This window comes from Ramlibacter sp. AN1133 (genome assembly GCF_037890035.1).
GTDB lineage: Bacteria > Pseudomonadota > Gammaproteobacteria > Burkholderiales > Burkholderiaceae_C > Ramlibacter.
Map to the genome: position 1 here is coordinate 1 of NZ_JBBKTQ010000001.1, position 226,464 is coordinate 226,464.

The 226,464-nt window shown below is 69.7% G+C and carries 196 protein-coding genes, 7 tRNA genes and 1 pseudogene; 91 read left to right on the forward strand and 113 right to left on the reverse strand.

Annotated elements, in window-relative coordinates:
* From WG923_RS00005 to WG923_RS00075, 15 genes are all read right to left on the reverse strand, one after another.
* Nucleotides 1-327, reverse strand: a 327-nt coding sequence (locus WG923_RS00005) for an aldehyde dehydrogenase family protein (protein WP_340348859.1), incomplete at its 3' end; no start/stop codon positions are given.
* An 11-nt stretch (nt 328-338) separates the two neighbouring features.
* Nucleotides 339-1,544 carry a glycosyl hydrolase gene (locus WG923_RS00010; RefSeq protein WP_340348860.1) on the reverse strand — a complete coding sequence of 402 codons (1,206 nt, stop codon included), beginning with the start codon at nt 1,542-1,544 and terminating at the stop codon, nt 339-341.
* Between the two features lie 16 nt (nt 1,545-1,560).
* Nucleotides 1,561-2,718, reverse strand: coding sequence for a fumarylacetoacetate hydrolase family protein (locus tag WG923_RS00015; protein ID WP_340348861.1), 1,158 nt, complete (start codon nt 2,716-2,718; stop codon nt 1,561-1,563).
* A gap of 90 nt (nt 2,719-2,808) precedes the next feature.
* Nucleotides 2,809-3,234, reverse strand: coding sequence for a MaoC family dehydratase (locus WG923_RS00020; RefSeq protein ID WP_340348862.1), 426 nt, complete (start codon nt 3,232-3,234; stop codon nt 2,809-2,811).
* Nucleotides 3,231-4,430 (reverse strand): CaiB/BaiF CoA transferase family protein, encoded by a 1,200-nt coding sequence (locus WG923_RS00025; protein ID WP_340348863.1) that lies wholly within the window; start codon nt 4,428-4,430, stop codon nt 3,231-3,233. The genes WG923_RS00020 and WG923_RS00025 overlap by 4 nt, the downstream gene beginning before the upstream one ends.
* 24 nt (nt 4,431-4,454) lie before the next feature.
* Nucleotides 4,455-5,603, reverse strand: a complete 1,149-nt coding sequence (locus WG923_RS00030) for an acyl-CoA dehydrogenase family protein (protein ID WP_340348864.1) — start codon at nt 5,601-5,603, stop codon at nt 4,455-4,457.
* A 2-nt stretch (nt 5,604-5,605) separates the two neighbouring features.
* Nucleotides 5,606-6,427, reverse strand: coding sequence for an enoyl-CoA hydratase/isomerase family protein (locus tag WG923_RS00035; protein WP_340348865.1), 822 nt, complete (start codon nt 6,425-6,427; stop codon nt 5,606-5,608).
* A gap of 3 nt (nt 6,428-6,430) precedes the next feature.
* Nucleotides 6,431-6,856 carry a MaoC family dehydratase gene (locus WG923_RS00040; RefSeq protein ID WP_340348866.1) on the reverse strand — a complete coding sequence of 142 codons (426 nt, stop codon included), beginning with the start codon at nt 6,854-6,856 and terminating at the stop codon, nt 6,431-6,433.
* 2 nt (nt 6,857-6,858) lie between these two features.
* Nucleotides 6,859-7,845 carry a TRAP transporter substrate-binding protein gene (locus WG923_RS00045; RefSeq protein ID WP_340348867.1) on the reverse strand — a complete coding sequence of 329 codons (987 nt, stop codon included), beginning with the start codon at nt 7,843-7,845 and terminating at the stop codon, nt 6,859-6,861.
* 121 nt (nt 7,846-7,966) lie between these two features.
* Nucleotides 7,967-9,238 carry a TRAP transporter large permease gene (locus WG923_RS00050; protein WP_340348868.1) on the reverse strand — a complete coding sequence of 424 codons (1,272 nt, stop codon included), beginning with the start codon at nt 9,236-9,238 and terminating at the stop codon, nt 7,967-7,969.
* A complete protein-coding gene (locus WG923_RS00055) occupies nt 9,235-9,885 on the reverse strand; it encodes a TRAP transporter small permease (protein ID WP_340348869.1) in 651 nt (216 codons plus the stop codon). Before WG923_RS00055 ends, WG923_RS00050 begins: the two co-directional genes overlap by 4 nt.
* Nucleotides 9,886-10,047: 162 nt before the next feature.
* Complete coding sequence (locus tag WG923_RS00060; protein WP_340348870.1) at nt 10,048-10,938, reverse strand: helix-turn-helix domain-containing protein; 891 nt, start codon at nt 10,936-10,938, stop codon at nt 10,048-10,050.
* 151 nt (nt 10,939-11,089) lie between these two features.
* A complete protein-coding gene (locus tag WG923_RS00065; RefSeq protein ID WP_340348871.1) occupies nt 11,090-12,250 on the reverse strand; it encodes an alpha/beta fold hydrolase in 1,161 nt (386 codons plus the stop codon).
* A gap of 86 nt (nt 12,251-12,336) precedes the next feature.
* A complete protein-coding gene (locus tag WG923_RS00070; RefSeq protein ID WP_340348872.1) occupies nt 12,337-13,722 on the reverse strand; it encodes an FAD-dependent oxidoreductase in 1,386 nt (461 codons plus the stop codon).
* Nucleotides 13,723-13,756: 34 nt separating this feature from the next.
* A complete protein-coding gene (locus WG923_RS00075) occupies nt 13,757-14,728 on the reverse strand; it encodes a Bug family tripartite tricarboxylate transporter substrate binding protein (protein WP_340348873.1) in 972 nt (323 codons plus the stop codon).
* A 104-nt stretch (nt 14,729-14,832) separates the two neighbouring features.
* Here WG923_RS00075 and WG923_RS00080 point away from each other — a divergent pair, with 104 nt between their 5' ends.
* Entirely contained in the window at nt 14,833-15,609 is a 777-nt protein-coding gene (locus WG923_RS00080; RefSeq protein WP_340348874.1) for a GntR family transcriptional regulator, read from the forward strand.
* 88 nt (nt 15,610-15,697) lie between these two features.
* Here the strand turns inward: WG923_RS00080 and WG923_RS00085 are convergent, their stop codons facing one another.
* Complete coding sequence (locus WG923_RS00085) at nt 15,698-16,354, reverse strand: TetR/AcrR family transcriptional regulator (protein WP_340348875.1); 657 nt, start codon at nt 16,352-16,354, stop codon at nt 15,698-15,700.
* A gap of 139 nt (nt 16,355-16,493) precedes the next feature.
* Here WG923_RS00085 and mddA point away from each other — a divergent pair, with 139 nt between their 5' ends.
* Nucleotides 16,494-17,267 carry a methanethiol S-methyltransferase gene (gene mddA / locus WG923_RS00090; RefSeq protein ID WP_340348876.1) on the forward strand — a complete coding sequence of 258 codons (774 nt, stop codon included), beginning with the start codon at nt 16,494-16,496 and terminating at the stop codon, nt 17,265-17,267.
* Nucleotides 17,268-17,358: 91 nt separating this feature from the next.
* Nucleotides 17,359-19,518 carry an alpha/beta hydrolase gene (locus WG923_RS00095; protein ID WP_340348877.1) on the forward strand — a complete coding sequence of 720 codons (2,160 nt, stop codon included), beginning with the start codon at nt 17,359-17,361 and terminating at the stop codon, nt 19,516-19,518.
* A gap of 315 nt (nt 19,519-19,833) precedes the next feature.
* Here the strand turns inward: WG923_RS00095 and WG923_RS00100 are convergent, their stop codons facing one another.
* From WG923_RS00100 to WG923_RS00115, 4 genes are all read right to left on the reverse strand, one after another.
* Nucleotides 19,834-21,066 (reverse strand): alpha/beta fold hydrolase, encoded by a 1,233-nt coding sequence (locus WG923_RS00100; RefSeq protein WP_340348878.1) that lies wholly within the window; start codon nt 21,064-21,066, stop codon nt 19,834-19,836.
* A gap of 167 nt (nt 21,067-21,233) precedes the next feature.
* A complete protein-coding gene (gene alr, locus WG923_RS00105) occupies nt 21,234-22,343 on the reverse strand; it encodes an alanine racemase (protein ID WP_340348879.1) in 1,110 nt (369 codons plus the stop codon).
* A gap of 11 nt (nt 22,344-22,354) precedes the next feature.
* Complete coding sequence (locus WG923_RS00110) at nt 22,355-23,743, reverse strand: alanine/glycine:cation symporter family protein (protein ID WP_445322877.1); 1,389 nt, start codon at nt 23,741-23,743, stop codon at nt 22,355-22,357.
* Between the two features lie 88 nt (nt 23,744-23,831).
* Nucleotides 23,832-25,163: a D-amino acid dehydrogenase gene (locus tag WG923_RS00115; protein WP_340348880.1), complete on the reverse strand. Its 1,332-nt coding sequence runs from the start codon at nt 25,161-25,163 to the stop codon at nt 23,832-23,834.
* A 244-nt stretch (nt 25,164-25,407) separates the two neighbouring features.
* Between WG923_RS00115 and WG923_RS00120 the strand changes: the two genes are divergently transcribed.
* Nucleotides 25,408-26,952: a sigma-54-dependent transcriptional regulator gene (locus WG923_RS00120; RefSeq protein WP_340348881.1), complete on the forward strand. Its 1,545-nt coding sequence runs from the start codon at nt 25,408-25,410 to the stop codon at nt 26,950-26,952.
* 337 nt (nt 26,953-27,289) lie between these two features.
* Here the strand turns inward: WG923_RS00120 and WG923_RS00125 are convergent, their stop codons facing one another.
* Both WG923_RS00125 and WG923_RS00130 read right to left on the reverse strand, forming a co-directional pair.
* Nucleotides 27,290-29,215, reverse strand: a complete 1,926-nt coding sequence (locus WG923_RS00125) for a hypothetical protein (protein ID WP_340348882.1) — start codon at nt 29,213-29,215, stop codon at nt 27,290-27,292.
* Nucleotides 29,216-29,481: 266 nt separating this feature from the next.
* Nucleotides 29,482-30,342 carry a DUF6494 family protein gene (locus WG923_RS00130; RefSeq protein WP_340348883.1) on the reverse strand — a complete coding sequence of 287 codons (861 nt, stop codon included), beginning with the start codon at nt 30,340-30,342 and terminating at the stop codon, nt 29,482-29,484.
* A 127-nt stretch (nt 30,343-30,469) separates the two neighbouring features.
* Here WG923_RS00130 and WG923_RS00135 point away from each other — a divergent pair, with 127 nt between their 5' ends.
* The 5 genes from WG923_RS00135 to WG923_RS00155 all read left to right on the forward strand — a co-directional run bounded on the left by WG923_RS00135 (nt 30,470) and on the right by WG923_RS00155 (nt 34,611).
* Nucleotides 30,470-30,667: a hypothetical protein gene (locus WG923_RS00135; protein WP_340348884.1), complete on the forward strand. Its 198-nt coding sequence runs from the start codon at nt 30,470-30,472 to the stop codon at nt 30,665-30,667.
* 629 nt (nt 30,668-31,296) lie between these two features.
* The gene (locus WG923_RS00140) at nt 31,297-31,929 is read left to right on the forward strand and encodes a ProQ/FINO family protein (protein ID WP_340348885.1); all 633 of its coding nucleotides are present in this window, start codon (nt 31,297-31,299) and stop codon (nt 31,927-31,929) included.
* A gap of 81 nt (nt 31,930-32,010) precedes the next feature.
* A complete protein-coding gene (locus WG923_RS00145; RefSeq protein WP_340348886.1) occupies nt 32,011-33,012 on the forward strand; it encodes an NADP-dependent oxidoreductase in 1,002 nt (333 codons plus the stop codon).
* A 70-nt stretch (nt 33,013-33,082) separates the two neighbouring features.
* Complete coding sequence (locus WG923_RS00150) at nt 33,083-34,159, forward strand: alkene reductase (protein WP_340349322.1); 1,077 nt, start codon at nt 33,083-33,085, stop codon at nt 34,157-34,159.
* 44 nt (nt 34,160-34,203) lie between these two features.
* Nucleotides 34,204-34,611, forward strand: coding sequence for a PaaI family thioesterase (locus tag WG923_RS00155; protein WP_340348887.1), 408 nt, complete (start codon nt 34,204-34,206; stop codon nt 34,609-34,611).
* Nucleotides 34,612-34,770: 159 nt separating this feature from the next.
* Here the strand turns inward: WG923_RS00155 and WG923_RS00160 are convergent, their stop codons facing one another.
* The 4 genes from WG923_RS00160 to WG923_RS00175 all read right to left on the reverse strand — a co-directional run bounded on the left by WG923_RS00160 (nt 34,771) and on the right by WG923_RS00175 (nt 36,925).
* Complete coding sequence (locus tag WG923_RS00160) at nt 34,771-35,181, reverse strand: VOC family protein (RefSeq protein WP_340348888.1); 411 nt, start codon at nt 35,179-35,181, stop codon at nt 34,771-34,773.
* A complete protein-coding gene (locus tag WG923_RS00165) occupies nt 35,178-35,600 on the reverse strand; it encodes a YciI family protein (protein ID WP_340348889.1) in 423 nt (140 codons plus the stop codon). Before WG923_RS00165 ends, WG923_RS00160 begins: the two co-directional genes overlap by 4 nt.
* 138 nt (nt 35,601-35,738) lie before the next feature.
* The gene (locus tag WG923_RS00170) at nt 35,739-36,218 is read right to left on the reverse strand and encodes a VOC family protein (RefSeq protein ID WP_340348890.1); all 480 of its coding nucleotides are present in this window, start codon (nt 36,216-36,218) and stop codon (nt 35,739-35,741) included.
* Between the two features lie 230 nt (nt 36,219-36,448).
* On the reverse strand, nt 36,449-36,925 hold the full coding sequence (locus tag WG923_RS00175; protein ID WP_340348891.1) for a helix-turn-helix domain-containing protein: 477 nt from the start codon (nt 36,923-36,925) through the stop codon (nt 36,449-36,451).
* Nucleotides 36,926-37,004: 79 nt separating this feature from the next.
* Here WG923_RS00175 and WG923_RS00180 point away from each other — a divergent pair, with 79 nt between their 5' ends.
* The 3 genes from WG923_RS00180 (at nt 37,005) to WG923_RS00190 (ending at nt 38,591) form a co-directional block, all read left to right on the forward strand.
* Nucleotides 37,005-37,502, forward strand: a complete 498-nt coding sequence (locus tag WG923_RS00180; RefSeq protein ID WP_340348892.1) for a DUF2938 family protein — start codon at nt 37,005-37,007, stop codon at nt 37,500-37,502.
* Between the two features lie 43 nt (nt 37,503-37,545).
* Nucleotides 37,546-38,130 (forward strand): flavodoxin family protein, encoded by a 585-nt coding sequence (locus tag WG923_RS00185; protein WP_340348893.1) that lies wholly within the window; start codon nt 37,546-37,548, stop codon nt 38,128-38,130.
* Nucleotides 38,131-38,225: 95 nt separating this feature from the next.
* Nucleotides 38,226-38,591, forward strand: coding sequence for a glutaredoxin domain-containing protein (locus WG923_RS00190; RefSeq protein ID WP_340348894.1), 366 nt, complete (start codon nt 38,226-38,228; stop codon nt 38,589-38,591).
* A 60-nt stretch (nt 38,592-38,651) separates the two neighbouring features.
* Here WG923_RS00190 and WG923_RS00195 read toward each other — a convergent pair whose 3' ends face one another.
* The 4 genes from WG923_RS00195 to WG923_RS00210 form a co-directional block, all read right to left on the reverse strand.
* Nucleotides 38,652-39,038: a septal ring lytic transglycosylase RlpA family protein gene (locus tag WG923_RS00195; protein ID WP_445322878.1), complete on the reverse strand. Its 387-nt coding sequence runs from the start codon at nt 39,036-39,038 to the stop codon at nt 38,652-38,654.
* Between the two features lie 41 nt (nt 39,039-39,079).
* Complete coding sequence (locus WG923_RS00200; protein ID WP_340348895.1) at nt 39,080-40,054, reverse strand: extracellular catalytic domain type 1 short-chain-length polyhydroxyalkanoate depolymerase; 975 nt, start codon at nt 40,052-40,054, stop codon at nt 39,080-39,082.
* A 35-nt stretch (nt 40,055-40,089) separates the two neighbouring features.
* Nucleotides 40,090-40,263, reverse strand: a complete 174-nt coding sequence (locus WG923_RS00205) for a hypothetical protein (RefSeq protein WP_340348896.1) — start codon at nt 40,261-40,263, stop codon at nt 40,090-40,092.
* A 145-nt stretch (nt 40,264-40,408) separates the two neighbouring features.
* Entirely contained in the window at nt 40,409-41,152 is a 744-nt protein-coding gene (locus WG923_RS00210; protein WP_340348897.1) for a glutathione peroxidase, read from the reverse strand.
* Between the two features lie 162 nt (nt 41,153-41,314).
* Here WG923_RS00210 and WG923_RS00215 point away from each other — a divergent pair, with 162 nt between their 5' ends.
* Nucleotides 41,315-42,568 (forward strand): D-alanyl-D-alanine carboxypeptidase family protein, encoded by a 1,254-nt coding sequence (locus tag WG923_RS00215; protein WP_340348898.1) that lies wholly within the window; start codon nt 41,315-41,317, stop codon nt 42,566-42,568.
* A 64-nt stretch (nt 42,569-42,632) separates the two neighbouring features.
* Here the strand turns inward: WG923_RS00215 and WG923_RS00220 are convergent, their stop codons facing one another.
* From WG923_RS00220 to WG923_RS00230, 3 genes are read right to left on the reverse strand one after another with little or no spacing between them, the layout of a single operon-like run.
* Nucleotides 42,633-43,838 (reverse strand): hypothetical protein, encoded by a 1,206-nt coding sequence (locus tag WG923_RS00220; protein ID WP_340348899.1) that lies wholly within the window; start codon nt 43,836-43,838, stop codon nt 42,633-42,635.
* Nucleotides 43,838-44,449, reverse strand: a complete 612-nt coding sequence (locus WG923_RS00225; RefSeq protein WP_340348900.1) for a hypothetical protein — start codon at nt 44,447-44,449, stop codon at nt 43,838-43,840. Before WG923_RS00225 ends, WG923_RS00220 begins: the two co-directional genes overlap by 1 nt.
* Entirely contained in the window at nt 44,446-45,270 is an 825-nt protein-coding gene (locus tag WG923_RS00230; protein WP_340348901.1) for a serine hydrolase, read from the reverse strand. Before WG923_RS00230 ends, WG923_RS00225 begins: the two co-directional genes overlap by 4 nt.
* A 305-nt stretch (nt 45,271-45,575) precedes the next feature.
* Between WG923_RS00230 and WG923_RS00235 the strand changes: the two genes are divergently transcribed.
* Nucleotides 45,576-46,355 carry a transglutaminase family protein gene (locus tag WG923_RS00235; RefSeq protein ID WP_340348902.1) on the forward strand — a complete coding sequence of 260 codons (780 nt, stop codon included), beginning with the start codon at nt 45,576-45,578 and terminating at the stop codon, nt 46,353-46,355.
* A gap of 44 nt (nt 46,356-46,399) precedes the next feature.
* Here the strand turns inward: WG923_RS00235 and WG923_RS00240 are convergent, their stop codons facing one another.
* Nucleotides 46,400-47,494 (reverse strand): cyclase family protein, encoded by a 1,095-nt coding sequence (locus WG923_RS00240; RefSeq protein ID WP_340348903.1) that lies wholly within the window; start codon nt 47,492-47,494, stop codon nt 46,400-46,402.
* Nucleotides 47,495-47,613: 119 nt separating this feature from the next.
* On the opposite strand from WG923_RS00240, the gene WG923_RS00245 reads away from it, so the two are divergent.
* Entirely contained in the window at nt 47,614-47,760 is a 147-nt protein-coding gene (locus WG923_RS00245) for a hypothetical protein (protein WP_340348904.1), read from the forward strand.
* Between the two features lie 54 nt (nt 47,761-47,814).
* Here WG923_RS00245 and WG923_RS00250 read toward each other — a convergent pair whose 3' ends face one another.
* The 7 genes from WG923_RS00250 to WG923_RS00280 all read right to left on the reverse strand — a co-directional run bounded on the left by WG923_RS00250 (nt 47,815) and on the right by WG923_RS00280 (nt 55,226).
* Nucleotides 47,815-49,212, reverse strand: a complete 1,398-nt coding sequence (locus tag WG923_RS00250) for a M20 family metallopeptidase (protein ID WP_340348905.1) — start codon at nt 49,210-49,212, stop codon at nt 47,815-47,817.
* Entirely contained in the window at nt 49,209-50,177 is a 969-nt protein-coding gene (locus tag WG923_RS00255) for an ABC transporter ATP-binding protein (RefSeq protein ID WP_340348906.1), read from the reverse strand. Before WG923_RS00255 ends, WG923_RS00250 begins: the two co-directional genes overlap by 4 nt.
* Nucleotides 50,174-51,169: an ABC transporter ATP-binding protein gene (locus WG923_RS00260; protein ID WP_340348907.1), complete on the reverse strand. Its 996-nt coding sequence runs from the start codon at nt 51,167-51,169 to the stop codon at nt 50,174-50,176. The genes WG923_RS00255 and WG923_RS00260 overlap by 4 nt, the downstream gene beginning before the upstream one ends.
* On the reverse strand, nt 51,156-52,061 hold the full coding sequence (locus WG923_RS00265; protein WP_340348908.1) for an ABC transporter permease: 906 nt from the start codon (nt 52,059-52,061) through the stop codon (nt 51,156-51,158). The genes WG923_RS00260 and WG923_RS00265 overlap by 14 nt, the downstream gene beginning before the upstream one ends.
* Entirely contained in the window at nt 52,061-52,978 is a 918-nt protein-coding gene (locus tag WG923_RS00270) for an ABC transporter permease (protein WP_340348909.1), read from the reverse strand. The genes WG923_RS00265 and WG923_RS00270 overlap by 1 nt, the downstream gene beginning before the upstream one ends.
* A 16-nt stretch (nt 52,979-52,994) precedes the next feature.
* Nucleotides 52,995-54,515 (reverse strand): ABC transporter substrate-binding protein, encoded by a 1,521-nt coding sequence (locus WG923_RS00275; RefSeq protein WP_340348910.1) that lies wholly within the window; start codon nt 54,513-54,515, stop codon nt 52,995-52,997.
* A gap of 78 nt (nt 54,516-54,593) precedes the next feature.
* Nucleotides 54,594-55,226 carry a class I SAM-dependent methyltransferase gene (locus WG923_RS00280; RefSeq protein ID WP_340348911.1) on the reverse strand — a complete coding sequence of 211 codons (633 nt, stop codon included), beginning with the start codon at nt 55,224-55,226 and terminating at the stop codon, nt 54,594-54,596.
* Nucleotides 55,227-55,259: 33 nt separating this feature from the next.
* On the opposite strand from WG923_RS00280, the gene WG923_RS00285 reads away from it, so the two are divergent.
* From WG923_RS00285 to WG923_RS00360, 16 genes are all read left to right on the forward strand, one after another.
* A complete protein-coding gene (locus tag WG923_RS00285; RefSeq protein WP_340348912.1) occupies nt 55,260-57,089 on the forward strand; it encodes an ABC transporter ATP-binding protein in 1,830 nt (609 codons plus the stop codon).
* A 657-nt stretch (nt 57,090-57,746) separates the two neighbouring features.
* On the forward strand, nt 57,747-63,545 hold the full coding sequence (locus WG923_RS00290; RefSeq protein ID WP_340348913.1) for a hypothetical protein: 5,799 nt from the start codon (nt 57,747-57,749) through the stop codon (nt 63,543-63,545).
* 105 nt (nt 63,546-63,650) lie between these two features.
* A complete protein-coding gene (locus WG923_RS00295) occupies nt 63,651-65,591 on the forward strand; it encodes a YncE family protein (RefSeq protein ID WP_340348914.1) in 1,941 nt (646 codons plus the stop codon).
* 3 nt (nt 65,592-65,594) lie between these two features.
* Nucleotides 65,595-66,212, forward strand: a complete 618-nt coding sequence (locus WG923_RS00300) for an SCO family protein (RefSeq protein ID WP_340348915.1) — start codon at nt 65,595-65,597, stop codon at nt 66,210-66,212.
* Between the two features lie 14 nt (nt 66,213-66,226).
* The gene (locus WG923_RS00305) at nt 66,227-66,874 is read left to right on the forward strand and encodes an SCO family protein (protein ID WP_340348916.1); all 648 of its coding nucleotides are present in this window, start codon (nt 66,227-66,229) and stop codon (nt 66,872-66,874) included.
* 15 nt (nt 66,875-66,889) lie between these two features.
* Complete coding sequence (locus tag WG923_RS00310; protein WP_340348917.1) at nt 66,890-68,491, forward strand: ABC transporter substrate-binding protein; 1,602 nt, start codon at nt 66,890-66,892, stop codon at nt 68,489-68,491.
* A 13-nt stretch (nt 68,492-68,504) separates the two neighbouring features.
* The gene (locus tag WG923_RS00315) at nt 68,505-69,467 is read left to right on the forward strand and encodes a peptidylprolyl isomerase (RefSeq protein ID WP_340348918.1); all 963 of its coding nucleotides are present in this window, start codon (nt 68,505-68,507) and stop codon (nt 69,465-69,467) included.
* A gap of 138 nt (nt 69,468-69,605) precedes the next feature.
* Nucleotides 69,606-71,321, forward strand: coding sequence for a GspE/PulE family protein (locus WG923_RS00320; RefSeq protein WP_340348919.1), 1,716 nt, complete (start codon nt 69,606-69,608; stop codon nt 71,319-71,321).
* Entirely contained in the window at nt 71,302-72,132 is an 831-nt protein-coding gene (locus tag WG923_RS00325; protein ID WP_340348920.1) for a hypothetical protein, read from the forward strand. Before WG923_RS00320 ends, WG923_RS00325 begins: the two co-directional genes overlap by 20 nt.
* Nucleotides 72,133-72,135: 3 nt before the next feature.
* Nucleotides 72,136-72,648, forward strand: a complete 513-nt coding sequence (locus WG923_RS00330) for a hypothetical protein (protein ID WP_340348921.1) — start codon at nt 72,136-72,138, stop codon at nt 72,646-72,648.
* A gap of 3 nt (nt 72,649-72,651) precedes the next feature.
* Nucleotides 72,652-73,203 (forward strand): hypothetical protein, encoded by a 552-nt coding sequence (locus tag WG923_RS00335; protein WP_340348922.1) that lies wholly within the window; start codon nt 72,652-72,654, stop codon nt 73,201-73,203.
* Entirely contained in the window at nt 73,200-73,727 is a 528-nt protein-coding gene (locus WG923_RS00340; RefSeq protein WP_340348923.1) for a hypothetical protein, read from the forward strand. Before WG923_RS00335 ends, WG923_RS00340 begins: the two co-directional genes overlap by 4 nt.
* 41 nt (nt 73,728-73,768) lie before the next feature.
* Nucleotides 73,769-76,060: a cohesin domain-containing protein gene (locus tag WG923_RS00345; RefSeq protein ID WP_340348924.1), complete on the forward strand. Its 2,292-nt coding sequence runs from the start codon at nt 73,769-73,771 to the stop codon at nt 76,058-76,060.
* Nucleotides 76,057-76,536 (forward strand): type II secretion system protein, encoded by a 480-nt coding sequence (locus WG923_RS00350; protein WP_340348925.1) that lies wholly within the window; start codon nt 76,057-76,059, stop codon nt 76,534-76,536. Before WG923_RS00345 ends, WG923_RS00350 begins: the two co-directional genes overlap by 4 nt.
* Nucleotides 76,537-76,539: 3 nt before the next feature.
* On the forward strand, nt 76,540-76,932 hold the full coding sequence (locus WG923_RS00355; RefSeq protein ID WP_340348926.1) for a type II secretion system protein: 393 nt from the start codon (nt 76,540-76,542) through the stop codon (nt 76,930-76,932).
* Nucleotides 76,926-77,420, forward strand: coding sequence for a type II secretion system protein (locus WG923_RS00360; protein WP_340348927.1), 495 nt, complete (start codon nt 76,926-76,928; stop codon nt 77,418-77,420). The genes WG923_RS00355 and WG923_RS00360 overlap by 7 nt, the downstream gene beginning before the upstream one ends.
* An 8-nt stretch (nt 77,421-77,428) precedes the next feature.
* Here the strand turns inward: WG923_RS00360 and WG923_RS00365 are convergent, their stop codons facing one another.
* Nucleotides 77,429-78,619 (reverse strand): type II secretion system F family protein, encoded by a 1,191-nt coding sequence (locus WG923_RS00365; protein ID WP_340348928.1) that lies wholly within the window; start codon nt 78,617-78,619, stop codon nt 77,429-77,431.
* A gap of 156 nt (nt 78,620-78,775) precedes the next feature.
* On the opposite strand from WG923_RS00365, the gene WG923_RS00370 reads away from it, so the two are divergent.
* Nucleotides 78,776-79,411, forward strand: a complete 636-nt coding sequence (locus WG923_RS00370; RefSeq protein ID WP_340348929.1) for a lytic transglycosylase domain-containing protein — start codon at nt 78,776-78,778, stop codon at nt 79,409-79,411.
* Nucleotides 79,412-79,579: 168 nt separating this feature from the next.
* Nucleotides 79,580-80,560 (forward strand): GlxA family transcriptional regulator, encoded by a 981-nt coding sequence (locus WG923_RS00375; protein ID WP_340348930.1) that lies wholly within the window; start codon nt 79,580-79,582, stop codon nt 80,558-80,560.
* Here the strand turns inward: WG923_RS00375 and WG923_RS00380 are convergent.
* Entirely contained in the window at nt 80,520-81,773 is a 1,254-nt protein-coding gene (locus WG923_RS00380) for a cytochrome-c peroxidase (RefSeq protein WP_340348931.1), read from the reverse strand. The two genes, WG923_RS00375 and WG923_RS00380, sit on opposite strands and share 41 nt — an antisense overlap.
* A gap of 10 nt (nt 81,774-81,783) precedes the next feature.
* Nucleotides 81,784-82,242 (reverse strand): FixH family protein, encoded by a 459-nt coding sequence (locus WG923_RS00385; RefSeq protein ID WP_340348932.1) that lies wholly within the window; start codon nt 82,240-82,242, stop codon nt 81,784-81,786.
* Between the two features lie 270 nt (nt 82,243-82,512).
* Here WG923_RS00385 and WG923_RS00390 point away from each other — a divergent pair, with 270 nt between their 5' ends.
* Entirely contained in the window at nt 82,513-83,091 is a 579-nt protein-coding gene (locus WG923_RS00390; RefSeq protein WP_340348933.1) for a MerR family DNA-binding protein, read from the forward strand.
* Between the two features lie 51 nt (nt 83,092-83,142).
* On the opposite strand, the gene WG923_RS00395 is transcribed toward WG923_RS00390, so the two are convergent.
* From WG923_RS00395 to WG923_RS00405, 3 genes are all read right to left on the reverse strand, one after another.
* Entirely contained in the window at nt 83,143-83,502 is a 360-nt protein-coding gene (locus tag WG923_RS00395; protein ID WP_340348934.1) for a DUF4148 domain-containing protein, read from the reverse strand.
* Nucleotides 83,503-83,639: 137 nt separating this feature from the next.
* A complete protein-coding gene (locus WG923_RS00400) occupies nt 83,640-84,992 on the reverse strand; it encodes a sensor histidine kinase (protein ID WP_340348935.1) in 1,353 nt (450 codons plus the stop codon).
* Nucleotides 84,989-85,672, reverse strand: a complete 684-nt coding sequence (locus WG923_RS00405; RefSeq protein ID WP_340348936.1) for a response regulator transcription factor — start codon at nt 85,670-85,672, stop codon at nt 84,989-84,991. The genes WG923_RS00400 and WG923_RS00405 overlap by 4 nt, the downstream gene beginning before the upstream one ends.
* 148 nt (nt 85,673-85,820) lie before the next feature.
* Between WG923_RS00405 and WG923_RS00410 the strand changes: the two genes are divergently transcribed.
* The 3 genes from WG923_RS00410 to WG923_RS00420 all read left to right on the forward strand — a co-directional run bounded on the left by WG923_RS00410 (nt 85,821) and on the right by WG923_RS00420 (nt 88,563).
* Nucleotides 85,821-86,417, forward strand: a complete 597-nt coding sequence (locus WG923_RS00410; RefSeq protein WP_340348937.1) for a TetR/AcrR family transcriptional regulator — start codon at nt 85,821-85,823, stop codon at nt 86,415-86,417.
* Between the two features lie 74 nt (nt 86,418-86,491).
* On the forward strand, nt 86,492-87,193 hold the full coding sequence (locus tag WG923_RS00415) for an SDR family oxidoreductase (RefSeq protein WP_340348938.1): 702 nt from the start codon (nt 86,492-86,494) through the stop codon (nt 87,191-87,193).
* Nucleotides 87,190-88,563 carry an MATE family efflux transporter gene (locus WG923_RS00420; RefSeq protein WP_340348939.1) on the forward strand — a complete coding sequence of 458 codons (1,374 nt, stop codon included), beginning with the start codon at nt 87,190-87,192 and terminating at the stop codon, nt 88,561-88,563. The genes WG923_RS00415 and WG923_RS00420 overlap by 4 nt, the downstream gene beginning before the upstream one ends.
* Nucleotides 88,564-88,585: 22 nt before the next feature.
* Here the strand turns inward: WG923_RS00420 and WG923_RS00425 are convergent, their stop codons facing one another.
* The 6 genes from WG923_RS00425 to badH all read right to left on the reverse strand — a co-directional run bounded on the left by WG923_RS00425 (nt 88,586) and on the right by badH (nt 93,886).
* On the reverse strand, nt 88,586-89,149 hold the full coding sequence (locus tag WG923_RS00425) for an acyltransferase (RefSeq protein ID WP_340348940.1): 564 nt from the start codon (nt 89,147-89,149) through the stop codon (nt 88,586-88,588).
* Between the two features lie 115 nt (nt 89,150-89,264).
* Nucleotides 89,265-89,417, reverse strand: coding sequence for a hypothetical protein (locus WG923_RS00430; protein WP_340348941.1), 153 nt, complete (start codon nt 89,415-89,417; stop codon nt 89,265-89,267).
* Between the two features lie 36 nt (nt 89,418-89,453).
* Nucleotides 89,454-91,097 (reverse strand): cyclohexanecarboxylate-CoA ligase, encoded by a 1,644-nt coding sequence (gene aliA / locus WG923_RS00435; protein WP_340348942.1) that lies wholly within the window; start codon nt 91,095-91,097, stop codon nt 89,454-89,456.
* A gap of 39 nt (nt 91,098-91,136) precedes the next feature.
* On the reverse strand, nt 91,137-92,288 hold the full coding sequence (gene aliB / locus WG923_RS00440) for a cyclohexanecarboxyl-CoA dehydrogenase (protein WP_340348943.1): 1,152 nt from the start codon (nt 92,286-92,288) through the stop codon (nt 91,137-91,139).
* A 12-nt stretch (nt 92,289-92,300) separates the two neighbouring features.
* Nucleotides 92,301-93,083, reverse strand: a complete 783-nt coding sequence (gene badI, locus WG923_RS00445; RefSeq protein ID WP_340348944.1) for a 2-ketocyclohexanecarboxyl-CoA hydrolase — start codon at nt 93,081-93,083, stop codon at nt 92,301-92,303.
* A 35-nt stretch (nt 93,084-93,118) separates the two neighbouring features.
* Nucleotides 93,119-93,886, reverse strand: coding sequence for a 2-hydroxycyclohexanecarboxyl-CoA dehydrogenase (gene badH, locus WG923_RS00450; protein ID WP_340349323.1), 768 nt, complete (start codon nt 93,884-93,886; stop codon nt 93,119-93,121).
* 131 nt (nt 93,887-94,017) lie between these two features.
* On the opposite strand from badH, the gene WG923_RS00455 reads away from it, so the two are divergent.
* Nucleotides 94,018-94,551: a MarR family winged helix-turn-helix transcriptional regulator gene (locus WG923_RS00455; protein WP_445322879.1), complete on the forward strand. Its 534-nt coding sequence runs from the start codon at nt 94,018-94,020 to the stop codon at nt 94,549-94,551.
* On the opposite strand, the gene WG923_RS00460 is transcribed toward WG923_RS00455, so the two are convergent.
* Nucleotides 94,548-95,516: a helix-turn-helix domain-containing protein gene (locus tag WG923_RS00460; RefSeq protein WP_340348946.1), complete on the reverse strand. Its 969-nt coding sequence runs from the start codon at nt 95,514-95,516 to the stop codon at nt 94,548-94,550. The genes WG923_RS00455 and WG923_RS00460 overlap by 4 nt on opposite strands.
* Before the next feature lie 117 nt (nt 95,517-95,633).
* Between WG923_RS00460 and WG923_RS00465 the strand changes: the two genes are divergently transcribed.
* Nucleotides 95,634-96,146, forward strand: a complete 513-nt coding sequence (locus tag WG923_RS00465; protein ID WP_340348947.1) for a cysteine hydrolase family protein — start codon at nt 95,634-95,636, stop codon at nt 96,144-96,146.
* A gap of 8 nt (nt 96,147-96,154) precedes the next feature.
* On the opposite strand, the gene WG923_RS00470 is transcribed toward WG923_RS00465, so the two are convergent.
* The 7 genes from WG923_RS00470 to WG923_RS00500 all read right to left on the reverse strand — a co-directional run bounded on the left by WG923_RS00470 (nt 96,155) and on the right by WG923_RS00500 (nt 103,694).
* The gene (locus tag WG923_RS00470) at nt 96,155-96,544 is read right to left on the reverse strand and encodes a RidA family protein (protein WP_340348948.1); all 390 of its coding nucleotides are present in this window, start codon (nt 96,542-96,544) and stop codon (nt 96,155-96,157) included.
* 11 nt (nt 96,545-96,555) lie between these two features.
* Nucleotides 96,556-97,692, reverse strand: a complete 1,137-nt coding sequence (locus WG923_RS00475) for a DSD1 family PLP-dependent enzyme (protein ID WP_340348949.1) — start codon at nt 97,690-97,692, stop codon at nt 96,556-96,558.
* Nucleotides 97,693-97,787: 95 nt separating this feature from the next.
* Nucleotides 97,788-98,186 carry a hypothetical protein gene (locus tag WG923_RS00480; protein ID WP_340348950.1) on the reverse strand — a complete coding sequence of 133 codons (399 nt, stop codon included), beginning with the start codon at nt 98,184-98,186 and terminating at the stop codon, nt 97,788-97,790.
* Between the two features lie 212 nt (nt 98,187-98,398).
* Nucleotides 98,399-102,241, reverse strand: coding sequence for a hypothetical protein (locus WG923_RS00485; RefSeq protein WP_340348951.1), 3,843 nt, complete (start codon nt 102,239-102,241; stop codon nt 98,399-98,401).
* A 131-nt stretch (nt 102,242-102,372) separates the two neighbouring features.
* Nucleotides 102,373-102,708 carry a YciI family protein gene (locus WG923_RS00490; RefSeq protein ID WP_340348952.1) on the reverse strand — a complete coding sequence of 112 codons (336 nt, stop codon included), beginning with the start codon at nt 102,706-102,708 and terminating at the stop codon, nt 102,373-102,375.
* An 87-nt stretch (nt 102,709-102,795) separates the two neighbouring features.
* Nucleotides 102,796-103,080 carry an HU family DNA-binding protein gene (locus WG923_RS00495; RefSeq protein WP_340348953.1) on the reverse strand — a complete coding sequence of 95 codons (285 nt, stop codon included), beginning with the start codon at nt 103,078-103,080 and terminating at the stop codon, nt 102,796-102,798.
* Between the two features lie 134 nt (nt 103,081-103,214).
* A complete protein-coding gene (locus WG923_RS00500) occupies nt 103,215-103,694 on the reverse strand; it encodes a VOC family protein (protein WP_340348954.1) in 480 nt (159 codons plus the stop codon).
* A 153-nt stretch (nt 103,695-103,847) separates the two neighbouring features.
* Here WG923_RS00500 and WG923_RS00505 point away from each other — a divergent pair, with 153 nt between their 5' ends.
* Nucleotides 103,848-104,654 carry an N-acyl homoserine lactonase family protein gene (locus tag WG923_RS00505; RefSeq protein WP_340348955.1) on the forward strand — a complete coding sequence of 269 codons (807 nt, stop codon included), beginning with the start codon at nt 103,848-103,850 and terminating at the stop codon, nt 104,652-104,654.
* Between the two features lie 43 nt (nt 104,655-104,697).
* Here WG923_RS00505 and WG923_RS00510 read toward each other — a convergent pair whose 3' ends face one another.
* From WG923_RS00510 to WG923_RS00535, 6 genes are read right to left on the reverse strand one after another with little or no spacing between them, the layout of a single operon-like run.
* Nucleotides 104,698-105,702 (reverse strand): transketolase family protein, encoded by a 1,005-nt coding sequence (locus WG923_RS00510; RefSeq protein WP_340348956.1) that lies wholly within the window; start codon nt 105,700-105,702, stop codon nt 104,698-104,700.
* Complete coding sequence (locus WG923_RS00515; protein ID WP_340348957.1) at nt 105,699-106,553, reverse strand: transketolase; 855 nt, start codon at nt 106,551-106,553, stop codon at nt 105,699-105,701. The genes WG923_RS00510 and WG923_RS00515 overlap by 4 nt, the downstream gene beginning before the upstream one ends.
* A 29-nt stretch (nt 106,554-106,582) precedes the next feature.
* Nucleotides 106,583-107,842: a TRAP transporter large permease gene (locus tag WG923_RS00520; protein WP_340348958.1), complete on the reverse strand. Its 1,260-nt coding sequence runs from the start codon at nt 107,840-107,842 to the stop codon at nt 106,583-106,585.
* Between the two features lie 12 nt (nt 107,843-107,854).
* Nucleotides 107,855-108,367: a TRAP transporter small permease gene (locus WG923_RS00525; protein ID WP_340348959.1), complete on the reverse strand. Its 513-nt coding sequence runs from the start codon at nt 108,365-108,367 to the stop codon at nt 107,855-107,857.
* 9 nt (nt 108,368-108,376) lie between these two features.
* On the reverse strand, nt 108,377-109,366 hold the full coding sequence (locus tag WG923_RS00530; RefSeq protein WP_340348960.1) for a TRAP transporter substrate-binding protein: 990 nt from the start codon (nt 109,364-109,366) through the stop codon (nt 108,377-108,379).
* Between the two features lie 33 nt (nt 109,367-109,399).
* Nucleotides 109,400-110,149, reverse strand: a complete 750-nt coding sequence (locus WG923_RS00535; RefSeq protein WP_340348961.1) for an SDR family NAD(P)-dependent oxidoreductase — start codon at nt 110,147-110,149, stop codon at nt 109,400-109,402.
* A gap of 137 nt (nt 110,150-110,286) precedes the next feature.
* On the opposite strand from WG923_RS00535, the gene WG923_RS00540 reads away from it, so the two are divergent.
* Both WG923_RS00540 and WG923_RS00545 read left to right on the forward strand, forming a co-directional pair.
* Nucleotides 110,287-111,174 carry a LysR substrate-binding domain-containing protein gene (locus WG923_RS00540; RefSeq protein WP_340348962.1) on the forward strand — a complete coding sequence of 296 codons (888 nt, stop codon included), beginning with the start codon at nt 110,287-110,289 and terminating at the stop codon, nt 111,172-111,174.
* Nucleotides 111,175-111,468: 294 nt separating this feature from the next.
* Entirely contained in the window at nt 111,469-111,927 is a 459-nt protein-coding gene (locus tag WG923_RS00545; RefSeq protein WP_340348963.1) for a hypothetical protein, read from the forward strand.
* On the opposite strand, the pseudogene WG923_RS00550 reads toward WG923_RS00545, so the two are convergent.
* A pseudogene (locus WG923_RS00550) lies at nt 111,921-114,208 on the reverse strand (ATP-dependent DNA helicase). The gene WG923_RS00545 and the pseudogene WG923_RS00550 sit on opposite strands and share 7 nt — an antisense overlap.
* Nucleotides 114,209-114,244: 36 nt before the next feature.
* Between WG923_RS00550 and WG923_RS00555 the strand changes: the two are divergent.
* Complete coding sequence (locus WG923_RS00555; protein ID WP_340348964.1) at nt 114,245-115,000, forward strand: spermidine synthase; 756 nt, start codon at nt 114,245-114,247, stop codon at nt 114,998-115,000.
* On the opposite strand, the gene WG923_RS00560 is transcribed toward WG923_RS00555, so the two are convergent.
* On the reverse strand, nt 114,987-115,298 hold the full coding sequence (locus WG923_RS00560; RefSeq protein ID WP_340348965.1) for a hypothetical protein: 312 nt from the start codon (nt 115,296-115,298) through the stop codon (nt 114,987-114,989). The genes WG923_RS00555 and WG923_RS00560 overlap by 14 nt on opposite strands.
* Nucleotides 115,299-115,429: 131 nt before the next feature.
* On the opposite strand from WG923_RS00560, the gene WG923_RS00565 reads away from it, so the two are divergent.
* A complete protein-coding gene (locus tag WG923_RS00565; protein WP_340348966.1) occupies nt 115,430-115,666 on the forward strand; it encodes a hypothetical protein in 237 nt (78 codons plus the stop codon).
* A gap of 18 nt (nt 115,667-115,684) precedes the next feature.
* Here the strand turns inward: WG923_RS00565 and WG923_RS00570 are convergent, their stop codons facing one another.
* From WG923_RS00570 to WG923_RS00610, 9 genes are all read right to left on the reverse strand, one after another.
* On the reverse strand, nt 115,685-116,509 hold the full coding sequence (locus tag WG923_RS00570) for a YhjD/YihY/BrkB family envelope integrity protein (RefSeq protein ID WP_340348967.1): 825 nt from the start codon (nt 116,507-116,509) through the stop codon (nt 115,685-115,687).
* A complete protein-coding gene (locus tag WG923_RS00575; RefSeq protein WP_340348968.1) occupies nt 116,506-120,450 on the reverse strand; it encodes a CHASE domain-containing hybrid sensor histidine kinase/response regulator in 3,945 nt (1,314 codons plus the stop codon). The genes WG923_RS00570 and WG923_RS00575 overlap by 4 nt, the downstream gene beginning before the upstream one ends.
* Nucleotides 120,451-120,579: 129 nt before the next feature.
* Nucleotides 120,580-121,359, reverse strand: a complete 780-nt coding sequence (locus WG923_RS00580) for an IclR family transcriptional regulator (protein WP_340348969.1) — start codon at nt 121,357-121,359, stop codon at nt 120,580-120,582.
* Between the two features lie 43 nt (nt 121,360-121,402).
* Entirely contained in the window at nt 121,403-122,614 is a 1,212-nt protein-coding gene (locus tag WG923_RS00585) for a class I SAM-dependent methyltransferase (RefSeq protein ID WP_340348970.1), read from the reverse strand.
* Nucleotides 122,611-124,752 (reverse strand): ABC transporter ATP-binding protein, encoded by a 2,142-nt coding sequence (locus tag WG923_RS00590; protein ID WP_340348971.1) that lies wholly within the window; start codon nt 124,750-124,752, stop codon nt 122,611-122,613. The genes WG923_RS00585 and WG923_RS00590 overlap by 4 nt, the downstream gene beginning before the upstream one ends.
* The gene (locus WG923_RS00595) at nt 124,749-127,451 is read right to left on the reverse strand and encodes an ATP-binding cassette domain-containing protein (RefSeq protein WP_340348972.1); all 2,703 of its coding nucleotides are present in this window, start codon (nt 127,449-127,451) and stop codon (nt 124,749-124,751) included. The genes WG923_RS00590 and WG923_RS00595 overlap by 4 nt, the downstream gene beginning before the upstream one ends.
* Complete coding sequence (locus WG923_RS00600; protein WP_340348973.1) at nt 127,448-128,647, reverse strand: HlyD family secretion protein; 1,200 nt, start codon at nt 128,645-128,647, stop codon at nt 127,448-127,450. The genes WG923_RS00595 and WG923_RS00600 overlap by 4 nt, the downstream gene beginning before the upstream one ends.
* 14 nt (nt 128,648-128,661) lie before the next feature.
* Complete coding sequence (locus tag WG923_RS00605) at nt 128,662-129,306, reverse strand: response regulator transcription factor (protein WP_340348974.1); 645 nt, start codon at nt 129,304-129,306, stop codon at nt 128,662-128,664.
* Complete coding sequence (locus tag WG923_RS00610; protein WP_340348975.1) at nt 129,299-130,696, reverse strand: sensor histidine kinase; 1,398 nt, start codon at nt 130,694-130,696, stop codon at nt 129,299-129,301. Before WG923_RS00610 ends, WG923_RS00605 begins: the two co-directional genes overlap by 8 nt.
* A gap of 167 nt (nt 130,697-130,863) precedes the next feature.
* Between WG923_RS00610 and WG923_RS00615 the strand changes: the two genes are divergently transcribed.
* From WG923_RS00615 to WG923_RS00680, 14 genes are all read left to right on the forward strand, one after another.
* Complete coding sequence (locus WG923_RS00615) at nt 130,864-132,777, forward strand: hypothetical protein (protein WP_340348976.1); 1,914 nt, start codon at nt 130,864-130,866, stop codon at nt 132,775-132,777.
* A 939-nt stretch (nt 132,778-133,716) separates the two neighbouring features.
* The gene (locus WG923_RS00620; RefSeq protein ID WP_340348977.1) at nt 133,717-135,123 is read left to right on the forward strand and encodes an efflux transporter outer membrane subunit; all 1,407 of its coding nucleotides are present in this window, start codon (nt 133,717-133,719) and stop codon (nt 135,121-135,123) included.
* A 112-nt stretch (nt 135,124-135,235) separates the two neighbouring features.
* The gene (locus WG923_RS00625; protein WP_340348978.1) at nt 135,236-135,601 is read left to right on the forward strand and encodes a response regulator; all 366 of its coding nucleotides are present in this window, start codon (nt 135,236-135,238) and stop codon (nt 135,599-135,601) included.
* A 390-nt stretch (nt 135,602-135,991) separates the two neighbouring features.
* Entirely contained in the window at nt 135,992-138,799 is a 2,808-nt protein-coding gene (locus tag WG923_RS00630) for a multicopper oxidase domain-containing protein (protein ID WP_340348979.1), read from the forward strand.
* Between the two features lie 111 nt (nt 138,800-138,910).
* Nucleotides 138,911-139,903: an SCO family protein gene (locus WG923_RS00635; protein ID WP_340348980.1), complete on the forward strand. Its 993-nt coding sequence runs from the start codon at nt 138,911-138,913 to the stop codon at nt 139,901-139,903.
* 117 nt (nt 139,904-140,020) lie between these two features.
* The gene (locus WG923_RS00640; RefSeq protein WP_445322884.1) at nt 140,021-141,616 is read left to right on the forward strand and encodes a GspE/PulE family protein; all 1,596 of its coding nucleotides are present in this window, start codon (nt 140,021-140,023) and stop codon (nt 141,614-141,616) included.
* A complete protein-coding gene (locus WG923_RS00645; protein WP_340348981.1) occupies nt 141,597-142,397 on the forward strand; it encodes a hypothetical protein in 801 nt (266 codons plus the stop codon). Before WG923_RS00640 ends, WG923_RS00645 begins: the two co-directional genes overlap by 20 nt.
* Before the next feature lies 1 nt (nt 142,398).
* Nucleotides 142,399-142,923 carry a hypothetical protein gene (locus tag WG923_RS00650; protein ID WP_340348982.1) on the forward strand — a complete coding sequence of 175 codons (525 nt, stop codon included), beginning with the start codon at nt 142,399-142,401 and terminating at the stop codon, nt 142,921-142,923.
* Nucleotides 142,910-143,458: a hypothetical protein gene (locus WG923_RS00655; protein WP_340348983.1), complete on the forward strand. Its 549-nt coding sequence runs from the start codon at nt 142,910-142,912 to the stop codon at nt 143,456-143,458. The genes WG923_RS00650 and WG923_RS00655 overlap by 14 nt, the downstream gene beginning before the upstream one ends.
* The gene (locus WG923_RS00660) at nt 143,459-144,067 is read left to right on the forward strand and encodes a hypothetical protein (protein WP_340348984.1); all 609 of its coding nucleotides are present in this window, start codon (nt 143,459-143,461) and stop codon (nt 144,065-144,067) included.
* Nucleotides 144,068-144,154: 87 nt separating this feature from the next.
* A complete protein-coding gene (locus tag WG923_RS00665; protein WP_340348985.1) occupies nt 144,155-146,530 on the forward strand; it encodes a secretin and TonB N-terminal domain-containing protein in 2,376 nt (791 codons plus the stop codon).
* Nucleotide 146,531: 1 nt separating this feature from the next.
* The gene (locus tag WG923_RS00670) at nt 146,532-147,008 is read left to right on the forward strand and encodes a type IV pilin protein (RefSeq protein ID WP_340348986.1); all 477 of its coding nucleotides are present in this window, start codon (nt 146,532-146,534) and stop codon (nt 147,006-147,008) included.
* Nucleotides 147,008-147,397: a type II secretion system protein gene (locus tag WG923_RS00675; protein ID WP_340348987.1), complete on the forward strand. Its 390-nt coding sequence runs from the start codon at nt 147,008-147,010 to the stop codon at nt 147,395-147,397. The genes WG923_RS00670 and WG923_RS00675 overlap by 1 nt, the downstream gene beginning before the upstream one ends.
* Nucleotides 147,384-148,097 (forward strand): type II secretion system protein, encoded by a 714-nt coding sequence (locus tag WG923_RS00680; RefSeq protein WP_340348988.1) that lies wholly within the window; start codon nt 147,384-147,386, stop codon nt 148,095-148,097. The genes WG923_RS00675 and WG923_RS00680 overlap by 14 nt, the downstream gene beginning before the upstream one ends.
* 459 nt (nt 148,098-148,556) lie before the next feature.
* Here WG923_RS00680 and WG923_RS00685 read toward each other — a convergent pair whose 3' ends face one another.
* From WG923_RS00685 to WG923_RS00700, 4 genes are all read right to left on the reverse strand, one after another.
* Complete coding sequence (locus WG923_RS00685) at nt 148,557-151,166, reverse strand: Ig-like domain-containing protein (protein WP_340348989.1); 2,610 nt, start codon at nt 151,164-151,166, stop codon at nt 148,557-148,559.
* A 282-nt stretch (nt 151,167-151,448) separates the two neighbouring features.
* Nucleotides 151,449-154,094: an Ig-like domain-containing protein gene (locus tag WG923_RS00690; RefSeq protein ID WP_340348990.1), complete on the reverse strand. Its 2,646-nt coding sequence runs from the start codon at nt 154,092-154,094 to the stop codon at nt 151,449-151,451.
* 94 nt (nt 154,095-154,188) lie between these two features.
* On the reverse strand, nt 154,189-154,917 hold the full coding sequence (locus WG923_RS00695; RefSeq protein ID WP_340348991.1) for an SCO family protein: 729 nt from the start codon (nt 154,915-154,917) through the stop codon (nt 154,189-154,191).
* A gap of 302 nt (nt 154,918-155,219) precedes the next feature.
* Nucleotides 155,220-155,864: a lytic transglycosylase domain-containing protein gene (locus WG923_RS00700; RefSeq protein ID WP_340348992.1), complete on the reverse strand. Its 645-nt coding sequence runs from the start codon at nt 155,862-155,864 to the stop codon at nt 155,220-155,222.
* A gap of 149 nt (nt 155,865-156,013) precedes the next feature.
* On the opposite strand from WG923_RS00700, the gene gspG reads away from it, so the two are divergent.
* Both gspG and WG923_RS00710 read left to right on the forward strand, forming a co-directional pair.
* On the forward strand, nt 156,014-156,448 hold the full coding sequence (gene gspG / locus WG923_RS00705) for a type II secretion system major pseudopilin GspG (RefSeq protein ID WP_340348993.1): 435 nt from the start codon (nt 156,014-156,016) through the stop codon (nt 156,446-156,448).
* Nucleotides 156,449-156,466: 18 nt separating this feature from the next.
* Nucleotides 156,467-157,663, forward strand: coding sequence for a type II secretion system F family protein (locus WG923_RS00710; RefSeq protein ID WP_340348994.1), 1,197 nt, complete (start codon nt 156,467-156,469; stop codon nt 157,661-157,663).
* Nucleotides 157,664-157,922: 259 nt separating this feature from the next.
* Here WG923_RS00710 and WG923_RS00715 read toward each other — a convergent pair whose 3' ends face one another.
* The 16 genes from WG923_RS00715 to folC all read right to left on the reverse strand — a co-directional run bounded on the left by WG923_RS00715 (nt 157,923) and on the right by folC (nt 170,800).
* A complete protein-coding gene (locus WG923_RS00715) occupies nt 157,923-159,392 on the reverse strand; it encodes a sigma-54-dependent transcriptional regulator (RefSeq protein ID WP_340348995.1) in 1,470 nt (489 codons plus the stop codon).
* An 11-nt stretch (nt 159,393-159,403) separates the two neighbouring features.
* Nucleotides 159,404-160,846, reverse strand: coding sequence for a sensor histidine kinase (locus WG923_RS00720; protein WP_340348996.1), 1,443 nt, complete (start codon nt 160,844-160,846; stop codon nt 159,404-159,406).
* Between the two features lie 390 nt (nt 160,847-161,236).
* Nucleotides 161,237-162,589, reverse strand: a complete 1,353-nt coding sequence (locus WG923_RS00725) for a DUF3443 domain-containing protein (RefSeq protein ID WP_340348997.1) — start codon at nt 162,587-162,589, stop codon at nt 161,237-161,239.
* The gene (locus tag WG923_RS00730; RefSeq protein WP_340348998.1) at nt 162,586-163,029 is read right to left on the reverse strand and encodes a DUF2844 domain-containing protein; all 444 of its coding nucleotides are present in this window, start codon (nt 163,027-163,029) and stop codon (nt 162,586-162,588) included. The genes WG923_RS00725 and WG923_RS00730 overlap by 4 nt, the downstream gene beginning before the upstream one ends.
* A 243-nt stretch (nt 163,030-163,272) precedes the next feature.
* Nucleotides 163,273-163,349 (reverse strand) — tRNA-Asp (locus tag WG923_RS00735).
* Nucleotides 163,350-163,396: 47 nt separating this feature from the next.
* Nucleotides 163,397-163,472 (reverse strand) — tRNA-Glu (locus tag WG923_RS00740).
* A gap of 26 nt (nt 163,473-163,498) precedes the next feature.
* Nucleotides 163,499-163,574 (reverse strand) — tRNA-Ala (locus WG923_RS00745).
* A 60-nt stretch (nt 163,575-163,634) separates the two neighbouring features.
* Nucleotides 163,635-163,711 (reverse strand) — tRNA-Asp (locus WG923_RS00750).
* Nucleotides 163,712-163,759: 48 nt separating this feature from the next.
* Nucleotides 163,760-163,835 (reverse strand) — tRNA-Glu (locus WG923_RS00755).
* A 64-nt stretch (nt 163,836-163,899) separates the two neighbouring features.
* Nucleotides 163,900-163,975, reverse strand: a tRNA-Ala gene (locus WG923_RS00760).
* A 35-nt stretch (nt 163,976-164,010) separates the two neighbouring features.
* Nucleotides 164,011-165,393, reverse strand: a complete 1,383-nt coding sequence (gene gltX / locus WG923_RS00765; protein ID WP_340348999.1) for a glutamate--tRNA ligase — start codon at nt 165,391-165,393, stop codon at nt 164,011-164,013.
* A 124-nt stretch (nt 165,394-165,517) separates the two neighbouring features.
* Entirely contained in the window at nt 165,518-166,729 is a 1,212-nt protein-coding gene (locus WG923_RS00770) for an O-succinylhomoserine sulfhydrylase (RefSeq protein WP_340349000.1), read from the reverse strand.
* A gap of 4 nt (nt 166,730-166,733) precedes the next feature.
* A complete protein-coding gene (purF, locus tag WG923_RS00775) occupies nt 166,734-168,242 on the reverse strand; it encodes an amidophosphoribosyltransferase (protein ID WP_340349001.1) in 1,509 nt (502 codons plus the stop codon).
* Between the two features lie 16 nt (nt 168,243-168,258).
* Entirely contained in the window at nt 168,259-168,747 is a 489-nt protein-coding gene (locus WG923_RS00780) for a CvpA family protein (protein ID WP_340349002.1), read from the reverse strand.
* On the reverse strand, nt 168,747-169,493 hold the full coding sequence (locus WG923_RS00785) for an SPOR domain-containing protein (protein WP_340349003.1): 747 nt from the start codon (nt 169,491-169,493) through the stop codon (nt 168,747-168,749). The genes WG923_RS00780 and WG923_RS00785 overlap by 1 nt, the downstream gene beginning before the upstream one ends.
* A gap of 14 nt (nt 169,494-169,507) precedes the next feature.
* Entirely contained in the window at nt 169,508-170,800 is a 1,293-nt protein-coding gene (gene folC / locus WG923_RS00790; RefSeq protein ID WP_340349004.1) for a bifunctional tetrahydrofolate synthase/dihydrofolate synthase, read from the reverse strand.
* Between the two features lie 40 nt (nt 170,801-170,840).
* On the opposite strand from folC, the gene WG923_RS00795 reads away from it, so the two are divergent.
* The 9 genes from WG923_RS00795 (at nt 170,841) to WG923_RS00835 (ending at nt 179,363) form a co-directional block, all read left to right on the forward strand.
* A complete protein-coding gene (locus WG923_RS00795) occupies nt 170,841-171,197 on the forward strand; it encodes an arsenate reductase (RefSeq protein ID WP_340349005.1) in 357 nt (118 codons plus the stop codon).
* Nucleotides 171,198-171,294: 97 nt separating this feature from the next.
* Complete coding sequence (locus WG923_RS00800) at nt 171,295-172,011, forward strand: glycine zipper 2TM domain-containing protein (RefSeq protein ID WP_340349006.1); 717 nt, start codon at nt 171,295-171,297, stop codon at nt 172,009-172,011.
* Between the two features lie 119 nt (nt 172,012-172,130).
* Complete coding sequence (gene ppnP, locus WG923_RS00805; protein ID WP_340349007.1) at nt 172,131-172,448, forward strand: pyrimidine/purine nucleoside phosphorylase; 318 nt, start codon at nt 172,131-172,133, stop codon at nt 172,446-172,448.
* Between the two features lie 68 nt (nt 172,449-172,516).
* On the forward strand, nt 172,517-173,848 hold the full coding sequence (gene argG / locus WG923_RS00810; RefSeq protein WP_340349008.1) for an argininosuccinate synthase: 1,332 nt from the start codon (nt 172,517-172,519) through the stop codon (nt 173,846-173,848).
* A 655-nt stretch (nt 173,849-174,503) separates the two neighbouring features.
* Nucleotides 174,504-176,567, forward strand: coding sequence for a multicopper oxidase family protein (locus tag WG923_RS00815; protein WP_340349009.1), 2,064 nt, complete (start codon nt 174,504-174,506; stop codon nt 176,565-176,567).
* 73 nt (nt 176,568-176,640) lie between these two features.
* Entirely contained in the window at nt 176,641-177,150 is a 510-nt protein-coding gene (locus tag WG923_RS00820) for a hypothetical protein (protein WP_340349010.1), read from the forward strand.
* 31 nt (nt 177,151-177,181) lie between these two features.
* Nucleotides 177,182-177,979: a substrate-binding domain-containing protein gene (locus WG923_RS00825; protein ID WP_340349011.1), complete on the forward strand. Its 798-nt coding sequence runs from the start codon at nt 177,182-177,184 to the stop codon at nt 177,977-177,979.
* Nucleotides 177,980-178,142: 163 nt separating this feature from the next.
* Entirely contained in the window at nt 178,143-178,724 is a 582-nt protein-coding gene (locus tag WG923_RS00830; protein WP_340349012.1) for a hypothetical protein, read from the forward strand.
* Between the two features lie 15 nt (nt 178,725-178,739).
* A complete protein-coding gene (locus tag WG923_RS00835; protein ID WP_340349013.1) occupies nt 178,740-179,363 on the forward strand; it encodes a DUF6151 family protein in 624 nt (207 codons plus the stop codon).
* Between the two features lie 54 nt (nt 179,364-179,417).
* On the opposite strand, the gene WG923_RS00840 is transcribed toward WG923_RS00835, so the two are convergent.
* Entirely contained in the window at nt 179,418-181,205 is a 1,788-nt protein-coding gene (locus WG923_RS00840; RefSeq protein WP_340349014.1) for a 4Fe-4S binding protein, read from the reverse strand.
* A gap of 292 nt (nt 181,206-181,497) precedes the next feature.
* On the opposite strand from WG923_RS00840, the gene WG923_RS00845 reads away from it, so the two are divergent.
* From WG923_RS00845 to WG923_RS00855, 3 genes are all read left to right on the forward strand, one after another.
* Entirely contained in the window at nt 181,498-182,580 is a 1,083-nt protein-coding gene (locus WG923_RS00845; RefSeq protein WP_340349015.1) for an alpha/beta hydrolase, read from the forward strand.
* Between the two features lie 80 nt (nt 182,581-182,660).
* Complete coding sequence (locus WG923_RS00850; RefSeq protein ID WP_340349016.1) at nt 182,661-183,023, forward strand: SPW repeat domain-containing protein; 363 nt, start codon at nt 182,661-182,663, stop codon at nt 183,021-183,023.
* Nucleotides 183,024-183,281: 258 nt separating this feature from the next.
* Entirely contained in the window at nt 183,282-183,644 is a 363-nt protein-coding gene (locus WG923_RS00855) for an SPW repeat protein (RefSeq protein WP_340349017.1), read from the forward strand.
* 88 nt (nt 183,645-183,732) lie between these two features.
* Here the strand turns inward: WG923_RS00855 and murB are convergent, their stop codons facing one another.
* The gene (gene murB, locus WG923_RS00860; protein WP_340349018.1) at nt 183,733-184,773 is read right to left on the reverse strand and encodes a UDP-N-acetylmuramate dehydrogenase; all 1,041 of its coding nucleotides are present in this window, start codon (nt 184,771-184,773) and stop codon (nt 183,733-183,735) included.
* A gap of 51 nt (nt 184,774-184,824) precedes the next feature.
* Between murB and WG923_RS00865 the strand changes: the two genes are divergently transcribed.
* From WG923_RS00865 to WG923_RS00885, 5 genes are all read left to right on the forward strand, one after another.
* The gene (locus WG923_RS00865; protein WP_340349019.1) at nt 184,825-185,310 is read left to right on the forward strand and encodes a YajQ family cyclic di-GMP-binding protein; all 486 of its coding nucleotides are present in this window, start codon (nt 184,825-184,827) and stop codon (nt 185,308-185,310) included.
* A 2-nt stretch (nt 185,311-185,312) separates the two neighbouring features.
* The gene (locus WG923_RS00870; protein WP_340349020.1) at nt 185,313-185,954 is read left to right on the forward strand and encodes a retropepsin-like aspartic protease family protein; all 642 of its coding nucleotides are present in this window, start codon (nt 185,313-185,315) and stop codon (nt 185,952-185,954) included.
* A gap of 13 nt (nt 185,955-185,967) precedes the next feature.
* Nucleotides 185,968-187,578 carry an MFS transporter gene (locus WG923_RS00875; RefSeq protein WP_340349021.1) on the forward strand — a complete coding sequence of 537 codons (1,611 nt, stop codon included), beginning with the start codon at nt 185,968-185,970 and terminating at the stop codon, nt 187,576-187,578.
* A gap of 215 nt (nt 187,579-187,793) precedes the next feature.
* Complete coding sequence (locus WG923_RS00880) at nt 187,794-188,549, forward strand: substrate-binding domain-containing protein (protein WP_340349022.1); 756 nt, start codon at nt 187,794-187,796, stop codon at nt 188,547-188,549.
* A gap of 29 nt (nt 188,550-188,578) precedes the next feature.
* Complete coding sequence (locus WG923_RS00885; protein ID WP_340349023.1) at nt 188,579-190,279, forward strand: methyl-accepting chemotaxis protein; 1,701 nt, start codon at nt 188,579-188,581, stop codon at nt 190,277-190,279.
* Nucleotides 190,280-190,300: 21 nt separating this feature from the next.
* Here WG923_RS00885 and plsY read toward each other — a convergent pair whose 3' ends face one another.
* The 4 genes from plsY to WG923_RS00905 all read right to left on the reverse strand — a co-directional run bounded on the left by plsY (nt 190,301) and on the right by WG923_RS00905 (nt 194,338).
* Complete coding sequence (plsY, locus tag WG923_RS00890; RefSeq protein WP_340349024.1) at nt 190,301-190,981, reverse strand: glycerol-3-phosphate 1-O-acyltransferase PlsY; 681 nt, start codon at nt 190,979-190,981, stop codon at nt 190,301-190,303.
* 46 nt (nt 190,982-191,027) lie between these two features.
* The gene (locus WG923_RS00895; protein ID WP_340349325.1) at nt 191,028-192,689 is read right to left on the reverse strand and encodes an L-lactate permease; all 1,662 of its coding nucleotides are present in this window, start codon (nt 192,687-192,689) and stop codon (nt 191,028-191,030) included.
* Between the two features lie 91 nt (nt 192,690-192,780).
* Nucleotides 192,781-193,275 (reverse strand): aminoacyl-tRNA deacylase, encoded by a 495-nt coding sequence (locus tag WG923_RS00900; RefSeq protein WP_340349025.1) that lies wholly within the window; start codon nt 193,273-193,275, stop codon nt 192,781-192,783.
* A 4-nt stretch (nt 193,276-193,279) separates the two neighbouring features.
* Entirely contained in the window at nt 193,280-194,338 is a 1,059-nt protein-coding gene (locus WG923_RS00905; protein WP_340349026.1) for an aldo/keto reductase, read from the reverse strand.
* A 50-nt stretch (nt 194,339-194,388) separates the two neighbouring features.
* Between WG923_RS00905 and WG923_RS00910 the strand changes: the two genes are divergently transcribed.
* Nucleotides 194,389-195,126 carry a DNA-formamidopyrimidine glycosylase family protein gene (locus tag WG923_RS00910; RefSeq protein WP_340349027.1) on the forward strand — a complete coding sequence of 246 codons (738 nt, stop codon included), beginning with the start codon at nt 194,389-194,391 and terminating at the stop codon, nt 195,124-195,126.
* Nucleotides 195,127-195,151: 25 nt separating this feature from the next.
* Here WG923_RS00910 and WG923_RS00915 read toward each other — a convergent pair whose 3' ends face one another.
* The 5 genes from WG923_RS00915 to WG923_RS00935 form a co-directional block, all read right to left on the reverse strand.
* Nucleotides 195,152-196,978 carry a multicopper oxidase family protein gene (locus WG923_RS00915; protein WP_340349028.1) on the reverse strand — a complete coding sequence of 609 codons (1,827 nt, stop codon included), beginning with the start codon at nt 196,976-196,978 and terminating at the stop codon, nt 195,152-195,154.
* Between the two features lie 240 nt (nt 196,979-197,218).
* The gene (locus WG923_RS00920; protein ID WP_340349029.1) at nt 197,219-198,838 is read right to left on the reverse strand and encodes a c-type cytochrome; all 1,620 of its coding nucleotides are present in this window, start codon (nt 198,836-198,838) and stop codon (nt 197,219-197,221) included.
* Between the two features lie 11 nt (nt 198,839-198,849).
* Nucleotides 198,850-199,476, reverse strand: a complete 627-nt coding sequence (locus tag WG923_RS00925; RefSeq protein WP_340349030.1) for an SCO family protein — start codon at nt 199,474-199,476, stop codon at nt 198,850-198,852.
* 71 nt (nt 199,477-199,547) lie between these two features.
* On the reverse strand, nt 199,548-201,374 hold the full coding sequence (locus WG923_RS00930; RefSeq protein WP_340349031.1) for a multicopper oxidase family protein: 1,827 nt from the start codon (nt 201,372-201,374) through the stop codon (nt 199,548-199,550).
* A 502-nt stretch (nt 201,375-201,876) separates the two neighbouring features.
* On the reverse strand, nt 201,877-203,391 hold the full coding sequence (locus tag WG923_RS00935) for a lysozyme inhibitor LprI family protein (RefSeq protein ID WP_340349032.1): 1,515 nt from the start codon (nt 203,389-203,391) through the stop codon (nt 201,877-201,879).
* A gap of 151 nt (nt 203,392-203,542) precedes the next feature.
* On the opposite strand from WG923_RS00935, the gene WG923_RS00940 reads away from it, so the two are divergent.
* Entirely contained in the window at nt 203,543-204,388 is an 846-nt protein-coding gene (locus WG923_RS00940) for a universal stress protein (protein ID WP_340349033.1), read from the forward strand.
* Here WG923_RS00940 and WG923_RS00945 read toward each other — a convergent pair.
* The gene (locus WG923_RS00945) at nt 204,385-206,214 is read right to left on the reverse strand and encodes an acyl-CoA synthetase (RefSeq protein ID WP_340349034.1); all 1,830 of its coding nucleotides are present in this window, start codon (nt 206,212-206,214) and stop codon (nt 204,385-204,387) included. The two genes, WG923_RS00940 and WG923_RS00945, sit on opposite strands and share 4 nt — an antisense overlap.
* A 26-nt stretch (nt 206,215-206,240) precedes the next feature.
* Here WG923_RS00945 and WG923_RS00950 point away from each other — a divergent pair, with 26 nt between their 5' ends.
* The 9 genes from WG923_RS00950 (at nt 206,241) to WG923_RS00990 (ending at nt 219,347) form a co-directional block, all read left to right on the forward strand.
* Complete coding sequence (locus WG923_RS00950) at nt 206,241-207,164, forward strand: alpha/beta fold hydrolase (RefSeq protein WP_340349035.1); 924 nt, start codon at nt 206,241-206,243, stop codon at nt 207,162-207,164.
* 220 nt (nt 207,165-207,384) lie between these two features.
* Nucleotides 207,385-208,230 carry a hypothetical protein gene (locus tag WG923_RS00955; RefSeq protein ID WP_340349036.1) on the forward strand — a complete coding sequence of 282 codons (846 nt, stop codon included), beginning with the start codon at nt 207,385-207,387 and terminating at the stop codon, nt 208,228-208,230.
* A 118-nt stretch (nt 208,231-208,348) separates the two neighbouring features.
* Nucleotides 208,349-211,825, forward strand: a complete 3,477-nt coding sequence (locus tag WG923_RS00960; protein WP_340349037.1) for a response regulator — start codon at nt 208,349-208,351, stop codon at nt 211,823-211,825.
* A complete protein-coding gene (locus tag WG923_RS00965; RefSeq protein WP_340349038.1) occupies nt 211,825-212,652 on the forward strand; it encodes a CheR family methyltransferase in 828 nt (275 codons plus the stop codon). Before WG923_RS00960 ends, WG923_RS00965 begins: the two co-directional genes overlap by 1 nt.
* The gene (locus WG923_RS00970) at nt 212,649-213,242 is read left to right on the forward strand and encodes a chemotaxis protein CheB (RefSeq protein WP_340349039.1); all 594 of its coding nucleotides are present in this window, start codon (nt 212,649-212,651) and stop codon (nt 213,240-213,242) included. The genes WG923_RS00965 and WG923_RS00970 overlap by 4 nt, the downstream gene beginning before the upstream one ends.
* Nucleotides 213,243-214,382, forward strand: coding sequence for a hybrid sensor histidine kinase/response regulator (locus tag WG923_RS00975; protein ID WP_340349040.1), 1,140 nt, complete (start codon nt 213,243-213,245; stop codon nt 214,380-214,382).
* 95 nt (nt 214,383-214,477) lie between these two features.
* Nucleotides 214,478-215,582, forward strand: a protein-coding gene (gene prfB / locus WG923_RS00980) for a peptide chain release factor 2 (protein WP_340349041.1) whose coding sequence is annotated in 2 segments (ribosomal slippage) — nt 214,478-214,558 and nt 214,560-215,582 — 1,104 coding nt in all. Because the reading frame shifts where the segments join, the coding sequence is not laid out codon by codon here.
* An 80-nt stretch (nt 215,583-215,662) separates the two neighbouring features.
* Nucleotides 215,663-218,305, forward strand: a complete 2,643-nt coding sequence (pepN, locus tag WG923_RS00985) for an aminopeptidase N (RefSeq protein WP_340349042.1) — start codon at nt 215,663-215,665, stop codon at nt 218,303-218,305.
* A 31-nt stretch (nt 218,306-218,336) separates the two neighbouring features.
* Nucleotides 218,337-219,347, forward strand: coding sequence for a class 1 fructose-bisphosphatase (locus WG923_RS00990; protein ID WP_340349043.1), 1,011 nt, complete (start codon nt 218,337-218,339; stop codon nt 219,345-219,347).
* A 137-nt stretch (nt 219,348-219,484) separates the two neighbouring features.
* Here the strand turns inward: WG923_RS00990 and WG923_RS00995 are convergent, their stop codons facing one another.
* A complete protein-coding gene (locus WG923_RS00995; protein ID WP_340349044.1) occupies nt 219,485-220,534 on the reverse strand; it encodes an ethylbenzene dehydrogenase-related protein in 1,050 nt (349 codons plus the stop codon).
* A gap of 180 nt (nt 220,535-220,714) precedes the next feature.
* On the opposite strand from WG923_RS00995, the gene WG923_RS01000 reads away from it, so the two are divergent.
* A tRNA-Thr gene (locus WG923_RS01000) sits at nt 220,715-220,790 on the forward strand.
* A gap of 48 nt (nt 220,791-220,838) precedes the next feature.
* Here WG923_RS01000 and WG923_RS01005 read toward each other — a convergent pair.
* The gene (locus tag WG923_RS01005; RefSeq protein WP_340349045.1) at nt 220,839-221,903 is read right to left on the reverse strand and encodes an FUSC family protein; all 1,065 of its coding nucleotides are present in this window, start codon (nt 221,901-221,903) and stop codon (nt 220,839-220,841) included.
* 93 nt (nt 221,904-221,996) lie between these two features.
* Here WG923_RS01005 and WG923_RS01010 point away from each other — a divergent pair, with 93 nt between their 5' ends.
* Together WG923_RS01010 and glgX are read left to right on the forward strand one after the other, a co-directional pair.
* Nucleotides 221,997-222,965: a Bug family tripartite tricarboxylate transporter substrate binding protein gene (locus WG923_RS01010; protein WP_340349046.1), complete on the forward strand. Its 969-nt coding sequence runs from the start codon at nt 221,997-221,999 to the stop codon at nt 222,963-222,965.
* 125 nt (nt 222,966-223,090) lie between these two features.
* On the forward strand, nt 223,091-225,235 hold the full coding sequence (glgX, locus tag WG923_RS01015) for a glycogen debranching protein GlgX (RefSeq protein ID WP_340349047.1): 2,145 nt from the start codon (nt 223,091-223,093) through the stop codon (nt 225,233-225,235).
* 10 nt (nt 225,236-225,245) lie between these two features.
* Here the strand turns inward: glgX and WG923_RS01020 are convergent, their stop codons facing one another.
* On the reverse strand, nt 225,246-226,445 hold the full coding sequence (locus WG923_RS01020; protein WP_340349048.1) for an amidohydrolase family protein: 1,200 nt from the start codon (nt 226,443-226,445) through the stop codon (nt 225,246-225,248).
* Nucleotides 226,446-226,464 lie beyond the last annotated feature (19 nt).

Below are 226,464 nucleotides of genomic sequence, written 5' to 3' on the forward strand. Positions count from 1 at the left end.
ATCGGCGGCGGCCATCGCCTCGCCCTTGGCTTCGGGCAGGGGCTTGCCTTGTTCCTGGGTCAGCAGCGGGGCGATCTCGCCGGCGCGCTCGCGCATGAAAGCGGCGGCCTTGCGCATGATGCCGCTGCGGGCGGCGGGGGTCATGTCCCGCCAGGTTTCGAAGCCCTTCTGGGCCGCCTCGAGCGCGCGGTCGAGGTCGGCTTTCCCGGCGTGGGCGACGCGCCCGATTTCCTTGCCGGTGGCCGGGTTGAAGACCGGCAGCGTACGGCCGTCGGCGGCATCCTGCCACTGGCCATCGATGAAGAGAAGGGTGTCCGGATAGCTCATGTCGCGCTCGCTCAGGCCAGGGCCGATGTCTCGGGACGCAGCCGCCCCGGTTGCACGACCCGGCACAGCGCCTCGGTGAAGAAGAAGTCGCCGAACATGGTGGCGCTGTCCACGCCTTCGCGGTGGGGACGCGAGTAGCACGAGTGCTTGAGGGCGCCACGGTGCGAGTCCTCGCTGGCGAAGGCCTCGCGGCACAGGTTCTCCAGCATCTCGCAGCCCACCGTGCTCCAGCGCCTGGCCGCCGATGCATCCGGGTGGATGCGGCCCAGTTCGATCAGTGCCGAGGCCACCACGGCGCCCGCCGCTGTGTCCAGGATCTTCGCGTCCTCGCCGGTGGCGTCGAAGTCGTAGGGCGGGATCTTGCGGCCGTCCAGCCGGCGGACGTAGTAGCCGGCCAGCTTCTCCGCCAGCTCCAGGTATTCGAGCTTGCCGGTTTCGCGGGCCGACACCACGTAGCCGTAGATGGCCCAGCCCTGACCGCGCGACCAGGCCGACTCGTCGGCGAAGCCCTGGAAGGTGTAGCCGCGCACCCGCTCGCCGGTGGCGATGTCGTACTCCACCGCGTGATAGGTGGAAAGGTCGGGACGGATGAAGCCCTTGGCCGTCATCTGCGCGTGCGCGTCGGCGGCGAGCGCGAAGCTGCCGTCGCCGCTGTGGCGCGAGGCCCAGTACAGCAGCGGCAGGTTGGCCATGGTGTCGATCGCCGAGCTGCAACGCGCCCGGGCGTCCGACATCGGACCCCAGGACGCAAGATAGCTGCCAGCCTGCGTGTTGACGATGCGGGCGCGCAGGCGCCCTGCGGCCTGCAGCGCGAGGTCCGCATACCAGCTGTCGCCGGTCACGTGGAAGGCCGGAATGGCGCTGCTGTCGAAGATGAAGCCGATGTCGTGGGTATTCGGGTCGCCGGCGCGCTGCGCCACCAGGTGCATGCGCTCGCGCATCCAGCCCAGGTACTTCCTGTCCTCGGTCTGCAGCCAGGACGCGCACAGCAGGCCCACCCAGAAGCCGCAGAACCAGTTGCCGTGGCTCCAGGCTTCGCCCCGGTAGCCGGCCGACAGCGACGCGGGCAGCGTGACCCAGCTGCCGTCCGGCGCGGTCAACTGCGGGAACTCCACGCCGATGGTGCGCTCGTCGTCCGCCACCTTCGCGGCCAGGCGGGTCAGGGTTTCGGCGAACAGGCGCCTTTGGTGCGCCGTCGCGGCGATGGGGTGGTTCATGCAGGTCTCCTGGTTGTCAGAGTGCGCGGGCGAGCAGGCCACGCGCGGCGAGGTTGGTGAACAGCGCGCGCAGCCCGAACTGCCACGGCGCGACGCGGTCGCTGGTGTCGACCACATTGCGCAGCCCGCCCAGGCGGGCGCTGCGGATGGTGACGAGGTCCCCCACGTGGTGGGTGAAGCCCAGGCCCGGCGCGCCGCGATCCTGCGTCGGCGCGAACAGCGTGCCCAGGAAAAGCATGAAGCCGTCCGGGTACTGGTGGTTGGCGTTGAGTGTCTGTGCCACCAGTTCCAGCGGGTCGCGGCTGATCTCGCGCATCGTGCTGGCTCCGTGCAGCACGAAGCCGTCCCGGCCCTCCACGAGAAGCTCGATATCCTCGCGCCGCAGGTCGTCCAGCGTGAAGGTGTCGTCGAACAGGCGGATGAAGGGGCCGATGGCGCAGGACGCCGTGTTGTCCTTGGCCTTGGACAGCAGCAGGGCGCTGCGGCCCTCGAAGTCGCGCAGGTTGACGTCATTGCCCAGCGCGGCACCCTGCACCTCGCCGCGGCTATTGACGGCCAGCACCACTTCCGGTTCCGGATTGTTCCACTCCGACTTGGGATGGATGCCGATCGCCGCGCCGGCGCCCACGGAGGACAGAACCGGCACCTTCGTGAACACCTCGGCGTCGGGACCGATGCCCACTTCCAGGTATTGCGACCACATGCCCTGCCGGATCAGCAGTGCCTTGAGCTCCTGCGCGCCGGGCGAGCCCGGCTTGATGGCGCGCAGGTCGCCACCGACCGCCTTTTCCACATCGGCGCGGATGCTCTCGGCGCGGCGCAGGTCGCCGCCGGCGCGCTCCTCGATCACCCGTTCCAGCAGGCTGCTGGCGAAGGTGACGCCGCTGGCCTTGACCACCTGCAGGTCGCAGGGCGCCAGCAGGCGCGGCAGGACTTCGGCCAGCGAACCGAGCCGCGGGCCCGTCATCGCCCGCACCGCCTGCGCGGGGGACGGCAGTTCCAGCAGCGAAGCCATCGTGGGAGCGTGCGCACTGATGTCCTGCACGCCGCTCTCGCGGATGACCACCACGGCGGGGCCGCCGACATCGTCGAGCCAGACGCGCCCGACGAGCGTGCCGGCGTAGCCGTCATGCGGCAGGACGTCTTCCGGCTTGAGGGAAAGGGGGAGCTTCATGGGGATTCTTCCGATTGGCGAGCCAGGTGCCGGTGAGCACCAGCAGGAACCCGGCGATGGAGGGCGGCGACGACGCGGCGATCGCGCCCCTCAGGCAAACTTCAGCTCCTTGAGCGCGGAGGCGCCGGCCAGTACCTTGTCGCCGTTCTGCTTCCTGACGATCGTGTCCAGGATCAGGATGCGCTTGGCCTCCTTCTTGCCGACCACGGTGACTTCCACGTTGAGCGTGTCGCCGATGAACACGGGTCCCAGGAACTTGAGTTCCTGGCCCACGTAGGCGAAGCCGGGGCCGGTGAGCTGGGTGTGCGTGGTGGACACCAGGGCACCGGTGAGAAGGCCGTGCACGACGCGCCGGCCGAAGGGGGTCTTCGTGGCGAACTCCTCGTCCATGTGCAGCGGGTTCAGGTCGCCCGAGAGGTGGCCGAAGGTGTCGACTTCGCTGGCGGTGATGGTGCGCTCCAGCTGCTGCTTGCGGCCGATTTCGACGTCGTCGAAGCTGAGGAAATGCGTGCTCATGCCTCCACCTCCGTCTTCGGCGCCAGGGCCACTCCCTCGGCCAGCAGCTGCTCGATGCGTGCCGCGCTGTAGCCGGCTTCGGCCAGCACCTCGCGGGTGTGCTCACCCAGCGCCGGCGGCATCCGGCGCAGCGCCGGCGCCTGGCCGTCGTAGCGCACCGGATGCGCCATCAGCCGTACGGGGCCGGCCTGGGGATGGTCGACGTGCATCACGACGCCGTTGTGCGCCACCTGCGGGTCCGTCTCGACCTGCGCGTAGTCGTTGACCGGGGCGTACCAGATGTCGTGCTGGTCGAACGCGCGCATGACGGCCTCGGTGGTGCGCGCCAGCAGGGCCTGCGCCACGAGCTGGTGTACGCGGTCGCGATTGCGCACCGGGTCCTTGGGATGGTTCAACGCGGCCAGCTCGCTCGAGTCGAACGCGCTGGCGAGCTTGTCGGTCGTGGTCAGCGAAACCGCGATCCAGCCGTCGGCGGTCTTGTAGACCCCGTAGGGTGCGGGGTGGAAGCGCGAACCCATCGCGGGGCTGCTGCGCTTCCACAGGGGGCCCTTGTTCAGGTAGTAGGTGAAGGGCTCGATCTGCAGGTCCAGCGCTGCGTTGAGCAGATTGCTTTCCACCATGCAGCCCTTGCCAGTGCGCTGGCGCCGCTGCAGTGCCGCCAGGACGCCGAAGGCGGCCAAGGCCGCGGCATGCTGGTCGACGATGGCGGAGCCGACCGGCGTCGGCGCCGTCTCGCCGTCGCCCGACAGCATGGCCATGCCGCTCATGGCCTGTAGCAGCAGGTCCTGGCCTGGACGCTTCTGGTAGGGGCCGGTGGAACCATAGCCCGTGCAGGAGCAGTACACCAGGCGCGGGTTGATCGTCCTCGCGTCCTCGTAGCCGAAGCCCAGCTTGGCCAGCACTCCGGGGCGATAGTTCTCGACCAGCACGTCGGCCTCCTCGATCAGGCGGCGGACCACCTCGCGCGCCTGCTCGTTGCGCAGGTCCAGCTGGATCGCGCGCTGGTTGCGATTTCCCAGCAGGAAGAAGATGGACACGCCCTCCTGGAAAGCATCGAAGCCGGCCCAGCCGCGCTCGAACGCGCCCTTGGGGGGTTCGATCTTGATGACGTCAGCGCCGACGTCGGCCAGCATCTGCACGGCCGACGGGCCCTGCAGGAAGTGGGTGAAACTCAGAACCTTGATGCCTTCGAGCATGTCGTTTTCCTTCCCTTGCATCGTTTATTGCGCGAGCAGTTCGCGCGAGATGATCATTCGCTGGATCTCGGAGGTGCCCTCCACGATCTCCAGCACCTTGGCGTCGCCGAAGGCGCGCGCCACCGGGTATTCGCTGATCACGCCGTAGCCGCCGTGAATCTGGATGGCCTGGTGGGCCGCTTCCATCGCGCGCTCGGTGGTGAACAGCTTGGCCATGGAGGCCTGCTGGTCGAACCGCACACCGGCATCCCGGGCCGCCGCCGCGTCGTACAGCATCAGCCGCGCGGCGTGCGCGTGGGTGGCCATGTCGGCAAGCTTGAACTGCAGCGACTGGAATTCGGTGAGGGCCTTGCCGAAGGCGGTGCGCTCCTTCATGTAGGCCCGCGAGCGGTCCAACGAACCCTGCAGGATTCCCAGGCCCAGCGCGCCGATCAGGATGCGGCCGGTGCTGATCTGGGTCAGGGTCTGGCGCAGGCCGTGGCCCCGCGTGCCCAGCAGGTTGCCCGCCGGGATCTTGCAGCGGTCGAAGTGCAGTTCGCAGGTACTGCTGGCGCGCCAGCCGATCTTGTTCAGCTTGCGGCCGGTGGTGAACCCGCGCGTGCCGGAAGGCACGATGAAGTTTGAGATCTCCTTGCGCCCGTCCTCGCGGGTGCCCGTCACCGCGGCGATCACCACCGGGCCGCTGACCTCGGTGCCGGAGTTGCTGATGAAGGTCTTGGCACCGTTGATGATCCAGTGCTCGCCGTCCAGCGTGGCCTTGGTCGCGATGTTGGCCGCGTCGGAGCCCGCGTTGGGCTCCGTCAATCCGATCGAGCCGATCTTGCGGCCCTCCAGGATGGGCCGCAGATACAGCTGCTTCTGCGCCTCGTCGCCGTAGGCGTTGAGCAGGCTGGCGACCGAGGAGTTGGCCATCAGCGAATTGGCCACGGCGCAGTCGACCCGGGCCAGCTCCTCCAGCACGATCACGAACGACAGCCAGGAGCCGCCGCCGCCGCCATAGGCCTCCGGATAGGGCAAGCCCGTGAAGCCGAGCTCGCCCGAGCGCTTCCAGATGTCGTAGGGGAAGGCCTCTTCCTCCCACAGGCGCTCGGATACCGGGGCGATCTCGTTTTCCGCGAACCGCCGCACGGCCTCGCGGATCATCGTGTGTTCTTCTGTCAGCCAGTGGGGCATCTTCATTTCTCCAGGAATTGCCGGAACCCCGCGGCGGCGTGCGGCGTCCCGAAGTTCAGTGCGTAACTCGCGGCCTCGAACTCGAGGCCGGCCGCCAGGGGCAGGTCGCTGGCGCGGTTCACGGCGCGCTTGGCCATCTCCACGGCGAAGGGGTGGTGGCGCGTGACAGCCTCGGCGAGCGCGCGGGTTTCGGCACGCAGGGCTGCGGGTTCGGCAACGCGCGCGATGAACCCGAAGTGGCGGCATTCCTCCACGCGGTAGTGGTGCCCCGTGAGGACCATCTCCTTCGCGCGGGCCAGGCCCATCTTCTTCACGGCGAGCTGCGTGCCGCCCCAGCCGGGCATCGTGTTGAGGGCGATCTCGGGGAAACCGAATTTCGCCGTGCTGGCAGCGACGATGAAGTCGCAGGCCAGTGCCAGCTCGAAACCGCCACCCAGGGCATAGCCGTTGACCATCGCGAGGGTCGGCTTGGCGAACTCGTGCAGCCGCTGCATGAGGCGGTGGCCCGCCACCATGTCGCGGTAGGCGGCCATGTTGTCCATGGCCGCGAGGGCGGCGACGTCATTGCCGGCCACGAAGGCCTTGCTGCCGGCGCCGGTGATCACCACCGCCGCAGTGGCGGCGTCGCAGGCCGCCGCGTCCAGCGCCGCGTCCAGTTCCGCCAGCAGGCCGGGCGCAAAGGCGTTGAGCTTGTCCGGCCGGTTGATGGTGAGCCAGCGGATGCGGCCTTCCTGCTCCTGCAGCAGGCGCGGGATGCCGGGCCCCCCCGGCGCGGAATCCAGCCTGCGCTCGCCGGGGGAGACCGATGGCAATGCGTCGCCCATGCCTCAAAGCACCTTCAGGTAGGTCTGGCCCGCGGCCACCACGGTGCCGGCCTGGTTGGTGACGGTGGCGTCGAACACGCAGGTGTTGCGCTCCTCGTCCTTCGAGGCCAGCACCAGCCTTGCCGTGACGGTGTCGCCGATGTACACCGGCCCCTTGAAGGTCACGTCGTAGCGGTACGACACGGCGCCCGGGTTGGGCGCCTTGCCGGCCATGTAGCCCATGCAGGTGGCGAGGAAGCCGACCGACAGGGCGCCCTGCGCGATGCGGCGCTCGAAGCGCGTCTTCTTGGCGTATTCCTCGTTCACGTGCACGCCGTAGAAGTCGCCCACGATGCCGGCAAAGCCATAGACATCGAAGTCGGTGACGGTCTTGGCGAACTCGGCCTCGTCGCCCACGGCGTAGAGGTCCATGTGGGGTCGCTTGGCCATGCTTACTTCACCGCCTTCTTGGCCGCCTGGACCTTGTCGAACAGGGCCTTGCCATCGGGAATCCCGGACAGCAGTTGCTCGTCCACCTTGGCGCTGGCCTGCTTCAGGTTGTCGACGTTGGATTCGACCACCTGCACGCCCGCCTTCTTCATGCTGGCGATCGAGTCGGCGTAGGACTTCTTGTAGTAGGCGCGGCTCTCGGCCAGGGCTTCGGTGGCAGAGTCCTGGACGATCTTGCGCTGGTCGGGCGTCAGCTTGTCCCAGGTCGTCTTGCTGGCGATCAGCAAGGCAGGCAGGTAGTGCACGCGCGTGATGTTGTAGAACTTCGAAACCTCGACGAACTTGTCCATCACGAACTGGTCGGGCGAGGTGTCGGCCCCGTCCACCACGCCCTGCTGCAGCGCCATGTAGACGTCGCCGTAGGCCATGGGAGTGGGCTGTGCACCGAAGGACTCGTACGCCTTCACGTAGCCCGGCGACTGCATCACGCGGATCTTCATGCCCTGCATGTCGGTGCCGCTCCTGATCGGCTTGGACGAGAACACGTTGCGCTCCATCACCGACAGGAAGCCCAGGCCGACCAGGTTGTACTTGGGCAGCATGGCCAGGAATTCCTTGCCGACGGAGCCGGACAGCACGTTGTTGGCCTGGTCGACGCCGTCGAACAGGTAGGGCATGTCGAACAGGCTGTAGGCCTTGATCGTGTTGGTCAGCGGCGCCTGCGCCGTGATGAACATGTCGAGCCCGCCGGTGCGCGCGGCCTGGATCATCTTGACCTCGCCGCCCAGCTGCGACTGCGGGAAGACATTGATCTTGATCTGGCCGTTGGATTTCTTGGCCGCGATCTCCGCCATTCGCACGGCGGCGATCTGGTAGTGGCTGTCGGGGGCGAGCGTGTGGCCCACGTTCAGGCTGACCGCCTGGGCGCAGGCCAGGGTGGAGGCGAGCATCGTGGTGGCGGCGAGGGCTCCTGCGAAGGCGTATTTCATGGTTGTCTCCTGTTTCGGGAAAGGGTTGGCTCGCTTTTCACGAGGGCCGGGAATGCGGCGGCTCGCCCGGCGCGTGCGAGGCCGCGCCGGCGTGATCGGTGATGCGTGTTGGCTGGTGCGGCTACCGGAACCAGGTGGTCAGGGCGGGGACGTAACTGATCACGAGCACGTCGATCGCCAGCACGGCCAGGAAGATCAGCAGGGGCCTGACCAGTTGCTCCAGCCGCAGCCTGGCGACCTGGCAGACGACGAACAGGTTGACGCCCACGGGCGGGGTCACCATGCCCACGGCCAGGTTAACGATCATCACGGTGCCGAAGTGCACCGGGTCGATACCGTACTTCATGGCAGCGGGGGCGAGGATGGGCGCCAGGATGATGATGGCGGCCAGCGTCTCCATGAACATGCCCGTGACGAACAACAGCAGGTTCACCATGAGCAGGAACACGATCGGGTTCTTCGAGATGCCGGTGACGAACTCGCCCACCATGTGCGGAACCTGGTTGACGGTGAGCATGTAGGCGAAGATCGCCGCAAAGCCCACGATCATCAGGATGATCGAGGAGGTGACGGCCGATCGCCCGAGCATCGGCACGACGTCGCGCCAGGTGATCTCCCGATACACGTAGATGCCGATGACCAGCCCGTAGACCACCGCCACGACGGAGGCTTCGGTCGCCGTGAACACGCCGCCGTAGATGCCGCCCAGGATCAGCACCGGCATCAGGATGGCCAGCGCCGCGCGCCGGAGGGCCGTGAACAGGTGACGCAGCCAGTCCCGGAAGCTGATGTCCGCCACCGCGTCGAAGCCGTTGATGCGGGCCAGCACGTAGACCGTGCCGATCAGCGAAGCGCCGATGAAGATGCCGGGCAGGATGCCCGCCAGGAACAGGTCCGCCACCGACACGTTGGCCGAAAGCGCATACACGATCATCGGAATGGACGGCGGGATGATCACGCCAAGCTCGCCCGAGGCGGCGGCGATGGCGCCGGCCAGGTTGCGGGGATAGCCCTTCTTCTCCATCGCGGGAATCAGCACGGAGCCGATGGCGGCCGTGGTGGCGGACGACGAGCCGGAGATGGTGGCGAAGAACATCGAGGTCAATACCACGCAGGCGCCGAGGCCGCCCTTGATCCAGCCCACCAGGGCGTTGGCCAGGTCGACCAGGCGCTGTGCGATGCCGCCACCCTGCATGAGGGTTCCGGCCAGAACGAAGAAGGGAATGGCCATCAGCCCGAACGAGTCGAGCGACTCGTACACGCTTTGCGCCATCATCACCAGTGGGGTGCCGGAGACGTGCAGGGCGATCGTGGACGACAGGCCCAGCGTGACCGCGATCGGGACGCTGAGCGCAAGAAGGGCCAGCAGTCCGGTGAAGAGGACGGCGCTCATGCCAGGCTCCCCGACTTCAGTTGCAGTGCCGCATCGGAGGTGGCGGCCGGCTGGCACCGCTGCGCCTGTGCGATCTGCTGCAGCGCGGCTTCGAGCTCGTCGTCTTCCGCGGCGTGGCGGATGTCCTTGCGCGACAACCGCGTCGCCAGCACCAGGGCCAGGGTGTTGAGCAGCATCAGCAGGCCGCCCACGACCATCGCCAGGTTGATGGCGACCATGGGGATCTCCAGCACCGGCGACGTCTGCGAGTTGCCGAACTCCACCCACTGCCAGCCGACGAAGCAAAGCAGTGCATAGAAGCAACCCGCCAACAGGAACGCGAGGTACTTGACGGCGCGGCCGAGCGGTGCAGGCAGCGCGTTGATGACGAACTCGACGCCGATCAGCTTGCCTTGGCGGCAGGCGATGCCGGCACCGATGAACACCGTCCAGATCATGAGGTAGCGCGACACTTCTTCGGTCCATGGCACCGACAGTCGTACGCCCAGGTGGGTGAACACGAACCGGGCCAGCACGCCGACGAACACCGACAGCACCATGGCAGCGAGCGCCACGCCGCACAGCCGCGTGAGCAGGCCGTTCACGCCGTCCATGATCCCGATGTAGCGAGAGATTGCGCCGCGCGGTGGCGCTTGCACTTTCTGCATCCGTTGTCTCCTGTAATGGACCGCATCGTAGGCAGCGGCCCTTCTGGAGCGTTAGGACGGTTCGGGCGAAAACTTGGACTTTTCTGCAGGCCCCGGGAAAACCCCCACCCCTCTTCCGGACTGCAGTCCGAGCGCGCAGGCGCTCGCGAAAACGCGCCTGCGCTACTCGGCCAGGCGCGCCAGGCTCTGGCGAAATTCGATCGGGGTGCGCCCGGTGTGCTTCTTGAAGCAGCGGCTGAAGTACGCGGGATCGTCGAAGCCCAGCTGCGCGCCGACCAGCGCCACCTGCGCGCCCGAATGGGCGAGCAGGCGCTTGGCCTCCAGGATCACTCGTTCCCGAATGATCTGCGCCGTCGTTGAGCCCGCACAGCGCCGCACCGCTTCGTTGAGCGCGCGCTCCGTCGTGCGCAGCAGCCCCGCATACTCCGCGGGGTTCTGCGTCCTGGCGAAGTTCTCCTCCAGCACCTGCTGGAAGCGGCGGAACAGCAGCCGGCTGCGATGCCCGGCATCGCTGCAGTTGGCCGGGACGGCCAGGCGGGAGGCCTTCACCAGCAGGACGAACAGGTACGAGCGGATCATGTCCTGCGCGCGAAAGGGCTCATCCTCGTATTCGTCGCGGATCGCCTCGAAGATGCCGCGGAAGTCGTCGGTGTCGGCTCCGCGCGTGTACAGGGCGTGGATCTCGTTCTCCGAGTCATAGATCGGGATCTGCCGCAGCATGTTCTTGTCCTGCAGCTGCAGGGCGAAGAACTCGGAGCTGAAGTTGATGGTGAAGCCCTCGGCTTCGGGCGAGAGCTGGAAGTCGTGGATCTGCCCCGGCGACATGAAGAACAGCGTGCCCGCGCGCACCTCGTACTTGATCTCGTCGATGATGTGGTGGCCGGTGCCGCGCTCGACCCACACGATGTGGAAGAAGTCGTGCCGGTGCGGATACGGCAGCGTCAGCATCAGGTTCTGCAACGGCGCGAAATGGAAGTCCACCGACTTGATGACAGAGCCGTAGTCGAAGTTCTCGATGCGGAAGATGGGAAGCTGGCAGCAAGCGGGCTGCATGGGGACCTCACGAAACGATCTGGCGCGCGGATGCTACAGCGGCGCGGGCCGCCCCCATCCAGGTATTCATTCTGGACCGCCGTCTGTAAACGGGCCCGGGCCGGGCTGCTCCTGTGGGCGCCCCGCCGCTCGCATCCGATGATGAGCTCGACTAACCGGCCACTTCAGCGAGGAATTGGGACAGGAGCAGGTTGACCGCATCGCCGCGTTCCTGCTGTACCCAATGGCCGGCGCCTTCGACGAAGTGCGTGCCGGCCATGCGCGTACAGACCTCGCGCGTCATGCGCTCCAGGGCACCCGGCGCCTGGTGCGCACCCCAGTCGCGCGCCCCGGACACGAACAGCGCCGGCACGTCGATGGTGCGGCCGGCAAACGCCTTGAGCTCGCCGGCAAAGCGCGCGTCCGTGCCGATGCGGTAGCCCTGCAGCCCGCCCTGGAACCCGGTGCGCCCGTATTCGGCTGCATAGACGTCCAGCTCGGGCTCCGTCAGCCATCGACAGGCGGCCACCTGCGCCGGGGTGGGCATCTCCGGCGCGACGGTCTGTGCCATGTCCCGATCGCGGTCCATCACATAGTAGGTCGGCATCTTCGCCAGTTCGCCCGCGGCCCACGAGCCCAGCGTGAACGGCTCGTTGCCCGGCCAGTCGCCGCTCTTGTAGTGGAAGTAGGCGCGCAGGAAATCGCGAACGCCTTGCGAACAATGCCACATGTCCTGGTTCGCCTCGCGCGTGGCGTAGTACCAGCGGTAATGCTTGCGCGGGCGCGGCAAGGCCGCGAGCGACTCCGGAATTCCGGACAGCGGCAGGGCGCCCTGGGCCGGCGCCCCGGCCGTGCCCGTGGGCAGCACCGGCGGGCCGGGGAAGGCCGCGCTCATCATGACGAGGGACCGGAACACATCGGGGCGCAGCAGCGCGCACCAGGCCGCCACCGGCGAGCCGTAGTCGTGCCCGATCACCGCCGCGACGCGCTCGTGGCCGAGCGCCTTCACCAGCCCCAGTGCGTCGGCGACGCGGTTGACGAACGTGTACGGCAACAGGTCGTCGTCGTAACGCACGTCGGCGCCGCCGCTGCGGCCGTAGCCGCGCAAGTCCGGCGCGACGACGTGGTAGCCCAGCGCGGCCAGGAACGGCAGCTGCTTGCGCCAGCTGTACGCCAGCTCCGGAAAGCCGTGCAGCAGCAGCACGCAAGGCCTGCCCGCCAGCTCGTGCCCCGCTTCCAGCACGTGCATGGTGCAGCCGTTGTTGTTGTCGACAAAGCGCGAGCGCACGCCGACCGGCAGCACGCGCGGGTCGTAGGGAACCTGCAATTCCATGTTGATCTCCTGTGGTGCCGGCCGGCCCCGCGGCGCGCGCATCGGCCAGGCGCCAAGAATACGCCCGGCCACTGGCGCGGCGGCGCTCACGAAGCGTGCACTTCCTCGGCGTGCAGCGGCATGCCCAACCCGCGCAGCGCGGCCTGCACCTTGCCCAGCGGCACGCGGCGCACCGGCACGCCCTCCTCCACCGCGATCGCGGCGGCCACGCCGGCCGCCTGGCCTGTCGCCATGCACGCCGGCATGTTGCGCGAGCGGGCGTGCGCTTCGTGGTCTGCGGAAATGCAGCGTCCGGCCACCAGCAGCTGCTCGACGCCGCGCGGCAGCAGGCAGCGGTACGGGATCTCGTACGGCGGCATGCTCTGGAAGTCGACGTCGCCGCCCTTGGGGTCGTGGATGTCCAGCGCCGAATTGTCCGCGGCGATGCTGTCCTCGAAGCGGGTCTCGCCGCGCGAATCGGGGCCGGTCAGCGTGTATTCGCCGGCAATGTGGCGGGTCTCGCGCACGCCGAGGATCGGCGAAACCTGGCCCAGGCGCGCCTGCTCGAAGCCGGGCACGCGCTCCTTGAGGAAGCGGCACACGCCCTCGATCTGGCGGTAGCACTCCAGGATCGCGTCGGTGAACTCCTTGGGCGAGAACACATTCACGCCCAGCACGCGCGTGGCGTTGACGTACATCTGGCCGTCGGCGGTCTTGAGCGTGATGTTCTCGCGCTGCAGCTTGACGCCGGTCTCGGCCTGGAACCGGCGCAGCATGCCATTGAAGCCGGTGAGCCACAGCCCGTACTCCAGCCCGGCTTCGTCGGCGGGGATCGCCCGCGCCGGCACGTCGTCGCAGGTGCGCGCCCAGTCGGCCAGCCGCTTGAGGTCGACGTTCTTCATGATGAAGTACATGGACACGGGCTGCATCTTCGCCTCGCGCTCGCCAGAGCCCATCACGAACGGCGCGCCGGCCTTGGCGGCCATGTCGGCGTCGGCGGAGCAGTCGATCAGCACCTTGGCGCCGACGAACTGGCGGCCGCTCTTGCTCTCGATGATCACGCCCGTGATCGCGCCGTTCTCGACGTGCGGCGCCGACACGAAGGTCTCGAACAGGATCTGCACGCCCGCCTCCACGCACAGGCGCGTCAGCAGCATCTTCATGATTTCGGGATCCGTCGGCGAGGCGATGTGCACGCCGCCGGTCTTGGTCGTGGCCATGTAGTCCTCGCCGGCGCCGCCCAGCGAGCGCGCCAGGTTCCAGATCTCCAGCGGGATGCCGCCGACCATCTCGCCCGAGGGCTTGGTGTTCAAGCCCAGCGTGAGGATGCCCCCGAGCGAGCCGAAGCGCTCGATGAGCACGACCTTGCGGCCGCGGCGCGCGGCGGCGATGGCCGCGATCGGCCCGGTGGTGCCGCCGCCGACCACGACGACGTCGGCTTCCATCAGCACCGGGATTTCCCGTGCCGCTTCCTGGATGATGGTTCTGTTCACTGCTTCTCCTGATTGACGGTTGCGATGGGGCACGTCAGTCGACGTGCGCGCCCGATTCCTTGACAGCCTTGGACCACTTGGCAATCTCGTTGCGGTTCCAGGCAGCAAACTGCTCGGGGGTGTTGCCGACCACCTCGGCACCCAGCGCGCCGAGCTTCTCCTTGACTTCCGGCATGCGCAGCACGGCCACGAGGTCGGTGTAGATCTTGTCGACCACCGCCTTGGGGGTGCCGGCCGGCACCAGCGCCCCGATCCACGACACGGCCTCGAAGCCGGGCAGGCCCGACTCCTCCATCGTGGGCACGTTCGGCAGCGAGGCCGCGCGGCGCGCGCTGGTGACGGCCAGCGGCTTGAGGCGCCCGGTCTTCACGTGGTTGGTCACGGCGACGATGTTGTCCCACATCAGCGAGATCTGGCCGCTGAAGAGGTCGTTGTAGGCCGCGGGCGTGCCCTTGTACGCAACGTGGACCAGGCCGGTGCCCGTCGCGGCCTTGAACATCTCGCCGGCCAGGTGGTTGGAGGTGCCGACGCCGCCGGAGCCGAAGTTGAGCGTGCCGGGATGGGCCTTGGCGTAGGCGATCAGCTCCTTGACGCTGTTCACCGGCAGCGCCGGATTGGCCACGAGCACCAGCGGCGTGGTGGCGACCAGGGTGATCGGCGTGAAGTCCTTCAGGTAGTCGTAGTTCAGCTTGGTGTACAGCGACGTGCTGATCGCGTTGGCCACCGTGCCGAAGAAGATGGTGTAGCCGTCGGCGGGCTCGCGCGCGGCGATTTCGCTGCCGAGGTTGCCCCCGGCGCCTGGCCGGTTTTCGATCACCACCGGCTGGCCCCAACGCTCCGAGAGCTTCTGGCCGACGGTGCGGGCGATCACGTCGGTGGCGCTGGCGGCCGGGAAGCCGAACAGGATCTTGACGGGCTTGGTGGGCCACGCCTCGGCTGCATGCGCGCTGGTGGTGGCAAGGGCGACGGCGGCCGCGAACGGAACGAGCAGGGATCTGACTGACACGGTGTCTCCTTCGATCTGTTGGTTCGGACAGGTGCGCCAATACTACAGTGCTCTATAGCACTGGTCAACACCGACCGGCACCGGGTACCATCTCTTCCGATCCGATGAATACACAAGTCAGCCTCACCCCTTCCGAATTGATGGACAAGTACGCGCCCCCGGGCATGCCCGGGGTTGCGAAGTACGCGCAGCTGCGCGAGACCCTCACGTCGGCCATCCGTGGCGGCCACTGGAAGCCCGGCAGCCAGCTGCCGGCGGAGCGCGAGCTGGCGCGGCTGACCGGCTTCAGCCTCGGCACCGTGCAGCGCGCGCTGCGCGAGCTGGCCGACCAGGGCCTGCTCGTGCGCACGCACGGCAGCGGCACCTACGTGGCCGAGGGTCGCGCGGCGATCGACGAGCCGATGTACCTGCGCTTCCTGGGCGGCGTCGGCGAGCCGGCGTTCCTGCCCCTGTACCCCAAGGTGCTCGCGCGCAAACGCATCGCCGAACGCGGCGCGTGGTCCGAGTGGCTACGCGGGGCCGGCGGCGAAGTCGTGCGCATTACCCGGCGCATCAGCGTCAACGGCGAGTTCCACCTGTTCAACCGCTTCTATTTCAGCGCCGCGCGCTTCCCGGGCATTGCGACGGCGCCGCTGTCGACCCTCGACGGCGCCAACCTCAAGCAGTTGCTTGCCGGTGAAGTCAACGTGCCGGTGACGAGTGTGCGACAGCGCGTCTCCTTCGTGAAATTCCCGGAGGACGCCGCGGCCGCCGCAGGCGTGAAGCCGGGCACGCGGGGCCTGCTGCTGGAAAGCGCGGCGATGGGCGGGCGCGAGCCACTCTACTTCCTGGAGTCGTTCATTCCGCCGAACGAGCGGCGCCTCGACGTCTCGGCGCCCTGAGCCGAGCCAGCGCCTTGGGTGCCGGAAGCAGGCGTGCGCAAGTGGAGCGAACCCGGGAGCACGACACCTCCGTCCACCACGCCGGTGCCTATGCAGGCGGCCTGCGCCTGGCTCGCCGCTTCGCGGCCGACTTGCGCTGCGCCTCCAGCCGCCGCAGCATGTCCTCCACCGCCTGCAGCGCGGCCAGGTGCGCCTCGTGCTTTCCGGTGCCGGCCAGCATCCCCAGCTCCGTTCCCAGCCAGAAGTTGCAGATCCAGGTGCTCACCACCTGGGGCGACACCGGCAGGTCCAGCTCGTAGTACGCAAAGGCATCGGCCACCGCCTTGCCGACCACGTCGAACCACGCGTTCATGCGCGGCGCGAACGCTTCGCGCAGGACGGGGTTGGACATGCTGGCCGCATGCAGCTCCATCAGCACGCGCACGAAGCCCGACGCCAGGTCGTTCTCGTAGAAGCGGCGTGCCTGCGCCCATTTGTCGGCGTAGCTGCCGGGGGAGGCATAGAGGCGCTCCTGCCGCGCCAGCAGGCGACGGTTGGCCTCGTCCAGCACGGAGATGACCAGCTGCTCCTTGGACTTGAAGTGGTAGTTGACCAGTGCGTGGTTGACGCCGGCGTCGCGCCCGATCTCTCGAATGCTGAGCGCGCCATAGCCCTCGCGCGCCAGGCGCTGGAACGCGGCCTCGAGGATGCGCGCCTTGGTTTCGTGCACCGGGGACCGGGGGTCGTGCTGCAGGCTGGCGGGCATGAGCCGATCTTAACCATTCGGACGAGGCGGAACCGCCGGGCTGGATCCTGGAGACTTCCGGTTTCCCTCGAGAATGCCACTCCTTGACAAGGCGCAAGCAAGCGAATAACTTGAACACTCGTTCAAACAAGGAGTCGCCATGATCCGGATCGCATTGCTGCTCTACAGCGTCGCCGCCTACGCCGTCTTCCTCGGCGTGTTCCTCTACCTGATCGCCTTCGTGGCCAACATCGCGGTACCGCGATCGATCGACGTCGGGCCCGCGGCCAGCCCCATGGTGGCGCTGGCGCTGAACCTGGCGCTGATCGGGCTGTTCGGGCTGCAGCACTCCGTGATGGCGCGGCCCGCGTTCAAGCGCTGGATCACGCGCTTCGTGCCGCCGGCCATCGAGCGCAGCACCTTTGTGCTGGCCGCGTCGCTGGTGCTGGTGCTGCTGTTCTGGGCGTGGCGCCCGCTGCCGGCCACCGTGTGGCGTGCGGAAGGCGCGCTGGCCACCGGCCAGCTGGCCGCCTGCGCGGTCGGCTGGGGCACGGTGCTGCTGTCCACCTTCCTCATCAACCACTTCGACCTGTTCGGCCTGCGCCAGGCCTGGCTGCACTTCCTGCAGCGGCCGCTGGCGCCGCTGGGCTTCCGCACCACGCTGCTGTACAAGCTGGTGCGCCACCCGATCATGCTGGGCTTCCTGATCGCCTTCTGGTTCACGCCGCACATGACGGCGGGGCACCTGCTCTTTGCGGCCGGCATGACCGTGTATATCCTGATCGGCGTGCGGCACGAGGAACGCGACCTGGTGCAGGCGCTGGGCCCCACCTATGCGGAGTACCGCCGCGAGACGCCGGCCTTCGTGCCCGGCCTGCCCGGGGCGCGCGACGACCTGCCGGCGGAGGGCATCACCCCGGGACATTCGAGCTGAATCTCGAGCGGGGCCGGTTGCATTCCGGCCCTGGTCGATCGCGTCTCGCCCCTGTAGGCGAACCCCAGTACCCCGTCACCGGAGGCCATCCATGACCGACGCCGCCCTGCCCCCGAAACTCGCGCTGCAAGCCGGCCCGCTGCCCGCCCCCGGCACGCTGCCGCATCCCTATCCCTACGAGACGGTCACGCCGCACCGCGAAGGCTACGTGGAACGCGACGGCGTGCGCTCCTGGTACGCGCAATACGGCGAACACGGCCCCTGGATTGCTTTCGCGCCGATCTTCCAGATCGCCAATGCGCACCTGCTGCGCGCGGTGGTGCCCTGGCTGTCGCAGCACTACCGCGTGCTGGTGATGGACCTGCGCGGCAGCGGCCGGTCCGACCGGCCGACGCAGCCGGACCAGTACACCTTCGACCACTACTTCGCCGACTTCGTGGCGGTGCTGGACCGGCTGCAGGTGAAGTGCGCTGGCGTGGTGGGCATCTCCGCCACCGCGATGACGGCGATCCGCCTCGCGCACACGCAGCCCGAGCGCGTGGCGCACCTGGTGCTGGTGGGTGGCTGGGTGGAGCGCAAGCTGGATCATCCGAAGATGGCTGCGGCGGTTCAGCAGAACCTGGCCAACATGCGCGCCGACTGGGCCGCGTACCTGGACGAGTTCTTCAGCATCTGCTTCGGCGAGCCGCACTCCACCAAGGCGTACGAGGACGCGGTGCGCAGCGGCTGGTCCACCGACGGCGACACCGTGGCCATGGCGCTGGCCGGCTGGATCGGCCACGACATGAGCGCGGCCTGCAAGGCATTGCGCTGCCCCACCCTGGTGATCCACGGCGACCAGGACGGCCGCGTGCCGTATGCCCAGGGCCAGAAGGCCGCCAGCCTGATCCCCGGCGCGCGCCTGGTGACGGTGGGCACGGGCGGCCACCTGATGCCGGCGCGCGACCCGGTCGCCTTCTGCCGCCTGCTGACGGACTTCATCGCCAAGCCCGCGGAACCGAAGACGTGGGTGCGAGCGATGGCCCGCCCGCGCAAGGCCCTGTTCGTGTCGAGTGCCATCGGCCTGGGCCACGTGCAGCGCGACCTGGCCATCGCGCGCGAACTGCGCAAGCTGCAGCCGGACCTGCAGGTGGACTGGTTCACCGTGCACCCGGCCTCCACCTACCTGCAGCGCGAGGGCGAGAGCGTGCATCCCGCCTGCCCGCGGCTGGCCAACGAAAGCAGCCACTTCGAGGCGCAGGCCGGCGAGCACGACCTGCAGGCCTTCTTCGCGCTACGCACGATGGACGAGGTGATGGCGCGCAACTTCCTGGTCTTCGACGATCTCCTGGACCACGAGCACTACGACATCGTGATCGGCGACGAGGCCTGGGAACTGGACTACCACTACCACGAGAATCCCGAGCGCAAGCGGCAGCCCTTCGTCTTCCTCACGGACTTCATCGGCTGCCTGCCCATGGAGGAGGCCAATGAGCGCGAGGCCTTCCTGTGTGCCGACCGCAACGCCGACGAGATCGCGCACGTGGAGCGCTACCCGTGGATTCGCGACCGCGCCATCTTCGTCGGCAATCCGGAGGACGTGCCGGAACTGCCGTTCGGCCCTGGCCTGCCGGTGATCCGCGACTGGGCGCAGCGCAACTTCGCCTTCACCGGCTACGCCCTGCCCTTCGGCCTCGAGGCGCTGGCCGACACCGAGGGTCTGCGCGCGCGGCACGGCTACAGAAAGGACGAGAAGCTGGTGATCGCCGCGGTGGGCGGCACCGCCGTGGGCGCGCCCCTGCTGCAGAAAATCGCGCAGGCCTTTCCCCTCATGAAGCGCCAGGTGCCGGAACTGCGCCTGGTGCTGGTGGCCGGCCCGCGCGTCGCGCCGGATGCATTTCCGCAACTCGATGGCCTGGAGGTGCGGCCGTACGTGCACAACCTCTTCGAGCACCTGGCCTGCAGCGATCTGGCGCTCGTGCAAGGCGGGCTGAGCACCTGCATGGAGCTGGTGGCGACGGGAAGGCGGTTCCTGAGTTTTCCGCTGGAGCGGCACTTCGAGCAATGCATCCACGTGCAGCACCGGCTGCGGAATTACTGTGCGGATTGCGCGGTGCAGTTCAGGGGGCTGACGGCGGCGGGGCTGGCCGACAAGGCGCTGCAGGCCATGGAGGCGCCGGTGCGGTATCGCGGGGTCGAAACGGATGGGGCGGAACGTGCGGCGAGAAGGATTCTGGAGGTGTTGGAAAACCGGCACTGGGCAGCGGCGTAAGCGCGGCACGGACGCGGCGCGTCGCGCTGACGGCGCTGTCGGTGGTGTGGGGGAACCCGATGTGCAAACGAATTGCCGGACGTCGCAGTGATCGGCGGCGGCGCGCTGCGCGCTCCCGAGGTGATCAAGGGCGAATCAGTGATCGTGTTTGGCGGAGGCGCATCCGCCTTCGACCTGCTCGACCTGTCCAATGAAGCACGCCTGCACTTCTTGCGTGATCACGGGATTGCGCTTTGGGATGGGTGCGCGACCGCGCACGGGCCCGGGAGCCTGGACACGAGCAGCCGTCGCCTGGCCTGGCCCTCGCCTGCGGCCTCACGCCCGGCCGCGAACCATGTCGAGCAGGCGCCCCACGATGCGCTCACCATCGGCTCGCAGCCCGTTGTGGGCGTACTCGTTGGTGATCCAGGCCCGCAGCCCACGAACGCCGCGGATCGTCTCCTCGGCGAACGATCGCTCCACGTAGACATCGTCGACGTACACGGTCGCTGCGACCGGGATCTCGTTGCGGGCGAGGCGGTCCGCGTCGTACAGGCGCGGCCAGGAATGCTCCGCCAGAATCTGCGCCGCCTCGCGGTGCGCACGCAACCCCGCGTACTCATCCCACATCCAGGGGAACACGTGCTCGGCACCGAGCAGCTCGCCGGTCACTGCCTCCTCGGGCGCGAGCCGCTGTGCCGACCAGCGCGTGGCACCGCCGTCGGCATAGGAGGACTCATGCAGCGTCGCGTAGATCGGGTTGCGCTCCCAGTTGGATGCCAACTGGGCGTCGACCATGAATGCCGCCGAGCCGAAGGGCAGTTCGAGCAGGTGGTGCAGCCGCTCGAACCCGGCGCTGTCGCCGAGCCACATCCCGGTCTGCCGAAATCGACGCGAGGTGAGCCGGTCACCATTGGGCAAGCGGACGTCTTCCTCGTCGAGCCGGCGCAGGATGGCCCGCAGACGATCGAGATCTCCCGGGTATCTGGCGTGATAGCGCTGATTCGCTTCGCGCACGCGCGCCCATGTCGCCGCATACACCTCGTCGACCGGGCGATTCGTGATCGGCGCGAGTCCGCCGGTCATCAGGACTTCCCGCAGACCCTCGGGCGCGAGCGACAGGTAGGTGAGAGAGGTGAATCCGCCAAAGCTCTGACCGAGCAGACTCCAGCGGCCGACACCGAGCTCTGCGCGGATCAGCTCGAGGTCGCGCACGATCGCGTCCGCGCGGAAATGCGTGAGGTACTCCGCTTGTTCCGCGGGCGCTGCCCCCGGGATGGCTGGCCCGACCGGCGTGGAGCGCCCTGTGCCGCGCTGATCCAGCAGCAGGACGCGGAAGTCCGTCAGGGCACGCGCCATCCACCCCGAGGGCGGGCTCGTCGGTCGGGCGGCCTCGAAGCCTGGGCCGCCCTGCAGGAACACGAGATAGGGGCGGTCCAGACCGTCGGGGGAAGAAAGCTCGCGCGTGAACACATTGATCGTGCCGCGCGACGGGTCACTGTGGACCATGGGCACGGAGTGCTCCCGCTCGATCACGACTGCCCCGGGAATTCGGTAGGTGGTGCTCATGGCTCGCATTAGAGCCGAACGCGTATCCGCAAATCGTTCAGTCGCAGGAGCCGTCGTCCGGGTGCCCGACATCCCCTTCGTGAAAGCAGCCATCCCTCCGACGCCGCGAGCTCGACTTGCGCCCGATCCTGCGGGAAGATCCATCTGCAGGAGCCGCGCGAGCGGCTTCAAGGCGCTGCGACATCCGCCAGATAGCGGCGCGCATAGCGGCTGCCCAGCGCCGTCAGGATTTCGTAGCCGATCGTTCCGGCCCGGGCCGCTACCGCATCCACGTCCTGCCGGTCGCCGATCAGGTCCACGAGGGCTCCCGGCACCAGCGCGCCTTCCGGCAGGGCGCTGGCGTCGAGCGTGATCGTGTCCATGGACACGCGCCCCACGAGCGGTAGCGCCACGTCGCCCACCCACGCCGCGGCGCTGCTCTCGCCGATGGCGCGCAACCAGCCGTCGGCATAGCCGACCGACACGGTGGCGATGCGCGCCGGCCGCTCGCAGCGCCAGGCATGGCCGTAACCGACCGGCGTCCCCGGCTCGATGCTGCGCATCTGCACCACCCTCCCCTGCAGCCGCACGACCGGCCGCATCGGGTTCGGCGCCGCGGCGATCGGCGCGATCCCGTAGAGGGCCGCACCCGGACGCACCAGGTCGAAGTGGTAGCCGCCGCCGAGGAAGATGCCGCAGGAGTTGGCGAAGCTCGCCGGCGCTGCGGGCAGGCAGCGCCGCGCCGCGATGAAGCGGCCGCGCTGCGCCTCGTTGGCCGGGTGCTCCGGCTGCTCCGCGCAGGCCAGATGGCTCATCACGCAGGCGACGCGGACCCCGCGCAGCGCGCCGGCGTCGCCGGCCAGCGCGCGCAGTTCGACCGGAGACAGTCCGAGCCGCGCCATGCCGGTGTCGACCTGCACGACGGCGGACAGTTCGCGGTCGTGCCGGTGCGCCAGCGCGCGCCAGGCGTCGACCTGCGCCCGGCTATTGAGCACCGGCACCAGGCCGTGGGCCACGAATTCGCCTTCGGCCCCCGGAGGCGGGCCGTGCAGCACGCAGACCGTCGCGTCCTGCGGCAGCCCCGGCCTGACTGCGATGCCCTCGTCCAGGTGGGCGACGAAGAAGCGCCTGCAGCCCTCCGCTGCCAGGGCCGGTGCGACCTGCGCCGCCCCGAGCCCATAGGCATCGGCCTTGACCACCGCCGCGCATTCGGCGCTGCCGACCCGCGCCTGCAGCATGCGCCAGTTGGCGCGGATCGCCTGCAGGTCGATGGTCAGCAGCGCGCCGGCGGCGTGCACGCTCCGCCCGCTCATCGGGCCGGCCGCGCAGCCTGCAGCGGGCTGACCCGCGGCGCGGCCTGGCGGTCGAAGTACTCCTGCGTGACACGCGCGACCACCGGCGACAGCAGCACGAGCGAGACCAGGTTGGGCAAGGCCATGAACGCGTTCAGCGTGTCGGCCACGAGCCAGACGAAGTCCAGGTGCGTCACGGCGCCGACCAGCACGAAGGCCGTCCAGAGCAGCCGGTACGGCTTCTCCACCGCGCTGCCTGCCAGGTAGCCCCAGCACTTCTCGCCGTAGTAGGCCCAGCCGAGGATCGTGGTGTAGGCGAAGACCACCAGCGCGATCGCCAGGAAGTACTGGCCGAAGCCGGGGAAGGCGGCGGCGAAGGCGCTGGAACTGAGGGCCGCGCCCTTCAGGCCGCTGGACCACGCGCCGGTGACGATCAGCACCAGGCCGGTCATCGTGCACACGACGATCGTGTCGATGAAGGTCCCCATCATGCCGATCAGCCCGGACTCCGCGGCATGGCGCGTGCGGCCCGCCGCCTGCGCGATGCCGGCGGTGCCGAGGCCCGCTTCGTTGGAGAAGATGCCGCGCGCCACACCGTAGCGCATCGCGAGCATCAGCGTCGCGCCGGCGAAGCCACCGGTGGCCGCGAGCGGGCTGAAGGCATGGTGCAGGATGAGGGCGAATGCCGCCGGGATGCGATCGGCATGCAGCACCAGCACCGCCAGCGCCGCGACCACATAGCCGACGCACATGAACGGCACGAGTTTCTCGGCCACCGCTCCGATGCGCTTGACCCCGCCCAGCAGCACGAAGCCCGTGAGCACCGTCATGACGATGCCGGAGGCCCACGGCGACACGCCGAAGCTGGTGTTCAGCACGTCGGCGATGCTGTTCGACTGCACCATGTTGCCGATGCCGAAGCCCGCCAGCCCGCCGAACACCGCGAAGGCGCCACCGAGCCAGCGCCAGCGCCGCCCGAGCCCGTTGCGGATCGCGTACATGGGCCCGCCGACCTGCTCGCCGCGGTCGTCGGTCTCGCGGTAGTGCACGGCGAGCAGCACCTCCGCGTACTTGGTCGCCATGCCGACCAGCGCGGTCATCCACATCCAGAACAGCGCCCCCGGGCCGCCGATGGCGATGGCGGTGGCCACGCCGGCGATGTTGCCGATGCCCACCGTGGCCGCGAGCGCCGTCATCAGCGCAGCGTAGGGGCTGATGTCGCCGCGCGCGCCGGCCTCGGGGCGGCGGCCGCGCCAGACCATGCGGAATCCGGTGCCGATGCGCAGCACCGGCATGAGCTTGAGCCGCAACTGCAGGAACACGCCGGTGCCGAGGATCAGCACCAGCATGGGCAGTCCCCAGACGAGGTCGTTGATCGCCGTGAGAATCGAGGTGAGGGTCTCCAAGTCTTGTCTCCTTTGTGGATGGAATGAAGCCCGCCCGCCCGCGCGGGCCGCGCGGGTCGGGAACGGGTGACGGGGAAATCGAGCGCGCTCAGCCGCCGCGCGCGAGGCGCGAACCGGCGGGCGTCGGCGTGGGGTGCGCCGCCTGCGGGCGGGCCGGCGCGCGACTGCGGGCGTAGCGCGCGACGGTGAGGCCCTCGAGGCTGATCTCGGGTTCGCGGCCGGAAACCAGGTCCGCGATCACGCGGCCGGTACCGGTCGCCATGGTCCACCCGAGCGTGCCGTGGCCGGTGGACAGCAGCAGGTTGTCGATGCCGCTGGCGCCGACGATGGGCGTGCCGTCCGGCGTCATGGGGCGCAGGCCGGTCCAGAACTCGGCGCGCGCGACGTCGCCGCCGCCCGGGAACAGGTCGGTCACGACGTGTTCGAGCGTGCGCCGGCGCGCGGGTGCGAGCGCCAGGTCGAATCCCGACAACTGCGCCGTGCCGCCAACGCGGATGCGGTCGCCCAGCCGCGTGACGGCCACCTTGTGCGTCTCGTCCATGATGGTCGACTCGGGGGCGCGCGCAGCGTCGGTGATCGGCACGGTGATCGAGTAGCCCTTGACGGGGTAGACGGGGATGTGCACGCCGAGCGGCGCCAGCAGCCGCGTCGAATAGCTCCCGAGGGCGACGACGTAGCAATCGGCCCGCAGCACGCCGCCGGCGGTGCGCACGCCGGTGATGCGGGCGCCGTTGCGCTCCAGGCCCCGGATGTCGACGCCGAAGCGGAAGTCGGCGCCCAGGCCCTGCGAGCGCCGCGCCAGTTCCTGCGTGAACTTCAAGCAGTCGCCGGTCTCGTCGCCGGGCAGGCGCAACGCGCCGACGAACTTCTCGCGCGTCGCGGCCAGGCCCGGCTCGACGCGCACGAAGCCATCGCGATCGAGCAGTTCGAAGTCCACGCCGTACTGCTTCAGGACCTCGATGTCCTTGGCGCTGGCATCGAGCTGCTTGGCGGTGCGAAAGAGCTGCAGCGTGCCCTGCGTGCGCTCGTCGTAGCGGATGCCGGTCTCGTCGCGCAGCGCGCGCAGGCAGTCGCGGCTGTATTCCGCCAGGCGCACCATGCGGCCCTTGTTGACGGCGTACGCGGCTTCGTTGCAGTTGGCCAGCATCGCCGCGCACCAGCGCCACAGCGCCGGGTCGAGCGACGGCCTGATCACCAGCGGCCCGTGCTTCATCAGCAACCACTTGATGGCCTTGAGCGGCACGCCCGGGCCCGCCCACGGCGCCGAATATCCCGGCGAGACCTCGCCCGCATTGGCGTAGCTGGCCTCCAGCGCGGGCGCCGGTTGCCGGTCCAGCACCGTCACGTCGTGGCCGTCCCGGGCCAGGTAATACGCCACCGATGTCCCGATCACACCGCTGCCCAGCACCATCACACGCATGTCGTTCTCCTTGTCCGAGGGGCGCGCGACCGCCGCGCGCGATGCAGGCTGGATCGCAATGGCCGTGCCACGCGCGCGCCGCAATGAAATCAAGGAGTTGCGAGCGCCTGCCCTGTCGGACCCTGTACGGGAATCGTGACGCCGGCCGGCGGCGGCGCCCGCGTTGCGCCGGAAACTCGTGCCGCGACAAGGACTTGCGTCACGCCGTCACGCTCGCAATACACTGTCTTCCAATCCGTACACCATGCGCATCGACGTCACCATCGCCGACCGGGTCGGCATCGCCCAGGAGATCCTCGCCAAGCTCGCCGGGCGCGCGCTCAACGTCTCCGCGGTGGAAGTCGAGCCGCCGCACGTGTACATCGAGGCGCCCGCGCTGGACACCTCGGGGCTCGGCGAGCTGCGCCGCGAGCTGCTGCAGATCGAAGGCGTTCTCTCGGTCGGCGAGGTGGGCATGCTGCCCGGCGCGCGCCGCCGCCTGTACCTGGACGCGCTGCTCGCCTCGCAGCAGGACCCGGTGCTCGCCGTGGACGCGCAGGGCGTGGTGGCGGTCGCGAATGCCGCCGCGGTGGCCATGAGCCGGATGCCGGAGCAGCAGCTGATCGGCATGCCGCTGAAGGCCCTGATCGGCGACGCGAAGCTGGTCGACGCGCTGATCGGGCAAGGTTATCGCCTGCCGGTGAACGAAGTGCAGATCGCCGGCGAGCCCTACCTGTTCGAGAGCGTCGCGCTGCACGAGGCGGGCGGCGATGTCGCCGGCGCGGTGCTGACGCTGCACGCGCCGCATCGCATCGGCGAACGCCTGAGCGCGCTGCAGAACTACAACGCCGGTGGCTTCGAGACGATCCTCGGCCGCTCGGAGCCGATCCGGCAGTTGAAGCAGCGGGCGTCGCGCATGGCGCAGGTCGACGCGCCGCTGCTGATTCGCGGCGAGACGGGCACCGGCAAGGAACTGATCGCGCATGCCTGCCATGCCGGCAGCCCGCGCCGGGCGCAGCCCTTCTTCGCGCTGAACTGCGCGGCGCTGCCGGAGAGCCTGGCCGAGAGCGAGCTGTTCGGGTACGCGCCGGGCGCGTTCACGGGCGCGCTGCGCGGGGGCAAGCCGGGCCTGCTGGAACTGGCGGACGGCGGCACGGTGTTCCTCGACGAAGTCGGCGAGATGTCGCCGTACCTGCAGGCCAAGCTGCTTCGGTTCCTCAACGACGGATCCTTCCGCCGCGTCGGCGGCGACCGCGAGCTCAAGGCCGACGTGCGCATCGTGAGCGCGACGCACCGCTCCCTCGAACGCATGGTGGAGGCCGGCTCATTCCGCCAGGACCTGCTGTTCCGCCTCGACGTGCTGCAGCTTCAGGTGCCGCCGCTGCGCGAACGCACCGAAGACATCGTGCCGCTGGCGGAAGTGTTCCTCGCCAGGGCTTGCGCCCAGACCGGCCGGCCCACGGCGCGACTGAGCAAGGCCGCCTGCGCCGCCCTGCTGGCGAACCCCTGGCCCGGCAACGTGCGCCAGTTGCAGAACGTGATCTTCCGGGCCGTGACCATGAGCGAGGCTGCCGTGCTCGACGTGGGCGACCTGGAACTCGCCGACGCCGCGGCGGGGCGGACGGCGCTGCGCGGCGACGAGATCGAGACGCTGGATGCCGCCGTCGCCGCCTGCGAGAAGGCGCTGCTCCAGCGGCTCTATCCGCAGTTTCCCTCCAGCCGCAAGCTCGCGGAGCGCCTCGGCGCCTCGCACAGCGCGATCGCCCTGCGGCTGCGCAAGTACGGGATCGGCCCGCGCGAAGCACCTTGACGTCATGGCTGCCAGTGGAGGTCGTGGCGGGGGCGCTGCGCGAGTGAGATGCGCATTCGCGCGCGAACCGTCAGCCGCCGCGCCGCTGGCCGGTGTCGATCACTTGCTCACGGTCCGCCTTCGTGAACGGCGGAATCTTCGATGCGGGAAGGATGTCGAGGACACGCTTCGGACCGGCGTCGCCCTCGCGCCACAGGACGACCGCCCCCGGCGCGCAAGGAAGAGAGTCCGGCCCGAACCGAGCGACAGCGGTGGGGAGCCGAGGCTGCACTTCGGCGGGCCCCCTTCGCTTCGCTCGGCCATCTCGGTGCAGCACCGAGCAGAGGCGTTCGCCGCCCTACTGCACGTTGGCCGTCACCGATGAATTGGCCTTGATCGTGAACGTGCAGCTCTTCGCCTTCTTGCCGCCGCTCGAGCAGCTGCCGGACCAGATCGCGTCGCGACCGTTGCTTGCGCTCAGCGTGATCACGGTGTTCGCCGCAAAACTGGCCGCGCTGAGCGTCCCGACCTTCGCAACGATTCCCGCCGGGCTCGATACCGCGCTCTCGCCACTGCGGCCCGTGGCCTGCACCGTCAGCGTCACGCCGGCGGGCGGCGGCGGCGACGCCGTCGTGGTGATGGTCAACAACCCCGCCTGGCTCACCCCGTTGTAGCTTCCGGTCACCGTCGCAGTGGTGGCAGCGCCCACCGGCGTGGTCGACACGCTGAAGGTCGCCGTCGTGGCGCCTTGCGGCACCGTCACGCTGGCGGGTACGGTGGCCGCCAGCGAGTTGTTGAGAAGGCTCACGAGTGCCCCACCCACCGGCGCTGCCGCGGTCAGCGTCACGATCCCGGTCGACGACGTGCCGCCCACCACGCTGGCCGGATTGAACAGGAGCGACGAGAGCACCGCGGATGAATTCATGGCGCCGGCGTCGTAGCGGGTCAGCGCGAGGACTCCCAGAGAACGGCTGGGATCGAATGCAGAGCCTGCGGCCAGGATCCTGCCGTCACCCTGTACCGCGAGCGCATACGCCTGGCTCTGGGACCCCAGGACGTTGGTGATCACCTTGCCTCCGTTGCCGAAGCCCAGGTCGACCGCGCCATTGCCGTTGAAACGTGCGAGCGAGAAGACGTCGAAGCCGGTCGACCCATCGACGCCCCAACTCACCGCGAGGATCTTCCCATCGGGCTGGAGAGCGGCTGCCAGGCGCCTTTGACGACTGAATGAAAAGGACAGGGTTGTCTTGCCGCCAGCGCCGAAGCTGGTATCCAGGCTGCCATCGGTGTTGTAACGGACCAGCCCGAAGACGTCGCTCCCGAATCCGGAAGGAAGCACCAGGCCCGCGACCACGAGCTTGCCGTCGCCCTGCAGGAGGAGCGACCAGCCAACGTCGTTCGCGCCGAAGAAGTCGGTCGTCACCTTGCCGCCGGTCCCGAAGCCCGCATCCAGGCTGCCATCGGCGTTGTAGCGGGCCATCGCAAATTGAACGTTGGCGCCGCCGGGGTCGGCCCAGCCGCTCGCCACGATCTTGCCGTCCGCTTGCACCGCAACCCCGGTAGCGCCGTTATCGAAGCCGAAGAAACCCGTGGTCACCTTGCCGCCTGTGCCGAAGCTGGCGTCGAGGGTGCCGTCGGCGTTGTACCGCGCCAGCGCGAACCGCCTGAAGGTCCCGTCGTGGGTGCGCCCCGCGACGACGATCCGGCCGTCGGCCTGGATCGCTACCGAGCTGGCAATATTTTCCGTGCCGAAGAAATCGGTGCTCACGACGCCGGCGGTGCCGAAGCCGCTGTCCAGGCTGCCGTCGGGGTTGTAGCGAACCAGCGTGAAACGGGTGTTGGCGTTCGCTGCGTTCACTTCGGCGGAGCCCGCTGCCACGATCTTGCCGTCGGGCTGCACGACGACGGCGTACGCGTAGTCCTGGCCGCCGCCGATGTCCTTGGTCACCTTGCCGACGCCGCCGAAGGTGGTGTCCAGGCTGCCGTTGATGTTGTAGCGGGCGAGCACGAAGTCGCTGCCACTGCTGGCGCCGTTTTGTGGAGCGCGGAAAGCGCTGCCCGCCGCGACGATCTTGCCGTTGGGCTGCACCGCAACCGCATACACGGTCGCGCCATCGCTGGCTTGCGTGAAGACCGGCGTCGTCACCTTGCCGACGCCGCCGAATGTGGGATCCAGGTCGCCGGGGGCAGCCCACGCACTGCCTGCACAAGCGAGAAAGAGGGCGCCAGTGCCCAGGAACGCCATGACAGCAGCTCGGTAGGCAGTGAGGATGGCGAGCGCCATGACCGTCACCCAGTATGCGACACCGGTGTTTGACAGGTGGGGAGATCTCATCGTGTGGGCTCCAAGGATTGCCCGCAAGGTGCGGGGGTTGTCTGAATGTGTGCGAGGCCTTCTGGAACCTGCTTGCGGCGGCGGGCGTCGGCCCCTCGGCTCGGACGCCGTCGTTGGTCCGGCGGTGACTTCGGCCATGACGGCTTCGTTCAACGCTCTGCCGGCCGTCGCAGGTGGTGCTCCCCCAGCGCGCATCACGCGCCCGATCAGCGCTTTCAGAATTCCGGAAAAGGTCGCGCTACGGGAGGCAATCTCCGCGTAGTTTTGCGTAGTGCTGTTTGCTCGCATGACGGCTTCGGGAGGCATCCTATGTCTCGCACAACATGCGAGACAGGCCCGATGGTGCTGAAGCCCCTGCCCCAATCGGTTGGAGTTGCGCGATCACGCGCTCGAGCGTTACAGAACGTGGAAAGTGCTTGCGATTGCTTCGTGAGCGCAACGTGGCGGGCCCGGGTCGCATGCGCTTTCGGTACCGGCTTTGCGGCCAGGTGCGACCCGGAGGCGCCACTGATTCGCCCCGATGCTTCATCCGTGTTCCCGTGATTTCGCGCGTGAAACGCGCTCGTCGCGTGACGTCTGCTTACGCGGGAACCAGAAGGACAACTCGTGTGGCCATCAGCAACGGACTCGGCAGGCGGCAGCAACACGTTTTCAGACGAGGAGGGTCGGCGCGCATTGCTACAGGTTCTTGGCGGCCACCCCCGGAGGCGGAGCCAAGACGCTTCACTCGCCCTCGGGGGCGAAGAGATGGCGATGCTGAGTGCGGCGGAAAGTACACAAACCCGGCTGAGCGCCACGGTGTGGATCGTGGCTGGCGCCGTGACGCCGATCTCACCGACATTCACACGGTCGGCCCTGTCAGTGCGTCGCAAGGCGCGCTCGGCACCGCGAGCCCCTCTGCGCCGCAAGCTGCCTCGGTGACCCGCGATCTCCAGCGTCATTCGAGCCGGGAAGGTTGCAGTGCCCGAGATCGCGGCCTCCTGCAGGGCTCGCGCAACGGAGTGCTCGATCTCGCGCTGCGAGCTAACGCCTGATTCGCACGCGGACTCATTGGAGCCACCGGCGGCTGTGTCCACATCGTCAAAGAGCGATCATGCTGCGGGCAGCATCGCGCGCGCGGTCGCCCGCCTCTTGTCGAGCGCTGCTCTGAGGGGAGTGGCGCACCGCGTATGCTTGTCACCCTGTCGGCTCCAATGGAATGCCATGCACGATCATCTCTGGCGAGACAACTGGATCGAGTTCAAGGCGCGTCTCATGGCGCAATGGGAACACCTCACCCACCAAGAGCTGGATGCCGCAGCGGATAAGCGCGAGCACGTTCTCAGGCACATCGAGCTTCGCGAGGGTGTGGATCGGCAGGAGGCGGAACGGCGCTTGCGGGAGGTCGAGACGAAGCCTTGAGAGCGCCTTGCACGCAACGTCGATCGCACTTCATCGACCACGGCCCTTTGGCTCATGCAGATGCGCTCTTCGTTGCCGTCTGCGGCGAGGTGTTCGATGTTCACTGGGTGATCGGTCGACCGAAGTAGTTCGGAGCGGCTGCAGGTCCGCTTGCTGCTCGTGCGGAACTTCCGCTTGCGGTCCGAAGCGGCCGCGACACGTCCCACTTTCGCGCGGAATCTGGTAGACGGAGAACTCCCTGCCGCCATGCACGCCCTGGAACGTGGCGATGGGTGAGGCAACGAAGCGCGCGACGTCCTGCTGCAGCCGCGGGTAGCGCACCATCGGCTCCTCGCTCGTATCGGCAGGGGATGATCCACACGAGCGCCATCGACAGCTGTGGTGCGCCGACAGGGTCGTCACCAAGGAAATGTGCTTGCGTTGGAACTTGCAGCCTAGGTGAGAGCGCACGGTGTTGCAGATCACCCGCACACTCCCGTCTCCTGCCCGGATATCGGCTGGCGCTCCTTCGTGCACCGCTATCCTGGGCACCCGAACCGGGAGGAGGCGATGATCGCCTGGGGCGCAGGGAGCAAAGCGACCGATCCCGGGGATCAAGTCCGCGGCGCCTGTCCATCAAGAACACGACCATGACCCAAGATTCGACCGTCACTTCCCGCGCCTCGCAGGGGCCCGGCGCCACCGGCAAGGCTCCCCGGCCGGTGCATCCCCTCCTGCACAAGCTGTTCGAGCTCTACCCGCGGCTGTTCGGGGCCCGGTTCCTTCCGCTGAAGATCGGCGTTTTCGAGGACCTGGTGGCGGCGCACCCGGAGGCCCTGCCCGCGGCGGAGCTCAAGCTGGCGCTGGGGCAGCACACGCGCTCGACGCGCTACATCGAGGCCGTGGCCTCCGGCCTGCCCCGCCACGACCTGCAGGGCCAGCCGGTGGAGCCCATGGCGCCGGAGCATGTGCATCACGCCATCCTGGAGTTGTACAAGCGCCGCAGCGGCAGGGCGCCGGAGCAGGCGCGCCAGCGCGCCGTTGCGCAGCTGGTGGCTGCGATCGAGGCGTCCGGCCTGAGCCGGCAAGACTATCGCGAGCGCTTCACCTCGCCCGACGACAACGTGCATTCGATGCTGGAAGACGCCCTCTCGATGGTGGCGCAACGTGGAGCGCGCCGCGAAGCGCTGCAGAACGCGTTCAAGGCCAGCGGCAAGACGGTTGCCGAGTTCGCCGAGATGTACGGGCTGGACCCGACGGAAGCGAAAAGGCTGCTGGCGTAAGCGGTCTCCGCGGCGCCTTCCTGCTTCCCCCATCCGCTTGCTCCAGAAACGTGGTGCCCAGCCGCAGCCAGGGAAAGAACCATGAAAGCCCATGTCCTCCACCGATACGGCAAGAAGCGTGCACTGCAATTGGCGGACATGCCGATTCCGGAACTGCGCGATGACGAGGTTCTGGTGCAGGTCCATGCAGCGGGGGTGAACCAGCTCGACGCCAGGCTCCGGGACGGGGAGTTCAAGCTGATCCTGCCCTATCCCCTGCCCCTCATCCTGGGCCACGACGTCGCCGGCAAGGTCGTCGAGGTCGGTGCGCGCGTGCGGCAGTTCAAGCCAGGCGACGAGGTCTATGCGCGAGCCGATGATTTCCGCATCGGGACGTTCGCTGAATTCGTCCCCGTCAGGCAAGCGTCCCTGGCACCCAAGCCCGCGGGCTTGACGATGGAAGAAGCCGCATCCGTTCCCCTCGTCGCGCTGACGGCATGGCAGGCACTCGTAGGCACCGCCAACCTGAAGAAGGGGCAGAAAGTCTTCATCCAGGCCGGCTCGGGTGGCGTGGGCACTTTCGCCATCCAGCTGGCCAGACACCTGGGTGCAACCGTCGCCACCACGACGAGCGCGGCCAATGTCGCACTGGTGAAGAGCCTGGGTGCAGACGTGGTCATCGACTACAGGACGCAGGACTTCGAAGAGGTCTTGAGCAACTATGACGTGGTCCTGAACAGCCAGGACGGCACGACGCTGGAAAAGTCCCTGCGGGTGCTCAAGAGGGGCGGAAAACTGATTTCGATCTCCGGCCCGCCGGACCCGGAATTCGGCCAGCAGATCGGTGCACCTGCGTTCGTCAGGCTGGTCATGCGGCTGCTGAGCGCGGGAATCAGGCGAAAGGCGAAGCGCCGCGGAGTCGCTTACTCGTTCCTCTTCATGAAGGCGAGCGGAAGCGAACTGCGCGAGATTGCGCGTCTCCTGGAGGCCGGCGTGATCCGTCCCGTGATCGATCGTGTCTTTCCCTTCGAGTCGACCAATGAAGCGCTTGCCTACGTCGAAGCAGGTCGAGCGAAGGGCAAGGTCGTCATCAAGCTCATGTGAGCCCGGTTTTCAAGTTGAACTCTCGCGCCATCTTCCGCTTGGCGGCGGTCACCCACACCCAAGGACCCTCATGCTTTTCGAACCTCTCGCCACGCCTTCCCTTCGACTCGCCAACCGTGCCGTCATGGCACCGATGACGCGCAGTCGTGCCGTCGATGCCAACACACCCAATGCCTTGATGGCCGACTACTACGGCCAGCGGGCCACGGCGGGCCTGATCATCACCGAGGGCACCTCGCCGTCGCCCAACGGCCTGGGCTACGCGCGCATCCCGGGGCTCTTCAACGATGCCCAGGTGCGAGGATGGAAGGGGGTCACCGATGCGGTGCACGCCAAGGGCGGCAAGATCTTCGTCCAGCTGATGCACACCGGCCGGGTGTCGCATGTCGCGAACCTGCCGCCCGGCGCGCAAGTGCTGGCGCCCACGGCCGATGCCTGCCCCGGCCAGATGTTCACCGACGCGCAGGGGATGCAGCCGCACAGCACGCCGCGAGCGATGACCGCGGCCGACATCGCGCATGCCATCGACGAGTTCGCCAATTCGGCGCGGCTGGCGCTGCAAGCGGGGTTCGACGGCGTCGAACTGCATGCCGCCAACGGCTACCTGATCGAGCAGTTCCTCAACGCCAATGTGAATCGGCGCACGGACGGCTACGGGGGCAACATCGAAGGCCGCAATCGATTCGCGCTGGAAGTCGCCCGCGCAACGGCCGCCGCCATCGGTGCGCATCGTGTCGGGATCCGGCTGTCGCCCCATGGCGTGTTCAATGGCACGGGCGGCTTCCCCGAGGTCGAGGCGCAGTACCTGGCGCTCACCCGCGAACTGTCGAAGCTCGGATTGCTGTACATCCACCTGCTGGACCACTCCGCGATGGGGGCGCCGCCGGTGCCTGCCGAATTGAAGGAGCGGCTTCGCGCTGCCTTCGATGGCTTGTTCATCCTGGCCGGGGGCTTCGATGGGGCCGCCGCCGAGAAAGCGCTCAGCGCAGGCCAGGCAGACCTCATCGCGTTCGCGCGCCCCTTCCTTGCCAATCCCGACCTGGTGCATCGGATGCGGATCGGCGCAGCGCTCAATCCCGTCGACATGGCGACGTTCTACACGCCGGGCCCCGAGGGCTACAACGACTATCCGGCTCTTGCCGCTTAGGGTTCGGACCCATGTCCCTGGAATCGGGAGAGGAGTGTCTTGGAATGACTGCAGACGATTTCAACCGTGCAGGCGTCGGCAAGCTGCCCGGCTACCTCGGAATTCACGTGTTGTCGGTCGACGGGCGCGAGCTGCGTGCAGAGCTGCCCGTTCGGCCGGAGCTGATGGCACCCAACGGGTATCTGCATGCAGGCAGCCTGGTCACCCTGGCCGATACCTGTTGCGGCTACGGCTGCCGCGCCAACCTTCCCGAACGCGCCAGCGGCTTCACGACCATCGAGCTGAAATCCAATCATCTCGGCACCACGGTCGACGGCACGATCGATTGCCTGGCGACTGCCGTGCATCTCGGGAAGACGACGCAGGTGTGGGACGCCTTGGTCACGCATCGTGAAACGGGCAGGACGCTCGCGCTCTTCCGCTGCACACAGATGGTCTTGTATCCCGGGTAGCGGTGAAGACGCGGGCGCGCGGTACGAGCTGCCGCCGGTGCGGGCACATCACCACGCGGAAAGCCGGTGATCGCGGGTGGCGCGCTGTCGTACGCCGCGTCCCATCGCCCGCCCGACCTGGCGCGGTCGAGTCGCGCCTTCCTGCATCTTCGCATCGCCTCACGCGTGGGCGGGCGTCGCCTCCGGATCCATCCAGAACGTGGCCCACAGGTGGCCGTCGGGGTCCGCGAGGTCCCGCGAGACCATGAAGCCGAAGTCCTCGGGCGGGTTCGCGTCGGCCTGCCCGCCGTGGGCCGCGGCCGCGCGCTGGATCGCATCGACGGCCTCGCGGCCGTCCATCGCCAGCGACAGCATCAGCCCGCTCGTGCCGGCCGGCGGGAAGGGCCGCTGCGTGAAGGTGCGCCACTTCGCGTGCGTGACCAGCATCAACTGGATAGCCTCGCTCCACGCCATGCAGGCGGACGCCTCGTCGCTCATTCGCGGGTTCCGCTCGAAGCCCAGGGCCTGGTAGAAGGCGGTCGAGGCCGCAAGGTCGGTGACGGGGAGGCTGATGAAGATCGTCCTGGTCATGGGGTCTCCTCCGGTTGTCCCGGAATGCGGGCTCTCCCCGGCGTCTCGTTGGTTTCGCGATAGGCGCTCGCCGGTTCGGCCTCGATCGGTCGGATCTCGAAAGCCAGGCCGCAGGCGAGGCAGGGGTTGTCCGCCACGATGCGAGCGGCCTCGTCCAGGCTGTCGGCCAGGACGAACCAGTAGCCGCCGACCACTTCCTTGGCTTCGGTGAACGGCCCGTCGGTGATCCCGGAGCGCGTGACCAGCCTGGCCGCCGTCGCCAGGCGCTGCCCGGGCTTGAACCGTCCTTGCGCGACCAGGCGCGCGTGCCAGGCATAGAACGCATCGATCGCCGCCTGGATCTCCTCGGGCGACTTGTCGGCGTCCCAGTGGCCGCGCGACAGCAGCAGGTATTCGTTGGTCGAAGAAGTCGTCGACATGGTGGCTCGTCCTCCTCGCCGCGGCTTACGCGGACTCCACGCTTCGATGTCCGGCCTCGGCGGCGCCGTCCGCCTGCACCTGCGCCCACCAGCGCTTGCGCGCGCCCTCTGCTTGGCAATCACGCTGCATGTTCCTCCTCAGCCCCTGCGGGCGGCCTCGATCGTGGCGATGTCGATCTTCCCCATCTGCATCATGGCGTCGAAGGCCCGCTTCGCCGCGGCACGGTCCGGGTCCGTGATGGCCGCCATGAGAACCCTGGGCGTGATCTGCCAGGACAGGCCCCACCTGTCCTTGCACCAGCCGCACTCGCTGGCCTGCCCGCCGTTGCCGACGATCGCATCCCACAGGCGGTCGGTTTCCGCCTGGTCCTCGGTCGCCACCTGGAACGAGAACGCCTCGCTGTGCTGGAACGCCGGCCCGCCGTTCAGCCCGAGGCAGGGAATGCCCATCACGGTGAATTCGACGGTGAGGACGTCGCCCTGCCTGCCGGATGGAAAGTCGCCCGGCGCGCGGTGCACCGCGCCGACCTGGCTGTCGGGAAAGGTCTTCGCATAGAACTGCGCAGCTTCGAGGGCGTCGCGGTTGTACCAGAGGCAGATCGTGTTCTTGCTGGCCACTTGCATTCTCCAGGGGATCGCGGGCTCGTCCATGGCCATGCCGGCGACCCGCATCGGCCTGCATGACGGCGGGCGGCACACCCGCCTCTCCATGACGACGAACCGGCCTTGGCGAAATCGACAGGGCATGGACCGGGGTTTTCCCGCGGGCGGCCTGCCCCATCATCGAGCTCAGCCACGGCTGCTTTCGGCGTAGGAGCCCGCGCTGACGCACGTCGAACGCGGCAGCCCTACCCGCGCTTGGGCCTCTGCGCGGATCTCGCCCGTGCCGCGACTGGCTTCCCGGTCGCGGCGACAGCGCGGGTCTTCGCCACGGGGGCCAGCTTCCCCGCGCCGGCAGCCCGCAGCAGGCGCTTGAACGTCGGGCATTCGGCGTGGTTCGCGGCGGGGCACACCGCCGCGTGGCGCAATCCGTTGCTCAACGCCTGCAGCCGCCTGATCGTCGCGTCGATCTCGTCGGCCTTGCCCGCCAGGGCGCGGCGGTCGATCCTGGCGCGCCCGTCGGCGCAGAACATGCCCTTGATCTCGTCGAGGGAGAAGCCGGCAGCCTGGCCGAGCGCGATCAGCGAAAGCTGGTCCAGGACGCCCTCGGCGAACGTCCTGCGCAGGCCCTCGCGTCCGGTCGACGCGATCAAACCCTTCTCTTCGTAGTAGCGCAGGGCCGAGGCGGGGACGCCGGACCGCCTGGCGACTTCGGAGATATCCATGAAAAAACTTCTTGACCTCAAGTCGACTTGAACTTGCATAGTGACATCCCCACCGCCCTTGCGTCAACCAGGAACGAACATGAACATCACCATCGAAGACGCCGCCCGGGTCGCGCTGATCGGCGTCGGCGCCACGGCAGCCATGGACCTCTGGCTCGCGCTGCTCCGCCTGCTCGGCGTGCCCACTCTCGACTTCGCCATGATCGGCCGCTGGGTCGGCCACTGGCGGCGCGGCGCCATCCTGCATGGCGCCATCGGCAAGGCCGCTCCGGTCAAGGGCGAGCTCGCCCTGGGCTGGCTGGTGCACTACGCCACCGGCGTCGCCTTCGCCGCGCTCCTCGTCGCCATCTTCGGCGTCGCGTGGACCCGCACTCCCACCCTGATGCCGGCCCTGGGCGTCGGGGTGGCGACGGTCGCCGCGCCCTGGCTCCTCATGCAGCCGGCCATGGGCGCGGGCATCGCCTCGTCGAAGACGGCAGCGCCTGCGAGGAACCGGGCGAGGAGCCTGGCCAATCACGCCGTCTTCGGGCTCGGCCTCTACCTGTCCGCCCTCCTCCTCGCCTGGATCTCGCGATGAGGAAGCCCCCACGAAATCCGCCACCCGCAAAAGGACCCGCAGAATGAACAAGCTCGCCGTCATCTATCACAGCGCCCACGGCAATACCCGGCGCATCGCGGAACTCGTCGCGCAAGGCGCGAGGACGGTGCCAGGCGTCCGGATCGACTTGCTCAGGTCGGAGGACCTGATCCCGGCGCCCGAGCGCCTGCTCGAGTTCGACGGGTTCGTCTTCGGATCGCCCACCTACCTGGGCGGCGTCTCCGGGCCCTTCAAGTCGTTCATGGACGCGACCGGGCGGCTGTGGAAGTCGCACGCACTCAAGGGCAGGCTTGCATCGGGCTTCACGGTGTCCGCGCTGCCCTCGGGCGACAAGCAGTCGACGCTGCTGTCGATGTTCGTCTTCGCCATGCAGCACGGCATGTTCTGGGTCGGCAACGCCATCCTCCCCGAGCAGCACGTCCCCGACGACGAGGCCGCCAACCGGCTGGGCTCCTGGTCCGGGCTGATGGCGCAGGCGGCGCACTCCGGACCTGCGGCGGGGGCCTTCGCCCCGGGCGACCTCAAGACGGCGCGCATGTTCGGCGCCAACATCGCAAGCGCGCTGTCGTGCCTGGCCTGCGCGAGGCAGGCGCAGGCAGCGGCATGATCCCGGGAAAGTTCGAGCCGGTTCGCCTCGCCCTGATCCCCTCGAACCGCTCGGGTGCGCGTGCTACCGTAGCAGTCCGTTCGCAAGGAGCCATCATGCCGCGCCCGATCCTCGAGGAAGCTCGCATCCACAGCGCCATCCGCACGAAGATCGCGGGCTGGAACCATGCGATCGTCGATGAAGTGAAGGCGGCAGTGGCGGCCAGCGACGTCGTGGTGGTCGGCATGAAGCAGAACCCGTTTCCCGCCAGGGCCTGCAAGGCCCTCCAGGCGATCGGGCAGCCCTTCAAGTACCTCGAGTACGGCAGCTACTTCGGCATGTGGCGACCGCGCAGCGCGTTGAAGATGTGGACGGGCTGGCCGACCTTCCCCATGGTGTTCGTCAAGGGCGTCCTGGTCGGCGGTGCGAGCGAGCTGCAGGCACTGATCGACAGCGGCGAATTGAAGGCCATGCTGGGCTGACGCGGATCGCACTCGACCCGCGCGCGGCCGAACAGTGCGCGGCCACGCGCCGCAGTCCGCTCAAGGTTCGACCAGAACCACCCGTGCTTCACCGGCCCTCAGGAAACCGAGTGCGGCGGCCGCCGCCTTGCTCAGGTCGATGATCCGGTCCCGCATGCGGAACGAACGGTCGTTGATGCGCACGACCACCTCCCGGCCGTTCGTCTCGTTGCGCACGCGCACGAGGGTGCCGAACGGGAGTGTGTCATGGGCCGCGGTGAGGTCGTTCATGTCGAAACGCTCCCCGCTCGAGGTACGCCGGCCGTGGAACCTGGGCCCGTACCAGGAGGCCTTGCCGCGCGCGAGTTCCGCATGCATGGCCTGCGCTGCTTCCAGCCCGCCCCTTGGCGCGCCATCGGCCTCCTGCGCTCCCGCGCGCGGCGCGAGGACCGCCATCGACAAGGCCACGGCCACCAGGCGGGCGGTGGGCCCCGCAACCCGCGGCGCCTTCAGGCGGCCTCCTCGAACTGTCTCTGCGCGAAACGCCACGCCATGCGCGACGCGTCCGGCCCCTGGCCGTCGCTGTACGCCTGGCCCGCGGCGCCCCCGCTCCAGGCGTGCCCCAGCGTCGCGACGTCGACCAGGGTCGCCGCCGTGCGGCCGCTGCGCCGGAAATCGGTGACTTCGGTGCCATAGCGGTTGCCGCGCTGCACCGTGCGTTGCGCGCCGCCCCGCGCGCCCGTGGCATCGGCCCAGACCTGCACCGCGGCTTGCGCGTTGCTCGGGGCGACCACCGTGTCCTCGCGGCCGTGGATCACCAGCAGTGGCGGCAATACCGTCCCCGTGGCCTCGGGACTCGCCGGCAGCGGCCGGGTGTTGCGCCCGCCGTGCATCGCGCTCACCGCGGACAGCGTGGAATGGGCAGTGCCCGGAGGGATGCCGGAATGCATGATCACCGCCTTGAAGCGTTGCGGCTGCCGGATGGCGAGCAATGCCGCCATGCTGGCGCCCGCGGACAACCCCGCGACCGCGATCCGGTCGCGGTCGGCCGAATACAGCACGCACACCTGGTCGATGGCGCTCATGATCGACGCCGCTTCGCGATAGGCGCGGCCCGACGCGGTGTCGAACCAGTTCCAGCAGCCTTGCGCATTCGCGGCGCGATCCTGCTCGGGATAGAGCACCAGGAAGCGTTCCCGCGCCGCGATGCGGTTCATGCGGGTGCTGGTGGCGAAGACGTTCGCGTGCTGCCGGCACCCGTGCAGCATCACCATCAGGGGCAGGCGCTCACCGAACCTGGCGTCCGGCGGCCGATACAGCCACCAGCGGCGCACGCCGCCGCCGCCCATGGCCATGCCGGAGAGCCATTGGCCGTCACCGGGCGGCGGCTCCCGCTGCTGCAATACCGGGGTGAGCAGGGTCCTGGCGGTGCGGCGGTTCGCGAAGAGGGCCGCGCCCGCGGCCGCAGCGATGCTGCCGCCCACGATCGTGGCCCAGGTGGGAGTCTTGGGGCGCCGCTTCAGCGTCGTGCCTTCTTGCGCGTGCGCGGTGCGGCCGACAGGGGTGCCCAGAAGTCCAGGAACTGCCGCATCGCATCGGCCTGCGCGCTGGCGACCTGTCGCTTCGCGGCGGCGGCCGCGGTGGCGCGGGCGGTTCCCGCGGTCTGGTTGGCCGCGCTGAGCCACATGCTCATGAATGGGTTCTTGCTGGTCCAGGGATTGCGCATGATGCCTTCACTTCGTAAGTCAACGGCAAGCATGGGCCCGGGAATGCTGCACCGCACCCCGGCACCGGCTCGATCGCCGGTGGCCGATATCCTACGTAGATCACCGGGTGTCTCAGCGCTGACGCTGCTTGACCCATTGTTCGACCGCGTCGCTGCCTCCGATCAGCTGGCCGTTGACGAACAACTGCGGCACCGTCGTCGCCTTGGCGATCGCGCCCAGCGCACGGGTGCGGATGCTGTGCGGCAGCGGCACGTCCGCGTAGGTCACGCCAGCCTCGTCCAGCAGCTTCTTGGCCTTGGCGCAGAACGCGCAGCCTTCGCGCGTGAGCAGCGCCACCTGGTCGGGCTCGCGGGCATCCTTGTTCACGTAGTGCAGCAGCGTGTCGGCGTCCGACACCTTGAACGGGTCGCCCGGTTCCTCGGGCTCGACGAACATCTTCTCGACGATGCCGTCGCGCACCAGCATCGAGTAGCGCCACGAGCGCTTGCCGAAGTTCAGGTCGCTCTTGTCGACGAGCATGCCCATCTGCTCGGTGAAGGCGCCGTTGCCATCCGGCAGCATGAAGATGTTGTCGCTCTCCTGGCTCTTCGCCCACTCCTCCATCACGAACGGGTCGTTCACGGCGATGCACACCACCTGGTCCACGCCGTTCTCCTTGAACGTCGGGGCCAGCTCGTTGAAGCGCGGCAGGTGGGTGCTGGAACAGGTGGGCGTGAAAGCGCCGGGCAGCGAGAACACCGCCACCGTGCGCCCCTTGAAGAGCGCCTCGGAGGTGATCTCCTTCCATTCGTTGTCCGCGCGGTAGCGGAACTTGACCTGGGGGACCGGCTTTCCTTCGCGGGTCGGCTGTGGCATGGCGTGGCTCTCTTGCTGGGAAGGATTCCCCATCTTGCGCCGGATGCGGCGACTCGTGTTGGCAGCCACCTGACGGCAGCCTGTGGCCGCTGAGCTGGACGCCGGGTCGCGGACGAGCGGCTCTTCCACGCTTGACCTGCGACCGAGGCTCGATCGGCCACAATGAACACCATGCAAACCAAGCGCTTTTCCCTCGCCCCCGTTGTCTTCGCCATCGCCGCGGGCGCCCTGATTTCCAGCTCGATGTCTGTCACGGCTGCACAGCACGCCGCCAGGTCCGCCACGCACAAGAAGCCCGCGGCCGCCGCACCTGCCCCGGCGCCAGTCGCTGGCGAGACCGCCGTTGCCGGCGGGGCGCCGGCGCTGGCGGCCAAGGCCTGGCTGCTGATGGACTTCGACTCCGGCCAGGTCCTCGCCTCGGCCAACCCCGACGAACCGCTGCCGCCGGCGTCACTGACCAAGATGATGACCAGCTTCCTGGTCGAACAGGCCCTTCGCTCGGGCAAGCTCAAGAAGGACGAGCTGGTCACGGTCAGCCAGAACGCCTGGTGCCGGGGTTCGAGCACCGAGTCGTGCATGTACCTGCCGCTGAACGGCCAGGCCACCGTGATCGACCTCCTGCGCGGCATCGTCATCCAGTCGGGCAACGACGCCTCCAAGGCGATCGCCGAGCACATGGCCGGCTCCGAGGAGGGCTTCGCCAAGCTCATGAACGCCGAAGCCCAGCGCCTCGGAATGACGCACACGCATTTCGTCAACGCCACGGGCCTGCCCGACCCGGCGCACAAGGCGTCCGCGCGCGACCTCGCCATCCTGGCGCGCGCGATCATCCGCGACAGCGCCGACTACTACCCGATCTACGCGGAACGCGAGTTCAAGTACAACGGCATCAAGCAGGGCAACCGCAACGCCCTGCTCTACACCGATCCGACGGTCGACGGCCTGAAGACCGGGCACACCGAGGACGCCGGCTACTGCCTGGTCACTTCGTCCAAGCGCAACGGCATGCGGCTCATCACGGTGATCCTCAACACCAACAGCGCGCAGGCGCGGGCCGACCAGACGCGCACGCTGCTCGGGTGGGGCTTCGGCAACTTCGAGAAGGCCACCCCCATCGAGCCGAATGCGGTGGTGGCGACCGCCAAGGTCAGTTTCGGCAAGGCCGACACCGTGGCCGCGGGCCTGGGCTCGCCCTGGTCGGTGACCGTGCCGCGCGGCCAGCAGGTGCAGACCTCGGTGCAGGTCAAGCCGGACCTGGAAGCGCCGGTGGCCAAGGGTGCCGTGATCGGCAAGGTGGTCGCGAGCTCGAACGGCAAGCCGGTGGGCGAAGCGCCGCTCGTCGCGCAGGCGGATGTGGAACGTGCGGGATTCATGCTGCGGGCATGGCAGCACGTGGCCAGGTTGTTCGGCAAGTGAGCGAGGCGGGGACGGCACACGGCGCCGCGCCCCATGTCCCCTGCGTGCCGGCAGCGAGCGCCCGCTACGGCCGCTCCCAGTCGTCCAGGCGCTGCATCAGGTCGTCGATCGCGATCACCTCGCGCCGGTTGTCCTCGCGGCGGAACACGATCGCCGACCAGCCGCTCATGCCGACCGGCTGCAGGCGTCGGCCGTCCATGCGCAGCGGTTGTCCCGAGATCGCGCGGATCACCACGCGCTCGTAGCGCGAGCGCGCCAGCCGCGCGGGCGGCGAGCGCTCGTCCCACGCGCACAGCTTGCCGACGTGCTCGTACTCCCCAGGCCGATCCTCGAGATCGAGCAGCGACGGACTGCGCCCGCGCATGACGGCGGCGATCAGCCGGAACGTGAAGGGGTCGGCCAGGCGGCGAATCGCGTGCCGGAAGTGGCGCACGGTGCGTCCCGCAATCGCCCGCAGGCTGAGTTCGCCATGCCGTTCGGTGGGCCACAGGTCGCTGTCGATGTCGCAGGTGAACGGGTTCGCCGGATAGCAGCTGAAGCGCGCCAGCCACCCCTTGCGCGAGGTGTGGGGCACGGGCTGGAAGCCGCCGATGACGGGAATCTCGTGCCTGGCGAGTTCGTCCAGCCCGTAACTCGGCCAGGTCATGACCTCGCGCACGATGCCGACGATCAAGGTCGCCGTCGCGATCATGAGCGCGGGGCTCGGCGTGAAATCGGAAGTGATCTCGATGCGGTCCTGGCGCGGCCGCACGCCCACGCCGGTGGAGCGCCGGTTGGTCGCCAGCAGCATCACCGGCGCGGGCAGGATGTACGTGAGCAGGAGCGCGAGCTGCTCGATGGTGCGCCCGTTCGCCGGTTCGCCCGGCGGCAGCTCGAACGAAACGTTGTAGTGCGCACTGAAGCCGACCAGCCGCGTCTCGCGGCCGTTGCGCCCGTCCCAGGCATCGAGCTCGCCGCGGATGAACTGGAGCGCCTCCCACAGTGAACGCCCCGCGCGCGCGGCGCAGCCGCGCTCGATCTCCACCACCGGCGTCGCGACTTCGATGACGCCCGTATCGAAATAGACCGCGCCCCCGGTCGGCAGGTGGTACGAAGTGCCCTGGCGATGCATCAGCTCGCCCCGGATGAAGTCGCGCGGGCTGCCGAACAAGGCCTCGGGCCGCGTCGGCTGGCCATCGAGCATGAGCGAGCACTCGGCCTCCAGCCCCATGGCCGCAAGGCGCAGGCGCTGCGGCGCGGCTGCTGGTTCCAGCTTCTTGCGGTCCGCCATCAGCCTGCCTCCCCGGCTTGGCTGCCGTCCGGTCCGTCCACCGGGTCGAACACCGTGTAGCCGATGTCGATGTGCAGGTGGTCGTCCGCCTCGCCGTCTTGCTGGCCGAAGGGGCGGATCCAGACGCCCGGGATGACCCGGCGCGCGATGGCCGCGTACTTCTCGATCTCTTCGCGGGTGTCGAGGGACGTGTCGCCGATGCGGTAGATGTTGGCCGCCGTGCCCCAGCAGTGACGCGAGGCATGCCGGCTCAGGGCGTGCCCGGGCGAGCGGTAGCCGCCGTTCGCGGCCACGTGCACATAGGTAGCGACCTCGAGGCGAAACAGCTCGAGCCCCGCCGCCAGCAGCACCAGCGCGCAGGGAACATAGCGTGGGAAGGAGCGCACCAGCGGCGCTTCGCGAACGTCCACGCCAATGAGTTCCGACAACCTGAAATGCGGCGTCAGCATCGTTTCCACCGCCTGGGCCCAGGAATCCACCCGCAGGAACGACGACGGCAGGACATGCGCGGCGCCCGAACGATCCTGCAGCGCCTGGCCGGGTCGCAGCACCTGCCGCACCTCGGCGGGCAGGCGATCGGCGTGCACGAAGGGCAGCGGGAGCGTGCTCATGCCGCGCCCCCCGTCATGTACTCGTACACGGCGCGCGAGATGCGCGCGATCGTCTCCTGCCGGCCGTTCACGTCCGGCGCCCACTCGGTGAGGATGACGACCACGTACGCATCGCGGCCGTTCAGGTACACGATGCCCGCATCGTGGGCGACGGTCGATATCTCGCCGGTCTTGTGGGCGACGCGCGCATCCTCCGGCAGGCCGGCGGGAATGCCGCTGCGAAAGCGCTGCTGGTGCAGGATGTCGAGCATCGCCTTCGACGCCTCGGGGGAGATGGCCTTGCCCTCCTCGATCAGGCGCAGGGCATTGCAGAGGCCGGCGGCGGTCACGCGGTTGTTGAGGCCGGCCTCCCAGGCCACCTCGTCCTCCACGCCGCGCTGCAGGTCGATGCCGCTCAGGTGCAGGCGCGTGAGGGAAGCGCGGGCGGCCTCGATCCCGACGAGGTCGAGCAGCAGGTTGGTGGCCAGGTTGCTGCTGGTGACGATCATGTGCTCGGCCAGCTCGTGCACGGTGAGCATGCGTCCGATCGCCGCGTGCACCTCCGCGTTCGCCTCGCGCCCTTCCTGCACGCGAAACGGCCGGCCGTCGACCACGCCGAGGAAGCGGTTGCGCACGTGCACGCGCGAGTACGGCTCGAAGCGGCGCTGCTCGATGGCCTCGTACACGGCCAGCAGCACCGGCACCTTGATCGTGCTGGCGGCATGGAACCAGCGGGCGGGGTTGATCGACCACGTGGTGTGGTGCTCGAAGTCGTAGACCGCCACGGCGATGGCGGACGCCCTGGCGTCTTCGCCGATCCTCAGGACGGTGTCGCGGAGCATTGCGTCGGTCATGCTTTCGGGAGCAGTTGTCGTTGCTGGCGCGGAGCTCGGCACGGGTCGTGGTCACCGCAGCCCCGCGGCGTCGCCCGCGGCGGGGTCCATGTCATTCTCTGCGGGGCACCGATCGAGCGTCCGACAGCCGACGCGCGGCAGCGGCAGGGAAAGGCCGCAAGACAGCGTCAGCCGCAGGCTCGCAAGGCGAGCTGGCGCGCGGACCTCGACGGCTGTAGGCAGGCGGCAAGCGCCTGCGCGCGGCGCGTTCCTACGGCCGAGGCTGCGCCGGCGGCTCATCATCCGTGCAGCCCATGAGACTGCGCACCTCCAACCGCATCGCCCTTCGCTGCGAAGACGCCTGCCCCGTCGTCGCGATGCTGCGCCCGCGCAGCGGTGCCTCGCAATGGGTGGTGGCCGAGCGGTACGCGATCGCGCCCTGGGTGCCGGCCACCGAGTACGTCGATGCCTTCGGCAACCTGTGCCAGCGCTTCACGCTGCCGGCCGGCGACAGCGTTCTGGACGTGGAGCACGAGGTGGAGGTGCCGGACCAGATCGACGTCGACCGCGGCGCGCCGCTGGTGCCGCCGGCGCAACTGCCGGACGAAGCCCTCCAGTACCTGCTGCAAAGCCGCTACTGCCCGTGCGACAAGATGTCGGAGCGCGCCAGGGAGATCGTGCAGGGCTGCCCGCCCGGCTACCCGCAGGCCGAACGCATCGCGGCATGGGTGCGCGAGAACATCGAGTACCGCTATGGCGTGAGCGAGGCGAGCACGTGTGCCATGGACACGCTGGAATGCCGGGCCGGCGTGTGCCGCGACTTCGCCCATGTGGGCATCGCGCTCAGCCGCAGCCTGATGATGCCGGCGCGCATCGTCGTGGGCTACCTGCACGAACTCGATCCGATGGACATGCACGCCTGGTACGAGGTGTTCCTCGGCGGCCGCTGGTACGCCTTCGACGCCACCCAGGAGCAGCCGCGCGGCGGCCGGGTCGTCGTGGCGCACGGCCGCGACGCGGCGGACGTGGCGTTCCTGTCCGAGTACGGCCCGCTGGAGGTGACGAAGATGGATGTGAGCGTCGCGCGCCTGTAGCGGCGACGGGCGTGCGGGTTCGCCCCGCCACGCCCGCGGCGATCTCACCTCTGGTTCGGCACGCCGATCGCCACCGGCCGGATCACGGCGCCGGCCGCGCCCTTGTCGCGCGAGGGCAGCACCATGGCGCACGAGGTCCACACCCTGTCGGCGGCCATGGCGGCGAGGTTCAGGTTCTCGAGGTGGTGGATGCCGTACACCGACAGCATGTAGTGATGGATCGAGAACGGCAGGCCCGGCTCGGTGCCCGCCGCGGGCGGCGCCTTGCCTTGCAGCATGCCGTCGGGCACCGGGTCGAGGAAAGGCACGTCCAGCCCGATCGCGACGATGCGCTTGCCGGCCAGCATCTTCGCCGCGTCCACCGACAGCCCCGGCGCCATCGCGTAGTACGGGCTGCTGGGGTCGGCCGGGTCCTTCCAGTTGTCGCTCCAGCCGGTGTAGATCCACACCATGTCGCCGGGCAGGATGCCGCGCCGGGCCAGGCCCTGGGCCTTGAGCATGGCTTCGATGTCGGCCGCCGTGACCAGCTGGCCGTCGCCCATCGCCCGGCCCTTGCCGATATGCGCCCTCGCGTCCAGCAGCACCGCGGTGGTGACCAGCGGCGGGATCTTCTCGATGCCCAGCTTGAGCAGCGGCGAGTCGGGCGTGGGCTTCACGTCCTGCTGCTTGTAGCCGCCGTAATAGCTGGCGTCGTCGGCCGAGAACGGGTTCTTCGGATCCCAGGGGCTCCGGATCGACGCGAAGTGGCCCAGTGCGTCGATCTGGGTGCCCTGCTGCTGCGGCTCGGCCCCGGCCTCGAACGCCTCGCTGTTGAAGGCATGCGCCGAGAAGGGCACGCCCGCGGTCGGCTTGGGCTTGCTCAGGGACGGCGGCGCGAACGGCGACTTCGGCATGGTGTTCGACCGTTCGAAGGACGCTTCGTAGGTGCGCGCACCGCGCTGCGACAGGTGCCAGCCGCAGCGCTGCGTGGTGGCCGCACCGAGCACGTTGGCCATGCCGCGCTCGTCGCCCGCCGGCCACGGTGGCGCCGGGACGCGGTTGGCCTGCGCCCTCAGGGCCGGCGGCTCGAAAGCCGAGGTCGCCATGGGCACACCGACAGCCAGCAGGACGCCGGCGACAAGGCTTGCACGCTGGAACATGGAGGGTCTCATCGCTGCTCTCCCGCTGCTGGGTCGGAGGCGGCATGGTAGCGCCACTCGCGGTGTCTTGCGAGAAGAGTACAGTCCCTGCGACCTTGCCCTTGCGAAAGGAAAGCAACGTGCGAACCCTCTCCACCGCACTCGCGATCTGGGCGCTCCTGCAGTTGACCGGCTGTTCCCAGCTGGCCACCACGGCCCGCAGCGGCCCGTGCGCCGTCGAAACGAGCATGGAATGCCAGGTCGACCGCTCGGCCAGGGTGCCCTAGGAATCTGCGCGGCAGAGAAACGGGCCGCACCGACCGCAGCGACCCAGCGCCGCTTCAGGCGTGCGCGGCCGGCGTATCGCCCGATCCGAGATCCCAGTACAGGCCGGTCATCACCTCCAGCCCTTCGCGCAGCAACTCGGGGGGCAGGTGCTCGTTGGGCGCGTGCTGCGAGCAGCCGGCGTAGGAATGCGGCACCCAGATCGTGCGCAGGCCCAGCACGTCGGTGAAAATGTCGTTCGGCAGCGACCCGCCGAGGTTCGGCAGGATCGCCGGCTTCTTGCCGCTGGTGCGCGCGATCGAAGCCACGGCCCACTGCACCCACGCATCCTCCGGATCGATGCGCGTGGCGTTGAAGAGCGTTTCGCGCGTGCTCGCGATCTGCACCATGCCGAAGCCGTGCCGGTCCAGGTGGGCGCGCAGCGCCGGCAGGATCTGCCCGGGATCGACACCGACCACGAAACGCAGCTGGCAGCGCGCCCAGGCGCGCGGCGGGATCGCGTTCACGGGCGTCTCGGGATTGCCGGTCTTGAACGCCAGCACCTCGAAGCTGCACCAGCCGAACACGCGCTCCGCAGGCGTGAGCCCCGGCTCGCCCCACCACGGCTCGATCTGCGGGCCGTCCGCGCCGCCGTCGACCTCGCAGTCCGCCAGCACGCGCCGCACCGAAGCCGGCAGCTCGCGCGGCACCCACTGCGGGATGCGGATCTGGCCGGTGGGCGAGCAGATGCTGGCGATCGCATGCGCGAGCTGGATCCCCGGGTTGGAGATCAGCCCGCCCCAGTTGCCGGAATGATGCCCGCCGGCGCGCGCCTCGATCGTCAGGTCGAAGTTCATGCTGCCGCGCGAGCCGAGGAACACGGTGGGCCGCTCCGCCCGCAGGCGCGGCCCGTCGGAAGCGATCAGCAGGTCGGCCTGCAGGGCCTCGCGCTGCTCCGAACACAGCTCGCGCAGGCCGGGCGATCCGGTCTCCTCGCCCATCTCCACCAGGAACTTGGCATTGAATCCGAGGCTGCCCCGGGTGGCGATCACGTGCCGCATCGCCTCCATGTTGATGCTGTGCTGGCCCTTGTTGTCGGCGATGCCGCGGCCGTACCAGCGGCCTTCGCGTTCCGTGAGCGCCCAGGGCGACAGGCCTTCGTGCCATTCGCGATCGAGGCCGCGGATCACGTCACCGTGGCCGTAGCCGAGCACGGTGGTCGCAGCGGGCGATTCGATCCTCTCGGCCAGCAGGAACGGCGCCTTGGCCTTCGCGTGTTCGAGGATGCGGCAGGAAAAGCCCATGGCCTCGAACGAGGGGCCGATCTCCTGTTCGAGGTACCGGCGCAGCTCCGCCCCGCGCTCGGGGTTCTGGCTCTCGGTGGGCACGGCGACGCGGCGCGCGAGCGTGGCGCGGAATTCGCCGGCATCGAAGCTCGTGCGGGCGCGGGCGATGGCGGCGTCGCGGGTCTTCATGGTGTCGTTTCCTGTGGCGAGAACAAGTGGCAGGCGACCTGCGCGGCGCCGGCGGGCACCAGCTGCGGCAGCGCGCGGTCGCAGCCGGCGAAGCGGCGCGGGCAGCGCGGATGGAAGGCGCAGCCCGGGGGCGGATTCAGCGGATCGGGGAACGCGAGACCCAGGCCGGTGTCGGGAATGCCCAGCGTGGTGTCGGGCGTGAGAACGGAGGCCAGCAGGGCTTGCGTGTACGGATGGCGCGGCTGCGCGAACAGCGTGCGCGTGTCTGCGAATTCGACCACCCGCCCGAGGTACATCACCGCCACGTGCGTGGCCATGTGCTCCACCACCGCGAGGTTGTGGCTGATGAAGACATAGGTGAGGCGGAAGTCGCGGCGCAGGTCCAGCAGCAGGTTGAGGATCTGCGCCTGCACCGAGACGTCGAGCGCCGAGGTCGGCTCGTCGCAGACGACGATCTCCGGCTTCATCACCAGCGCCCGCGCGATCGCCACCCGCTGGCGCTGCCCGCCCGAGAGCTGGCCCGGCGTCAGCTCGGCGTAGCGCGCGGGCAGGCCCACGCGCTCCAGCATCTCGAGCGCCTGCGACCTGCGTTGCGCCTTGGTGCCGATTGCGTGCACCTCCAGCGGGAAGGCGACGATGGAGACGACGGTGCGGCGGGGATTGAGCGAGGAATACGGATCCTGGAACACGGGCTGCACGCGCCGCGCCACCGCGCGCCGGTCCATCGCCGCGATGTCCTGGCCTTCCAGGAAGATGCTGCCCGCCGTCGGCGGCGTCAGCCCCAGCAGCATGCGCGCCAGCGTCGACTTGCCGCAGCCGGACTCGCCGACGATGCCGAGCACGCCGCCGCGTTCCACCGCGATGTCGATGCCGTTGACGGCATGCAGCAGGCGGCGCGCGCGGAACATGCCGGCGTTGACGCTGAAGCTGCGTTGCAGCCCCGTGGCACTGAGCAAGGCACTCATGCCGGCACCGCCTCGGGCTCGAGCACGCAGCGCCAGCGGCGCCCCTCGCCCGCGTCGCGCAGGTCGATCGCCTGCGTGCACGCGGCCTGCGCGTGGGGACAACGCTCGCGGAAGGCGCAGCCGCGCAGTTCCCCGACGAGCGAGGGCACCACGCCCGGGATGCTCCCGAGGCGGCTACCGGGCGCCGTGCGGCCCGGCACCGGGATGCAGGCGAGCAGCCCGCGCGTGTAGGGATGGCGTGGCTGCGCGAAGATCTCGGTGGCCGTTCCCTCTTCCACGACCTGGCCGGCGTACATCACGGCGACGCGGTCGGCGATCCGCGCGACGACGCCGAGATCGTGCGTGATCAGCACCATCGCGATGCCGAGTTCCTTCTGCAGGTCCGCCAGCAGCCGCAGGATCTGCGCCTGGATGGTCACGTCCAGCGCGGTGCTCGGCTCGTCGGCGATCAGCAGTTCGGGGGCGCACATCAGCGCCATGGCGATCATGACCCGCTGGCGCAGGCCGCCGGAGAGCTGGTGCGGGTACTGCCCCAGCCGCTCGCGCGCGGACGCGATGCCCACCTTGTGCAGCAATTCGACGGCGCGGTCGCGTGCTTCGGCACTGCTGGTGCCACGATGGTGCCGGTAATGTTCGACGAGCTGTTCGCCGATGGTGTACGCGGGGTTGAGCGCCGTCATCGGCTCCTGGAACACCATCGCCATGCGGTCGCCACGCAGCGCGTTGATGCGTTGCGCGCTCGCGCGGGCGAGGTCCTCGCCGAGGAAGTTCATGGTGCGCGAGCGGCGCACAGCGGCGCGCGGCAGCAGGCCCATGAGGGCCAGCGAGGTCATCGACTTGCCGCAGCCCGACTCGCCCACGATGCACAGCGTCTCGCCGCGGCGCACCTGGAAGGACACGTCGCGCACGGGGTGCACCACGCCGGAAGCGGTGCGGATCTCCACGTGCAGCCCCTGCACGTCGAGGACGACGGGGGCTTCAGCCGCGTTCATGGGGCATGAAGACCTGGTGCAGGCCGTCGCCGGCGAGGTTGATCGCGAAGATCAGCAGGGCCAGCGCGCTGCCCGGGATGGCGATCAGCCAGAACGAGAAGAACATGTAGGCCTTGGCTTCGGAGATCATCAGCCCCCACGAGGGCAGCGGTGGCTGCACCCCCAGGCCCAGGAAGGACAGCGAGGCTTCCAGCAGGATCGCGCTCGCCGCTTCCAGCGACGCCACCACGATCAGGTGCGGCAGCACGTTGGGCAGCACCTCGCTGGCGATGATGCGCGCCGTCGATGCACCGGCCGCCTGCGCGGCGGCGACGTACTCCAGCGAACGCACCTGCTGCGTCGCGCTGCGCATCACCACGGCGAAGCGGTCCCATTTCAGCAGCCCCAGCACGAGGATCACGACCCACAGCGAGCCGCCGACCAGGGCGACGGTCGCCAGCGCCACCAGGATCACCGGCATCGCCAGCCGCGTCGTCACGATGAAGGACACCAGCATGTCGGTGCGGCCGCCGAAATAGCCGGCGAGCAGGCCCATGGTGGTGCCGATCACGCCCGAGATCAGCGCCACGCTCACCCCGATCAGCAGCGAGATGCGCGCGCCGTAGATCAGGCGCGAGAGGTAGTCGCGCCCGAGCTGGTCGGTGCCCAGCGGATGCGTCCAGCTGCCCTGGGCGAACCAGACGGGCGAAACCGTGCGGTTGGCCAGATCCTGCACGTAGGGGTCGTAGGGCGCGAACAGCGGGGCGAAGATCGCGAGCACCACGATTGCCAGCAGCAGGCCGCCGCCGATCGCCAGTGCGCGGTTGGCGAGGATGCGGCGCAGCGCGGACGGCGGCGCCGGCGCGAGCGGCACCTCCGCCAGGGCTTCGAGGGCGGGAAGCCGTGCCGACATCAGGCCACCCGGATGCGCGGATCGAGCCACGCGTTGGCCACGTCGGCCGCGAGCGTCAGCACGACGTAGATCACCGACAGCAGCAGCACGATCACCTGCATCACCGGGAAGTCCTTGTTGCTGATGCTCTGGTACGCGAGGTAGCCGAGGCCGTCGAGCGCGAAGATGGTCTCGACCACCACGGAGCCCCCGAGCAGGAAGCCGAGCTGCACGGCCGCCAGCGCCACCACCGGCACGATCGCGTTGCGCAGCGCGTGCTTGAAGATCACGGTGGAGGGCGGCAGCCCCTTGGCGCGCGCGGTGCGGATGTAGTCCGCATCCAGCACCTCGATCATCCCGGCGCGGATCAGCCGCATGAAGGCCGGCGCCGCGTAGTAGCCCAGCGCCAGCGCGGGCATCACGAAGTGCTGCCAGGTGCCGCTGCCGGAGACCGGCAGGACGCGCCACGTGATCGAGAACAGCATGATCAGCAGCAGCGCGAAGAAGAAGTTGGGCAGTGCCTGCCCCAGCACCGCCACCGCCAGGCACAGGCGATCGATCCAGCTATGCCGCCAGATCGCCGCCAGCACGCCGAGCGGCACCGAGATCAGCAGCGCCACCGCGATCGCCGCGGCGCCGAGGATGACGGTGGTCCGCAGCTTCTCGGCCACCAGCGGCGCGACGTCGGTCTTGAAGTACACCGAGGTTCCCAGCTCGCCGCGCAGCAGCTTGGCGAGCCACTCGGCGTACTGCACCGGGATCGGCCGGTCGAAGCCGTAGGTCTTGCGCACCATCTCGATGTCGGCCGCGCGCGCGCCCTCGCCCGCCAGCGCCAGGGCGGGGTCGCCGGAGACGAACACCAGCAGGAAGGCGAGGAAGGACACCGTCAGCGCCACCAGCAGCGCGACGCCGAGGCGCCTGGCGATGTAGGGCAGCATCAGCCGTGGCCTTGCTTCACTTCCAGCTCATCTCCCAGAAGCGCGGCAACTCGTCGGCGTAGGGCCGGAAGTTCACTTCCTTCGTCGCCACGTAGTAGACCGGCAGCGACCACAGGGGCACCGAGTAGGCGTTCTCCGCGATCAGGTTCAGCGCCTTGCGGTAGTAGTCGGTGCGCGACTTGAGGTCCACCGTGTGGTCGCCCTTGTCCAGGAGTTCCTTCACCTGCGGGTTGCGCGTCACGTCGTCGGCGCCGCCGCCGTAGTAGACCGGCGTGGACGCGGAGGTGTCGTTCACCAGGTTGGAGCCCCAGGTCTGGTGCACGATCGCCGTCTTGTTGGCGCGCACCTGGTCGCGCATGGCGGCGTACTGCATGAAGTTCAGTTTCGCCTTGATGCCCACCGCCTGCAGGTAGTTGATGATCGCCTCGGTCTGGTTGCGCTCGCGGTAGGCATGGATGTCGAGCTCGAAGCCGTTCGGGTAGCCGGCCTCGGCCAGCAGCTTCTTCGCCAGCGCCGGGTCGTACTTGTAGACCGGCGCGCCCTCGTGCGTGCAGCCCACCTGCGACGGCGTGCAGATGGTGTAGAGGATCTCGCCGCCGCCGACGATGTTCTTCAGGATGGCCTCGCGGTCGATCGCGTGCGAGATGGCCTTGCGCACGCGCGGGTCCTTCAGTTGCGGGGCCGGCGCGCCCTCCTGCGTGTTCATCTGCAGGAACACGATGCGCATGGTGTTGCCGCTGACCACCTGCAGCTGCGGCACGGCCTGCAGCTTCTCGGCCTGGTCCTTCGGCACGTGCATGATCAGGTCGGCGCCGCCGGAGAGCACCTCCGCCATCTGCGTCTGGCGGTCGGGGATGATGCGGATGTGCACCTTGCCGATCTTCGGCAGCGGGCGCGGCGATTCCTTGAAGTAGCCGTCGAAGCGCTCCAGCGTGATCGACTTGCCGGGCGCATGCTCCACCACCTTGTAGGGCCCCGATCCCACCGGCTTGGCGTTCATGCCCTTGGGCCCGACCTCCTTGTAGTACCTGGCGGGATGGATCGGCAGCGTGGTGGCGAGGTAGTCCTTGGCCGCCGGGAACGGCTCCTTGCTGATCACGCGCACGCGGTAGCGGTCGATCTTCTCGACGCGCTGGATCCAGCGCACGTTCTCCTGCGTCACCGCCTTGTTGGCCGGATCGGCCGCGAAATTGAGCGTATAGACCACGGAGTCGGCGTCGAAGTCCTCGCCGTTGTGGAACTTGATGCCCTGGCGCAGCTCGAATTCGAGCGTGCGGTCGTCGACCTGCCTGAAGCTCTTCGCGAGCTGGCCCCGGTATTCGTGCGTGACGGGGTCGCGGTACAGCAGCGTGTCCCACACGGTCTGCCCGAGGATCACGCCGATCCGCACGTTGTTGAAGTAGGGGTCGACGTTCTCGGGCGCCTGGTCGTAGGCGAATTCCAGCGTGTCCGTCTTCTTGCCGGCCCAGGCGGGCGCGCTGGCGACGAGGGCCGCCGCGGCCAGGCTGGCAGCCGCGGATTTCAGAATACGGTTCATCTCTACTGCTCCTGCTTCCTCTCTACCGAAGCAAGGACGATACCGAAGGGGGTCGCTGCCCCGATTGCATGCTAACCCTTAGACGGTGAGGTATTCGAGGGCCCAGTAGTACTTCCATTGGCGCAGGCGCAGCTCGCGCGCCATGCCCCGCGTCGCCTCGCGCAACTCGCCCTCGGAGGGGAAGTTCTTCAGCACCTTGTGCTGCGACCCGTCGGAGAGGGTGCGCAGCTGCCAGGTGTCGCCCTGCGCGTCGCGCTCGCAGATCGGCGTGCTGTTGCCTTCCACGTAGAGGTTGTCGAGGAAGACGACGCGGGCGCCGGGCCGCAGCGCGCCGTGCAGTCCGGCCAGGAAGGCGCCAATGCGGCTCCTGGGCACGTGCGAATACCAGAAGCCGGCGAAGGCGGCGTCGAACTCCCGCGGGCCCGCGGGCAGCGCGTACGCATCGCCGGTGACGAACTCCACGTTGTCCCCCGGCACGCGCTGCCGCGCGATCTGCAGCGTCTGCGGCGCCGCATCGACCGCCAGCACGCGGGCGGCGACGGGCGCGATGAACTGCGTCCAGTAGCCGGTGCCGCACGCCACCTCCAGCACGTTGCGGCCCGTGAAGACCGTCGGCAGCCAGGCCTCGATCCCGCGCAGGTCGCCCTGGCGTTCGGGCTTCAGGTAGATGCGGTCGTATTCGGGCGCGCGCGCGGCGTAGTAGTCCTGCATGGGAGTCGCATCCTACGCCTGCAGAATCCGGGGATGGACCTGCTGAAGAAATACCTGAAGCCGCAGCGCCGGCTGGCGGCGCTGGCGCTCCTGCTGGCAGCCTGCAGCCAGGTGCTGGCGCTGGTGGACCCGATCATCTTCGGCTGGCTGGTCGACGGCTATGCCAACCAGCGCGACGTCAAGCCCGATGCCGAACTGGTGCGCGGTGCTCTGCGCCTGCTGGCGCTGGCCGTGGCCGTGGCCATCGCCTCGCGGGCATGCAAGGCGATGCAGGACTACGCCACCCGCCTGGTGGTGCAGCGCTTCGGCACCCGCATCTTCAACGACGGCCTGCGCCAGACGCTGCGCCTGCGCTACCAGGAGTTCGAGGACCAGAGCAGCGGCGAGACCCTGTCGCTGCTGCTGCGCGTGCGGCGCGATACCGAGCGTTTCATCAACGCCTTCATCAACGTGCTGTTCGCGTCGCTGGTGGGGCTGGGCTTTTTGCTCTGGTACGCGGTCACCCGGAGCTGGCTGCTGGTGCCGGTGTTCCTGGTCGGCCTGCTGGTGCTCGGCGGCCTGTCCGGTTTGCTGAGCCGGCAGATCCGCAGCCAGCAGCGCGCACTGAACCGCGAGACGACGCGCAATGCCGGCTTCATCACCGAGAGCCTGCGCAACGTGGCCCTGATCAAGAGCCTGGGCCTGACCTTCCGCGAGATCCGGCGGCTGGAGGCGCAGACGCAGGTGATCTTCGACCTCGAGATGGCCAAGGTGCGCCGGATCCGCTGGCTCACGTTCCTGCAGGGGTCCACCCTCAGCCTGCTGAAGCTGTCGGTGCTCTTCACCCTGCTGTGGCTGATCTTCCGCAACGTGCTGTCCACCGGCGAGCTGATCGCGATGCAGTTCATCTCGGTCGGCATCCTGGCGCCCTTGCAGGAGCTGGGCACCATCATCCTGGCCTGGCGCGAGGCGAGTTCCTCGATGGCGAACTTCGCCGAGCTGATGGCCAAGCCGATCGACCAGCGCCCGCGGGACGCGGTGCACGTGGGCCCGATCGAGTCGCTGCGCTTCGAGCACGTGGTGTTCCGCCACCGGGGCGCGCAGGAAAACGCGCTGGACGATGTCAGTTTCTCCGCGCGGCACGGCGACACCATCGCGTTCGTGGGGCCGTCCGGATCGGGCAAGTCCACGCTGGTCAAGCTGCTGCTCGGGCTGTACCGGCCGGCGTCGGGCGACGTCTACTTCAACGAGGTCAGCACCCGCAAGCTGCGCTACAACGAGGCGCGCCGCCAGGTCGGCTACGTGACGCAGGAGACCAGCCTGTTCGGCGGCACGGTGCGCGAGAACATGCTGTTCGTGCGCCCGGATGCGACGGACGCCCAGATCCTGGCCGCTCTGGAGCACGCCCAGTGCGCGGCGCTGCTGGAGCGCCTGCCGCAGGGGCTGGACACGGTGGTGGGCGAGGCGGGCACCAAGCTGTCGGGCGGCGAGCGCCAGCGGCTGTCGATCGCGCGGGCGCTGCTGCGCGAGCCGCGCCTGCTCGTGTTCGACGAGGCCACTTCCGCCCTGGACTCGCTGACCGAGCAGCAGGTGACCGAGACGGTGCGCCGGGTGTCCGGCGAGCGCACCCAGATCACGCTGCTGATCGCGCATCGCCTGTCGACCGTGCTGCACGCCGACGCGATCTACGTGCTGGAGATGGGCCGCGTGGTGGAGAGCGGCACCCACGCCGAACTGGTGGCGCTCAAGGGCCTGTACTACGCCATGTGGCGCCAGCAGATCGGCGAGCGCGCCGCCGCGCCGGCGGGCCGGGCCCGCATGCAGCAGGAGCGCGAGGATGCGGGCGCGGCGCTCGACCCGGCGGACTTCCTGCGCCCGCTGTAGGTCCGGCGCGCCGGGCTGAACGTCGAGCAGGACCGGGGGCCTGGGCAAGCGGGTGGACTCCCAGGCCCACGCGGCGGAACTCGCGCGCGCGCACCAGCGGCACGGCGAGGCGGAGCAGCAGCTCGAGCTGCTGCAGGCCCAGACCGAGCCCACTCCCTGTTCAACATACTGGAGCCTGCAAACGGCGGGCAGGACCATGGCGTGGCGGGTCCGTGCCCGCCTACGCACTTTCCCCGGGCGGATGACGGATTTCCGGGTCGGCCGTCGCGCGCGTACGCGCGCGCGGTGCTGCGCACCCCGGGTGCCGCTTTTCGACTCGCCGCCCCCTTAGAAAGCATGCCGCCTGCCACATCCGCCCATGATCCCGCGGCCGCGAAACTGTTGAACTAGTGACGTTTTGACACGTGTCATAGGTGATCTGGATCAAAGAAAAAGCGGACTTCCGTCACTACTTTAGGCCCCCTGCTTACTACTTTCCTCTCGACCGGCGATTAGGGCGTCGCCGGTTTGTAACGCGGTACCCCACTTCAGGAGGTGATCATGTGTCAACGGCATGAGGGAATGTTGCGTCTTTCCACCGGGGCCAGTCCACCGAAGTTGCGACGCTGGGCCCGTACCACTCATGCTCTTGCACTGACCGCACTGGGGGTGCTGGCGGTGGCGGCCGCGCCCGATGCGCAGGCTGCCATCACCTGCCAGCGGCAGGTGACCGCCAACCTCGTCGCCTTCGACAAGCCCCTGATGTACAACCGGCTGGGCGCCGGCAACGTCAACGGCATGATGTTCGCCCTCAAGCGGGACGTCATCAACACCAGCACCAAGTCGCCGCTGACCGTCAGCGGCGCCGCCACGCCAGGCCAGCTGGACCTGCGGCCCGACAAGCGACACCGCCCGCTGGTGCTGCGCGTGCGCGTCGGCGATTGCCTCACGGTGAACCTGCAGAACCTGCTGACGCCCGTGGCCAATCCGAACAACGTGCCGCTGACCGAACCTTCGGGGCAGCTGCACACCGTCTTCATCGACGAGCAGGTCCGGGGCCGCTTCGTCGGCTTCCATGCCTCGGGCATGGAACTCGTCGACAGCATCGCCGATGACGGCAGCCACACCGGCGCGAACCTAAGCAGCCTGGTCCCGCAGGGTGGCACCAAGAGCTATCGCGTGTTCGCCAGCAAGGAGGGCGTGTTCAACGTCACCAGCGGCGGCGCCGTGCTCGGCTCCGACGGCAACCAGGGCAATTCGTCCAACGGCCTGTTCGGCCAGGTGATCGTGGAGCCCACCGGCGCCAGGATCTACCGCGGCCAGGTGTTCGAGGAAGAGATGCGCCTGTCGGCCGACGTCAACAACAACGGCACCCTGAGCCCGACGGAGATGACCGCCGAAGGGCACCCCCGCATCCGCTACGAAGCGACCTATCCCGCCGTGAATCCATGGACGGTGGAAGGCAAGGCGGGCCTGCCGATCCTCAACATGATGAAGTGCGCCTCGGCAACGGCGTGCGAGATCGTGCATTCGGAAATCAACGCCGTGGTCGCCGGCCCGAATGCCGACGGCAGCTTCCCGCCCAGCACCTACCCGCTGGAGTCGGTCGGCAAGCGCAATCCCACGGTGCCCAACCGGCTGGAGCCGTTCCGCGACTTCGCCTCGGTGTTCCATGACGAAACCGCCAACGGCCAGGCGTTCCCGGGCTTCTACAAGGACGACCCGGTGTTCCGCTACGTGCTGGAGGGCGTCAAGGATGCCTTCATGATCAATTACGGATCCGGTGGCATCGGCTCCGAGATCATCGCCAACCGCCTGGGGGTCGGTCCCACCAGCGACTGCGCGGACTGCGCCTACGAGGAGTTCTTCCTGACCTCGCACGCGCTGAACGACCCGGCCCTGACGGTCGACATCCCGGCCAACGTCGGCCTGGAACACCTGCTGCCCGGCCAGGTGCCGCCAGCCGGAACCCAGGGACCGAAGGCGAACTACGTGATCGGCGCGGAAGACGCGGCCAACGTGCACCACAGCTACATCGGCGACTTCGTGAAGTTCCGCAACACGCACATCGGCAAGGAACAGCACGTCTTCCACCTGCACAACCACCAGTGGCTGTACAACCCCAACGACGACAACGCGAACTACCTGGACGCGCAAGGCATCGGCCCGGGGGCAGGCTATACGTACGAGATCAACTTCGGCGGCTCGGGCAACCGCAACAAGTCCGCCGGCGACGCGATCTTCCACTGCCACTTCTACCCGCACTTCGCACAGGGCATGTGGTACCACTGGCGCAACAACGACACGTTCAGCGCCGGCACGAGGCTGGCCGCTTCCGGCACCGGCTACCACACCACGATCTGGGCGACGGGCAACACCACGCCCGCGGTCGGCGCGCGCGCCTATCCGGATGGCGAGATCGTCGCGGGCACGCCGATCCCGGCGCTGGTGCCGCTGCCTGGCAAGGGCCTCCCGCCCATGCCCGGCCAGGTCACGGTGAAGACGAATCCGCTGTTCTCGACGTTCAACGGCAAGCCGCTGGGCTCGCTGGCCAACGTGATCGACCGCACGAAGAATCCCGGCTACCCGTTCTGGATTGCCGGCATCGAAGACACGATCGGCCATCGCCCGCCGACACCGCCGCTGGACATGCTGACCAAGGCCAAGGCGCAGGCGCTCAAGGACTCGGGCAATCCGCTGTGGTCGCAGCTGCAGCCGGCGCAAGCCGATGGATTCGACGGTGGCCTGCCGCGCCATTCCATGAAGGGTTACGCCGCGGGCGCCACCACGCTCACGGTCACCACCCGGCTGGACTTCTCCAAGGAGTTCGTGAAGGCCGTGCCGGTGTACTACCCCGAGGAAGGCACGGACCTCGAGCAGCTGGCGATGGCCTTCCACGCCGTTCGCAGCCGTCCGACCGTCAAGCTCGATTTCGCCGGTGTTCCCACGGCGTCCACCTTCACGACCAACGGCGGTGGCGGTCCGGTGGTGGGTGCGCCCTTCCACAACCCCTGCATCGACGACCAGGGGGCCGTGCTCAAACCGGGCGTGATCGGCGCGTTCTTCTCCGGCGAAACCCTCACCGGCATGAGCACGCGCGGCTCGAGCATCTTCAACTCGGACGCGCCGCGCATCTACAAGGGCACCAACCTGCAGTTCGACGCGGTGCTCAACAAGACCGGCTACCACAATCCGCAGCAGCGCATCGTCGCCCTGTGGCAGGACGTGGCACCGATCATCACCAAGCAGAAGCCGCCGGAGCCGCTGGTCTTCCGCGCCAACACCTTCGATTGCACGGTCTACCACCACAGCAACCTGGTGCCGGGCGTGTACGAGATCGACGACTACCAGCTGCGCACGCCGACCGACATCATCGGCCAGCACATCCACCTTCCCAAGTGGGACCTGACCACCACGGACGGCGCAGCCAACGGCTGGAACTACGAGGATGGCACGATGGCCGCCAGCGTGATCCGCGAGCGCATCCATGCGATCCGCAAGTTCAACGCCTGCGTCGGCGTCGACTCCGGCGACCCGCGCGACGGCACCGGCGCCTGCCCGGTGGCGAAGGACCACCCGTACTGGGGCAAGGTTGCCGGGCAACTCGGCGGCCGCTTCCCGGAAGAGTGGAAGGGCGCGCGCACGACGATGGAACGCTGGTTCACCGACCCGGTGGTCAACACCGAGGGCGTGGACCGCGGCCTGGGCATCGTGTTCACGCACGACCACTATGGTCCGTCGACGCACCAGCAGATCGGCCTCTATTCGACGCTGCTCGCCGAGCCCGCCGGCTCCCGCTGGGTGATGAACGAAACCGGCGCGCAACTGGGTTACGACCCGGTGACCGGCGCTCCGGCGCGGACCGACACCAACTCGGACGGCACGCAGTTCAGCGACGGCGGCCCGACCAGCTGGCAGGCAGCCATCCTGACGCCGACGACCGCGCCGGGCAGCAGCACCGTCAAGAGCGAGACGCTGACCCCGTTCCGCGAGTTCTACTTCGAGTTCAGCGACTTCCAGCACGCCTATGAAGCGGGCGTGTACATGGGCACCGGGCAGGACGGCCTGCCGCTGCCGGGAACAGGCCCTGGCCTGCCACCGGTGGTCGCGAACGTCGGCAACCCGCAGTTCGACGGCAACACGGCGAATGCGTTCCGCTTCGCCATCAATCCGCCGGCGCGCCAGCAGATCACCCCGGTCTTCCCGGACCTGGTGCTCGAAGTGGCGAACACCGCCAACAACCCGCTCAACAACTTCTGTCCGTCGCGACCCTGCCCGCAGGCGATCGACGTGCAGGACCCGGGCGTGCTGGTGGTGAACTACCGCATGGAGCCGGTCGCGCTGCGCGTGTTCGACCCGAACAAGATCGGGCCGGACGGCAAGCCGGGCATGCAGGCCGACGGCAAGCCGGGCGACCTCGCCTTCGCGCTGCAATCGCGCACCGACCGGGTCATTCCGCAACTCAACGTCATGCCGAACGCCAACACCGTGATCAACGGCACGCGCTTCCCGCCGCACATCAATGCAGCGGGATTCACCGGCGGCGACCCCTTCACGCCGATGATGCGCACCTACCAGGGCGACATCGTGCGGGTGAAGATCCAGGCCGGCGGCCACGAGGAGGAGCACAACGCCACCATCCACGGCGTCAAGTGGCTGCAGGGTGGCTCGGGCCACGGCACGTCGCCCAACTCCGGCTGGCGCAATGCGCAGGCGGCAGGCATCTCCGAGCAGTTCACGCTGAGAAGCCCGATCCTGCCGGTGGACGCCAACCGCGGCCCGCTGGCGGACTACGCCTACTCGATGGACTCCGGCAACGACGGCTGGTGGAGCGGCATGTGGGGCGTGATGCGCTCGTACGAGCAGCTGCGCGCAGACCTGTTCAAGCTGCCCGGCCCGAACACCGGACCGGTGGCCTTCGGCAACCAGCAGAACTTCAACGGGGTCTGCCCGAAGTCGGCGCCGATACGCGCGTACGACATCACGGCGGTGCTGGCCAACGTGGCGCTGACCAACCCGCTCGGCGCCACCGTCGCCCCCGCGGGGCCGGTGGGCACCATGCATGTCGGCGCACCCGTCAATCCGGCCGGCGGTACGCTGGTGTACAACCATCGCAACACCACGGTGACAGGCAACTTCGTCACCGACAACGGCGCGGTGGTCAACCTGACGCACCAGGGCCCGCTGCACGATCCGACCGCGATCGTGTACGTGCGCACTGCCGACCTCGTCGCAGGCAAGCTCAAGCCCGGCGTTCCGCTGGAGCCGGTGGTGATCCGTGCAGCGGCGGGCGATTGCCTGCAGGTCCAGCTGAACAACAACCTGCCCGCGCTGGTGCCCGACCTGGCCACCTACAGCACGCTGCAGGGCGTTGCCAAGCGCGACCGCCTCGGCGCCGCGGGTTCGACGAGGTTCGACAACAACCTGATCCGCGCGTCGAGTTATGTCGGCCTCCACCCGCAACTGGTGGCCGTCGACGTGACGCAGGATGACGGTCGCCTGGTGGGTGCCAACCCGGAACGCCGCCAGCTCGCGGTGCCCGGTGGCGGAACCTTCTACCGCTGGTACGTGGGTGACCTGAACGGCACGCCGCTCAATGGACAGGTGAACGTGACGGCCACGCCGATCGAATTCGGCGGCTTCAACGTGCAGCCTGCGGATGTCATGAAGCAGGGCGCGAAGTCCCTCGTCGGCACCATGGTGGTCCACCCGCAGGGCTCCACCTGGGTCGAGAACACGCTGGTGTTCGACCACCAGAACGGAGCCGGCACGCGGGCAACCCGCGCGCAGGCGACGGTCACGGCCGGGACCAGCACCTTCCGCGACTTCTCGCTGGTGCTGACGAAGGGCAACACCCATTACTACCGTGATGGGTCACCGGTGGAGCACATGAACGGCGAAGGCGTCGGCATCCCCGAGGACAGCCAGGAAGCCAGCGGCATGTCGCTGAACTACGGCATCGAACCCCTGTGGTTCCGCTTCGGCATCCTGCCGCAGGCGCCGTTCGGCCACTGCGCCGCGGGACAGACCGGGTGCTATGGCGACATCGCCAACCCCGAGCTGGCCTACAGCAACACGCTGCTCGGAGTGGGGGGCGACCCGGTGACGCCGGTGTTCCAGGCCAATCGCAACCAGCAGACGCGGATCCACATGACCAACCCGCACGGCACGACGCGGGGCTCCACCCTGGCCGTGCACGGGCATGTGTGGCAGCGTGATCCGTACATCTGCCCGGGCGAAGCCCGCAACACGTTGACGGGCGCCTGCCTGATGACGTCGGTCGGTTCCCGCGCGCTCGGCGTGAACCCGCAAGGGTTCGCCACCGCCGGCCAGGAAAGCTGGACGCCCTCCAGCCACTTCGACCTCTTCCTGCCCAGCGCAGGTGGCGGCAACGGCGTGATCGGCGACTACCTGATGCGAGACCAGGCCTCGTTCGGCAACGACAGCGGTGTCTGGGGAATCATGCGCGTCAAGTAGGAAGAAGCAGGAGAAGTACCCCGCCGGCGGCGCACGCCGCCGGCGGGGATCCCGCAAAAAAGCGGTCTGCCCGCAAAGGCACTGGAGTTCTCGATGTTGCAGGGAATGACTCTCTCGCTCGGCGCATTGGTTGCGCTTTTTCTTCGCCTGGCGGCCGCCGCGGATGCACCAGCGCCGGCGGATGCCGATGGCGACCACCGCCTCGCCCGCAACGGCGTGGTGGTGCAGTTCTCGGCCCAACCCGTGGAAAAGGCGGCCCGGGACCTGATGGAAGGCGACATGGCCGACGTGCGCTTCAGGATCAGCGACGAGGCGAGCGGCCAGCCGGTGCGCGGCCTGGTGCCGGGTGCCTGGATGGACATGGCGCAACACATCCAGGGCCAGGCGGGCAGCGACCAGAAGACGTGCAAGGACAAGGTCGCGCTCTATCTCAAGGGCGCCATCGGCATGCGGCCGATGCTGGACCTCAACAGCTACTTCGTCGTGTTGATGAACAACGACGCCAGCATTTCGGTGGTGGACCCGCTGGTGACCATGGCCGGCGTGACCAGCACCTTCGCCACCACGGCCTTGAAGCGGCCCGGGGCGGACTGGGCCCGGCATGACAACACGCGCCGGCTGTTCGTCACCATGCCCAAGGCGGGCGAGGTGGCGGTGATCGAAACGGACAACTTCAAGGTGACGGGCACCGTGGCGGCCGGCAAGGAGCCGATGCGCATCGTGCTGCAGCCCGACCAGCGTTACCTGTGGGTCGGCAACAATGCGACGGAGGGCAAGGACAGCGGCGTGACGGTGATCGATACCGCCAGCCTCAAGCCGGTCGGCTTCATCGCCACCGGCGCGGGCCATCACGAATTCGCGTTCACGGCGGACAGCAAGTACGCCTTCGTCACCAACCGCAACGACGGCACCGTGAGCGTGATCGACGTCGCCCGCCGCAGCAAGGTCAAGGACATCAGGACCGGGACCCTGCCCCTCTCGCTCGACTACTCTGCCCTGTCGCGCCGGCTCTACGTCGCCGACGGCAAGGAGGGGGTCGTCACCGTGATCGACACGGAGAAGCTGGCGGTGGCGACGCGCGTTGCCGCCAAGCCCGGACTGGGGCCGCTGAAGGTCACGCCGGACGGACGCTTCGCGCTGGCCGTCAACACGGCCGAAAACCGGGTGCACGTGCTGGATACGGCCAGCGACACGCTGGTGCAGGAGGTGCCGATCAAGGCCCAGCCCTACCAGCTCACGTACAGCAAGACCTTCGCGTTCGTGCGCGCGCTCGGTTCGGAGCGTGTCAGCATGATCAACCTGTCCACCCTGGGCAAGGGCAAGACCGCCACCGTGCAGAGCTTTGCCGCGGGCGAGACGGCCCCCAACCAGGCCGGCAACCTGGTGATCGCCGACTCGGTGGCGGCCGCCGCCAACGAGGGCACGGTGTTCGTGGTCAACCCGGCGGACGGCACGACCTACTACTACATGGAGGGCATGAATTCGCCCTCCAGCAATTACCGGGTCTACGGTTCGAGTCCGCGCGCCGTGACGGTGGTGGACCGCAGCCTGAAGGAAGTCGAACCCGGCGTGTACGCCGGACGCGTGCGCATGCCGGTGGCCGGAAAGTACGACGTCGCATTCATGCTGGACAGCCCCAAGCTGCTGCACTGCTTCGCGGTCCAGGCCAAGGCCAACCCGCTGGCCACCAGGACGCTCGATCCCCTGACGGTGGAATTCGACGAGCGCGCGCGCAAGGCGACTGCCGGCGGCCCGCTGGGGCTGCGCTTCAAGCTGATCGACCCCGCCACGCGGCTGGCGAAGACGGGCATCAAGGATGCGCGCGTCATGTATTTCCTGGCGCCGGGCCGCGGCCGCACCGAGGTGGCGGTCAAGGAAGTCGGCAACGGTGTGTACGAGGCCCAGGTGCAGCTCGAGCAGCCCGGGGCCTACTACGTGTACGTCGGCGTTCCTTCGATGGCGCTGGCTTACGGGAAGCTGCCGTTCTTCACCCTGATGGCGACGCCGCCGGCGACCGCGCGCAGCGTCGTGCCCGGGAAGGGTTGATCCATGCGCAGCGCACTCACCTCGATCACGGCGCTGGTCCTCACGACCGCGATGACCGGCGCCGGGGCCCACGACCATCATCCGCATGAAACGGCTGCGAAGGCACCGAGCACGGTGCGCATCAAGCTTCCCGATACCGTGCTGACCGACCAGCACGGCAGGACGGCCCGCTTCAAGTCGGACACCGTGGGCGACCGGCTGGTGCTGGTCACCTTCATCTACACGACCTGCACCACGGTGTGCCCGCCCCTGTCGGCGCTCTTCGCCGACCTGCAGCAGCGGCTCGGCGACCGCGTGGGCCGGGAGGTGGCCCTGGTTTCCGTCACGGTCGACCCGGTGCGCGACACCCCGCTGCGCCTGAAGGCGTACGCGGCGCAGTACCAGGCCGGGCCCGGCTGGAGTTTTCTCGGCGGCAGCAAGCAGGCGGTGGATGAAGTGTTGACCGCCCTCGGCGTGTACACGCCCAATTTCGCCGACCATCCTTCGGTGGTGCTGGTGGGCGATCCGCGCAGCGGCGAATGGACACGCTTCTTCGGCTTCCCCGGCTCGGACCAGATCATGGCCCGGGTCAGGCAGTTGCAGGCCGCACGCCAGGGTGCGCCGATCGCGACGGGCAACTAGGAAGGACGGAACCGATGCGAAAGATCCTGCTGCTGGCTGCCCTGGCCACGACGCTGCTGGCGCCAGGCGCCCTTGCGCATACCGAGCACGCGGGCGGCAAACCGGCCGCCGTGGAATCGCCCCTCCCGCAGCCTGCGCCGGCCGGCACGCGCGACCCCCGCGCCTACTTCACCGACGCCGACCTGACGACCCAGGACGCACGCAAGGTCCGGTTCTATTCCGACATGCTCAAGGGCAGGACGGTGGTGCTGAACGTGACGTACACGAATTGCACCGAGGCCTGCCCCCTGATCACCAAGCAGCTGCTGCAGGTGCGCGAGGAGCTGGGGAAAGCGTTCGGCAAGCAGGTGTTCTTCGTCACGCTCACCAGCGATCCGGCGCGCGACACGCCCCAGGCGCTCAAGGCGTTCGCGCAGAAGCAGGGCGCCGACCTGGCAGGCTGGTCCTTCCTCACCGGCCGCAAGAGCGACGTCGACGTGATCCTCAAGCGCCTGGGCGCCTGGTCGGAGAACGTCGAGGAGCATGCCACGGTGCTGTACATCATGGATGTCGATGCCAAGCGCATGCGCAGGATGCTGCCCAACCTGCCGCCCAAGGCGATCGCCGAGGCCGCGCGCATCATTGCCACCTCCGGCAGGACGCCGGCCCCGGGTGCGAACTGACCAAGGGGCCCCGCAGTGCGTGAAGCTGTCCATTCCCGCCTGCGCCGGGCCGCTGCCGTCGCCGCGCTCGCGGTGTCGGCCTGGGCGCAGCCGCTCCATGCCGGAGCGCCGCTGACACCGGAGCAGCAAGCCGGCCGCCTCCTGTACCTGGAAGGCGAGAGTGCCTTCGGCGACGCGTTCACCGGCCGGATCGGGATGGCGCAGCAGCAGTTGCCGGGGGCGGCGGTGCGCTGCGGCAATTGCCATGGTCCCGACGGGCGCGGGCGGCCCGAAGGAGGTGTTCGCCCGGGCAACATCACCTGGTCGGAACTCACCAAGTCCTGGGGCCATGAACATGACAACGGCCGCCGCCATCCGCCCTTCGACGAAGCCTCGCTGAAGCGCACGCTGGTCGAAGGCCTGGACCCCGCGGGCCACCCGCTCGATGCTTCCATGCCGCGCTACCGGATCAGCGGCCGCGACTGGAAGGCGCTGCTGGCGTACCTGAAGGTGCTGGAGTTCCAGCAGGACCCCGGCGTCGCCGGCGACACCCTGCGCCTGGGCACGCTGCTGCCTGCCACGGGACGCTTCGCGGGGCTGGGGCAGGCGGTCAAGGGCATCCTGCAGGCGCACCTGGACGAGGTCAATGCCAGCGGCGGCATCCATGGCCGCAAGCTGGAACTGGTCAGCGCCGAATACGCGAGCGAAGACCGTGAAGCTGCCACGCGTGCGTTGCGCAAGCTGGTGGCGCAGGGCGACGTGTTCGCCCTGCTCTCCCCGTTTGCGGCCGGCATCGAGGACGAGCTGGGCCGCCTTGCCAACGAGGCGAAGATCCCGGTCGTGGGCCCGCTGTCGCTGTTCGGCGACGACCCCCGCAGCAGCAACCAGCAGGTGTTCCACCTCCTCTCGGGCGTCGGGGAGCTGGCGGAGGTGCTGGCGCTGCACCTGGCGCGCGAGCCGAAGATGAGGACCCTGCCGGCCGTGCTGCTGCATGCGAACGGCGCGGCCGGCGCGGCGCTGGCGGATGCGGTGGAGCAGCGACTGAAAGGCCAGGGCTGGAGCAGGCTCGATCGCATCGGCTTTGCGCCCGGCGCATCGGACGCCGCGGCCCTGGCCGCAGCGCTCAAGGCGCGCGGCGCGGAAGCGGTGTTCCTGCTGGGCCCGGGCGCCGATGTCGCCGCCCTGGCAAGGCAACTGGCGGACGCCGGGCGCGTGCCGTTCCTCCTGCTGCCCGGCCCGCTGGCGCCCGGTGCGGTGCTGGACCTGCCAGCGGCATTCGAAGGCCGCATCCTGCTGGCCTACCCCACGGTCCCCTCCGACCAGAAGCCCGACGCCTTGCGCCATTACGCCGGCCTGTTCAAGGGGGGCGCACTCGCGCGCAACCACCAGACCAGCCAGGTGCCGGCCTACAGCAGCGCGGTGCTGCTGGTCGAGACGCTCAAGCAGGTGGGGCGCGACCTGACGCGCGAGAAGCTGGTGGCGGCCCTGGAGTCCGTGCACGGCTTCGAGCCCGGCCTGGTCCCCGCCGTGAGCTTCAACGCGAGCCGCCGCATCGGTGCGCTGGGCGGCTACGTCGTCGCCGTCGATCTCAAGGGCAGGAACTTCCGCCCGGTCGGTGGCTTCGTGGCCTTGCCGTGAACGGGAAATGACGATGCGAAGACTCCTCACCGCGTTGCCGATGCTGGCGCTCGCGCTGGCACTGGGCGTTGCGCAGGCGCAGGCGATCCTGGCGGCGCGGGTCAACGGCACCGGGATCCCGCAGGAGCAGGTGGAGCGCAGCTTCGAGGAGGAGCTCAGGCAGCGCAAGCTCAATCTCCTGCAGATCAGGAATCCCGAGCGGGTCAAGCAGATGAAGCGGGCCGTGCTGGACCGCCTGATCGAGCAGGAGCTGTTCTGGCAGCAGGCCCAGGTCGCCGGCATGGTGGCCAGCCCGCAGGAGGTCGAACAGGCGTTCCAGTCCACGCTGGCACAGTTCAAGAGCCAGGAGGCCTTCGAGCGGCGCCTCCTGGTGGAGGGCTACACGCCCGCGAGCTACCGGCTGCTGGTGAAGAAACAGGTGTCGGCCACCAAATATGCCAACAGCGTGGGGGCCAGGGAGTCGGCCGTCAGCGACCAGGAAGTGCACCAGTTCTACCTGGAGAACCCGGAGAAGTTCGGGCGTCCGCGCCAGGTGCGGGCGCGGGAGATCTTCATCAAGGTGCCGCCGGCCGCGAGCGACGCGCAACGCGCGGCCAGCCGCAGCCGCGCCGAGCAGTTGCTCCAGGCCGCCCGCGCCGGCGAAGACTTCGAGCAGTTGGCGCGCGTGCATTCCGAGGCGCCGACCAGGCAGTGGGGCGGCGCGATGGAGCCCTTCGCCAGGGGCCAGCTTGCCAAGCCGGTCGAAGACGCCGCGTTTGCCCTGGCGGCGGGCCAGGTGTCCGCGGTCGTGGGCACGCCCCAGGGATTCCACATCCTCAAGGTCGAAGGCATCGACGACGAAGTGATCGTGAGCGAGGAGCAGGCGCGCGCTCCGATACGGACTTACCTGGAGCAGCGCAAGGCCAATGCGGCCATCGAGAAGGAGGCGCAACGGCTGCGCGGCGCGGGCAAGGTCGAGATCCTCCTTCCCCTGTGAAGCGTACGGTGCGGCATGAAGGGTTCACGCTTGACTTTCGTCAAGCAGGCCTGCTACCTTGGGTCTACGCTTGCTCGCGGGTCGTGCCCCTGCGATTTCCTGTTTTCTCCCGTTGCTTGATGAGCGGAGGAAAGAAAGATGACAGACGTTCTGCTGGCAAGCGCAGTCGGTGCTTCGCCAGGCCCGCGCGCCCAGGTCATCGACTTGCAGGCGATCCGCGAGGCACGGCAGATGGCAGCGCGGTCCGGTCTCGGCGTCATGACCGAGCTCGAACGGCTGGCCGGCCTGGACCGGGCGGAATTCATCGCCCGCCTGGGCGAAGCCCTCGACTACCCCGTGCTCCAGGGCGACGTGTTCTTCGCCTCCGAAGCCCTGTTGGACCGGGTGCCGCTGACCGAAGCGTTGCAGCGCGGGGCGGTGGCCGTGCGCCTGCCCTCCGGCGAACAATGCGCCGTTTTCGCCGATCCCTTCGATCGCGATCGCAAGGCCTGGCTGGAGGAACGCATGCGCGGCCTGCCGGTGTGCCTGGCGCACGCGGCGGACCTGACGGCCTACCTCGGGCGGCTCGAAGAGCAGACGCGCGCCATCGACAGCGTGGGCGGCAATCTCTCCGGCGCGGCGACGGTCGAGCCTTCGGTCGAGAACCTGTCCCTCAGCAAGATCAGCGAGAGTTCCAGCGTGGTCGTGCGCCTGGTGAATTCGACGCTGTACGACGCCTATCGCATCCATGCGAGCGACGTGCACCTGGAGACGACGCCGGGCGGCATGGTCATCCGGCACCGGATCGATGGCGTGCTGGACGACGTCGGCGCGATCCAGGGCGTGGAACTGGCCGAGCAGGTGATCTCGCGCATCAAGGTGATGGCGGAACTGGACATCGCCGAACGCCGGGTGCCGCAGGACGGCCGCTTCAAGGTGGGGATCGGGGCACGGCAGATCGATTTCCGGGTGTCGATCATGCCCAGCATCTTCGGCGAGGACGCGGTGCTGCGCATCCTGGACAAGCAGGAACTCGCCGAGCAGCTGCAGGGCGTGCGCATCAACAACCTGGGCTTCGACGAGCCCACGGTGCGCACCTTGCGCAGGCTGTCGGACGAACCGCACGGCATGCTGCTGGTGACCGGCCCCACCGGCAGCGGCAAGACCACCACGCTGTACGCGATGATCACCGAGATCAACACGCGGCGCGAGAAGATCGTGACGATCGAGGACCCGGTGGAATACCAGCTGCCGGGCGTGCTGCAGATCCCCGTCAACGAGAGGAAGGGCCTGACCTTCAGCCGCGGACTGCGCTCCATCCTGCGCCACGACCCCGACAAGATCATGGTGGGCGAAATCCGCGATTCCGAAACCGCGCAGATCGCGGTGCAATCGGCGCTGACCGGCCACCTGGTCTACACCACGATCCACGCCAACAACGTGTTCGACGTCATCGGGCGCTTCCTGCAGCTGGGGGTGGATTCGTACAGCCTGGTCTCGGCGCTCAACGCCATCGTCGCGCAACGGCTGCTGCGGCTTTCCTGTCCGCACTGTGCCGGCGAGTTCACGCCCGATGCGGAACTGCTTGCCAAGTCGGGCCTGGCCAGGGAGGACGTCGCCCACTGGCACCTGGTGCGGTGCAGGGGCTGCGAGCACTGCCGCGGCACCGGCTATCGCGGCCGCACGGCGATCGCGGAGATCCTGATCCTCGACGACGAGATCCGCCAGCTCATCGCCGAACGCCAGCCGGTCACCCGCCTGAAGGAGGTGGCGCGCGCCAAGGGGACGCGCTACCTGCGGGAGTCCGCGCTGGATCTTGCACGGGAAGGGCGAACGACGCTGCAGGAGGTCAATCGTGTCACGTTTGTGGCCTGACAAGTCCTGCGCGGTCCTGTGCCCGGACCAGCTGCAGGTGATCCGGCCCGGCAGGGGCTGGCGCCGCAGCGCCGCCTCCAGCTTCGCCGAGACCTTCGCAGCCGACCGGGACGGCCCGCCGTGGCAGGCGGCCGTCGAGGCCTTCCAGCGCTACCTCGCCACGGCGGACACAGGCCCGGGAACGCTCGACGTCGTGTTGTCCAACCATTTCGTCCGCTACCTGCTGGTGCCCTGGAGCGCGCAGATCGCCAGTGCGGAGGAATTCCGCAACTGCGCGGCGGCGATGTTCGAGGAGATCCACGGCGAGGTGTCCGCGCAATGGGATGTGACCGTGTCCGCGGAACGCGCCGGCGCGCCGCGGCTCGCAGCGGCGGTCGACCGGTCGCTGCTCGCGGCCATCCGCACGGCGGTCGCGCCTACGCGCCTGCGCCTGGCGTCGGTCCAGCCTTACCTGATGGCGGCCTACAACCGGGTGGCCCGGGCGCACACCGGGAAGGACTTCGTCTTCATGGTGCTCGAGGCCGGCCGCGCGTGCATCCTGGCGGCGCAAGGCGGCAAGTGGTGCTATGTCAGCACGGCCGCCGCACCCGAGCCGGCGCCGGCGCTTTCGTCCCTGCTGGCGCGGGAGATGCAGTTGGCGGACCTGCAGGGCGAATCGGTGCCGCCGGTCTATGTGCATGCCCCGCACCGGCGTGGCCTCATCCTGCCGCCGGTCCACGGCGCGGCGCCGCGGGTGCTCGAAGCCAGGTCCCAAGCCGGCCTGGCGCCAACGCCCGGCGCCGCGTGCGCGCTGGCAGCCAGCCTGGCCTAGTCCATGCGTGCCCTGTCCCTCAATTTCGAACGCGAGGTGCCCAGCGCCAGGCTCGGCTACGCGCTGCTCGCGGTCGGCGCCGTGGTGATGGTCCTGGTGATCGTTGCGCAGGCGCTGATCTCCCAGGAGATGGAACGCCACGCCCTTGCGGCGCGTCCTGCCCAGGCGAAGCGCGAGGCATGGGTGCTGCCACGCGGCCTGACCTCGGAGGCCGATGCCATTGCCGGCGCCCGCGTGGTCGTGGGCCACCTGGCCGGCCCCGGAGAACGGGTGTTCGTCACGCTGGAGGCCATCGACGAACCGGACGTGGCGCTGCTGGCGCTCACACCCGACACCCGGAACCGCACCTTGCGCATCCTCGCGGAGGCGAGAGGCGTCGAGGCGATGCTTTCCTACCTGCGCGTCCTGGAGCAGAGCCGGGCCTTCACGCAAGTGGTGCTGGTCGAGCACGAGATCCAGGACAGCGATCCGCAACGCCCGCTGCGATTCAGCCTGGTGGCTGCGTGGAGTCCGTAGCGTATGGCCCTGACGCGCTTGCTCCTTTCCGAAACGCTGCAAAGGCTCGGGCGCCCGGGCGTGATCGGCATCGCCCTGCTTGCGTCCAGCCTGGGCCTGGCCGTGTCGACGGTGTTGCCTTCGTGGCAGGAACTCGCCCGGCTGCGGGCCAAGGCCGCCGCGACCCAGGAATACCTGCGGACGGCGGCCGCGCGCGCGCCCCGGGCCGATGAATCGCCGGCCGGCCAGTTGCGGGCGTTCTACGCGTTCTTCCCCCTGCACACCGAGGCCTCCGAGTCCCTGTCGCACATGTTCGCTGCCGCCAGGGAAAGCAGGCTGCAGCTGTCGCGCGGTGAATATGCGATCGTGACGGATCGCCAGACCGGCCTGGTGGTCTACCGCATGACGCTGCCGGTGCGCGGCGGCTATACGCAGATTCGCGAGTTCGTCGCGGCCTCGCTGAAGGCGGTGCCGGCGCTGGCCCTGGACGAAGTGACGTTCGAGCGGCCGAAGATTTCGGAGACGCAGGTGCAGGCGCGCGTGCGCCTCACGCTGTACCTGCGGGCTGCATCATGAACAAGAGCGCCCGGCTGCTGCTGCTTGCGGGCCTGTGCGGCGTCGGACTCGCGGCGCTGGATCAGTACGCCGCCAGCGAAGGCGACGAGAGCCGCAAGGACCGATCGAGTCACGCCGTGGCGGCCACGCCGGCCCTGCCCCCGGCTTCCGTGCGCACCGCGCTGCTGCGGGAGCTGGAGGCGATGAAGCTGGCGCGCGCGCAGCCGCCGGCGGCCGAACTGTTCGGCGCGAAATCCTGGCAGCCGCCGCCGCCGCCGCCACCACCACCACCGCCGCCCCCGCCACCGCCGCCCGCGCCCGCCATGCCGAGCGCCCCGCCCTTGCCCTTCGTCTTCATGGGCAGGATGTTCGATGTCGAACGGCCGGCGGTGTTCCTCGTCAAGGGCGAACGGGCTTACCTGGTCTCACCGGGCGACGTGATCGACGACACCTATCGGCTGGAGAAAGTGGAACCCGGCCAGTTGACGCTGCGCTACCTGCCGCTGGATGCGCTGCAGACGCTGGCCGTGGGAGAACACCAATGAACCGGAGAGCGGCCATGCGATGGCTTGGACGAAGCTGCCTGTTGGCGGGGGCACTCGTTCTCGTCGCCTGTGCCGGCCCGGTGCCGGACCGCGAGGGCCTGGCGCTGATCGTCGACGGACATTACGAGCAAGGCTTGAACAAGCTGGAGGAAGCGGCCCGGTCCGATCCCGGCAACCAGGAATTGCGGATGCGCCTGTTGACCAGCCGGGAGCGCATCGTGATGCAGATCCTGGCCGCGGCGGCCAGCGCGCGCGCGGCGGGCGACGTGGGCGAGGCCGAAGCCCAGTACCGCAGGGTGCTCGCCCTGTCCCCGGGCGATGCGCGGGCCACCGAGGGTTTGCGGCTGCTCGAAAAGCGCGACCTGCACGGCGAGATGGTGCGCCAGGCGCAGGCCGCGTTGAAGAACGGCGATGTGGAACAGGCGGAAAGCCAGGCGCAGAAGATCCTGGGGCTGAGTCCCAGGAACCCGGGCGCCCTGGAGGTCCTCGCGCAGGTGGAGCGCCTGCGCGCCATGGACAGCACGGTGCCGACGCAACTGAAGTCGCGGCTCACGAAACCGGTGAGCCTGGAGTTCCGCGACGCCAACCTCAAGATGGTGTTCGACGTCCTGTCCCGCATCAGCGGCATCAACTTCATCCTCGACAAGGACATCAAGAGCGACATCAAGGTCACGATCTACGTGCGCAACGTGGCCGTGGAAGACGCCATCGACCTGACGCTGGTGCAGAGCCAGCTCGAGAAGAAAGTGCTGTCCGACAACTCCGTCCTGATCTATCCGAACACGCCGCAGAAGATCCGCGACTACCAGGACCTGGTGGTGCGCGCCTTCTACCTGGTCAACAGCGAAGCCAAGCAGACCGCCGTCGTGCTCAAGAGCATCCTCAAGCTCAAGGACATGCACGTCGACGACCGCCTGAACATGATCCTCGTGCGCGACACGCCCGAGACCATCCGGCTGGCGGAGAAGGTGATCCGCCTGCAGGACCTGGCCGATCCCGAGGTGGTGCTGGAAATCGAGGTGCTGGAGATCAATCGCACGCGCGCGCTCGAACTCGGCGTGAACTGGCCCGACACCTTCACCTGGCTGGTGCCCGGCACCAACGCGATCACGGTCAACGACCTGCCGTTCCGACAGCACACCAGCGGCTCGCGCATCGGCGTCAACGCCACGATGCTGTTGAAACTGCGGTCGGACAGCAGCATCGCCAACACGATCTCGAATCCGCGGATCCGCATCAAGAACCGCGACAAGGCGAGGGTCCTGGTCGGGGACCGGGTGCCCGTCATCACGGCGACGGTCACGCCCGGCGCCACCAACCCGGTGACGACCGAGTCCATCTCCTACCTGGATGTCGGGCTGAAGCTGGAAGCCGAGCCCGTGGTCATGCTCGACGACGACGTGTCCATCAAGGTGACGCTGGAAGTCAGCACGCTGGGCGAATCGGTGGCCACCAATTCGGGCTCGCTGGCCTACCGGGTCGGCACGCGCACCATCAACACCTCGCTGCGCCTGAAGGATGGCGAGACCCAGGTCCTGATGGGACTGATCCGCGACGACGAGCGCAATACCGCCAGCGGCGTGCCGGGTCTCGCGGACATGCCGGTCGTGGGACGCCTGTTCTCCGTGCCCCGCAACGAACGCCAGAAGACCGAGATCGTTCTTTCCATCACGCCGCGCATCGTGCGCAACCTGGTGCGCCCCGATGCCCAGGAGATGGAATTCTGGTCCGGCACCGACGCCAGCATGAAGGCCCGGCGGCCGACCCTCAACAGCGGCTCGGCCCCGGGCAGCGCCGTCGCGCCACCGGCGCCCGCAACACCGCAAGCCCCGGCGCTGCCGCCGGTCGCCCGGGCACCGGAGAGTTCCGCTGCCCTCGCGCCGGCCCTGCAGGCACCGCCGCCGTCCGCCAGCGCGCCGCTGCAAATGAGTTGGCAGGCACCGCCGACGGCACGCGTGGGCGAGCAGTTCGTCGTGGGCGTGCAGGCGAATGCGCCTTCGCCCCTCGTCGGCGCCGCGATGTCGCTCCGCTTCGACCCGGCGGCGCTGGAAGTGGTGGCCGTGGAACAGGGAGACCTGCTCAAGCAGGCCAATGTCGAAAACCGCTTCAACCACACGGTCGACGCCATCGGGGGACGCCTGGCAGTCAATGTCGCGCGTCCCGGACCGGAGGGCGCGCAGGGGCAGGGGCGATTGTTCAACGTCACCTTCCGCGTCAAGGCCGCGGCGCCCCGGTCGCAGATCCTGTTGACCAGCATGTCGCCGCTGGGTCCGGGTGGAAGCCCGATCCCGTTCAGCGTGAGCGGTGCCTTGTCGATTGCGTTGCAGCCATGAAGCCCCGGGGTTCGCGCGGGTTCACGCTGGTCGAACTGATGGTCACGGTGGCCATCGTGGGGCTGCTGGCCGGCATCGCGCTGCCCCTGGCGGAACTGGCCGTGCGGCGGCAGAAGGAACAGGCCCTGCACTCCGCGCTGCGCGAGATCCGGGGCGCGATCGATGCGTACAAGCTGGCCGTCGACCAGGGCAGGATCCGCAGGAGCGCGGACCAGTCGGGTTATCCGGAGTCGCTCGACGTGCTGGTGGCGGGCGTGGAGGATGCGCGCAGCCCGGGGCGGGAAAAGATCTATTTCCTGCGCAAGCTGCCGCGGGATCCCCTGTCCCCGCAGGCCGATGGCCCCGCCGCCGACACCTGGGGCAAGCGAAGCTATGCCAGCCCGCCCGACGCGCCGCGCGAGGGCGCCGACGTCTTCGACGTGTATTCGCTCGCGCCCGGCGTCGGCCTGGACGGCGTCGCGTACAAGGACTGGTGAGCGATGGCGCCAGGCAAGAGGCCCAGGCCTGACACCGGCTTCACGCTGATCGAGCTGCTGCTCGTCATGAGCATCATCGCGCTGCTGCTCGCACTCGCGGTGCCGCGCTACCATCAAAGCATCACCCGGGCCAGGGAAGCGGTGCTCAAGGAAAACCTGACACTGATGCGGGATGCGCTGGACAAGCACTACGGCGACACCGGGAAGTACCCGCCCAGCATCGAAGCGCTGGTCGCCAGGAAGTACTTGCGCAAGGTGCCGGAAGATCCGGTCACGGAGAGCGCGAGCACCTGGGTCGTGATCCCGCCGGACAAGCCGGACAAGGGCGGCGTGTTCGACGTCAAGAGCGGCGCACCCGGCCACTCCCTGGCCGGCGATGCGTACAGCACATGGTAGGCGCCGCGCGGTCGACCCTGCGGGTGGGGCAGCAGCGCGGCTTCACCTACATCGCGATCCTTCTCGCGATCGCCCTGCATGGCGCCGTGATGGCGGCCGCGGGCTCGGTGTGGCACATCGCGCAGAAGCGCGAGCGCGAGCGCGAACTGCTGTTCGTCGGCGAGCAGTTCCGCAGCGCCATCCGCGCCTACGCCCAGAGCGGCCCCGGCACGCAGGGCCAGCTGCCCAGGACGCTGGACGACCTGCTGCTGGACCCGCGCCTTCCGGGCACCCGGCGGCACCTGCGCAAGATCTTCGTCGACCCCATCACCTGGAAGGCGGAATGGGGACTGGTGAAGACGCCCGACGGCAACGCGATTCTCGGCGTCTACAGCCTGTCGGAGGACACCCCGCTCAAGAAGGCGAATTTCGCGCCGGCCGACCGCGCGTTCGAGGGCGCCGCCAGTTACTCGGACTGGAAGTTCGTCTACAAGCCCAATGAACGGTGAGACAGGGCTTACTCGATGCTGCTGGCCAGCTCGAAGATCGGCAGGTACATCAGGACCACGATGATGCCGATGAGGACGCCGATCACCGTCATCAGGATCGGCTCGAAGGACTTGACGAACCAGTCCACCCAGCGCGCCATTTCCTCGTCGTAGAAATCCGCCGCCTGTTCCAGCATTTCCCCCAGCTGCCCGGAACGCTCGCCCGCGCGCAGCAGTTTCAGCGCCACGAGGGTCGTCAGGCCGCTTTCCTGCAGCGCTCGCGACAGCGGGAAACCCTCGCTGACGCGCGCCGACACCTGCTGCAGGCGTTCGCGCATGTCGCCCGTCAGCAGCCCTTGCACCATGTCCAGCGAGGCCAGGATCGGGATGCCGCCGCGCAAGGTCATGCCCAGGGAACGGTAGAAGCGTGCCAGCTGGTACAGGAACACGCGCTCGCGCAAGGCCGGAATGCGCGCCAGCAGGCGGCCCAGCCCGGCGCGCACGGCGGGCTGCCGGATGGACACGACGAACAGTGCGATGGCGGCGCCCGCACCTATCGCCAGCGTCGCCTGGTGTGCCGCCAGGAACTTGCCCCACAACAGCAGCAGTTGCGACAACCAGGGAAGCTTGTGGCCTATGCCTTCGTAGACCACGCTGAACTTCGGCACCACGTAACCCAGCAGGAACAGCATGACCGACGTCCCGACGGTCAGCAGCAGCACCGGGTAGATCGACGCGCTCGCGATCTTCTTCTTCACCTGGTCGATCTGGACGTGATAGGCGATGTAGCGGCGCAGGGTCTGTTCCAGCTCCCCCGTGCGCTCGCTGGAACGCACCAATGCGATGTACAGGTCGGGAAACGCGGTGGGAACCAGCGCCAGCGCCTGCGAAAACGACTGGCCCTCGTGCAGCGCGCGCGCCACCTGGTCCAGCACCTTCTTGTGCTGCGCCTGCTGCTCCTTGTCCGCCAGGCTTTCGAGGGTGTCGATCAGCGACAGGCCCGCGCGCAGCAAGGTCACCAGCTCCTGCGTGAACAGCAGCAGCGGGAAGGCCTGCTCGCGCCGGCGCGGTGCCGCGAACCAGTCCTGCTGCGGTGTGAGGGACAGGACATGCAGGCCTTGCGCGCGCGCCATCAGCGTCGCCTCGGCCTCGCTCGGTGCCTCCAGCGCCGCCTCGACGATGCCGCCGCCCTTGCGCCGTGCCTTGAGCTGGAATCGCATGGGGCGATGCTAGGCAGCACACGAGCGTTTGACTTGACGCACATCAGCGCCCCGCATCACAGTAGTGCTATCTGGAAAACCAGGAATCCCGTCGCAGCGGCGAAGGCCAATATGCCGCTGCCTGTCCCTGCATCCCCTGCTCCTGCCTTGATCGCCATGAGGACCGTTGCCTGCCCCGCAAGAGTCGCCCTGCCGGTGCTGGCCGGCGTCGCCGTCGGCCTGGGCTCGCTCGGTCTTCCATGCATCGCGCGGGCCGATATCTTCATGTACACGGATGCCAGCGGGACGCAGCACGTCACCAACATCCCGGGCGATGCCCGCTACCAGCTCGTGCTGAGCGAGGGCGGCACACGCACCGAGCCACCGGCGCCTGTCCTTGCCCCGGGGCGCGACGCGGGCCGTGAACGCTACGCGCAGCCGGTGGCCCACGCGGCCGCGGACACGGGGCTGCCGGAAGGCCTGCTCCACGCGGTCATCAAGGCCGAATCCAACTACGACGCCGATGCCGTGTCGCACAAGGGCGCCGTGGGGCTGATGCAGCTCATGCCGGAGACGGCCCGCCGCTTCGGCGTCGTCGATGCCCGCGATCCGGCCGCCAATGTGCTCGGTGGGGCGCGCTACCTCAAGACCCTTCTTGCGATGTTCGGCGCCGACCTGGCGCTGGCCCTGGCCGCCTACAACGCCGGCCCCGCCGCGGTGCTGCGCAGCGGGCGCGCGGTGCCGGCCTATGCCGAAACGCAGCGCTACGTCCCCCGCGTGCTGGAGCTTTACCGCCGCGAGGGCGGCCACTGAGCGCTCCGTCACGCCGGCTGCAGCGCAGCGTGCACGAGCAGATGTGACGTGCACGCGCCGGGGACGCCGCGCGCGGCCCCGGCTGCGCTTTTCGGCGGTTGACGCCAGGCGCGTCGGCGCATAGCGTTGCGGCAACCATGCCGCCATTCCGGCATTTCCTGCCAGACCGTGCCGCGCCGCATCTCGATCCTGATCTTTCCCGGCTTCCAGCTGCTCGACGCGGCGGGGCCCGTCTCCGCCTTCGAGGCGGCGGGCGGATACGAGCTGCGCGTGGTCGCGGCCGCGCCGGGCATCGTGCGCAGTTCCTCCGGCGTGGCCTGGCTGGCCGAAGGCTTGCCGCGCAACGCGGGCGAGACCCTCCTGGTCTCGGGCGGTGAAGGCGTCGATGCCGCCATGCAGGACCAGCGGCTGCTGCGTTTCCTGCGGCGCGCGGCGCAAACGCCGACCCGGCTGGCCAGCGTGTGCTCGGGCAGCCTGCTGCTCGCCGCCGCCGGACTCCTCGCCGGCCGCACCGCAACCACCCACTGGTCGCGCACGGCGCAATTCCGCCGGCAGTTCCCCGACGTGCGGCTGGACGCCGACCGCATCTTCATCGAGGACGCATCCATCTGGACCAGCGCGGGGATCACCGCGGGCATCGACCTGGCGCTCGCCATGATCGCGCGGGACCGGGGTGCCGACGCGGCGCGGGCGGTGGCCCGGGAACTGGTGGTGTACTACCGCCGCCCGGGCGGCCAGTCGCAGTTCTCGGCGCTGCTGGCCCTGCAGGGAGGCCAGGGCCGCTTCGACGGCGTGCTGGACCACGTGCGGCAACACCTTGGCGAGCGGCACTGCGTGGAGGAACTCGCGGCGCGCGCCTGCATGAGCCCGCGCCATTTCGCCCGCGCCTTCCATGCCGAGACCGGCATCACGCCGGCCAAGGCCGTCGAGCGCATCCGCGTGGAGGCCGCGCGCAGCGCGCTGGACGCCGGTGCTGCGTCGGTGCAGCGGGTGGCCGCGGACTGCGGCTTCGGAGACCCCGAGCGCATGCGGCGCAGCTTCGTGCGCCTGCTCGGGATGCCGCCTTCGGCGCTGCGCCGGATCGCGACGCGCGCCGAAGGCCAGGCCGTCACTGCGCCGGCGGCTGCAGCCAGCGCGCATCGGCACTGACGCCGCCGCCAAGGGTGCCGAGGAAGGCGGCGAGCTGGTCGAGTTCCCGGGCACTCAGGCCCAGCGGCGCGAGCTCGCTGTGTCCCCGCGGCGCCGCGGGCGCGCGGTTGTAGTGCTCCAGCACCTGCCTGAGGGTCGCGAACTGGCCGGCGTGCATGTACGGGCCGCGCCCGGCGACGTTGCGCAGCGACGGAACGCGGAACTGCCGCAGCTGGTGCGCTTCGCCGGCGGCCAGGAATCGCAGTTCCCCGCACTGCTCCGCCCTCGCATCGCTGAAGCGGCCGAGGCAGTTGAATTCGTCCTGCAGCACCGACTTCGCACCCGCGAGGCGGCCCTCGTCGGAGGGTGGTCCTGCGGCCGCGGGCACGCCGGTGTTGTGGAACTCGTGGTTCGTGAACAGCGGGCCGCTGTGGCACTGCACGCACTGCGCCTTGCCGATGAACAGCTTCAGGCCGGCGGCTTCGTCGCGCGTGAGCGCCTCGCGCATCGTCGTCGCGTCGCCGGCCAGCGCGGCCTGCACGTAGCGGTCGAACCGCGACGCGGCGGGCTCGATCCGGCGCTCATAGGCTGCGACCGCCTTGCCCAGGTTGGCGAACACGCCGCTGACGGCATCCCGCCGCTGCGGCGTCATGGCGTTCCACGCCGCCTTCGCGCTGGCGTCCTGCACCGGCCCGGCATGCGCGGGCAGGCCCGCGAGGTCCGGCAGCGGACCGAAGATCGCCTCGTACTCCGCCCGGTATTCCTTCGCCAGCAGGCGTGCGTATTGCGTGCGGTCGCCACCGTGCTCCACCGCGCTCTCGAGGGGACCCAGGGCCTGGGCCCATTGGCTGTCCTTGCGGCCGTCCCAGAACTGCCAGGGGCTGTGCGCGGTGCCGATGATGCTCATGGTGCGGCGGTCCGTCGTGCCCACGCCCTTGGCGAGCGGCGTGCCGTCCTGGAACAGCCGGTCCGGCAGGTGGCAGGTGGCGCAGGCCACCTGGCCGTTCGCGCTCAGCCGCTGGTCGAAGAAGAGGCGGTGGCCCAGTTCGGCGGCCCGCGCGTCGTCGGCGACGCGGTTGGAGGGATCCGCCGGCGGCGGCGGCAGGCTGGCGATCGACAGTTCCCGCAGCTGCGCGAGTTCGTCCTTGCTCCAGCCACCGGCGGAGGTCGCCGCGATGGCGACCCCCGCGAGCAGCGCCAGCAGCGTGGCCACGGTCCATCTGCAGATTCGCATGGCGTGGCTCCTACTTGTTCAGCTGCAGGTGGAAGCGCACGCGCTCGGTGCGTCCGTCGGCGGTGACGTCGAAGTCCATCACCCACCAGCCCCCCATCTGGAACTTGACGCCCTCGAGCAGGTAGTCGCCGTTGCCGAGATGGCGCGTGACGCGCGGGCGGGTGGGCAGGCCGTGGCCGTGTTGCGGCATGTCGCCGTCCACGGCGAACACGGCATCGGTGACGGGAGTGCCGTTGGCGCGCGCGACGTGCAGGGTCCAGGCGTGCAGGCGGCCGACGGGCACCGGGCCTTCGGTCCGGTAGGCCACGCGGAACGCACCCTGCGCGGACAGGCGTTCGGTCGCGTAGTCCGCCGCGTCCTGCGGCGGCCTGATGCGCGCGCCGGCACTGCAGCCGGCCGCCAGCAGGGCGAGCGAAACGAGGAAGAGACGGCGGCGGCGCTGCGCGCCTTGCATGGGGATCGGGTTCATGGGGCTCCTTGCGATGGGGCTGGTCGGCGTGACCAGGCCGCAAGGTTCAACCTTGCCGCGATGTCAAGGTCAAGGGCCGCCGCGCCGCGGACGAACGGCGGCGGGGCCGGGGGTTGACCCTCCCATGGTGGGAAGGTTCATAGTCGCGCAGACCTCGCGCCACGCTGTGCGGCATGGCAGGAAACGAGGCAACCGCGACATTGCCGCCATCCCGCTGCGGGCGCACAGTCCGCACCGGATGGTCCCCGAGGATCGCAGGAGCGGAACGCCATGAACACCATGAACGCCATGAACATCGGTGAAGCCGCCGCGGCGGCGGACGTCACGCCCAAGATGGTCCGCCACTACGAGTCGCTCGGCCTCATTCCGGCGGCCGAGCGCACGGAGGCCGGCTACCGCCTCTACACGGCGCGCGAGGTGGAGATGCTGCGCTTCGTCCGCCAGGCCCGCGCGCTGGGCTTTTCCATCGAACAGATCCAGTCGCTGATGGCCCTGTGGCGCGACGAGCACCGGCAGAGCCGTTCCGTCAAGGAACTGGCGCGCCGCCAGCTGGCGGACCTGGAGGAGCGGCAGCGCGAGCTCGATGCGATGCGCACCACCCTCGCTGCTCTCGTGGAGAACTGCGCCGGCGACGAGCGCTCCTGCTGCCCGATCCTCGAGCGGCTGTCCTCGCCGCCCGCGCCGGTGCCGGCCGCGAGCGCACGCAACGCGACGCGCTCGCTCAAGCAGGTCAAGCCCGGATCCTCGGTCGTGCAGCGCCGCCGGCAGGCCCCCGCGCGCAGTGCGCAGGACCTCCACGGCGGACACTCCGGGCTGATGGCGTGGAGCAGGTCCTTCACGCCTGCGTGATCGCGCGGCGATCACGGACGGGCACGCGCGTCACGCCTGCATTGGAGGCAGTTACCGGGCCAGCAGCATCTCACCCGCGAGCACCGGCGGGGCGGCGCGCCGGGCCTGCGCGGCGATCCACGCCGAGCCGCTGTCCTCGGCGTTCAGCGCGGCGACTTCGTCGCGGGCCTGCAGGTATTCGGCGGTGACGTCGGCGCGCGTGCGGCTGCTCTGGAAGCGGGCCAGCGGGTTGTAGCTGGTCGACCACGGGTTGACGCCCGAGGCCTTGTACTGCTGCAGCTGCGCCTGCACTTCGGCGCGCGTCAGCGAGCCGACGAAGGGATGCGCTTCGACGGTGATGTCGTCGGCGAAGGCGACGCTGGTGGAAGCGGCGGCGATGGCGAGGACGGAGGCGATCAGGTAGCGGTTCATGACGGTTCCTCTAGGGGTGAGTGATCAGGGGTTTCTCTTGCGGTCGGTGCTGGCGTCGTTTTCACTGCCTGCATCCACCGTGCACTCACTGTAGGAAACCGTCGTTAGCCGTGACTGAGCCTTCTCTTAGCCACGCGTTAGGCGAGCGCCTCGACACGCGCGACGAGGCCGCTGCGGTCCGCGCGATTGCGCAGCGTGAGCGCCAGGCCGCAACGCTGCGCCGCGGCCTGCGCGATGGCCAGGCCCAGGCCGCTGCCCTCCGCATTCGTGCCCGGCACCCGGAAGAAGCGGTCGAACACGCGGGGCAGCAGTTCCTGCGGGATGCCCGGGCCCGTGTCCACCACCTCCACCGCGACGCGCCCCTGCTCCTGCAGCAGGCGCACGTCCACCACGCCCCCGGTGGGCGTGTAGCGCAGCGCGTTCTCGATCAGGTTGTCCAGCAGGCTGCGCAGGTCGCCCGGCACGCAGTGCAGCGTCAGCGGGCCCGAGGCGGGCGCGGGGCCGACGAAGCCCAGGTCGATGTTGCGCTGGTCGGCCAGTCCGATCAGCGTGTTCATGCTCTCGCGCAGCTGCGCCTGCAGGTCCACGATGGCGGGACCGTCCGCGCCGGCCGCTTCCTGCCGCGACAGGCGCAGCAACTGCTCCACCAGCCGCTGCGCCCGCCGCACGCCGGCCTGCAGGTGGGCGTAGCGCCCCGCCGCGGCGTCGCACTGCACGTCCTGGCGCATGTTCTCCAGCTGCAGGGCGATGGCGGCGATCGGCGTGCGCAGTTCGTGCGCGGCGTCCTGCACGAAGCGCCGCTGCGTCGCGAACGCCTCGCCCAGTCGCCGCAGCAGGCTGTTGAAGGACAGCACCAGCGGCGCGATCTCCTGCGGCACGCCCTGCAGCGGCAGCTCGGAGATGTGGTGTTCGTCCTGCTGCGCCGCCTGGCGCGCGATGTCCCGCAGGGCATGCGACATCGCCCGGGCCAGGCACCACAGGATGAACAGCGACAGCGGCAACAGCAGCAGCACGGGAGCGAGCGCGGCTCCCGCGCGTTCGGCGGCGAGCGTGTCGCGAAAGCCCGCGCTTTGCAGCACCTGGACCCGCTCGCCGTGCGCGGCCGCCGCGGGCACGGTGTACACGCGCCAGCGCGCGCCGCCCTCGGCGACATCGTGGAAGCCCTCCTGCGGCAGCAGGCCGACCTTCACCTGCGCGGAGGACGAGGCGCGCAGGTGCCCGTCGGCCCCGTACACCTGCACCACGTAGGCGCCCCATTTCTGGATGCGCTCGGTGGTCTGCGGCATGGGCTGGACGCCCTGGTTGGCGGCGATCGCGCCGGCGAGCTGCTGCATCTGGTCGTCCATGAAGGCGCCGACCATCTGCGCATACGACCAGTAGGCCAGCGCCGCCGCCACCGAGCCGACCACGAGGAACAAAGGCACCAGCCACAGCAGCAGCGCGCGCCGCAGGGAACACATGCGGCCGGTGGGGAACACGCGCCATTTCATGCGCTGCTCCTCGCGTCCGCCGCGGGTGCGACGACGCGCCACCCGAGCCCACGCACGTTGCGGATCGCATCCGGCCCCAGCTTGCGCCGCATGCCGTGGATCAGGACGTCGACGGCGTTGCTGCTCACCTCTTCGCCCCAGCCGTAGATGCGGTTCTCGAGCTGTTCGCGCGACAGGATGGCGCCGGGCCGCTCCAGCAGTGCGTGCAGCAGGGCGAACTCGCGCGCGGAGAGCTGCGATCGCTCGCCTGCCACCAGCACCTCGCGGGTGGTCAGGTCCAGTTGCAGCCCGCCGTTGCCGATCAGGGAATGCGCGGCGCCATCGCGCCGCCGGATGACGGCGCGCATGCGGGCCACCAGCTCGCGCAGCTCGTACGGCTTGAGCAGGTAGTCGTCGGCGCCGAGGTCCAGGCCGTACACCCGGTCGTCCACGCCGTCGCGGGCGGTGAGCACGATCACCGGGGTGGTGTCGCCGCGGCCACGGGCCTGCCGCAGCACCTCCACGCCATCGCGCTTGGGCAGCCCCAGGTCCAGCAGGACGCAGGCATAGTCGCCGTCGTCCCAGGCGCTTTGCGCCAGCAGGCCGTCCTTCACCCAGTCGACCGACCAGCCTTGGGAAGACAGGGTTTCCCGCAGGCTGTGGCCGATCATCTCGTCGTCCTCGACCAGCAGCACACGCATGTTCACCACTCCTGCGCACACCCTAGCACTGCTGTCTTAGTCCTGCATTAGCCCAGCCCATCCGGGCCGCGCCGCTCATCGCCCTGTCTATATGATGGTCATCATATTGCGCTATGCTGGCGCTCCTTCGAACCGGATCCGCCTCCCCATGGACACCGCGCCCACCCGCAAGCAGCTCACGCACGACCGCATCGTCGACACCGCCGCGCGCGTGCTGCGCGAGACGGGCTTCCACGGCGTCGGCGTGGCCGACATCATGAAGCGCGCGGGCCTCACGCACGGCGGCTTCTACGCCCACTTCCCCTCGCGCGAGGTGCTGCTGGCCGAGGCCCTGGAACGCGCGGGGCAGGACAGCCGGCTGCGCCTGGAGCGCTCGATCGCCGCCCGCGAAGCCAAGGGCGCCAGCCGCTTGCGAGCGCTGCTGGAAAGCTACCTGTCCGAGGCGCACCTGAAGGCCGTCGACAGCGGCTGCCCGGTGGCAGCGCTCGCCTCGGAGATGCCGCGGCAGGGCGAAGCGGTGCGAGAGGCCGGGCAGGTCCGCGTCGAGTCCCTGCTCGCGGCCGTCGCTGCGGCACTGCCGCCCGGCCACCCCGAGGGCAGCGCCGGCATCGTCGCCGCCCAGATGGTCGGCGCGCTGCAGATCGCCCGCGCCCTGGGCGACAACGCCAGCGGCCGGCGCCAGCTCGCAGCTGCCCGGCAATTCCTGCTGGAGCAATTCGAATCCCCGCGGCCTGCGGGCCGCTGAACGCGCGCGCCCTCCGGCGCGCTTCCCCGCGACCGCAAATATGACGGTCGTCATATATGAACCAGGAGCCCCCAATGCAACTCGCCAATGCCGTCGTCCTGATCACCGGTGCCAATCGCGGCATCGGCCTGGCTTTCGCCCGCGAAGCCCTGCGCCGCGGCGCTCGCCGCGTGTATGCCGGCGCGCGCGACCCCGCGAGCGTTCAGCTCGCGGGCGTGCTGCCCATCCAGATCGACGTCACCGACCCCGAACAGGTCGCCCGCGCCGCGCGCGATTGCGGCGACGTGACCGTCCTGATCAACAACGCCGGCGTGGCGAATACCGGCGGCTTCCTCGAGGACCCGACGCTCGGTTCCACGCGCTGGCAGATGGAGACCAACTTCTTCGGCATCCTGCGCATGGCGCAATCGTTCGCGCCCGTGCTCGCGGCCAACGGTGGCGGCGCGATGCTGAACGTGCTGTCGATCGCCAGCTGGATCAACCGGCCCCTGCTGGGCGCGTACGGCGCCACCAAGTCGGCGGCCTGGGCCCTGACCAACGGGCTGCGCCACGAGCTGCATGCCCAGGGCACGCAGGTGACGGCATTGCACATGGGATTCGTCGACACCGATCTCACGCGCGGCATCGCCGCGCCGAAGTCGTCGGCGGAAGACGTCGTGCGCCTGGCGCTCGACGGGCTCGAAGCCGGCGCCACCGAGGTGCTGGCCGACGAGGCCACGCGCCAGGTGAAGCAATCCCTCTCCGGCGCGTCCGCCGCCTACCTGGTGGCCGCGTGAGCACGGCCGCCCTGCCCGTGTCGGCGGCCACGCAGAAGATGCTGCGCGGCCCGGTGCTCGGCACCTTGCTGGGCCTGGCGACGCCCAACGTGCTGGGGCTGTTCGCCAATACCGTGGTGATCGGCTTCGACGGCTACATCGTCGGCCGGCTGGGACCGGAGGCGCTGGCAGGCGTCGCCGTGGTGCTGCCGCTGGCGATGCTGATGCTGCAGATGTCCGCGGGCGGCCTCGGCGGCAGCACGACGGCCGCGGTGGCGCGGGCGCTGGGGGCGGGCGACGCGCCGCAGGCCACGCGGCTCGCGCAGCACGCGCTGCTGCTCGGGCTTGCGGCCTCGCTGCTGTTCACGCTGCTGGCCGCCAGCCCTGCTCTCTACGCCACGATGGGAGCGCGCGGGGGCGTGCTGGCGCAGGCCAGCAGCTACGCGGGCGTGCTGTTCACGGGCGCCGCGGCGGTCTGGTCGGTGAATGTGCTGGCCGGCGTCGCGCGCGGCACCGGCAACATGCTGCCCGCGGCGCTGGCCCTGGTGGCCACGACGGCGATGCACCTGATGCTGTGCCCGCTGCTGGTGTTCGGCGGTGGACCGGTGCCGGCGCTCGGCGTGGCGGGCGCTGCCGCCAGCACGGTGACGTGCAACGCGATCTCCGCGCTGGCGCTGCTCGCGTGGCTGTCACGCCCCGGTCGCCCGGTGCGCATCGTCGGTCCGCGCTGGCAGTTGCAGCGCTCCGCGTTCCGCCGCATCCTGGACGTGGCCCTGCCTTCCGCGGTGAACCCGGTCCTGAGCAACGGTTCCATCGCGCTGGCCACGGCCTACGTCGGCACCTTCGGCAGCCTGGCGGTGGCGGCGTACGGCATCGCGGCGCGGCTGGAATACATCCTCGTGCCGATCGCCTTCGGCTTCGGCAGCGCCCTCACGGCGATGGTCGCCACGAATCTCGGGGCGCGCCAGGCCGTGCGCGCCAAGCGCGTCACGTGGGCCGGCGCCGGGCTGGTGTGGGCGGTCACCGGGAGCATCGGCCTGGTCGCGGCGCTGTGGCCGCAGGCGTGGATGGCGCTGTTCACCGCCGACGCCGCGGTGCAGGCCACCGGCGGCGCGTACCTGCGCATCGTGGGCGGCTGCTACGGCTTCTTCGGGCTCGGTCTCGCGCTGTTCTTCGCCTCGCAGGGCGCCGGGCGCCTGCGCTGGGCGCTGGTGGCCAGTGCCGCGCGGCTGGTGGTCGTGGCGCTGGGCGGCTGGTTCGCGGTGCATGTCCTGGCCGGCCCGCCGGCGGCACTGTACGCAGTCGTCGCCGCCAGTCTCGCGGTGATGGGACTCACGCTGTGCGTGGCGACCTACCTGGCGGACTGGGATCCTGCCAACCGGTCGGCCTAGGCGCCCGCGAAGGCGCGCACGCCTACTTACGTCGCCGCCGGCCGGGCTCGACGCTCGCCAGCGGGTCCGCAGGCCGGCAGCTCGCCGCGCAGCGCCGCGCCAGTTCCTGGTACAGCAAGGTCCCCTGGTGCTTGCGCGCGACGTCCTCGTCGGTGAGCTGGCGCTTCACCTGCGCGGGCATGCCCGCGACCAGCGAGCGGGGCGGGACCTTCGTGCCTGCCGCGACGAAGGCGCAGGCGGCCACCATCGCCTGCTCGCCGATCTCCACGCCGTCCATGACGACTGCCTTGATCCCCACCATCGCGTCGCGGCGCACCACGCAGCCGTGCAGCACCGCCCCGTGCCCGATGTGCCCGTCCGCTTCCACCAGCACCTGCGCGCCGGGAAAGCTGTGGAGCACGCAGCCGTCCTGCACGTTCGCGCCGGCCTCCAGGACGACCTGGCCGAAGTCGCCGCGCAGCGACGCGCACGGGCCGACGTAGCAGCCGGGCCCGACGATCACGTCGCCGATCAGGACGGCCGTGGGATGCACGTAGGCGGTGGGATCGACCACCGGCACCACGCCCTCGAAGGAATAGCAGGCCATGGCCGTCAGTGCCGCGCCGCGCGGATCGCCTGCACCGCCTCGGGGTTGACCAGCGTGCTGAGGTCGCCCGGGTCCTCGCCGAGCAAGGCCGCGCGGATCACCCGGCGCATCAACTTCATGTTGCGCCGCCGCCGGCGGCGAAGCCCACCACCATGCGGATCGGGCGGGCGGGCCAGTTCGCCTGGGCGAAGGCGGACGGCGCGACGGCGAGGAGGCAGGCGGCGGCCGGTGCACCTGCAAGGCAGCGGCGCAGGGACAGGATCTTCATGGGGTGTCTCCAACTTGGAATGAATCGGGCGAACGCTCAGGACGCCGGGTTGCGAACCTGCTCGCGCAGCTTGAACTTCTGGATCTTTCCGCTGGGTGTCGTCGGCATCGCGTCGAGGACCACCAGCTTCTCGGGGATGTACTGGAGTGCCACCTTCTGGTCCTTGAGGTAGCTCACCATGTCGGCCATCTGCAGGCCCTGCCCCGGTTTCGGCACCACGACCGCGCAGGCCCGTTCGCCCAGGCGCTCGTCGGGATAGGCCACGATGGCCGCCATCGCGATCGCCGGATGGCGGTACAGCAGCGATTCGATCTCCACCACCGGGATGTTCTCGCCGCCGCGGATGATCACGTCCTTGCTGCGCCCCGTGATGCGGATGTAGCCCTGCGCGTCCATGCGCGCGAGGTCGCCGGTGTCGAACCAGCCCTCGGCGTCGGTGCCGTTCCACTGCGGCCGCTTGAGGTAGCCGCCGAAGTTGGAGCAGGAGCGCACCAGCAGCCGCCCCGGCTGGCCGGCCGGCACGGGATCGCCGGCTTCGTCCGCCACCTTCACCTCGACGCCGGGCAGCGGCAGGCCGTCGGTCGTGAAGGCGCGCTCGTCGTCGTCCTCCAGGCGGATCGTCGTCACGGCGCCGTTCTCCGTCATGCCCCAGGCGGAGACGATCTTGCTGCCCAGCACGCTGCGCGCCTGCTCCACCAGCGGCCCGGGAATGGGCGCGCCCGCGCACAGGAAGGTGCGCAGGGAGGGCACGGGCGTCTTGGCTTCGGCAACGGTGCGCGTGAGATCGCCGAGGAAGGGCGTGGACGCCATGGTGAAGGTGCAGCCTTCCGTGCGGATCACCTCGATCGCCCGCTTCGGCTCCCAGACGTCCATCAGGACCGCACCCGCGCGCAGCATCACGGGCATCATCAGGCCGTACATGAAGCCGGTCTGGTGCGCCATCGGGGAGGCCATCAGCACCACGTCGTCGGCGCCCAGCGCCAGGCGCTGCGCGTAGGGAACGATGTTGGCCATGAGCGTATTGGCGCTGTGCATCACGCCCTTGGGCTCGCCCGTCGTGCCCGAGGTGTAGATCAACTGCGTGATGTCGTCGGCGCCGGGCCGGCTGGCACGCAGGATCGCCGCGGCATCGGGAGCATCCTCCCAGGCGGGGCCGGACAGCAGCTGCTCGAAGCTGTTGGCGCCGCTTCCGTCGACGATCACGACGTGCTTCAGGTCCGGCAGCGAGGGCTGCAGTCCCTGCACCATCTGCTCGAAGTCGAAGCCGCGGAACTGGCGCGGCGCGATCAGGACCCTGGCCTCGCCGTGCCTGAGCATGAACCCCAGCTCGCGCTCGCGGAAGATGTGCATCAGCGGATTCATCACCGCGCCGATGCGCGAGCAGGCCAGATAGACCAGCGTGAACTGCCACCAGTTGGGCAGCTGGCAGGCCACCACGTCGTCCCGCCCCACACCCAGGCGCGCCAGGCCGACGGCGATGCGGTCCGCCATGCGCCCCAGCTCGCGGTAGGTCATGCGCGTGACCTCGCCGGAATCGGCGCGGTAGGCCGTCAGGGCGGTCTTGTCCGGGCACGCCGCGATGCAGGCATCGAGGTCGTCGTTGATGGTGCGGTCACGCCAGTGGCCCTGTTCGACCATGCGGGCGCGGCGGGGCGGAATGAGGACGGGGTCGAATCGCATTCGCTGGTCTCCTGGGGCGTCTTGGTGCGCTTCGGTTGTTCAGGCGGGAACGGCCTTGCGGCCGGCCCGGGTGCGGGCGACGATCGTCTTCATGATCTGCGCCGTGCCGTCGCCGAGCTGGAAGCCGAGCACGTCGCGCAGGCGCTGCTCCATCACGCCGCGGTCGTAGCCGCCGTGGCCGAAGGACAGCAGGCACTGGTGGACCACGTCGTAGGCGAGCTTGGGGCCCCACCACTTGCACATCGCCGCCTCGGCGGTGTGCGGCAGGCCCTTGTCCTTGAGCCACAGGGTCTGCAGGCACAGCAGGCGGGCGCCTTCGACCTGCGTGTCGAAGTCGGCCAGCGGATGCGAGACGCCCTGGAAGGCCGCCAGCGGCTTGCCGAAGGCCTCGCGCTGGGCGACGTACTCCCAGGTCTCCTCCAGCGCCACGCGAGCGACGGCCAGCACCTGCAGCCCGATCAGCGCGCGCGAGAAGTCGAAGCCCTGCATCACCTGCACGAAGCCCTTGTTCTCGTCGCCCAGGCGGTGGTCCACCGGAATCCGCACGTTTTCGAAGAACAGCGAGCCGCGGCCGATGGCGCGCTGGCCGTGGCAGTCGAAGCGGTTGCGGGTGAGGCCCGGCACGTCGGTGGGCACCAGCAGCGCGGTCACGCCGTGCGCGCCCGATTCCACCGTGCCCGTGCGGCCGAACACCACCACCGCATCGGCCTGGTCGGCGGCCGAGATCGAGGTCTTCTCGCCGTTGATCACGTAGTCGTCGCCGACGCGCTCCACGCGCAGCCGCAGGTTGGCCGCATCCGAGCCGCCGCGCGGCTCCGTCAGGGCGATGGCCAGCAGCGCCTTGCCCTGCGTGAGCTTGCGCAGCCAGGGCTTCGCCACCTCCGGCTGGCCGTGCTGCGCCAGGATCTGGCCGTTGAGCGATGCCAGCAGGTTGATGTAGGAGAGGCTCAGGTCCGCGCGGGCGATCTCCTCGTGCACGACGCCGGCGGCCAGGCAGCCCATGCCCTGCCCGCCGAATTCCTCCGGCAGCTCGGGCGCGATGAACCCCATCTCGCCCATTTCGTGCATCAACTGGCGGTCCAGCACGCGGGTGTGGTCGCGTTCCAGGAAACCCGGTGCCACGCGGCGGCTGGCGAAGCGGCGCGCATGCTCGCCCAGCGCCTGCAGGTCTTCGTCGAGGTAGGGATTCATCGCCCGGCTCCCTTACTTGGCGTACTTGCGGAACTCGGGCTTGCGCTTTTCCTTCAGGGCGTTCACGCCTTCGCGCGACTCCTCGGTGTCGTAGAACAGCTTGAGCGCGTACATGCCCATGCCGGCGATGCCGCTCTGGTGCGCGGTGTCCATGTTGAAGCTGCGCTTGGCGATCGCGATGGCGGTGGGGCTGCGTTCGCAGATCTCCTCGGCCCATTGCTGCACGGTCGCATCCAGTTCCGCGTGCGGCACGCAGACGTTCGCGAGGCCCATGGCCACGGCCTGCTCGCCCGTATAGCGGCGGTTCAGGTACCAGATCTCGCGCGCCTTCTTCTCGCCCACCACGCGGGCCAGGAAGGCGGTGCCGTAGCCCGGGTCCACCGAGCCCATCTTCGGGCCGACCTGGCCGAAGATCGCCTTGTCGGAGCAGATGGTCAGGTCGCAGATCGTGCACAGCACGTTGCCGCCGCCGATGGCGAAACCCTGCACGCGCGCGATCACCGGCTTGGGCACGTCGCGGATGGCGGTGTGCAGTTCCTCCATCGGCAGGCCGATGGTGCCGCGGCCGTCGTAGTTGCCGTCGTGCGCCGACTGGTCGCCGCCGGTGCAGAAGGCGCGGTCGCCGGCGCCGGCCAGCACGATGCAGCCCACATTCCTGTCGTAGCCCGCCTTGTTCAGCGCCTTGATGATCTCGTCGCAGGTCGTGCCGCGGAACGCGTTCATCTTCTCCGGGCGGTTGATCGTGATCCACGCCACGTTGTTGCGGACCTCGTACAGGATGTCTTCGAAGTTCATGTCGTCGTCTCCAGGAAAGGGGGAAGTGGCAGGCGTCAGCCGTTCATGGTCAGGCCGCCGGACACGCTGAGCACCTGGCCGGTGATGTAGCCGGCGTCGTCGCTGGCGAAGAACAGCACCGCGCCGGGCAGGTCGCCGGGCTGGCCGATGCGGCCGAGCGGAATCGAACGCGTGAAGGCCTCCATCAGCTTCTCGGGATTGCCCGCGCCTTCCTTGTATTCCGCGAACAGCGCGGTGTCGGTCGGGCCGGGGCAGACCACGTTGACGGTGATGCCCTGGCGGGCGTGCTCGCGCGCGATGGTCTTGGAGAAGGACACCAGCCCGCCCTTGCAGGCCGCGTAGACCGCCTCGCCCGACGAGCCGACGCGCGCGGCATCCGACGCGATGTTGACGATGCGGCCCTTCTTGCGGCTGGCCATGCCGGGCAGCACCGCGTGGTGCATGTGCAGCGCGCCAGTCAGGTTGATGGCGATCAGCTTGTCCCACTGCGCGGGCTCGGTCCTGGTGAAGGGCCTGAAGACATCCCAGCCGGCGTTGTTGACCAGCACGTCGATGGGGCCGAGGCGCGCCTCGCACTCGGCGACCGCGGCATCGACGCTGGCGCGGTCGGTGATGTCGCAGCGGAAGGCCTGGGCGCGCCCGCCCTCGTCGCGGATCGCGCCGGCGACCTTCTCGGCCGCGTCGGGGTCGAGGTCGAACACCGCGACCCGGGCGCCCTCGGCGGCGAAGCGCCGGCAGGTCGCGCCGCCGATTCCGCCGCCGCCGCCGGTGACGACCACGGTCCTGTCCTGGAAGCGTTGCATCATGATCCTTTCGATGGGTTGGGTCGCAGACCGCTTCCGCTGGTGGAGCGATCCGATATAGGTCAATATGTTGTCGTAAGTGTAGTTGCTCGCCCGCCCGGGTGCAAGTAAGATTTCGCTGCGGGAAAATCATGGTTAACCCTAGTCACAAGAGCACCAAAAGCAAGGCCGAGCCGGCAGACGCGAAGATGGAGCTGGCCAACCGGCTGTTCTTCCGCTTGTATCAATGTGCCAATATGTTGCATAAAACGGGCACGCGCGCCGTCGAGGCGGAGGGGCTCACCACGCAGCAGTGGGCGGTGCTCGGCGCCTTGTCGCGCGAGCAGGCCGCGGCCGGCATGAGCATGGGCGACCTGGCCAAGTACCTGATGGTCAGCCGGCAGAACCTGTCGGGCCTGATCGGCCGCATGGAGCGCGACGGCCACCTGGCGATCGCTCCGGACGGCCAGGACCGCCGCTCGCGCCTCGTCACGATGACGGACTCGGGCCGCCATCTCTGGCAGGTGCAGGCGCTGCCGAAGATCCGCGCCTACTACGGCGACATCCTGGGCGACTTCTCGGTGAACGACCTCGCGCACATGCTGCACTACCTGCTCAAGATGCTGGAGAACATGCAGCGCCTGGACCAGGCGTGGGTGGGCGCGGGCGAGGAGGACGGTTCCTAGGCGCGCGAAGGCTGCCGCACTGCGCGGAAACTGCGCCGCCACGCGAGCGGCGCGACGCCGAAAGCGCGGCGAAAGTGATGGCGCAGCGAGACGGTGGAGCCGAAGCCGGCCATCTCGCCGATGCGCTCGATCGGCTGGTCCGTCTCTTCCAGCAGGCGCTGCGACAACGCCAGCCGCTCCGACAGCAGCCACGACTGCACCGTGGTCCCCGTCAGCGCCTTGAAGTGACGGGTGAAAGTGCGCCGGCTCATCCTCGCTTCTGCCGCGAGGCTGTCCAGGCTGTGCGGCTCCCCGAGCCGCCTGCGCACGGAATCCATCAGGCGTGCCATGCGGGTGCCGCCCGCCGTCCGGGGCAGGGGCTGCTCGATGAACTGGGCCTGCCCGCCTTCGCGGTGGGGCGGGACGACCAGCCTGCGGGCGACGCGATTGGCCTCGGCCGCGCCGAGATGCTGGCGCACGAGATGCAGGCAGGCATCGAGTCCGGCCGCGGTGCCCGCGGAGGTCAGGACCCGGCCATCCTCCACGTACAGGACGTCGGCGTCGACCTGCACCGTCGGGAAACGCTGCGCCATGCCCGCGGCGTATTCCCAGTGCGTGGTCGCGCGCCGGCCATCCAGCAGGCCTGCCTGCGCGAGCACGTGCGCCCCGAGGCACAGGCCGACGATCCGCGCACCGCGTGCATGCGCCTCGCGCAGGGCCTTGAGCAGGCGCCCGGGCGCGGGCTCGTCGACGTCACGCCAGCTCGGGACGACGATCGCATCGGCTTTCCTCAGCACGGACAGGGGTGCGAGATCGGTCAGGCCGAAGCCCGCGCGGGTGCGCAGCGGCCCGGGCTCCGCCGCGCACACGACGACCTCGAACGCGCCGGAGTCGCCGAACACGACGCAGGGGACGGAGAGGTGGAAGGGATTGACGCGGTCGAACGCGACGACCGCGACGAGGAAGGGGACTGCGGGCGAGCGCATGGGGGACGGCGGAAGGTTGGCCCGATCTTATCGGTTTCCGTCTTCGGGCCAGTCGCCAGGATGGGAGACGGCGGGAACAATGCAGGCATCGCAACCGACCCACCCAAGGAGAACGCCATGGCCAGGCCCGGACTCGTCGTCATCGACGTGCAGAACGACTACTTCCCCGGCGGCGCCTACCCGCTCTGGAACCCCGAGCGGGCGCTGGCCGCGACGGAGCAGGCGATCCACGCCGCGCGCGCGAGGGGCCTGCCGGTCGTGTGCGTGCAGCACGTGGCCGGCGGACCGTCGCCGTTCTTCAACGCAGGCACGCATGGCGTGCAGATCCACGACCGCATCCGTGCAGCCGCGGGGGATGCACCGGTCGTCACCAAGGCCCATGCCGACGCCTTCCATGCCACCACCCTGCACGAAACGCTGCAAGGGCTGGGCGTCGACGAGCTCCTGGTCTGCGGCATGATGACCCAGAACTGCGTCACCCACACGGCCATCTCGCGCCGCGCCGACGACTACCGCAAGGTGACCGTTCTCGGCGATGCGTGCACCACCGTGAGCGAGATGCTGCACGCGATCGCGCTCAAGGCGCTGTCCACCCGCGTGGAGCTGGCCACGGTGGCCCAGGCGCTCTGAGCGCCGGATCAGCCGGCAGCCAGCGCGACCGCCTCGACTTCCACCTTGAGCCCGTGATGGAGCGCCCCGGTGGGCACGACCGCCCGGCTCGGACGGCTGGCTCCGGCCCACTGCGCATAGATGGCGTCGAACTCGGGCCAGTGCTCCAGCGTGTCGACGTAGACGCGCACCTGCACGAGCCGGTCGACGCCGCTGCCGCACGCCTGCAGGATGGCGGCCACGTTGGCAAGCACCTGCCGCGCCTGCTCGGCGAAGCTCGCATCGACGAGCCTCTTGCCGCTGGCGGTGATGGGCAGCTGGCCGGAGACGAACACGAAGCCGTTCGCCACCGTTGCATGCGAATAGTGGCCGCCCGGCGCGGCGTTTCCGCTGGGGTTGACGAATCTCACGGGGTCCATCGGCGCCCTCCTTACCAGCCGTAGAAGCGCGGCCAGGTTTCCACCTCGCCGCCGGGAACCATCGCGTGGTATTCGGGGAATTGCGCCGCCGTGGCACAGGCATGGTTCGGCAGGATGCGCAGGCGCGTGCCGACCGGAAAGCGCGCGGCGATCTCCCGGTCGACGCCTTCCGCCCGGCACAGGATGCCGTGCTCCTGGTTGGCACTGGCCAGGACGTAGCCGGCGATCGGCTCGCCGTCCTGCGTGCACGCCTGCCCGTAGCCGAAGTCGCGCTTCTGGCTGCCCGTGCCGCGGTCGCGGCTCATGGCCATCCAGCCCGCGTCCACGATGGCCCAGCCCTTTTCCTCCTGGTGGCCGATCACGGTGGTGAGCACCGACAGCGCGATGTCCTCCAGGCCGCACACCCCGACGTTGTGCATCACGAGGTCGAAGAACACATAGACCCCCGCGCGCACTTCCGTGACGCCCTCGAGGTGCTGCGCGGAGAGCGCCGTCGGCGTGGAGCCCACGCTCACCACGGGACAGGGCAGGCCTGCCTGCCGCAGCCGCTCGGCGGCGCGCACGGTGCCGCTGCGCTCCTGCTCCGCGACCCGGCGCAGGGCTGGCGGCTCGTCGCAGTCGTAGCTGGAGCCGGCATGCGCCATCACGCCGCCGAGGCGCATGCCGCCTTCGTGCAGCGCGCGCCCGACCGCCAGCAGCGCCTCCCCCTCGGGCGGAATGCCGGAGCGGTGGCCGTCCACGTCGATCTCGATCCAGGCCTCGAACGCTTCGCCATGCTCCCGGCCGAACTGCGCGATCGCCTGCGCGCCGGCCACGCTGTCGGTGATGACCTTCAGCTCGCAGCCGCGCCGGCGCAGCGCGAGCACCTGCGCGAGCTTGGACGGCACGATGCCCACCGCGTAAAGGATGTCCGTGATGCCGGCGGCGAAGAACTGCTCGGCCTCCTTCAGCGTGGACACCGTGATGCCCTGCGCACCCGCGGCAATCTGCGCCTGCACGACCGGCAGGCACTTGGAGGTCTTGACGTGGGGACGGAACTTCACGCCCAGCGCATCCATGCGGGCCTGCATGCGCTCGATGTTGTCCCGCATGCGCCGCGCGTCGACGAGGGCGGCGGGCGTGTCGAGGGCGGAGATGGCGTCGCTCATGGCTTGCTCCCGGGTGGCCTCATCTGTCCGTCATGGAAGCGCCCACCCCGGATGCGCCACCGCGGGCAGGGCCCCTGCGGGGCGCCCTGTCGATTCTATCGGCGTGCCTGCGATGCACCCCAACGATCGAGATTGCGTTTCGCGTATTCGACGGAGCCCATGCGATCGATTTCGTCGATGCCCATGGGCAGGGGGACGAAGCCGGACCAGCGAGGCACGTTCCCCGGCAGGACTTCTTCCCTGGTGCGATGGGTCAGGTAGTCCGCGAGGGAAGAGACCAGTTGCCGCGACTCGCAGGGAACGTGCGTGGGATAGCGGGCCAGCCCGCCGAAGATGTTCACCACCCTCGAGGCGTCGTCCAGGTAGGTCCTGGAGAACAGCAGGGAGGCCGAATTGAGCGTCTTGACCTGCACGCCCAGCGCCGTTTCCAGTTTCTCCTTCGGAGGCGGCGCCCGCTCGGGCGCGAGTTCGCAGGCAGGCTCCGCGAGGCCCATGAGTTCCCCCGTGATCTCGAACAGGTTCGCGCGCAGCGCGGTGCCGTCCCCCCGGGCAAGTCGTTCACGCCCGGATTGTCTCAGCGCCCGGAGGGCGTCGACTTCATCGGCCGCGCGATCAGGGGTTCGGGTTGCCGCTCATCTCCATCGGGCGCTGGTCCTGCAAGGAGTCGATGCCCATTCGTTCTCCTGGTCGAACGGGCTGACCTGGCTTACCTGGCTGGCTGGTTCGCGCCGGGCGCGGCCGAATCGGGCTGCGGCGCGGGCAGCCAGACCTCGACGACGCCTTTCGCCCCCACCAGCCCGCGCGCGAGCGGCCGCGCGACGATGCGTTCACCCTTTCGCGCGGGGGCCACACGTTCCAGTACGTCCTGCATGTGGGCCGCGCAACGCTGCTCGGCGTCGGTGTGGTAGATGGCGGTGGGCGCGGCCACGGGGCGCGGCGGCGTGCGGCCTTGCCGCTGCGCGGTGGCGACGACGTCCTCGATTCCGGGCACGCGCGCGCCTTCGGCGCGCAGCGCCGTCCTCCACGCCTCGGCTTCGCTGCGCTGCTCGGCGCCGTAGATCTGCAGGTAGACCAGCCTGTCGGAGCACGGGCCGGCGGCTTCGGGCACGGACGCCGGTGCGCGCACGGCCTTCGTTGCGCCAGTGGCGGCCGCCACCACGGCCGGCGCGGGCGCGGTTGCCAGCGGCGGGGCCGTGGCCGCGGTGGTGCCGGTCGTGGCAGGCGCCGGGGCCGGAGCCGGAGCCGGAGCCGGAGCCGGAGCCGGAGCCGGAGCCGGAGCCGGAGCCGGAGCCGGAGCCGTCGCCGGCGCCGTCGCCGGCGCAGTCGCCGCTGCGCTCACGGTCGCCTGCGGGAGCGTGCCCTCGCCCCTGGCCGCCTCCACGCGCCCGCGCGCCCACTGCGGATCGGTGTAGTCGACGGCCCAGTACACCGGCTGCCCGAGTCGCTCGCCGCCAGCCAGGCAGGCGCGGACCTTCGCGTCCTGCAGCAGGTTGCACGCCGGCGTCATCGCCGCATCGTCCCCGACTTCGGCACGACGCGCGCAGCGCGCCGCCACATCGAAGAACATGCCGGCGGTCTGCGTGTCCGCGGCGATCTCCCGGTCTCCGTCGCGGCAATAGCGACGCGCCAGCAGGGCGAACTTGGCCGTCAGCTCCGGCAGCGTGCCTTTCGCGTCACCCCCCGCGAGCCGCTCGTGCAGCACCGAGATGGCGCCGATTTCCGCCACGTAGGCGTCCTGCCGTGACCTGCGGGTTTCGGAGAACTTGTCCCAGATCTGGCTGCCAGTGGCCAGTGCCGCCGCCAGCGCGGTGAGGCTCAGGCCCGACTTCGCCAGGCTCGCCGCGCGCGGGAAACGGGCCGTGAAGGGCCGCTTGTCGCCGCCCTTGCCGGCATCTCCCCCCGCGGCGGCCGGCTCGCCCGGCTGCGACTCGGCGCGGACCACGCGCGACGCGAGCGCGCCAGCCAGCAGCTGCTGCAGCACGTCGCCGTCCACCTGCTGGCCCAGTTCGCGCCCGAGCCGGAAGTAGCTTTCCCACTGCGCCTCGCTGAAGAACTGGTCGGTGGTCGGCTCCTGCGGAAACGCCGGGTTGTCGCGCTTGAAGTTGATCAGGTCGAGCGGCAGGCTGCCGAACATGTTCGGCTTCACGTACAGCAGCCAGCCCGTGCTCGCGTCCGCGTACGTGATCCGCGCCGGGGCGATGCAGGTATCGCTGTCGGGATCGCCCAGCTGCTGGAGCGAGCCGAGGAAGCGCAGCGGGTCGGGCTCCGCCGGCGCTGCTTCGCCCTCCCCCATCGCGCGGGGCCGGATGTCCATGAACTCGATCTCGGCCTGCAGGTCGATGCGGGCCTTGCGCACCAGGTTCTCCAGGTCCTCGAACTCGTAGCGCGGGTCCGCGGCGGCATCGGCCACCACGATCAGCGGCACGCGTTCGCGCAGCAGCGTGTACGCCCCGGTATTCTCGAAGTGGCCGCCGTCGCTCAGGTACCAGAACGCATCATCGGTGCCGCCGAAGCGGGCGAAGGCCTCGCGCAGCAGCAGCTGGTACTTGAGCGGAGCGTACTTCGGCCCCGGCTTCTTCTCCCACCAGTAGCCGAGCCGCACGCCGGCCATGAACAGCAGCACGGCGAGGCCGCGCGAGGTCTGGCCGCCCAGGCCCGGCGCGAACGCGGCGCCCGAGATCGCCATCCACGCCGGCAGTTGCGCCGCGCCGAACGAGCTGTCGATGTCCCAGGGGTAGCCGTCCACCCGGTAGCGGCCGCCGGTCGTCACGGAGAGGTACTGGCCCTTGCGGTCCTGGTTGAACAGGCCGCCGAGGGGATCCCAGGTCTGGTTGACCGTGACGTTGAGGATGTGCACGGGACCGCCGCTGCGGTGCGGCGCGTACGCGTCGAGGGTGATGCCGTCGCCCGGGTCGACCTGGTAGACCGTGCGCCGGTTGGCGACTTCGGTCAGGTCCTGCACGCGCACGCGGGCGAGCGGGTCGCTGGCCCGCGCGGCTTCGGCCTTGCCCACGCGAAAGCGCTCGCCGTTGGCCGCGCCGAGGTAGCTGCGTGCGAGCCGCGCCCGGTAGAACATGTGCAGCGAGGAGAGATTGGCGAATTCCCGCTTCCCGGCCGTGACCACGATGTAGGCGAGCGGCAGCAGCAGCAGGATCGCCAGCACCCGCCGCGTGTCGCTCCACAGCAGGTCACCGACCGGAAAGGGCGCAAACAGGTTGATGACCGCCACCCGATACACGAGGGCGACCCAGAACACCGCGACCAGCAGGAACAGGAGCAGGCCGGCTCCCTCGGCGACCCGGAAGAGGATCCGCCCGCTCACCGCCGTCGCGGCGTTCTGCGTGGGCAGTTGCGCGGCGAGGCTGCGGGCCACGCCAAGGGCGATCGCCAGGACCACGGGCAGCACGTAGGTGTAGTGGCGCCGCTCGAACGCGACGAACCACGCCAGGCGGTCCACCAGTCCGAGCAACAGCAGGACCGCCACGCCGGCGACGCACCACGACAGCCATTTCGTCAGCACGTTGCGCTGCTCCGCAGAGCGGCCGGTATCGATGGTGGTGCGGGCGAAGGCGGCGAGGTAGTCGGTCCATGCGCCCTTGGCCGCCGGCGCGGGGTGTGGCTGGAGGTCGGGAGCCTCCTCCCGGCCGCCGGAGGCCTTCGGCCTGCGGCCGGCGGCGAGGGCGAGCAAGGGTGCAGGCGCGGCGAGCAGCGCCAGCAGGCAGGCCACGCCCGAGAACAGCCGCAGCGAGCCGTCGCGCTGCTCGCCCAGGAACTCCGGATGCGCCGCCACGAAGCCGGCCGCGCCGGCGAGCAGGAACAGCAACACGGCCACGAAGGCCTCGCGCCAGACCTGCCGCGGCTCCCGGCGGGCCGGGACCGACCAGTAGGCGGCCATCAGCGGCACGCAGGCGAGCAGCGGCACGACCGCCAGCAGCCACAGCGTGGAGAGCCCGGGGTGGAAGAGGAGTCCCAGTGTCGGCAGGCGCTCCGGGTGGTGGACGAACATGGTGTAGATCGCCTGCCACGCGAAGAGGTTGAACAAGCCGAGCGCGGCACCGAGCACCATGAGGAGCAGGCCGAGCTCCAAGTGCACCGCGAACATGTTGCGCAGGTAGGCGGTCAGCCCCGTCAGCAGGTCGCTGGTCCCGCGCGGCGTGAGGTAACGGCTGGTCGCGCGCAGCCACCACACGAACCACGTGTCGCCCATGTCGCCGAGGCGCTCCTCCACCTCGTGCGGGCCGGCCTGCGTCGCGGTGTACAACTTGCCCAGGGCTGCGCCGATGTACCCGCCGCCGGAGACGGTCGACAGCAGGTCGAAGCGATGGAACAGGCGCCTGCTCGCGAGGCCGCTTGCCAGGCCCAGGCAGAAGGTGGCGCTCCGGATGCCGCCGCCCGAGAAAGCCAGGCCCCAGGGAGCTTCTTCCGCGCGGCCGTCCTGTGCCGGCGGAGGCGGCCCGGCGCCGTCCGCGGGCCAGGCGGCGCGGCGTTCGCGCACCCAGGCGCGCAGTTGCGGATCGGCGTTCCACTCCCGTGCGGCGTCCTGCCTCATGGAGCCTCCCGTGTCGTGTCCGTGCGCCGGAGTTCTACAGAATGGCCTGGCGCTTGGCGCCGCCTCGGGAGAGTAGTAGATCGATGTCCACCGTCTCCGCGGTCAGCCGGGCCGATGCTCGCCGCGAGCGATCAGCCGGCCGGAATATCGAGGAACGGCCTGACCTCGATGTATCCCGCGGCGCGCGCGCAGGGTGTCTGGGCCACGAGCGCGATCACTTCCTCGATGGAGCCAGCCTCGATCACCGAGAAGCCCGCCAGCGGCAAGGCGTGCTGCGCGTACGGCTGCTGCGTCACGACCAGTTCGCGATTCCAGTTGCGCACCGTGCGGACCTCCGGGCGCACCGCGGCCATCAGGTTGCCACGTTCGCGGATCACGGCGTCCGCCGCGAGCACGTCCTCTTTCTCGGACTTGCTCAAGGCCTGCCAGCCCGCTTCGTCACCATAGGCCAGGCACAGGAATTTCATCGCATCCTCCGGCGGGCAGCGGTCGCGCTACTCCAGGCCGAGACGATCCTGAACGCGAGGGCGGTGCATCGACGGCCGCCCCCGTCGTCAGGCGGCCCTGGTCTTCATGGCCGCCTTCAGCGCCGCGCCGGGGACGAACTTCACGGTCGTGGAGGCGGCGATCGTGATGGCTGCGCCGGTCTGGGGATTGCGGCCCGAACGCTCGGCGCGTTCCGCCCTCTTGAAGCTCCCGAAGCCGGGAATCACCACCTCGCCGCCATTGGCGAGTTCCTGGGACACGATCTTGATGAGGGCGTCGAGGCTCCTGGACGCTGCGGCTTGGGACTGTTCAGTGGCGTCGGCCAGGGACTGCACGAGTTCGGACTTGTTCATCGTTGGGAGGGGAGACGGGAGCCAAGGAGGGCCGAGTGTAGGCCATTGAAGCAGCGGCGGGCGCCGCGCGTTGCTGCTGCGCTGGCGATCGTGGCCCAGCCTTGCCGATGGGCCCCCGGGCGCGGCCCGCGGCCTCAGCCCCTTCGCGCCGCCTCGATGGTGGCGATGTCGATCTTCGTCATCTCCATCATCGCCTGGAAGGCACGTTTGGCCGCCGCGCGATCGGGATCGGCGATCGCCTCCGTCAGCGCCCGTGGCGTGATCTGCCACGACAGGCCCCACCTGTCCTTGCACCAGCCGCACGCGCTTTCCTGGCCGCCGTTGCCGACGATCGCATTCCACAGGCGATCGGTTTCGGCCTGGTCCTCGGTCGCCACCTGGAACGAGAACGCCTCGGTATGCCTGAACACGGGCCCGCCGTTCAGGCCCAGGCAGGGGATGCCGATGACGGTGAACTCGACCGTCAAGACATCGCCCTCCTTGCCGGCGGGGTAGTCGCCCGGGGCGCGATGGACGGCCTGCACGGCGCTGTCGGGAAAGGTCTTCGCGTAGAACTGCGCGGCCTCGAGGGCGGTGCCGTCGTACCAGAGGCAGATGGTGTTCTTGCTGACCATGGGCGTTCTCCACTCGTCACGAGGACCGGAGGCTACCGACTTGCCTGTCCATTGTCATGGTCTGCAGTGCGGACGTGATCGCCGCGCTGTCGACACGGCAGGTTTCAGGCACACTCTCGCCCGATCCGCATTCCTCGTCCCCTGGAGACACCGATGCGACGGACGCTTCATGCACTCGTGATCGCCAGCGCCCTGGGCGCCCTTGCCGCGGCGGCGCAGCCAGCCGCCGAGTTGACCCTGACGCGGCTCGAATGCGGCAACGGCTTCAACGACCAGCGCCGCTTCAGCGACACCTTCGCGTACACCGAGCCGCGCGTGCCCTTCACGTTCAGCTGCTACCTGATCCGGCACGGCGACGACTACATGGTCTGGGACACGGGCTACCTGCCTGGTTCGAACCCGAACGCGCCGACCGTGACCCTGCTGGACCAGCTCGCGCAGCTGAAGGTGAGGCCCGAGCAGGTGAAGTTCGTCGGCATCAGCCATTTCCACGCCGACCACACCGGCCAGCTCGGCTCGCTGCCCAACGCCACGCTGCTGATCGGCGAGCGCGAGTGGGCCGCGCTCACAGCGCCCAAGCCCATGGCCGGCGCCAACGTCGCGGGCTTCACGCACTGGATCAGCGGCGGCGGCAAGCTCGAAACGCAGGCGGCGGACAAGGACGTCTTCGGCGACGGGACGGTCATCATCCTGCGCACGCCCGGCCACACCCCCGGCCACCAGGCCCTGCTGGTGCGCCTGAAGGAGAAAGGCCCCGTGCTCCTGAGCGGCGACGCGGCGCACTTCCACGAGAACTACCAGAACAACGGCGTGCCGAGCTTCAACTACGACCGCGCGGAGACGATCGCCTCGCTCGACCGCCTGAAGCAGATCGAGAAGAACCTGAAGGCGACCGTCATCATCCAGCACGACCCGCGCGACATCGGCAAGCTGCCGCCCTTCCCCGCCGCGGCGAGATAGGGCGAACCGCGAACGCACCGGCGCCGGTGCGTTCGCGCCCTCATCAGCCCAGCCAGCCCTTGATGCGCGCACCCAGCGCTTCGCGGCTGATGCCGTAGCGCTCGTGCAGCGTCGGCAGGGCGCCGGCGTCCAGGAAGGCATCCGGCAGGCCGGCCAACTGGAAGCCGGCCGGCTGCACGCGATGCCGCAGCAAGGCGCTGGCGACGCTCTCGCCCAGGCCGCCGACCACGGAGTGGTTCTCGGCCACCACCACCAGCCGATGGCGGTAGCGCACCGCCTCGATGATGGCCGCCTCGTCCAGCGGCTTGATCGTGGGGCAATGCAGCACCGCGACGCCGACCTTGTCCTGCGCCAGGTCCTGCGCCGCCTCCAGCGCGCGCATGGTCATGAAGCCGCTGGAGATCACGAGCACGTCCGCGCCGTCGCGCAGCAGCTTGGCCTTGCCCAGCTCGAAGCGGTAGTCGTATTCGTCCAGCACCAGCGGCACGTTGCCGCGCAGCAGGCGCATGTACACGGGGCCCTTGTGCGCGGCGATCTGCGGCACCGCCTGTTCGATGTCGAGGGCGTCGCAGGGATCCACGATCGTCATGCCGGGCACGCCGCGCATCATGGCGATGTCCTCGGTGGCCTGGTGGCTCGGACCGTAGCCGGTGGTCAGGCCCGGCAGGGCGCAGCAGATCTTCACGTCGAGGTTTTCCTCGGCGATCACCTGGTGGATGAAGTCGTAGGCGCGCCGCGTGCCGAACACCGCGTAGGTGGTGGCGAAGGGAACGAGTCCCTCCTTCGCCAGGCCACCCGCCGCGGCCATCAGCAGTTGCTCCGCCATCCCCATCTGGAAGAAGCGCCCGGGGTAGGCCTGCGCGAACAGGTGCAGGTCGGTGTACTTCGCCAGGTCCGCGGTCAGGCCCACGATCTCGGGCCGCGTGGCGGCGAGTTCGACCAGCGCCTTGCCGAACGGCGCGGCCTTCACGCGCTGCCCCTCGGCGGCGATGGAGGCGATCATCGCCGAGGTGGTCAGGCGGGGTTTCTTTTCGGCGACGGTGTTCATTGCAGGGCCTCCTCGGGCTGCGACTGGTCCAGGACTTCGATGGCTTGCTGCCACTCGGGCGGATCGACCCGGATGAAATGGTTCTTCTCGCGCTGCTCGAGGAAGGGCACGCCCTTGCCCATGAGCGTGTCGAACAGGATCACGCGCGGCTGGACCACCGTGGCGTTGCGGGCCGCGTCGAAGGCCCGCAGCACGGCGGCCAGGTCGTTGCCGTCGACGCGCTGCACGTGCCAGCCGAACGCGGCCCACTTGTCGGCCAGCGGCTCGAAGCCCAGGACCTTGCCCGAGGGGCCGTCGGCCTGCTGGTTGTTGATGTCCACCAGGCAGATCAGGTTGGCCAGGCCGTGGTGCGCGGCGCCCATGGCGGCCTCCCAGGTGGAGCCTTCGTCCAGTTCGCCGTCCGACATGGAGTTGTAGACGAACGCGGGGTTCTTCTTCTGCCGCAGGCCCAGCGCCATGCCGACCGCGATAGCCAGGCCGTGCCCCAGCGAGCCGCCAGAGATTTCCATGCCGGGCGTGTACGTGGCCATGCCGGACATGGGCAGGCGGCTGTCGTCGCTGCCGTAGGTCTCCAGTTCGCTCTCCGGCACGATGCCCGCTTCGATCAGCGCCGCGTAGAAGGCGATCGCGTAGTGGCCGTGCGAGAGCAGGAAGCGGTCGCGCCCTTCCCACTCGGGTTCGGCGGGCCGCAGGCGCAGCGCATGGCCGTAGGCGACCGCCAGCACGTCGGCGTAGCCGAGCGCCTGGCCGATGTAGCCCTGGCCCTGCACCTCGCCCATGCGCAGCGCGTAGCGGCGGATGCGGTACGCGCACTGCGCCAGCGCGGCGAGTGTCTCGGGGGATTCAGTCATGGGAGGTTCTCCTGAAGGGGAAAGGCGTGTCACTTGAGGATGCTGGCCGGCACGTACGAGACCAGCGCCAGCACCAGGAAGGCGACGGCGTAGAAGGGACCGAGCTCGCGCACCGTGTCGCCCACCCTGACCTTGGCCACGGCGCTGGTGATGAACAGCGTGGTGCCCACCGGCGGCGTGTACAGGCCGATCGCCAGGTTCACGGTCATCATGATTCCCAGCTGCGTGAGGTCCATGCCGATGGCGTTGGCGAGCGGCACGAAGACGGGCGTGAGCAGCAGGACGGCCGCGGGCAGGTCGATGAACATGCCGCACACCAGCATCAGGCCGTTCATCAGCAGGATCACGCTCCAGCCGGTGCTCAGGTGCGCCTGCGCCCATTGCACGACGCCGTCGGGCATGCGGTCGAAGGTGAGCAGCCAGCCGATCGCGGCCGAGGCCATGATCACCAGCAGGACGACGCCGGTGGCCAGTCCGGCCTCGGTCACCGCCGCATGCAGGCGCTTGAATCCCAGGTCGCGGTAGACCAGCGCGGACACGGCTCCCGCATAGAGCGCCGACAGCACGCTCACCTCGGTCGGCGTGGCGATGCCGAAGCGCAGGAAGATCACGATCAGCACCGGCAGCACGAGGGCCGGCGAGGCGTACAGCAACTGCGTGCGGAACACCGTCCAATCGAGCTTGCGCGTCTCGCGCGGGAAGTTGCGGCGCTTGCCGATCCACCAGCACACGCCCATGAAGCCGGCGCACATCACGAGGCCCGGCAGGATGCCGGCCACGAACAGCGAGGCCACCGAGGTGTTGCTGGAGAGCGCGAACAGGATCATCGGGATCGACGGCGGGATCAGGATGTCGATCGTGGCGGCCGCGGCGAGCGTGGCGGCGGAGAACGCCGGCGGGTAGCCCAGGCGCTTCTGCCAGGGGATCAGCAGCGAGCCGATCGCGGAGGCGTCGGCCACCGCCGAACCCGAGACGCCGCCGAAGATCGTGGAGGACAGCACCCCCACCTGCCCCGGGCCGCCGTGGAAGCGGCCGATCAGCGTCGACAGCACGCCGATCAGCGCTTCGCCCAGCCGGCCGCCCATCATCAGCGAGCCGGTGAGCATGAAGAAGGGAATCGCGATCAGCGGGAAGCTCTGGACCTGCGCCACCATCTGCTGCACCAGCAGGTCCAGCGGCACGCGGTCGGAGGTGGCCGCGGCGGTGAGCGCCGCGACCAGCAGCGCGTGGGCGATGGGGATCGCGGCCACGGCGCCGCCGAGGAAGACGAGGAGGATCAATGCGCTCATGGGACTCTCTCCTTACCAGTGCGGCACGGGGTCGTGCGCGACCAGCGTGGCTTCTTCGGCATTGCGCACGTGCCAGGCGCGCCAGGCGGACTGCAGGCCCAGCAGCGCGAGCAGCGCCATGCCGGCCATCACGCAGCCGTAGGTGACGGAGCCGGGCACCTGCAGGATGGGCGACTTCTCGTCGTGCACGATGGCCAGCATCCGCCACGTCGCGATGCTCAGCGTCGTGTACAGGCCGGCGACGACCAGCCAGCCGGCGGTGCCGACGGCGCGGCGCAGCGCCAGCGGCAGTTTCTCCACCAGGAAGGCGGTGGTGATGTGCGAGCCGTGCTGGGCCCCGAGCACCACGCCGGCCGTCACCAGCCAGGGGAACAGGAGTTCCGGCACTTCGTTGGCCCACTGCAGGCTGGCGCCCGTCGAATACCGCAGCACGGTGTTGGCGACCAGGATCACGAAGATCGCGGACGTGCTGATCCAGAGGACCGCCTGGCAGAGACCCACCACGGTCCGTTCGAGGAAGTTCATGGCGTTTCCTCAGTTGGGGCGCGCGGCGGCGAGCACCTTCTTGACGTACGGGCCGATCGGGCCCGCGATCCACTTCTCGTCCACCTTGGCCGTGGCGCGCGAGAACGCCGCCTTGTCGACGGTGGTCACCTGCACGCCCTTGGCCTTGAGGTCGGCGAGCAGCTTGTCGTCGGCGTCCTGCGAGAGCTTGCGCTGCAGCGCCGTCGCCTCGGTGGCGGCCGCCTGGATCGCCTTGCGGTCCGCGTCGGCCAGCCGGTCCCAGGTGCGCTTGCTCATGAGGAGGGGCGTCATCTGGAACATGTGGCTGGTCAGGGCCAGGTGCTTCTGCACTTCGTACAGCTTGCTGGCGTGGATGTTCACCAGCGGGTTCTCCTGCCCGTCCACCACGCCCTGCTGCAAGGCGACATAGAGCTCGGCGAACTTGATCTGCTGCGCCTCGGCGCCCAGCGCCTGCATGATGTCCACCAGCACGGCGTCGGGCGGGGTGCGCATCTTCAGGCCCTTCATGTCCTCCACCTTCGTGACTGCATGCTTGCTGTTGGTCATGTGGCGGATGCCGTTGTCCCAGTAGCCCAGGACGACCAGGCCCTTCTCCGCCGAGCGGTCCGCGAGCTCCTTGCCCAGCGGGCCGTCCAGCAGCTTGAAGGCCTGCGCCGGCGTGGAGAACAGGAAGGGCATGCCGTAGGCCGCGTACTCCGGCACGGCGGCGGCCACCGCGCCCTGCGAGTTGGCCGACAGGTCCAGCGCACCGGTGCGCAGCGCGGTGACCATCGCGGCATCGTCACCGAGCTGCGCGGAAGGCGCGACCTGCACCTCGACGCGGCCGGCGGTCTTCGCCTTCACCAGCTCGGCGAACTTGACCGAAGCCTCGTGGCGCGGATTGCCGGGCGCGGCGCCGTGCCCCAGCGTGAGCTTGACGGGTTGGGCCTGCGCGGCGAAGGGCAGCGCGGCGGCGGCGGCGAGCGCCAGAGCGGCGCGGGTAAAAGTGGATCGCTTCATGGATTTGTCTCCTCGGTCGGTCGGGGAACGGGTTCAGTGGATCAACATGCCGCCGTTCACGTCGAGCGTGATGCCGGTGCAGTACTGCGACAGTTCGCTGGCGAGGAACACGCATGCGCCGGCCACGTCGTCGGCGCGGCCCAGGCGCGCCAGCGGGATCGTCTCGGCGATCTCCGCCTTCTTCTGCGGCGTCAGCTTGCCCTGCGTGATGTCGGTCTCGATCAGGCCCGGGGTGATGCTGTTGACGCGGATGCCGTCGATGCCGAATTCGCGCGCCATCGCTTTCGCGAGCCCCAGCACGCCCGCCTTGGCGGCGGAGTAGTGCGGGCCGCCGAAGATGCCGCCGCCGCGCTGCGCGGACACGGAGGAGATGCAGACGATGGAGCCGCTGTGCGCCGCGCGCATCGCGGGCAGCACCGCCTGCGACATGTACAGCGTGCCGCGCAGGCTCACGTCGAGGATGCGGTCGTAGTCGGCACCCGTGATCTCCAGCGTCTTCACGGGCTGCGTGATGCCGGCGTTGTTCACCAGCACGTCGATGCGGCCGAACGCGCGCAGCACCGCGGCGGCGGCGGCTTCGCAACTGGCCTTGTCGGTCACGTCGGCCACGAGGCCGAGGTGGCCCGCACCGAGCTGTTCGGCGGCGCCGGCGGGCTCCGCGCGGGCGAGGTCGAGGATCGCGACCCGGGCGCCTTGCGCGGCCATGCAGCGCGCGGTGGCGAAGCCCAGGCCGTTCTTGCCGGCGCCGCCGGTGATGACGGCCACTTTGTCTTTGAGAAGCATTCGGGGATCTCCTGCGAGGGGGTTGGGTTCGGCGGAAGCGGGGGACGGGCGAATGTTCGGCGCCGGCTAGCCTGATGACAAGCGATAGTTCTTCACGCTAGGATGACGGTTCTTCATGTGACCTCGGGGTTCACCCTATGCCTGCCATCCCGCCCGTGGCCAACCTGCTCGCCTTCGAGGCCGTCGCGCGCCGGCGCAGCTTCGCCCTCGCCGCCGCGGAACTGCACCTCACCGCTTCCGCCATCAGCCACCAGGTCGCCCGCCTGGAATCGGACCTGGGCGTGCGCCTGTTCGAGCGCAGCGCGCACGGCGTGCGACTGAGCGCGGCGGGCGAGCAATACCTGGAGCGCGTCGGCGGCGCGCTGTCGGCCATCACGGCGGCCACCGAGGACCTGCGGCACGGCGTGGGCAACAGCCTGTACGTGCACTCCGCGCCCAGCCTGGCCAGCCTGTGGCTGATGCCGCGGCTGCGCGCCTTCGCCCAGGCCTATCCCGACATCTCGCTGAACCTGTCGGCCGCGCACACGCACAGCGATTTCGCGCTGGGGCAGGCGGACATCGACATCCGCTACGGCGTGCCGCAGTGGCCGGACCTCGAGGTCGAGCCCCTGTTCGAGGAGCGCATCGTCCCGGTCGCGAGCCCCGCCTTCATCCGCGAGCACCGGCTCAAGCGCCCGGAGCAGCTGCTGCAGCTACCGCTGATCCAGAGCAACGTGAGCGTGGTGCAGTGGCCCGACTGGTTCTCGGCGCATGCGGACCGGCGCGCGCCGGACCGCTACGCGGTGCGCTTCGATCGCGCGCAGATGGCGCTGGACGCCGCGACGCAGGGGCTGGGCGTCGCGCTGGAGAGCGCCACGATCGCGGGCCAGCACCTGGCCGACGGCAAGCTGCGCGCGGTGTTCGGGCTGGAAAAGGCGGTGAGGATCAAGGCGCACTTCGCGGTGTATCCGGCACGCCATGCCAGGCGCGCGCCGGTGGAGGCCTTCCTCGCGTGGCTGCACCGCGAGGCGGCCAGGACCCGGTGATCGGTCCGTGGGAGACCTTCGTGCGCAAGGCGGTGCAGGCGCTCGCTTTCCTGCCTGCGTTTCGCCTGTGTAAACGGGCCGGGAGTGCCATGGCCGGCAGCACCAAGGTGCCTACCTGCGCAGGGAATTCCCCGACACCATGCGCTTCAGGCGCCTGGACAGGGCGCACGTTCGCGGCACGGTGGCATGGGAGCCCGGCCCCTGGCGATCGCACCCGCGGCGATCGCAGGAGGTCCAGGACGCCGCCGGGCCGATGGCGAGGGGAGTCCGCAGGCTCTTTTTGGAGATGCGAGCATGACAACGAGGATGGCCACGGCCGCAATGTTCGCTGCGTTCCTGTGCACGGGATCGGCACTCGCGCAGGCCGTTGCGCGCGAGCCGGGCGACGCACTGCGCGCCCTGCGCGAATACCGCGGCACGACACAGCAGGCGCTGATCGCCTGCGGCAGCCCCTTCTCGCAGCGCCGCGCGGGTGCGCGAGGGGCCGACGCACTGCGTGACTACCGCACCTGCGTGTCCAAGGCGCGCGCCGAGGTTTCCCTCAAGCTCGATGCCGCCGTCCGCAGCCTCGAAGGCACGCCCTGCGTGACGGCCCTGCGCAGCTACAACATCGCCTTCGAGCAGGCGCTCACCGGCATCGAGCCGCAGCCCGCCGAAAACCCCTTTGCCTACGAGCAGCGCCAGGTCTTCCTGTTCCACGCCATGGCGCACGCGTGGGGCCGGTTCGAGATCGCCGAGTCGTTCGCCTACTGAGCTTTCGCCGGCGCGGCGCGGTCCGGCGCGATGCGCCACCACGCCGGCAGCAGCTCGCGCACCGCGGGCCGCGCGAAGCGGTCGTCGATCAGGTACACGATGCCCCGGTCCTCCGGCGTGCGGATCACCCGCCCCGCCGCCTGCACCACCTTCCGGATCCCGGGGTAGAGATAGGTGTAGTCGTAGCCGGCGCCGAACACCTGCTCCAGGCAAGCCTTGAGCTGCTCGTTCCTCGGGTTCACCTGCGGCAGTCCGAGCGTGGCGACGAAGGCGCCGACCAGCCTGTCGCCGCGCAGGTCGATGCCCTCGCCGAAGCTGCCGCCCAGGACCGCGAACCCGACCCCTGCCCCGCCCGGCGCGAAGCGCTCGAGGAAGGCCTTGCGCTCGTCCTCGCCCATGCCCCGGGCCTGCGCCCACGTCGGCACTGCGGGGTACAGGCGCTGGAACTCCGAGGCCACGAGTTCCAGGTACTCGAAGCTGCTGAAGAACGCCAGGTAGTTGCCGGCACGCGCGTCGAACTGGTCCGCGATGAGGCGCGCGATGGGCGCGGCGGACCGTTGCCGGTCGGCATAGCGCGTGGAGATCCGGTTCACCACGTGCACCTGCAGCTGGTCAGCGCTGAAGGGCGACTCGACATCGATCCACGCCGTGTCGCGGGCAGGCCCAGCATGTCCATGTAATAGCGCGGCGGGCTGAGCGTCGCGGAGAACAGGGTGGCCGAGCGCGCCGCCGCGAAGCGCTGCCGCAGGAAGGGCGCGGGGATCTGGTTCTGGATGCGCACGGTGGCTGCAGGCCTGCCTGCTGCCCCTGGCGCCTCGCTCCATTCCAGCACCGAGTGCGAGCCGAACGATTCGGCGAGGCGCTGGAACGCGAGGATCTCGAAGTAGGCCTGCTGCAAGGTGCCGTCCGCCGCCCCGGGCACCGCTTCGGCGAAGTGGGTCTCCAGGGCGTTCGCCGCCTGCTTGAGGGCCGCGACGAACGTGGCCGGTAGCGCATCCAGCGTTCCCGCGGGCGTCTTCGGCGCCTTGCGCAGCGTGTTCCAGCCCCGGTTCACCTTGTCCAGGGCCGGGCGGATCGTGGCCGGGGCCACCGAACGCACGGCGCGCAGCGAAGCCTGGCCCAGGCTGGCGGAGTACATCGCGCGGGCGCGCTCCACGAGGTTGTGCGCCTCGTCCGCCAGCACGCCGACGCGCCACTCGTTGGCCAGCGTGGCGCCGTGAAGCATGGCCGTGACGTCGAAGTAGTAGTTGTAGTCGCCGACGATCAGGTCGGCCCAGCGCGAGAGCTCCTGCGCGAGGAAGTACGGACAGACCTCGTGCGCGAGCGCCACGCTGCGCACGCCGGCAGCGTCCATGCAGCCCGACGCGAGGGCCGCGCGGCGCGCCGCCGGCAGGCGGTCGTGGAAACCCCTGGCCAGCGGGCACGAATCCCCGTGGCAGGCCTTGTCGCGGTGCTCGCACGCCTTGTCGCGCGCGGTCAGCTCCAGCACGCGCAAGCGCAACCCCGGCGCGCCCTGCGCGAGCTGCGCCGCGGCGTCGAGGGCCAGGCGCCGGCCGGTCGATTTCGCCGTGAGGTAGAAGACCTTGTCCAGGCGGTGCGGCGCCGCCGCCTTGAGCATCGAGAAGATGGTGCCCACCGTCTTGCCGATGCCGGTCGGGGCCTGCGCCATCACGCAGCGCCCGCTGGCCGCGCCCCGGTACACCGCTTGCGCGAGCTCGCGCTGTCCGGTGCGGAACGACGGGTGCGGGAAAGCCAGCGCCGCCAGCGAAGCGTCCCGGCCGGCGCGGTGCTCCAGCTCCTGCCGCGCCCAGGCCAGGAAGTCGCGGCAGCAGTCCTCGAAGAAGGATCGCAGCGCCTGCGCGGAGTGGGTCTCGACGAAGGTGGTTTCCTGCTGCTTCGCGATGTCGAAGTACACCAGGGCGACCTCGAGTCCGGCGAGCCCGCGCGCCTGGCAGAGGAGCCAGCCGTAGACCTTCGCCTGGGCCCAGTGCAGGTGGCGGTGGTTGGCCGGCTGCCGGCCCAGGTCGCCCCGATGGGTCTTGATCTCCTCCAGGCGATTGCGCACGGGGTCGTAGCCGTCGGCGCGGCCGCGCACCGCCAGGTGCTCGAACTCGCCGCGCAGGCTGATCTCGCTTTCGTACCCGGGGCCGCGGCGCCCGGCGACCAGCTGGTGCCCGGCCACGCCTTCCTGCGCGCTGGGCGTGGGGGTGAAGCGCAGGTCCAGGTCGCCGCGCCGGGCCGTGAACTCGCACAGGGCACGGACGGCGACGGAATACTGCATCCGGCGATGGTATTCGACTGCGTTAGGCTCGCAGCGATGGAGATCGTGATCACCGAGGCCGAAGGGTTGCGGCTGCTGCAATTCGGCACGCACTGGTGCCAGGGCGCCATGCGCATCGCCGCGCCGGACCGGCTCGAGCTCGAATATGCGGTGCGCATGTCGGCCTGGCTGCCGTTCCACGACCTGGAGGGCATCGCCGGCAAGCACCTCGCGACGCTGGGGCTCGGTGCCGGGTCCCTGACCCGCTTCGCGCATCGCGTGCTCGGCATGCAGGCGACCGCGGTGGAGATCGACGCGCGCGTGATCGCCGCCTGCCGCACGCATTTCATGCTGCCCCCCGACGGCGGCGGCCTGCGGGTGGTGCATGCCGACGCCGCCGCCTTCGTGGCGCAGCCGGCCAACGCCCGCAGCATCGACGTGCTGCAGGTGGACGCCTACGACGCCTCGGTGGAGCGGCCCGCCCTCGACACCGGCGCCTTCTACGCCCGATGCCGCAACTGCCTGCGCGAGGCAGGCACGGTGGCGGTGAACCTCGTCGGCCGCGAGCTGGACGTGCGGGCGAGCGTGGGGCGCCTGCGCGAAGGGCTGCAGCCGCGGGCGATCTGGCAGTTCCCGCCGACGCAGGCGGGCAACGTGGTCGTGATCGCGCACTGCGGCGAAGTGCCCGCCGAGGAGGTGCTGGCGGCGCGCGCGCGCGACGTCGAGCGGCGCTGGGGCCTGCCGGCGCCGTCCTGGCTGGCGATGGCCCGGCGCACGCCGGGGCACGCGCCGGGCGACGCTATTGCGCGCTGAACTTCTCGACGACGGTGTGGGCCTGCGCGAACTTCTCCGAGTCGCCCGGATCGTTGAAGAGCACCGCCAGCTCCCAGTCTTCTTCGTCGGGCGCGAAGCCCGCATCCGGCAGCGCGCGGTACTCCACGTGCCTGAGCAATTCGATCCAGGCAATGCCGGTGCAATGGGCGCGCAGCCACTCCTGCAGCACATTCGCCTGCGCCACCACCATCTCTTCGCTTCCGTAATCGACGTTGGCGGCGAACTTCTCGAGCAGGCCGTCCTGGGCGTCTGCCTTCACACGCATGAATTGCAGCATTGCGGGGTCTCCTCGGCCGAGGCTAGCACGCGACCGTGCGCTGGCGCGTAGACCTAGGGCAGCCCCCTACCCGGGGCGCAGGCCGCGTCCTACAAAGTAGCTCGGCTTGAGCCACTAGGTTTCACTCCGTCATGGAAGATACGGATGCTGTCGGTGCTTTGGGGCTGTCGGGCGAACACGCGCAAGTCATGCGCGACTGGCAGCGCCTGCACGGGATGCTCCTCGACGCCGAGAAGGAACTGGCGCAGACGTCCCGGCTGTATGCCGCGGGCCGCGCCAGCGCCGCGGAGCTCGAGGCCCTCTCCGGACAGGTGGTCGCCCTGCGCGAGCTCTCGCTGGCCGTCCTCGCCCGGCTTCGCAGCACCTGAGCCAGCGCGCGGGCGCCCTCAGGCGCCCGCGGCCTTGCGTCCCCTGGTCCTGCCACCCGGGGCCAGGCTCGCACTCACCACGGCGGCGGCCAGCGTGACCCACCACGAGTAATACACCCAGACCAGGAAGGCGAGCAGCGGCGCGAACGCGCCGTACACCGTGCGGTAGGTCGGCACGTGCGCCAGGTACAGCGCGAAGCCGCGCTTGCCCAGCTCGAAGGCGACGGCAGCGAGCACGCCGCCCGCGATCGCGTCGCGCCGCCGCACGGGCGCATGGGGCACGAACCGGTACAGGCAGGCGAAGGCGATGGCGCCCAGCACCACGGGGGCCGCCTGCAGCGCCTGCCGCACCCACGGCGGGCTCGTCGCCACCAGCGCCCCCGAGGCAGCCAGCAGCCAGGAGGTGGCCCAGAGGCTGGCGCCGATGGCCACCGGCCCGGCCAGCAGCAGCACGCCGCACAGCGCCAGGCGGCGCGGGATAGGACGCGGCTTCTTCACCTGCCAGATGCGATTGAGCGAGGCCTCCACGCTGAGGACCAGGGCCAGCGCCGAGACGACCAGGAACAGCGAACCCGCGAGCGTGAGCCCGCCCGCATTGACCGTGAACCGCCCGAGGTACTGCAGCACCGTGCGCGCGATGTCCGGCGGCAGCAACCCGCGCAGGAGGTGCTCGCGCACGCGTTCGCCCGCCGGCCGCAGCACGGGGATGCGCGTGAAGAGCGCGAAGCTCACCACCAGCAGGGGGACCAGCGAGAGCAGCGTGGTGAAGGTCAGGCCCCCCGCTCCCTGGGCGAGGCGCTCTTCCCGGCCACGCCGGAGCACGAGACCGACCAGGCGGGTCATCCCACCCGCTGCTGCAGCAGGGACCGCGTGCGCGTGAAGCGCATCTCGAGTTCCTCCACCAGGCCCGGCAGCACCGAGGTCTCGCCCCGGGCCACGCCGTGCTCGATGCGGTAGCAGACCTCCGCCACGCCCTTGGCGCCGAGGCTGGCGCTCGTGCCCGCGAGCTTGTGCGCGCGCCGGCGCAGTTCGTCCATGTCGGCCGCGTGCAGGTGCTGCTTGATCGCGCTCAGCGCCGCCGGCGTTTCGTTCAGGTAGTCGCCGATCAGTCCGCGCACGACCGAGGGCGACTCGGGTTCGTCCAGCGCGGCGAGCTCCTTGAGGATCGCTTCGTCGATCAGCGCCTCGGCCACGTCGCCGGGCGTGGCGCCCCGCTGCGGCGCCCAGCGCTCGATCAGCTGCTGCACCGACACGGGCAGGATCGGCTTGGCGATGTAGTCGTCCATGCCCGCATCGAGGCAGCGCTGGCGGTCCGCGGGCAGCGCGTTGGCCGTCATCGCGACGATGCGCGGGCGGCGGTTGGCAGGCAGCATGGACACGATGTGGCGGGTGGCCTCCAGGCCGTCCATCACCGGCATCTGCAGGTCCATGAACACGAGGTCGTAGCGTTGCTGCCGCACCATTTCCACCGCCTCGGCGCCGTCCTGCGCCACGTCGGGCGCGTAGCCGAACTTGCGCAGCATGCCCACGGCCAGCTTGCGGTTGATGTCGCTGTCCTCCACCACCAGGACCTGCATCGGCAGCCGCTTGGCCAGGGTGTGGTCGATGATCTGCGCGGCGGCCGCCGGCGGCGGGGCCCGGCGGTCGTGGATCACCTCGTCGAGCACCGCGAACAGCTTGGAGTGCTTGACGGGCTTGGCCAGCGTCGCGGCGAACAGCTTCATGGCGGAGAAGTCGCGGCTGCGTCCCGGCGAGGACGACAGCAGCACGAGCGGCGGCGCCGTGTCGCCCCTTTGCGCCACGATCGCGCGGGCGAGCTGCAGGCCGTCCATGTTGGGCATGTGCAGGTCCAGCACGGCGACGTCGAAGGGGCCTTCGGCCTCCAGCAGCGCCAGCGCATGGGTGCCGCGCGTGGCGCATTCCACTTCCATGCCCCAGCGCGTGCACTGGGTCTTCAGGATGTGCAGGTTGGTCGGGTTGTCGTCCACCAGCAGCACCTTGCGGCCCGCCAGCTCCGGTGCGCGGCTGGTGCGGTACTGCGCGGTGGGCACGTTCTGCGCGATGCCGGCGCGGATCGTGAAGGAGAACGTGGAGCCGTGGTGCTCCTCGCTCTCCACCTTGATGTCGCCGCCCATCATGCGCACCAGCCGCGCGCTGATCGCCAGGCCCAGGCCGGTGCCGCCGTACTTGCGCGTGGTCGACGTGTCGCCCTGCGAGAACGCCTTGAACAGGCTTTCCATGTGCTGCGCCGGGATGCCGATGCCGGTGTCGCGCACGGCGAAGCGCAGCTGCACTTCCTCCGCGTCGCGCCGCAGCACGCTCGCGGTGAGGCAGACCTCGCCCTTGTCGGTGAACTTGACGGCGTTGGACAGCAGGTTCACGAGCACCTGGCGCAGCCGCGTCGAATCGCCCACCAGCCAGTGCGGCACGTTGTCCGTGATCTCGTACAGCAGGTCGATGCCCTTGTCGGCGGCGCGCGGTGCCAGCATGTCGAAGGCCTCCTCGATGCACACGCCGATCTCGAAGGGGCGCTGCTCCAGCTCCAGCATGCCGGATTCGGCCTTGGAGAAATCGAGGATGTCGTTGATGGTGGACAGCAGCGCGTCGCCGCTGGTGTGGATGGTCTGCACGTAGGAGCGCTGCTCCGCATCGAGCTGCGTGTCCTCCAGCAGCGCGGTCATGCCGATCACCGCGTTCATCGGGGTGCGGATCTCGTGGCTCATGTTGGCGAGGAAGGACGCCTTGGCCTCGGCCGCCTGCAGGGCCTGCTCGCGCGCGGCGACCAGCTCCGACTCGATGCGCTTGCGCTCGACGATCTCCTCCTGCAGGGCGGCGTTGGTCTCGGTCAGCACCGCGGTGCGTTCGGCCACGCGCTGCTCCAGCATCGCGCGCTCCTGCTGCAGTGCCTGCTCGGCGAGCCGCCGCTGCGTGACGTCGCGGAACAGGCTCAGGTAGCGGTCGCCGCCGAGATCCACCGCATTGATTTCGGCGACGAGCGTCTGGCCGTCGCGCCGCCGCAGCACCACCTCGCCGCTGCCGCGGCCCTCGCGCTGCACGCGCTCGAAATGGGCCAGGCCCTGGCGGCGCTCGGCTTCGACGTTCGACAGGATGTCCGGGATGGACATCTGCAGCAGTTCCTGTTCGGAGTAGCCGAGCATCTGCGCCGCGGCGGGGTTCACCTCCAGGTAGCGGCCCTGCCCGTCCACCACGGCCACCGCGTCGAGGGACTGTTCGATGTACGAGCGCAGCTTGCGCTCGCTCTGGCGCAAGGCGTCCTCGCTGGCGAGCCGCTCGGTCACGTCGCGCACGATGCCGCAGAAGTAGTGCTGCTTGCCCACCGGCATTTCGCTCACGCCCAGGTCCAGCGGGAAGGTGCTGCCGTCCTTGCGCAGGCCGGTCACCAGGCGGCCGATGCCGATGATCTTGGGCGCGCCCCCGCGCAGGTAGTTGTCGAGGTAGGAGTCGTGCCGCTCGCGGTCCGGGGACGGCATGAGCATGCTCACGTTGCGCCCGATCACCTCCTCGGCGCTCCAGCCGAAGATGCTCTGGGCCGCGGGGTTGAAGCTCTGGACGATGCCGCGGCTGTCGATGGTGATGATGGCATCGAGCGCGTGGTCGACCACGGCGCGCAGCCGCGCCTCGCTTTCCGCGCGCTGCCCCAGGGCGCTGCGCAAGGCCTCGGTGCGCTGCTCCACCTGCCCCAGCGCGCGGGCGCGCAGGCTGGCCTGCAGGCCCAGCAGGCCCGCCATGAGGCCGCTGATCACCAGGCCGAGGGCGAGGATCACCCACGACTGGTCGCCGCCGCCCACGCTGCTCGCGTTGAATCGCGGCAGGGCCGAAAACTCGACGCTCCAGCGGCGCTGGCCGAAGTCGATTTCGGCGGTGCGCTGCATCGCCGGCCGCGCGCCACCCGCAAGCTCGGGACTCGTGAACACCGGCACGTTGCCGTCGCGCACGCGCAACCCGATGACGGCCGCATCCGGCCCCACGGCGCTTTCCACCAGCTGCATCGTGTCGAAGGCTTCGACGAGGAAGCCGAGGACGGACTGCTGCCGCGCCACCGCGCTGGAAGGCACCGCGCCCCCCGCGTACACCGGCACCAGCATCGCCCAGACCTGCCCGCCCGCGCCCTTGGGGGTGGAGAGCGTCAGCGGCCCGGTCAGGGCGACGCTGCCGGACTGCAGCGCGCGGTTCATGGCTTCCTGCGCCAGCGCGTCCTCCTGCAGGTCCAGCCCCAGCGGCCGGCGGTCTTGCGTGCCGAAGGCGCGGAAGTAGGCCAGCGGGTAGTAGAACGGCCGCTCCTGCGTCGCGCGCACGCCGTAGGTGGCGAGCCCTTCGGAGCGGGCCTGGCGCTCGTGCTCCTCGCGCTCGCGCGCCGGCACGCGCTGCGCGAACGCCAGCCACAGGCGGCCGGGCGAGCGGGTGCCGCTTTCCATCGCGTCGAAATAGTCGCGCCACTGCTGGCGCGTGATGCCGCCGCCGACGCTGAACAGGCCGGCGACCGAGCGCAGCAGGATCTCGTCGGTCTCCAGCCCGTGGCGCATTTCCGTCAGGATGCGGCTGGTGCGGTATTCGAAGCGGCGCGACTCGGCGCGCCGCGACAGGTCGCGCGCCACGTCCCAGGACAGCAGCGTGACCAGCAGGCCCACCATCAGCACCAGCATCACCAGCCCGAAGGGCCGCAGCAGCCGGTGCGGTGCCTCGGCGGGCGGCGGAGCCTCGACGGCGGGCGCGTCGGTGGGGCCCGGTGGCGGGGCGTGATCAGGAACGGGGAGGGACGACATGCGGTTTCGGAGCGTGCAAGGGTAGCACTTCGGAATTCCCCCGCCGAGCGGCCCCGGAAGGGCCCGCGCGCGCGCCAGGGTGCGGCGGGTGAACCTGCCGGAGATCTCCGGAACCCCTGCCCCAGTCGGCTAGCCCAAGGCCCTCGCCGGCAGGTCCACCACGTTGGCGCTGGCCGCGATGCCGCAGGAAATCTCCGCGGCCGCCGTCTTCAGCGCGGGCACCAGTGCCCTGAATTCCCCCAGCCGCGGCGAGTCCGTCGAGGTGGCGAGCGCGATGCTCCCCAGCACCTCGCCCTCCTTGTTGAACAGGGGCGCGGCCAGGCCCGCGATGCCGGCCCGGTACTCGCCGGCCGTGAAGCTGTAGCCTTCCTGGCGGATCGCGGCAAGCTGCGCGCGCAGCTGCTCCCAGCCGGGACCCAGCCCCGCGGCCAGGATGCGCTCGCGCTGCTTGTTGAACACGCTGCGCAACTGGTGCACCGGCAGGTGGGCCAGGATGATGTTGGCGCTGGCTCCGGCCACCAGCGGGCGTTGCTGCCCGCGCCCGAACAGCCCCGGCGGGGCATCCTCGGTGGCCACCTGCTGCACGCACATGACCGAATCGCTGTACAGCACCGACAGCAGCGCACTGAAGCCGGTGCGCCGCGACAGCGCCGCGACCACCGGGCTGCCCACGCTGTACACCGGGTCCGAGAGGCGGGAGATGCGGTCCAGCGCCAGCGCGCGCGGACCCACGACGTAGGAGCCGCTGCCCACGCGCGCCAGCAGGCCCGCCTGGTGCAGCGACTTCAGGTAGCGGTAGCAGGTGGACGGGGGCAGCTCGAGGCGCGCCGCCAGTTCGTCGGCGGACCAGACGGGCGCGTCGACGCTGAAGGCGTCCAGCAGGGAGAGCATCTTGTCCTGGCTGCTCATGCCGGGATTGTCCCGCAGGGGTGCAGGGCGCGCTCGCGCGCGCTCAGTCGGACGGCCGCTCCCACGCGATATCGGTGGCGCCGCACGCGCTGAAGTCCGCCGGCACGCCGGGCACGCCGCCGCGGCGGAAGTGCAGCACCGCCCAGTCGAACTGGCCTTCGAGCTGCTGCGGCGTGGCGGCAGCGCAGCGCGCCTCGACCTCGGCCCAGAAGGGTCCGGGCTCGCGGCCGGTGCTGCGGATATGTTGTTCCGAGAGGAAGGCCCGCGCGTAGCCCAGGTCGAACGGGCGGCGCTGGCGGAAGAAGGACACCTTCGCGGGCACGACGCGCGCGGCCGCGCCCGCCTCGTCGGCCACGCGCTGCGCCACGTCGTGGCGCTGCACGTCGGGTGCGTCCAGCGCCTCGAACAGCAGCGACAGCCGGCGCGAGAGCGCCTGCACCTGCAGGGCGAACGGCCGCGGATCCTTGTTGCCGAGGATCGACTCCCGGCCGATCACGTAGGCCAGCGGATGCGCGTCGTCCACGTCCATCGAGGACTGGATCACGAAGAAGCTGCCGCCCGCGGCCAGCGTGCGGGTGATGCCGCGGCACACCTGCACGTCATCGAGCCAGTGGATCGCCTGCGAGAGCGTCACCACGTCGTATTCCGCGTCGCTGTACATCAGCCGGTTGGCCGATTCGTGGATCGCATCGAGCTCCAGTCCGCCGGCGGCCGCGGCGGCGCAGGCCGCCTCGACGAAACCGCGCGAGAGCTCCAGCAGCGACACGTGGGGCGTCACGCGCGCGAGCTGCAGCGCGAGGCTGCCGGGGCCGCCGGCGAGATCGAGCACGCGCGTCCCGGGACCGATGCCCGCCGCATCGACCAGGAAGCGCGTGAGGTCCGCCGGGAAGGGCCGGTGCTTCAGGTAGTCCTGCGCCATGCGCGCGTCGTAGCGCGACACGTCGTCCCTCGTTGCGATCAGCACGCCGGCGCTGCGCATGTCCGCCATCGCCTTGAGCAGCCGCTTGCGCTCGGCCTCCTGCGGCTCGGCGGCGGTGAGCCGGAAATAGGCCTGCACCGCCTGCTCGCCGGTCGCGCCCCTGGGGCCGGAGAACAGCGACAGCAGGATGCGATAGCGCTGCGACAGCCAGTACTGCGCGTAGGGTTCCGTTTCCTGCGCGACGTAGGGCTTGCCGTCCTGGCTCAGGGCGAGCACGAAGTTCGGCGAGGCGCGCAGGCGCTCGCGCGCGAGGGGCGTGGTGGCGACGGGTTTCACGGGTGCGCGATCACCATCAGGGTCGGCGCGCGTTCGAAGGCGCACCGCAGGCACCGCGCGAGGGTCTCCGGGTCGAGCGCGGCGAAGCTTTCGTCCAGCACCGTGAGCTGCGCCTTCTGCAGCAGCGCGCGGGCCAGGAAGATGCGGCTGCGCTCGCCGTGCGAGAGCTGCCAGCCGGTTTCGCCCACGGTCTGCGCCAGGCCCGCGGGCATGCGCCCGAGCAGATCGCCCAGGCCCAGTTCCTCGCACAGCTCGCGCGCTTCCTGCAGGTCCTCCTCGCTGGCCGGCCAGTTGCGCCCCATCAGCAGGTTGAAGCCGAGGGTGCCGCTGAGGATGTGGTTCTCGTGGAACTGCGGCGCCTCCGCCGCCAGCCGGTGCCAGTTGCGCCCGAGCGTCTGGCGATCCAGGCCATCGAGCAGCAGCGACCCCGAGGCCGGCACGCGCAGGCCGGTGAGCAGCGCCGCGAGCGTGGACTTGCCGCCGCCCGAAGAACCTTCCAGCAGGATGCGCTCGCCGTGGTGGATCGACAGGTCGATTTCGTGCAGCACGGGCTTGGCCGCCTGCTGGTACTGGAAGCTCAGCTCGCGCGCATCGACCAGGCAACGCGGCGCGCCCTCCTCGCCCGCGCCCGGCGAGGCCGGCAGGAAGGGTTCGCGCCCGCCCTCCTCGCCGGCAGCGAAGAAGGCGGAGACCTGCTTCCAGGCGATCGCGGCCCGCCCGAGCGCCGTCACGCCGGAGGAAATGCCGCTCAGCGCGCGGCCTGCCAGCAGCATGCCGCCAAGCGCCACCGCGATGTCCACGGGCGAGGCGTTGCCGGCCACGAAGGCGGGCGCGAGGCCGGCCAGCGCCACCAGCGTCCAGCCGCGCGGCATCACGCCCAGGATCGGCAGCACCGCGCCGTCCATGGCCTGCGAGGTGCGCAGGTAGTTCCCGAGCTCGTGGTCCTCCTCGTGGTCGCGGCGGGCGCGCTGCTCCTGCGCCAGGCGCGTGCGATGGCCCACCATCCGCTCCACCAGGGCCTGCGTCATGCGCAGGCGCTCCAGCGTCCATTCGCGCAGGCGGCGCAGGTAGCGCCAGCCCAGCCCCAGGGTGACGCCCAGCCACGCGAGCAGCAGCACCACGTGCAGCCAGCCGCCGGCGCCCGCCGCCAGGATCGTCGCGGCGAACAGCAGTTCCAGCAGCGCCACCAGCACGCCGAAGCCGCCGTTCAACGCCAGCGACTCCAGCGCCTGCGACTCCAGCACGCGTCCGAGCAGCTCGCCCGCGCCCTGCCGCCGCACCGTCTCGACGTCGCTGCGCAGCGCGCCGGCGAGGAGCCGCGACTTCATGATCCGCCCCGCGTCGAGCGCGAAGCGCGCATCCAGCCAGCCGCCCAGCCACTGCAAGGGCACGAGCGAGACGACCAGCAGGGTCCACGCCGCGAGCCAGCCGCTGTCGATGCGGCCATGCAGCGTGCCCTGCCCGATCAGGCTCCAGGACAGCACCTCGAGGCCGTAGAGCGCGGCGAAGACGGCGACGATCGGCACGATGCGCTCGCGCAGGCCTTCCTGCGCCAGCTGGTCCCAGAAGCCGCGCGCGGGGGACAGGCGCAGCATCCAGCACGATGCGACCTGCCGGTCGGCCAGCCGATCGCGCAACATGGCGGAGCGCACGCTGGCCTGCCGCTCGGGCGGCACGGCCGCGGCAGCCAGCAGCTTGTCGACCTCCGCGGCGAACGGCGCCTCCAGGCGGGTGCACATCGCGCGCCGCAGCGCCGGAATGGACTCGCGGTGCACCCGCAGGTCGGGGCCGACCAGGTGGGCGGTCGCGCCGCGCGACTTCAACAGCAGCAGGAAGCCGTCGCCGCCCGGGTGCTCCACGCGCAGCAGGGCCGGCGCGGCGCCGGCCAGCAGGCCCTCGAGTTCGGGCGCCACCGCATCGAGGGCTTCGGCTTCGAGGCCGAGGCGGTGCGCCGCCCATTCGAGCCAGCGGCCCTGCTCCTCCTCGCCCTCCCCGGCCAGCGTGGCGGGAACCTGCGGGCTTTCCGCAGCGGCCACGCGCAGGCGGGCACGCCGGGCCAGTTCCTCCAGTGCCTCGCCCAGGCGCGCCACCGGCCAGAGCAGCGCGCGCAGGTCCATGGCGTCGTCGCTGGTGCTCACGCGGTGGCTCCTTCCTCGGCGCGCAGCGCCCCGTCTTCCACGCGGATGCGGCGCCAGGCGGCGTCCTGCCACACGCGCGAGCGCACGTCGTCTTCGGCCAGCAGCATCTCGCGATAGCGGGACTCGCGGCGCGCGAGTTCGGACGGGGCGCCGTCTTCGACGATGCGGCCGCCCTCGACGACCAGCACGCGATCGAAGGACTGCGTCTCGCCGACGTCGTGCGTCACGCACAGCAGCGTGGCGTCCTTCCACCAGGCGCGCGCCTGAACCAGCAGTTCGCGGCGCTGGCCGCGGTCGAGGCCGCGGAACGGTTCGTCCAGCAGCGCGAGGCGCACGTCCTGCTGCAGGAAGGCGCGCGCCAGCCGCACCCGCTGGCCCTCGCCGCCGGACAGCAGCGCGCCGCCCTCTCCCAGGTAGGTCTGCAGGCCCTGCGGCAGCTTCTGCAGCACGCCGCGCAGCCGCGCGGCGTCGAGCACCGTGCCGACGTCTTCGAGCGCCTTGGCCTCGGAGGCATACAGCAGGTTGTCGAGGAAGGGCCGGTTCCACAGCTGGATGGCCGGATCGACCCAGGCCGTCGCCTCGCGCAGGCGTTCGATCTGCGCGGCACCTGCGGGCTGGCCGTCCAGGCGCAAGGTGCCGGTGGCGAGGCGGTGCCATCCGAGCAGCAGGCCGAGCAGGCTGGACTTGCCGGCGCCGGAGGAACCGACGATCGCGACGTGCTCGCCGGGCGCGATGGCCACGTCCAGCTCCTCCAGGATCGTGTGGCCGGCGGCCAGCACGCTGCCTTCCTCCACGGCGATGGCAACGCCGCCGAGTGCCGCGCGTCCCGGCGCGCGCTCGCGCCCGGGTGCTTCCTCGGGTGTGTCGGAGGGCGCATTGAGGGGCTCCAGCAGCCGCACCAGCACGTTGCGCATCGCCGGATACTGCTGCGCGAGGCCGGCCAGCGTGTGGCCGATGGCGGGCAGCTTGAGCGTCCAGTAGACCAGCAGCAGGTCCGCGCCGCTCACCACCGCGGAGCGGCCGAAGTGCGCGATCAGCAGCCAGGCGCCCAGGCCGATGCACACCAGCGACTGCACGCCGCCGGCGCCCAGCGACGCGGCGATCTGCGCGCGGCCCGCCCGCACCCATTCGACCAGCAGGCCCTCGTGGCGGCGCCGCACCGCGGGCTCCGCCGCGTGCGAGCGGATCGGCACCAGCCCCAGCAGCGCATCGAGGTAGAAGATGTGCAGCGCGCTCGCGTGGTTGCGCACGCGCAGGTCGCTTTCGTTGAGCACCGGCTGCAGCACCAGCGGGATCGCCAGCGCAGCGACCGTCACGGCGATCGCCAGCGGCACGCTCGCCGGGTCGATCAGCGCCACGCCCACCAGGGTGAAGCCGAGGTCGCACACGCTTTGCTGCATGTGCAGCGCCCACCCGGGCAGCAGCCGCAGCATCGGCAGGCTGTGGCTGCGCTCCGCCATGTCGGAGACCGAGCGGCTGTGGAAATAGCGGTCGCTCAGGCGCGGCAGCTTTTCCAGCAGCGCCACGCGCAGGCGCGCCTCGAGATGGCGGCCCAGCCGCATCGTCTCGGCGGCAATGCCGATCTCGATCAGCAGCAGCACGGCGCCGAAGGCCAGCACCGCACCGAAGGCAACGAGCCGCTGGCTGGCGACGGTCAGCGACCCGGCGACGTCGAACAGGCCGCGGAACATCAGCGCCTCGAGCAGCACCGCGCCGGCGGCCACCGCCATCGCGCCGGCCAGCGCGAACAGGCCCAGGCGCCCTTCGCCCGCGAGCACCGAACCGACCACGCGGATCGGATGCACGGGCCGCTCGGTGAGCGCCGCCTTCAGTTCCGGCGACTTGAGCGCCTCGGGGCTCTCTGCCGCTTCGGCGGGCGTGCGGCCGCTCAGGCGCACCAGCACCGCGCCGCGGATCGTGAGCTGCAGCACCCCGTGCTCGTCGAGATGGTCGGCACGCGCGGCCCAGTAGCGCGCCGGGATGATGCGGAAGATGTCCTCGGTGCTGGCGTGCGTGTCTCGAAACAGCGATTCCACGACCTTCATCGCTTCGGCGCCGGGCCGCAGGCCGTCGGCAGCGGTCACGGAGGCGATGAAGCGCGCGCTCGCATCCAGCGCCGCCACGCCGAACCACTTGTCGTCGGCCAGCGCCTGCGCGACCAGCGCATCGGCCTGCTGCGGCGACGCGCCCAGCCGCGCCAGCCGCTCGCGCAGGGGCCGCAGGAAATCGTCGGAGACGGCCCACTCGCGCCACTGCGGCGCGGGCACGCCCATCTCGTGCTCGAACACTTCCTCCAGCAGGCGCGTGCAGCGCACCCAGCGGCGACCCACGGCCGGATCCATCACCTGCACCCAGCCGCCGATGCGCCGCCACGCCACGACGAAGTGGGTCGCGCCGTCGGAGTGATGGACCACCACCACGGCCGGCAGCGCCGCGGCCGAATCGAGGAACAGGTGGTCCAGCGGGATCATCACCTGTTCCGCGGCCACGCCCAGCTGGTTGGCGAGCGTCTCGATCGTGTCGATGGAGGTGCCGTCGACGTCGGTCTGGCAGGCCTCGCGCAGGCGCCCGTAGCTGACCGGGATGTGGAAGCCTTCGAGCACGCTCTTGAGCGAGGCCGGCCCGCAGTCCATCGCGGACGTCTGCACGACCTCGGGGACGATCCAGCGCCGCCCCGCTGTGACGCCCACAGCATTCATTGCGTCGCGGCCATCTCGCGCACCGCCGCCGGCACGGCAGCGGGCGTGGGCGTGTCGAAGCGGCCGGCCGCGCGCATCACGAGCTGCGCGGGCGAGACCTCCTCGATGCCGACTTCGATCGAGCCGGGCAGGCCGTGCTGCAGCGGCAGTCGCGCAGCGCCCTGCCGCGCCGGTTCGAATTCGACGCGCACGAGCCCGTCGCGCACTTCACCGGCGACGCGCACCACGCGCGCGTCGATCATCCCGTACTGCGCCCACGGAAAGCCGTCGAGGCGCAGCCGCGCCGGCTGGCCCGGATGGATGCGCCCCAGCACCGCGGCGGGCGCGAAGTCGCCGACGATGATCAGCCCGCCGTGCGGGACGACCGTGGCGAGCTTCTGGCCGGCGGCCACGTAGGCCCCGGTGCGCAGCACGGCGACGTCGGCGATCGTGCCGCTGACCGGCGCACGCACCGCGTGGCGCTCGATCTCCTCGCGCAGGCGGGCGATGGTGGATTCGGCCGCCAGGGCGTCGCCCTGCATCGACAGGATCATGCGGCGCAGCGACTCGACCTGCGCCTCCTGCTGGAAGGCGCGCGCCTCCGCGTCCGTGCTCAGGCGGCGCTGTTCGGCCGCCAGCGCGTCACGGGCGGCGGCGAGCTTGAGCGACTCGGACTGGGCGCGCACGGCCTCGATCTGCGCCACGCCGCCGATGGCGCTTTCCTCGCGCAGGCGGCGTTCGTTCTCGCGGGCGAAGTCCGCCGCGGCGGCAGCCTCGCGGGTGCGGGAGGAGGCGCCGAGCGCGGCGGCCTGCGCCGATGCGCGTTCGCGGGCGGCCGCCTGTTCGAGCGCTGCCACTTCCTTGCGCAGCGAGGCGATGCGCGGCAGCAGCGTCTGCAGGCGCGACTGCTCCTCCTTCAGCTTCAGGTTCTCGGCCTGCGCGTCGAGCTCGATCAGCAGGTCGCCGGCGCGGACCTCCTGTCCCAGCACGAGCGGATTGGTGGCGATGCGGCTCTGGACCAGGGCGGCGACGGGGTGCGCCGACTGCTGCACCTCCAGCCGCGCCTGCCGCGAGACCTCGTAGACCGTGACGTGGCCGAACAGGAACCAGCTCAGCCAGGCGGCCAGCAGCAGGGCCGCCGCGCCGAACCCCAGCAGGGCCCGCCGGCCGCCATCGTGCGCCAGCGATCGGGTGGTGCGGACGAAGCGGGTCGGCATGGCATCCTGCAGCCTCAGCGCGAGCCGCTGCTGTGGCGGTTGGCCAGCAGGGCGGCCTCGACCCGGCTGCGGACCTGCAGTTTCTGCAGGATGTTGGTGACGTAATGCTTGATCGTCTGCTCGGACAGGAAGATCTTCTCGCCGATCTGGCGGTTGGTGAAACCGTTGCCGATGAGCGCCAGGATCTCGCGCTCGCGCGAGGTCAGCTCCTGCAGCGGGTCGGGCGCCTTGCCCTGGGTGAGCGAGACCAGCATCTCGCCTGCGAGTGATTGGGACACGTAGACTTCTCCTGCCGCAGCTGCACGCACAACCCGTGCCAGCTCCTGCGCGGAGACGCCCTTGAGCACATAGGCCCGCGCGCCGGCCTTGAAGGCGGCCAGCAGGCGGTCCTTGTCGTCGGAGACCGTCAACATGACAATCGCGGTGGCGGGGCAGGCGATGCTCACCTTCTCCGCGGTCTGGATGCCGTTCCAGCCGGTCATGCTCACGTCCAGCAGCATCACCTGGGGCATCAGCGTGCGCGCGAGCTGCAGCGCCTGCTCGCCCGAGTCGGTTTCGCCGACCACCTGGAAGTCGGGCTCCTGCTGCAGGGCGGCCACCACGCCCTGCCGAAACAGCGGATGGTCGTCGACCACGACGATGGTGATACGGTCAGACATGCAATTCCTCCTCGTTGGTCGTCAGGGGCAGCGTGGCGCGCACCGTCGTGCCCTGCCCCGCCGCGGACTGGATGGTGAACGTCCCTCCCGCCACCTCCACCCTCTCGCGCATGCCGGCCAGGCCCAGGCGGCCATGGCGGCGGCTGTTGCCCGGCTGGAAGCCGGGGCCATCGTCCTTCACCTCGATCACCAGCGTCTCGTGGTCGCCGGTCACCCGCACGCGGGCATTCTTGCCCTGGGCGTGCCGGTACACGTTCGCCAGCGATTCCTGCAGCACGCGGCACAGCGTGATCTTCACGCGCATCGACGTGGGCACGTCGGGCACCGTGCAATCGAGCTGCACCTTCGAGGCGGTCTTGGTTTCGTAGTCGCGCACCGAGCGCGCCGCCAGTTCCGGCAGCGAGAGGTGGCGGATGTCCGGCAGTTGCAGGTCGGCGGAGATGGCGCGCAGGTCGTTCAGCGCGGACTGCACCGCCACGCGCACGGGCTCCAGGCCGGTCGCCGGGCACTTGGCGCTGCCGGCGGCGCTGCACTGCGGATCCACCGTCTTGAGCTGCATCAGCGCGAAGCCGAGGTCCTGGCCCGGGCCGTCGTGCAGGTCGGCCGACAGGCGCTGCAGGAAATTCTCGTTCAGCGCCGTGGCACGCTCCGCGGCGCGCTTGACGCGCTGGTGCAGCAGCGAGTTCTGCGCGTTCAGCGCCGTGAGCTGCGCGACCTTCTCGCTCAGGTCGCGCTGCTGGCGCACGATGGTCTCGCTGCCGCGGCGCACCACCGCGAACAGGGCGAGGTAGATCGTGAGCATGGTGGCCGCGAAGGTCATCCAGCTCTGGCGCTGGGCGGCGCCGGCCTCGCGGTCGACCTCCTCCGGGTGCTGGTAGAACTCCGCCACGGCGATCACCCTGCCCTGGCGGTCGGCGCGGATCGGCGTGTAGGTCTCGATCACGCGCGGCAGCGGCTGGCCATGCGTGCTGGTCTCCTTGCGCTCGGAAATCTCGGAGGAGATCTCGCCGCGCAGGGCGGCGATCAGGCCGTCTTCCAGTTCGAAACGCTTGCCGATCTGCCCCGGCTCGCTGCTGTAGACGACCATGCCGTCCGGGCGCCAGATCTTCAGGCCGGCAATGCGCTTGCCCAGCGCCGTGTCCTGCAGCAGCGCGGTGAGCGCGGCGCGGTCGCTTTCGGGCAGGTCGTCGGACCGCAGCAGGGCCTGCGCATGCGGCGCGATGAAGCTGTCGACGTAAAGGGCCGTGACGCCCCCCACCCGGTGCACGACACTGTCTTCCACCTGCTGGCCGATCCAGCGACCGATGAAGAGCGTCCCGGCGAGCAGGATCGGGAAGCTGAGGAGCATGAACTGCTGCGACAGCGACAGCCGAAAAAAGAAGGTCTTCATTTCCGCAAGGCGCACAAACACTTTGAAACAGGTGTCCCTGGGCGAATGTAGCAGCCCGACCGTATTTCGCAAGGCACCAAGGTGCCTTCGGCGGCGAACCGAGAGAGCCATGAAATCGCGCATCTCCTCCGTAGTGGGACATGGGTGGCATCCCTACGATGCAGTCCATGTCGAACCTCCTGCACGCCATCGCCGCCGAGAGCCCCGTCCCGGGCTCCTACCCCGCGGCCGCCGGCGTGTGCCCGTTCGCGCACCATCCCATGCAGGCCGCTGAACCCGACCAAGAGCCCTCCGAGGAGCCCCAGGTGCGGATCGAACCCCACGACCAGCTGTTCCTCCCGCTCAACAAGCGGGTGGTGGTGCAGTATGCGGCCGGAGGCGACGGCGCCCGCGAGCTGCACCTCTATTGCGGCCCCAAGGAAGTCATCTTCGACGAACCCGAGCTGTTCGGATTCGGGGAAACCCTTGCCAAGCACGCCAGCTTCATCGCCGGCAGCGCCGTCCAGTGGACGGTCGGCTACGACTGGCCGCGGGTGCGCGAGCTGCTGGAGCAGCTGGTCGTCGAAGGGGTGCTGCTGCACGGCGCCGAGGCCGGCGAAGGCCTGCCCACCGGCCCCGAAGGCAAGGACCAGCCCTCGCCCCTGCCGCCGGCACCGAGCGCGCGCGCCCGCACCTGGGACGAGTGCGAAGCGATCACCCGCGAGCTGACCGGCCGCGCGCTCGAGCCCGGCTACCTGGAACTGGTCGTCCCCGTCTTCCGCGTCGGCCACATCGCGCTGGACCAGGAAGGCCGCCAGGTCGGCGAGGCCAACGTCTTCCCGCGGCCCCTGCGCGTGGAGGTCCCGACCCGCTGGCGCACCTGCATCTATCCGGGCAGCCGCTACCTGGACGACAAGCCGATGAACGTGAGCGCGCTCAAGGCGATGCGCGCCCACTGGAACCAGGCGATGGCGTGCCTGCTGCGCATCCGCGAGGCCTACCTGCAGCGCTTCCCCGCGGCACGCGCCGGCATGACGGTGGGCGACCTGGAGCGCCTGTCCACGCTGGTGCTGGCCGTGGCCACCTACCCGCTGGTGAAGAAGGACGACCGCGTGCCCAACGGGCAACTCCACCCGGTACTGTCGGCGCTGTTCCGCGTGACGGACGGCCTGCGCATGACCACGCACCAGATGCTGTTCGTGCCGGTGTCCGAAGCGACGGTGTCGCCCGACACGCGCATCACGGCGGCCGAAATCCACCAGTACGCGGAGCGCAACTACTCCCTGCACTCCACGCAGGGCGTGTGCGCCGGGCCGACGGCGATGATCGACCAGTTCCTGCGCGTGGTCGTCGAAGGCGCGGAGCAGGCGCAATTCGGCAGCGTGCCGCTGGACGCACCGGTGCAGCGCGCGATGGACGACATGGGCTCCGCGTTCGACTACGGCCTGCTGGGACTGCAGGCGCACGCCGCGCTGTTCTCGCTCTGGCCGATCATGACCCGCACCTACGCGCGGCTCGCGCAGCTGGTGCAGGACTGGGTCGGCCCGCGCACCGAGACGCTCGAGCGGCTGGACACCTACCTGCGCGAGAAGATGGAAGTCCTGCGCAACGAGACCCATCACGCCACGGAGGAGTGGCGCCTCAATCGCGAGCGCGTGTACGCCGACATCTACGAGCAATGCGCCTTCGGCCTCGGCGACCCGGTGCGCCAGGCCCTGTCGGAGCGCATCTCGGGCCGCCTGACGGAGCAGCACCGCGCCACCACCGAGACGCTGCGCGCCAACCTGCAGCGCCACTTCGGCGGCGAGGGCACGGAAAGCAGCAGCGTCGACTGGCTGGTCGACACGCTCATGCACTTCTTCGTGCGCACGCAGCAGGCGCTCGCGCTGGCCACCGAGACGCAGCAACGCATCAACACGCTGCTCGGACGCCAGCAGCCGCAGCGGCCCTTCAGCGCCACCGACGTGGACATCCACGTGCTGCTGCAGGCCGACGAGGCGCGGCGGCTGCCGCACCTGCTCGACGAACTCGAACGCCTGCTCGGATTCCGGGTGGCGATCACCGCCGACACGCTGGAGATCAGCAATGAATTCCCGGCCTGAGTCGCATCCGACGCGGGCCGCCAAAGGATTGCCGGCATAGGGCCGGCAATTGCAGAGTGCCTCGAAGCACGCCATCCCCCCCTCGACTGGAGTAGCCCCATGAAGATCAAGTCCAACATCCGCGCCGGCAAGAGCATCAACAACACCGTGGCGTCGTACGTCAAGCCGGTCAATCGCTGCGCCGGCATCTGAGGCCTGCGAAGTCCCCGCGGAGGGCGGATGGCCGGAAGGCCGTCCGCCCTTTCTTCATGGCTCCCGGGGGGCCGGCCGCGCGCGCCGGGTGTGGCCTGGGACTTGCATCGTTCTTAGCACTTAAGAATTGCCGGCATGGGGCCGGTAATGCCAAAGTGCCTCGAAGCACGCAACTTCCCCTCGACAGGAGCTATCCATGAAGATCAAGACCAACGTTCGCGCCGGAGCCGGCAGGAAAAGCAGCATCAACAACACCGTCGCGTCCTTCGTGTCGCCGGTGAACCGCTGCGCGGGCCTGTAACAGGGCACGGTCGACCCGATGGGGCGGATGCCGGCCGGTGTCCGCCCCATCTTTCCTGGCGGTGGGTTTTCCCCGCACCTGGGGGGTCGCTGGGGGCCCACACCCAGCCAGCCCCCACTTGCCCCGGCGCGCGGGGCCCTTCCGTGCAATACGTCGCACCCGGCCCTGGGCCCGGGTCTTGCATTCCTGTCCTTGATTGCCGGGCATAAGGCCGGCGACCCGTGCGCCACAGCACGTACCGATCCCCACGACAGGAGCACCCCATGAAGATCAAGTCCAACCTCCGCGCCGGCAAGGGCGGCAGCAAGAGCATCAACAACACCGTGTCGTCGTACGTGTCGCCGGTGAGCCGTTGCGCGGGAGTCTGACGTCAGGCAGGCTCTCGCGGGGGCGGATGGCTCACCGGCATCCGCCCCCGAATTCTTCCCGGGCCCCTCGTTTTCCCCATGACCCCGGTACGCTCCCCTGACCGGCTGCGCTTCGCCCTGTTGCCCTTCGTGCTGGCGCTGGGTGCCTGCGCCTCCGCGCCCACGGGCGCCCCCTCCTCCATTGCCGTGCCCACCGCGTTCCGCCACGCGGCGCCCGTGGCGCCGGCGGCCGGCAGCGCGCAGGAGTGGTGGCAGGTCTTCCGGGATTCCGAACTGGACCGCATCGAGGAGCAGGCGGCCAGCGGCAATACCAGCGTCCAGTCCGCCGCGGCGCGGCTCGCCCGCGCGCGGGCCCTGGTGCACAACGCGCAGGCCCAGCGCGCTCCCCAGCTCGGTGTGCGCGCCGGCATCAGCCGCCAGGGCGGTCCCATCATCAACGCCGCGGGCACCGAAGGCACGCTGGTCACGGCGCTCGCCGATCTCTCCTGGGAGGCCGACGTGTTCGGCCGGCTGCAGCAGGGCGTGGACGCCGCGGCCCTCGACGCCCAGTCGCAGGAAGCCTTGCTGCGCGACGCGCGCCTGCTGGTGCAGGCCAATGTCGCCCAGACCTATTTCGAACTGCGCGCGCTCGATGCGGAGCGCGCGCTGGTGGACGCGGCGGCGAATGCCTGGCGGGAGACGGTGACGATCACCGGCCAGCGGCTGCGTTCCGGTTCCGTCGCCGAACTGGAGTACGTGCGCGCGCAGGCCGAACTGGCCGCGATCGAATCGGAAGGCCAGGCGCTGCAGCGCCGGCGCGCGCAGCTCGAACACGCGCTGGCGCTGCTGGCGGGCGTGGCCGCGTCCAGCTTCGAGCTGCCGCCGCAGGGCCTGGAGGCGGCGCTGCCCGCCATCCCCGCCGGCGTGCCGGCCACCGTGCTGACGCGCCGGCCGGACATCCTGGCGGCCCAGCGCACCGTGCAGGCGGCGCAGGCGCGCGTCGGCCTGGCGCGCACCGCCTGGTTCCCGAGCCTGACGCTGACGGCCTCGGGAGGATCGGCATCGCCGGACCTGGGACAGCTGCTGCAGGCTTCCACCCGCGCGTGGAGCCTCGCGGCCCTCGTCGGCGGCGTGCTCTTCGACGGCGGCCGGCGCGAGGCCGGCATCCAGCTGGCCGATGCCGATCTGGAAGCCGCCGCGGCCGGCTACCGCGAGCAGATCCTGACCGCCCTGCGCGAAGTGGAAGACCAGCTTGCCGCGGTGCAGCTGCTCGCCGCGCAATCGCGCACTGCCTCGACCGCCGTCGATCTCGGGCGCCGGGCGACGGTGCTGGCGGAGTCCCGCTATCGCAGCGGGCTGGCCAGCCAGCTCGACGTGCTGGATGCGCGCCGCACCGAACTGCGCAACCAGCGCGACGCCCTGCAGGTGCGATCGGCGCAGTACCAGGCCACCGTCCGCCTCATCCGTGCGCTCGGCGGCGGCTGGGAAGTCGCCTCCAATCCCTGAAAATCCCGGGAATCCGCGCGGCATTGCCACTAAAGTGGCACAGGTCGTGCTCTGCATCTGCATACGACCATGCATGCCAAGGAATGACGTGTCTCGGGGATCGGTTCTCATCGTGGAAGACGAGCACCTGCTGGGGAACAACCTGCAGGAGTACCTGCGCCGCCGCGGCTGGCAGGCGGTGCTCGCCCGCAGCGGAGAGGACGCCCTGCAGGCCTTCGAGCAAAGCCGGCCCTGCGTGGTCCTGATGGACTACGAGCTGCCGGGCATGGACGGCTTCCAGACCCTCGGCGCCATCCGGGCGAAGCACAACTGCTGCGGCTGCATCCTCATGACGGCGCACACCGGCGAGATCGTGGTCAAGCAGGCGCGCGAGCACCACATCGCCCAGGTGCTGTACAAGCCCTTCGCGCTCTCCGAGATGGAGCAGTGGCTGCTCGCCGAATCCGTCCGCTGCGACTGCGGCACCCACGACCGATAGCAGCGCGAAGAGCCCCGCACCGGGCCGGCCCCGGGTGGGGACTTCCCCCCGATTCCCCGGGTTTTCCCCGCAGTCCGCCCCCCAACGCAGGCCAGCCCCCGCATGGCTGCATGCGCCGCGACGGCTGAGCAGCTTCGGTCCTTTGTAAACCGCAGAGCTCGCGGCGGCGATCGCCGGGTCAATTTCCCCACCCCCGGGGTTCCCCCCACCCCCACGGCACCTTCGTCCCGCCCATCGTGCGCCGATCGGGCCACTTTTCGCCTGCCGTGTAGCAGCTGTTTCTCGATGTATCCGCGTTGGCACGGTTGATGCGACACATCTGTTGCAGGAGACCAGGACGCGTTGCGAAATGCAACGCCGAAGAAAACCCACCTTCAGGAGCGCATCAACATGAAAGCAAGCATCGGGAAAGGGCGGCACAAAGCCACCGCCGCCAGGAAGCCCTGGTTCGTTCTGACGGCCGTCTGCGCGGCCGCGATCGGCACCTTCAGCCTCAACACCAGCATGGCGACGGGCCTGGACCCCTTCGGCGACCCGCCGATGACCGACCCCTCGCACGGCACCGAGCAGCCGGCGGACCCCACCCAGGCGCTGCAGGACCTGCTGAGCCAGCCGGAAGCCAACGAAGGGTCGATGGAGATCCCCGGCGGCCTGTTCCTGCACAAGCAGGAGCTGTCGGCGGAGAACGTGATCCAGCGCGACGACCTGTACTCGTACAACTATCCCACCAACGGCCTGCCCAGCCCCATGTTCGGCGCCCAGCCGTTCACGCAGAAGCTGCTGATGTTCGAAGAGTTCGGTCCCGAGAAGCTGGATGCGAACGTGGAAGCCGGCACGGCGCCCTTCCCCCGTCCGAAGGCCGGCACGGGCCCGGAACTGGATCCCGAGGTCTCCCGCAGCACCGCCGACCGCCTCGAGCTCGACGCCTTCCTGCGCCAGGCCGGCATCTCCCCCTTCCCGCAGCGCGAGTCCAACACCTCGCTGCAGAACCCCTGGAAGCCGGACGTCGAGCAGTTCCTCGGCCGCTTCCTGACCGACCCGCCGGCCGAAGGCCGTCCGCCGGGGGAAGGCTGGGCCCACCAGCGCTGGAACGAGTTCTACCCGCAGTCCTTCTTCAAGACCGTGCAGGCGCCCTCCCGCGTCAACACCGGCCTGCGTGACAGCAAGCAGCTGCACCGCTACCAGGTGGGCGAGTTCGGACCCGGCGGCCTGTACCACAACACCGCCGACAACAGCAATCCGGGGCTCAACGGCACGACCAACGGGATCGCGATCAAGATCCACCCGAACATGCCGGTGCAGGAAAAGCACTCCATCTGGACCTTCGACGGCACGCTGCCCCCGAAGCTGCTGATGGCGCGCTACGGCCAGCCGATGCTGATGCGCCACTACAACGCGCTGCCGATCGACCCCGCCGCCAACCGCGGTTTCGGTCTGCACACGATCTCGACGCACGAGCACAACGGCCACTCGCCCGCGGAAAGCGACGGCTTCGCCAACGCCTTCTTCTTCCCCGGCCAGTTCTACGACTACCGCTGGCCCCTGCAGCTCGCCGGCTACGACTCGATCAACACCTCGGCCACCGACCCGCGCGCTTCCTTCCCCTGCGCCGACGGTGAAACCCTGTGGGTGAACGACGCCAACCCCGGGCTGAAGACCTGCCAGAACGGCAAGATCAACATCCGCGGCGACTGGCGCGAGACGATGTCCACGCACTGGTTCCACGACCACATGCTCGATTTCACGGCCCAGAACGTCTACAAGGGCAACGCCGTGATGATGAACTACTACTCGGGCCTGGACCGCGGCAACGAGGCGATCAACGACGGCGTCAACCTGCGCCTGCCTTCGGGCCAGAACCTGCCCTGGGGCAACCGCGACTACGACGTCAACCTGGTGATCGGCGACAAGGCCTGGGACCAGACCGGCCAGCTGTGGTTCAACCCCTTCAACAAGGACGGCTTCATCGGCGACCGCCTGCTGGTGAACTGGCAGTACGCCCCGGTGCTCGACGTGCGGGCCCGCAAGTACCGCTTCCGGATCCTGAACGGCTCGGTGTCCCGCTACCTGGCGCTCGCCCTCGTGGCGGAAGTCAAGGGCAGCTCCGGCGAATACGGCGGCCCGGCCGGCTCCGGCGTGTCCTACAACCGCGTGCCGTTCCACATGGTCGCCAACGACGGCAACATCCTGGAGCATGCGGTCCCCTTCGACGGTTCCATGGACCTCGACGGCAACGGCAACAAGAACGAGCACAAGGGCTCGCTGCCGACCCAGGCGATCGCGGAGCGCTACGACATCGTCGTGGACTTCTCCAAGTTCGCCGCCGGTACCAAGCTGTACTTCGTCAACACGATGCACCACGACACGGGCATCGTCGCCAAGTACAAGGTCTCGCTGGCCGACATCCTGTCGGAGAAGTACAAGGCGGTGCTCACCCCGGGCAAGGAAAGCTGGGACAAGGGCGACCCCACCGTCGGCAAGTTCATGCAGGTGGTCGTGAAGCCCTACACCGGCACCGACCTGAGCATGAACCCGGGCGACTACGAACCCGTCGCGTCCGGCAAGGGCCTGCACAAGAAGATGATCCCGCTCTGGCTGGATCGCAACGACCCGGCCCAGATGGCCGCGCTGCAGAACGCCCGCTACCGCACCTTCGACTTCGGTCGCTCGAGCGGCACGGACGTGAACCCCTGGACCGTGAAGGCCGACGGCGGCGTGTCGTACACCGCGGATCCGCGCCGCATCAGCGCCGCCCCGCAGCTGAACACCGGCCCGACGGACGCCGGCGCCTCCAGCGACGGCACCACGGAAGTCTGGCGCATCACCTCCGGCGGCGGCTGGAGCCACCCGGTGCACGTGCACTTCGAGGAAGGGATCATCCTGGACCGCAACGGCAAGGCGCCGCCGGAATGGGAGAAGTGGTCCCGCAAGGACGTGTACCGCGTCGGCGGCGACCCGGAGAGCGGCGGTTCCCTGACCCTCGCGATCAAGTTCCGCGAATTCGCCGGCACCTACGTGGAGCACTGCCACAACACCCAGCACGAGGACAACGCGATGCTGCTGCGGTGGGACATCGAGCGTCCCGGCCAGTTCCTGGTCATGCCCACGCCGCTGCCGACGTGGGACGGTGTGGAGTACGCGCCTTCGGTCGGCATCCCGACCTTCCGCACGGGCTCCGGCACCCTGGCCAACCACTGAGCTGAGTGAGTAGGCGGGCGGGTGGAGGTGCACCGGCATCCCCACCCGCCCTTCAAGTTGGAGCGGTTCTTGCTGTACCCCGGTGCATAAACAGAGAGAGGAAAACTTCCCATGCTTCCCGTCACACTTCGCGATCTCCTCCGGACCCTGGCCTTCCTCGTGGTGCTCACCGGCATCTGGTGGAACGGCCCCGCCCGCGCAGCCAACAGCGCGCCGGCCAGCCCCTGGGGCGCCAGCTACTTCTCGAACGTGCCGCTCGTCACCCACGACAACAAGCCGGTGCGATTCTTCGACGACTTGATCAAGGGCAAGGTCGTCGTCATCAACTTCATCTTTACTGGCTGCTCCGCCGCGTGCGGCATGGAGACCGCCCGCCTGCGCCAGGTGCAGGACCTGCTCGGTGACCGCGTCGGCAAGGACGTTTTCTTCTACTCGATCTCGATCGACCCCGAAAACGACACGCCGGAGGCGCTCAGGGCCTATATGTCGAAGTTCAACGTCGCCCCCGGCTGGACCTTCCTGACCGGCAAGCAGAAGGACATCGACCTGCTGCGCGCCCGCCTCGGTCTTTACATGCCCCCGGTCGACAAGGCCACCGGCCAGATCGACCACGACCTGGCCGTGATCATCGGCAACCAGACAACCGGACGTTGGCAGAAAGCGTCCCCCATGGAAAATCCCGAGGTCCTGGCCACGCAGGTGGGCAGCTGGCTGAGCAACTGGAAGGCCAAGCCCTCCGTGGCGAACCCGAAATACGAAAATGCACCGGTGCGGCTGCCGACGCTGTCCAAGGGCGAGGAACTGTTCCGCACGCGCTGCGTCACATGCCATACCGTCGGCCAGCCGGGCACGGAAACCGCAAAATCGATCGGCCCGGACCTGACGCACGTCACCCGCGTCCGCCCGCGTGGCTGGCTGGTGCGGTGGATGAAGGAGCCGGACGCCGTCCTGGCAGCGAAAGACCCGATTGCCATCGGCTTGTATGAAAAGTACAACAAGCTGGCGATGCCGAACCTGAAGCTGTCGGAGGCGGACATCGAGGCGGTACTGTCGTTCCTGGAACAGGGAAGCGCCGCCTTCCAGGCGAACCAGGCCAAGAAGTAAGTCGAGGAGGACAAAATCGGTACCCCACTGCTCCACGCGCTGCCGGAGACGGGCGGCGTCGCGCCCGGCCTGCTGAAGGCCGCCCGCGAGCGTGCCGCCGCCTCCGGGCGCCGGGTGATCGCCGAACTCGAGGACCTGATGGGGACCGACCCCGCCGCGTTCCTCCAGGCGGTGGCCACCACCCTCCACTACCCATGGCTGGCGAGCTCCCTGCTGTTCGCGAGCACGCCCGACTTCAGCACCATCCCGCTGACGAAGGCGCTGCAGCGCGAATGCGCGGTCGTCCAGCTGGCCACGGGAGAGACGGTCGGCGTCTTCGCCGACCCGTTCGACACCGCGCTGCTGGCGTGGCTCGATGCCCGCCTCGGTGGCGCCCCGCTGTACCTGGCGCATCCCGAGGACCTGGCCGCCCTGCTGGCGCGGCACGAGGAAAACTTCCGCGCGGTGCAGAGCGTCCACACCGGCAGCGATGTCGACGCGCGCGCCGGCGAGGCGGTGGAAGACCTCTCGCTGGTGCGCATCGACGAGGATGCCAGCGTCGTCATCAAGCTGGTCAACTCCACGCTGTACGACGCGCTCAAGGCCCACGCGAGCGACATCCACCTGGAAAGCACCGACACCGGCCTGGCGATCAAGTACCGCGTCGACGGCGTGCTCACCTCGATCAGCCGCGTGCAGGGCGTCGAGATGGCCGAACAGGTCGTCTCGCGCATCAAGGTGATGGCCGAACTCGACATCGCCGAGCGCCGCGTGCCGCAGGACGGCCGCTTCAAGGTCGGCATCCAGGGCCGGCCGGTGGACTTCCGCGTCTCGATCATGCCCAGCGTGTTCGGCGAGGACGCCGTGCTGCGGATCCTGGACAAGAAGGACCTCGCGGACTCCGCCCAGGGCGTGCGCCTGTCCTCCCTCGGCTTCGAGGAGCAGGACATCAAGGTGATGCGCAAGCTGGCCCGCGAGCCCTACGGCATGGTGCTGGTGACCGGCCCGACCGGCTCCGGCAAGACGACCACCCTGTACGCGATGATCTCCGAGATCAACAACGGCCAGGACAAGATCGTCACCATCGAGGACCCGGTCGAATACCAGCTGCCCGGCGTGCTGCAGATCCCGGTCAACGAGAAGAAGGGCCTGACCTTCGCCCGCGGCCTGCGCTCGATCCTGCGCCACGACCCGGACAAGATCATGGTGGGCGAGATCCGCGACGCCGAGACCGCGCAGATCGCGGTGCAGTCCGCGCTGACCGGCCACCTGGTGTTCACGACCATCCACGCCAACAACGTGTTCGACGTCATCGGGCGCCTGAACCAGATGAACGTGGACACGTACAGCGTGGTGTCGGCCCTGAACGGCATCTTCGCGCAGCGCCTGCTGCGCCAGGTGTGTTCGAGCTGCGCCGCGCCCGTCAAGCCCGGCATCGCCGAACTCGTGGAATCGGGGATCGATCCCGAGGCCGCGAAGGACTATCAATTCGTCGTGGGCAAGGGCTGCGGCCGCTGCCGCGGCACCGGTTACCGCGGCCGCACCGCCATCGCCGAGATCCTGCTGTTCGACGACGAGCTGCGCCAGCTGATCATCGACCGGCAGCCGATCGCGCGCATCAAGGAGGCGGCCCGCAAGCGGGGCCTGCGCTTCCTGCGCGAGTCGGCGGTGGCACTGGTCGCGTCGGGCCGCACGACCCTGCAGGAGATCAATCGTGTCACGTTTGTTGGGTGAGCGCTTCACCGCGGTGGTGGGGCCGGATCGCGTGGTGCTGGCGCGGCGCGCCGGCTGGCGCCGTCCGCCCCAGCTCCACGCGCAGGCCGAGTGCGCGGCGCCGACCGCCAGGGCGGCGCTCGCGGCCCTCGCCGAATTGCTGGCGCGCCCCGAGATCGGCCGCGGCGACCTCACGATCGTGCTGTCCAACCATTTCGTGCAGTACGTGCTGCTGCCGTGGCGCGCCGAGGTCAACGGGCCGGCGGAGCTGGCCGCGTACGCGGGCATCCTGTTCGACGAGACCTTCGGCAACGAGGCCGGCGGCCGCGAGATCCTGATCGGCCGCGAGCGCGCAGGCAGCGCGCGCATCGCCGCCGGCATCGACGCGACGCTGCTGCACGGCCTGCGCAACGCGGTCGGCGCATCGAAGCTCAAGCTCGTGTCGGTGCAGCCTTACCTGTCGGCGGCGTTCGACCGCGTGCGCCGCAAGGTCGGCTCGCGCGACTTCATGTTCGTGCTGGCCGAGCCGGCGCGCAGCTGCGTGCTGGTCGCCACCGGCGGCCGCTGGCGCAGCCTGCGCAACACCGGCACGGGCGCGCAGCCGCACGAACTCGCCCACCTCATCGAGCGGGAAGCGCAGCTCGCCGGCTTGGCCGACGAAGGCATGCCGCCCGTGTTCGTGCACGTGCCGGGCAACGACGCGCTCAAGGTGCCGCCCTGCCAGGGCGTCACGCCGCGGACGGTCGGCCTGCCGCACGGCGCCACGGATCCCCTGCTCGCCATGGCCCTCACGGTGAACTGAGATGCGCAGCCTGCAGTTCGATTTCCAGCGCAAGACGGCGCCCAGCGCCGCCGGCTGGCTGCTGCTGCTGGCCGGCCTCGCCGGTCTCGCCGGCCTCGGCCAGGAACAGATCCGGCTCGATGCCCGCAAGGCCGTGCAGGCCTCGCGCCTCGCGCAGCTGCACGCCCCCGGCGGCGCGGCATCGCTGACCGGCAACGAGCCCGACGACAAGGGCGTGGTCGCCGCGCGCAAGCTGCTCGATGGCGCGAAGCTGCCCTGGGACACGCTCTTCACCGCCCTCGAGGCGGCCGAAGGCAAGGACGTCGCCCTGATCGCGATCGCGCCCGATGCGCAGCGCCGCCAGGTCAAGATCCACGCCGAGGCCCGCAACCTCGATGCGATGCTGGCCTTCCAGCGCGAGCTGCAGCGCAACCCCGCGCTCGCGCAGGTGGCGCTGCTCGATCACACCGTGATGAAGGACCTGCCTTTCACGCCCGTGCGTTTCCACCTCCTGGCCCAGTGGGGAGTCCAAAGTGCGAATCCCTAGGCTGATCATCGCGGAGCGCCTGCTGGCGCTGCGCTGGCCCGGTGCGGTCGGCGCGCTGCTGCTCGTGGCGGGCGCGGGCTACGGTGCGCTCGTGCTGCTGCCGGCGCGCGACCAGCTCGCCGGCGACGAACTGAAGGTGGCGCGCGCCGAACGCAAGGCGGCCGCCGTCCGGAGCGGCGCCGAAGCCGCGCCGCTGTCGCCGGCGCAGCGCCGCGAGCGCTTCTACAACGGCCTGCCCGCCACGACCGAGGTCACGCAGTACGTCGAGCGCATCTACGCCGCGGCCGGCGCCGAGAAGCTGTCGCTGATGCACGGCGAGTACACCGGCGCCGACCTGCCGGCGGCGGGCCTCGTGCGCTACAAGATCACGCTGCCCGTCAAGGGCAGCTACGCCCAGGTGCGCCGCTTCGTCGCCGAGGCGCTCAAGACCGTTCCCGGCCTCACCCTCGACGACATCACGCTGCAGCGCCAGAACATCGGCGAGCCGCAGCTCGAGGCGCGGGTGCAGCTGTCCCTCTTCCTGGCGAGGCGCTAGATGAACAAGCGCCTGATCTTCTGGACCACCTTCCTGGGCGGCGCGGGTGCCCTGGTGGCCTACGACTACATCACGCCGGCCCCGGCACCGGAAAGCGTCGCCGTCGCGGCGCGCCCGGCGCGCGGCACCGCCGGCCAGGCCGCGGGCACGATGCCCGCCGCGCCGGCGGCGGTGGCCACCGCGCCGGTGGAAACCGCCTCGGCGCCGCTGGCCAGCCTGCGCGCGGGCGACGCCGCGCCGGGCGATGCACCGGGCGCCGCCGGCGCGGACGCTGCAGCGGCCGCCGCCTCCGCGCCGGCGCTGTTCGCCGTGAAGTCGTGGCAGCCGCCACCGCCGCCGCCGCCCCCTCCGCCGCCACCGCCGCCGCCCGCGCCGCCGCCGCCTCCCCCTCCTCCTCCCGCCGCCCCGCCCCTGCCCTTCTCCTTCATGGGCCGGATCGACGACGGGAAGCCCAAGGTGTTCCTGCAGCGTGGGGAACGCCTGTACGCCGTGGCAGTCGGCGACGTGATCGATGGCCAGTACCGCCTCGACCGCATCGACGCCAACCAGCTGCTGCTGACGTACTTGCCGATGAACACGCAACAAACCATAACGATCGGAAAGTCATAGATGTTTGGTACGGAGAAGAAAAGACTCTGGCTGCTGACACCAATCGCTCTCTCCATCGCCCTCGCCGGATGCGCCTCCCAGCAGGCCATGAAGGAAGGGCAGGCGTTGATCGATGCAGGCCGGTACGAGGAGGGGTTGTCGCGCCTGAACGACGCGGCCGCCAGGTCGCCGAGCGAGCCGCAGTACCGTTCGGCGCTGGTGCTGGAGCAGGAACGCATCGTCGCCACGCTGCTCGCGCGCGCGGACCGCATGCGCTCGGTGGGCGACTACGATTCCGCGCAGGAGGCCTACCAGCGCGTGCTGCGCATCACGCCGCGCAACACGCGCGCGATCGACGCGCTGCGCACGCTGGAGCAGCGGCGCAACCTCGACGACATGCTCAAGCAGGCCCGCGCCGCCTTCCGCCGCGGTGACGTCGAACTGGCGGAAAAGCAGCTCGCGCAGATCCTCGCCCTCGACCCGAACGCGCCCGACGCGCTGACGCTGCGCCGCGAGATCGAGCAGGAGCACGCCCGCACCGTCAGCACCTACCCGCGCCTGCGCACGAAGTTCACGCGGCCCGTGACGCTGGAATTCCGCGACGCCCAGATCCGCATGATCCTCGATGCCCTGTCGCGCACGACGGCCATCAACTTCATCGTCGACAAGGACGTGAAGGCCGATACCAAGGCGACGATCTTCGTGCGCCAGGTGCCGGTGGAGGACGCGCTCGACCTGCTGCTGTCGCAGAACCAGCTCGAGAAGAAGGTCATCAACGACAACACGGTCCTGATCTACCCGAACACGCCCGCGAAGATCCGCGAGTACCAGGACTGGGTGATCCGCACGTTCTTCATCACCAACATGGACGTGAAGCAGGCGCAGACCCTGATCAAGACCATGCTGAAGACCAAGGACCTGTTCATCGACGAGAAGCTCAACTCGCTGACGATGCGCGACTCGCCCGACGCCGTGCGCCTGGCGGAGAAACTGCTGCAGGCACAGGACCAGGCCGAAGGCGAGGTGGTGCTCGAAGTGGAACTGCTGGACGTCTCGCGCGACCGCATCCTCGACCTCGGCCTGCAGTGGCCCTCCACCTTCACGGTGCTGAACTCCAGCGGCGGCGCCGCGACGCTGCTGTCGGACCTGCACCTGAACGTGCCGCGCGGCCAGGTCGGCATCGACCGCGGCTTCCAGGCCCGCGCGCAGCAGCAGAACGCCGACGTCAACACGCTGGCCTCGCCGCGCATCCGCGTGCGCAACAAGGACAAGGCGAAGATCCACATCGGCGACCGCATCCCGATCGTCAACGCCACCTCGGTGCCCTCCACGCAGGGCCCGGTGACCACCGAGACCGTGCAGTACCTCGACACCGGTATCAAGCTGGAAGTCGAGCCCACCATCTACCAGAGCGACGAGGTCGCGATCAAGGTGGTGCTGGAGGTCAGCGACTCGCAGAACGCCGGCACGACCAACAACGGCACGACGCTCGTGCGCGTGAAGACCAGCAACGCTTCGACCACGCTGCGACTGAAGAACGGCGAGACGCAGATCCTCGCGGGCCTGATCCGCAACGACCACCAGTCCGCCGTGGACGGCATCCCGGGCCTGGCGGAAGTTCCGGTGGCCGGCCGCCTGTTCGGCTCCAACAACGACAACTGGACCAAGCGCGAGCTGGTGCTGTCGATCACGCCGCGCATCGTGCGCAACACGCCTTACCTGCCGCCGTACCAGCTCGAATTCTCCTCCGGCACCGAAGGCAGCCTGCGCTCGCGCCCGCTCGCGCTGGCGCTGCAGGGCAGCGACACGCCCGGCGCGGACGGCAATGCCGTCACCCTGACCGCACCGCCCGGAACGCCCGGCGGCCCCACCGGAGCCGGCCCGGGCGTGCCGGCCGGCACGACCCCGCTGGCCACCGGCGGCTCGCGCGGCGCCACGCGCGGCCGCGTCGCGACGCCGCCGGGAGCGCCCGTGACGGCACCGCCCGCCGGCACGCCGGCTGCCCCCGGTGCGACGCCGGCGGCCCCTGCCGCCTCGCCGCAAAGCGCCGCGCCCGCCTCCGGCGCGGTGGCGCTGACGCTGGAAGGCGCCCGCAGCCTGAAGGTCGGCGAGGAAGCCACCATCAACGTGCAACTCAAGGCGGACCAGCCCCTGGTCAGCACCGCGTTCCAGATCGCGTACGACCCGAAGGCCGTGAAGCTGCTGGACGTGACCGAAGGCGAATTGCTCAAGAGCGACGGCGCGGCGACCACGTTCTCGGCCCGGCGCGACGACGCGGCCGGCATGGTCTTCGTCGGCGTGGCGCGGCCCGCGGGCAGCGAAGGTTCCGCCGGCGAAGGCACGCTGGTGCACGTGCGCGTGCAGGGCCTCGCGGCGGCCCCCGCGGCGGCGGTGCGCGTCACGGGCTTCTCCGCCATCGGCCCCAACAACCGCATCGTGCCGGCGCCCGCCGCGGCGGCCGTGGAACTGGCCGTGGAGCCCTGACATGCAACGCGCCCCGCATCGCGGCTTCACGCTGATCGAGCTGGTCATCACGGTGGCCCTGATCGGCCTGCTCGCGGCGCTGGCGGCGCCGGTGGCCGAGACCGTGGTGCGCCGGGGCAAGGAGCAGGACCTGAAGGCGGCGCTGATGCAGATCCGCGACGCGATCGACGCCTACAAGGACGCCGCCGACCAGGGCCGCATCGCCAAGGCCGCCACCGACTCGGGCTATCCCGTCAGCCTGGAGGTGCTGGTCAACGGCGTGATCGACAAGGGCAGCGCGAGCGGCGCCAAGATCTACTTCCTGCGCCGCCTCCCGCGCGACCCGTTCGCCGATCCCAGCCTGGCCGCGGGGCAGACCTGGGGCCTGCGGGCCTCCGACAGTCCGCCGGACGCGCCGCGCTCGGGCAAGGACATCTACGACGTCCGCTCCCTGTCCGACGACAAGGCGCTGGACGGCACCTACTACCGGGAGTGGTGATGGACACACGCAAGGCCCGAAGCAGGGGCTTCACCCTCATCGAGCTGCTGATCGTGCTGGCGATCGTCGGCACGCTGCTCACCATCGCGGTCCCCAGCTACTTCGCGAGCCTGGACAACGCGAAGGAGACCTCGCTCAAGCAGAGCCTGTCGGTGATGCGCACGGCCATCGACCACTACAAGGGCGACCTGGGCAAGTACCCCGAGACGCTGCAGACGCTGGTGGATGCGAAGTACCTGCGCAGCCTGCCGGCCGACCCCATCACCGGCGCGACCGACCAGTGGGCGGTGGAAATGGGTTCGGAACCCGGCCAGCCCAGCGGGGTGAAGGACGTGCACAGCGGGGCACCGGGCAACGCGAAGGACGGCACTCCCTATGCGAGCTGGTAAGGGCCGGCGACAGGACGGCTTCACCTACCTGGGCGTGCTGTTCCTGCTGGTCCTGCTCGGGCTCGGCCTGGCCGGCACCGGCGAGGCCTGGGTCGTGGCGAGCCGGCGCGCGCGCGAGAAGGAACTGCTGTGGGTGGGCAACCAGTACGCCCGGGCGATCCGCTCCTACTACATGCAGTCGCCCGGCGCCCGCCAGTTCCCCTCGCAGCTCGAGGACCTGCTGGAGGACCGGCGCTTTCCCGAGCCGCGCCGCCACCTGCGCCGGCTGTATGCCGACCCGATCTCGCGCGAGCGCTTCGACATCGTGCTGTCGGACGACGGCAGCCGCATCGCCGGCGTGCGCAGCCACTCCGACGAGACGCCGATGAAGCAGGACAACTTCCCGGCGAAGTTCCGCGACTTCAAGGGCAGCAGCCACTACTCCGACTGGCTGTTCATCGCCGACAACCTGCCCGGCGCGCCGCGGCGGCCCCAGGCCGCGGGCTCGGACCCCGGCGCGAACGCCGCCGGCACGGCGGCAGCAGGGACGGCAAGCACGCCGGCTGCAGGCACGACCGCCACGCCGGCCGCTCCTGCCACCGCGACGCCGACCGTCGCCGACACCGGCACGCCCGCCGCCGCGCCGGTCGAGCCCGTCGCGCCGAAGCCGAGGCCGGCGCCGGCCCCGCGCCCGGGCGGCACGATCTCGATCCGCCGCTGATCCCCTTTTCGCGTCGTCCCGAGCGGCGGCGCACGGATGGCACGGGGCTGGCGGTGACGCGCCGGCGAAACCCTGGCGCTCGCGACCCGCTCCCGTAGGCTGGCCTGCGCGCAGCGCACGCCAGCGGTCCGGCGGACATGCTGGTGTCGCCTGCGGCGGCGAGCCCAGCCCACGCCAGCACGCATCCAGCGTCCCAACGTCCCCAACGTCCCCAGCGTCCCAACGTCCAACGTTCAACGTCCGCAAGAGGCCCCCGCGCCAAAGAAAAACGCGGAGGAAGACCAGGTCTTCCTCCGCGTCACGCCGCAGGGACGGGCTTTGTCTCTACGTCATCGAGGATCCGCAGCGCGGTGCGCGAAAAAAGCGCCCGCCCGGTCGCGCCTTGCCCGTGAGGGCATGCAGGATTGGCACTTCCGGGCGGGCAACACTTCGCTCTCCTTGCGAATCAGAAATTCACGATCACTTGAACACGATGTCGATCGCCGCCGTGCCGCCCAGCGAAGGCAGGGTCGAATAGGCGCGGATGCGGGTCGGGGCCGTCTTCCAGATGCTGGTGCCGGCCTTCGGGTTCAGCGCCCCGCTCACGCCCACCTTGTCCAGCAGGAAGTTGCCGAGGCCGTCCACCGGCGAGGTGCCGATCACGCAGTTCGCGTTGGTGGCCGTGCCGTTGCACGCCGCCGGCGCGCCGACCAGCCAGCCGTCTTCGTACACCACGGTGATCGTCTGGCCCTGCACGATGTTGTCGGTGCCGTCGATGGTCCAGCGGTTCTTGTTCTGCACGAACTGGTGCTTGCCGAAGGTGATGACCTCGTTGAGCGCCACCGTCACGGTGCCGGTCGCCGTGTTGGCGGACAGCGCGCCGGCCACGTCCGTCACCTGGTAGGTGAAGCTGAAGGCACCGGAGGCCGTCGGCGTGTAGCTGAGGATGCCGTTCAGCGGGGTGGGCTGGGCACCGAGCTGCGCGGGCCAGGTGAGGATCACCGCGTCCTTGACGTCGCCGTTGCCATCCGGGTCGGTGGAGGTGGCGAGCGCGTTGAGCATGTTCAGCTTGCCGACCACCGCGCCGGCCGCGACGTTGCCCGCGACGGGCACGTCGTTCACCGGCGTGATGTTGATCGTGGCCTGCGACTGGTTGGACGCCGTGCCGTTGACCGACACCGAGTAGGTGATGCTGTCCGTGCCGTTGGCGTTCGCGTTCGGCGTGTACGTCAGGATGCCGTCCGCGCTCACCGTGGCCGTGCCCAGGCGGGCCGGTTGCGCGGTGACCACCACGGTGCCCAGGCCGCCCGCCACCACGTTGCGCAGCGTCGTCAGCGTCCCGTTCATGAGGATGGTGTCGTTGGCCAGCAGGTCGATCGTCACGCCCTGGCCCGCGGGGCAGGCCGCGGCGGACGTCGCCGAGCAATCCTCGTTCATCGTGGCGTTGTCGGCCACGGTGTTCGGCACGCCGAGCAGTACCGCGGTGCCCGCGGAGGTGTCGGTGTTGCGCATGGAGGAACCGCCCTTGGACGACACGATCTGCACGGCGCTCGGCGGGGCCTGCAGGCCCGAGACGCTGGCCGAACCCGCGGCCAGGTCGAGGCCCGTGCCGGCGCCCTTGCCGACGCTGGTGCCCGCAGTGGCGCCCGCGGGGCCGTAGCCGCCCAGCGTCAGCTGCGAGGTCGGGTCGCTGGAGACGGCCGTCACGCTCAGCGTGCCGTTGTTCGCGCCGTCGAACAGCGCCGTGTTGATCGTGACTTCGTCGGTCAGCTTGCGCAGGTAGTAGGCGGGCACCACCTGGCCGGCGGCGTTCTTCGCGGTCTGGTCCACGATGCAGACGTGGCTCGCGGGCAGGCCGCCCGGCTGGCTCTGGCCCCAGTAGTCGGTGTCGGTGTGCGCCATGTCGTGCGCGACGCCGGCGGGCGCGGTGTACGGGCCCGCGCTGACGATGGTCGCGCCCGTGACGGGATCGATCGTGACCGCGCCGCCGCAGGGCTGGTCGTAGAAGGCCAGCAGCGGCTGCACGGCAGCCTGCTGCGGCTGCGCCGGCACGCGGGCCTGCGTGGTGGGGCTCGCCTTGGCGAACACGTCCACCTTGGTGACGGTGCCGGTGGCGTCGGCGGTGTACACGGCGCGGCCGCCGCTCACGGCGCCCGGGAGCGAGCCGGTCATCAGGCGTCCCATCAGGACGAAGTTGGTTTCGCCGTCGACCGTGTAGAACACCGGCGCGTCGCGCGTCGGCGTGGACGGACGCACTTCGATGCGGAAGGTGTTGTGGTTGCGCAGCGTGGAAGTGCCGTCGGTGTTGAAGGCGGTGAAGTCCGCCATCGGGCTGCCCGTGACGGGGCCCACGCGGGCCGGGTCGGCGATGTACTTCTTGCCGGTGCCGGGGCTGGCGGTCGGGCCGGCGCCGAGGGCGACCATCTGGTCGTAGAACGGATCGGTGCCGGGCGCCGCGGCGGCCAGGTCCGGCATCGGGGGCACTTCGGCGCCGCCGGCCTGCGGCGAGGGCAGCAGGAAGGGGCCGATGGGTGCGTTGAGCGTGCACTCGAAGGTGCCGATGCAGGCGACGCCGATGTCGAGCGTGTCGAAGATGCGGCCGCCGAGCGGCTGGTCGAAGTAGGTCACGTCGGAGTACGGCGTGACGACGCGGTAGTCGCCGTCGAAGGGCAGGCGCGGAATGAACACGCGCATCCGCCCGAACGTCATCTGGTCGCCGGCCACCGCGGGCCCGTTGGCGAATGCGGCCTCGAGCGCGAGGACCAGGTTGGCCTTCAGGCCGGTGCCGGGATCGAGCAGCGTGTTGCCCGCCGCCCAATAGAAGTGTTCGTCGAAGAAGTTGGCGGGGAACGCCTCGGGGAAGTTGACGTCGCCGGGCAGCAGCAGGCACCAGCCGCCATCAAGTTCGGCCTGCGACTGCGGATCGCAGAACTCGATCGCCACGCCGGTCTTGTCCTGGAACCACGCCGGGTAGCCGCCCACCGAGGGCGCGTTGTTGATCGGGCCCATGCGTTCGAGCACGGCCCACGCGGGAGCAGTGGCCATGGTGAGCAGCACGGCGGCCGCGATGAGATTGCGTTTTTGCTTCACGGGGGGACCTTTCAGCCAGTTGGTTGTGGAAGGCGCCGCGCGCCTGACTGTGCTTCGCGACTGAAAGACCCTGTTTGCATATTCCGGGCCCGCTTGACGAACCACGGGCAGCGAGCTCTTGCGAGGCACGCTGCCCGGGGTGGACTTCCAACTGCTTGTGCGGTCGCCGCGTGGCGGGCCGCTGGGGATTTTTTCCCCAACACCGGGGAACCGCCCACCTTGTGGGTGACCCAATCGGGCGGGCGGTTCGCGGTGCTGCGTCGCTCTCTCTGCGTCGCCTCCTTACTTGAAGAAGACGGCGGTGTTGGCCGTCGTGCCGCCCAGCACCGGGTTGCTGGAGAACGCACGCACGCTGGTCGGACGGGTGGTCCAGTACGTGCCGCGCGGATCCCGCGACGTGTTCGCGGTCGCGATCGTGTCGAGCAGGAAGGTGCCCGTGCCGTCCAGGGTCGCCGTGCCGACCACGCAGGCGGGGATGTTCTGCGAGCCGGCGGCGCCGCAGTTCTCGCCGTTGCGGGAGACACCGTTCGTGTAGACGACCGTGATCTCCTGGCGCGCGCGGACCGTGTCCGTGCCCGTCACCACCCAGCGCAGCTTGTTGATGGTGTACTGGGGAGCCGCCGAGAAGGTGATCGTCTCGTTGGCCAGCGCCGTGATCGTGCCGGTCGCCGTGTTGGCGGACACCGCGCCCGCCGCATCCGTCACCTGGAAGCCGAAGGAGAAGTTGCCCGTCGTCGAGGGCGTGAAGCTGATCACGCCGTTGGCCGGGGTCGGCTGCGGGCCGAGTTCCACGGGCCAGGTCGTGAGCACCGCGTTCTTCACGTCCGCCGCGCCGTCCGGATCGGTCGCGCCCAGCAGCAGGTTCATCGTGCCCGTGCGGCCCGCCACACCGTTGATGGTCTGGCTCGCCGCCACCGGGAGGTCGTTCACCGGCGTGATGGTGATCGACGCCACTGCCTGGTTGGAGGGCTGACCGTCGACCGACACCGTGTAGATCACGTTGTCGGTGCCGTTGGCGTTCGGGTTCGGCGTGTAGCTCAGGAAGCCGTCCGTCGACACGGTGGCGGAGCCCAGGCGCGGGGCCTGCGCGCTCACGGTCACGGTTGCCAGGTTCTGCGAGACGACGTCACGCAGGCTGGAGACCACGCCATTGAGCATCACGGTGTCGTTGGCCAGCAGGTCGATCGTCACGCCCTGGCCGACGGCGCAGGAGGCCGCGGCGGCCGCGGAGCAGTCCTCGTCGATCGAGGCGGTGTCGTTGACCGCGCTCGGCGAGCCCACCAGCTGGGCGACGCCGTGGGCGGTGTCGACCTTGCGCAGCACGGCACCACCCTTGGTGGAGCTCACCTGCACGGTGGACGGCGGGGCCTTGAGCGCGACGACCTGGGCGGCGTTGCCCACCAGGTCCAGGCCCGTGCCCGCACTGACGCCGATGGAGACGCCCGGCGTGCCGGCAGCGGCGGGGCCGTAGCCGGCCAGGCTCAGGACGGCGGTCGGGTCGCTCGACGCGGCGTTGATCGTCAGCGTGCCGTTCTCGGGACCGACGTAGTGCGCCGTGTTGATGATCACGTGGTCCGTGACCGGCACCAGCGTGTAGCTCGGGATGACCTGGCCAGCGGCATTGCGCGAGGTGCTGTCCTCGATGCAGACGTGGCTGGGCGGCAGGCCGCCGGGCGAGCTCTGGCCCCAGAAATCGCGGCCGGTGTTGGCCAGGTTGTGGGGCACGCCGGCCGGCGCGGTGTAGGGACCGGGATTCACGACCGGCAGGCCCGTGTTCGGATCGGTACCGAGGGCGCCGCCGCAGGCCTGGTCGTAGAAGGAGATGACCGGGGTCACCTTCGGCGGGATCGGCTGCGTCGGGATGCGGGCCTGCACCGTGGGCGAGGCTTGCGCGAACACGTCGAGGTCGGTCACGTTGCCGGCGGTGTCCGCCTTGTAGGTGGAGCGGGCGTTGCTCACGTTGCCGGCGATCACGTCGGTGCGCAGGCGGCCCATCATGTCGAAGTTGGTCTCGCCGTCGGCGGTGAAGAACACGTGGCCGTTGCGGTCCGGCTGCGACACGCGCACTTCCACGCGGAACGTGTTGTGGTTCCGGGTGGACGCGATGCCGGGAGTGGCGCCGCTCGGGTCGATGTCGTACGCCGTGAAGGGGGGCAGCGGGCTGCCGGTGATGGGGCCGATGCGGCCCGGGTCGGCGACGTACTTCTTGCCCGTGCCCGCGTCGGCAGTGGGCGCGGCGCCCAGGGCGACGGCCGCGTCGAAGAAGGGATCGGTGCCGGCAGGGGCGGAGATCAGGTCGGGCATGGGGGGCACTTCGGCCCCGCCGGCCACGGCGGAGGGCAGCAGGAACGGGCCGAGGGGACCGTTCAGCGTGCATTCGAAGGTGCCGATGCAGGCGACGCCGGTGTCGACCGTCTCGAAGATCTTGTCGCCGACCACCTGGTCGTAATAGCTCACGTCCGTGTACGGCGTGATCACGCGGTAGTCACCGTCGAACGGCAGGTTCGGGATGAACACGCGGTGCCGCTGGAACGTCATCTGGTCGCCCGGGATCGGGGGGCCGACGGCGAACGCGGCCTCGAGGGCGATCCGCATGGTGGCCTTGAAACCGGTGCCCGCATCGAGCAGCGTGTTGCCCGTGGCGTAGTAGAAGTGCTCGTCGAAGAACTGGTTGGGGAACGACTCCGGCACCACGGTGTCGCCTGGCAGCAGCAGGCACCAGCCGCCATCGAGTTCGGCCTGGGTCGAGGGACCGCAGAACTCCAGGGTGACACCGGTGCCGTCCTGGAACCACGCGGGGTAGCCGCCGCCGGCGGGCGAGTTGTCGATCGGGCCCATCCGCTCGAGCACGGCATAGGCCGGGGAGGCGGAGGCGGCAGCAATGGCGAGGACCACCGCCGCCGAAATCAGATTGCGCTTCGGTTTCATGATATTGATATTCCTGTCAAGGGGTGATGGTGATCGCGAGCATTTACCGGCCTACGCTTGCCCACGTTCGAGGGTTTTGTCGCTGGGTACTGCATCAACCAGGCTGCGCGACACAGCCAGGCTTGCCTCCTGCGGACGCCGCCTGGGGCGTCGTCCCGGTGCACGGTTCGCGCTTGCCGCCGCTGTCGCTGGCGGCCTTCTCGGCGCGTTGCGCCGCAAGCAGTTCGTCGACCTTGGCCAACACCTGCTGCGGTTTGTCGATGTCGTAGAGCCTGGTCCAGCGGCCGCTCTTCGCGTCCCCGATCAGGATCTGGCCCGGATGGTTCTCCGGCCTGGTGATGTGGATGCCGAAGGCCTGCAGGGCCTGGGCGACGTTGCTGACGTCGCCGGTGAGCCAGAGCCAGCCCGCCTTGGGAGCGAAGTGCTCCGAGTACTCCTTCAGGCGCGCCGGGGTGTCGCGCACCGGATCCACCGTCAGCGACACCAGGCGCACCTTCTTCTCCATCAGCGGCGCGAGGCTTTGCTGCAGCTGCGCGAAGGTGTGCGAAACCATCGGGCAGATGTCGGTGCAGTTCGTGTACACGAAGCTGACCACCACGATCTTGTCGGCGAGCGCGTCGCTCGCCAGGCGCAGCTTGCGGCCGTCCTGGTCGACGAGCACCGCGGCATCGGTGGGCTTCACGGGCTTGCCGGAGACGGCGGCCTGCGGCCTGGCCGCATGGTGGCCCTCGTGGCCGTCGCCGTGCGACCAGGCGCGGGGCATGCACAGGACCAGCCCCAGCATGAGCGCCGTGCACCCGAGAGTCCTTTTCCTGAAGTCCATCGACTGCTCCTGTTGTGTCCGCACTCGTCGAAAGTCGCCGCGGATGTAACCTGTGTTACGCAAAGAGCAGACCAAGAACGAAAGTTCCTCTCATTCCGGCACCTCCGAGCGGCTGAGGCAGTCGCAGGGGGCACCAGGGTGCCGACGCATGATGTTTGATGCAGATCAAACACAAGACCCGGCGCGCTGGTCTCGCGCCGGGCCTCGGGAGCTGGGGAAATTCGCTGGGGAATGGGGGCGGGGGATTTCCCCACGATTGGGTGGGTCAGGAAGCCCTTTCCCCACCGGCGTAGGGCGCTGTCCTATTCGAGTCCGCTCTGGAGACGGTGGTAGCGCGAGATCACGCGCGGCACGTAGGCCTGGGTCTCGGCGTTGCGGGGGATGCCGCCGGCGCGCTCCACGTTGCCCGGGCCGGCGTTGTACGCGGCGAGCGCCAGGGCGAGGTTGTTGCCGAAACGGGCGAGCAGGTCCTTCAGGTAGCGTGCGCCGCCGTCCACGTTGGAGGCGGGATCGTGCGGATTGGCGACGTTCAGCGTGCGCGCCGTGCCCGGCATCAGCTGCATGAGGCCCATCGCACCCTTGGGCGACACGGCCTGCGGGTTGAAGCCGGACTCCGTCTCGATCACGGCCTGCAGGAGGGCCTCGGGAAGGCCGTGGGTGCGCGCGGCGGCGCTGACCATGGGGGCCCATGCCTCGCGCCGTTTCGCGAGCGCGGCGGGCTTTCCTGCGCGTGCGGCGGGGGCCGGCGCGGCGGCGGGGCGGGCGGGCGCCGGGGCAGCCGCCTCCGGCTCCAGGGGGCCGTCCAGGTTGCTCAGGAGAACGCCCTGGTCACCTTCGTCCGTGACCTGGATCGGCGCCTGCGCGGCCTGGGCGGCGGTGGCGAGGCCGGCGCAGCACAGGACGGCAGCGCCGGCCCGCAGCCGCCAGCGGTGACGTACATCCGGCATGGTGGGGGCTCCAGGGAGAGTGGGTCCGGCTCTGGGGCCGGTGGAGGCAAGCGGTCGCAAGGACCGCGCCAGCGCCATGCGGACTCCCCCCTTTCGCGGGCATCAAATTTGCGACAGAGTGTGAATCCACAACATAGGGACTCTCCTCCATGCGACACCTTTCCACTCCGCACCAGCGCCGCGGCATCGTGCGCGGCTTCACCCTGCTCGAACTGCTGGTCGTCCTGGTCGTGCTCGGCCTGCTGGTCAGCATCGTCGGCCCGCGCTATTTCAGCCAGCTCGGTAAATCCGAGGGCAAGGCCGCCCAGACCCAGATCGCCAGCATCGTCAAGGCGCTGGACATGTACCGCATCGACATGGGCAAGTACCCCACCACCGAACAGGGCCTGGCGGCCCTCAGCGCCGCCCCGGCCAACGAACCGCGCTGGCACGGCCCCTACCTGGCCAAGGCCGTCCCGCCGGATCCGTGGGGCCGCGCCTACGTGTACAAGTCGCCCGGCGACACCAGCGAGTTCGAGCTGATGTCCTTCGGCAAGGACGGCGCGCCCGGCGGCACCGAGGAAAACGCCGACATCACCTACTGACCGCGCGGGATCCGGATCATGCAGTTCCAGGTCAAGGCCCTCGACGGCGGCCGGGGCATCGTGCAGCTCACGTTCGATGCGGGCACGCTCGACGCCGCCCGCCAGGCCGCGGAGCACCAGGGCCTGCGCGTCATCGCGGTCTCGCCGGTGCGCAGGCTCGCGGCGATGAGCGTTTCGGTGGGCCGCAGCAAGGCGTTCCCGCTGGTGCTGTTCAGCCAGGAGCTCGCCACGCTCCTCAACGCGGGCCTGTCCCTCATCACCGCGCTGGAAAGCCTGGCGGAAAAGGAGCACGACGGCAACACGCGCAAGGTGCTCGGCTCGCTCGTGCGGCTGCTCTATGAAGGCAAGTCGTTCTCGCAGGCGCTGGCGCAGTTCCCCGCCACCTTCCCCGACCTGTACGTCGCGCTGATCCAGTCCAGCGAGAAGACGGGCGCGGTGCACGGCGGCCTCACGCGCTACGTGGCGTACCGCACGCGCATCGACATGCTCACGCAGAAGATCGTCAGCGCCTCGGTGTACCCGGTGCTGCTGCTGCTGGTGGGCATGGGCGTGCTGCTGTTCCTGGTGGGCTACGTGGTGCCGCGCTTCAGCTCCGTGTTCGGCGAGATGGGCACCAAGCTGCCCTGGCTGTCGCAGGTGCTGATGAACTTCGGCCGGATGATCAACGACCATGTGCTGGCCCTGGTGCTCGGCGGCGCGGCCGCCGTGGCCGGCGCGGCGGCCCTGTGGCAGGTGACGGCGGTGCGCGCGGCGGTGGGCCAGGCGATCCTGGCGCTGCCCGGGGTGCGCGAGCGGGTGTTCCTGTACCACGTCACGCGCCTGTATCGCTCGCTGGGCATCCTGCTGCAAAGCGGCATCCCGATCCTGCAGGCGATCGGCATGGCGCGGGGCCTGATCGGCGCGCGCATGGCCGTCCTGCTGGACCAGGCGGGGCAGCGCGTGCGCGAGGGCCAGCCGCTGTCGCAGGCCTTCGAGGCCAACCACCTGTCGACGCCGGTGGCACTGCGCATGCTGCATGCCGGCGAGCAGGCCGGCAACCTGGGCGCGATGATGGAGAAGACGGCGGACTTCTACGACGAGGAGATGGGCCGCTGGATCGAGTGGTTCGTGCGCCTGTTCGAGCCGCTGCTGATGGTCTTCGTCGGCGCCATGATCGGCGTGGTCGTGGTCCTGATGTACATCCCGATCTTCGAGCTGGCGGGGTCGATCCGGTAGCGTGCGCTGGAGCAGCGGGGCGCCGAGCGAGCCGCCGAAGGAACAGCCGGACGCGGAGGACGCAAAGGGTACGCAGAGGACGCAAAAGAAAACCATCTAAAGTTTTCTTTGTCTTTTTTGCGTCCTCTGCGTACCCTTCGCGTCCTCTGCGTCCGGCAGTTTGACTTGAATCCTCGCGCGCCCAAAGAAAAAGGCACGAGACCTTGCAGCCTCGTGCCCAACCCTCGAAGCGGGCCGCCATCGCGGCCGCGCCAATGAATCAATATTCCTGCAGCGTGCCGAAGCCCGAGCCGGGCTGGTCGACGGGGCGCTGGAGGCCCATCTTCTCGATGCGGTAGCGCATCATGTCGCGCGACAGCCCCAGCAGCTTGGCCGACTTGGTCACGTTCCAGCCGGTGCGCTCCAGCGTCTTGACGACCAGCGTGCGCTCCATCTCGGCGAGGTCCGCCATGTCGGCGCTGCCGTTGCCCCGCGGCACCGACATGCAGGGCTCGTTGCAGCCGCGGAAGTCGCGCTCGAACTTGGATTCCGGCGCCAGGCTCGGGCACAGCGCCAGCTGCGTGGTGCTGATCGTGTCGGTGGGCGCGAGCAGCACCGTCTGCTCCAGCATGTTGCGCATCTCGCGCACGTTGCCGGGCCAGAAGTACTCGAGCAGCTGGCGCTCGGCGTCGGGGCTGAAGCGCAGGTTCGGCTTGCCGTAGCGGCGGCCGTGCGACTGCAGGAAGTGGCGCGCCAGCAGCAGGATGTCGTTGCCGCGATCGCGCAGCGCCGGCACGTTGACCGCGATGATGCGCAGGCGGAAGTAGAGGTCGCTGCGGAAGGTGCCCTGCTTGACCATGGCCGCGAGGTCGCGGTTGGTGGCGCTGATGATGCGCAGGTTGACCTTGCGCTCCTTCACCGCGCCGATGCGGCGCACCGTCTTTTCCTCCAGCAGCTTGAGCAGCTTGGCCTGCAGCGACAGGTCGACCTCGCCGATCTCGTCGAGGAACAGCGTGCCGCCGTCGGCCGCCTCCACCAGGCCCGTGCGGCGCTCCTTGGCGTCGGTGAAGGCGCCCTTCTCGTGGCCGAACAGCTCGGACTCGAGGAGGTTGGAGGGAATCGAGGCGCAGTTGATCTCGACGAAGGGGCCGGCGGCGCGGGCGCCGTCGAAGTGCATCGAGCGCGCGACCAGTTCCTTGCCGGTGCCGGTCTCGCCGTGGACCAGGATGGCCGGCAGGTCGCCGTCCGTCACGCGGCGCTCGGCTTCGAGCACCTGGCGGATGGTCTGCTTCATTTCCATCATCGCCGGCGACTCGCCGATCAGCGCGTTGAGGCCCGCGCCGCTCGCCTGGCGCTGCTGGTGGAACTGCAGCACCTGCTCCATCTTCGCGGTGCCCACCGCGCGTTCCAGCAGGAGGTTGAGTTCGGCCATCGAGACCGGCTTGAGCACGTAGTCGTAGGCGCCGGCCTTCATGGCCTGCACCGCGGTCTGCGCGCTGTCGTCGCCCGTCATCACGATGCACTTGGCCAGCGGGTCGCTCTCGCGCATCTTCACGATCAGCTCGACGCCGGTCATGCGCGGCAGGCGCTGGTCGGTGACCACCGCGTCCGGATGCAGCGTATCGAAGAGGCCGAGCGCCTCCTCGGCCGACCCGCAAGCCTGCACTTCCCAGCCGTTGCGCGTCAGGTAGGCGCTGATGTTGGCCTGCTGGATGGCGTCGTCTTCCACCACCAGTACGGTCTTGCCCATTGCTTCAGTTCCTATGCCTTGAAATGCAGGCGCACCTGCGTGCCGACGTTCGGCTCGCTGGAAAGCGCCACGAAGCCGCCGAAGCGCTCCATCGCCCGCTTCAGCATCGGCAGCCCCACCCCGAGCCCGTGCGACTTGGTGGTGTGGAACGGCCGGAAGGCCGATTCCAGTTGCTGCTCCGTCATGCCCATCCCGGAATCGCTGAACACGAGTTCCACGCCGTCCGGGGCCTTCACCCTGCGCATGTCGATGCGCAGTTCGCCGCCGCGGGGCATGGCCTCCACGGCGTTGGAAATCACGCTGTGCAGCGCCTGCCGCACCAGCGAGGTATTGCCCTGCACCTTCGTTCCGCACACCTCGCTGCGGGCCCACTGCAGCCGCACGTTCGAACGCTCGAAGGTCGGCGCGAAGGAGGCCAGCAGGCTGTCGAGCACCGCGCACAGGTCCACCGGTTCCGTCTCGCCCTGGATCGGGCGCGAGTACAGCAGCAGTTCGCGCACCCACTGCGACAGGAAGTCGACCTGGGTGATGATGTCCTGTGCGTTCTTGCGCACCGGCAGGTCGTCGGTGCACGCGGCCAGTTCGGCGCTGGAGCGCACGCTCGCCAGCGGGTTGCGCAGGCTGTGCGCCAGCGCCGTGGCCATCTCGCCGGCGAACACCTGCGACTGCGCCTCCAGCAGCTGCCGCTGCTGCTGCGACAGCACGCGCGAGCCGCGCCGCACGATGCTGAACAGGCCCAGGTAGATCACGAAGCCACCGGCCAGCGTGGTCATCCACACCAGGATCTGCCCGGCGCGGATCGAATCCACCAGGTGCCGCGGCTCCTTGTAGACCTCGACCACGGCCACCACCTCGCCCCTCGGGTCGGTCAGCGGCACGTAGTTCTCGATGAAGAACTCCTTGGGCTCCACCACGAAGCGCTGTTCGGAGCGCTCCGACATGTTGCCCGCGTGGTGCTTGGCCACGTCCATCTTGGAGGCGAAGGCCTCGCGCAGTTCCTCGTTCTCGTTGGTGAAGGTGCCGATCAGGTCGCGGTTGGTCGACCAGACGATCTTGCCGTCGCGCGCATACACGCTCGTGAGCAGCACGTCGGGCAGCGTCTCGAGGTGCTCGTACACCTCCGAGCGCGCCTGGGCCACCACCTTCGGCGACAGGCCCGCCGACCAGGTGTCCACCCGCGGGTCGAGGAAGGGCACCAGGCTCACGGCACCGATCTGCGCGGCCTCGACGCCCAGGCAGTTGTAGATGAACTGCGCCGTCAGCAGCGCGTCGCGCTGCAGCGCCTGCTGCGTCACGAAGTGGGACAGCACGGTGCCGGTGATCGCGGCCACCGGCAGCAGCGCCGCGAGACTGGCGATCGAGAACCAGCGCAGCAGGTTGAACGGCCGCACCTGCGCCGCGGGACGCGCTTCCTGCGCACCGGCGGTGGTCTGTCGTTGAACGGCTGCTTGCACTGGCGAGGCAGGAACTCCGGTTTCGATCGTTGGGGAAGCGCAGGCGGATTCCGTCGAAGCACGGCCGGGCCAGCGCCACCGGCCACGGCGCAAACCGGCTGGGAAACGCAAGCCGCCGCCAGGCAATCCGGCGAAGTGCTTCACGAAAATCCTCCTGCTTCAGACACCGGGCCGCCCTCGGCCCCTCCCGCCCCGGTTCTCACCTGGGCAAATTCATTATTAATGGCTTCGAGAGGAACTTGCAATTCGTCACGATCAACTCGGCACCAAAGTGCCACGAAATTGGACGAGCGGTGTGGTGCCCTCCGGCTTTGTGCGACTTGACAGAACAGCGCTTCATCGGTTGACTTCGTGGTACTGGCGCGTTCCGGTGACAAGGGCGGCTCCTTCTCAGAACGCCCAGAACGGGCCGGTGCCGGCGGGCGTCGCGCGGCCGGAAATGGCGACGAACACGGTGCGGCCGAAGAAGAAGGGCAAGCCCCAGTCGAAGCTGCGGCCCAGGATCACGCTGCCCCCCAGGCGCGCCGCTGCCGTGCCGAAGGCGAGCGCCCCCGCGTTTTCCACCGTGAAGGGCACCGCGACGCTGGCGCCGTTGACGCCGGTGGCGGTGGCCGACAGCGACAGCGCTGTGGCCGGGCAGTAGAACCCGCTGCTGCAGCGGGCGATGCCGCTGTCGGCAAAGAAGATCCCGTTGGACCCGCTGTCGATGAAGGCAGAACTCGTGCGGCCCTTGTAAGTAGTCGTGAAATTGCCGGCATTGCTGGCGGTGTAGACCGGCGCGGCGCCGAGCTGGTTGTTGTCGCGGGTCGCGATGCCCAGCACGAGCGAGCCGGAAAGCGAGCGCGCGCCGCCCGCGGGAACATCCGGCAACACGATCGCCAGGCCGTTGTTGTCGCTGGCCAGTGCGGCCACGGGATGCGCCACCTGCGCCGGCACGGGCACGGGCACGCCGGAACAGCCGGCGCCCGTGCAGGCGAAGTACATGCCTGGCGCCGTGCTGGCCGCACAGGCGGGCCCGCAGTCCTGCACCGAGAAGCCCACGCCCAGGATGCCGTTGGAGCCGGCGTCCGGCAGCGCGGCGCCTGTGCTGGCGCAGTCGACGGGCACCGCGGCATAGACGCCGGCGGGGTCGTCCATCACCTGCACCGACAGGCCGGCGGCCAGCTGCGCGCCGAGGCGCACGTCCGCGCCGCGCACGGAACCCCACGTGTAGCCGCTGGCGAAGGAAGCGCACTCCGCCAGCGCGGCACCGCCGGCGGCGGACACGGCGGGCAGGGCCAGGCCGCGCAGCGCCCCGGCGGCCACGCGCAGGCCGACGGAACCGGTATCGAGCAGGATGTGGTCGATCGTGCGGCAGTTCTGCGTGCCAGGCTCGCACACCGTGACGGTGACGAAGGGCGAATTGATGGCGCTGCCGTCGGTGCCGCGGTCCATCAGGATCGGGATGACGTTGCCCGCCGGGGCCAGGGGAGCGGCAGCCGTGGTGGCTGTCGCCGGCGTAGCGGGACCGGCAGCGGGGTCGGCCGCCGTGCTGGCGGGCTGCGAGGGGTCCGGCGTGCCCGTGGCGGGCAGCGACGGAGCGGGCGTGCTCGCCGGAGGGCTCGTGGTCGGCGTGCTCGTGGCCGGTGGGGCCGGCGCGGGCGCATCGCTGCTGCCGCCGCCGCAGGCGGCCAGCGCGCCGGCCAGCACCAGGGCCGCGGCAAGGCGCCCCCAGCGGCCGATGGCGGTCGCTCCGGTGCTCATTTCATCTCCTGCGTGTCGAAGCCGGCCGACAGGCGCGACGGCAGCCAGGCCCGGCCTTCGAAAGCACCCATGTGCCCTTCCGAGACGATCACGGCTTCGCCCGTGTCCACCGCCAGCCGGGAGTGCGGACCGCCGCGGCGCTGCGCCCCACGGTCGCGGAACGCCGCGAAGTGGCGCCCGAGCAGGCGCTGGAGGTTCGGCTTGAAGGGGCCGGACCAGGACAGCGCGAACACCTTGCCGCCGGCGTCGACGTATTCGTCGACCGCCACGCCCGAACGCAGCGTGCGGTGCAGGATCGTGTAGGCCGCGCCGGCGGCGGTGGCCGCCGGCGTGGCGCGGACCGCCGCGCCGTCGCCGCGGGTGGGTGCATCGTCGAGGCCCGCCGTTGCCGCACCGGCGGCCAGCAGGAGGCACATCGACATCGCGAAGAGTCGGTTCATTGCGTGTGTGTTTCCGTCCGCCCCGGGTCCGCTGCGTGCGCGGCCCCCCTCGGGGCGTGAGCACGATAGAGCGGGGACCACGGGGGCAGTTCCGGCGCATCAGTGCCATGTAAGCAAAAGAACACGCCCTGAGTAATTCAACGCATGCATGCGGCATGCCCGCTTCACTCAAATGGAGGAGGTGCGCAGCGGGGGCCCGGAAAGACGAAAGCCCCGCTGTTTCCAGCGGGGCTTTCCATGACTTGGCGGAGTGGACGGGACTCGAACCCGCGACCCCCGGCGTGACAGGCCGGTATTCTAACCAACTGAACTACCACTCCACGGCAGTGCCGGCTTCGCTCCTTCGAGCACAAGTGCCAGCCAGACTTGGCGACCCTACGGGGATTCGAACCCCGGTACTCACCGTGAAAGGGTGATGTCCTAGGCCTCTAGACGATAGGGTCGAACCTGGACGCAACGAACGGACACCTGGTGGAGGTAAGCGGGATCGAACCGCTGACCTCTTGCATGCCATGCAAGCGCTCTCCCAGCTGAGCTATACCCCCTGGGTATCCGTTTGTCTCTCTCTTAAAAGAAACACGGGCCGAAGCCCGTGTTCCCGAATCTGGCGGAGTGGACGGGACTCGAACCCGCGACCCCCGGCGTGACAGGCCGGTATTCTAACCAACTGAACTACCACTCCGCGTCGGTGCCGGCTTTCTGCTCTTTCGAACACAAGTGCCGGCAAACTTGGCGACCCTACGGGGATTCGAACCCCGGTACTCACCGTGAAAGGGTGATGTCCTAGGCCTCTAGACGATAGGGTCGAAACCTTGAACGCACGCCCGGGGACGTGCTACCTGCAGAATTTTTCCGTCTCGACACTCGTTCTGGTGGAGGTAAGCGGGATCGAACCGCTGACCTCTTGCATGCCATGCAAGCGCTCTCCCAGCTGAGCTATACCCCCGGCAGGTGTCGAGCCCTGAATTCTACACTGAAAACTCAGGCGCCCCGGAGTCGCTCGACCACGCGCTCGCGCTGGCTGAGGGCGAGCACCGCATCCACCGACGGCGTCTGCGCCGTGCCCATCACGAGCACGCGCACCGGCATCGCCAGCTGGGGCATCTTGAGGCCCGTGGCGCGCAGCGTTTCCTTCAGCGCCTGCGCGATGTCTTCCTTCGTCCACGGCGAGGACTCGAGCATCTTCGCCAGCATGCCCAGCGCGGGCCGCACGCCATCCGTGATGTGCTTCTGCAGCTCCGCGGGATCCGGCTGCACTTCGACATAGAAGCGCGAGGCCCAGTCGGCCAGCGCGACGGTCGTGTCGCAGCGGTCCTTCAGCAGGCCGCAGATGGCGGCCAGGCGCGCATCCGTCTCCACTCCGCGAGAGGCGAGCACGTCCTTCACCAGCAAGGCCAGCGCCTCGTCGGCCATCAGCTTCATGTGCTGGGCGTTCACCCAGCGCAGCTTGGCCTCGTCGAACTGCGCGGCGCTGCGGCCCAGGTGGTCGAGATCGAACCACTGCAGGAACTGCTCGCGGCTGAAGATCTCCTCGTCGCCGTGCGACCAGCCCAGGCGCGCGAGGTAGTTCACCATCGCATCGGGCAGGAAGCCCTCGTCGCGGTACTGCGTCACCGGCTTGGCGCCGTTGCGCTTGCTCATCTTCTCGCCCTGCTCGTTGAGCACCGTCGGCAGGTGCGCGAACACGGGCGGCTGCCTGCCGAGCGCACGGAAGATGTTGATCTGGCGCGGCGTGTTGTTCACGTGGTCGTCGCCGCGGATCACGTGCGTGATCTCCATGTCGATGTCGTCGACCACCACGCAGAAGTTGTACGTGGGCGTGCCGTCGGGCCGCGCGATCACCAGGTCGTCGAGTTCGTCGTTGCGGATCTCGATGCGGCCCTTGACCTTGTCGTCCCAGGCCACCACGCCGCCGATCGGATTGCGAAAGCGCCACACCGGCTGCACGCCCTCGGGCACCGGCGGCAGCGCCTTGCCCGGCTCCGGCCGCCAGGTGCCGTCGTAGCGAGGTTTTTCCTTGGCGGCCATCTGCCTCTCGCGCAAGGCGTCGAGTTCCGCCACGCTCATGTAGCAGGGATAGACCAGCCCCTGCTCGCGCATCTGCGCCAGCACCTCGCGGTAGCGGTCCATGCGCTGCATCTGGTAGTAGGGCCCCTCGTCCGGATCGAGGCCGAGCCAGCGCATGCCCGCCAGGATCACGTCGACGGCGGCCTGCGAGGAGCGCTCGAGGTCGGTGTCCTCGATGCGCAGGATGAAGGTGCCGCCCTGCGAGCGGGCGAAGGCCCAGGGGTAGAGGGCCGAGCGGATGTTCCCCAGGTGGATGAAGCCGGTGGGGGAAGGGGCGAAGCGGGTTCTGACTTTCACGGCGGGATTGTCCTATGCGTGCGAGAGGCACGCGTTGCGTAGGCTGGCGGTGACGCGCGAAGCGCCGGAACCCCAGCGGTGCGCGAAGCGCCGGGGTTCGCGCGCTGCGCGGCTCACCGCCAGCCTACAACTGCTCCAGGCCGCGAAGCAGGTCGTCCTGGATGTCGAGCGGATGTTCGAGGCCCACGGCCAGGCGGATCAGGCCCTGGCCGATGCCGGCGGCCTGGCGCTGCTCCTCGCTCAGGCGGCCGTGCGAGGTCGTGGCGGAATGGCTGATGATGCTCTTGGTGTCACCGAGGTTGGTCGCGATGCTCATCACCTGCGCGCTGTCGATCACCTTGAAGGCATTCGCGCGCAGGCCCGCGGGGTCGCGGCCCTTGACGTCGAAGGACACCACGGCGCCGCCGAGGCCGGACTGCTGGCGCATCGCCAGCGCGTGCTGCGGATGCGATTCGAGGCCCGGGTAGTAGACGCGCGTGACGTTCGGGTGCGCCTGCAGGAACTGCGCGACCTGCAGCGCATTGGCGCACTGCTGCCGCATGCGGATGTCCAGCGTCTCCAGGCCCTTGAGCACCACCCAGGCGTTGAAGGGCGCGAGCGTCATGCCGGCCGTGCGCACGATGGGCGCGAAGACGTCGTTGATCCACTTCGCCGAGCCGCACAGGGCACCGGCCATCACGCGCCCCTGCCCGTCCAGGTACTTGGTGCCGGAGTGGATGATGAAGTCGGCGCCGAACTCGATCGGCCGCTGCAGCGCCGGCGAACAGAAGCAGTTGTCCACCGCCAGCAGCGCGCCCGCGCCATGCGCCAGCTCCGACAGCGCGCGGATGTCGCACACGTCGGTCAGCGGATTGGTGGGCGTCTCCGCGAACAGCAGCTTCGTGTTGGGCTTGACCGCCTTGCGCCACTCGTCCAGGTCGGTCTGCGAGACGAAGGTGCTTTCCACCCCGAACTTGCCGAACTCCTTGGCGAACAGGTTCATCGTCGAGCCGAACACCGAGCGCGAGCAGATCACGTGGTCGCCCGCCTTGAGCACGCCCATGCACAGCAGCAGGATGGCGGCCATGCCGGTGGAAGTGGCGATCGCCGCCTCCGTGCCTTCCATCGCCGCCAGCCGCAGCTCGAAGCTGGTCACCGTGGGATTGGAGGTGCGGGCGTAGGTGTAGCCCTCCTGCGGGTTGGCGAAGCGGTGCGCCGAGGTCTCGGCGTCCGGCTGCACGAAGCCGCTGGTGAGGTACAGCGCCTCGGAGTTCTCGCCCCACTGGCTCGGCGGCAGCGCCGCGCGTACCGCCAGGGTCTCGCGGCGCAGGCCGGGGGGCAGCTTCTTGCCGTTCATGGCTTCAGGCTTCCTGGGGATTGGGGATGGACAGGCGCGAGGTCGTCACGTCCAGCGGGTCTTCCTGGCCGACGCGCGCCTCGTTGATGCGGGCGATGTCCTCGGGATTGATGTCGCCGGTGACGTACACGCCGTCGAAGCAGGACGCGTCGAAGCCGTCGATCTTCGGGTTGAGCTTGCCGATGGCGTTCTTCATGCCGTCGACGTCCTGGTAGATCAGCGCATCGCAGCCAATCAGCTCGCGCACTTCCTCCACCGTGCGGCCGTGCGCGACCAGCTCCGAGGGCGTGGGCATGTCGATGCCGTAGACGTTGGGGAAACGCACCGGCGGCGCGGCGCTCGCCATGTAGACCTTGCGCGCGCCGGCATCGCGCGCCATCTGCACGATCTCGCGGCTGGTGGTGCCGCGCACGATGGAGTCGTCCACCAGCAGCACGTTGCGGCCCTTGAACTCGCTGCCGATCGCGTTGAGCTTCTGGCGCACCGAGCGCTTGCGCACCGCCTGGCCCGGCATGATGAAGGTGCGGCCCACGTAGCGGTTCTTCACGAAGCCTTCGCGGTACGGGATGCCCAGCAGCTGCGCGAGCTGCATGGCGCTGGGCCGGCTCGACTCGGGGATGGGGATCACGACGTCGATCTCGTTGGGCGGCACGGTGGAGATCACGCGCTTGGCGAGCGTCTCGCCGAGGTTCAGCCGCGCCTGGTAGACCGAGATGCCATCGAGCACCGAGTCGGGCCGCGCCAGGTACACGTATTCGAAGATGCAGGGCGACAGCTTCGGGTTCTCGGCGCACTGCGCGGCATGCACCTTGCCCTGCAGGTCGACGAACACGCACTCGCCGGGCGCGACGTTGCGCTCGAAGCGGTGGCTGGTGCCCTCGAGCGCCACCGATTCGCTGGCGACCATCACGGTGCCGTCGGCGCCGCGGCCGATGCACAGCGGGCGGATGCCGAACGGGTCGCGGAAGGCGACCAGGCCGTGGCCGGCGACCAGTGCCACCACCGCGTAGGAGCCGCGGATGCGCCGGTGCACGTTGGCCACCGCCGCGAACACGTCGTGCGGCGACAGCTGCACGCCGCGCGTGGTGCGTTCGAGTTCATGCGCGAACACGTTCACCAGCACCTCGGTGTCGCTCTCGGTGTTGATGTGGCGGTGGTCGGCGGAGAACAGTTCCGCCTTGAGCGCCTGCGCGTTGGTGAGGTTGCCGTTGTGCGCCAGCGTGATGCCGAAGGGCGCGTTGACGTAGAAGGGCTGCGCCTCTTCCTCGCTGTACGCGTTGCCCGCCGTGGGATAGCGCACCTGTCCGAGGCCCACGTTGCCGGGCAGCGCGCGCATGTTGCGGGTGCGGAACACGTCGCGCACCATGCCCTTGGCCTTGTGCATGTAGACCTTGCGACCCTGCTGCGTGACGATGCCCGCGGCATCCTGGCCGCGGTGCTGCAGCAGCAACAGGGCGTCGTAGATCAGCTGGTTGACCGGGCCCTGGCTGACGACCCCGACGATTCCGCACATAGTGTTTCGCTTTCCTTCATGCCGGCAGCAAGGTGCCGAACCGCTCGGGCACCACCGGCTTCAATCCACGCAAGGCCGCCGTCGCGACGCCGGCCGTCACCGATTCCGTCCACCACCCGCTCGTCTTCAGGCCGGCGAGGTGGACCACCACCGCCACCGCCAGCACGGCCAGCGCCCCGCGCACCAGGCCGAACACCGCGCCCAGCGCCCGGTCGACGGGCGCGAGGCCGGAGGCGGCCACCAGCTTCTTCGTGAGCCAGGCCAGCAGGCCGCCGGCAAACAGCGCGGCGATGAACACCACCGCGAAACCCGCAGCGTAGCGGATGGACTCGCCCGCGTGGCCGAGCGGCATCAGCTCCGCGGCCCGGGGGGCGAGCCACTGCGCCAGCACGAAGGCGGCCACCCAGTTCAGCACCGACAGGACCTCGAACACCAGCCCGCGCCAGATGCCCAGCAGCACCGACGCGGCCAGCACGGCCAGCACCACCCAGTCCAGGACCGCCACTACAGCGACAGGATCGCGGCCGGCAGCGCCAGGCCCTTGATCTTCTCCGCCGCGCGGTCGGCCTCGGCGCGGGAGGCGAAGGGGCCCGCGCGCACCCGGATGCGCGGGCCGTTCTTCGTCTCGGCGATGTTGGTGTAGTTCTTCAGCCCGGCGCGATCGAGCTTCTGCTGCGCCAGCTTCGCCTTTTCCTTTTCGGCGAAAGCGCCGACCTGCACCACGTAGCGCAGGCCGCCCGCGGCCGTGTCGACCGACTTGCCTTCCAGCAGGGCCTGGGCCTTGGCGGCCTCCGGTTTGGTTTCGGTCCGGGTTTCGGCGCGAGGTTCCGGCTTCTTCTCGGGAACGCTCTCCGCCTTGGCCACCTTCGGCGGCTCGGCCTTCGCGGCGGCGGCCGGCGCGGGCTTGCCCTCAGTCGCCGGCAGGCCGGCTTCCTGCCGGCTCTCGGTGATCACGGGGGCGGGTGCCGGCGCGCTGGCGACCTTGCCGCTGACCGCGGGCGCCGGTGCCTGCGGCAGGGGCGGCAGCGGCTTGGCCTTGTTGCGGTCGGGAATCTCGATCGGGATGTCCACGGCCACCGGGCGCGGCTGTGTGTCGAACAGCAGCGGGAAGCCGACGACGCCGGCGAGGACGAGGACCACGGCACCGATCAGGCGGTGGCGGGCGCGCCGCCGCATCACTTCGATGCTTTCGGCGGGGGACGACGCGGCTTTCGGAGCGTCGACCTTCTTGCGCAACTTGAACAAGGCCATCGGGAGGGGGGGATTCAGCCGAGATGCTTGGCGGACAGGCGGGGCACACCGTGCGTGAGGACGCCGCCCACCGTGTAGAACGATCCGAACACGAGGATTCTATCAGCGGGGTCGGCCGCGGCCACCGCGGCGCGCAGGGCGTCCTCGGGGCTCGTGTGGGTGCTGGCCGGCACGTCGCGCCGGCCCGGCAGGGCGCGCCACTTTTCGAGCAGCGCCTGCGCCCCCGCCGCGCGCGGCGTGGGCAGGTCGGTGAAGTACCAGCGGTCCACCAGCGGGCCCATCTTCGCCAGCATGGGCGCGAGATCCTTGTCGGCCATCGCGCCGAACACGCCGTGCGTCGTGGGATAGAAGCCCATCGCATCGAGGTTCGCCGCCAGGGCCGCCACCGAGTGCGGGTTGTGCGCCACGTCCAGCACCAGCGCCGGCTGCCCGGGGACGATCTGGAAGCGCCCGGGCAGTTCCACCATCGCCAGGCCGTTGCGGATCGCCTGCGCCGTCACCGGCAGCCGCGGCCGCAGCGCCTCCAGCGCCGCCAGCACGCCCGAGGCATTGAGCAGCTGGTTGGCGCCCCGCAGCGCCGGATAGGCCAGCCCCGGGTAGCGCCGCCCGCGTCCGGCCCAGGCCCACTGCTGCTTGTCGCCGGAGAAGTTGAAATCGCGCCCCAGCAGCCACAGGTCGGCCCCGAGCGCGTTGGCGTACTGCACCACGCTGTGCGGCGGGATCGGATCGCTCACGATCGCCGGCTTGCCGGCGCGCAGGATGCCGGCCTTCTCGCGGCCGATGCTCTCGCGGTCGGGCCCGAGGTACTCCATGTGGTCCAGGTCGATGCTGGTGATGATCGCGCAGTCGGTGTCGACGACGTTCACCGCGTCGAGCCGGCCGCCCAGGCCCACTTCCAGGATCGCCACGTCGAGGCCGCTGGCCGCCATCAGGCTCAGGATCGCCAGCGTGGTGAACTCGAAGTACGTGAGCGCCACGTCGTCCGCCGCGCGGGCGGCTTCGACGCGCTCGAAGTGCGGCAGCAGCGCCTGGGCCTGCACGATCTCGCCGCCGATGCGGCAGCGCTCCTCGAAGTGCACCAGGTGCGGCGAGGTGTACACGCCCGGGCGCCAGCCCGCCTGCAGCGCGATCGCCTCCAGCATCGCGCAGGTGGAGCCCTTGCCGTTGGTGCCGGCCACCGTGACGACGGGGCATTCGAAGCGCAGGCCCAGGCGCGCGGCCACCTGTTCGACGCGGTCGAGGCCGAGCGCGATGTTCTTCGGGTGCAGGCGCTCGCAGTGGGCCAGCCAGTCGCTGAGGTCTTTCATGCCGCGATTGTCGTTGGCCGGGCACCCCTATGATGCCGCCATGCCCGCGACCCTCTACGGCATTCCCAACTGCGACACGGTGAAGAAGGCGCGCGCCTGGCTCGCCGGCCAGGGCGTCGGCTACGCGTTCCACGACTTCAAGAAGGACGGCGTGCCGCCCGACCGGCTCGATGCCTGGCTGCGCGCGGCGGGCTGGGAGAAGCTGCTGAACCGGCAGGGCACCACCTGGCGCAAGCTCGATGCCGACGCGCAGTTGCGCTACGGCAACGAACGGGGCGCGCGCGAGCTCATGCTGGCGCAGCCGAGCGTGATCAGGCGACCGGTGGTCGAATGGCCGGACGGCAGCGTCACCGTGGGCTTCGACGCTGGTGCGTGGCAGGCGAGAACAGGTGCCTGAGCCGGGTATTTTTACCGTCGCTTTACTGTAAAGCCTGGAAACGGCTGGGCCGGCTGTCTAGACTTTCAGCACCAGCAGTTGAAAACGAGTTCTTGCCATGAAACAAACCGTCCTTTTCGCGGCCCTCGGGCTCGTCGCGTTCGGCGCCGCCGCGCAGGAAGGCCGCGTCCTCTCCTCCCAGCCCGTGATCCAGCAGGTCGCCGTGCCGCGGCAGAACTGCGTGCAGGGCATGGTGCAGGCCCAGCCGCAGACCTCCGGCATGGGGGGCCTGGCCGGCGCCGTCACGGGCGCGGCCATCGGCAGCCAGATCGGCGGCGGCAACGGGGCCATCGCCGCAGGGCTGATCGGCCTGGTCGGTGGTGCCATCGCGGGCAACAGCATCGAAGCCAACAACATGCGTGCGCAGCAGGTGGCGGTGCCCACCTGCACCACCGAGACGACGTACGAGAACCGGACCGTCGGCTACGACGTCACCTACGAGTACGCGGGCCAGCAGTACTCCACCCGCATGCCCTACGATCCGGGCCCCAGCATCCGCCTGCAGGTCACGCCCATGGCACAGGGCGGTATGCCCGCGCCGGGCATGAACGGCGCCGTCAGCGCCCCGCCGGTGCAGGGCATTGCCACCGCTCCCGGCACCGTGATCTCCACGGCCCCCGTGATGGTGGCCGCCCCGGTCGTCGTGCAGCCCTATCCCGTGTACCCGGCCTATCCGTACCCGGTGTACCGGCCCTACTACTACCCGCCGATCGGCGTGTCGCTGGGCTTCGTGTTCCGCGGCGGCCACGGCGGCGGCCATCGCCACTGGCGCTGAAGCGCAGTCCGACGCCCTTCGAGAGAACCCCGCAGCGCGGGGTTTTTTCTTTGGCCGGGCCGAACCGGGGCACTCGCCTAAAATCAACGGTTTCCCCCGCAGCTTTTCCTTCCCCCACCATGACCACCGAGAAATTCGACGGCGTCGCCGTCGCGACCCAGGCCAACGTGTACTTCGACGGCAAGTGCGTCAGCCACAGCATCACGCTGGCCGACGGCACGAAGAAGTCGGTGGGCGTGATCCTGCCGGCCAGCCTGACCTTCAAGACGGGCGCGCCCGAGATCATGGAATGCGTGGCCGGCTCCTGCGAGTACAAGCTCGCCGGCGCCAGCGAGTGGAAGAAGTCCTCGGCCGGCGAGAAGTTCTCGGTGCCCGGCAACTCCAGCTTCGAGATCCGCGCCAGCGAGCCCTACCACTACATCTGCCACTTCGGCTGACCGCCGCACGGCCGCCCGAAGACGGTCGCATCGGAGCGCCTTGGCGCGGAGATTCACTGGACACAGCAATGAGCACCATCCTCGAAAGCCTGCCCGTCGGCCAGAAGGTCGGCATCGCCTTCTCCGGCGGCCTCGACACCAGCGCCGCGCTGCACTGGATGCGCCAGAAGGGCGCGGTCCCCTACGCCTACACCGCCAACCTCGGCCAGCCGGACGAGCCGGACTACGACGCCATCCCGCGCAAGGCGATGGAATACGGCGCCGAGAAGGCGCGCCTGGTCGACTGCCGCAAGCAGCTCGCCCACGAAGGCATCGCCGCCCTGCAGTGCGGCGCCTTCCACATCACCACCGCCGGCGCGACGTACTTCAACACCACGCCGCTGGGCCGCGCCGTCACCGGCACCATGCTGGTGGCCGCGATGAAGGAGGACGACGTCCACATCTGGGGCGACGGCAGCACCTTCAAGGGCAACGACATCGAGCGCTTCTACCGCTACGGGCTGCTCACCAACCCGTCGCTGCGCATCTACAAGCCCTGGCTGGACCAGGCCTTCATCGACGAACTCGGCGGCCGCGCGGAGATGTCCGCGTTCATGACGGCGGCCGGCTTCGGCTACAAGATGTCGGCGGAGAAGGCCTATTCGACCGACTCCAACATGCTGGGCGCGACGCACGAGGCGAAGGACCTCGAGCAACTGAACTCCGGCATCAAGATCGTCAATCCGATCATGGGCGTGGCGTTCTGGAAGGACGAAGTGCAGGTCAGGGCCGAAGAGGTGCGCGTGCGCTTCGAGGAAGGCCAGCCCGTCGCCCTGAACGGCAAGGAGTTCAAGGATCCGGTCGAACTGTTCCTGGAAGCCAACCGCATCGGCGGCCGTCATGGCCTGGGCATGAGCGACCAGATCGAGAACCGCATCATCGAGGCCAAGAGCCGCGGCATCTACGAGGCCCCCGGCATGGCGCTGCTGTTCATCGCCTACGAGCGCCTGGTGACCGGCATCCACAACGAGGACACGATCGAGCAGTACCGCGACAACGGCCGCCGCCTGGGCCGGCTGCTGTACCAGGGCCGCTGGTTCGACCCGCAGGCCATCATGCTGCGCGAGACGGCGCAGCGCTGGGTGGCGCGCGCGGTGACGGGCGAGGTGAGCATCGAGCTGCGCCGGGGCAACGACTACTCCGTGCTGAACACCGAGTCGCCCAACCTCACCTACGCGCCGGAGCGCCTGTCGATGGAGAAGGTGGAGAACGCGCCCTTCTCGCCGAAGGACCGCATCGGGCAGCTCACGATGCGCAACCTGGACATCACGGACACGCGCGAGAAGCTGGGGATCTATGCGCGCTCGGGGCTGCTCATCTCCGGCGGCGACGCGCCGCTGCCCTTCCTGGGCAAGGACTGAGCGACACGAGGATCCCGGGGATCCGGAGGCGGCCCGCGGGCCGCTTTTCTTTTTGGTTCTTCCGCGATTTGCGGGGAGACCAATCACTGCAAGTTGAGGTTGTGGAGATGGTCGATCTGCGACCCGCACCGCTTGGGGCCGTGTTCGGTGGACGTCGCGCCCCTCGGGCCGGACCAGCCCGTGTCTGTGTCCGTCTCAGCGACTGTCCCCCGGCGCGGATGAGAACCGTTGCTCGTGCGGGCACCGCGCCCGCGCCTCCTCCTTGATGTCGCTGAGCCGGACACAGACACGGACTGGTCCTGCAGCGTGTCAACCGCAACGGTGTGGCTTCGGTTGGCGCCGTCGCCGTCGCTCGATGCGAGCTCACTGAGGGACGGTGCGCTCGCACCCGCGCCGGCGGGCCGTGGCAGCCATCGGCCGCCTTTTCGTCTCCCCGCAAATCGGTGAAGGATCTCTTCTTGCGCGCGGCATTCCTTGCACCACGTGTCGCGAAGGCGTCCCGCGAGCGACCACAGACAACGCGGCATCGCGCCGACGACACCACCGTCGAGCACACTGGCTTCCATCAGCGATCTTCTTAAGGAATCTTGATACACGACAAGGAAATGTACGTAGGCATTTCCATGCTGTGACTTCCTTCGAGGAGGTGCAACAAATGCCTGACAGACGTCGATTCCTGCAGGCCGGTACCGCGCTGGGTGCCGGCGTCATGTTCGGAGCTCACTGGAAGTCAGCCTGGGCCTATGCGCCCAGCCCGAACCTCGCGAAATTCATCCAGCCGCTGCGTGACGTCGGCGGCCCGAATGGCATCCCGGTGGCCGCGAGCGACGGGGTGAGTGGAAGCGCCGTCCACTACTCCATTGCGCTGGAGCAGTTCCAGGACCAGCTCCATCCGCAGTTGCCGAATGCGACGCGCCTGTGGGGCTACCGACCAAGCAACGTCGCAACGGGCGCGGCCAGGCATCTCGGTGGCGTGATCGTCGCGCAGCGCGGCACGCCGGTCCGGATCACCGCCACCAACAGCCTGCCCGCACAACACATCCTGCCGGTCGATGCGACGATCATGGGCGCTCCGGCCGCCGGCCAGCCCGCGAACAACGCGACGATCCACCTGCACGGCGGCTTCGTGCCCTGGATCAGCGATGGCGGTCCGCACAGCTGGTTCAACCCCGCGGGCCAGTACGGCCAGAGCGTCGTCGACGCGACGGGGACCATCCTCTACAAGGCGCTGAACCCGTCACTGGCACCGGGGCAGGCCGAATACTTCTATCCGAACGGGCAGGGAGCCCGCCTGATGTGGTACCACGATCACGCGATCGGCACCACGCGGCTGAATGCCTATGCCGGCCTCGCGAGCGCCTATGTCGTCACCGACGACTACGAGAACCTGACCATGTCGGTGGGCTACGGCGTGCCCGGCCCGCTCGATCCGCGCACCAAATACCTGATCTTCCAGGACAAGACCTTCGTGGGGCCGAACACTTCGGTCGTGGATCCCACCTGGTCCACGGTCGCACCCGGCTCCCGGCCCGGCGACCTGTGGTACGAGCACGTCGCGATGAACGCGCGCGCCAAGAAGTGGGTCCCGCTGCCCCCGCCCGACCCGTCGGCGATGCCGGAGTTCTTCGGCGACACCATCCTCGTGAACGGCACCGTTTCGCCGTACCTGGAAGTGGAGCCGCGCCAGTATCGGCTGCGCCTGCTCAATGCCTGCAATTCGCGCTTCCTGAACCCGCGCCTGGTGTTTGCGAAGGGCCTGACGCCGCCGGCTTCCACCGAACCGCAACTGAACGCGGCCGGCCCGGCCTTCCTCCAGATCGGCAACGAGTGCGGCTTCCTGCCGGCGCCGGTGATGCTCAACGGACCCAAGCAACCGATGCTGCTGCTGGCGCCCGCGGAACGCGCCGATCTCATCGTCGACTTCCGCAACGTCCCCGTGGGCTCCCTGCTGATCCTGTACAGCGACGCGGCGGCCCCCTTCCCCACGGGCAGTGCGCTGAACGACTACCACCCCGCCAACCCCAAGACGCCGAACTCCATCCCCGGGTCGAGCCCGAATACCCGCACCCTCCTGCAGATCCGGGTCGTGGCGCTGACCGGCGGCGCCGATGCGCCGGTCAGCCTGCCGGCCACGGCCATGCAGAACCCGCTGGACGGCCCGTTCCTCGTCCAGCAGGTGCCCGGCGTGCCGACCGCGGTGCCGCCCGGCGTGCCGGTGCGGCGCCTCACGCTCAACGAAGGCTTCGATGCGTACGGGCGCCTGTTGCAGACCCTCGGCACCGACGTGCCGGTGCAGCCCCCTACCCTGGCAGGCGTGTTCGCCCGCGCATACGACGACCCTGCGACCGAAGTCGTGAACCGCGGCGCCACCGAGGTGTGGGAGATCCTCAACCTCACCGCGGACACCCATCCGATCCACTTCCACCTGGTCAACGTGCAGATCCTGTCGCGGCAGGCGTTCAAGACCAACTACGCCGGGGGCCCACCGGCGCTGAGATCGGCGCCCATCGCACCCGACGCGAACGAGATGGGCTGGAAGGAAACGGTACGCATGAATCCGGGCGAGGTCACGCGCGTGATCATGAAGTTCGATCTTCCCGGCGGCCTGCCCTTCGTGGTGCCGCCCAGCGCGCGCACGGGCGGCAACGAATACGTCTGGCATTGCCACATCCTCGAACATGAGGAACACGACATGATGCGGCCGCTGGTGGTGAACTGACGCGACTGCGAGGCGGCAGCAGCTCCCGGTTGCGACGTGACGTACCATCACGTCGCAACCGAAAGGATGGCGCATGAGAACCCTGCTCGCCTCGCTCGTCCTCGCCCTGCTGCCCACGCTCGCCGCCGCGCAGGACAACCCGCTGCGCGCCGGCACCCTCACGGTGCAGTTCCCCAAGACATGGAACTTCCGGGCCTCCGCCCAGCGGGCCGAGGGCCACGGGCCCGACGGCGAAACGGTGCTCCTGAACTACCGCGTGCTGCACCCGGGCGCGCCGGCCGATGTCGTCGCCCAGCACTGGATCGTGATCCGCAACTTCGCCCGCGACGAGATGCCGGGGTTCGCCGCCGGCAGCAACGCGCAGGTGATCCGCAAGGTCACCGAGTTGCCGCTGCAGGATGCGCGCGTGGAGTTTTCCTCCGTCTCGAAGCGTTCGCGCCAGGGACAGGACGCCTACTTCCTGCAGTACCTGTTCGGCTCCTCGCGCACGATCGCCTACTTCACCGTCGAAGGTGTCGGCGACGCAACGCAGGCCGCGGCGCGCTTCGAGAAAATCCTTGCCACGCAGCGCTGGCAGGAATGAAATCGCGGGCTGCAGTCCCAAGGAGGCCCCCATGCTCCCGATGTTCCGCCGCTGGCGGGCAGCGCACGCCGCGGCCGCCTGCGTCGCCGTGGTCCTCATGGCGCCTCTGGCTGCGTCCGCGCAGCTGAAGGTGATGATCTCCGGCGGCTTCTCGGGCCCCTACGAGCAGTTGCTGCCCGAGTTCGAGCGGGCCACCGGCATCAGCGTGACGACGGCCTCCGGTTCCTCGCAGGGCACGGGCCCGCAGACGATCGCCGCGCAGCTCGCCCGCGGGGTGCCGGCCGACGTGGTGATCCTGTCCAGGGAAGGCCTCACCGAACTGATCGCCGCCGGGCGCATCGCAGCCGGCACCGACATCGACCTCGCGCAAACGCCGCTGGGCGTGGCCGTGCGCGCCGGCGCACCCAAGCCCGACGTGCGCACGGTCGAAGCCTTCCGCCAGGTGCTGCTGCAGGCGAAGACCGTGGCCGTGCCGAGCAGCACGAGCGGCATCTTCCTGATGAAGGACGTGCTGCCGCGCCTGGGCATCGCCGAGCGCGTGACCGTGAAGGCCACCCCGCGCGGCGCCGGCGCCACGGCCATGGTGGCCGCCGGCGAGGCGGATCTCGCGGTCATGCCGGTCAGCGAGATCGTGCATGCGCCGGGCGTCGAACTCGCCGGCGTCATCGCGGAGGAAGTCCAGCTGCACCAGAACTTCGCCGCCGCCGTGGTGGCCGGGTCGACGCAGGTGCCGGCGGCGCAGAAGCTGATCGCGTTCCTGGCGTCCGGGCAGGCCGCCGGGGCCATCCGGCGCGGCGGCATGCAACCGCTGGGCCAACGCGGGCCCTAGGCCCGCGGTGAAGAAGCGCCTCGTCCCGCTCGCCGTCGCCGCGGCCATCCTGCTGCTGGCGGTCCTGCTGAACCCTTCGCCCGGGCGGCACCGCCGAAACTTGTCGCTTGTCAAACGCGGGGGGTGCGAAGCGTTCCACCATCGGGCCAGTTCCGGGACTGCCATGAAGCTGCTTTCCGTGCTGTTCGCCGCGCTGCTCCTGGCGGGCTGCGCCACGCCGCGGACGGAGCAGGCCGCCACGCCGCGCAGCGGCGCGGACAAGAAGCTGGGCGACGCCGTCGTGGCGCCGCTGGCCGACCTCAACCTCGTGCGCGACCCGATCCCGCCCATCCTCGCCGCGGCCCAGCAGGCGCCCTACGGCACGCCCGCGGACGGCTCCTGCAGCGCCCTGGGCGCCGAGATCGCAGCGCTGGATGCCGCGCTCGGCGCCGACCTCGACACCGCGCGCGACACGGAGGCCGCCACCCTCGCCGAGCGCGGGGCGGATGCGGCGGGCGACGCCATGATCAGCGCGGTGCGCAGCACCACCGAGGGCGTGATCCCCTTCCGCGGCTGGGTGCGCAAGCTCACCGGCGCGGAGCGCTACGCGAAGGAGGTTGCCGCCTCGATCGCCGCCGGCACCGTGCGGCGGGCTTACCTGAAGGGCCTGGGGCAGGCGGCGGGCTGCGTCGCCCCGGCGGCCCCCAAGCCCGGGCGGGAGGCCAAGGCCGCCGCGGGAGCGCCCGGCGAAAACATCGGGCACTGACGGCACAATGCCGCCATGTCCGGCTCCCACCCCCTCCGATGCCGGTGCGGGAAGTTCCAGGCCCTGGTGGACCATCCCGGCCGGGGCACGCGCGCCGTGTGCTATTGCCGCGACTGCCAGGCCTTCGCGCACTTCCTGGGCCATCCGCCGGGCATGCTGGACGCCCACGGCGGCACCGACATCGTCGCCGTGCGCCCGCGCGACGTGCGCTTCGTGCAGGGCTTCGAGCAGCTCGCCTGCATGTCGCTCACGCCGAAGGGCACGCTGCGCTGGTTCACCCGCTGCTGCCGCACGCCGATCGGCAACACGGCGCGCGACTGGAAGATCTCGCACGTCGGCCTGGTGCACACGGCGCTCGAGGGCGAAGGCAGCGACCTCGCCGCGGCCTTCGGGCCGGTGCGCATGCGCGTGAACCGCCAGGGCGCGCGCGGCAAGCCGGAAGCCTCGCGCCCGCTCACCTTCTTCGCCGCGATGGCCCGTTACATGGCGGGCCTGGCCTGGTCGCGAGTGAGCGGCAAGTACAGGGCGAACCCCTTCTTCGACAGCGCCACGGGCGAACCGAAGGTGCAGCCGCAGGTGCTGTCGCTGGAAGAACACCGCCGGCTGAAAGCCGAAGTCGACGCCGCGGCAGGGGCGTGAGCCGGGCCGCTCGCCCACGGGCGCGCGCGAGCCGCGGCCGGCCCTGCGCGGAGGTCAGAACCGCATCTCCATGTCCTGCGCCAGCAGCCACAGGTTCGCCGCCGTCACGGCCGCGAAGAAGCCGATCAGCGGCAGCATCTTCTTCACGCGGTCGGCCACGCGGTCGGCGGCGATCAGCTTGCGGGCCTGGTAGCGCGCGATCTGCACCGCGAGCCAGAAGCCCAGGACGATGAATCCCGTCTGCAGCGCGAACATCACCGTCTCGGGCACGACCTGCTGCATCATGATGGCGTGGCGCTCGGCGCCGGTGAGCGGCGCGAGGCCCCAGCCGAAGGGGTTGGCGAGCACGCGCAGCACGTCGCCGCCCTCGCCCAGCAGGTGGTCCATGTTGTGCGCGAGGTGGTAGGCGAAGGCGAGCGGCAGCGCCGTGAACGCGAAACCGCCGAACAGCTTCTTGTACGAGGCGGCGCCCTGCCCGCCGCCCACCTGCACCAGCCAGATCGCCGCGGCATACACCGCCACCGGCAGCGCCGAGGAGGCCAGCATGCCGGTCGCGAAGCTGAAGAAGAGCGAGCCGGTCTCGCCGGTGAAGCGCGCCATGTCCGCGAGCCACTCGCCCCACTGCGGGATCATGGTGATGCCGTGGAAGCTCGTGATGCCCAGCAGTGCCAGCATGAACCACGCGCTGTCCCAGCCGGGCGTGCCGGCCTTCTTCGCTTCGGTATCCATGGTGCGCACGCGCCAGGAGACGTTCTGCGAGGGGCAGCTCAGGACGCAGTTGCCGCAGGACAGGCAGAAGGAGTTCTCGCTGAAGCGGCCGACCACCAGCTTGCTCGGGCAGGGTTCGATCTGCCTGGAGCCGTGGAAGCACTCCAGCGTCTTGCAGCTGTCGCAGGTGGACTGCTGCAGCGGCCGCACCTCGATCGGCGACAGGCGCGAATAGAAGCCCACGGTGCGGCCCACGGGGCAGGCGTAGCGGCAGAACGCCTTGCGCTCGAACACCAGCAGGAACACGATGGACAGCACCAGCATCACCACCCCGAGCGCTGCCGTCAGCATCGGGCGGCCCGTCACGCCGGCGCCGAGCTCCAGCCAGCTCAGGCCCATGAACATCAGCAGCGCGATCCACACGTTCTGCAGGTAGCGGGGCACCTTCAGGTTCAGGCCGGGGTGCGGGGCCACGCGCTTCCACCAGCTGCGCCGCACGATCCAGCTCGCCAGCGTGTCCCACGGGCAGATGGCGCACCACGCCGAGCCGATGAAGAACACCGCCACGATCACGAGCGGCCACCAGATGTTCCAGACGAAGGCGGTGGCGATGTTGTGCTCGGGATGCACGGTGCCGAAGAAGCCGGCCGCGATGACGAACAGGAACACGCTCACCGACGCCAGCCGCGCGGCCAGCAGCGGATACGGGCTGCGATTGAGGAAGCGCACGACGCCCCCGAGGCCCGGCAGCTGCGCCAGGTTCAGGCTGCGGGCCGGCGCGTCGCCGGCGGCGCCCGCGAACAGCGCCCACAGGCCGATCAGGCCCATCACGCCCGTGGCCCCCTGCACCCATTCCCTGGGCAGGCCTTCGTGGACCATGACGTTCTCGGCGGGGGCTTCCGCCGCGGCTGCCGACGGTGCTGCGGGGCCAGGTGTGGGCGGGGCTTCGGCGCTATCGGCGGGAGCGGAGCTTTCGGCGGCCGTGGCGGCGGGCGGGCCGGCATCGGGCGCCGTGGCGGCGGCGGGGGCGGCGAGCGTCGGAACGCCGTGTTCCTTGCCGCCGTGCGCCTGCACCGGACTCCACCATGCGGCCGACAGGCTCAGCACGCAGGCCAGGAAGATTCGCATCAGCATCGGGGTTCGCGGTCGCGCCGCGCCTTGTTCTACGCGGGTTGCGAGGCAAGTTCCGGGCCCGCGGCGGCAGCGCGTCGTCCTGCGCACATTTGCACGCTGCAGGGCGCAAACGGGCGCTGGTCTTCCCAAAGTCGAAAAATGGGCGGCGCGGGCGCGCTCCGAATCGGGAAGGCGCGGCGACAACCGGTTGACCGCCGTCAAATGCGCCCCGGTGCGGGCAGGCAGGCACTGGATTTCCGCGTTGGCGCGCCGGTCGAACCCCTGTAGGGTGCGCTGTACGAGGAGGAGACCCATGCCCCATCACGGATTCGCGTCATCCATCGCGCGCGCCTTCTGCGCGCTGCTCCTGGTCGTGGCGGCCGCACTCGCCAGCGGGTGCGCCGGCATGCAGGCGGCGGCCGCACCGCAGCTCGTCATGGAGGAGTTCATGGTGCCGGCGGGGGATCCCGGCATCCAGCTGTACGTGCGCAACAAGCACGAGGCCGGCCGCAGCAGCTACAGCGGCGACAGGATCCTGCTGTTCGTGCACGGCGCGACGTATCCGGCCGAGACCGCCTTCGACCTGCAGCTCAATGGCATGTCGTGGATGGATTACATCGCGCGCCACGGCTACGACGTGTACCTGGTCGACGTGCGCGGCTACGGCAAGTCCACCCGGCCCCCGGAGATGGACCAGCCGGCCGACCGCAACGAGCCCTTCGCGCGCACCGCCAGCGCGGTGAAGGACGTGGGCGCGGCGGTCGATTTCATCCGCCAGCGGCGCAACGCGGCGAAGATCAACCTCCTCGGGTGGTCCTGGGGCACCAGCATCATGGGGTGGTACACGGCGCAGAACAACGACAAGGTCCACAAGCTGGTGCTCTACGCGCCGCAGTGGATCCGCAATACGGCCTCGCTCACCGACACGGGCGCGAAGCTCGGCGCCTACCGCAGCGTCTCCATGGCTTCGGCGAAGCAGCGCTGGCTGACCGGCGTGCCGGCGGACAAGCAGGCCGACCTCATCCCGCCCGGCTGGTTCGAGGCCTGGGCGAATGCGACCATCGCGAGCGATCCCGCGGCATCCCGCCAGGACCCGCCGATGCTGCGCGCGCCCAACGGAGTGGTGCTGGACGGACGCGAATACTGGGGCGCCGGCAAGGCGCTGTACGACCCGGGGCAGATCCGCGTGCCGACCTTCCTGGCGCACGCCGAGTGGGACGCCGATCTTCCGAGCTACATGCTGCACGCCTACTTCGCCAAGCTCAGCAACGCGCCCTACAAGCGCTACGTGGAGATCGGCGAAGGCACGCACACCGTCATCATGGAGAAGAACCGGATGCAGCTGTTCCAGTCCGTGCAGCAGTTCCTGGACGAGCGGCTCGCGCCTGCGCAGTGAAGTGCCATCGTAGTGACAAGCCCGGGGTGCCGGGTCTAACATCGATTCGTGCCGCCCGCGTGCGGCGAAAGGAGTGCGCCATGAAGCGAGTGAAGCACTGGCAGGACGCGGCGAACGCCGCGCTGGGTGCCTGGCTGGTCGTCTCTCCCTGGGTGCTCGGGTTCCAGAACGTGGTGGTGGCCACGGTCAGCACGATGGCCATCGGCGCCCTCCTGATCGCCTCCAGCCTCGAGGCCATGCAGGTGCCGCAGGCCTGGGAGGAATGGCTGGACGCCGGCCTCGGCGCCCTCCTGATGATGACGCCCGCCCTGCTCGGCTTCGACGGGGTGGCCCCGGCGCTGCGCAACGCGCTGGTCACGGGCGGGCTGGTCACGGCCCTGGCACTCTGGGTGCTGGTCTCCGACGACGAATTCGCCGCCTCCTGGGAACGGATCGTCGGCTGAGAGCCCGCCGGGCGGCACCGGCCCGGCTGCGCGCGGGCCCTGCGGGTCCTTGACGCGGATCATGCCCATGCGATTCGCGTGCGCGCATGCTGCAACGGCACGCTGGAAGCTTCGCGGCGGGCCTTCGTGAAAGGGCCGCCGGCATGGCTCGGACACGCGCTGCGCCGCGAAGCGGCTCGTCCCCCCACGTGTGGAACCGTCCCGAGCCCTGCCTGGTCCAAATGGATGCCGCCTGAGCGCGGCAAAAGGAGACAAGGTATGAAGCAAATGAAGCACTGGCAGGACCCGGTGAACGCATTGCTGGGTGCCTGGCTGATCCTGTCCCCGTGGGCTGTCGGTTTCGCGGACAGCACCCTCGTGATGGCGAACTTCCTCGTGGTCGGCGTGCTCCTGGTCGGCACTGCCGTGGGGGCCATCCTCGTGCCCAAGGCCTGGGAGGAGTGGATCGAGGTCGCGCTGGGCGTGTGGCTGATCGCGTCGCCCTGGCTGCTCGGATTCGCCGCCATGCAGCCCCCGCTGCAGAACGCGCTGTTCACCGGCCTCGCGGTCACGGTGCTGGCGCTGTGGGTGCTGGGAACGGACGACGAGTACGGCGGCTGGCTGCACCGCCTGGTAGGCTGAGCGCTGGGCTGACGGAGGCTCCCCTCCGACTACGCGCTGCATTGCAGCGCTCGGAACGCGCAGCTCGCCTCCGGCGGCTCGCCCCAGCCTACACGACCACCGGCTCCGGCTCCAGCCGGATGCCGAAGCGCTCGTAGACGCTGGTCTGGATCGCCCGGGCCAGCGTGACCACCTCGCCGCCGGTGGCGCCACCGCGGTTGACCAGCACCAGCGCCTGCTTCTCGTACACGCCGGCCTGGCCCACCGACTTGCCCTTCCAGCCGCACGCGTCGATCAGCCAGCCGGCCGCGAGCTTCACGCTTCCATCGGGCATCGGGTAGTGCACGATGCCGGGATCGCGGGCGATGATGTCCTGGCACTGCTCCGGCGTCACGGTGGGGTTCTTGAAGAAGCTGCCCGCGTTGCCGATCACGCGCGGGTCGGGCAGCTTCGCGCCGCGGATCGCGCAGACCCAGTCGTAGATCTGGCGCGCGTCCGGCTGCTGGATGCCGGATTCCGTCATCTTGCGCTGCAGGTCCACGTAGCCCAGCACCGGCTTCCAGGGCTTGGGCAGGCGAAAGCGCACCCGCAGGATCAGCGCGCGGCCGGCCAGGCCGATGTCGCTGTCGCGGGCCGGCGAATGCTTGAAGACCGAATCGCGGTAGCCGAAGGCGCACTGGGTGGCGTCGAGCGTGAATTCGCGCCCGGTCATGAGGTCGATCGCGTCCAGCGACTCGAAGCGGTCCTGCAGTTCCAGGCCGTAGGCGCCGATGTTCTGCACCGGCGAGGCGCCCACGGTGCCGGGGATGAGCGCCAGGTTCTCCAGCCCGCCGAAGCCCTGTTCGATGCTCCAGGTCACGGCCTCGTGCCAGTTCTCGCCGGCGCCGAACTCGATCACCGTGCCCTTGGGGCCGTCTTCCAGCACCCGGCGGCCGGCCACCTCCACCTTGAGCACCACCGCCTTGACATCGCCGGTGAGCACGATGTTGCTGCCGCCGCCCAGGACGAACTTGGGCTGGTCCCCGTACTCCGGATGAGCCAGGACGGCGTGGACGTCCGCGGCGCCGCGCACGCGCACGAGCGTGCGTGCCTTCGCGACGATCCCGAAGGTGTTGTACGGCTGCAGCGCTGCGTTCGACTCGACGATCATGGGAGAATTGTGCCCAAAGCCGACACAGGCCGGTGCAGGAGGAATCTCAAGATGCCGTCATTCGATACCGTGTGCGAACCGAACATGGTGGAAGTCAGGAACGCCGTGGACAACACCGCCAAGGAAATCGGGACGCGTTTCGACTTCAAGGGCACGTCCGCCGCCATCGAGATCAAGGACAAGGAGATCACGCTCACGGGCGACGCCGACTTCCAGCTGCAGCAGATCATGGACGTCCTGCTGTCCAAGCTGGCCAAGCGCAGCGTGGACGTGCGCTTCCTGGACAAGGGCGACGTGCAGAAGGCCGGCGGCGACAAGGTGAAACAGTTGGTCAAGGTGCGCAGCGGCATCGAGTCGGACCAGGCCAAGAAGATCCAGAAGCTCATCAAGGACAGCAAGCTGAAGGTCCAGGCCTCGATCCAGGGCGACGCCGTGCGCGTCACCGGCAAGGACCGCGACGTGCTGCAGGATGCCATCGCGCTGGTGCGCAAGGACATGGCCGACCTGCCCCTGAGCTTCAACAACTTCCGCGACTGACCGTGAAGAACACCCTCGCCGCGCTGTGCCTGGCCCTCCTCGCGGGCGCCGGCTGGGCCCAATCCGTCACGCTGCAAGGCATGCTGGGGAACAAGGCGCTGCTGATCGTCGACGGCAGCGCCCCGAAGAGCGTGGCCCCCGGCGAATCGCACAAGGGCGTGAAGGTCGTGTCCACGCTCGGCGACCAGGCGGTGGTGGAGATCAACGGCCAGCGCCACACCTTGCGCGTGGGCGACGCGCCGGCCAGCGTGGGCGGCGGCGCCGGCCCCACCCGTGGCAGCAAGATCGTGCTGACGGCGGGCTCCGGCGGCCACTTCCTCGCCTCCGGCGCGATCAACGGGCGCGCCGTGCAGTTCATGGTGGACACCGGCGCGACCTCCGTCTCGATGGGGGTGGCGGACGCGGAACGCCTCGGCGTCGACTACAGGAAGGGGCAGCTCGCGCGCGGCGGCACCGCCAACGGCACCGTCACGGCCTACCTGGTCAAGCTCAATTCCGTGCGGGTCGGGGAGGTCGAGGTGTTCGACGTCGATGCCGCGGTGCTGCCCGTGAGCGCCGGGCCCATCCTCCTGGGCAACAGCTTCCTCTCGCGCTTCCAGATGACGCGCCTGAACGACCAGCTGGTGCTGGAGCGCAGGTACTAGGCCGCGGCTCCCTTTGCCCGATTCCACGTTCTCCGGCACGACCACCCAGTCGCGCCCGCCCGAGAGTGCACTGGGGCCGCTGAAGACCCCGGTGTTCCGCATGCTGTGGTTCACCTGGCTGGCGGCCAACACCACGATGTGGATGAACGACGTCGCCTCGGCCTGGCTGATGACCTCGATCGGCCCCTCCCCGCTGTGGGTGGCGCTGGTGCAGAGCGCGGCCACCCTGCCCGTGTTCCTGCTCGGGCTGCCGAGCGGCGCGCTGGCCGACACGCTGGACCGGCGGCGCTACTTCATGGTGACGCAGTTCTGGGTCGCGGCGATCGCCACGCTGCTGTGCGCCGTCATCCTGCTGGACGCGCTCACGGCACCGCTGCTGCTGGCGCTGACCTTCGCCAACGGCATCGGGCTGGCGATGCGCTGGCCCGTGTTCGCCGCCATCGTGCCGGAGATCGTCACGCGGCCGCAGCTCGCGCAGGCGCTGGCCCTCAATGGCGTGGCGATGAACGCCTCGCGCATCATCGGCCCGCTGATCGCCGGCGCGCTGCTGGCGAGCGTGGGCGGCGCCTACGTGTTCGTGCTCAACGCGGTCCTGTCGATCGCGGCGGGACTGACCATCATGCGCTGGCGCCGCGTGCACCAGGAAAGCCCGCTGGGCCGCGAGCCGCTGGTGAGCGCGATGCGCGTGGGCATGCAGTTCGTGTGGCACTCCAGCCGGATGCGGGCGGTGATGCTGCGCATCGCACTGTTCTTCCTGCATTCCACCGCGCTGATGGCGCTGCTGCCGCTGGTGGCGCGCGGCCTGCCGGGCGGGCGCGCCGGCACCTTCACCGTGCTGCTGGCCTCGATGGGCGTGGGCGCCATCATCGCGGCCCTGCTGATGCCGCAGATCCGCCGCTGGCTGCCCCTGCAGCGCCGGGTGCTGGTGGGCACCGTGGTGCAGGCGCTCGGCGGCGTCGCGGTGGGCTTCGCGCCGAACATCTACGTGGCGGTGCCGGCGATGGTGCTGGCGGGCGCCGCCTGGATCACGGTCGCCAATTCGCTCACGGTGGCGGCGCAGATGTCGCTGCCGGACTGGGTGCGGGCGCGCGGCATGTCGGTCTATCAGATGGCGCTGATGGGTTCGACGGCGGCCGGTGCCGCCTTGTGGGGCCAGGTGGCGACCTCCAGCTCGATCCGGGTCGCGCTCGCGATCGCGTGCGCCACCAGCATCGCGACGATGTTCGCGGCGCAGCGCCTGAAGATCGACCGCGGCACCGAGGAGGAACTCACGCCTTCGCGGGTGCTGCGCGTGCCAGAGATGCAGGGGCCGCTGCGCACCGGCCGCATCCTGGTGCGGGTGGAGTACCGCATCGACCCCGCGCGGTCCGAGCAATTCCTCGCCCTCATGCAGGAAAGCCGCCGCAGCCGCCTGCGCCAGGGCGCGCTCGAATGGCAGCTGCTGCACGACGTCAACGAGCCGGGCCGCTACGTGGAGCAGATCACCGATCCCTCGTGGACGGAGCACCTGCGCCGCTTCGACCGCATCAGCGCCGCCGACGTCGCGCTGCGCGACAAGCGCCTGGCCTTCCACGTCGGCGAGGAACCGCCGCGCGTGTCGCGCTACGTGATCGAGCAGGAATAACAAAGCGCTACACGGCCGCGGGGCACGACGGGCGGCCTTGGACGTGCGGAATTCACGCCGGGCGTCATACGCACCGCCGTCAGGCCCGCTCATCAGCCGGTGCTTATGTACGTATTGATACAACACGTTACGTGTTTGATTCTCGGCGCGTGCCGACGAAGGCACGACCCGTGACGCCGACGCGCTCGGGTCTTCCAACCGACTGGAGAACCTCAATGCGCCGCATCCTTCTTTCCGTGCCCTTCTCCCTGGCAGCCCTGGCCGCCGTCCTGCCCCTCTCCGCCCAGGCGGACACCGTCAAGCTCGCGGGGGCGACCACCGTCGTGAACGTGGTCATCAACCCGTACCGCGCCGCCGTCGAAAAGGCCACCGGCCACACGCTGGAGATCAACGGCAATGCCACCGGCCGCGGCCTGGTCGACCTCAGCGACAACAAGGCCGACGCCGCGATGGTCTCCGAGCCGATGGACATCGCGCTGATGGCGGCCGAAGCGGCCGGGCGCAAGCTCGATGGCTCGAAGCTGAAGATGCACGAACTGCGCAAGGACGAGATCGTCTTCATCGTGCACGCGAGCAACCCGGTGACCAAGCTCACGCTGCAGCAGCTGGGCGACATCCACACCGGCAAGGTCACCAACTGGAAGCAGCTCGGTGGCAAGGACATGCCGATCACCGTCTACTCCGACGCCCTGACCGGCGGCACGCGGGCCATGATCAAGAAGCTGGTGCTGAACAACCAGGAGTACGCGCCCAGCGTCAAGTCGCTCACCTCGGTCTCGCGCATCGCCGACCTGGTGCCGACCGACGAAGCGGCCATCGGCGGCCTCGGCCGCGGCTTCGTCAAGAGCGACGGCAAGGTGAAGGTCGTGGAGACCAGCAAGCTCGAGCGGCCGCTGGCGCTCGTCACAATCGGCGAGCCGCAACCGAAGGTCAGGCAGGTCATCGAGGCGTTCCGCGCCGCGGCCAAGTAACGGCCGAGCGACCCCCGAAAGGAATGGCCATGTCCCTGCAAAGCCTGAGCGTCCGCACCCGGCTCGGCGCCGGCTTCGGGCTCGTGCTGCTGCTGCTGGTCGGCGTCGTGCTGGTCAGCCTGCTGCAGCTGGCGAGCTTCAACCGCAACGTCGACGCGCTGTCCTCCACCCGCCTCGTGCAGCTGATCACGGTGGCGCAGGCGAGCAACGCCCTCGGCCACATCAGCCGCAGCACGGGCAACGTGCTGGTGCTGGACGACGAGAAACAGGTCAAGGAGGAACTCGCCAACGTGCGCGCCAACCAGGCGTCGGTGCAGGAGCTGCTGGCCAAGGTGGACAAGACCATTTCCACCGAGCGCGAGCGCACCCTGCTCGGCGAGATCGCGACGGCGCGCGAGGCCTACCTGCCGCACGAGAACGAGTTCCTCAAGGACGCCGACCACGGCGACTACAGCTCGGCGAAGGACGTGCTGCTCAAGACGATGCGGCCGGCGCAGATCCGCCTGATCGAGGCCATGGAACGCTTCGAGGACCACCAGGTGGCGCTGAGCGCGGACGAGGCCCGCAAGGCGTCCGATGCCTACCACCTCACGCGCAACATCGTGCTGGGAATGGCCGCGGCGGCGGTGCTGCTCGGCGTGCTGCTGTCGTGGCGGATCACGGCCTCGATCACCCGGCCCATCGGCGAGGCCGAGGCGCTGGCGCGGCGCGTGGCCGACGGCGACCTCACCGTGCAGGTGAAGACGGCCGGCCGCGACGAGCTCGGGCGCCTGCTGCAGGCCCTGGGCCAGATGGCGGGCAAGCTGCGCCAGGTGGTCGGCGAAGTGGCCACGGGCGCGCACCAGGTGGCCGACGCCAGTGCGCAGATCGCGCAGGGCAACCAGGAGCTGTCGACACGCACCGAGGAACAGGCGAGCACGCTGGAGGAGACGGCCAGCTCCATGCAGCAGTTCACGTCCTCGGTGACGCAGAACGCGGAGCATGCGCGCGACGCGGCGCGGCTGGCCAACGGCGCGTCGGAAGTGGCGCGCAAGGGCGGGGAGGTGGTGGGCCAGGTGGTCAACACCATGCACGGCATCTCCGAGGCCTCGCGCCGCATCGCCGACATCATCGGCGTGATCGACGGCATCGCGTTCCAGACCAACATCCTCGCCCTCAATGCCGCCGTGGAAGCGGCGCGGGCCGGCGACCAGGGGCGCGGCTTCGCGGTCGTGGCCGGCGAGGTGCGCAACCTCGCGCAGCGCAGCGCCGCGGCGGCCAAGGAGATCAAGGAGCTGATCGGAGACTCGGCCGGCAAGGTGGAGAACGGCGCCCGCGAGGTGGCCAATGCCGGCGCCACGATGGACGAGATCGTGCGCGCGGTGGCGCAGGTGAGCGAGCTGATCGCGGAGATCGCGGCCGCCAGCCGCGAGCAGAGCGCCGGCATCGAGCAGGTCAGCAGCGCCGTCACGCAGATGGACCAGGTCGTGCAGCACAACGCCTCGCTGGTGGAGGAGGCCGCGGCCGCGACCGATTCCATGAAGGCGCAGGCCGCCTCGCTGCTGGTCACCGTGTCGCACTTCCGCCTGGACGACGACGCCGCGGCCCTGGAAGCGGCGCCAGCGCCGGCCGTGCATGCGGCTGCAGCGCCGGCGCCGATCCGCGTCCGGGCCGCGCGGCCGGCGTTGGCGCCGCTGCCGCAGCCGCCAGGTGCGCCGGCCCAGCCCGGCCCCAACTGGCGGGAGTTCTGACGGCGCGAGGTGCCTGCGCTCCTAGTGGTGGTGCCCGTGGTGCGGCGGGTGGTGATGCGGGGGCGGAGCGGGCTCGGGCTTCTTCGAGCCCAGCCTCGACTCCTTCCCTTGCAGCAGCCGCTGGATGTTGGCGCGGTGCCGCCAGGCGAGCAGCAGCGCCATGACGAACAGCGCCATCGCCACCGGGCCCTCGGCATACCACGCGCCGCCGGCGACGAGCAGGTAGAAGGTGGGCGCGAAGACCGCCGCGATCAGCGACGCCAGGGACGAATAGCGGAAGAAGAAGGCGATGATGATCCAGGTCAGGCCCGTGGCCACGCCCAGCAGCCAATGCACGCCGAACACGACGCCGATGAAGGTGGCCACGCCCTTGCCGCCCTGGAAGCGGAAGAACACCGGATAGAGGTGCCCCAGGAAGGCCGCCAGGCCCACCAGCGCCATGGTGGCATCGCCCAGGCCCCACTCGCGCCCGTACAGCCTGACCAGCAGCACCGGCACGAAGCCCTTGAGCGCGTCGAACAGCAGCGTGACGACGGCCGCCGGCTTGCTGCCGGAGCGCAGCACGTTGGTGGCCCCCGGGTTCCGGCTGCCGAAGGTGCGCGGGTCCGACAGGCCCATCACCCGGCTCACGATCACGGCGAACGCGAGCGAGCCGAGCAGGTAGGCGGCGATGATCGCCGCCAGGGAATAGATCGCTTGCACTTGCCGCTCCTGCGTTGCCCTCGTGGAGCCGTATTCTGCCAGCGCGCTACTTCACCACCATGTACGTGAAGGGCGGCACGTAGGCCTGCAGCGTCACCAGGATGCCCACCAGCGCCGCCAGCGCCAGCGAGTGGAAGAACACGTAGCGCAGGATCTCGCCTTCCTTGTTCATCCAGCCGGTGGCGGTGGAAGCCACGACGATCGACTGGGCGTCGATCATCTTGCCCATCACGCCGCCGGAGCTGTTGGCCGCGCCCATCAGGTTGGCGGGCAGCCCGAGCTGCTCCGCGGCCACCTTCTGCATGCCGCCGAACAGCACGTTGGACGCGGTGTCGGACCCCGTCAGCGCCACGCCCAGCCAACCCATGAGGGTGCCGAAGAACGGGTACAGCACTCCGGTGGAGGCGAACGCCAGGCCCAGCGTGGTGTCCAGGCCGGAATAGCGCGTCACGGTGCCCAGGGCCAGCATCAGCGCGATGGTGATGAGCGAAAAGCGCACCTTCCAGATCGTCGCGCCGTACTGGCGCACCAGTTCCACGGGGTTGTAGCGCGCCAGCAGGCCGCCGACGATGGCCGCGAACAGGATGCCCGTGCCGGTGGCCGACAGCAGGGTGAACGCATAGACCGCGCCCTCCGGCGTGTTCTTCGGTACCACCGGCGGCACCCGGATGACCGCGTTGTGCAGGCCGGCTATGGGGAAGTTGGGCGCGAAGATGGCGTTGAGTGCCGCCTTCACCTGCGGCAGGCCCCAGACGAACACGAAGACGGCCAGCAGCACCCAGGGCATCCAGGCGCGCAGCACGACGCCGCGCGGATGCACGGTGCGCTGGTGCGGCGCACCGGCCGTGCCCGCGTCCTTCTCGTGGCCGCGCGGCACCACCGAGGTCCAGATCTCGCGCGGCTTCCACACCCGCAGGAAGGCCACCAGGCACGCCATCGACACCGCCGCCGCGATCACGTCCACCAGTTCGGGGCCGAAGTGGTTCGACACCAGGTACTGCGGGATGGCGAAGGACACGCCGGTGACCAGGATGGCCGGCCAGATCTGCAGCATCCCGCGCCGGCCGGCGAAGGCCCAGATCAGCCAGAAGGGCACCAGCAGCGAGAAGAACGGCAGCTGCCGCCCCACCATCGCCGAGATCGCCATCACGTCGTAGCCGTGCACCTTGGCCAGCGTGATGATCGGCGTGCCGAGCGCGCCGTAGGCCACCGGCGCCGTGTTCGCGATGAGCGACAGGCCCGAGGCGGCCAGCGGCGAGAAGCCCAGGCCGATCAGCATCGCGGCCGTCACCGCGACGGGGGTGCCGAAACCGGCCGCGCCCTCGAAGAAGGCGCCGAAGGAGAACGCGATCAGCAGCAGCTGCAGCCGCCGGTCTTCCGTGACGCCGGCGATCGTGTCCTGCAACACGGCGAACGAGCCGTTCTGTTCCGTCAGCCGGTGCAGGAAGATGATGTTCAGCACGATCCAGCCGATCGGCAGCATGCCCGTGAGCGCGCCGAGCCAGGCCGCCTTGCCCGCCATCTCCACCGGCATGCCGAAGGCCATCACCGCGATCGCCAGCGCCGCCACCAGGCCCGCCAGCGCCGCGAGGTGCGCCTTCATGTGCAGGAAGCCGAGGCCGACCAGCATGACCACGACCGGGATCGCCGCCAGCAGCGTGGACAGCACCATGCTGCCCGTGGGGTTGTAGACCTGTTGCCACATGATGCCGTCTCCTGTTGTTGTCTATGCGTTGTGAGGAGCGCACGGTGTAGCACAGGCCGCCTGACGGCGGGCTGCCTCGGGGCCGGGAAACGCCCTACAGGTCGTCGAGGGCGCAGTTCACCGGCTTGGCGCCGAGCAGCCTGCCCAGCACCTGGGGGTCCAGGCCGACGAGATAGCCGCGGCGCCCGCCGTTGAGCACGATGCGCGGCAGCGCGAGGATGCTCTCCTCGACATATACCGGCATCTGCTTGCGGGTGCCGAAGGGCGAAGTGCCGCCCACCAGGTAGCCGCTGTGGCGCATCGCCACCTCGGGCTTGCAGGGCTCGACCGACTTGGCGCCGATCTGCCGCGCGAGATTCTTGGTGGAGACCTTGCGGTTGCCGTGCATCAGCACCACCAGGGGCCGCGCCTTCTCGTCTTCCATGATCAGCGTCTTCACCACCGTGAACGGGTCGAAGCCGAGCACCTCGGCGCTGTGCTGCGCGCCCCCGTGCTCCACGTACTCGTAGGGATGTTCCGTGAAGGCCACGCCGTGGGCCTTGAGGAAGGCGGTGGCGGGGGTCTCGCTGACGTGGTCCTTGCGGGCCATGGCCTTATTGCGCCGGGTCGCGCAGTTCCCAGCGCACCTGGTCGATCTTCGCCAGCAGTTCCGGCGGCAGCCGCGTGCCCCAGGCCTGCAGGTTCTCATCGAGCTGGGCCAGCGAGGTCACGCCGACGATCGTGCTGGCCACGCGCCAGTTCGTGTAGCACCAGGCCAGCGCCATGCGCGTGGGGGTCAGGCCGTGCTCGCGCGCCAGCGCGTTGTAGCGGCGTGCCGCGGCCAGCGCCTCGGCTCGCCCCCAGCGCTGCGCGCGCATGCGCTCGAACTTCGCCAGCCGGCCCGCGGGCGCGGCGCTGGCGGCCGTGCCGCTCGCGTCGTACTTGCCCGTGAGCGCGCCGAACGCCAGCGGCGAATACGCCAGCAGCGACACGCCCAGGCGGTGCAGGGTCTCGTCGAGGCCGTTGTCGACCGCGCGGCTGGTCAGGCAGTACGGGTTCTGCACGCTGGCGATGCGCGGCAGCTCGTACTGCTCGGCGACCCGCACGAATTCGTGCACGCCGTAGGGGGACTCGTTCGACAGGCCCACGTAGCGCACCTTGCCTTCGCGCACCAGCTTGTTCAGCGCCTCGAGCTGGTCGTAGATGCCGATCTTGCTGGTCTCGCGCGCCGGGTCGTAATAGATCTCGCCGAAGGCGGGCACGTGGCGCTCGGGCCAGTGGATCTGGTACAGGTCGATCACCTCGGTGCGCAGGCGCTTGAGCGAGGCCTCGCAGGACGCGAGGATGTCCGCCGGCGCCAGGCCCGGCGAGGGACGCACCCAGGGCATGGCGCGCGAAGGACCGGCCACCTTGGTGGCCAGCACGATGCGCTGGCGCATGCCGGGGCGGGCCGCCAGCCAGTTGCCGATGTACGTCTCGGTGGTGCCGAAGGTCTCGGCGCGCGGCGGCACCGGGTACATCTCCGCCGTGTCGAGGAAGTTGATGCCGCGCTCCACGGCGCGGTCGAGGATGGCGTGGGTATCGCTTTCCGGCACCTGCTCGCCGAAGGTCATGGTGCCCAGGCAGATCGGGGTGACCTGCAGGTCGCTCTGTCCAAGCTGGACGGTTTGCATGGCGTTACATCGTTCTCGTGAATCGGACGCCGTCGAGCATAGTACGAACCATGCCCGAAGGCCCCTCGATCGTGATCCTCAGGGAGGAAGTGACTCCCTTCATCGGCCGCACCATCCGGCGCGTGAGCGGCAACACCACCATCGAGAAGGAGAGGCTGCTGGACCAGCGGGTGGAAGCCTTCCGCAGCTGGGGCAAGCACTTCCTGGTGGAACTGCCGGACTTCGCCCTGCGCGTGCACTTCATGCTGTTCGGCAGCTACCGCATCAACGAGGACAAGAGCTGGGCGGTGCCCCGCCTGTCGCTCGGGTTCGACGCCGGCGAGGAGATCAACTTCTACGCCTGCTCGGTGCGCTTCATCGAGGAGCCGCTGGACCTGGCGTACGACTGGTGGGCCGACGTGATGTCGGCGCACTGGGACCCGAAGCTGGCGCTGAAGCGCCTGCGCGCGCGCCCCGACACCCTGGTGTGCGATGCCCTCCTGGACCAGGACGTCTTCGCCGGCGTGGGCAACATCATCAAGAACGAGGTGCTGTTCCGCATCCGCGTGCATCCGCTGTCGACCGTCGGCGCGCTGCCGGCGGGCAAGCTGCGCGAGCTGGTGGAGCAGGCGCGCCGCTACAGCTTCGAGTTCTACGAGTGGAAGAAGCAGTACGTGCTGAAGAAGCACTGGCAGGTCCACACGAAGCGGACCTGCCCGCGCTGCCAGATCCCGCTGAAGAAGGCGCACCTGGGGCGCACCCACAGGCGCAGCTTCTTCTGCGAGAACTGCCAGCGGCGCTACACCTGAGCCTCTGGCAGGCGGCACGCGCCGGTCAGCGCCCCGGAGGGATGGGACCCACGAAGTAGGGCCGCATCATCTCGTGGTCCTCGTGCGAGAGGATGTGGCAGTGGTACAGGTACTCGCCGGGGCGGTTGAACTTCGCGATCACCCGCGTGACCTCGCCGGGGAACATCTTGGCGGTGTCCTTCTTGCCGGCCTCGCTGGCCGCCGGCTTGCGCGCCTTGCCCACCAGCCGGATGCTGGCCTCGTCCAGCACGCCACCGAGCGAGCCGTCGCTGTTGGTCTTGTCGGTGATCGTGCCGGTGAAGCCCTGCCGGTTGAGGACGCGGAAGTCCACCAGGTGCATGTGGATCGGGTGCGCGTCCGCCGTGGTGTTGTAGAACTCCCAGATCTCCGTGTCGCCCACCTGGGGGTTCTCGGAGATCGGGTCGTCGAACACCAGGGTGCCATTGAGGTTCGGCCGGCTGTTGTCGACGATGCCGGCCATGGTCTGCAGGCGGCCCAGCGAATCCGTGCCCTCGAACAGCAGGATCTTGCGCGTGCGCGCCGGGCGCGACAGCGTGGGCACCGGGCCGGAGAGCGGCCTCAGGTTGGCCGGGATCCTGGGATCCGCCACGCCGGACAGCGGCAGCGAGACGCGGAAGGCCATCACCTGCCCCGTGGTGGCGGGGTCGACCGGGTCGCCACTCGGGTAGGGCGCGGCCGCGGTGTTGTTGATGATGATCGTCTGTCCCGCCTTGCCCGCGAAGTCGAGGATGATGTCGGCGCGCTCGCCGGGTGCGACGCTCAGCAGCGTCATGCTGACGGGCGCATTCAGCAGGCCGAGGTCGGAACCGATCTGCACGAAGGGCATGCCGTTGGACAGCGTCATGTCGTACACGCGCGAGTCGGAGCCGTTCAGCACGCGGAAGCGGTACTTGCGCGGCTCCACGTCCAGCACGGGCCAGGCGACACCGTTGACCAGGATCGTGTCGCCGAAGTTCTCCGGCAGGTGCGTGGGCGAGGGCAGGCCCGGAGTCTCCGTGTCCACGGAGGCGTAGAACAGTTCGCCGTTGGACAGGAAGGTGCGGTCCTGGATCAGGAGCGGGACCTCGTACGGATACTTCGGCAGGCCCAGCGAGAGCTCGTTGAGGTCGCGGATGAAGTAGTGGCCGGCCAGGCCCATGTACACGTTCAGGCGCGTCACGCCGACCGAGTGGTCGTGGTACCAGAGCTGCGTCGCCTCCTGCGAGTTGTCGTAGGTGTAGAGCGGGTTGAACAGGCGGCCGGTGATCGCGTTGCCCGGCGTGGCCCACGCATCCGGCAGGCCGTCGCTGAGCGACTCGGTATCGCCGCCGTGCTGGTGCGCCACCAGCGGCACGGGGCCCGCGTAGGGCACGCCCGGCAGGCTGCCGCTGTTCAGGGGATCGGCCCAGTGCAGCGTCTGGTCCACCGGCACGTCGGGCGGATAGGTCACGCCGTTGAGGGCGTTCACGTAGCGCACCTTCGCGCCGATGCCGCGCGGGAACTCGAAGGTGTAGCCCGGGTACACGGCCGGCTGCAGCGAAGTCCCGTAGCCCCACGCGGTATGCGTCAGGCGCGCGCCCGTGGCCGGATCGACCAGACCGGCGTCGTGGCGGATCTGCTGCGCGCGGATCTCGAACAGCGGCAGCCCGGAGGCGTGGTCGAAGCCGGTGGGCAGGTAGTGGTACTTCGGCGCCAGCGGGTTGGGCAGCGGGTTCACGAACCGGGGCTGCGTCAGCGGATCCAGCAGCGGCACGCTCTGCGCCCGCGCGGAGCGCGGCAGCAGGCCCACGGGCACCAGGAGGCCGGCGGCCGCTGCGCTGCCGAAGCCCAGGAATTGTCGTCTCGCGATCATGTCGTTCCTCTTCCTCTCTCATCGCGCAACAGTGCGCGATGAGAGTGCGTGCATCAAGCGTGCCGAAAGAACACTATTTACTTCAGTCAATTTCTTAATCCCAGGAACGTCCGTTGAGGGCATCCATCGTTTTTTGGTCTTCTTACATGGCCATGGCGACCAGCAAAAGAAAAGGCCGCGCTGTCGGCGCGGCCCGGGATCCTTGCGAGGCAGGTGGCGGGACCTGCCCCGTGCTCGCCACTAGGGCGCCACGCGCTCCCCGATCGCGGCGAACCCGCCCCTGGCTTCGTCGAAGCGCACCAGGTATCCGCTCTTGGACGCGAAGCGCTGGCCGATGCCCAGCGCCAGGCGCGGGTACAGGCCGGTGGCCGTCGTGCGCTCCATGTTCGTCTCCAGCCGCTCCACCAGGTAGTCCCGCCCCAGGTGGTCCTCGGCCTCCAGCATCGCGGTGCGCAGCGCCCTGCACGCCACGAACGCATCGGCCTGCACGCGCTCGTCGGTCAGGGCGAGGCCGCGCTCCTGCAGCCACTGGCGCATGGGCGTCGTGACGCGCGCGCGCTGCTGCGGCAGCTCGAACGGATAGGCCATCAGGGTGCGGGCCCTCCACGCCTGCGGCAGCGGCACCTCGTCGCGCTGCGCCAGCGTCGCGGAGACGAACACCTGCGCGCCGGCAGGCGCCACGCCCGCCAGCTGCGCCAGGTCGGCCGGCCGCAGCCACAGCACGAGGGTCTCCTGCGCCTGCAGCCGGGAGAAGAGGCCGGGGGCGAGCGGGGCCTGCGCGGGGATGCGCAGCTCGCCGGTTTCGACGCCCTGTTCGGCCAGCGCCTGCTGCAAGGCGGCGGCCGCGGCTTGCGCCGCAGCGTCGTGCTCTCGCAAGACCTGCGTCACGTGCCGGTGGGCCGGGGGCTGCTGCGCGAGGTGCCGCGCCACCAGCCCCGCCTCCAGCAGCGCGCCCTGGCCCAGATACAGCGGGTAGAAGCTGCCGGCCGCGGCGGGCGCCGCCTCCAGGTGCGGGAACACGCAGGGCACGCCGGTACGCTCGCAGAAGCCGTGCACGGGCTCCCACTGCGCCCCGCCCACGCCGCCCACGACGGCGAACACCGGTTGCTCGCCGGCGTGCCGCGCGAGCTGGCTGCCCCAGCCCGCCTGCGGGCCTTCCAGGTTCCATACGTGCAGTTGCCACTTGCGGCCTTCGCGCTGGCTCATGCCGGCGGCCAGCTTGTGGCGGCCCCGTTCGGGCCGCGGCCCGGCGTTGTGCTCGTCGAAGCAGGCCTGCAGCACGCCCACCATCGCCTCGCTGCGCTCGCGCGGAACGTCCGGCGCGATGACGGTGGCGAAGTGCACGGTGCCGCCGTCCGCCGCCGGCCGTTCCGGGAGCGTGCGCAGGTAGGCCTGCAGCGCGCTCACCTCGTCGTCCGCCAGCCGGTAGCGCGGCATCAGGTAGTCCAGCGGCCGGCCGGAGGCATCGACGCCTTCGCGCAGCGCATGCGCCAGGCTGGCCTCCCCGTACGCGGGACGTCCGTCGCCGATCGCCGAGGCGCCCTTGCCCACGGGCATGGCGGTGAACAGCGCCGTCGCGGTGATGGGCGGGATGTAGCTGCGGCCTTCCGAGCCGCCCATGCCGCTGCGGCGATGGCAGCTGACGCAGGCGGCCTCCGCGCCGGCGAGCGCCAGGCCCCCGGCCCGCACGGCCGTCAACGCACTGCCGTCGGCGCGCCGGCCCTCCAGGTACAGGGCGCGTCCCTGCGCCAGCAGGTCCCCGGGCCGCGCGGCGGCGTCGGCGGCGCCGGCCGGCGCCGCGAGAGCGCCTGCCAGCGACAACATCAAGGCGCCGAGCGCGGCGCGGAAGGTCCTTCGCACGGGCCGCTCCTTCAGTGACGGTGGGCCAGCCGGCGGTATTCGGCCAGCAGTTCGTCGGGCGAGGCGAAGCCGTCCAGCCGCACCCACGGCTCGCCGGGGGCCGCGCGCATGAAGGTCACGGGGCGGTGGTGCATCTTGTCGCCGAAGTAGCTCTGGAAAGCCTTCTGCAGGCTCGCGCTGGCGGCCACCGTGCCGGTGTAGAAGCTCCACTGCGTGCCGGCGTCGAAGCGCCTGGCGTATTCCGCCAGGCGCCGGGGCGTGTCCTGCTCGGGGTCGATGCTGACCGAGACCATGCGGACCTGCTCGCGCTCGGCGCCGAGCTTGCGCTGGAACTCGGCGAAGCTCTGGCTCAGGATCGGGCAGATCGCGGTGCAGCTGGTGTAGATGAAATTGAGCACGACGGGGCGGCCGTCGTCGATCTCCTGCGGGAAGCTGGCGCTGGCGCCGTCCGAGCGCACCAGGGTGATGGGGGGCAGCCGGTACTGTGCGACCTGGCGCGCGTAGCCCGGGGTGGCCTCCGCCTGGTGGTGGTGGTGATGCTGGTGGTCGTCGGCCGCGAACGCCGGGGCTGCGATGAGAGCAAGGGCCGCGGCGGCGGCGGCGGCGGCGAGCTGGAGCAAGGTGCGAATCGTGATCAAGTCGTTCTCCTGCGGGAAAGGAAGGGCCCCTCGGGCCCTTCCGCCTTCACGATGAAACGGGAGTGCGCCTCTCAGCGCCCCGCGGGAATGGGGCCCACGAAGTAGGGCCGCATCATTTCGTGGTCCTCGTGCGAGAGGATGTGGCAGTGGTACAGGTACTCGCCCGGCCGCTTGAACGTGGCGATCACGCGGGTGACCTCGCCCGGGAACATCTTGGCGGTGTCCTTCTTGCCGGCTTCCTCGGCACTCGGCACGTGCGCCCGGCCCAGCATCTTGACGGAGGCCTCGTCCAGCACGCCGCCGGTGGAACCGTCGCTGTTGGTCTTCGGCGTGATGGTGCCGCTGAACTTCTGCCGGTTGAGGATGCGGAAGTCCACCAGGTGCATGTGGATCGGGTGCGCGTCGGCCGTCGTGTTGTAGAACTCCCAGATCTCCGTGTCGCCCACCTGCGGGTTCTCCGTGATCGGGTCGGCGAAGACCAGCGTGCCGTTGAGCGTCGGGCGGCTGTTGTCGACGATGCCGGCCATGGTCTGCAGGCGGCCCCTCGCGTCGGTTCCCTCGAACAGGATGATCTTGCGGGTGCGCACCGGGTTCGCGATCACCGGCACCGGGCCCGAGAGGGGGCGCAGGTTGGCGGGAATCGGACGGTCCGGGATGGCGGACAGCGGCAGCGACACGCGGAACGCCATGATCTGGCCGGTGGTCTTCGGGTCCACCGAGGCACCGCTCGGATAGGGCGCCTTGGCGGTGTTGCGCACGATGATGGTCTTGCCCGCCAGCCCGGCGAAGTCCAGGATCACGTCGCTGCGCTCGCCGGGGGCGACGCTCAGCGTGCCCTGCGAGACCGGGGCGTTGAGCAGGCCGAGGTCGGAGCCGATCTGGATCCACGGCAAGGCGTTGGACATCTGCATGTCGTAGACGCGCGAGTCGGAGCCGTTCAGCACGCGGAAGCGGTACTTGCGGGGCTCGACGTCCAGCACGGGCCAGGCGACGCCGTTGACCAGGATCGTGTCGCCGAAGTTCTCCGGCAGGTGCGTCGGGTTCGGGGCCAGCGGGTTGGCGGGGTCGACGTGGTCGTAGAACAGCTCGCCGTTGGACAGGAAGGTGCGGTCCTGGATCAGGAGCGGCACTTCGTACGGGTACGCGGGCAGCTGCAGCGCGTCTTCGTTGGCGTCGCGGATGAAGTAGTTGCCCGCCAGGCCCATGTACACGTTCAGGCGCGTGACGCCCACGGCGTGGTCGTGGTACCAGAGGTGCGTGGCTTCCTGCGTGTTGTCGTAGGTGTAGAGCGGGTTGAACAGGCGGCCCGTGATCGCGTTGCCCGGCGTGGCCCACGCATCGGGCAGGCCGTCGCTCAGGGACTCGGTGTCGCCGCCGTGCTGGTGCGCCACCAGCGGCACGGGACCGGTGTAGGGCTGGTTGGCCGGATTGCCGGCGTTGAGCGGGTCGGCCCAGTCCAGGGTCTGGTCCACCGGCACGTCGGCCGGGTACTGCACGCCATCGAGCCCGTTGATGTAGCGGACCTTCACGGCGCTGCCGCTGCGCAGGTTGAAGCTGCGGCCCGGGAACACCGCCGGCTGGCTCGCCGTGCCGTAGGCCCACGCGGTGAAGCTCAGGGCGGTGCCGGTGGTCGGGTCGACCAGGCCGGCGTTGTGGGTGATCTTCTGCGCGCTGATCTCGTACAGCGGCAGCCCGCTGGCGGGATCGATGCCGGTGGGCGCGTAGATGTAGCTCGGAGCCAGGGGGTTCGGCAGCGGGTTGACGAACTTGGGCTGCAGCGCGGCGTTCAGCAGGGGCAGGCTCTGCGCCCGTGCGGACTTCGGCAGCAGGCCCATCGGGACCAGGAGGCTGGCGGCCGCTGCGCCGCCGACGCCCAGGAATTGTCGTCTTGCAATCATGTCGTTCCTCTTCCTCGTTCTTCGCGCAAAGGTGCGCGGCACGGTCGATTGCATCAACCGTGCCCAAAGGTCGCACTCCAACTTTCGGAAGGTGCTTACCGGAGAGAACGAAGGGGTCGAGACAAAGGAACGAAGGTGCCGGTCGATGGGGAATTTGGCCCGGGAATGGGGTGGGTTTCCCCACGAGCGGGGACTGTTTTCCCCTCGTGCGGGCCGCCCCTTTCCTCCTTCGATGCGAACGGGAAAAAGAACGATCTAGATACTTTCCCGGGTCGTTAAGGCCTCCTTAAGATTGATGCGGAATTCAACGACAACGACAGAGATAAGACGAAAGCGAACGATTCTCAGAAGCAGGGGGACGAGCATGTAAAAGGGACGTCGCAAGAAGCAGGCCCGCCTGGAAGCGGGCCTGTTCGCGGGAGGCGGCGACGCCGCTCGGGGCGCGGAGCGTGAGGCCGGCGACGCCGCTCGGGGCGCGGAGCGTGAGGCCGGCGACGCCGCTTCAGGGCGCGTCGGCGGAGCCCTCGGCCTGCGGGGCGTCGCCGGCACTGCCGGAGGCCACGCCAGGCGCGGCTGGCTGCTCCTCGGGTTCGGCCACGCGCGCGCGGACCGGCGGTGCGCGGACCACGGGTGCGCGCACCTGCGGCTCGTCGTCCGGCAGCGGCCGGGCCGCGCCCGCGCCGGCCGCCGTGGTCGGCTCGCGCCGCTCGGGCGGGCTGCTGCGTGGCGCGGGCTCGGCCGCGACGGGGCGCTCGGCCGGCTCGGGAGCCGCCGCGCGCTGCGGGCGCTGGCTCGGTTCGGCCGCCGCAGCGCGCTCCCGGCGGGAAGGCCGCGGTGCGGCGGCAGCGGCGGTGTCGAGTTCCGCGCGCCGCTGCGCGTACCAGCGCTGCAGGCACTCCCGGTCGCGGCAGGTGTCCTCGCGCTGCTGCCACTTCGCGTCGCTTTCGCGCTGGAAGGCGCGCGGGTCCGCCGCCGCCTCCCTGGCCCGCTGGTGCAGCCGGCCCAGCTCCCGGTCCTGCCGCGCCAGGTCCTCGTCGGCGCAGATCAGCCTTTCCGTGGCGGAGTGCGCACGCGCGCAGTCGAACGAGGGGTTGCTGCGGCGGGCTTGCGGTGCCGGTGCCGGCGGGGCCGCAGGGGCAGGCTGGGACGTGGGTGTAGCCGCCGGTGCGGGCGCGGCAGGCCGCGCCGTCGCGGCGGCCACGGCGGGTGCCTGCACGCCAGCCGCGGCTTGCGCCGGCGCCGGCGCCTTCGGCGCGGGTGGGGGCGCGACCAACGGCGGTGCGGCGGCGACCGCGGGTGCCTGGCCGGGCGCCGCGGCTTGCGCCGGCGCCGGTGCCGGCGCGGGCGCGGGCGCGGCGGGCTTGGGCGCCTCGACCCGGGCCACCTCCACCGGCCCGTTGCCGCCGGTCGCCTGCTGCACGGTCTTCAGTCCTTCGGAGGCGAAGCGGGTCTTCTCGTGGCCGGCGCCATAGCGCGCCGTGTACGTGAGCAGGCTGGCGCTGTAGAAACGCTCGGCGCGGGCATAGAGTTCGCGCGCCGGCTGCGCCCCGAAGGCGGCGACATTCGCGTAGTGCCGCGCGAGCTGGTACATGGCGTCGGCCGCCGGGATGGGCTCCGACGCCAGCAAGGCCGCATTGCGGCAGGCATTGAGGAACGCCACCTCCGCGTCGCGCTCGCGGCCGCTGGCCGCCGCTTCCTTGCCGCTCAGGATCAGGGCGGCAACCTCCGGTGCGCTGGCGGCGCCGGGCTTGGCCTGCAGGCTCAGCTTGCCGTCCTCGGCGCCCTTGCGCGGCAACAGGGGGGCGACGCCGCACTCCTTTCCGGCGGCGACCACCGCGGTGCTGGCCGCCGCGGGTGCGACCGCACTCGTGGCGGCCGGGCCGCCGAGGGTGCGGGAGGGGTCGGGCCCGCGCGAGGACTGGCTGTCGTGCCAGGCCATCACGCCCGCCACGCCAGCGGCCACACCGACGGTCAGTCCGACCGCGAACAAGACGCCCTTCTGCCAGTTCATCGCCATGGCGGCAAAGCTACCGGGGCGGCGGCGCACGGCAGGCGGGACTGCAGGGCCTCGCGGGGCCAGACCGCTCCTACGGCGGCCCGTTTGAGGCGGGTCAATACCGCCCCCCGCCGCCGAACTAAGGTCGAAGCCAGACCTGAAAGGACTTGCCGTGGCCGCCGACTTCCGCCAGCTCCTCGTGCACCTCGATCCCACCCGCGCGTCCGGCCGCCGGCTGGCCGCCGCCTGCGAACTCGCGCGCAGCCTGCAGGCCTCCCTGACGGCCCTCTATGCCGCCACGCCGGGCTTCGCCGAGCTGCCGTACGCGCCGGCCATCGGCGGCCCGGGCATGTCGGCCTCGCTGGTGGAACTCGACGACCGCCGCCGCCAGCAGGCGCGCAAGGTGTTCGAGGAAACACTGCGCGCCTCCGGCGCGGACGTGCAGTGGGCACAGACCAGCCAGGTGCCGATCACCGACGCGTTCGCGCAGCAGGCCCTCTTCGCCGACCTGCTGGTCCTCGGCCAGCGCAATCCCGCGGACGAGGACGCGGCCGCGGTGCCGGCCGATTTCGTCGAGTCGGTGCTGCTGGCGTGCGGCCGCCCGGCGCTGGTGGTGCCGCACATCGGCGCGCCCGCGACGATCGGCAGCACGGTGGCCATCGCCTGGAAGGAAACGCCCGAGGCGGCCCGCGCCGTCACGGCCGCCCTGCCCTTCCTGCGCAAGGCCAGGCGCGTGCACGTCCTGAGCTGGGGCGAGCAGCCCCAACCCGTCGTCGGCGGGCAGGCGCTGGACCTGGCGAAGTACCTCGAAACCCATGGCATCGCGTTCACCTGGGACCGTGCCGGCGCCGAGCGCCAGCAGGTGGGCGAACTGCTGCTGTCGCGCGCCTTCGACCTCGGCGCGGACCTGCTGGTCATGGGCTGCTACGGCCACAGCCGCGCGCGCGAGTGGATCCTGGGCGGCGCCAGCCGCACGATCCTGCAGTCGATGACGCTGCCGGTGCTGATGACGCACTAGGCGGAGCGGGCCCGCGCGCGCTCCTCCTCCTGCAGCCGCAGCACGCGCCGCTGCACCTTGCCCGTGGTGGTCATGGGCAGCGCCTCGATGAACTCGATCTCCTTCGGGTACTCGTAGGGCGCGAGCTTGTCCTTCACGTGCGACTGCAGTTCGGCGACGAGGTCGGCGTCGAAGCGGTCCTGCCCGCGCGTGGCGATCGCCCGCGCCTGGACCACGTGCGGCGCCAGCACCACGTAGGCCTTCACGAGCGCCCCGCGGTCCGGATCGGGCTTGGGCACCACCGCGGCGTTCACGACCGCGGGGTGCTTGACCAGGCAGTTCTCGATCTCGCTCGGGCCGATGCGGTAGCCGGCGGCCTTGAAGACGTCGTCCGCGCGGCCCTGGTACCAGAGGTAGCCCTCGGCATCGCGCGTGGCCAGGTCGCCGGTGCGGCACCAGTCGCCGGTGAACTTGCGCCGGGTGGCATCGTCGTTCTTCCAGTAGCCGAGGAAGAAGATCGGGTCCGGCTCGCCGTGCACGTCGAAACGGTGGACCGCGACCTCGCCCGTCACGCCCGGCTGGCACTCGCGGCCCTCTTCGTCGATGACGGCGACGCGGTGCCCCGGATACGGCCGCCCCATGCTGTTGGGACGCGCGGGCCAGCCCACGCCGGCTTGCGTCTGCCCGTTCATGGCGCAGTTGCCCACCACGTAGTTGATCTCGGTCTGCCCGAACATCTCGTTGACGATCACCCCGAGCTCGTCGCGGCAGTAGCTGAAGACGGCATCGCCCACGGCCTCGCCCGCGCTCATGATCGCCCGCAGCTCCAGCGCGAAGCGCGCGCGCGGCTGCGGATACGCCTTCATCATCGCCTTGAGCGCGGTCGGGAACAGGAAGGTGTGCGTCACCCCGTGCCGCTCCATCAGCGTGAACGCGGTCTCGGGGCTGAAGCGCGCGTTGCAGGCGACGATGGGCCGGCCGAAGTAGAGCGAGGGCAACAGTGCGTCCATCAGGCCGCCCGTCCACGCCCAGTCTGCTGGCGACCAGAAAACGCTTCGCGTTTCTGGTGGCAGCAGACTGGGCCTTCGCCCATATGTGCCCGCCCCCTCCCCATCCCTCCCCCTCACGGGGGAGGGCACGCCCGCGCCGACCACCGACGGAAAGCCGAACCAGTTCTGGCTGCACACGAACCCCGGCAGGTTGCCGATCAGCGCGCGGTGCGGGATCAGCGCGCCCTTGGGCGGCCCGGTGGTGCCGCTGGTGTAGATCAGCACCGCCCCTTCGTCGGCGTGCGTGTGCACCGGCGCGAACTCCGGCGGCAGCAGCGCGCGCTGCGCCTCCCAGGCGATGTCGGCCCGCGGCCCCGCGCCGCCCACGCCCACCACCTTGCGCAGCAGCGGGCATCGCGAGCGCACCTCGGCGATGCTGGCGATGGCGCTTTCGTCGCAGATCGCGGCCACCGCCTCGCTGTCCTGCAACCGGTATTCCAGCGCATCGGGCCCGAACAGGATCGACAGCGGCATCGCCACGGCGCCGAGCTGCAGCACCGCCATGTACGCAATCGCCGTCTCGAAGCGCTGCGGCATCACGATGGCCACGCGGTCGCCGCGCCGCACGCCCAGGCCCACCAGCAGGTGGCTCATGGCGTTGGCTTCCTGCTGCAGCTGCGCGAAGGTGAGCGTCCCGCCCCCGGCGCCGTGCGCGATGATCGCCACCCGCTGCGCGGCATCCGCCTCGCGGGCCCAGCGCCCGCAGCAGGCCTGCGCGATGTTGAAGGAATCGGGCACCTGCCAGCGAAAGCCGCGGTGCATGGCCGCCCAGTTGTCCCTGCCTTGACTGCGGTCCATCGTCCGCCCTCCTTATGATCGAGCGAATGTACCAACCCAAGCGCGCGTCCCGCAGCGAGTTTGTCCCGATCCGGAACCTGCGTTACCACGTGCGCCTCTGGGGCGAGCGCAAGCCCGGGCAGGCGCCGCTGGTCATGGTCCACGGCTGGATGGACGTCGCCGCTTCCTGGCAGTTCGTCGTCGACGCGTTCGCGCAGGAGCGCTTCGTGATCGCGCCGGACTGGCGCGGCTACGGCCTGACCGAGCTGCCCCGCACCGACAACTACTGGTTCCCGGACTACCTCGCGGACCTCGACTTCCTGCTCGATCACTACGCCGGCGACGCCGCCGTGGACCTGGTGGGCCACAGCATGGGCGGCAACATCGCGATGCTCTACGCCGGCGTGCAGCCGCAGCGCATCCGCCGGCTGGTGAACCTCGAGGGCTTCGGCATGGCCGCCACCCAGCCGGAACAGGCGCCGGGCCGCTACGCCAAGTGGATCGGCGAGCTCAAGGCCTACCACCGCGGCGAGCTGCACCTGACGTCCTACGACTCGCTGGAGGGCGTGGCCGGCCGGCTGATGAAGAACAACCGGCGGCTGTCGCGCGACAAGGCCGAGTGGCTGGCCGGGCACTGGGCCCGGCAGGACGCCGACGGCCGCTGGCACGTGATGGGCGACCCGGCCCACAAGATCGTCAACGCGAACCTCTACCGCGTCGACGAAGTGCTGGCGAGCTACCGCCGCATCACCGCCCCCGTGCTCAGCGTGGAGGCCAGCGACGACAGCCTCGGCCACTGGTGGAAAGGCCGCTACACCCTGGCGGAGTACCACCAACGCTTGAAGGACGTGTCCGACGTGCGGCTGGGCCACATCGCCGACGCCGGCCACATGCTGCATCACGATCGCCCGGCCGAGCTTGCCGCGCTCATCGAGGGATTTCTCCACGCCGCTAGCGGAAACCCGCAGTGAACGACACTGCGCACCCCTCGGACCGTGAAATTTTGCAGCTGCTGCTGGGCGTGCAACCAATCGTTCGTAACAAGGCTTGCCGTAGGAGGCGTCCTACCCCATAGTCGGGATTCTTCGATAGAGGGGTCTCTCCATGTGGAAGTCGGGTGTCGTTTCCGCCCTCCTGGCCGCTGTTGTGCTCAATCCTTGCCTGGCTCAGTCCGATGAGTTCGAGCAGGGCATGAACACCATGTGGGAAGTGCTCTGGCACCAGAGCGGCACACCCACCCGGCTCGTGCGCTGGGAACAGGACATCAAGGTCCGCATCTATGGCGTGAACCTCAACGCGCACAAGCAGCACACGCTGCAGGCCCTGCGCGACGCCGCCGCCGAGGCGGGCGTGAAGGTGATCGACGTGAGCGACCGCGCCGATGCCGCCCAGCAGGCCAACGTCAGCATCGAGATCACGCCGGACAACATGCTGGAAGACAACCAGCCCTGCGTGACCTACCTGAACTTCCAGACCGAGACGCGGATCGACTCCGCCGCCATGCAGATGCGCAACCGCGATGCCTGGCGCTGCGCCTACCACGAGTCGATGCACGTCATGGGCGTGCGCGGCCACCCCGCCGGCAAGACCGTCCTGAGCTACTTCCCGACCAAGGTCGACGGCCTGCTGCCGCTGGACAAGGCCATGCTGCGCGCCTGGTACTCCCCGCGCATGCGCGGCGGCATGACCCCCTTCGAGGTGCTGCCCGTGCTGGCCGACGAACTGGTCGGGACCATGCCCGACAAGGACAGGGCGTCGCAGGCGCGCGACCGCTTCTTCGGCAAGACCATCGAGCAGATGCAGGCCTTCGCGGACGGCAAGGGCGACGTGCCCATGATCGTCAAGCGCTCGGGCAAGTCCACCGAAGAGGGCATCCGCTTCGGCCGGATGGAAATGAGCTACTTCCTGGGCGTCGCCTACCTCGAAGGCGTGACGGTGCCGCAGGACCCGAACCAGGCCGTGCGCTGGCTGCAGCGCGCCGCCAACATGGGCAGCCGCACCGCGCAGGCCCGCCTGGGCGCCGCCACCGCGCGCTGAGGCGTTTGCCCTCCCTCGATCCGGAACGGGGCCTGCGGGCCCCGTCTTCCATTCCGGCGCCGGCCCCACGGACGAGCGGCTTTCCGGCACACTGGCCCGTTGCCCCGACGGCACGGCCATGCCCTTCACCAGCCCCAACGCCCCCGCCACCTTCCGCCGCATCCTGACGCGCAACGTCGCCCTGCCGCTCGCGCTGGGCGTGGCGAGCGCGCTCGTGTTCCTGTCGCTGCTGGCGTACCTCGCCAACGTGATCGGCGACGTCCAGGCCAGCGACGAACTCCTGACCCATGCCTCGGCCGCCCAGAGCTACGACCTCGACATGGAATCGGGCGTGCGCGGGTACCTCCTGAACCAGGATCCGCGCTTCCTGCAGCAGCATGACCGGGCCGCCGGCCTGCTGGCGCCGGAGATGCAGCAGCTGCGCCGGGCCCTCGCCGACAACCCCCGCCAGCGCGAGCGCCTGGACCGCATCACCGCGCTGCAGGCGGAATGGGAACGCTACGCGCAGGACCGCATGGCGAAGAAGCGCGTCGACCCCGAGGCGGAGGCCTCCGTGACCGAGGGCCGGGAGCTCAAGGACAAGGTCCGCGCCGAATTCGACGAATTGTTCCGCGTCGAGCGGCGCGCCCGGGCCGAGCACATAGCGGCCGCCAACCGCAATGCCACCGTCACGGCCGCGGCCTTCGTGCTGTTCATGCTGGGCACGGGCGGCTTCCTGGCCTGGCGCGGCCGGCGCGAACTGCTCGGACTGTCTTCGACCTACGAGACCGTCCTGCAGGAGCAGCACCGGCAGGCCGAGGCGCTGCAGGCACAGGCCTGGCTGCGCGAGGGCCAGTCGCGCCTGACCGAGCGCCTCGCCGGCGAACAGGAACTGCGCGCCGTCGGCCACGGCGCGCTGCAGGCGCTCTCAGATTACCTGGGCAGCGTGGTGGGCGCGCTCTACACCCCGGAGCCGGGCGGCCTGCGCATCGCGGCCACCTGGGGCTGGCCGGCGCAGGGCGCCGACGTGGGCGACTGGCTGCCCGAAGGCCGCACCCTGGTGTCCGAATGCGCGGCCCAGCGCTCCCATATTGCGCTGGCCGACCTGCCCCCCGGCTACCTGCGCGTGAGCTCGGGCCTGGGCGAGACGACCGTGCGCTCGGTGCTGCTGGCGCCGGTGCAGCACGAGGGCCGGCTGGCCGGCGTGCTGGAGCTGGGCTGGATGCGGGCGCTGGAAGCCCGCGACGGCGAGCTGGTGGGGGCCATCGGCAGCATCCTCGGCGCCTCCATCGAGTCGGCGCGCTACCGCCAGCGGCTGCAGGAAGCGCTCTCGCGCACCCAGCAGCTCAACGAGGAACTGCAGGTGCAGCAGGAGGAACTGCGCACGGCCAACGAGGAACTGGAGGAGCAGTCGAAGGCGCTGCAGGAATCGCAGGCGCACCTGGAAAGCCAGCAGGCGGAGCTGGAACAGACCAACGCGCAACTGGCGGAACAGGCGCTGCGGCTGGAAACGCAGCGCGACCAGCTGCGCGAAGCGCAGGCCGCGCTGCAGGAGCGGGCCGCGGAGCTGCAGCGCGCGAGCAGCTACAAGTCCGAATTCCTCGCCAACATGTCGCACGAGCTGCGCACGCCCCTGAACAGCTCGCTGATCCTCGCGCGGCTGCTGGCCGACAACCCGCAGGGCAACCTCACCGACGAACAGGTGAAGTTCGCCGAGTCGATCCACACCTCCGGCAACGACCTGCTGAACCTGATCAACGACATCCTCGACATCGCGAAGGTGGAGGCGGGCAAGCTGGAAGTGCGGCCGGAGGTCACGCCGCTGGCGTCCGTGTGCGAGGGGCTGAAGACGATGTTCGAGCCGCTGGCCGCGCGCAAGGGCCTGCAGCTGGCCGTCGACGTGGCTCCGGACGCGCCGCGCAGCCTGCACACCGACCGCCAGCGGCTGGAGCAGATCCTGCGCAACCTGCTGTCCAACGCCGTCAAGTTCACGGAGCGTGGCAGCGTGGCCCTGCGGGTGCGCGCCGACGGTGCGGGCGCCGCCGCCTTCGAGGTGCGCGACAGCGGCATCGGCATCGACGCTGGTCAGCACCAGGCGATCTTCGAAGCCTTCCGCCAGGCGGACGGCACCACCAGCCGCAAGTACGGCGGCACCGGGCTGGGCCTGTCGATCTCGCGCGATCTCGCGCGGCTGCTGGGGGGCGACATCACCGTGGCCAGCGCGCCCGGCGAGGGCAGCACGTTCACCGTGACGCTGCCGCTCGAATACCGGCCCGCGCTGGCACAGCCGCCGCTCAGCATCGCGCCGCCCGCCGCCTCGGCTGGTTCGACCGCGCGCGCCGCACCCCCTCCCCCTGCCACGCCGGCGCCCGCCCGCGTTCCCGCGGCGCCCGTGTTCCCCGACGACCGCGAGCATCCGGCCAACGGCCGCCGCACGGTGCTGGTGGTGGAGGACGACGAGAGCTTCGCCGCCATCCTGTTCGACCTGGCGCACGAGCTGGGCTACCGCTGCCTGGTGGCGCACCACGCCGACGAAGGCTGCCGCCTCGCCGCCGAACACGCGCCCGACGCGGTGCTGCTGGACATGCGCCTGCCGGACGACTCGGGCCTGTCGGTGCTGCAGCACCTGAAGGAGAACCCGCGCACGCGGCACGTGCCGGTGCACGTGCTGTCCGCGCAGGACCAGGCCGAGCCCGCGCTGCAGCTGGGCGCGATCGGCTATGCGCGCAAGCCGGCCACGCGCGAGCAACTGAAGGACGTGTTCTCGCGACTCGAAGCCAAGCTGAGCCAGAAGCTCAAGCGGGTGCTGCTGGTGGAGGACGACCTGCGCCAGCAGGAGAGCGTCAAGGCGTTGATCGGCGACACCGACATCGAGATCGTCGCCGTGTCCGAAGGCGCGCAGGCGCTGCGGGCGCTGGCCGACTCCGTGTTCGACTGCATGATCATCGACCTGAAGCTGCCGGACATGACCGGGCAGGAGCTGCTGCACCGCATGGCGGCGGGCGAGAGCCGCTCGTTCCCGCCGGTGATCGTCTACACCGGGCGCAACCTCACCCGCGACGAGGAAGCGGAGCTGATGCGCTACTCGCGCTCCATCATCATCAAGGGCGCGCGCTCGCCCGAGCGCCTGCTCGACGAAGTGACACTGTTCCTGCACAAGGTGGAGACCCAGCTGTCCTCGGAGCGGCAGAAGATGCTGCGCACGGCGCGCAGCCGCGACAAGGCCTTCGAGGCGCGCCGCATCCTGGTGGTGGACGACGACATGCGCAACATCTTCGCCCTGACCAGCGCGCTGGAGCACAAGGGCGCGGAGGTCGAAGTGGCGCGCAATGGCGTGGAGGCGCTGCGCAAGCTGGAGGAGGACCCGGACGGCATCGACCTCGTGCTGATGGACATCATGATGCCGGAGATGGACGGCCTCACGGCCACCCGCGAGATCCGCAAGAACCCGCGCTGGCAGAAGCTGCCGATCATCGCCGTGACCGCCAAGGCGATGAAGGAGGACCAGGAGCGTTGCCTGGCCGCCGGCGCCAACGACTACCTGGCCAAGCCGGTGGAACTGGAGCGCCTGTTCTCGCTGCTGCGCGTGTGGATGCCCAAGCTGGAGCGGGTGTGATGGCGGCGGTCGCCGACATCGAGCTGCGGCTGCTGATCGAGGCCGTCTACCTGCGCTACGGGCACGATTTCCGCGACTACGCGCAGGCTTCGATCAAGCGCCGGGTGGGCCAGGCGCTGCAGCGCATGGGAGCGGCGTCGATCTCCGCGCTGCAGGAGCGCATCCTGCACGACCCTCGGCAGTTCGCCGAGCTGCTGCAGTACCTGACAGTCCCCGTGAGCGAGATGTTCCGCGACCCGCCCTACTTCCTCGCGATCCGGCAGCACGTGCTGCCGGTGCTGGGCACCTATCCCTCGCTCAAGGTCTGGGTGGCCGGCTGCAGCACGGGCGAGGAAGCGTATTCGATGGCCATCCTGCTGCACGAGGAGGGCCTGCTGGAGCGCACGATCCTCTACGCCACGGACATCAACCATGCGTCGCTGGAGAAGGCCCGCAAGGGCATCTTCGACCTCGGGGCCATGCAGGGCTTCACGCGCAATTACCAGCGCGCCGGCGGCCACCGCAGCTTCGGCGAGTACTACACGGCGGCCTACGGCGGCGCCCTGATGGACAAGTCGCTGCGCGACGCCATCACCTTCGCCGACCACAGCCTGGCCACCGACGCGGTCTTCGCGGAGACGCACTTCGTCTCCTGCCGCAACGTGCTGATCTACTTCAACCGCGCCCTGCAGGACCGCGCCCTGGGCCTGTTCCACGAGTCGCTGGCCCACCGCGGCTTCCTCGGACTGGGCTCCAAGGAGACGCTGGACTTCTCCGCCTACGCCGAGCGCTTCGAGCCGGTGAGCCGCCCGGAACGCCTGTACCGGCGCCTGCCGGACCCGGGATGAAGCACGACCTGCCCGCCGATTTCGCCTTCGCCGCGGAGATGGTGGCGATCGGCGCGTCCGCCGGCGGCGTGGACGCGCTGCTGGCCCTGTTCGACGGGCTGGCGCCGCCGCTGCGCGCCAGCGTGGTCATCGTGCTGCACCTGCCCGAGGGCCAGGAAAGCCGGCTGGTGGACGTGTTCGGCATGCGCCTGCGCCTGCCCGTCGAGGAGGCGCGCCCGCACGGACCGGTGGAGCCCGGCCGCATCTACTTCGCGCCGCCCGGCTACCACCTGCTGGTGGAGGCGGACCGCAGCTTCTCGCTGAGCTGCGATCCGCCCGTGCTGTTCTCGCGCCCCTCGATCGACGTGCTGTTCGAATCCTGCGCCGAGGCGATCGGCGATGGCCTGGCCGCCATGCTGCTGACGGGCGCCAACGAGGACGGCGCCGAGGGGCTGGCCCGCATCCACGCCGCCGGCGGACTCACCGCCGTGCAGGACCCGGACGAGGCCGCGCACGCGACCATGCCGGCCGCCGGGCTGCGGCTCGCGGAACCCGATTTCGTGCTGCCGCTGGCGGGCCTGCGCGCCCTGCTGCACACTGTCGTACGCTAAATGACCGATTCCTCCCCCGATGTCAACGTCCTGCTGGTCGACGACCTGCAGGAAAACCTCGTCGCGCTGGAGGCACTGATCCGCCAGCCCGGGCGCCGCATCTTCAGCGCGCGCTCCGGCGAGCAGGCCCTCTCGCTGATGATCGAGCACCCGTTCGCCCTGGCCATCCTGGACGTGCAGATGCCGTCCATGAACGGCTTCGAGCTGGCCGAGCTGATGCGCGGCACCGAGCGCACCCGCAACATCCCGATCGTGTTCGTGAGCGCCGCCGGCCGCGAGCTGAACTACGCCTTCCGCGGCTACGAAAGCGGCGCGGTCGACTTCCTCCACAAGCCGCTCGACCCGATCGCGGTGCGCAGCAAGGTCAACGTGTTCGTGGAGCTGTTCCGCCAGCGGCAGGAGCTGCAGGCCGCCAAGGCCGACCTGCAGCGCGCCGTGAGCATGCGCGACGACTTCATGTCGATGATCGCGCACGAGCTGCGCAACCCGCTCAACTCGGTGTACCTGCAGGCGCAGCTGCGCCGCCGCATGCTCTCGGCGGCCATCCCGCCGGATCCGCAGAAGATGCTGAGCATGGTGGAGCGCGACGAGCGCCAGATCCGCAGCATGGTGCGGCTACTCGACGACATGCTGGACGTGTCGCGTGCGCGCACCGGCCGCCTGGCGATGGTGCCGGCGCCCTTCGACCTGGCGCAGTCCGCACGCGAAGTGGTCGACGCGATCCGCGACCAGGCCGCCAACGACGCCATCACGATCACCCTGGCCGCGCCGGAGAGCCTGCCGCTCGTGGGCGACGAATTCCGCGTCGAGCAGGTGATCACCAACCTGCTGACCAACGCGCTGCGCTACGGCCAGGGCAAGCCGGTTGCCGTGACGGTGGGCCTGCGCGAGCAGGAGCCGGAAGCCTTCGTCTCGGTGCGCGACCAGGGCATGGGCATCGCCGCCGAGGACCAGGAGCGCATCTTCGAACAGTTCGAACGCGCCGAAGGAACCAACGACGTGCCGGGCCTCGGCCTGGGCCTCTACATCGCCCGCCAGATCGCCCAGGCCCACCAGGGCCGGCTGGAGGTGCGCAGCGCGCACGGCGAAGGCGCCGAGTTCGTGCTTTCCCTGCCGCTGACTGCCCGGCAGGCGGCGTGAGAAAATCGCCGGTTTCCCGCTCGAACGGCGGGCCCGCATCACAGGCTGGCGGTGACGCGCGAAGCGCAGGAACCCCAGCGATCAAAGGATTGAAAATGGACGCAGAACGCATGAACCTCATCGGCACGACCCTGCAGGACCTGCAGGCGCGCACCGAGGATCTCCGGAGGTATCTTTGACTTCGATGCCAAATCCGAGCGCCTGAGGACCGTCAACGCCGCCCTCGAAGACCCCGCCGTCTGGAACGATCCGAAGAAGGCCCAGGAACTGGGCCGGGAGAAGAAGCAGCTCGATGGCATCGTCGTGACCCTGCACGACCTGCAGCGTGAGCTGGCGGACAACCTCGAGCTGTTCGAGATGAGCAAGGAGGAAGGCGACGAGGCCGGCCTCCACACCATCGAAGCCGAGACCGGCAAGCTCGAGGAGGTCGTCAAGGGCCTCGAGTTCCGCCGCATGTTCAACCAGCCGGCGGACCCGAGCAACTGCTTCCTCGACCTGCAGGCCGGCGCCGGCGGCACCGAGGCGTGCGACTGGGCCTCGATGCTGATGCGGCAGTACATCAAGTACGCCGAACGCAAGGGCTTCAAGTACACGATCGAGGACGAGACGCCGGGCGACGTCGCGGGCATCAAGAGCGCCACGCTCAAGATCGAGGGCGATTACGCCTTCGGCCTGCTGCGCACCGAAACGGGCGTGCACCGCCTGGTGCGCAAGTCGCCGTTCGACTCCTCGGGCGGCCGCCACACCAGCTTCGCCAGCGTGTTCGTCTACCCCGAAGTCGACGACTCGATCGAGATCGACATCAACCCGGCGGACGTGCGCACGGACACCTTCCGCGCCTCGGGCGCCGGCGGCCAGCACATCAACAAGACCGACTCCGCGGTGCGCCTGACGCACGTGCCGACGGGCATCGTGGTGCAGTGCCAGGACAGCCGCAGCCAGCACAGCAACCGCGACGTCGCCTGGCGGCGGCTGCGCTCGCGCCTGTACGACTTCGAGATGCGCAAGCGCATGGAGGCGCAGCAGAAGCTGGAGGACTCCAAGACGGACGTCGGCTGGGGCCACCAGATCCGCAGCTACGTGCTGGACAACAGCCGCATCAAGGACCTGCGCACGGGGGTGGAAATCTCCGCCACGCAGAAGGTGCTGGATGGCGACCTGGACGCGTTCATCGAAGCCAGCCTGAAGCAGGGCGTGTGATGGCGTCCGCGCCTTCGCGCACGAAGCGCAGGCCCGGAAACACCAAGAACTCATGAAAAAGAACTTTCTGGAGACACTCCATGCGTGAAGGAACATCCAAGGTGATCTACCGCGCGGACTACCAGCCGCCGGCCTTCTGGATCGACTCCGTGGAGCTGTGCTTCGACCTCGATCCGGCCAAGACGCGCGTGCTCAATCGCATGCGGGTGCGCCGCAACCCGGACGTGATGCCGCAGGCCCTGCGCCTGGACGGCGAGGAACTGAACCTCGCCCGCGTGCTGGTGGGCGGCCAGGGCACCTCCTTCAAGTTGGAGGACGGACAGCTGGTGCTGGAGCACCTGCCGGACGGCAACGAGCCCTTCGAGCTGGAGATCTTCACCACCTGCGCGCCGGCGAAGAACACCAAGCTGATGGGCCTGTACGTCAGCAACGACTCCTTCTTCACCCAGTGCGAGGCCGAGGGCTTCCGCCGCATCACTTACTTCCTCGACCGCCCCGACGTGATGGCCAGCTACACCGTCACGCTGCGCGCCGACAAGCGCCGCTACCCGGTGCTGCTGTCCAACGGCAACCTGGTGGAGCACGGCGACCTGGAGGACGGCCGGCACTTCGCCAGGTGGGTCGATCCCCACCGCAAGCCCTGCTACCTGTTCGCGCTGGTGGCCGGCCAGCTGGTGTGCCGCGAGCAGCGGATCACCTCGCGCAGCGGCAAGGACCACCTGCTGCAGGTCTACGTGCGCCCCGGCGACCTGGACAAGACCGAGCATGCGATGAACTCGCTGATGGCCTCCGTGGCCTGGGACGAAGCCCGCTTCGGCCTGCCGCTCGACCTCGAACGCTTCATGATCGTCGCCACCAGCGACTTCAACATGGGCGCGATGGAGAACAAGGGCCTGAACATCTTCAACACGAAGTACGTCCTGGCCAACCAGGCCACCGCCACCGACAACGACTACGCCAACATCGAATCGGTGGTGGGGCACGAGTACTTCCACAACTGGACCGGCAACCGCGTGACCTGCCGCGACTGGTTCCAGCTCTCGCTCAAGGAAGGCCTCACGGTCTTCCGCGACCAGGAGTTCAGCCAGGACCTCGCAGGCGACGCGTCGGCGCGCGCGGTCAAGCGCATCGAGGACGTGCGGGTGCTGCGCACCGCGCAGTTCCCCGAGGACGCCGGCCCGATGGCGCACCCGGTGCGCCCCGACCAGTACCTGGAGATCAACAACTTCTACACGGTCACGGTGTACGAGAAGGGCGCCGAGGTCGTGCGCATGATGCAGACCCTGGTGGGCCGCGAGGGCTTCGCCAAAGGCCTGACCCTCTACTTCCAGCGCCACGACGGCCAGGCCGTCACCTGCGACGACTTCGCCCAGGCCATCGCCGACGCCAATCCGGATTCCCAGTTCGCGCAGCGGCTGGACCAGTTCAAGCGCTGGTACAGCCAGGCCGGCACGCCGCGCGTGCGCGTGCAGACGCAATTCGACGCCGTCTCGGGCATCTACAGCGTGAGCCTGTCGCAGTCCTGCCAGCCCACGCCGGGGCAGGCGGACAAGCTGCCGTTCGTGATCCCGATCGGGCTGGGCCTGCTCGATGCGAACGGGCGCGAACTCACCAGCGGCATGCATGTGCTCACCGAGGCGAGCGAGACGCTCACCTTCCCCGGCTACCCCGAGGAGCCGGTGCCCTCCCTGCTGCGCGGCTTCAGCGCGCCGGTGGTGCTGGAATACGACTACAGCGACCGCCAGCTGCTCACGCTGCTGGCCCACGACGCCGACCCGTTCAACCGCTGGGAAGCGGGCCAGCGCCTGGCCACCGCCCGTGCGCTGGCGTTCGTGCGCGGCGACGGCCCGGTGCAGCTCGATGCGGCCTACATCGAGGCGATGCGCAGCGTGCTGCGCGATCCGCAGCTCGATGCGGCGTTCAAGGACCTGGTGCTGACGCTGCCCGCCGAGACCTACGTCGGCGAACAGCTCGACGTGGTGGATCCGCAGCGCGTGCACGCCGTGCGCGAGGCGATGCGCGAGCAGCTCGCCACCGCCCTGTTCGCCGACTGGGAATGGGCGTACGAGGCACACAAGGAGAGCGGCGCCTACCGTCCCGATCCGGTCTCCAGCGGCCGCCGCGCCCTCGCCGGCCTGGCGCTGTCGCACCTGTGCCTGGCCGCGCGTGCCAGCCGCGACACGGTGTGGCCCGGCAAGGCCTACCAGCGCTTCAAGGACGCCTCGAACATGACGGACCGCTTCAACGCGCTGGCCGCCCTGGTCATGAGCGGGCACGAACTGGCGGCGCCGGCCCTGCAGCGCTTCCACGCGATCTTCAAGGACGAGGCGCTGGTGCTGGACAAGTGGTTCGCCCTGCAGGCCGGCGCGCCGGACCGCGGCGGCAACGTGCTGCCCACGGTGCGGCAGCTGATGCAGCATCCGGACTTCAACATCCGCAACCCGAACCGCGCGCGCAGCGTGATCTTCAGCTATTGCAGCGCGAACCCGGGCGGCTTCCACCGCGGCGACGCCGCCGGCTACGTGTTCTGGAGCGACCGCGTGATGGAGCTGGACGCGATCAATCCGCAGGTGGCGGCCCGCCTGGCCCGCGCCCTGGACCGCTGGAACAAGCTGGCCGAGCCCCTGCGCAGCGCCGCGCGCGAAGCCATCGCCCGCGTGGCCGCCAGGCCGGACCTGAGCAACGACGTGCGCGAGGTGGTCAGCCGCGCGTTAGCCGACTGAAGTCCAATCACGACCGAGGAGGAAGATTCCAGTGACGCATATTTCCCTCACCCGCTACCTGGTGGAGCAGCAGCGGGTGCACGGCCACATCCCGTCCGAGCTGCGCCTGCTGATCGAGGTGGTGGCCCGAGCCTGCAAGCGCATCAGCATCTCGGTGAACCAGGGCGCGCTCGGCGAGATCCTGGGGGCCGCCGGCACCGACAACGTGCAGGGCGAGGCGCAGAAGAAGCTGGACGTGATCGCCAACGAGGTGCTGATCGAGGCCAACGAGTGGGGCGGCCACCTGGCGGCGATGGCCTCGGAGGAAATGGAAGGCATCTACGTGGTGCCGAACCGCTATCCGCAGGGCGAATACCTGCTGCTGTTCGATCCCCTCGACGGCTCCTCGAACATCGAGGTGAACGTCAGCATCGGCACCATCTTCAGCGTCCTGAAGAAGCCCGAGAACGGTGGGCCCGAGAGCGGCGTGAGCGAGCAGGATTTCCTGCAGAGCGGTGCGAAGCAGGTGGCTGCCGGCTACTGCATCTACGGCCCGCAGACCACCATGGTGCTGACCGTGGGCGACGGCGTGGCGATGTTCACGCTCGACCGCGAACAGGGCTCCTTCGTGCTGACGCAGGAAGACATCCGCATCCCGGAGGACACGAAGGAATTCGCGATCAACATGTCGAACATGCGCCACTGGGACGCCCCGGTGCGCCGCTACATCGACGAATGCCTGGCCGGCCGGGATGGCCCGCGCGGCAAGGACTTCAACATGCGCTGGGTCGCCTCGATGGTGGCCGACGTGCACCGCATCCTGACGCGCGGCGGCATCTTCCTGTACCCGTGGGACAAGCGCGAGCCGGAAAAGCCGGGCAAGCTGCGCCTGATGTACGAGGCCAACCCCATGGGCTGGATCGTGGAGCAGGCCGGCGGCGCCGCCACCAACGGCAGGCAGCGCATCCTCGACATCCAGCCGAAGAAGCTGCACGAGCGCGTGTCGGTGATCCTCGGCTCGAAGAACGAGGTGGAGCGGGTCACCTCGTACCACACGAAGTAAGGCCCAGTCGTCGTCGCGCCCCCTCCGTCGTCCCCGCGACCGAGCCGCCCGAAAGGCGGCGTCGTCGTGCGAACGCACGGAAGGCGGGGACCCAGGGCTGTCGATGAGAGCGGCAGCGAAGCCGCTCTTTCCCCTTCCTACTTCGCGAACACCATGAACAGCGCATCGTCCGGCGTCGCATGCCGCACCTGCGCGTTGTCGAACACCGCGAACCCGAACGGGTAGCGCTTCGCCGGGTCGAACTGCACGTCGTACCTGCTGCCCGTCTGCAGCTTGCGGCTGATGACGGTCGTCACCACGCCGTTCTCCCACTTGTTGACGGCCTTGATGTCCGCGCGGTCGCCGGTCTGCGGGTTGTTGATGTGCCCCGCCACCTCGTCGCCGGGCTTGAAGTTGTCCACGAAGGGCACCTCCTCGCCGCGCCGCACGTAGTACGCGCCGCCGGCATTCGCAGCCTTGCCGTCCCGGCTCATGAAGGCCGGCTTGCCGTTGACGAGCTTGATTGCGGTGTACTCGCCGCCCTGCGGGCCCGGGTCCGACTTGCGGCCGGCGTTGGGCGACTTGTCCTTGTCGTAGCGGGTGTGGTCGACGTACTGGTCGTCGACATAGCCCACGACGCCGGTGCGCATGCCCTTCATGTGCCACATGTCGCCGATCTCGCCCTCCTTGCGGGTGTACTTGTTGCCGAAGGGCTTGGTCTCGCCCTCGTGGCAGTACACGGCGCAGCCCTGCTGCTCGAAGCCCTTGATGGAGGACTCGTCGATCGGCCAGATCATGGCCCACTTGTCCTCGTACACCAGGTTGTTGTCGCCGCCCTTGTCGTTCGGGTCGCCGAGCTGCTTCCACGAGCCGTCCGCCTGCTTCTGGAAGGGCGCGCGGCGGATCGAGTTGGTCGGATCCTTGTACTGCACCAGCATGTACAGCATGTCGGCCGTGTAGACGGCCTTCAGCGTGCCGGTGGTCTCGCCGTCCACCAGGTTCCTGCCGCCGCTCAATTTCACCGTCAAGGGCCTGGCGTTCGCCCAGGCGGCATCGGCGGCGAGGCGGTTCAGGTCGGGCGCGGCCGCCACCTTCGCGGCGACGAGCGTGTCGGGCGCCCCGCCCTGCCCCATCCCCAGGCCCTGGCAACCGGCCAGCGCCAACATTGCGACAACGGCGGCAGAAGTGCCGCGCAGCATCGGACCCATGATTTCCTCCTTGTGGTATTCCCAGGCCCCATTGGGACCAGAAGGAAATCACTCCACTTTGAGAAAGATCACGCCGCGCACCGAAGCAGAACGCGCCATTGCAACCGGATGCTGGGGAGCGGCCCGCAGCGCGTCCATCCGGGGAAGGCCCCGGGAATCCCGCTATAATCGCGGGCTTGCGCCGGAGTAGCTCAGTCGGTAGAGCAGCTCATTCGTAATGAGAAGGTCGGGGGTTCGATTCCTCTCTCCGGCACCAATACGAGAAGGCCGCCAGCACGCGCTGGCGGCCTTTTGTCGTGGCGCCCTAAGCCCCCGGCAGCATCCTTCGCAACCCCGCCCCCAGCACGGCCCGCAAGCGCGGGCTGTGCAGGCACGCCGCCCCCGCGAGACCGATGGTGGCCCCCACGATCGTGTCCACCAGCCGCGCCTGCATGATCCGCTGCGGCGCCATCGCCGGTCCCTGCGCCGCCTCGGCCAGCAGGATGGTCAGCGGCGTGATGAAGACCGTCGCCAGCCCGTAATGCCGCACCACCAGCGTCTCGATGACCAGCGTGAGCACGGTCAGCACGCAGGCCACGCCCCAGGCATCCAGCGGCAGCTGCGCGATCGCGAGGAACACCAGCAGCCCCAGCGCGGTGCCGACGATGCGCTGCAGCTGCCGCGACCACGCCGCGCGCAGCGAGGCGCCCTGGATGATCGCCAGGCAACTCACCGGCACCCAGTACGGCCGATCCAGCTGCAGCGCCTGCGCGGCCAGCAGGGACAGCCCCACGAACGCGCCGATCACGACCGAATCGACCACGACGAAATCGAACTCCGGGTCGGGCGGGGCGCTCGGCGCGGGCACGCCGCGCCGGCTCACGATGTGCAGGCTGTAGAGGAAGGCAATGGCCACCGCGAGCACGGTGCCGAGCGCCAGCGCGCCCACCTGCACCAGCGCATCCCGCCCGTGCGCCGGCGTGTACGCGCCGATGGCCGCGGCCATCACGAAGAACAGGCTGCCGGGCGGCGGCGCCGCGTAGAAGCGGCAGACCATCGTCACCACGATCGCGATGATCACCAGCAGCGGCACGAGCAGGGGCGGATAGAGGTGGCCCACCAGGCCCATCGCATAGCTGCCGGTCATGCCGAACGCGCAGGCCATCAGCCAGGCCATGCGGTGCGGCAGGCGGGTGGCGGGAAGGTGCAGGAACACCAGCCCGCCCACGGAGGCGACCAGCCCGAGCCCCAGCTCGCCGAAGGCCGCGCCGATGAAGATCGGCAGGCCGCTGGCCAGCGCCGCGGCCACCGGCATTTCCCAGGGCCGGTCGCTGGCGTTGACGCTCGCCAGCTGGCGGAATTCGTCGACCAGGAACTGCTTGAAGGGCATCCGCGCAGTATGACAAACAGCGGGTAATTGCCCTTTCGGCGCGCAGCCGGCACGGCCAGAATCCGCCGCGTCGCACCCTGGAGAGCAAGCCCCATGCAAAGACGCGCCGCCAATCAGGCCCTGGCCGCCCTCGCCCTTGCCGCCACGGGCCTCGCCCGCGCGCAAGCCTGGCCCGACAAGACGATCAAGCTGGTCGTGCCTTACCCGCCCGGAGCGTCCACCGACACCCTGGGCCGCGTCGTCGCGCAGAAGGTCGCAGCGGCCCTCGGCCAGACCGTGGTGGTGGACAACCGCGCCGGCGCCAGCGGCATGATCGGCACCGAGCTCGTGGCCAAGGCCCCCGCCGACGGCTACACCTTCGGCCTCGGCACCGATGCCACGCACGCGTCGAACGTCCACCTGATCGCCAATCCCACGATCCAGCCGCTGCGCGACTTCACGCCGCTGGCGCTCGCGGCCATGAACCCGATCGTATTGGTGGTGCACCCTTCGGTGCCCGCCAGCAACCTCACCGATCTGATCGCGTACGTGAAGGCCACGCCCGGCAAGGGCGGCTACGGTTCCTCGGGGACCGGCTCGCCGCACCACCTGGCCGGCGAGCTGCTGCGCGCCCGCACCGGCGCGCCCTTCGTGCACGTGCCGTACAAGGGCGGCGCGCCCGCGCTCAACGACGTGATGGGCGGCCAGATCCCGATGCTGTTCGCCAGCGCGATCACCGTGATCCCGCACATCCAGTCCGGCCGCGTGCGTGCCATCGCCGTCACCGGCGCGACGCGCTACGAGGGCCTGCCGAACGTGCCCACGGTGGCCGAGACGCTGGAAGGCTTCGAGATGCCGTCCTGGCTCGCCTTCTTCGGGCCCGCCCACCTGCCGGAGCCCATCGCGCGCAGGCTGTCCGACGAGATCCTGAAGGCGCTGCGCGACCCCGAGGTGCACGCCAAGCTGACGCAGTCGGGCCTCGTCGTGGTGGCCGGCGGCCCGGCCGAACTGGCGGCCGCGCAGCGCAAGGACTACGAGCTCAAGGGCCGGCTGATCCGGGAAGCGGGCGTGAAGGCGGAGTGAGCCGTCGGCCAGGCACCGGCGGCGCAGCGATGAAGCCGCCTGACCCGACGAATGGCTGACCCGCCAGCCCAGGCGTCGAACTGTTCCTACAGGCCACGGGGGGTGTCGTCGCCACATGATGCGTGATGGGCGACACGAACACCGACGAAGCCAAACTGCAGCTCTGTCCCGGCGAACCGTATCCGCTGGGCGCCACCTGGGACGGCGAGGGCGTCAACTTCGCCCTCTACTCCGAGAACGCGCAGAAGGTGGAGCTGTGCCTGTTCGACGAGCACGGCCAGGAAACGCGCATCCGCCTGCGCGAGTGCGAGGCCTTCGTCTGGCACGGCTACATCCCCGGCCTCGCGCCGGGCCAACGCTACGGCTACCGCGTGCACGGCCCCTACGAGCCCGACAAGGGGCTGCGCTTCAATCCCGGCGTGGTCCTGCTGGACCCGTATGCCAAGGCGCTCGACGGCCTGGAAAACCCCGAACGCGGCCTGTTCGCCTACCGCACCGGCGACCCGGCGGAAGACCACGCCAAGGTGGAAGAGGACGTGCGCGGCGTTCCCCTGGGCGTGGTGATCGACCCGCGCTTCGACTGGAGCGGCGACCGCGCGCCCAACGTGCCGCTGCACCAGACGGTGCTGTACGAGGTGCACGTCAAGGGCCTGACCATGACGCATCCGGACATCCCGGAGGAGCTGCGCGGCACCTATGCCGGCATGGCGCACCCGGCGATGCTCGCCTACCTGAAGGAACTGGGCGTCACCGCCATCGAGCTGATGCCGGTGCACGCGCACCTGGACGACTCCTTCCTCGTGGCCAAGGGCCTCACCAACTACTGGGGCTACTCCACCCTCAGCTTCTTCGCGCCGGAACTGCGCTACAGCGCCGGCTTCCGCCGGGGCGACGTGCTGGGGGCGATCCGCGAGTTCAAGGAGATGGTCAAGGCGCTGCACGGCGCCGGCCTGGAGGTGATCCTCGACGTGGTCTACAACCACACCGCCGAGGGCAACCACATGGGCCCGACGCTGAGCTTCAAGGGCATCGACAACCCCACCTACTACCGGCTGGTGCCGGACAGCCCGCGGCACTACTTCGACTACACCGGCACCGGCAACACGCTCAACGTGCGGCACCCGCAGACGCTGCAGCTGATCATGGATTCGCTGCGCTACTGGGTGCAGGAGATGCACGTGGACGGCTTCCGCTTCGACCTGGCCAGCACGCTCGCGCGCGGCCTGCACGAGGTGGACCAGCTCTCCGGCTTCTTCACCATCATCCATCAGGACCCGGTGCTCAACCAGGTCAAGATGATCGCGGAGCCGTGGGACGTGGGCGAAGGCGGCTACCAGGTCGGCAACTTCCCGGTGAAGTGGGCCGAGTGGAACGGCATCTACCGCGACGCGATCCGCGCCTTCTGGAAGGGCGACGGCGGCCTCGCCGGCGACCTCGGCTACCGGCTCACCGGCTCCAGCGACCTGTACCAGCACGACGGCCGCAAGCCCTCGGCCAGCATCAACTTCATCACCGCGCACGACGGCTTCACGCTGCGCGACACGGTGAGCTACAACGACAAGCACAACGAGGCCAACGGCGAGAACAACCAGGACGGCCACAACGACAACAAGTCGTGGAACTGCGGCGCCGAAGGGCCCACCGACGACGCCGAGGTGAACGCGCTGCGCGCGCGCCAGCAGCGCAACCTGCTGGCCACGCTGCTGCTGTCCCAGGGCACGCCCATGCTGTGCGGCGGCGACGAGATCGGCCGCACGCAGGACGGCAACAACAACGCCTACTGCCAGGACAACGGCCTGAGCTGGTACGACTGGGCGCACCAGGACGAAAGCCTGCTCGCGTTCACGCGGCGGCTGATCGGCCTGCGGCGGGAACACCCCGCGCTGCACCGGCAGAAGTTCTTCTCGGGCCGGCCGATCCGCGGCACGGAGATCCGCGACATCATGTGGTTCCGCCACGATGGCCAGGTGATGAGCGACGAGGACTGGGGCAACGCGCACACGCAGTCGCTCGCGATGTTCCTCGCCGGCAACGGCCTCACGGAAACGGACCGCCAGGGCCGGATGCTGCGCGACGACCACCTGCTGCTGGTGCTGTCCGCGTCGCCGCAGCCGCTGGACTTCCAGCTGCCGCAGGTGGGGGGCTGCAAGGACTGGGAACTGCTGGTGGACACCAGCAACGACGAGGCGTCCGAAACCTGCCCCTGCGGCACCCACACCTTCCTGCCGCCGCGCTCGCTGAAGCTGTTCCGCTGCCGGATCGGGGACTAGCGCAAGCCGCTCAGGGACCGACCCACACCCGGTGCGGCCGGTTCAGCCCGCGCGCATCGGCGAAGGGCGGCGCCTGGAACAGCGCGGCCTCGAACGGCGCGCCCGGCACGAGCCGGGAGTGGGCCGCGCCGAAGTGGCGGCGCGGCGTGCCGGTGGCGGCGCGCAGCACCGCCTCCAGCGGCATGCCCGCATCGAGGAAGTGCCACATCTCCTCCAGCACCGAGCGGCCATGCTGCACGCCCATGCAGCCCGCGTCCGTGCCCACCAGCACGCGCACGCCGAGCTCGCAGGCCACGCGCAGGTGTTCGGCGTGGGCGTCCAGCGCGCGCCGCATGCTGTCGACGGTGGCGGCCGGCCAGCGCGCCACCCCGGGGTGCGCCCACTGGAAGTGCACGGGGCAGAAGGTCGGCGTCCACGCCACGTCGTGGTCGCGCATGCGCGAGAGCATCGCGCGGTCCACGAAGTAGCCGTGCTCCACCGAGTCGACGCCGGCCGCCAGCGCGATGTCCAGCCCCCGCGGGCCGCTGCAGTGCGCCATCACCTTGCGGCCGCAGCGGTGCGCGGCCTGCACCACCAGGGCCGCTTCGGTGTGCGTGAACTGCGGCGCGTCGGCCGCGTCGCCGGCCTCGAAATCGACGATGCCGGTCAGCACCAGCTTGATCTCGTCGTTGCTGCGCGCGAGCTGCTCCACCAGCGTCGGCAGGGCGACCCCGTCGCCGGCATCGGCCGCCATGAAGGCGCCGTAGCCGTGCGCGCGCCGGATCCCGCGGCCGACGGAGCGCACGCGCGCCATGCCGCTGCCGGCGGGTGCGGCCTCACGGCGGATCTGGTGGTTGATGCCGTGCCGGTCCCCGGCATCGCGCAGCAGCGTGACGCCCCAGGCCCGCGCCTCGCGTGCATGCACGCGCGCTCCTTCGGTGAGTTGCTCGACGGGGCGCTTGAGGTGGGCGGCCCGCTGCGCGGAATCGGTGCAGGCGCCATCGAGGAACAGGTGCACGTGCGCGTCCACCATCCCCGGCATCAGGAAGCCGCCGCGCTCGATCGTCCAGCCTTCCGCGGCCAGGGCGTCCGTGTGGTCGCCGGGCGTCACGCTGTCGATCCGGCCCTCGATCACGCGCAGGGTCCGGCGCTCGCGATACAGGCGATCGCCATCGAAGAACTGGTCCACGATGACGGCGAGCCGGGGTCCTTCCGTGCCAGGAATGGACATGATGGACGCAGCATGCGCC

What these genes read in the sequence shown, in the direction of transcription:
- WG923_RS00010 (WP_340348860.1), bottom strand. Translation starts at nt 1,544, where the DNA reads ATGAACCACCCCATCGCCGCGACGGCGCACCAAAGGCGCCTGTTCGCC.
- WG923_RS00015 (WP_340348861.1), bottom strand. Translation starts at nt 2,718, where the DNA reads ATGAAGCTCCCCCTTTCCCTCAAGCCGGAAGACGTCCTGCCGCATGAC.
- WG923_RS00020 (WP_340348862.1), bottom strand. Translation starts at nt 3,234, where the DNA reads ATGAGCACGCATTTCCTCAGCTTCGACGACGTCGAAATCGGCCGCAAG.
- WG923_RS00025 (WP_340348863.1), bottom strand. Translation starts at nt 4,430, where the DNA reads ATGCTCGAAGGCATCAAGGTTCTGAGTTTCACCCACTTCCTGCAGGGC.
- WG923_RS00030 (WP_340348864.1), bottom strand. Translation starts at nt 5,603, where the DNA reads ATGCCCCACTGGCTGACAGAAGAACACACGATGATCCGCGAGGCCGTG.
- WG923_RS00035 (WP_340348865.1), bottom strand. Translation starts at nt 6,427, where the DNA reads ATGGGCGACGCATTGCCATCGGTCTCCCCCGGCGAGCGCAGGCTGGAT.
- WG923_RS00040 (WP_340348866.1), bottom strand. Translation starts at nt 6,856, where the DNA reads ATGGCCAAGCGACCCCACATGGACCTCTACGCCGTGGGCGACGAGGCC.
- WG923_RS00045 (WP_340348867.1), bottom strand. Translation starts at nt 7,845, where the DNA reads ATGAAATACGCCTTCGCAGGAGCCCTCGCCGCCACCACGATGCTCGCC.
- WG923_RS00050 (WP_340348868.1), bottom strand. Translation starts at nt 9,238, where the DNA reads ATGAGCGCCGTCCTCTTCACCGGACTGCTGGCCCTTCTTGCGCTCAGC.
- WG923_RS00055 (WP_340348869.1), bottom strand. Translation starts at nt 9,885, where the DNA reads ATGCAGAAAGTGCAAGCGCCACCGCGCGGCGCAATCTCTCGCTACATC.
- WG923_RS00060 (WP_340348870.1), bottom strand. Translation starts at nt 10,938, where the DNA reads ATGCAGCCCGCTTGCTGCCAGCTTCCCATCTTCCGCATCGAGAACTTC.
- WG923_RS00065 (WP_340348871.1), bottom strand. Translation starts at nt 12,250, where the DNA reads ATGGAATTGCAGGTTCCCTACGACCCGCGCGTGCTGCCGGTCGGCGTG.
- WG923_RS00080 (WP_340348874.1), top strand. Translation starts at nt 14,833, where the DNA reads ATGAATACACAAGTCAGCCTCACCCCTTCCGAATTGATGGACAAGTAC.
- WG923_RS00085 (WP_340348875.1), bottom strand. Translation starts at nt 16,354, where the DNA reads ATGCCCGCCAGCCTGCAGCACGACCCCCGGTCCCCGGTGCACGAAACC.
- mddA (WP_340348876.1), top strand. Translation starts at nt 16,494, where the DNA reads ATGATCCGGATCGCATTGCTGCTCTACAGCGTCGCCGCCTACGCCGTC.
- WG923_RS00095 (WP_340348877.1), top strand. Translation starts at nt 17,359, where the DNA reads ATGACCGACGCCGCCCTGCCCCCGAAACTCGCGCTGCAAGCCGGCCCG.
- WG923_RS00100 (WP_340348878.1), bottom strand. Translation starts at nt 21,066, where the DNA reads ATGAGCACCACCTACCGAATTCCCGGGGCAGTCGTGATCGAGCGGGAG.
- WG923_RS00115 (WP_340348880.1), bottom strand. Translation starts at nt 25,163, where the DNA reads ATGCGTGTGATGGTGCTGGGCAGCGGTGTGATCGGGACATCGGTGGCG.
- WG923_RS00120 (WP_340348881.1), top strand. Translation starts at nt 25,408, where the DNA reads ATGCGCATCGACGTCACCATCGCCGACCGGGTCGGCATCGCCCAGGAG.
- WG923_RS00125 (WP_340348882.1), bottom strand. Translation starts at nt 29,215, where the DNA reads ATGGCGCTCGCCATCCTCACTGCCTACCGAGCTGCTGTCATGGCGTTC.
- WG923_RS00135 (WP_340348884.1), top strand. Translation starts at nt 30,470, where the DNA reads ATGCACGATCATCTCTGGCGAGACAACTGGATCGAGTTCAAGGCGCGT.
- WG923_RS00140 (WP_340348885.1), top strand. Translation starts at nt 31,297, where the DNA reads ATGACCCAAGATTCGACCGTCACTTCCCGCGCCTCGCAGGGGCCCGGC.
- WG923_RS00145 (WP_340348886.1), top strand. Translation starts at nt 32,011, where the DNA reads ATGAAAGCCCATGTCCTCCACCGATACGGCAAGAAGCGTGCACTGCAA.
- WG923_RS00150 (WP_340349322.1), top strand. Translation starts at nt 33,083, where the DNA reads ATGCTTTTCGAACCTCTCGCCACGCCTTCCCTTCGACTCGCCAACCGT.
- WG923_RS00155 (WP_340348887.1), top strand. Translation starts at nt 34,204, where the DNA reads ATGACTGCAGACGATTTCAACCGTGCAGGCGTCGGCAAGCTGCCCGGC.
- WG923_RS00160 (WP_340348888.1), bottom strand. Translation starts at nt 35,181, where the DNA reads ATGACCAGGACGATCTTCATCAGCCTCCCCGTCACCGACCTTGCGGCC.
- WG923_RS00165 (WP_340348889.1), bottom strand. Translation starts at nt 35,600, where the DNA reads ATGTCGACGACTTCTTCGACCAACGAATACCTGCTGCTGTCGCGCGGC.
- WG923_RS00175 (WP_340348891.1), bottom strand. Translation starts at nt 36,925, where the DNA reads ATGGATATCTCCGAAGTCGCCAGGCGGTCCGGCGTCCCCGCCTCGGCC.
- WG923_RS00180 (WP_340348892.1), top strand. Translation starts at nt 37,005, where the DNA reads ATGAACATCACCATCGAAGACGCCGCCCGGGTCGCGCTGATCGGCGTC.
- WG923_RS00185 (WP_340348893.1), top strand. Translation starts at nt 37,546, where the DNA reads ATGAACAAGCTCGCCGTCATCTATCACAGCGCCCACGGCAATACCCGG.
- WG923_RS00190 (WP_340348894.1), top strand. Translation starts at nt 38,226, where the DNA reads ATGCCGCGCCCGATCCTCGAGGAAGCTCGCATCCACAGCGCCATCCGC.
- WG923_RS00205 (WP_340348896.1), bottom strand. Translation starts at nt 40,263, where the DNA reads ATGAGCATGTGGCTCAGCGCGGCCAACCAGACCGCGGGAACCGCCCGC.
- WG923_RS00210 (WP_340348897.1), bottom strand. Translation starts at nt 41,152, where the DNA reads ATGCCACAGCCGACCCGCGAAGGAAAGCCGGTCCCCCAGGTCAAGTTC.
- WG923_RS00215 (WP_340348898.1), top strand. Translation starts at nt 41,315, where the DNA reads ATGAACACCATGCAAACCAAGCGCTTTTCCCTCGCCCCCGTTGTCTTC.
- WG923_RS00220 (WP_340348899.1), bottom strand. Translation starts at nt 43,838, where the DNA reads ATGGCGGACCGCAAGAAGCTGGAACCAGCAGCCGCGCCGCAGCGCCTG.
- WG923_RS00225 (WP_340348900.1), bottom strand. Translation starts at nt 44,449, where the DNA reads ATGAGCACGCTCCCGCTGCCCTTCGTGCACGCCGATCGCCTGCCCGCC.
- WG923_RS00230 (WP_340348901.1), bottom strand. Translation starts at nt 45,270, where the DNA reads ATGCTCCGCGACACCGTCCTGAGGATCGGCGAAGACGCCAGGGCGTCC.
- WG923_RS00235 (WP_340348902.1), top strand. Translation starts at nt 45,576, where the DNA reads ATGAGACTGCGCACCTCCAACCGCATCGCCCTTCGCTGCGAAGACGCC.
- WG923_RS00240 (WP_340348903.1), bottom strand. Translation starts at nt 47,494, where the DNA reads ATGTTCCAGCGTGCAAGCCTTGTCGCCGGCGTCCTGCTGGCTGTCGGT.
- WG923_RS00250 (WP_340348905.1), bottom strand. Translation starts at nt 49,212, where the DNA reads ATGAAGACCCGCGACGCCGCCATCGCCCGCGCCCGCACGAGCTTCGAT.
- WG923_RS00255 (WP_340348906.1), bottom strand. Translation starts at nt 50,177, where the DNA reads ATGAGTGCCTTGCTCAGTGCCACGGGGCTGCAACGCAGCTTCAGCGTC.
- WG923_RS00260 (WP_340348907.1), bottom strand. Translation starts at nt 51,169, where the DNA reads ATGAACGCGGCTGAAGCCCCCGTCGTCCTCGACGTGCAGGGGCTGCAC.
- WG923_RS00265 (WP_340348908.1), bottom strand. Translation starts at nt 52,061, where the DNA reads ATGTCGGCACGGCTTCCCGCCCTCGAAGCCCTGGCGGAGGTGCCGCTC.
- WG923_RS00270 (WP_340348909.1), bottom strand. Translation starts at nt 52,978, where the DNA reads ATGCTGCCCTACATCGCCAGGCGCCTCGGCGTCGCGCTGCTGGTGGCG.
- WG923_RS00275 (WP_340348910.1), bottom strand. Translation starts at nt 54,515, where the DNA reads ATGAACCGTATTCTGAAATCCGCGGCTGCCAGCCTGGCCGCGGCGGCC.
- WG923_RS00280 (WP_340348911.1), bottom strand. Translation starts at nt 55,226, where the DNA reads ATGCAGGACTACTACGCCGCGCGCGCGCCCGAATACGACCGCATCTAC.
- WG923_RS00285 (WP_340348912.1), top strand. Translation starts at nt 55,260, where the DNA reads ATGGACCTGCTGAAGAAATACCTGAAGCCGCAGCGCCGGCTGGCGGCG.
- WG923_RS00295 (WP_340348914.1), top strand. Translation starts at nt 63,651, where the DNA reads ATGACTCTCTCGCTCGGCGCATTGGTTGCGCTTTTTCTTCGCCTGGCG.
- WG923_RS00300 (WP_340348915.1), top strand. Translation starts at nt 65,595, where the DNA reads ATGCGCAGCGCACTCACCTCGATCACGGCGCTGGTCCTCACGACCGCG.
- WG923_RS00305 (WP_340348916.1), top strand. Translation starts at nt 66,227, where the DNA reads ATGCGAAAGATCCTGCTGCTGGCTGCCCTGGCCACGACGCTGCTGGCG.
- WG923_RS00315 (WP_340348918.1), top strand. Translation starts at nt 68,505, where the DNA reads ATGCGAAGACTCCTCACCGCGTTGCCGATGCTGGCGCTCGCGCTGGCA.
- WG923_RS00320 (WP_340348919.1), top strand. Translation starts at nt 69,606, where the DNA reads ATGACAGACGTTCTGCTGGCAAGCGCAGTCGGTGCTTCGCCAGGCCCG.
- WG923_RS00330 (WP_340348921.1), top strand. Translation starts at nt 72,136, where the DNA reads ATGCGTGCCCTGTCCCTCAATTTCGAACGCGAGGTGCCCAGCGCCAGG.
- WG923_RS00335 (WP_340348922.1), top strand. Translation starts at nt 72,652, where the DNA reads ATGGCCCTGACGCGCTTGCTCCTTTCCGAAACGCTGCAAAGGCTCGGG.
- WG923_RS00340 (WP_340348923.1), top strand. Translation starts at nt 73,200, where the DNA reads ATGAACAAGAGCGCCCGGCTGCTGCTGCTTGCGGGCCTGTGCGGCGTC.
- WG923_RS00350 (WP_340348925.1), top strand. Translation starts at nt 76,057, where the DNA reads ATGAAGCCCCGGGGTTCGCGCGGGTTCACGCTGGTCGAACTGATGGTC.
- WG923_RS00355 (WP_340348926.1), top strand. Translation starts at nt 76,540, where the DNA reads ATGGCGCCAGGCAAGAGGCCCAGGCCTGACACCGGCTTCACGCTGATC.
- WG923_RS00360 (WP_340348927.1), top strand. Translation starts at nt 76,926, where the DNA reads ATGGTAGGCGCCGCGCGGTCGACCCTGCGGGTGGGGCAGCAGCGCGGC.
- WG923_RS00365 (WP_340348928.1), bottom strand. Translation starts at nt 78,619, where the DNA reads ATGCGATTCCAGCTCAAGGCACGGCGCAAGGGCGGCGGCATCGTCGAG.
- WG923_RS00370 (WP_340348929.1), top strand. Translation starts at nt 78,776, where the DNA reads ATGAGGACCGTTGCCTGCCCCGCAAGAGTCGCCCTGCCGGTGCTGGCC.
- WG923_RS00380 (WP_340348931.1), bottom strand. Translation starts at nt 81,773, where the DNA reads ATGCGAATCTGCAGATGGACCGTGGCCACGCTGCTGGCGCTGCTCGCG.
- WG923_RS00385 (WP_340348932.1), bottom strand. Translation starts at nt 82,242, where the DNA reads ATGAACCCGATCCCCATGCAAGGCGCGCAGCGCCGCCGCCGTCTCTTC.
- WG923_RS00390 (WP_340348933.1), top strand. Translation starts at nt 82,513, where the DNA reads ATGAACACCATGAACGCCATGAACATCGGTGAAGCCGCCGCGGCGGCG.
- WG923_RS00395 (WP_340348934.1), bottom strand. Translation starts at nt 83,502, where the DNA reads ATGAACCGCTACCTGATCGCCTCCGTCCTCGCCATCGCCGCCGCTTCC.
- WG923_RS00400 (WP_340348935.1), bottom strand. Translation starts at nt 84,992, where the DNA reads ATGAAATGGCGCGTGTTCCCCACCGGCCGCATGTGTTCCCTGCGGCGC.
- WG923_RS00405 (WP_340348936.1), bottom strand. Translation starts at nt 85,672, where the DNA reads ATGCGTGTGCTGCTGGTCGAGGACGACGAGATGATCGGCCACAGCCTG.
- WG923_RS00410 (WP_340348937.1), top strand. Translation starts at nt 85,821, where the DNA reads ATGGACACCGCGCCCACCCGCAAGCAGCTCACGCACGACCGCATCGTC.
- WG923_RS00415 (WP_340348938.1), top strand. Translation starts at nt 86,492, where the DNA reads ATGCAACTCGCCAATGCCGTCGTCCTGATCACCGGTGCCAATCGCGGC.
- WG923_RS00425 (WP_340348940.1), bottom strand. Translation starts at nt 89,149, where the DNA reads ATGGCCTGCTATTCCTTCGAGGGCGTGGTGCCGGTGGTCGATCCCACC.
- WG923_RS00430 (WP_340348941.1), bottom strand. Translation starts at nt 89,417, where the DNA reads ATGAAGATCCTGTCCCTGCGCCGCTGCCTTGCAGGTGCACCGGCCGCC.
- aliA (WP_340348942.1), bottom strand. Translation starts at nt 91,097, where the DNA reads ATGCGATTCGACCCCGTCCTCATTCCGCCCCGCCGCGCCCGCATGGTC.
- aliB (WP_340348943.1), bottom strand. Translation starts at nt 92,288, where the DNA reads ATGAATCCCTACCTCGACGAAGACCTGCAGGCGCTGGGCGAGCATGCG.
- badI (WP_340348944.1), bottom strand. Translation starts at nt 93,083, where the DNA reads ATGAACTTCGAAGACATCCTGTACGAGGTCCGCAACAACGTGGCGTGG.
- badH (WP_340349323.1), bottom strand. Translation starts at nt 93,886, where the DNA reads ATGCAACGCTTCCAGGACAGGACCGTGGTCGTCACCGGCGGCGGCGGC.
- WG923_RS00455 (WP_445322879.1), top strand. Translation starts at nt 94,018, where the DNA reads ATGGTTAACCCTAGTCACAAGAGCACCAAAAGCAAGGCCGAGCCGGCA.
- WG923_RS00460 (WP_340348946.1), bottom strand. Translation starts at nt 95,516, where the DNA reads ATGCGCTCGCCCGCAGTCCCCTTCCTCGTCGCGGTCGTCGCGTTCGAC.
- WG923_RS00465 (WP_340348947.1), top strand. Translation starts at nt 95,634, where the DNA reads ATGGCCAGGCCCGGACTCGTCGTCATCGACGTGCAGAACGACTACTTC.
- WG923_RS00470 (WP_340348948.1), bottom strand. Translation starts at nt 96,544, where the DNA reads ATGGACCCCGTGAGATTCGTCAACCCCAGCGGAAACGCCGCGCCGGGC.
- WG923_RS00475 (WP_340348949.1), bottom strand. Translation starts at nt 97,692, where the DNA reads ATGAGCGACGCCATCTCCGCCCTCGACACGCCCGCCGCCCTCGTCGAC.
- WG923_RS00480 (WP_340348950.1), bottom strand. Translation starts at nt 98,186, where the DNA reads ATGGGCCTCGCGGAGCCTGCCTGCGAACTCGCGCCCGAGCGGGCGCCG.
- WG923_RS00485 (WP_340348951.1), bottom strand. Translation starts at nt 102,241, where the DNA reads ATGAGGCAGGACGCCGCACGGGAGTGGAACGCCGATCCGCAACTGCGC.
- WG923_RS00490 (WP_340348952.1), bottom strand. Translation starts at nt 102,708, where the DNA reads ATGAAATTCCTGTGCCTGGCCTATGGTGACGAAGCGGGCTGGCAGGCC.
- WG923_RS00495 (WP_340348953.1), bottom strand. Translation starts at nt 103,080, where the DNA reads ATGAACAAGTCCGAACTCGTGCAGTCCCTGGCCGACGCCACTGAACAG.
- WG923_RS00500 (WP_340348954.1), bottom strand. Translation starts at nt 103,694, where the DNA reads ATGGTCAGCAAGAACACCATCTGCCTCTGGTACGACGGCACCGCCCTC.
- WG923_RS00505 (WP_340348955.1), top strand. Translation starts at nt 103,848, where the DNA reads ATGCGACGGACGCTTCATGCACTCGTGATCGCCAGCGCCCTGGGCGCC.
- WG923_RS00510 (WP_340348956.1), bottom strand. Translation starts at nt 105,702, where the DNA reads ATGAACACCGTCGCCGAAAAGAAACCCCGCCTGACCACCTCGGCGATG.
- WG923_RS00515 (WP_340348957.1), bottom strand. Translation starts at nt 106,553, where the DNA reads ATGACTGAATCCCCCGAGACACTCGCCGCGCTGGCGCAGTGCGCGTAC.
- WG923_RS00520 (WP_340348958.1), bottom strand. Translation starts at nt 107,842, where the DNA reads ATGAGCGCATTGATCCTCCTCGTCTTCCTCGGCGGCGCCGTGGCCGCG.
- WG923_RS00525 (WP_340348959.1), bottom strand. Translation starts at nt 108,367, where the DNA reads ATGAACTTCCTCGAACGGACCGTGGTGGGTCTCTGCCAGGCGGTCCTC.
- WG923_RS00530 (WP_340348960.1), bottom strand. Translation starts at nt 109,366, where the DNA reads ATGAAGCGATCCACTTTTACCCGCGCCGCTCTGGCGCTCGCCGCCGCC.
- WG923_RS00535 (WP_340348961.1), bottom strand. Translation starts at nt 110,149, where the DNA reads ATGCTTCTCAAAGACAAAGTGGCCGTCATCACCGGCGGCGCCGGCAAG.
- WG923_RS00540 (WP_340348962.1), top strand. Translation starts at nt 110,287, where the DNA reads ATGCCTGCCATCCCGCCCGTGGCCAACCTGCTCGCCTTCGAGGCCGTC.
- WG923_RS00545 (WP_340348963.1), top strand. Translation starts at nt 111,469, where the DNA reads ATGACAACGAGGATGGCCACGGCCGCAATGTTCGCTGCGTTCCTGTGC.
- WG923_RS00555 (WP_340348964.1), top strand. Translation starts at nt 114,245, where the DNA reads ATGGAGATCGTGATCACCGAGGCCGAAGGGTTGCGGCTGCTGCAATTC.
- WG923_RS00560 (WP_340348965.1), bottom strand. Translation starts at nt 115,298, where the DNA reads ATGCTGCAATTCATGCGTGTGAAGGCAGACGCCCAGGACGGCCTGCTC.
- WG923_RS00565 (WP_340348966.1), top strand. Translation starts at nt 115,430, where the DNA reads ATGGAAGATACGGATGCTGTCGGTGCTTTGGGGCTGTCGGGCGAACAC.
- WG923_RS00570 (WP_340348967.1), bottom strand. Translation starts at nt 116,509, where the DNA reads ATGACCCGCCTGGTCGGTCTCGTGCTCCGGCGTGGCCGGGAAGAGCGC.
- WG923_RS00575 (WP_340348968.1), bottom strand. Translation starts at nt 120,450, where the DNA reads ATGTCGTCCCTCCCCGTTCCTGATCACGCCCCGCCACCGGGCCCCACC.
- WG923_RS00580 (WP_340348969.1), bottom strand. Translation starts at nt 121,359, where the DNA reads ATGAGCAGCCAGGACAAGATGCTCTCCCTGCTGGACGCCTTCAGCGTC.
- WG923_RS00595 (WP_340348972.1), bottom strand. Translation starts at nt 127,451, where the DNA reads ATGAATGCTGTGGGCGTCACAGCGGGGCGGCGCTGGATCGTCCCCGAG.
- WG923_RS00600 (WP_340348973.1), bottom strand. Translation starts at nt 128,647, where the DNA reads ATGCCGACCCGCTTCGTCCGCACCACCCGATCGCTGGCGCACGATGGC.
- WG923_RS00605 (WP_340348974.1), bottom strand. Translation starts at nt 129,306, where the DNA reads ATGTCTGACCGTATCACCATCGTCGTGGTCGACGACCATCCGCTGTTT.
- WG923_RS00610 (WP_340348975.1), bottom strand. Translation starts at nt 130,696, where the DNA reads ATGAAGACCTTCTTTTTTCGGCTGTCGCTGTCGCAGCAGTTCATGCTC.
- WG923_RS00615 (WP_340348976.1), top strand. Translation starts at nt 130,864, where the DNA reads ATGTCGAACCTCCTGCACGCCATCGCCGCCGAGAGCCCCGTCCCGGGC.
- WG923_RS00620 (WP_340348977.1), top strand. Translation starts at nt 133,717, where the DNA reads ATGACCCCGGTACGCTCCCCTGACCGGCTGCGCTTCGCCCTGTTGCCC.
- WG923_RS00630 (WP_340348979.1), top strand. Translation starts at nt 135,992, where the DNA reads ATGAAAGCAAGCATCGGGAAAGGGCGGCACAAAGCCACCGCCGCCAGG.
- WG923_RS00635 (WP_340348980.1), top strand. Translation starts at nt 138,911, where the DNA reads ATGCTTCCCGTCACACTTCGCGATCTCCTCCGGACCCTGGCCTTCCTC.
- WG923_RS00650 (WP_340348982.1), top strand. Translation starts at nt 142,399, where the DNA reads ATGCGCAGCCTGCAGTTCGATTTCCAGCGCAAGACGGCGCCCAGCGCC.
- WG923_RS00660 (WP_340348984.1), top strand. Translation starts at nt 143,459, where the DNA reads ATGAACAAGCGCCTGATCTTCTGGACCACCTTCCTGGGCGGCGCGGGT.
- WG923_RS00665 (WP_340348985.1), top strand. Translation starts at nt 144,155, where the DNA reads ATGAAGGAAGGGCAGGCGTTGATCGATGCAGGCCGGTACGAGGAGGGG.
- WG923_RS00670 (WP_340348986.1), top strand. Translation starts at nt 146,532, where the DNA reads ATGCAACGCGCCCCGCATCGCGGCTTCACGCTGATCGAGCTGGTCATC.
- WG923_RS00675 (WP_340348987.1), top strand. Translation starts at nt 147,008, where the DNA reads ATGGACACACGCAAGGCCCGAAGCAGGGGCTTCACCCTCATCGAGCTG.
- WG923_RS00680 (WP_340348988.1), top strand. Translation starts at nt 147,384, where the DNA reads ATGCGAGCTGGTAAGGGCCGGCGACAGGACGGCTTCACCTACCTGGGC.
- WG923_RS00690 (WP_340348990.1), bottom strand. Translation starts at nt 154,094, where the DNA reads ATGAAACCGAAGCGCAATCTGATTTCGGCGGCGGTGGTCCTCGCCATT.
- WG923_RS00695 (WP_340348991.1), bottom strand. Translation starts at nt 154,917, where the DNA reads ATGGACTTCAGGAAAAGGACTCTCGGGTGCACGGCGCTCATGCTGGGG.
- WG923_RS00700 (WP_340348992.1), bottom strand. Translation starts at nt 155,864, where the DNA reads ATGCCGGATGTACGTCACCGCTGGCGGCTGCGGGCCGGCGCTGCCGTC.
- gspG (WP_340348993.1), top strand. Translation starts at nt 156,014, where the DNA reads ATGCGACACCTTTCCACTCCGCACCAGCGCCGCGGCATCGTGCGCGGC.
- WG923_RS00710 (WP_340348994.1), top strand. Translation starts at nt 156,467, where the DNA reads ATGCAGTTCCAGGTCAAGGCCCTCGACGGCGGCCGGGGCATCGTGCAG.
- WG923_RS00715 (WP_340348995.1), bottom strand. Translation starts at nt 159,392, where the DNA reads ATGGGCAAGACCGTACTGGTGGTGGAAGACGACGCCATCCAGCAGGCC.
- WG923_RS00725 (WP_340348997.1), bottom strand. Translation starts at nt 162,589, where the DNA reads ATGAGCACCGGAGCGACCGCCATCGGCCGCTGGGGGCGCCTTGCCGCG.
- WG923_RS00730 (WP_340348998.1), bottom strand. Translation starts at nt 163,029, where the DNA reads ATGAACCGACTCTTCGCGATGTCGATGTGCCTCCTGCTGGCCGCCGGT.
- WG923_RS00770 (WP_340349000.1), bottom strand. Translation starts at nt 166,729, where the DNA reads ATGAACGGCAAGAAGCTGCCCCCCGGCCTGCGCCGCGAGACCCTGGCG.
- purF (WP_340349001.1), bottom strand. Translation starts at nt 168,242, where the DNA reads ATGTGCGGAATCGTCGGGGTCGTCAGCCAGGGCCCGGTCAACCAGCTG.
- WG923_RS00785 (WP_340349003.1), bottom strand. Translation starts at nt 169,493, where the DNA reads ATGGCCTTGTTCAAGTTGCGCAAGAAGGTCGACGCTCCGAAAGCCGCG.
- folC (WP_340349004.1), bottom strand. Translation starts at nt 170,800, where the DNA reads ATGAAAGACCTCAGCGACTGGCTGGCCCACTGCGAGCGCCTGCACCCG.
- WG923_RS00795 (WP_340349005.1), top strand. Translation starts at nt 170,841, where the DNA reads ATGCCCGCGACCCTCTACGGCATTCCCAACTGCGACACGGTGAAGAAG.
- WG923_RS00800 (WP_340349006.1), top strand. Translation starts at nt 171,295, where the DNA reads ATGAAACAAACCGTCCTTTTCGCGGCCCTCGGGCTCGTCGCGTTCGGC.
- ppnP (WP_340349007.1), top strand. Translation starts at nt 172,131, where the DNA reads ATGACCACCGAGAAATTCGACGGCGTCGCCGTCGCGACCCAGGCCAAC.
- argG (WP_340349008.1), top strand. Translation starts at nt 172,517, where the DNA reads ATGAGCACCATCCTCGAAAGCCTGCCCGTCGGCCAGAAGGTCGGCATC.
- WG923_RS00815 (WP_340349009.1), top strand. Translation starts at nt 174,504, where the DNA reads ATGCCTGACAGACGTCGATTCCTGCAGGCCGGTACCGCGCTGGGTGCC.
- WG923_RS00820 (WP_340349010.1), top strand. Translation starts at nt 176,641, where the DNA reads ATGAGAACCCTGCTCGCCTCGCTCGTCCTCGCCCTGCTGCCCACGCTC.
- WG923_RS00825 (WP_340349011.1), top strand. Translation starts at nt 177,182, where the DNA reads ATGCTCCCGATGTTCCGCCGCTGGCGGGCAGCGCACGCCGCGGCCGCC.
- WG923_RS00830 (WP_340349012.1), top strand. Translation starts at nt 178,143, where the DNA reads ATGAAGCTGCTTTCCGTGCTGTTCGCCGCGCTGCTCCTGGCGGGCTGC.
- WG923_RS00835 (WP_340349013.1), top strand. Translation starts at nt 178,740, where the DNA reads ATGTCCGGCTCCCACCCCCTCCGATGCCGGTGCGGGAAGTTCCAGGCC.
- WG923_RS00840 (WP_340349014.1), bottom strand. Translation starts at nt 181,205, where the DNA reads ATGCTGATGCGAATCTTCCTGGCCTGCGTGCTGAGCCTGTCGGCCGCA.
- WG923_RS00845 (WP_340349015.1), top strand. Translation starts at nt 181,498, where the DNA reads ATGCCCCATCACGGATTCGCGTCATCCATCGCGCGCGCCTTCTGCGCG.
- WG923_RS00850 (WP_340349016.1), top strand. Translation starts at nt 182,661, where the DNA reads ATGAAGCGAGTGAAGCACTGGCAGGACGCGGCGAACGCCGCGCTGGGT.
- WG923_RS00855 (WP_340349017.1), top strand. Translation starts at nt 183,282, where the DNA reads ATGAAGCAAATGAAGCACTGGCAGGACCCGGTGAACGCATTGCTGGGT.
- murB (WP_340349018.1), bottom strand. Translation starts at nt 184,773, where the DNA reads ATGATCGTCGAGTCGAACGCAGCGCTGCAGCCGTACAACACCTTCGGG.
- WG923_RS00865 (WP_340349019.1), top strand. Translation starts at nt 184,825, where the DNA reads ATGCCGTCATTCGATACCGTGTGCGAACCGAACATGGTGGAAGTCAGG.
- WG923_RS00880 (WP_340349022.1), top strand. Translation starts at nt 187,794, where the DNA reads ATGCGCCGCATCCTTCTTTCCGTGCCCTTCTCCCTGGCAGCCCTGGCC.
- WG923_RS00885 (WP_340349023.1), top strand. Translation starts at nt 188,579, where the DNA reads ATGTCCCTGCAAAGCCTGAGCGTCCGCACCCGGCTCGGCGCCGGCTTC.
- WG923_RS00900 (WP_340349025.1), bottom strand. Translation starts at nt 193,275, where the DNA reads ATGGCCCGCAAGGACCACGTCAGCGAGACCCCCGCCACCGCCTTCCTC.
- WG923_RS00905 (WP_340349026.1), bottom strand. Translation starts at nt 194,338, where the DNA reads ATGCAAACCGTCCAGCTTGGACAGAGCGACCTGCAGGTCACCCCGATC.
- WG923_RS00910 (WP_340349027.1), top strand. Translation starts at nt 194,389, where the DNA reads ATGCCCGAAGGCCCCTCGATCGTGATCCTCAGGGAGGAAGTGACTCCC.
- WG923_RS00915 (WP_340349028.1), bottom strand. Translation starts at nt 196,978, where the DNA reads ATGATCGCGAGACGACAATTCCTGGGCTTCGGCAGCGCAGCGGCCGCC.
- WG923_RS00930 (WP_340349031.1), bottom strand. Translation starts at nt 201,374, where the DNA reads ATGATTGCAAGACGACAATTCCTGGGCGTCGGCGGCGCAGCGGCCGCC.
- WG923_RS00935 (WP_340349032.1), bottom strand. Translation starts at nt 203,391, where the DNA reads ATGGCGATGAACTGGCAGAAGGGCGTCTTGTTCGCGGTCGGACTGACC.
- WG923_RS00945 (WP_340349034.1), bottom strand. Translation starts at nt 206,214, where the DNA reads ATGGACCGCAGTCAAGGCAGGGACAACTGGGCGGCCATGCACCGCGGC.
- WG923_RS00950 (WP_340349035.1), top strand. Translation starts at nt 206,241, where the DNA reads ATGTACCAACCCAAGCGCGCGTCCCGCAGCGAGTTTGTCCCGATCCGG.
- WG923_RS00955 (WP_340349036.1), top strand. Translation starts at nt 207,385, where the DNA reads ATGAACACCATGTGGGAAGTGCTCTGGCACCAGAGCGGCACACCCACC.
- WG923_RS00960 (WP_340349037.1), top strand. Translation starts at nt 208,349, where the DNA reads ATGCCCTTCACCAGCCCCAACGCCCCCGCCACCTTCCGCCGCATCCTG.
- WG923_RS00965 (WP_340349038.1), top strand. Translation starts at nt 211,825, where the DNA reads ATGGCGGCGGTCGCCGACATCGAGCTGCGGCTGCTGATCGAGGCCGTC.
- WG923_RS00970 (WP_340349039.1), top strand. Translation starts at nt 212,649, where the DNA reads ATGAAGCACGACCTGCCCGCCGATTTCGCCTTCGCCGCGGAGATGGTG.
- WG923_RS00975 (WP_340349040.1), top strand. Translation starts at nt 213,243, where the DNA reads ATGACCGATTCCTCCCCCGATGTCAACGTCCTGCTGGTCGACGACCTG.
- pepN (WP_340349042.1), top strand. Translation starts at nt 215,663, where the DNA reads ATGCGTGAAGGAACATCCAAGGTGATCTACCGCGCGGACTACCAGCCG.
- WG923_RS00995 (WP_340349044.1), bottom strand. Translation starts at nt 220,534, where the DNA reads ATGGGTCCGATGCTGCGCGGCACTTCTGCCGCCGTTGTCGCAATGTTG.
- WG923_RS01005 (WP_340349045.1), bottom strand. Translation starts at nt 221,903, where the DNA reads ATGCCCTTCAAGCAGTTCCTGGTCGACGAATTCCGCCAGCTGGCGAGC.
- WG923_RS01010 (WP_340349046.1), top strand. Translation starts at nt 221,997, where the DNA reads ATGCAAAGACGCGCCGCCAATCAGGCCCTGGCCGCCCTCGCCCTTGCC.
- glgX (WP_340349047.1), top strand. Translation starts at nt 223,091, where the DNA reads ATGGGCGACACGAACACCGACGAAGCCAAACTGCAGCTCTGTCCCGGC.
- WG923_RS01020 (WP_340349048.1), bottom strand. Translation starts at nt 226,445, where the DNA reads ATGTCCATTCCTGGCACGGAAGGACCCCGGCTCGCCGTCATCGTGGAC.